This is a genomic window from Methyloceanibacter methanicus, from assembly GCF_001723285.1.
GTDB lineage: Bacteria > Pseudomonadota > Alphaproteobacteria > Rhizobiales > Methyloligellaceae > Methyloceanibacter > Methyloceanibacter methanicus.
In genome coordinates this window covers 1-220,616 of the sequence record NZ_LPWG01000002.1, presented here as the reverse complement: position 1 = coordinate 220,616, position 220,616 = coordinate 1, and the positions used below count along the sequence as shown (strand labels likewise).

Here is a 220,616-nt window from a genome sequence, read left to right as displayed (position 1 = left end):
GCTCGGGCGCTATGAGCAAGGAAACGGACCCCGCGCCATCTCAGCCTATGTGGCCCTGGCGCGAAGGCATGGGCTGGACCCCGCGCAGATGGCGATCGCCTTCGCCAAGTCCCGGCCTTTCATGACGTCCGTCATCATCGGCGCCACCACCATGGACCAGCTCAAGACCGACATGGCCGCCGCGGACCTGGAGCTGCCCGAGGCCGTTCTTGAGGAGATCGACAAGATCCACCTTGACTACCCCAACCCTTGCCCGTGAGACTCTGAATCGCAACAACATGTTGATTCGGTTATGCCCAGGCTATTCACCGCAATAGAGATCCCGAGGAGCATCGCCGATCGTCTTTCGATGCTCCGCGCCGGGCTTCACGGCGCACGCTGGATCGATCCTGAAAACTACCACCTGACCTTGCGCTTCGTCGGAGACGTGGACGGCGCCACGGCGCGGGACTTCACCGAGGCGCTGGGCGAACTGGTCGCCATGCCCTTCACCTTGAAGCTGAACGGCCTGGACAGTTTTGGGGGCAACAAGCCCAGGACGATCTTCGCCGGCGTCGCGCCCTCGCCCGAGCTCGAAGCCCTGCAGCATGCCCATGAGGGTGCCGCCCGGGTCGCGGGCCTTCCGCCGGAGCGGCGCAAGTTCACGCCCCATGTCACGATCGCGCGCCTGCGCGGAACGCGGCCCGATGCGGTCGCGGCCTATCTGCAGAATGCCGGCCTGATTTCGGGGACCTTCACCGTGACGCGCTTCGTCCTCTACTCGTCGCGCAATTCGGTCGGCGGCGGGCCCTATGTCGTCGAGGCGGCCTACGACCTCGAAGACGACGAGGACGACTATTACGGCGCCTACGAATTCGACCAGCCGCCCCTCTTTGGGATCGACCCCTAACGCTCGCCGGCCGCCTCGCCCGGGCGCAAGAGCGCAGCGAGCAGGCCCTCGGACGCCGCCTCGATGAGATCGAGCGCGTGGTCGAACCCCGCCTCACCGCCGTAATACGGATCGGGCACGTCGTCTTCGGCCAGATGCGGGGCGTAATCCAGAAAGCGCCTGATCTTGTGCCGGGCCGCGTGGGGCGCGATGTCCTGAAGGTCGGCGATGTTCGCCCCGTCCATGGCCAGGATCAGATCGAAATCCTCGAAGTCTTCCAGCTCGATCTTCCGCGCCGATTGACCGGAAATGTCCACGCGTGCGAGCGCCGCCTTCTGGGCGCGATGGTCCGGGGCCTGGCCCTTGTGCCAATCGCCCATGCCGGCGGAGTCGATCTCGAACAGATGGAGCTGGCCTTGCTCCTCGGCCACACGGCGGAACACGCCCTCGGCCATGGGCGAACGGCAGATATTGCCGAGACAGGCGAACAGGAGCCTGTAGCGGACCGTCTCGGGCGTGTTGGTCTCTTGGCCGGTCATGGCGCTCCATCGCACGCGAACATTTTGGACGCAAGACGCGGACGCTGACGCAAAGCGCACGGTCTCGCGCGCACGACGCCTGCCCTTGAGTCAACGCCTCGCGTACCCCATGTATTGGAGGAATTATGCCCGCAAACATCCAACGGAGTGGTGGTTGACCATGACCGCATTTGAAGACGCGGCCGATCTCCGGGAGGCCGCGATGGGACGTGAGATTTCGGTGGAGATATTCTACGAACGCGAACAGAAGGTGCGCCGGAACTTCTGGATCAAGCTCAAGCGCGTTGCCGGCAATGTGCCGTTCGTCGAGGATCTCGTGGCGGCGTACTACTGCGCCATGGACCCGGCCACGCCCATGCGGGTGCGGGGCATGCTGCTCGCAACCCTCGCCTATTTCATCATGCCGATCGACGTCATCCCGGACATCGTCACCGGGCTCGGCTTCGCCGACGATATGGCGCTGCTGACGGCCGTGGTCGGTCTCGTATCGGCGAATATCACGCCGGTCCACCGCGCGGCGGCCGCGCGGGCGCTGGACAAGGACCTGCCGGACGCGAACGCGCAAGGAAACGCATAAGGATAAGACGACGAGGCGCCGGTCTGCCGGCGCCCGCTACTCTTGCGGGCGAACGATGACCTTCCCGCTGGCCTTGCGCTCCTGAATGAGGGTCAGCGCGTCTGCCGTCTCGGCAAGCGGAAACGTCCCGTGGACATGGGGCGCGAGCCGCCCCTCCTGGCACCAGTTCAGCACCTCGACCATATTGGCGCGATGCGCCTCCGGCTCCCGCTCGACAAAGGCCGTCCAGAAGACGCCGAGGACGTCGCACCCTTTCAGCATGACCACGTTGAGCGGCAGGCGCGGAATCTCGCCGGAGGCAAAGCCGATGACGAGATAGCGGCCCTTCCAGCCCAGCGCGCGCAAGGAGGGCTCCGCCGCATCGCCGCCGACACAATCGTAGAGGACGTCGAGCCCATCCGGCGCGGTGCGCGCCTTGAGCGTGGTCTTGAGATCGCAGGTCTCGTAGTCGATACCTTCGTCGGCGCCATGCCGCATGGCCAGCGCGATCTTCTCTTCGGACGAGGCCACGGCGATGACGCGCGCGCCCATGAGCTTGGCGATCTCCACAGCCGCTAGCCCCGCGCCGCCCGCGGCCCCAAGCACGGCGACGCTCTCGCCGGGGCGCAACTTCGCCCGGTCCTTGAAGCCGTGCATGGCCGTCCCGTAGGTGACGGACACGCCCGCTGCAACGTCATCGCTGACGCCGTCGGGAATGGGAATGACGCGCGAGGCCCTGACGGCGAGGCGTTCGCGGCAGCCGTTGCCGCCGGTATGCGCCATGACCCGTTGACCGATGGCGAGGCCGCCGACGCCTTCGCCCAAGGCCTCAACGACCCCGGCGATCTCGCCGCCGGGGGAGGCGGGCAAGCGCGGCGTGAACTGGTACTTGTTGCGAAGCACGAGCGTATCGAAGAAGTTCAGCCCGGCTGCGGTGACCTTGACGAGCACCTCCCCCGCCTCGGGAACCGGATCGGCGATCTCCACAAGTTTGAGCGCCTCGATCCCGTTGAACTCGCTGAACTGAACAGCACGCATGGCATGGCTCCCGGGTCTCGCGTGAAGGCTCGGCGGACAAGCGGCCGGGGCACGGCCAAGGGCGCGGCGCGGCTGCGCCCAAGCTTTTGCCCTCACGGCGCCGCGATCACAAGCCCGCTTGCGGCCGGATTGCGGAACCGGCTTTTGCGAAATGGCTCCGTGTGGCAAAGAGAACCCGTGAAACCGAACCCTAAGAGCAGCCGTGGCTATTTCGGGATTGGCGCCGAAGGCATTTCCAAGTCGGTCAATCTCGGCGGTCTGCTGCGCTCGGCCAACGCCTTCGGCGCAAGCTTCGCCTTCACCGTCGGCGCCGACGAGCGGGCTTTGGAGATGCGCTCGGACACCTCCAAGGCCGACAGCCATTTGCCGGTGTTCCACTGCGCTCCGCCAACGAGATGCAGCTTCCCAAGGGTTGCAGCCTGGTCGGGATCGAGATCCTCGATGGCGCCACAGACCTGCCCAGCTTTCCCCATCCTTTGCGCTGCGCCTATGTGCTCGGACCCGAACGGGGTGTACTGAGCACGGGCCTTCTCGACCGCTGCGACCACCTGATTCGGATTCCGACGAATTTCTCATTGAATGTGGCGACCGCAGGCGCAATCGTCATGTATGATCGGCTTCGCGCTTCGGGCCGTTTCGCCCGGCGGCCGGTCGCCGAGGGCGGCGAAACGCCGGCGCTCGCGCCGCACGTTCAAGGGCAACCGAAACGGCGGCGGCAGGGTTGACCTTTGGACCAGAACTAGGGAAGACTGCAGCCATTCATGCGTAGGGTCTGCTCACGACACGGGGACGGGGAGATGCGCCGAGCCGTTGTAGCGGCTTGTGCGATGGTGGCGTTGAGCACAACGCCGGTCGTCGCGCAGGAAGTCAAACTTCTGCAGAAATATAGCGACTGGGCCGCCTACGTTTCGGAAGGCAGTCCCAAGGTCTGTTTCGCCGTCTCGCAGCCACGCAAGTCGTTGCCGAGAAACGTCCGGCGCGGCCCGATCTATTTCTACGTTTCGGACTATCCCGGCGACAAGATTGCCGGCGAGATCAGCGTGAAGATGGGCTACCCCTTTCCACCCGGCGGCAAAGTCACGGTGACGATTGGCAAGGACAGCTTCGAACTCTTCACCAAGGACGAGGGCGCCTTCGTCGAGAAGCCGGAGGACGAGGCCAAGATCATTGAGGCCTTGAAGGCCGGAAGCGCCATGTCGGTCAAAGGCCGCTCGGCGCGCGGCACAAGCACGACGGACGAGTACTCCTTGAGCGGGACCTCGGACGCCTTGTCGCGCATCGCCACCGAATGCGCATCGGAGGAATCCGGCTAAGAAGGCGCCTCGTGGCGAGGCTTGCGACCGTGCGACACCCCTCCGGGCCTCAGCGTCGCAAGACCAAGGATACGCGACACCTTGGCATTTTCGGCTTGCCGCATGATATGAGGGGTCAAGAAAGCAAGGCCCCCACGACAATGACTCCTGTTATCGAACAGACCGCGCGCACCGCCACCGCCGAAGCCGGCGTCCGGGAGAGCCTTGCCGGGCTCGGCCGGGAGGCGCTGCGGGACCGCCTCGCTCAAGCGGGGGTGCCCGAGCGGCAGTTGCGCATGCGCGTCAACCAGCTCTGGGGCTGGCTCTATGTCCGTGGTGCGACGTCCTTCGACGTCATGACGGATGTGGCCAAGGAATTGCGGACGAACCTCGGCGCCCGGTATTCCCTCGACCGCCCCCGCATTGTGTCGGAGCAGGTCTCCGTGGACGGCACCCGCAAATGGCTGCTGCGCCTCGCAGACGGCAAGGACGTGGAGACCGTCTATATCCCGGAAGAGGATCGCGGCACGCTGTGCATCTCGAGCCAAGTCGGCTGTACACTGAATTGTACTTTCTGCCACACGGGCACGCAGCGCCTGGTCCGCAACCTCACCGCAGCCGAGATCGTCGGGCAGATCCTCCTCGCCCGCGACCGCATCGGCGACTGGCCGGGCGCGGAGCCGGACGATCCCACAGGGCTCCCGTCCGGGGAGCGCAAGATCACCAATGTGGTGCTCATGGGCATGGGCGAGCCGCTCTACAATTTCGAAACTGTGCGCGAAGCCTGCGCCATCGCCGCCGACGGCGAGGGGCTGTCGATCTCCAAGCGCCGCATCACGCTCTCCACCTCAGGCATCGTCCCTGAAATTCCGCGCTGGGGCGAGGAGGCCGGTACGATGCTGGCGATCTCGCTTCATGCCGTGCGCGACGAGCTCCGCGACGAGCTGGTGCCCATTAACCGCAAATGGCCCATCGCCGACCTGCTCGACGCCTGCCGCGCCTATCCGGGCCTATCCAACGCGAAACGCATCACCTTCGAATATGTGATGCTGAAGGACGTGAACGACTCCATCGCCGATGCGAAAGCGCTGGTGAAACTGCTCGCCAAGATCCCGGCCAAGATCAATCTCATTCCCTTCAATCCCTGGCCGGGCGCGCCGTACGAATGTTCGGACTGGGAGCAGATCGAGAGATTCGCCGAAGTCGTGAACCGCGCCGGCTATGCGAGCCCGGTGCGCAGCCCCCGCGGGCGCGACATCATGGCCGCCTGCGGCCAGCTCAAGAGCGCGAGCCTCAAGCAGCGCGCATCCGAACGGCTTGGCGAGGCACGGGCTTGAGCGCCCTCGACGCGCTTCCGGACAATCTTCCCCGTCCCGTCGAACGATGGCGCTGCGATCATCTCGCCGGGATGAAGATGCCGGACGTCGTCCTGACCTCGACCCAGGGACGCGACGTGCCCCTCGCCACGCTCGGCCCCGGACGCACGGTCATTTATTGCTATCCGCGCACGGGCGTGCCGGGCGAACCCTTGCCGGACGGCTGGGATGCCATCCCCGGGGCGCGCGGCTGCACGCCGCAAGCCTGCGCCTTCCGCGATCACGCCGCCGATTTGGCGAGGCTCGGCGCCCGCGTCTTCGGGCTCAGTACGCAGGACACCGCCTATCAGCGCGAGATGGCGGCGCGGTTGCACCTTCCGTTCGAGGTCTTGAGCGACGCGCGGTTCGCCTTCACCGACGCGCTGCGTCTTCCGACGTTCACGGTGGACGGCATGCGCCTCATCAAACGGCTGACCCTGGTTGTCCGGGACGACAGGATCGAGCACGTTTTCTATCCGGTGTTCCCGCCGTCTGCGAGCGCCGGCGACGTGGTCGCCTGGCTCGAAGCCGCGCCGAGCCGCTAAGCCTTGGCCCAGCGAAGCGCCGCCTCGAGCCGGTCGTTGCCCCAGAACGGCTCGTCGCCGACCGTGAAGAACGGCGCCCCGAAAATGCCGCGCGTCTTGGCTTCGGCGACCTGCGCGAACAACGCTTCCTTGTTGGCCGGCGCATTGGCGGCCGCGAAGGCGCGTTCCGGATCCACGCCAATCCGGGAGAGAAGGCCGCGCAGCGTGTCCTCATCCGAGATATCGCGCTGCTCGGCATAGTTCGCGTAGAACACGGCGCAGGTGAAATCCGGCGTCCAGCCGTCTGCCTCACCGGCAAGCGCCAGCCGTGCGGCCTTCACGCCGTTCTGCGGAAAACGGACAGGCGGCAGCTTGAGCGGCAGGCCTTCGCCTTCACAAACCCGCTCGAAGTCGCGCCACATATAGCGCCCCTTTGCGGGATAGATGTTGAACGGCGAGTCGTTCCAGCCGAGTTCCTTGAAGATCGGCCCCAGCAGAAATGGCCGCCAGCGGACCGCCACGCCCGCAGCCGCCGCGACACGCCCGATCCGCATCGCGGTCACATACGAATAGGTGCTGGCGAATTCGTACCAAAACTCGATCGTGCGCATGATCCTCGTCCCCGGCTGGTGCGCATCCTCTATAGTCCGGGCCGGAACGGCCGTCACGACCGGCGGAATGAGAGGACCCCATGATCGGACACGTCGTCTGGCGCGGATTCGTTGTGGTGGTGGCGTTCTTCGTCGCCGTCGCCGTCGCGCTCGTGGTGCTCTTCGTCCTCGGCGCCATGTGGACGGGCGATGAATTGAGCGCGATCGCGGCCGCGGATCCCGCGTTCCGGGACTTCGCGCTTCAGGACCCGGCGCTCCAGGACCCCGTTGTCCAACGCTCCGTGGCGATGGCGTTCGGCGCTATCGTCTTCATCGAACCGTGGTCCCCGCACTGACGGCGCTGCCGGCCTTTGCCGCCGCCGTCGCGGGCGAAGTCCTGCACATCCGGTCCTGGATATACTACGTGCTGGCCGGCGGGGCATCGCTGGCGGCCATCCCACTTCTCGCAGGCGCCGCCGCCGAAGCGCCGGCCCTGCCCGCGAGCGAATACATGACCATCTTCGCAACTGCGGGCTTTGCCGGCGGACTTACTTACTGGTTCCTGGCAGGTCGCGGAGCCTGACCGGCATGCGCGCCTTCTCATGGGCCAAGGCACGAGCCAGCTCCGGCTTGAAATCCGTCACGGTGTCCCGCCAGGACCGCGCGGCCAGCCCGCGGCACTGCCGCCGCCAGGCAAAACCGAATTCGCGAAGCAGCTCAGCGCGCGAGCGCGGCTGGGCCCTGTCTTCGGAGATCTCGTTCTTGCTCATCAGCACACTCCATCGCCCCCCGAAGACTCAAACACGCTCCAGTCTCTGCGGTTCCAGGTCCTTGCGCAACAATCATAAAAACGTCACGCGGTGAGGGTCCCAGGGGACAGAGATGCCCTTGTTGGCAATATGAGCGCGCTGGGCCATAAAGCCTTGATTCTGGTCATACGAACCGCGCCGATCGGACAAGTATCCGGGCCGGTTCCCGCTTCTGGGAGACACGCGTGGCGCGCCGTTGGCTGCTCGCAACTCTGGCACTCGGAGTGAGCCTGGGATTGATCTTCGCGATCTTCCCGGAGGTCGATCTCTGGGCCGCGAGGCTGTTCTTCGATTCCGAGACCGGCAAGTTTCCGATCTCGCGCGACGAGGACTGGGAAACGGTCCGCAATCTTGCCTATTGGGTGCCCTATCTCCTGGTCGCCCCGTCCGTCTTCGTCCTGATCCGCAAGCTCGTGTTCCCCCGCACCAAGATGGTCATCGCGCCGTCCGTGGCCCTCTTCCTCGTCGGCTCGTTCATCATGGGGCCCGGCGTCCTCACGAACCTCGTTCTGAAAGACAATTGGGGGCGCCCGCGGCCGAACCAGATCGAACAGTTCGGCGGCAAGTCCGGCTTCGAGCCTGGTGGCGGCCTGGCGGGGCCTGCGAACGCAATTGCTCCTTCGTGTCGGGCGAAGGCAGCCTCGCCTTCTGGACCGTGGCCCCCGCCATGCTGGCGCCGCCCGCGGCCCGGCCCTTCACCATGGGCGCCGCCGTGCTGTACGGCGCCTCTGTCGGGGGCTTGCGCGTGGCCTTCGGCCGCCACTTCCTCAGCGACGTGCTGTTCGCAGGAATCTTCACCGTGACCATGGTCCTGTTGTTCTATTACCTGCTTCTGGCGCCCGGCCGCCGCAACGACGCCCGTCTCGAAGCGCGGCTGGACCGGATCGCGTTTGCGCTCCATCGGGGCATCGCCTCGCTTCTTGCGGGCGTCGGAACCGGCCTTGCGCGCCTGGGCGCGGCCCTGCGCCAATCGGGTCATGTCCTGCTGCGGCGCTCCGACCCCGATTGAGGGAGCCGCGCGCCCTCTTGCGTGCGCGCCGCTCACGCCTATAGTCCCGGCCAAATCCATGAACCGCGCCGGACGCCGGCGTTTCTCCAGGACCTCAAATGACCGACATCAAGAAGGTCGTGCTCGCCTATTCCGGCGGCCTCGACACCTCCATCATCCTCAAATGGCTCCAAGAGACCTACTCTTGCGAAGTCGTGACGTTCACGGCCGATCTCGGCCAGGGCGAGGAGCTCGAACCCGCGCGGAAAAAGGCCGAGATGCTCGGCATCAAGGAGATCTTCATCGAGGATCTGCGCGAGGAGTTCGTGCGCGACTACGTGTTCCCGATGTTCCGGGCGAACGCACTCTATGAAGGCGTCTATCTGCTCGGCACTTCCATCGCCCGGCCCCTGATCGCCAAGCGGCAGATCGAGATCGCCAAGGAGACCGGCGCGGACGCCGTCTGCCACGGCGCCACCGGCAAGGGTAACGACCAGGTGCGGTTCGAACTCGGCTATTACGCGCTCAATCCCGACATCAAGGTCATCGCGCCCTGGCGCGAATGGGACTTCCATTCCAGGTCCGACCTCATCGCCTTCGCCGAGAAGCATCAGATCCCCGTCGCCAAGGACAAGCGCGGCGAGGCGCCGTTCTCGGTCGACGCCAATCTGCTGCACTCCTCCTCGGAAGGAAAAGTGCTCGAGGACCCGAACGTGGAGCCGCCGGCCTACGTGTTCCAGCGGACCGTGGCCCCGGAGGACGCACCGGACGAAGCGACGACCATCACCATCGGGTTTGATAAGGGCGATCCGGTCTCCATCGACGGCGTCACGCTGTCGCCGGCCGCGCTCCTCACCAAGCTGAACGAGCTCGGTCACGACAACGGCATCGGCCGCGTCGATCTCGTCGAGAACCGCTTCGTCGGCATGAAGTCGCGCGGCATCTACGAGACGCCCGGCGGCACGATCCTGCTCGCCGCGCACCGGGCCATGGAATCGCTGACCCTCGACCGCGAAGCCATGCACCTCAAAGACCAGTTGATGCCGCGCTATGCGGAGCTCGTCTATTACGGCTTCTGGTTCGCGCCCGAACGCGAAATGCTGCAGGCGCTCGTCGACAGGAGCCAGGAGCACGTCGAGGGCGAAGTGACCCTCAAGCTCTACAAGGGCAACGTCATCGTCATCGGCCGCCGAAGCGACAAGTCGCTCTATTCCGATGAGATCGTCACGTTCGAGGACGACGCCGGCGCCTACGACCAGAAGGACGCGGAGGGCTTCATCAAGCTCAATGCGCTCCGCCTACGGACCCTGCGCAAGCTGCGGGGATAGGCGGCGCTACTCTTCCTCCGGCATGATCACCGCGTCTCCGGGCATCTCCTCGAAGACGGATTGCTTCACGCCGAAATTCGTGGACAGCAGGAGATCGGGCGTCCCCGCCATCCAGGCGGTGATGGAGATCGATTCGTAGGTGCCGTTGTTGAGCACGACGAGGAGCTCCAGATCGTCCTCGCCCGTGTTCTCGATGTAGTGGCCGAAGCCTTGCGGCACATAGCCCACGTCGCCGGCGGCGAAATCGTCGGTTCGCGCCCGCCCGCCCGAGCCGAACACGGTCATCCGCCCGGTGCCGGTGAGGTAGTACTGCCACTCCACCGCGTTCGGGTGCCAATGCAGTTCGCGCATGCCGCCCGGCGCGATGGTCAGCAACGCACCAGTCATCGTCGTCGAGATGGGAAACTCGATCTCCGAGGCGATCCGCATCTCGCCGCCCGGAAACGGCTCCGGCGCCTGCGCCAGGAGACGGTAGCGATGAGTGAGGGGCGGCGCGTGAGCGAGCCGGGCGCGGGAACGCCTCCAGCGGGGGCGGGACCGGCCCCTTGGCGATGTAGACCTCGTGGTCGGGGAAATCGGCGAAGGCCGCCTCGGGCAGACCGAAATTCTTGGCCAGCACATCGTGCGGCGTGTGACCCAGCCAATCGGTGATCGAGAACGTGCCGAACTCGGAGAAGTAGCCGTTGTCGAACACCAGGATGAACGTGCAGCCGTCGGCAAGCCCCTGAATGGAATGGCCGTGTCCGCGCGGGAAGTACCAGACGTCGCCGGGTCCGAAATCGGCGACCTCGGCCTGGTTCTCCGGGTCGATCGTGGTGACGCGTGCGTGGCCGTCGATCATGTAGGCCCATTCGGCGGCATTGGCGTGCCAGTGCAGCTCGCGCACGGCGCCAGGCTCCAGGGTCATGTAGACCCCGGCCAGAGCTTCGGAGACCGGGAACTGGCCGACATTGGCTTCCTTCGCCGTTCCGCCGTCGAATTGCTTGGCGGGGGCCGCGCCGAGCGCGTAGCGGAACGAGGGCAGCTCTGAACCGGAGAGCGCCTTGGGCATGGCCCCAAAGGGCGGTTGCGGGGTTTCGGACATCGCGGAACCTTCATGGCGTGACGAGATGAGGGACGCCCCGGCCCCGGTCTCTTGGACGGTTTCGCGGGCGCGCGAGTGTGCGGTATCGACGGCCGCGCGTGCAACGGTTATCGACGGTCTGCGACGGACACGTGACCGCCCGCGCCGCCCGCCATTGCGATTGGCGGCAAAATCCCTATATTGCGCCGCAACAACAGCCCGCTGGCGGATGCGCCGGCGCATGGCCGAAAGACCCATCCGAACATGACGCTACGTAACATCGCCATCATCGCGCATGTCGACCATGGCAAGACAACCCTGGTCGACCGCCTCCTCCAGCAATCGGGGGCCGTGCGCAACAATCAGCGCGTGGACGAGCGCGCCATGGACTCCAACGACCTCGAACGGGAACGCGGGATCACCATCCTGCTAAGGCCAACCTCGATCGTGTGGGAAGACACCCGCATCAACGTGGTGGATACGCCGGGCCACGCCGATTTCGGCGGCGAGGTGGAACGCATTCTCAACATGGTCGACGGCGCGCTGGTGCTTGTCGATGCAGCCGAAGGTCCGCTGCCCCAGACCAAGTTCGTCGTGTCGAAAGCGCTCAAGATGGGCCTCAAGCCGATCGTGGTGATCAACAAGGTCGACCGCCCGGATGCGCGCCCCGACGACGTGCTGAATGAGATTTTCGATCTGTTCGCGGCCCTGGACGCAAATGACGAGCAGCTCGACTTCCCGGTCCTCTACGGCTCGGCCAAGGAAGGCTGGATGGCCGAGAGTCCCGAAGGGCCGAAGGATCAGGGCATGACCCCGCTCTTCGAGCTGGTGCGCCGCCATGTGCCCGCGCCCGCCACCGAGGAGGGCGCGTTCCAGATGCTGGGCACGATCCTCGAAGCCAATCCCTATCTCGGCCGCATCGTCACCGGCCGCATCACCGCGGGCAAGATCAAGCCCAATGAGATGGTGAAGGTGCTGGATCATGAAGGAAAGCTGGTCGAGCAGGGCCGCGTGTCCAAGGTGCTCGCGTTCCGCGGGCTGGAGCGCGTGGCGCTGGATGAAGCAAGCGCCGGCGACATCGTTTCGATCGCGGGCCTGCCGAACGCGACGGTCGCCCACACGATCTGCGCGCCGGACATCGACGCGCCGCTCCCGGCCCAGCCGATCGACCCGCCGACGCTGTCCATGACCTTCCGGGTCAACGATTCGCCGCTTGCGGGCACCGAAGGCTCCAAAGTCACGGGCCGCATGATCCGCGACCGGCTGCTGCAGGAGGCCGAGGGCAATGTGGCGCTGAAGGTCACCGAATCCGACGAGCGCGACTCCATGGTCGTCGCGGGCCGGGGCGAACTGCAGCTCGGTATCCTGATCGAGACCATGCGCCGCGAGGGCTTCGAGCTCTCCGTGTCGCGCCCGCGTGTCCTCTTCACCCGTGACGAGACCGGGCAGCTCTTGGAGCCCATCGAGGAAGTCGTGATCGATCTCGACGAGGAGCACCAAGGTGCGGTCGTGCAGAAGCTGTCGGAACGCAAAGCCGACCTGATTGAGATGAAGCCGTCCGGCGGCGGCCGCGTGCGGCTCGTGTTCCATGCGCCCACGCGGGGCCTGATCGGGTATCAGAGCGAGCTGCTGACCGACACCCGCGGCACCGGGATCATCAACCGTCTATTCCACGGCTACGCGCCCCACAAAGGCCCCATTCAGGGGCGCCGCAACGGCGTCTTGATTTCAACCGACCAGGGAGATGCGGTGGCCTATGCGCTGTGGAACCTCGAGGACCGCGGCCCGATGATGATCGAGCCCGGCGCGCGGGTGTATCAGGGCATGATCGTCGGCGAACACACGCGCGGCAACGACCTGGAAGTGAACGTGTTGAAGGGCAAGAAGCTCACCAACATCCGCACGACCTCGAAGGATGAGGCCGTCCGCCTCACCCCGCCCATACGCATGGTTCTGGAAAGAGCGTTGTCTTACATTCAGGACGACGAGCTGGTCGAAGTGACGCCGGACTCGATCCGCCTGCGCAAGCGCCATCTCGATCCGAACGATCGCAAGAAGGCCGAGCGCCAACGCGAAGCCGAGAACGCGGCTTAGCGAACCGGCCCGGCGGTCGCCTCAGAACCGTGTGCGACGCTAGGTCTCGGCAAGAGGCTTTGCCAAACTTTCCTGAACATTCCGTGGCGATCTACCCACCAATATTGGCGCACCTTACCCTCGGGCCTCTGGCACTGTTGAAACATTGCCAGACTACAAGAACCGCATGCGCCAGCGTTCGCGCATAGACCCTGAGATCGCAAGGAGTTCCCGATATGATCAAGACCGTTTCCCTCGCCGCCGCCTTGGCGCTCGCCGCGACCACCTTCGCCTATGCTGACGACGATGATGATGACAAGGACCTTCCGGCCGGTGTGGTCGAGAAGATCGAAGAGGTCATGAGCACGCTCGGCTGCAAGGGCTACGAAGAAGTCGAAGTCGAGGATAACGGTTACATCGAGATCGAAGACGCCAAGTGCGAATTCGGCGTGATGGACATCAAGCTCGACAAGGACGGCAAGATCGTCCTGATGTCGGCGTACTAGTCAGCACAGCTTTTACACCAAACGAACTCTAGGGGCGGGCCGGTTTCTGGCCCGCCTTTTTTCTTTGGAGCCTTGTTCCTTTGGAGGGGCGGCATCGCAGCGTGGGATAACCCAAACGCGCCCTTTGCCCGACCGAGGCAAACTAGGCTAGGCTCTGCGCATGTCCGTCGATGTCGCTCATGTGAGGCCGGCACGGCCAAAAGACGCACACGCGCTCGCAACCGCCTATGAAGAAGCATGGCGCGGGGCCTATCAGGGCATCATTCCCCATCTTGATCTGGAACGAATGATCGCGCGCCGGGGCCCTGGCTGGTGGGCGCGGGCCCTGCAACGGCGGGCATCCGTGCTGGTTCTGGATTTTCAGGGCGACGTGGCGGGCTATGTGACCTTCGGGCGCTGCCGTGTCGGCCGTGGGCCCTATCGGGGCGAAATTTTCGAACTCTATCTTTGCCCCACCTATCAGGGCCTCGGTCTTGGGACGAAGCTGTTCGAGGGCGCGCGCCAGAAGCTTCGCGAAGGGCGCCTGCATGGCCTCCTGGTCTGGGCACTCGCAGACAACGAAGCAGCCTGTGACTTCTATCTCCGGTTGGGCGGCAAGCCGATCGCCGAGGGCGCCGAAGGCTTCGGCGGGACCAGCTTGCGCAAGATCGCATTCGCTTGGCGTTGATTCGCACCACGCCCGTTTAGCCTTCGTTAACTGTAACCATTCGGTCTGCCTTAACGACCCTACGCCTATGGTCATCCATTGGTGAGGGACGGTAGGAAATACGCACATATGTCTGAATTCGATACGCGCGACCGATGGATCATGCTGGGCCTCGTGGCTTTGGGCCTGTTTACGGTGATGGCGGCCGTTCTATCCGGTCGATCGGCCATCGATTATGCGCTCGAGGTCGAGGCCGCCGACGCCGCCAAGGCCTGGGGCACCGAAACCGACAAACGCCTGCGCCGCATCCTTGAGGAGCCCGAGGCCGTTCCCACCGACGACAGCCTTCAGATCCTGCAGCCAGAGGCGCTGCGGCAACGACTCGCACGGGGGACGGACGAGGCGCCCAGCGTCCCGAAGGCCTCTGTGGGCGAGAGCCACCAGATGTTCGCAGAGCGCATCCGTTGGCTCACGGGCGGACTCTTCGCGGCCGACACGGGCGGCTCCAGCGACGACTATGTGAGCAAGATGGACGGTTTCGCCGTGCTCACGCCGCGCGGCGAGACCCTCGCCGTGGGCGGCCGGGTGGCGCCGGGCGCGCTGTCCGGCAAGCTTGAGACAGAGACAGCCAAAACGGCCTTGGCCGAAGCGGTCGCGCAGCAGAAGGTCGCCGTCTCGGCGGTCCCGGATCAAGACAGGGACAGCCTCGTCTTCGTCCCTGTCACGCAAGGGGGAAACGTCTCCCATGTCTATGCCTTCGACATAGACCAGAGCGCGGCGGCGGCGCTGACGAATCTCGCACTCGTCGTCGTGACGGTGACCACCAGCCTCCTGATCGTCATGGGCTTTTCGGTCCCCGCGGCCATTGCATCGCGGCGCATTCGCGAGCGCTGGCAGGCAGAGGACAAGATCCGCTATCTGGCCATGCACGATTCGCTGACGGGGCTGCCCAACCGGCTGCAGTTGCGGCACCATCTGGAACAGGCGGTCGCCCGGGCCAAGCGCCATGACACCAAGATTGCCGTCTTCGGGTTGGATCTGGACCGTTTCAAGAACGTGAACGACACGCTCGGCCATGCGACGGGCGACGCGCTTCTGGAAGAGGTCGCCGCGCGGCTGGTCGAGACCCTTCGCGAGAGCGACGTGGTCGGACGCATGGGCGGCGACGAGTTCGCCATCGTGGCCGAGCAAATCACCGCGCCCGAGGATGCCATGAACCTGGCCCGGCGCGTTTGCGGCGCGCTCGGCGCCCCGTACAATGTCAACGGTCACGAGATCATCACATCGGCAAGCGTCGGAATCGCCCTTGGGCCCCTCCCCGACCAGCCGGTCGAAATCCTGATGAAGAATGCGGACCTCGCGCTGTACCGGGCCAAGCAGGACGGCCGCAACACGTTCCGCTTCTTCGAACCGGCCATGGACGCGGCGCTGCAAAGGCGCCGCCGCCTGGAACACGACCTGCGCAACGCCATTCGCAAGCACCAGCTCTATCTCGATTACCAGCCCCAGTTTGGCCTGAGCCACGGCGACCTCACTGGCTACGAGGCCCTGGTGCGCTGGTGGCACCCGGTGGAGGGCGAGATTCCGCCGTCGACCTTCTTGCCGATTGCCGAAGAGACGGGGCTCATCGTGCCGCTCGGCGAATGGATCCTGAAGACGGCCTGTACCTACGCGCTGGGCTGGCCGCCCGAGACCAAGCTCGCCGTGAACCTGTCTCCGGCGCAATTCAAGACCCAGGACGTCTACGCGCTCGTGCGCCGCGTGCTCATGGAGACCGGGTTGGAGCCGGAGCGCCTCGAGCTCGAAATCACCGAAGGGACCATCCTGCAGAATACGGACGCCGTCATCGAGACCCTGACCAAGCTGGACCAGCTCGGCGTCTCCATCGCCATGGACGACTTCGGCACCGGCTATTCGAGCCTGTCCTATCTGACCCGCTTCCCGGTCAAGAAGATCAAGATCGACCGCTCCTTCATCGACACGCTCGGCTCCAATCCGCAAACAAGCGCCATCGTCTCCAGCATCGTCGGCCTGGGTCAGTCCCTGGACGTCACGATCACCGCCGAGGGGGTCGAGACAGAAGGCCAGGCCGCCATGCTGAAGCATTGGGGCTGCGATCAGGTCCAGGGCTATTATTACGGCCGCCCAGAAGCCGAAGTCCCGAGCGATCCGCTCGAGGACATACCGCTCGACGCGGCCGAGGTCGCCTAGCCTGCCGGCGCTGCGTCGAACGCGTCTCTCGCCTTGTCGATTGGCTTCCCGTCCGCACCGTAGGTTCGCGGCCGGTCGCGCTTGCACGAAAACCGGCGCGCGTCTTCGTCCGCCACCTCGCGCGCCAGTCTGTTCGCATCGGCGTTGTTCTCGGCCCGCACATAGGCCACGTGGCATGAATCGGTCTCGCCGAGCTTCGTGACGACGAGGGTCGAGCCCCGGCTGGTGCCGTCGTTGTCCCATCGGAACCGCAGGATGGTCGCGAAGGGCTTCCCGTCCTCGAGGCGCCACTCGAGTGTCTCGCCGATGGAGTTGAAGACCGGAAGGGTCTGCCGGGCCGCGGTCTGATCGCCCGCGCCCTTGCCGTAGGACACGAACATCCGCAGATCGCCCTCGGCGACACGGACCTCGGTTCCACCATAGCCCTCGCAGCGGAATACCGCTCCATGCTCGGCCATCTCCGGCGGGGTGACGTTGTCGCACGACTCCAGGACGAGGGGCGTATACGCACTTTCGATGACCCCTGCGACCGCTACTGCAGGGAGAACCAGCCCGGCGGCACCGAGCAGGATGGCAAACCTACGCATCGCGGATTGGGTCATGTTTGTCGGCTCCCTACTATGGTCCAGTGGATTGCAGCCATCGCCGCACTTGTGACCGGCCGCCCGCCGTCCTACAACGGCACCGCACAAATTTGCAGTCAGCCGTCCTATCATGGCGGCGTGACGAACGCATCGGGGGGCGCCACGCACGATGAGTGACATGAGGATCGCGGTTCTCGGTGCTGCCGGACGCATGGGCCAGGCCTTGACCCGAGCCCTGCACGCGACGCCAGGCTGCGAGATCGCCGGGGGTCTCGAGGCGAAGGGGTCGCCGGCCGTGGGCCGGGACCTCGGCGAGATCGCCGGGCTCGAGACCATCGGTGTGCCCGTCACAGACGATCCCCATGCCCTGTTCGCCCATGTGGAAGGCGTCCTCGATTTCACCCTGCCCAAGGCGACGACGGAGTTCGTGGCGCTCTCGGCGCAGGCCCGGATCGTCCACGTCATCGGAACCACGGGCTTTACCGACGACCAGCTCGCCAAGCTCGACGCGGCCGCGCGTCACGCCACGATCGTGAAGGCGGGGAATATGAGCATGGGCGTCAATCTCATGGCCGCGCTCACGAAGCGAGTCGCGGAGATCTTGGGACCTGAATTCGACATCGAGATTCTGGAGATGCACCACCGCCACAAACGCGATGCGCCCTCAGGGACCTCGCTCATGCTGGGCGAGGCAGCGGCAAACGGCCGCGCCGTCGCGCTGGCCGAGAAGGCCGTGCGGACCCGCGACGGCGACACCGGGCCGCGAAGAGAGGGCGATATCGGATTCGCCGCGCTCCGGGGCGGCGACGTGGTCGGCGAGCACAGCGTGATCTTCGCAGGCCCGGGCGAACGCATCGAACTCACCCATATCGCCTCGGACCGCGGCATTTTTGCCCGTGGCGCCGTTCGGGCGGCACTTTGGGCGAGAGGGAAGCCGCCTGGGCTATACACAATGGCGGATGTGCTCGGATTGTAACAACGCGATGATAGTTCGTTTATCGGCCGTTCTGAGAGAGGACGCTAAGGTCTTGTTATCCTTGCAGCCAAAAAGTCACCCCATTGGGCGGCGATAGTGACCTTGGCTCTTAACTCTGCGGGACTATAGTCACCACCAATCAAGAGACCGCAAAGGCGTCACAGGGCCAATCGAGCAGACAATGACAGGGTGTCATTCAGGGGACATGCTTCAAAAAACCAGCGATCGACGGCAAGATTCAGATAATGTTCTTGTTTTGGTCCGGCATGGCCAAAGCGAGTGGAACCGCCTCAATATGTTCACGGGCTGGAAGGATGTCGGCCTCAGCGAGGAAGGCGTCTCCGAAGCGCATCGCGCGGGCCAGCGGCTCAAGGAGGAGGGGCTGGTCTTCGACAGCGCCTTCGCATCGACCCTGAAACGGGCCCACAACACGCTCGACATCATTCTCGACGAAGTTGGTCAGGGGAAGCTCCCCATCATCAAGGCCGCAGCCCTCAACGAGCGCGACTATGGCGACCTTGTCGGAATCAACAAGGAAGAAGCCCGCAAGCGTTTCGGGGCCGAAAAGGTCCAGATCTGGCAGCGCTCCTACGATGTGGCGCCCCCGGGCGGCGAATCCCTGAAGGACACGGCTGCACGCGTCTGCCCGTTCTTCGACCGCTGGATCGTGCCGGAGCTGCAGTCGGGCAAGAACGTGATTGTCGTCGCTCACGGAAACTCGCTCCGCTCGCTGATCATGGAGCTGGACAAGCTCAGCCCGGAAGAGGTTCAGCACTATTCGCTGGCGACGGCCACGCCGGTGATCTACCGCGTCATGGCGGACGGAACCCTCACCGAGAAGCGCAGCCTCGCCGCTTGAGCTCAAGCGAACGCGGTCTGTCCCGTGTCCGGCGCGCGGACCTCGCGCAGTGCGTCTTTGAGCGCATCGGCAAAGTCCTCCCGTTCCGGGTCTGTCAGAAAAGCCCCGAAAATCAGCCGTTTACCGTGACTAGCGAGCGACAGCTCGGATGACAATCCGACCCGCTCGTCGACCCGGACACGCACCCAATAAGGATTGAATTGCCAAGACTGTTCCCTGCCGTCCGGCGCGACGCGCGTGACGGTTAGGGCATCGCCCGTGAGCGCGACCGTCTCGTAGACCCGCAAGGCGCGGAAATTGATCCGAAACGCCACATAGATGAGAAGGACGTCGAGGCCCATGAAGCCCACCACGGGCCAGGCACCCATGAGAAAGAACAGGAGCCCCGTCCCGAACGAAATCGTGCTCACCGCGAGCATGAAGATCACGAACCCGCGCGGCCCCAGCGAACGGTGCGGGGTCAGCACCGCGCGGAAGCTCGGTTCCGGGTTATCAGGGCCTTGCGGCAAGGGATGCGTCTCTGTCATAGCGTTGAAGGTAGTACAGCCGGGAAAGGTGGCATAGCGCAAGTGGCCGCTCGAGCAAAGAAACGTGAGGCGCCGAAGACCAGGGCGAAGCGGCGGGCTTCACGCACCAGACTCACGCGCGCGCAGATCGAGGAAATGTTCGCGCGGTTCGAGGCCCTCGATCCCGACCCGCGCACGGAGCTGGAGTACCGCGACCCCTTCACGCTGCTCGTAGCCGTGGTTCTCTCCGCCCAAGCCACCGACGTGTCCGTCAACCGGGTCACGCCGGCCCTGTTCGAGGCGGCCGATACGCCCGAGAAGATGGTCGCGCTCGGCGAAGAGGCCGTCAGTGAGCGGATCAAGACCATTGGGCTCTTCCGGAATAAGGCCAAGAACGTGATCGCGCTTTCGCGCAAGCTCGTCGCCGAGCACGACGGCAAGGTGCCCGCGCGCCGCGAGGCGCTGGAAGCCTTGCCGGGTGTGGGACGCAAGACCGCAAATGTGGTGCTCAATGTCGCGTTCGGCCAGCCGACGATCGCGATCGACACCCATATCTTCCGGGTCTCGAACCGGACAGGGCTCGCACCCGGAAAGACGCCCCTCGAAGTCGAGCACACCTTGGAGCGCGTCATCCCCGAGCAATACAAGCTCCATGCGCACCATTGGCTGATCCTGCACGGACGCTATGTGTGCAAGGCGCGCAAGCCCGAGTGCTGGCGTTGCCATATTCGCGATCTATGTGCGTTCAAGCAGAAGGTCGAAGCGCCGGCCTAGACGCGCGTGGTCTGCGCGAACGGGTCGCGCGCCCCATTGCGCTCTCCGGCCCCCGGCAGGCGTGCGTTCGGTTTCGCGGCGATGTGCTTCCACACGCGCACCATGAACCCGGTCGCGAAGAGCGGCGTCACGAGATTGAGGATCGGCACGGACGCCAGGGCCGCGATCACGAGCCCGCACAGCAGGATGGGCGTCCCGTTGGCCTTGCGGATGCGTTTGGCCTCGCGCTCGCTCACATGCCGCATGGCCGCGAGCTCGAAATATTCACGGCCCAGCAGATAGCCGTTGCCCACGTAGAACGCGATCAGATTGACGCCCGGCACCAGCAAGAGCAGCAGCGCGATCAGGTTGACGATCAGCACCACGAAGAAGAAGCGGATCGCGAGCCAGATCGACCGGGCCGTCGGAAGTTCCCGGCCCGGCGGATCGCCGGGGAAGTTCTGCCGCTCGACGACGCCGGCGATATCGTCGAGATAGAGGCCCGCGATGAGCGACGTCACCGGCGGAATGAGAAAGATCGAGCCCGCGACCAGCGCGAGGCCGCCGAGCCACTGGATCGTGGTTTCGATCCAATCCGGCCAGACGACGAAATACGAGAACGACCACACGGCCAGCGCAATGAGCCCCGCGAGCAAGGCCAGCGTGAAGGCCACGCACTTCACCATGACCGCGCGAAACGGCGGCGAGAAGAGCTCCTCGAAGGCTTGACGTGCTGCGTTAAGCATGAACTTGTCCTGCTTCGGTCTGCTGGGGGAATATAGCGAGCGAAAATCGCAGCGCCAGCGGCCGCACCGGATTGACCAATTTCGAACGGGGAGACCTTGCGAGACTATGGCTGCAAAGACCTATGACGTGGTTGGCATCGGCAATGCCATCGTAGACATCATCGCCCGCTGCGACGATGCCTTTCTGTCCAAGCGCAACCTAGACAAGGGCTTCATGCGGCTGATCGATTCGAGCGAGGCCGCGGAGCTCTACGAGGAGATGGGTCCGGCCACGGAACGCTCTGGCGGATCGGTCGCCAACTCGATTGCGGGCCTTGCCTCGCTCGGCGCCAAATGCGGCTTCATCGGCCGGGTGGCCGCCGACCAGTTCGGCGGCATCTTCCGCCATGACATCCGTTCCTTGGGCATCGAATACGGGACCGAGCCGGCCGTCGATGGGGCGCCGACCGCGCGCTGCCTCGTGCTCGTGACGCCCGACGGCGAACGCACCATGAATACGTTCCTCGGTGCAAGCGTGGACCTGACCGCCGCCGATATCGATGCCGACCTCATCGGCGCGGCCAAATTCGTCTATCTGGAAGGCTATCTGTTCGACAAGGACGCGGCCAAATCCGCCTTCCGGGAAGCGGCGAAGCTCGCGAAGGAGGCGGGTGCCAAGGTGGTCCTGTCCCTCTCCGACCCGTTCTGCGTCGACCGGCACCGCGAGGACTTCCGCGCGCTCGTCAAGGACGGAGCCGACATCGTGTTCGCCAACGAGAAGGAGATCACCTCCCTCTACGAGACCAACACGTTCCTGGAGGCCGCCGACGCGGCTCTGCAGGACTGCGAGATGGCCGTCCTGACCCGCTCCGAAGCCGGATCGCTGATCGTCGGTGGCGGGGAAACGACGGAAGTTGCCGCCGAACCTGTTTCGCAGGTCGTCGACGCCACCGGTGCGGGCGATCTTTACGCGTCGGGATTCCTGTTCGGCCTCTCCCGCCGCATGCCGCTGGCGGATTGCGGACGGCTGGGCAGCATTGCCGCGGCCGAAGCGATCTCCCACATCGGCGCCCGTCCCGAGACCAATCTCCTGGACCTGGCCAAATCCCGCGGGCTTCTGTCGTAAGAGTCAGAGCTTCCGGAGTGCCACACTTTCAACGGCATGGCCCTCGCCCTTGCGCACGATGAGATCGGCGCGCTGGCGCGTCGGCAGAATGTTCTCGCGCAGATTGACGAGGTTGATCGTCCGCCAAAGCGATAGCGCGGTTGTGCGCGCCTCGTCCTCGGAGAGCGTCGCATAGCGATGGAAATAGGCCGCCGGATCGCGGAACGCGGTTTGGCGCAAGCGCAGGAAGCGCTCCACATACCATCGCTCGACGAGCGCCTCCGCGGCGTCGATATAGATCGAGAAATCGAAGAAGTCGGACACGAACGGTATGGCCTCGCCGTCCTTGGGCAGGATGGCAGGTTGAAGCACGTTGAGCCCTTCCACGATAACGATGTCCGGATTGTCGACGGCGAGTGTGTGGCCCTGCAGCACGTCGTAGACCACATGGGAATAGACGGGGGCTTCGACGCGCGCCTTGCCGGATTTCACCTCGCCCCAGAAAGTTGAGCAGCGCCGGCAGATTGTAGCTCTCGGGAAAGCCCTTGCGGCGCCCCCGGTCTTCCAGTACGGCGTCGGGAACAGAAAACCGTCGGTCGGCACGAGGGCCACGTTGGGATGGCTCGGCCAGCGCGCAAGCAGCGCCTGGAGCACGCGGGCCGACGTGCTCTTGCCGGCCGCAACACTGCCCGCAAGCCCGATGACGAACGGGACCTTGCCGTTGCCCTTGCGCAGGAACTCCTCCGTGACGCCATGCAAGCCTTGGGAGGCCTCGACATAGAGATTGAGCAGACGGCTCAGGGGCAGGTAGACGTCGACCACCTCGTCCGTGGAGACGCGCTCGGTGACGCCGGAGAGATTTTCGAGATCCGCCTCGTTGAGCGTGAGCGGCGTGTCCTCGCGCAAGCGCGCCCATTCCATGCGCGAATACATCGTGTAGGGCGAGAAGGCGACGGCGGGGCTGGTGTCCATCACGAAAGCGCCCGTGTCCGGCTAGTCCGCCGGCCCCTTGGTGCGCGGACGGCCGTCGCGGCGCGCAAGACCGGACGTGCCCATGCGGTCCTCGAGCACCGCGCACACGTCCGCAAGACCGATCTCGCGGGACTCGAGCAGCACCAGAAAATGGTAGAGCAGGTCGGCGCTTCGGAGATGAGCGCGTCCCGGTCCTGCGCGGCGGCGCGATCGCCACCTCGACACCCTCCTCGCCCACCTTCTTGGCCGACAGGATCGGATCGTCCAGAAGCTGCCGCGTGTAGGACTTGTCGGACGCGGCGGTCCGGCGTTCGCGGATCGTGGCGGCGAGCCTATCCAATGCATCCTTGGTCATGTCGTGGCTCATACACCGTGGCGCGGCTGCTGGGAATAGGCGGGAACGCTCATGGGCGGCTCAAGGGTCCAGCCGTATGGGCAGCCCCGCATCGGCCATGAAGCGCTTGGCCTCCCCGATCGAGTGCTCGCCGAAGTGGAAGATCGAGGCGGCCAGGACCGCCGAGGCGTGCCCGTCGCGGACCCCGTCCACCAAATGCTGCAGATTGCCGACGCCGCCCGAGGCGATGACCGGCACGGTCACAGCGTCCGCGATCGCGCGGGTCAGAACGTTGTCGAAGCCCATGCGCGTGCCGTCCCGGTCCATGGAGGTCAGGAGAATTTCGCCCGCGCCGAGCGACACGACCTCTTCGGCATAGGCGATGGCGTCGATGCCCGTGGGCTCGCGCCCGCCATGGGTGAAGATCTCGAAGCGCGGCGCCTTGCCGTTGGCGCCGACGCGTTTGGCATCGATCGCCACCACGATACATTGCGCGCCGAACTTCTCGGCCGCGCGGCGGACGAGTTGCCGGTCGCGCACGACGGCCGTGTTGATCGAGACCTTGTCCGCGCCCGCTTCCAGCAGCGCCCGAACATCCTCGGTCGACCGGACGCCGCCGCCGACCGTGAGCGGCATGAAGCAGCGCTCGGCGGTGCGGCTGACGATGTCGAGGATCGTGCCCCGCTTTTCGTGGCTCGCGGTGATGTCGAGAAAGCACAGCTCGTCCGCGCCGGCCTCGTCATAGGCGGCGGCGGCTTCCACGGGATCGCCCGCATCGCGCAAGTCGACGAAGTTCACGCCTTTGACGACACGGCCGTCCTTCACGTCGAGGCAGGGAATCACACGGACTTTGAGCATCGCGTCAGTACTGCCCCGTCACGCCGTGATGGCCGTATTTCGCGGCGATGATCCCGAGCGCCTCGCCCGGGTCGAGCCGGCCGTCATAGAGCGCGCGTCCCGCGATGGCGCCGTCGAGTTTGGCATAGCGCGATTCCACGAGGCGCTTGATGTCGTCGATGGAAGCAAGACCGCCCGAGGCGATCACCGGCACGGAGACCGCATCGGCAAGCTCGGCCGTCGCATCGAGGTTGAGCCCTTCGAGCAGGCCATCGCGGGCGATGTCGGTGTGGATGATGGCGGCGACCCCCACATCCTCGAACCGGCGCGCGAGATCCAGCGCCGTCATCTCCGATGTCTCCGCCCAACCCTCGATGGCGACCTTGCCGTCGCGGGCGTCGATGCCGACCGCGATGCAGCCGGGGAATCGCGCCGCCTCGCGCACGAGATCGGGATCGCGCACGGCCGCCGTGCCGAGGATCACCCGGTCGATGCCCTTGTCGAGCCAGAGGGCGATCGTGTCGATGTCCCGGATGCCGCCGCCGAGTTGGATGGGCAAATGGCTCGCCGCGAAGATCGCCTCGACCGCCGGCCCGTTGACGGGCTTGCCCTCGAACGCGCCATTGAGATCGACCACATGGAGCCACTCGAAGCCTTGGTCCTCGAAGGTTTTCGCTTGGGCTGCTGGGTCAGCATTGAAGACCGTGGCCTGGTCCATCGCGCCTTGGCGCAGACGCACGCATTGACCGTCCTTCAAATCGATGGCGGGGAATAGGATCATGAAACGCGTCTTCCTAGGGCTTCCATTTCAGGAAATTGGCGATCAACGCCAATCCCAGTTTCTGGCTCTTCTCGGGGTGGAACTGGCTGCCGGCCACATTGTCCCGCGCCACGAAGGCGGTCACCGCACCGCCGTAATCCGTGGTCGCCACGCGGGTCTCGGCCGCCTTGGGCACGAAGTGGTAGGAGTGCACGAAATAGGCGTGCAGGCCACTCTCGCCTGTGGGGATTCCCTCGAACAGCGCGTGATCGCGCTCGAGGGTGAGCGTGTTCCAGCCCATATGCGGGATCTTGAGCGCGACGTCGTCGGGCTCGATGGCGCGCACTTCGCCGCCGATCCAATCGAGCCCCGGCGTCACGCCGTGCTCCAGCCCCCGGCTCGCCATGAGCTGCAGGCCGACGCAGATGCCGAGGAACGGTGCGCCGCGTTCGGTGACCGCCTCGCCCAGCGCCTCGATCATGCCCGGCACGGCCGCGAGCCCCGCCTTGCAGTCGGCGAACGCGCCGACGCCCGGCAGAACGATGCGGTCGGCGGCGAGCACGTCGTCCGGCTCCGCCGTCACATGGATCTCGAGCGGCGAACCGAGCTCGCCGGCCGCGCGCTCGAAGGCCTTCGCGGCGGAATGAAGATTCCCGGAGCCGTAATCGATGATGGCGACATGCATGGCGCTAGCTCCGCGGAAACGAGCCGATCACTTCGTCGCCGCCAAGCGGGCGGGTCGGCACGATCGCGGGAGACTTCGCCGGCACGGGCAAGTCCGCGGGCACGGCCGGCTGTGATTGCGCCTGCTCGGGAAGCCAACGGGTGAAGAAGCGCGTCTCGGCCTCGGTCTGGTCCCGGCCCCAGGCGGTGCCGGCGAATCGAAAGCCGCGGCGCCGCAGGGCCCAGGCGCGCAGATCGTTGGCCTCGAACGCGAACAGAACCGTGAGGCCGAGCGAGGCCCAGCCCGCGAGGTCTTTCCCAACCGGATCGTTTCCGAAGATCGCCGGCAGCGATAGGAAGACGGCCAGGAACGCGAGGAGCTCGAGCCACATCCGATGGTAGATCAGCCAAAGGATGGGCACGATCAGCGCAATCCAGGCAAAGCCCTCCTTCACGAAGGCGATCTTTTCGGCGCGCGCTTCGGCGCCGGCATCGCCTTGGCCCGAAGGCGCATCGGAAGGCTCATAGACGGAATAGACGGTCACTTTACGTTACGCTCAACCTCGATCGGGCGTTCGCACCGGAACGCCGGCCCAATGGACCCTCACAATTGCCCCTTGGTGGAGGGCACCCGCCCGCTTTGCCGCGCGTCGATGGACACGGCCTGGCGCAACGCCCTTGCAAGGGCCTTATAACAGGTCTCGGCAACGTGGTGGTTGTTCTCGCCATACAGGGTCTCGACATGGAGCGTGATGCCTGCGTTCTGCGCGAACGCCTGGAACCACTCGCGAAAGAGCTCCGTGTCCATCTCCCCGATCTTGGAGCGGGTGAATTCCACCTTCCACACGAGGAACGGGCGCCCGGACACATCGACCGCGACACGCGTCAGCGTCTCGTCCATGGGCAGGTAGCAAGACGCATAGCGCGTGATCCCCGCCTTGTCGCCGAGGGCCTGCGCAAAAGCCTGCCCCAGGACGATGCCGGAATCCTCCGTCGTATGGTGCTGGTCGATGTGAAGATCGCCGTCCGCCTTCAGAGCGATGTCGAACAGCCCGTGACGGGCGAGCTGTTCCAGCATGTGGTCGAGAAAGCCCACGCCCGTGGCGACGTCGTACGCCCCCGTACCGTCGAGATTGACGGTGGCGCTGATACTCGTTTCCTTGGTGCGACGGTCGACCGTCGCGGTCCGGTTTTCTGCCGGCGCGGCGGACTCCGCGGATTTGCTTCGCTGTTGCATGTCTGCCAGCCTAGCCCAAAGGCTCTTAGCAATTCGCTTCCATTACGCGTGGCTTATACGCCCCGTCATGCAGCCATGCTATGGGCGACGGTCACAAATTGAGGGATTTACGTTCATGCGCCGCCTCTTTCTGCTGCTTCTGATCCTGCTCGCCATCTATGTCGCCTACCCCTACTGGACGCTCTACCGGCTCGAGCAGCGCTCCTGACCAACAACGCGGAATCCTTGAAGAAAATTGTCGATTTTCCCGCGATTCGGGCGAGTGCGAAGGCCCAGGTCGAGGGCAAACTCTTGCAGAAATCTCAGGAATTGGGCGAAAAACGCCCCGTTCTGGGGGATATCGGCGAAGCGCTGACCAAGATCCTCGGGCCCTCGGTGATCGGCGGCACGGTGGACGACCTCGTGACCCCGGAGGCGCTCCTGAGCAATCCCACCGTGGTCGAGCACCGGGAAAAAGACGAGGGATTTTGGGACTATATGACCTACGCCTTCTTCTCCTCGCCCACCACCTTCCGGGTCGATGCGAAGAACCCCAACGAGGCCGACGCGCCCACCATCACCGCCACGATGACCCTGGAGGGCGTCCGCTGGCGTGTCACGGATGTCGCGGTGCCGCCCCTGACGGCCATGGTGCCCAAGGTGAACTAGCGCGGCCGGGACGTCGCGCCGGCCGGATTTCGGCCGCAACCCGCCGATCCCGCGCCGGCGCTTGACGAACGGGGCCGCAAGGCCGATATCGCAATGCAGTATGAGTGCACCCTCCTCCTCCCCGGAAGTCTGGCATGGCACAACCATTCTCACCGTCCGCAAGGGCGGCAAGGTGGTGGTCGCCGGCGATGGCCAGGTCTCTTTGGGCCAAACCATCATCAAAGGCACCGCGCGGAAGGTGCGGCGCGTGGGCACCGGGCCGGTGATCGCCGGCTTCGCGGGCTCGACCGCCGACGCCTTCACCCTGTTCGACGCCCTCGAGACCAAGCTGGAACGGTTTCCGGACCAGCTGAAGCGCGCCTGCGTGGAACTGGCAAAGGATTGGCGGACCGACCGGTATCTGCGCCGCCTCGAGGCCATGATGATCGTCGCGGACCCGAACGAGAGCCTGGTCCTGACCGGCACGGGCGACGTGCTGGAGCCGGACGATGCGGTCATGGGCATCGGCTCGGGCGGCATGTATGCGCTCGCCGCCGCCAAGGCCCTGCTCGACTCCGATCTCGACGCGGAAGCGATCGCGCGCAAGGCCATGGCCATTGCCGCCCAAATTTGCGTCTACACCAACGATTCCCTGACCGTCGAAACGCTCGACGCGACCGCCCGCTAATTCCGAACAAGTCAGTCCCTGCATGACCGCCTTTTCCCCCCGCGAAATCGTTTCCGAACTCGACCGGCACATCGTCGGCCAGAACGACGCCAAGCGCGCCGTCGCCATCGCCTTGCGCAATCGCTGGCGGCGCCAGCAACTGGACGAGGACATGCGCGAGGAGGTCCTGCCCAAGAACATCCTGATGATCGGCCCCACCGGGGTCGGCAAGACGGAAATCTCCCGGCGCCTGGCCAAGCTCGCCGGCGCGCCCTTCATCAAGATCGAAGCAACCAAGTTCACTGAGGTCGGCTATGTGGGCCGGGACGTGGAGCAGATCGTCCGTGATCTGATCGAAGCAGGTATCGGTCTCGTGCGAGACGCCAAGCGCAAAGAGGTCGCGGCCAAGGCACAGATCAACGCCGAGGAGCGCGTGATCGACGCCCTCGTGGGCGCGGGCGCAAGCAGTTCGACCCGCGACGTCTTCCGGCGGAAGCTGCGCGCCAACGAGCTGAACGACAAGGAGATCGAGATCCAGGTCGCCGATACGGGCGGAGGCATGCCGTCGTTCGAGATTCCAGGCATGCCCGGCAGCCAGGTCGGCATGATCAACCTCTCCGACATGCTCGGTAAGGCCTTCGGCCAGCGCACCAAGTCACGCACCGTCACCGTACAGGACTCTTTCGAGATCCTGATGGCGGAGGAATCCGACAAGCTCATCGACGACGACATGATGGTCCAGGAGGCGATTCGGAACGTTGAGAACAACGGCATCGTCTTCCTTGACGAGATCGACAAGATTTGCGCCCGGTCGGACCGCGCCGGCGCGGATGTCAGCCGCGAAGGCGTGCAGCGCGATCTTCTGCCCCTCATCGAAGGCACGACCGTCGGCACGAAATACGGACCCGTGAAGACAGACCACATCCTCTTCATCGCCTCGGGTGCGTTTCATATCGCCAAACCGTCGGACCTGTTGCCCGAACTGCAAGGGCGCCTTCCCATCCGCGTGGAGCTGCGCGCGCTCACCCGGGAAGACTTCCGCCGTATCCTGACGGAACCGAAGGCGTGTCTCATCAATCAGTATGTGGCGCTGATGAAGACGGAAGGCGTCGCGCTCGACTTCACCGAGGATGCTATCGACGCCATCGCCGACATCGCCGTGGAGGTGAACACCTCCGTCGAGAATATCGGTGCACGCCGCCTGATGACGGTGATGGAGCGCATTCTCGACGATGTCTCGTTCAATGCCGCCGACCTTGACGGCGACACCATCACCATCGACGCCGCTTACGTGCGCGAACACATCGGCGACCTCGCCAAGAACGCGGACCTCTCTAAGTTCATTCTTTAGCCTGAGCAGGGCGCGGAAGCCTCGCTACTAAGGCTCGCAAGGCGGCGTCGTGCCCGGGTCGTAGTAGAGGGCGTCGAAATCGTCGCATTTTCGCAGCGGCTCCGGCGGCTTGACGCCCTTCTCCTCGGCGATTGCCTTCTCGGGCTTGGATCCCTTCTCAGTCGGCTTCGCGAAAGGCTGCGTCGCCGTCAGCAGCTTCTGTGCCCAGGCACGTTGGTCGCCCTCGATACGCGCCAGATGCTCAGCTGCGAGGGTGAAGTCGCGCTTGCCCAATCCGCGTCCCGAACCGAGCAGAACGGCCGCTTCGCCGTTCGCCACGTCTTCGGCCCCCGTGTTTCCCACGAGCAGGGCCTCGGCATAAATCAGCGCCCTATCGAACTTCTCCTTGTGGATGTTGATAAAGAGGCACTCGAGCACGTCGTCGACAGAGTCCGGCCACGCGAAGAGGTAGACTTCCTTCGCCCTGGACTGTACGCCCGCCCAATCGCAAGAAAAGGTGCAGCCGGCCGAGCACGAACGCCCGGCGACGAAGGCCTCGGGGCTCTTACCGGCCTTGCGGGCAAGCTGCTCGATGGCACTGGCGGCGTTTGCCTTCTGTTTTTCGGCCTCCGTGTCGTAGAGCGCGTTGAGGTCGAGCTCGGCTGCGGAAGCCTTTGGCGTTTTCTTTTCGGGCGGCGCCTCGGACTTCTTCTCGGGCTTCTTGTTCGCCCCGGCGATGAACTCCCGCGCGGTCTTCCGCCCCGCCTGCCAGGCCTTGGCCACCTCTTCGGGCTTCGCGTTCGATTCGGTTTTCGTGACGGTATCGGCCCACACATCGCGAGGCAGGCCGCTTGATGGTCCTTGCGCCTTGATCATCTTGCCGAGCTGTCCGTTGACATTGGGGACGCCAATCTGGTTCAGCGTCATGGCCAGATAGCCGGCATTGGAGACGGCGAACACCGCGCCTGCTTGGGCGCCGAATTTCTTCTCCAACGCCGCCTCGACCGCCTTGCTCTGACGGAAGACGAAGGCGACCGTCTGCTTGAGCTGAGCCGATTTCGGGCCCTTGAACGCGGGAATCTTCCCAAGTCCACGCGGCGGCTGCCCCGCTTCCCTCTGTTCGGTGCTGACGAACTTCGACGTCATGTCCCACGCCTTGTCGATCGTGGGGTCTGGTTTCCCGATCAGGTGTTGAAGCGGCGCCAAGGCACGACCTCTCCCATGGTCCAGGCTTCGCGTAGCGCCTCGGGCGATGTGGAGGGTTCGGCGAGACCCGCCCCTCCCCCCGCCGCGGCCAGCTCGCGGGCCCGTTCCGGATCGTCGAGATAGCCGGGTTTGAGCTTGTCGAGCCGCGCGCGCAGTCTTCGCACCTGACGGGTATCCCTTTGCTGCGTGCGCACGAGCAGCAAGCCGTAGAGACTATCGGTGTTCTTGGGCTGTTTAGATAGTACCGCGGCATAGTCCTTGGCGGCCGCGTCGAGCTTCCCGGTCTTGCGGTAGAGGTCGGCCCGCGCCGCCAGATATTCGGGGTACCTGTGGTAGTTCTCGTCGCTCATCGCCTTGGTGTAGTCGGCAATGGCCTCGTCGATCCGTCCGGCCTGCTTGTGAAGAGAAGCGCGGTTCGCGTAGCGCCAGGGCCCCGGGTCGGAATCGAGCTCGATAGCCGCGTCGAGATCCGCAAGCTCTCCCTCTTTGTCGCCAAGCCGGGAGCGGGTATAGGCCCGATCGTAAAGGGCTTGGGCTTTGTCCGCGTTGTTCCGTGCGTAGTCGACCTGCGCGGTGCGTTCGGCGAGCGCCTTGTCGAACTCTTTTCTCACCTCGTAGATCTTTGCGCGGGCAGCGCGGTAAACCGATGTCTTGGGCTTTTTCTCGATGGCCTTGTTCACGACCCCGAGCGACCAGTCCAGAAACACGGTTCCGGAAGGGTCCGACATCGCCTTGCTGTTGAACAAGGCGCGCATGTGGGGTCGATGTTCCCAAAGCCACACGACATCCGACTTATACAACAAGGCGATATCGCGTGCGGCGAGATCGTAATCGCCGGAACCCGCCGCGGCGATGGCCCGGCCCAGATGGCTCTTCTTCAGCTCTTCCTTGGCCAGCGAGTCCGCCTCTAGGGTCTGACCGCAGGTCTTGGCCGTCCACTCGATCGCTTTGGTGTAGCCTGCGATCGCCTGCCGATACTGTTTCTTCTTGACCGCCTCGTCGGTGGTCTCCGTCGTGACCCAGCAGGTATCCTTGGTCATCGTCGCGTACATATCCGCCCTGGCATCCCGCGCGGCAGGGAGAGCGAAGGTGAAGGCGACGAAGATCGCCAAAAAAAAGTCGATGGCACGTAGATTCGATCCCAGGCATCGCCGCCCTCCCGCAATCTGTCCGCCTCACTTCACATAGTTCGCCTCGAAGCTGGCGATGTCGTCGACGGCGACGCATCCCAGCGGCGTGCTCATCCTGGTCTCGACCCCCGGTGCCACTGAGCGAAACGTCCAGTCGCCTCCACTACGTTGGGTCACGCGGACTTTGATGGGCCGCTGGCCGCCGTTCAGGATCTTGCACTGTTCCAGCCGTCCACGTTCGGCGAAGAGAACGTCGCAGGCATTGCCGCTGCACGGGCGCATCGGCGAGTGCTTGGCCTTGCCCTTCGGCTTTTCCGGCGCGGCGGCCTCCTCGGCCCCCGCGGCAGACGTCGAAAGAAGATTGGCGATGCCGGCGACCGCAGTGCCGTCCTCTGCCGCATTGGCGGCATAGGTGTCGATCTTGTTCTTGTCCGCGATGCAGCCCTTGGGTCCCCCGATCTTCACCGAGAACGTGCCGTAGTCGGCCTGCATGAGCGGATCGTATTTCTTGCCGTGCTCGCCTGCGTAACGGTCGTGGCCTGGGGACGGCGTGAGCGCCGCGGCCTCGAGCCCATAGCTTTTGGACTTTCCGCCGATCTTGACCGCCACGACGACGGGCTCCCCCGCCCGGCTTTGCAGCCAGTAGCATCCGTCCTTCTTGGTCAGAGTGACCGTATGGCAGGAATCGCCCGTACAGTTTGGTCCCGTTTTTTCGCGGCCGCCGCCGAGGGGAGGCAGCGACAGGACAACCTGATAGTTCGCGAGAGTCTTGGCCGGGTCCAGACAGCCATCGGCCGCGTAGGCCTTGCGGGTTTGCCCCGGAGGGATCGTGTAGCTCGAAAAGCCGCCACTCTTCAGGAAGACGAGGACTTGCATCTCACGGTCGGCGTTGTTGGTGAGCTTGCAGCCGTCCTCGCTGAGGGTGAGCGCGGCGCAGGCCTCCTGCTTGCCGCGGCACGCCGGATTGGCCCCGGCATCCCCCCAGACTGCGGCCACGAATCCAGCCATCAGAACGGTTCCGAGAATCGTGTATCGGAACATCTCTCGTCTCCTCGACCGGCGACCGCTCACGACCCGTCGTTCTTGGCGAAGAACTCTCGAACCGCCTCGATCTTGGTCTGCCCACCAATCATGAGACCGGTCGGCTTGCCGTCGCGAAACGCGATCACCGCCGGAATCTGCATGTTGGGCGGTCTCTTGATCTCTTCCTCATCGAGCAACTCGAGCATCGCGTTGACCGTACGGGGGTTTTCGTCGACATCGACGCTGACGAGTTTCGCGCGGCCGCTGTATTCGTCGGCAACCGTATCGAGCACCGGAAAGAGCGGTCGGCAGGGACCGCACCAAACCGCGTAGAGATTGACGAATACCGGCTTCTGCCTGGAGGCCTCGATCACCTCCGCCGTGAAGCTGTTCTCGGTCACGCCCGGGGCCTGGCCCATGGCGGGTTGCGCGACGGCAAGTGACAGCCCGAGCAGCACAAGAGCGGCGGGTATTGCAAATCGGTGACTGAGGGTTCGACGGGACACGACGAGGACTCCCTCACCAGAACCTGGCAAAGCCTGTGTTCCCCGCTTTCGCGCACAGCCTAGGATCACAGCCGCGCCCATGCAACCAGAACGATAGGACGGTCAGCGCGCCGTCTTGGAACGCCGCAACCGCACATACAGCGCCCCTCCGCCGCCGAGCCGGCGCGGGCTTCGGAGAAGCTGACAATCAGCGGCGCCAGGTCTCCGTGGGAGAGCCAATGCGGCACCGTCTGGCGTAGCACGCCGCGCGCCTCCTCGTCGTAGAAGCTTCGGCCCTCGGCCCGGAGCGACCCCTTCCCGGTGATGACCAGGACGTGGCGGTAGTCCTTGGCCCGCGCCCAATGCAGGAATTTCCGCAAAGCGCTGTGCGCCTCCCGCTGGCGCATGCCGTGCAGGTCGATGCGTGCGTCGATCGCGAGATGGCCCTTGTCGAGCTTGCGGGCCGTCTGCCGGTCGAGGCCGGATTTCGGCGACGGGACCGTCTTGACCGTGATCTTGGCTTGCGGTGCCCGCTCCCCCGACGGCGCCAGCGCGGCGTCTGCCGGGGGCGCCAGTTTTCCGGCACGCGGTCTCTGTTTGGGCTTGGGCGGCGAGAGCGGCATCTCCAGGTCGATGAACCGGTTCTTCTTGGTCAGCGGCGCGGCCGTCTCGGCGACCCGCGCCCAAAGCGCCGCGTCGTCTTCGAGGCGCGCGCGGTCGCCGTCCGCTTTCCCGGGCTTGCCTTGACCTGATTTCCCTTTGCCCGACTTGCGGTTGTCTGACTTGCGGTTGTCCGACTTGTTCTGGGCCATGCGATCACACTAGCGCAAAGCGCCTTAACGCTTCCGCATCAAGACGTGGAACTGCGCGGCGAAGCGGGTGCGCCCCGCGATCGTGCCGGCGGCCGCGCCCGTGCCGAAGAAGATGTCGCCGCGCTGCGGACCCCGTATGGCCGACCCCACGTCCTGGGCGATCATCAGCCGACGGAAGGGGGCGGCGCCGTTCTCATCCGCGAGATCCGGCACCGTGACGAACACGGGCGACCCAAGAGGGATATAGGCGGGGTCGACGGCGAGGCTCCGGCCGGCGCTGAGGGGCACGCCGTCCGCCCCGCGCGGACCTTGCGCGGCGTCCTCAGTCGAAAGTACGGAAAAGAACACATAGGACTCGTTCTTCTGCATGAGCGCCCTGCCACGCATCGGGTCTTCCCGAAGCCAGGCTTTCACGGCGTCCATGTCGATGTCGTCTGCCGCAAGCACCCCGGAATCGACCAGAACCCGCGCAATGGACGTATACGGATGACCGTTCTTGCCCGCATAGGTCAACCGCGCAGTGCTTCCGTCGTCGAGATGCACAAGCCCCGAGCCCTGCACCTGCATGAAGAACAGTTCGACAGGATCGTCCGTGTGCAGGATTTCGAGGCCTTGCCCATCCAGCGCACCAGCCTCGATCTGGGCACGCGTGAAATAGGGCACGAGACCATCCGGCGCTGACGAAATCCGGTGACCGCCTCGTTATGAGCCGCGCGCTCCGTCTCGCCGATCGTGGTGACGAGATCCCCAGGGCGTCCGTAGACCGGTACCGCATAGTGCGGCGTCTTGGTGCGGGACCCACGTAGCTCCGGCTCGTAATAGCCCGTGACGAAGCCGGGCGTTCCGGCCGGTGCGGCGAACGGTTCGAACCGGGATTCAAAGAAGGCGCGCGCGGGCGCGCGATCCGCCGCCTCGCCGGAACCCCGGGGATCCGCGAAGCGCTGCGCGTCGCCCGCCTGAGGCTTGGAGTTCCGCAAGGCCTGCAGCGCCGCTGCGTGATCGTCGTCCCCCCACCCGTCGAGGGCGGAAAAGGAACGGCGTGTCGAATAGACGGAGCCCGACAAGGACGGCGGCTAGTTCGCCGCCTCGGTGGCCACGAGCTTCCAGTTCGGATTGCGTGAAGACATGTCGCGCGAGAAGGTCCAGATGTCGGTGACTTCGCGCACCTTCTTGGGGTCGCCGTCGACGACGTCGCCGCCCGCATCGCGCGTCACCGAGATCAACTCGCTTACGAATTTGACCGTGACGAAGGCCTGCTTGTCCTTGAGTTCGGCCTCGATGATATCCGCCTTGTCGATGCCGACCAGGGTCGTGTGCTGGGTCTCGCCGCGCTGGTCGCGCTCGCCGATCGCGCGCGCAAAGCCGTCCAGGACGTCGTCGCCGAGAAGCTGGCGCAGTGTCTTCTCGTCGCCTTCGGCAAACGCCGCCACGATCATCTCGTAGGCCATCTTTGCCCCGTCCAGAAACTGCGTCGGGTCGAAGCCCGGATCGGCCTTGATGAGCGCGGTGAGCGACTTGCCAAGCGGGCTGTCCGCCTTGGCGAAACGCTCCAGGCGCTCCTCGATGTCCTCCGCCGTGGGCCCTGCGGCGTCGCCGGCCGGCACATCGGCCGCACGGCCGCGCGGCAGAGCCACAACGGTGCCCTCCGGCGCGCCTGGCTTGGACTCCGGGGCCGAATAGGGGTCGTATGGCTGCCGCTCGTTGCCGGTCCGGCGTCCGAGGACGCTGCGCAGCCGGATGAAGATCACCACCGCGAGAACCAGAAACAGCAATGTATAGATGTCGAAAGCTTCACTCATGATCGCACGGCCATCCAATTCCGGATCGAATCCGGTTCAATGCGGACTGCTCTGAGGTCAATATTGTTTCGTGCCTAGAGGTTTTCTAGCGGTCGCAATCCGCCGCGGCACATTTTTCAGGTCCAAATGGCCACGTTTCACGGTCAACTTACGTCATTCCCGTCAGCGACGCCAACCCCAAAGGGCGCGCAGGGCCCTTTCAGGTCCATGAATGCGGAATGCTGAATTGCGCGCCGCTCGTATCCCATGCTAGCCAGCGGGCGCAGCTTGCGCCGAGGGAGGATCTTATGGCGGACAACGACGACGAGAACAGCCCAAAGGGGACCAACGGCGACGGGCCGGCCGGCGGTGCCGGCAGCCAGGCGCAGCTCAACGTGCTCGCGCAATATGTGAAGGATCTCTCCTTCGAAAGTCCCGGCGCGCCGCAGACGCTTCAGGGACCCGGGCAGAACCCGCAGCTTAAGGTCGGCGTCAACGTCAATGCCGGCCCGCGCGGCGAAGATATCTACGAGGCGGTGGTGCATCTCGAGGCCCACGCCAAGAGCGACGACGGCGTGATCTACAATGTCGAGCTGGATTACGGCGCGCTGTTCCGGATCAAGAACGTCCCGGAAAACATGCTTCAGCCGGTCCTGTTCGTGGATTGCCCACCCCTGCTGTTCCCGTTCGTCCGGCGTGTCATCGCCGATGTCGTGCGCGACGGCGGCTTCCCGCCTCTGATGCTCGATCCGATCGATTTCGGCCGTCTCTACGCGCAAAATCTGGCCAAGGGCGACGAGACCCCCAAAGGGCCCCCGAACTAAGGCGGACGCTCAGATCACTCGTAACGGCGCCAGAGCGCGTCCTTACCCAACGTCGCCACGAACGCGCGGTGCGCGTCACGCTCGTCCGATGTCAGCCGCGCGGCCAGCGGCGTCGCGCGCGGGGTGACTGCGGCGGCCATTCCCCGACGATCGATCCGCTGCGTTCCGTTCCCGGCAAGTTCCAGCCGCGCCTGTTTCCCGCCGACCAGCTCCACATAGACGGAGGCGAGCAGCCGGCAGTCCAGAAGCGCGCCGTGCAGATCGCGCTCGCTGATGTCGATGCCGTAGCGGCGGCAAAGCGCATCGAGGCTCGCCGGCGCCCCCGGATGCCGCCGCCGCGCGAGCGCCAGCGTATCCACAATCCTGTCCCAGGTCAGAAGTGGCTTGAACGCCCATTCGAGTTCGGCGTTCAGGAAGCCGAAATCGAATTTGGCATTGTGAATGACGAGCATGGCGCTTTCGACGAATTCAAGGAACTCGTCCGCCTTGTCGGCGAAACGCGGCTTGGTCGACAGGAAGTCCGTGGACAAGCCATGCACGGCAAACGCCTGCTCGGGCACGTCGCGCTCGGGGTTCAGGTAGCAGTGCCAGGTCCGGCCCGTGGGAATGGCGTTCACCAGTTCCACACAGCCGATTTCGACCACGCGATGGCCTTCCTTAGGGTCGAGGCCCGTCGTTTCCGTATCGAGAATGATCTCACGCAACGTCCAGATGATCTCCGCTTGGCTAAGAGCGCGATCCGCGCAAACGCTCCATGACGCGCCCGTCCTTCAGTTTAAGCGATTCGATCAGCGCATCGAGCTGCCCATGGAGGTTTTCCAAGGTCGACCCGCTTTCCAGCACGTGATCAGCACGCGCCCGCCGCTCCGCATCGCCGAGCTGCCGCGCCCGCAGCGCCTCGAACTTTTGGAGTGTCATGCCCTCGCGCTCCAGGACGCGCCGGTGCTGCACCTCCTCCGGCGCGCTGACCGTGACCGTAACATCGACGCGGGTCTCCGCGCCCGTTTCGAACAGAAGCGGGATCTCGAGCACCGCCATGGCCGCGCCGCGCTCTTCCTGCGCGCAAAGAAAGTCGATCTCGGCCTGCGTCACCAGGGGATGGACGATCGCCTCGAGCGCCTTCAGGCGCTCCGGCCGGCCGGCGACCTCCCGGGCCAGAAGCCCCCGGTCGACGCGGCCGGCGCGGGTCGTGCCCGGGAACGCGGCCTCGATCAGCGGCACGGCCTCGCCCTCGTAGAGCTTGTGCACATAGGCGTCCGCATCGAACACGGGCACCCCGTGCTCTTTGAAATGCGCAGCGGCGGAGCTCTTTCCCATGCCGATGCCGCCCGTGAGACCGATCACCAGCATCAGCCCCCTCCCAAGGTGGCGACCACATGGGCGCGCAAATCCGGCGTCACCTCGGGGCGGAGGCCGAACCAGCGTTCAAAGCCGGGGACGGCTTGGTGCAAAAGCATGCCGAGCCCATCAATCGCGGCGAGGCCGCGTCTGCGGGCCGCCGCCAGCAGCGCCGTCTCGAGCGGCACGTAGACGATGTCTGTCACCACCGCGCTCTGGGGAAGCGCTTCCACCATGATGTCGAGCGGTGGCTGACCCGTCATGCCAAGGCTCGTCGTATTGACCAGGAGCCCGCACGCGGACAGGGCCGACTCCTTGCTCTCCCAGGGCAACACCTCGACGGGTGCCCCGAATTCACGGGCGAGCGTCTCCGCTTTCGCGACCGTCCGGTTTGTCAACAGAATGCGCGAAACGCCGGCTTCGATCAGCCCGTAGAGAACCGCCCGGGCGGCACCGCCCGCGCCCAGCACCATGGCCACGTCGCAGGTCTCGCGCCATCGGGGGGCGCCCGCATAGAGATTGGTCATGAATCCATAGGCGTCCGTATTGCTGGCCTGGAGAGCACCATTTGCATCGAGCCAAAGCGTGTTCGCCGCGCCGATCGCCTCAGCGGCCGCGTCCGCCGATGCGGCCGCGCGCAACGCGGCCTCCTTATGAGGCAGAGTGACGTTCGCGCCCACATAGCCGTGGGCGGAGAGGTCGCTCACGAACGCGGCGAAATCCTCCGGCGGCACCGCCTCCTTCTCATAGGCCCCGTCGATGCCGTACTGCCGGAGCCAGTACCCGTGGATCGCCGGCGAGCGCGAATGCTCCACCGGCCAGCCGATCACGCACGCGCGCGGAGCCTTGCTCATGGTCGCGTCATCCCTCGATCGCGTCATTCCTCGATCGCACCTTGGCGCCGGAGCGCATCGAGAAGCGGAAGCAGCGGCAGGCCGAGGATCGAGAAGAAATCGCCGTCGATCTTCTCGAAAAGCTGGATGCCCAGCGATTCGATTTGATACGCGCCGACGGAGCCGAGCACGGCCTCACCCGCCGCGGCCAGATAGCGCCCGACGAATTCCGGCGAGAACCGACGCATGGTCAGCGTCGCCACGTCGGTGTAGGCCCAGATCGTGGCCCCGCCGGTGGCAATGGCAATCGCAGTATGGAGTTGATGGCTCTTGCCGCTGAGGTCGAGCAGCCGCGCCCGGGCTTCGTCGACAGATCGGCGCTTTCCGTAGGTCACTCTCCCGGCACACATGACCTGATCCGCGCCGATCACAAACGCCCCGCCCGACTGTCCGCTGACCGCTTCGGCCTTGGCGCGCGCGAGGACCTCGGCCACGTCGCTCGGATCGACAGTCCCGTCCAGCCCCAAGGCCGTGCGCATCGCCGCCTCGTCCAGATCGGCGGCCTTCGTGGTGAATGTCAGCCCAGTGCTTTCCAGGAGCTTGCGGCGTGCGGGACTCGCCGAAGCCAGAATCAAAGGCGGACGGCCCTCTTGGAGGAAATCGGTCATGAATCGAGGGCCGGGGCGTCACGATCGTCATAGAGCCGGATGATCGCCGCGGCCGTTTCCTCGATGGAGCGGCGCGTCACATCGATGATGGGCCAGCCCCGGCGCGCGCAGAGCTGCCGCGTCTGGGCAATCTCGGCAGCGATGGCGTCACGATCCACGTAGTCGTCCAAATGACCGTGGGCCTGCTCGATGACCCGGTTGTGGCGCACTTGCGAAATGCGCTCCGGGCTCGCCACAAGGGCCACGACGAACGCCGTCGTGTCCTGCTCGAGCTGTGGCGGGACGGGCACCCCAGGCACGAGGGGAACGTTGGCCGTCTTGAACCCGCGATTGGCGAGATAAATGGCCGTGGGCGTCTTCGACGTGCGGCTGATGCCGAGCAAGATGATGTCGGCGTCGTCCAACCTGTCCGGTAGATGGCCATCGTCGTGCATCATGGTGAAGTTCAACGCCTCGATGCGGCGATAATAGTCCGCGTCGAGCTGGTGCTGACCGCCGACCGTCGGCGTCGACGCCATGCCCAAATAGGACTCGAACACCTGAAGCACGTTCATCAGCGGTGCGACGTATGGAACATTGAGCCGCTTGCAGGCCTGCTCCAGCTCTTCGGCCATCTCACGATTGAAAAGCGTGTAGAGCACGATGCCTGGCGCCGCCTCGACCTCTTTCAGCACCCGGTCCAGCTCGCGGCCGCTGCGCACGAGCGGATGCAAATGCTCGATCGCCCGGGCGGCCGCGTATTGCACGCCGACGGCGCGCGCGATGGTGACGAGCGTCTCGCCCGTCGCGTCCGAGATCATATGCAGATGGAAGGTGCGCTGTTGGATATCCATTGTACGACCATTGGATAACTGGGGCAGGCGACAGGAGCAACACGACGGCCTGCCGGCCCTCTCCCCGCTGTCGGGAAAATCGTCCGCCGCGTTCTTCACAGATTCGTCTGTGTCGAGATCGTGACAGACTTTATGAGCAAGGGAGACAATAGCCTTTTTCATCCCCAGCTCAGAAGGCCCCAAATCCACAACGCCTTCAAGCCTTCTCAAGTTCGCTGTTGGCGTTAAAACCGACGCTGCATCAGGCCCTTATCGAAACTATCAAGGGTGCCTGATCACAGTGGCTTCAGATTATCGCCAAACCGTCAGGTCCGCATCGGGCGAGCCTGTTGAAACAGTGGTGATGGATTTGAATGTCCGCTATCCACGGCATAACAAAAACAACAGAAATCCTTTTAAAGACTCTTCTTATTAGTTTTAGAGAGGCGCATGTCTCATTCCGACGCTCCCCTGCTGACCGTTTTGAACGGCGAGCCCTGTTCGCCTCCGCCCCTATGGCTCATGCGTCAGGCGGGCCGCTATCTGCCCGAGTACCGGGAGGTGCGGAAGACTGTCCCGTCCTTCCTGGATCTTTGCCTGACACCCAAGCTTGCGGCGGAAGTGACGCTCCAACCTCTGCGCCGGTTCGATTTCGACGCTTCGATTGTGTTCTCGGACATTCTCATCGTGCCTTTTGCCTTGGGTCAGCCGGTGGCGTTCCTGGAGGGGGAAGGCCCCAAGCTCGATCCCATTGGCGATGCAGAAGGGCTGGCACGGCTCGACCCCGCGAAGGCCGGTGAGAAGCTCTCTCCGGTCTACGAGACCGTGGAGCGTGTGGTGGCCGAGCTTCCGCATCGGGTTCCGCTGATCGGCTTCTGCGGGGCGCCCTGGACCGTTGCGACCTATATGGTCGAAGGTGCGGGCAGCAAGGATCAGGCGGGCGCACGGGCGCTGGCCTATTCGGACCCCTCCCTGTTCCAGGCGCTCATCGATCTGCTTGTGGAGACGTCCACGGCCTACCTTCTGGGCCAGGTGAAGGCGGGATGCCGCGCCCTTCAGATCTTCGACAGCTGGTCGGGCAGCCTTCCCGAAGATGCCTTCGCCCAGTGGTGCATCGCGCCGACGAAAGAGATCGTCGCGCGGGTGAAGCGGGAAGCGCCCGGAATTCCCGTCATCGGGTTTCCGCGCGGTGCGGGACCGTCGGCGGTGCGCTATGCCGGCGAGACCGGCGTCGATGCCCTGGGATGCGACACGAGCCTGCCCTTGGACTGGATCCGGTCCGAGCTGCAGACGTTGGTGCCGGTGCAGGGCAATCTCGATCCGGTGCTGCTGGCTGCCGGCGGACCGGCCCTGGACGCGCGGGTGCGGCGGATCCTGGAGAAGCTCGCCCCCGGTCCGTTCGTCTTCAACCTGGGACATGGCATTCTACCCGAGACGCCGATCGAGCATGTGGAGCGGCTGGTGCGCCTGATGAAGGGCGCGAACGCTTGTTAAAGGTTTGAAAAACATATGGTTTTTCTCTACATCAAGGCGTTTCACATCATCTCGGTGATTGCCTGGATGGCGGGTGTCCTCTACCTGCCGCGGCTGTTCGTCTATCACACGGACGCCGAGACGGGCTCGACGCAGTCCGAGACGTTCAAAGTCATGGAGCGGCGTCTTCTGAAGGCGATCGTCACGCCGGCCATGATCGCGAGCTGGGTCTTCGGACTCATTCTCGCGTTTCAGGTGGTGGATTGGGCCCATGCGGGCTGGTTCCACGCCAAACTGGTTCTGGTCGTGGTCCTGTCCGGCTTCACCGGGTTTCTGTCGAAATGGACCCGGGAGTTCGCGGAAGACCGGAACGCGCACAGCCAGCGGTTCTACCGGATCGCCAATGAAGTGCCGACGTTGCTGATGATCGCGATCGTCATTCTGGCTGTGGTGAAACCCTTCTAGGCGGTTCGTGGGGACCGAATCGTGTCCCACTCAAAATTTATGCGGGTTTTCCGGCAAATCTATTCCGCGCGGGCGCAGGCTCTGCTATAAGACGACTCAAAACCAGTCCAAGACATAGGTTCCGGTCCGACATTCGATGCGGACTGGCAAGGGCGGTCCCACCGCTCTCCCGCCAAAGATCATCCCTTTCCTTATCTCTCAGATCCCGTGCGTCGATGCGCGCGGAAACCGAAACAACACTTTCCCCATTGGAGTTTAGCAGCGCATGCAGGAAATGAAGCTGCAGGATTTGAAGGCCAAATCGCCGACGGAGCTCTTGAGCTTCGCCGAGGAGGTCGAAGTCGAAAACGCGAACGCCATGCGTAAGCAGGAGTTGATGTTCGCGATCCTGAAACAACTTGCCGCCCGCGAGGTGGATATTACAGGCCAGGGCGTGGTCGAGGTCTTGCAGGATGGTTTCGGCTTCCTGCGATCGCCGGATTCGAACTATCTGGCCGGTCCCGACGACATCTACGTCTCGCCCTCCCAGATCCGGCGCTTTGGTCTTCGGACCGGCGACACGGTCGAGGGCCAGATCAGAAGCCCCAAGGAGGGCGAGCGCTATTTCGCGCTTCTCAAGGTCAACACGATCAATTTCGACGACCCGGAGAAGCAGCGCCACAAGATCCATTTCGACAATCTGACGCCCCTCTATCCGGACGAGCGGCTCGAGATGGAGACCGAGGACCCGACCAAGAAGGACTATACCGGCCGGGTCATCGACATCGTCGCACCGATCGGCAAGGGCCAGCGCGGCCTCATCGTGGCGCAGCCGCGAACCGGCAAGACGATCATCCTCCAGAACATCGCCCACTCGATCACGGCCAATCATCCGGAGTGCTATCTGATCGTGCTCCTGATCGACGAGCGCCCCGAGGAAGTGACCGACATGCAGCGCTCGGTGCGCGGCGAGGTCGTGTCCTCCACCTTCGACGAGCCGGCCTCCCGCCACGTGCAGGTCGCCGAGATGGTCATCGAGAAGGCCAAGCGCCTGGTGGAGCATGGCCGCGACGTGGTGATCCTCCTGGATTCGATCACGCGGCTGGGCCGGGCCTACAACACGGTGGTGCCCTCCTCCGGCAAGGTGCTGACCGGCGGCGTGGACGCGAACGCGCTCCAGCGACCGAAGCGCTTCTTCGGCGCGGCGCGCAATATCGAGGAAGGCGGCTCGCTCACGATCATCGCCACGGCCTTGATCGATACGGGCAGCCGCATGGACGAAGTCATCTTCGAAGAGTTCAAGGGCACCGGTAACTCCGAAGTCGTGCTCGACCGGAAGGTCGCCGACAAGCGCGTGTTCCCGGCCATCGACATCGCCCGCTCCGGCACCCGGAAAGAGGAGCTGCTGGTGGATCGCGATCAGCTCAAGAAGATGTACGTGCTCCGCCGCATCCTGAACCCCATGGGCACCATGGATGCGATCGAGTTCCTGGTCGACAAGCTGAAGCAGACCAAGAACAACGCCGAATTCTTCGACTCGATGAATACGTAGCGGCTTTGGGCTGCGGCCGGCCAATCGTCGTCCTCGCGCGGAAACGACCATCGTCCTGACGCTCGTGTCGTCGTCATGCCGAGGCACGAGCGGAGCGAGCCTCGAAGGATGACACGAGGTCCGCGTTGAGGCCATCCTTCGAGGGCCGCCCACCGGCGGCCACCTCAGGATGAAGGCCGAATGTGCGAATGGGCTGTTACGTGTACATGCTGCGGTGCGCGGATAGGTCGTTCTACGTCGGCAGCGCGTCCGGCGATGACCTTGATCGGCGCATTGCCGAACATCAAACCGGAGCTATCCCGGTTACACGAAAAGCCGGAGGCCAGTGGTTCTCGTTTGGTCGGAGCATTTCGATCGAATCACGGATGCCATATCGGCCGAGAGGCAGATCAAAGGCTGGAGCCGAGCGAAGAAGATCGCTCTAGCAGATGGCAATTGGGCCACGCTTCAGGTGCTTGCAAAGCGGCGTGGCGGCAAGCCGCGGACGCGAGCCGTCATCCTGAGGTGCGAGCGCAGCGAGCCTCGAAGGATGAGAGATGAGGCCTCACGATGCTGCCCTTGGTCGAAGGCCGCTGACCGGTGGGCACCTGAAGACGAAGCCAGGGAGACCGTCGTCGGAGAACTAGGCCACCGTCACCTGCCGCGCGGTCTTGATCGTGTCTACGAGTTTCTCCGGCTCGGTCACGGGTAAGGAGCATTGCGGGCCGATGCAGACGTAAGCGGTCGTCGCGCCGTCGATGACGGTCTTGCCGGACGCGGGCGAAGAGGACGGCAGCGTCTCGTCGGCCCAGACCTCGTCGACGACCACGTTGGGCAGAGAGACGTCGGCCAAGGCCGCGCGCATCGCCGTCGGGTCTTCGCCTTCCGGCACCATCAACACGATCAGCGCCGGCGCGAGCAGGTCGAGCGCGGCGCCTAGCAACCCCGCATGGCCGACCGGGTTCGCGGTGATGGCGGGGCCGAACGCCTCGATGATCTTTTCCGCACGGTCCGTATACGCACTATTCCCCGTCCAGGCGGATAGCGCCACGAGGTTCGAAACCATCATGGCGTTGGCGTTCGGCGTGGCATCGTCGTTGCCGCTCAAGGGGCGCACGAGGATGTCGTTTGTGTCGTCCGCGGAGAGGTGATAGCCGCCAAGGTCTTCCGCCCAATAGTGGGTGTCGAGCACATGGGTCCAGGCGCAGGCCTGTTCCACATATTCGGGGTTGTTGGTGGCGTTGGCGAGTGCGAGTGCGGCGCGGATCATGTTGGCATAGTCGCTTGCCGTTGCCGGGGCGTTGCCAGGCCCGTCGCGATAGGAGTGAATCAGCCGTGTGGCCAGACTCATCCGCATAAGGATGAAATCGAAAGCGGCTTCCGCGGCGGCGAGCCATTCGGGCTTGTCGAAGGCGGTCGCCGCGTTGGCGAGCGCCGCGATCATCAACCCGTTCCAATCGGCGAGGATTTTATCGTCGAAACCAGGACGTATACGGAGGGAGCGGCATTCGAGCATTTTCGCAAGCATCGCCGAGAGCCGCGCCTCGGTTGCATCGTCGCGAAGGGCGACCGCATACAGACGATTGGGAATGTTCTTGCCTTCGAAATTGCCGGGCGGCGTGATGTCGTAGATGTCGGCAAAGAAGTTGATGTCATCCTTTCCAAGGAGGGCTTTTACCTCGTCGAAATCCCAGACATAGAACTTGCCCTCTTCGCCTTCTGAGTCCGCATCGAGGGAGGCCGCGAAGGCGCCGCCTTGGGCGACCATCTCCCGCAACAGCCATCCGACGGTCTCCTCGATCCGGCGTGCGTAGAGGGGCGATTTGGTCTCGCGCCAGACTTCGGTCATGAGATCGACGAGGAGTGCGTTGTCGTAGAGCATCTTCTCGAAATGCGGGACGAGCCATTGTTCGTCGACGCTGTAACGGGCGAAGCCGCCGCCGACATGGTCGTAGATGCCGCCCTGGCAGATATGGGTGAGGGTCAGGTCCACGGCCTCGCGCAGGCTCTCGGTGCCGTAGCGGAGGCCCGCGCGCCAGAGCAGCGCGAAGAACTGGGTTTGCGGAAATTTGGGTGCCCCGCGCATGCCGCCCGTTGAGGGATCCACGGCCTGAAGGAAGCGCCGGGTCCAGTCTTGGAGCGTGGCCTCGGTGAGCGGGACCGTCTCGCCTTTGGGATGGGCGGGTTTCAGGCGCGCGCTGAGGGCGTCCGCGTTGCTGCGGACCTTTTGCGGCGCTTCGTGGAAGGTGTGGGACACGGTGCGCAGGACGTCGACGAAGGCCGGGCGCCCGTAGCGCGGCTCTTTCGGGAAATAGGTCCCGCCCCAGAAAGGTTCCGCGTCGGGGGTGAGGAACATGGTCAGCGGCCAGCCGCCCTGCTCGCCGATCAGGTGGAGCGCGTTCATATAGATGGAATCCACGTCCGGCCGCTCTTCGCGGTCGACCTTGATGTTGACGAACAGGTCGTTCATCACCGCGGCGGTGGCGGGATCCTCGAAGCTCTCATGGGCCATCACATGGCACCAATGGCAGGCGGCATAGCCCACGGACAGAAGGACGGGCTTGCCGGTTCGCTTGGCCTCGGCGAAGGCCTCCGGACCCCACGGGCGCCAATGCACGGGATTGTCCTTGTGTTGGCGGAGATAGGGGCTGGTTTCCTGGCCGAGTTGGTTGCCGCTGTGTTCGCTCATCCTGCCTTCCGATTTTTCCGCCGCTCCAGGTACGATAGACTATGAACCATAGCCCCTTGCATCACGAGTCGCGCACGGAGCCGGCGTCGCGCGCCGGCGACACGATCATTGCGCTGGCGTCCGGCGCCGGCGTTGCTGCCGTCGCGGTCGTGCGGATTTCAGGTCCGTCGACGCGTGCGGTACTGGAGAACCTCATTGGAACACTGCCTGTTCCACGTGAAGGAGCCGTGCGCAAGATCGGCGACATCGACCGTGGGCTGGTGCTGTGGTTTCCGGGTCCGGCGAGCTTCACCGGCGAGGATATGGCCGAGCTGCAGGTCCATGGCGGCAGGGCGGTCGTGCAGGCGGTGGTCGAGGCGGTGCTGGCGGTCCGGGGGACGCGGCTCGCCGAGCCCGGCGAATTCGCGCGCCGGGCCTCGAGAACGGGAAGCTTGATCCTCACGGAGGTCGAAGGGCTTGCGGATCTAGTCAGTGCTGAGACGGAGGCCCAGCGGGTCCAAGCCCTGGCCCAGGCCGAAGGCGGTCTTCGTCGGTTGTACGAAGGCTGGCGCGGCGAACTCCTGAAGGCCCAGAGCCTGATGGAAGCCGGGCTCGACTTTTCCGATGAGGCCGATGTCGCCGCCGATGCGGCGCGTCAGGCCGCCGATGTCGTCGCGCCGTTGCTGGGCAGCGTCGAAACGCACCTCGCCGACCGTAGCGGCGAACGGCTGCGCGACGGTTTCCGGGTTGCGATTGCCGGTCCGCCCAATGCGGGCAAGTCGTCCATCCTGAACGCGCTCGCCAAGCGCGACGTGGCCATCGTGTCCGAGGAAGCCGGCACGACCCGGGACGTGATCGAAGTGCACCTCGATGTTGGCGGCGTGCCCGTCATCGTCGCGGACACCGCCGGTTTGCGTGAGGGCGGCGGGCGGGTCGAGGCGGAGGGCATGCGGCGCGCCGTCTTGCGGGCGCAATCGGCGGACCTTGTGCTTTGGATTTCCGATGCCGCCGATCCCATGCCGGCGCCGTTGGGGCGGTTTGGGGACGTGCCGATCGTTTCGGTGACCAACAAGGCGGATCTGCTGCCGCAGCGTGGCGCGGTGCCGGAACCGCCGTCCGGCATCGTTGTTTCGGCCAAGACGGGAGAGGGGTTCGAGCGGCTCGTCGCCGAGCTTGGCCGGCGTGCCGGGGCGGGTATCGAGGAGCGGGCAGCGTCCCCCATCACGCGGACACGGCACAGGGTCGAACTTGTGTCAGTTCGGGACGCTCTGAAACGGTTTGTTAACCCTGATCTCGACGCAGAGCTTCGGGCCGAGGAATTGCGCAGCGCCGCGCACCATCTGGGTCGCCTCACGGGCCGGATCGATGTGGAGGATATTCTCGGGGCGATTTTCTCCGAGTTCTGCATCGGCAAATAGCGGGTTCGGGGCCGCATGGGCCTAAATTGATTCACGTGAAACGTCGCCGGAGATCGCGGGCCGATTGATTCACGTGAAACATGGGTTTGGTGCGGCTTTGACGGCAGGCGGCGGAGCGACTAATTAGCGCCCATGAGCGAAACGCGAACCGAGAAGCCCTACGACGTCGTCGTCATTGGCGGCGGCCATGCCGGCTGCGAAGCGGCGGCCGCAGCCGCGCGCCTCGGCGCACGCACGGCGCTGGTGACGCACAATGCGGCCTCCATCGGCGAAATGTCCTGCAACCCGGCCATTGGCGGTCTCGGCAAGGGCCATCTCGTGCGCGAGATCGATGCGCTGGACGGTTTGATGGGGCGCGTGGCCGATGCGGCCGGGATCCAGTTCCGGGTCCTCAACAAGAGCAAAGGGCCAGCCGTTCAGGGTCCCAGGGCGCAAGCGGACCGGAAGCTCTACCGCCGGGCCATGCAAGCGGCGATCACGGGCACGGACAATCTGGATGTGGTCGAGGCCGCGGCCGAGGATCTGATCGTTGAGGCAAACCGGGTTGCGGGTATCGTGACCGGCGACGGGCGCCGTCTCTTGGCCGGAGCGGTGGTCCTCACCACGGGCACGTTCCTGCGCGGCCTGATCCATATTGGCGAGACGCGCATCCCCGCCGGGCGCATGGGCGAGGCCCCTGCCCTTGGACTGTCGGAGCGCCTCTACGGGCTCGGCCTTCGCATGGGCCGGTTGAAGACCGGGACGCCGCCGCGCCTCGACGGCAAGACCATCGATTGGGCCCGGCTGCAGGAACAGCCGGGGGATACGCCGCCGGTCCCGTTCTCCTTTCTGACCGACACGATCGCGACGCCGCAGGTGCCCTGCCACATCACCTATACGTCTGAAGAGACTCATAGAATCATCGAGGCGAACCTGTCGCGCGCGCCGATGTACTCCGGTGCAATCGAGAGTGTCGGCCCGCGCTACTGTCCCTCGATCGAGGACAAGGTCGTGCGCTTCAAGGACCGGGCGAGCCACCAGATCTTTCTGGAGCCGGAGGGCCTCGACGACGACACGGTCTATCCCAACGGGATTTCGACGTCGCTGCCCGAGGACGTGCAGCACGCGTTCCTCAAGACCATCGCCGGCCTGGAGAATGTTCACGTGAAACGTCCGGGCTACGCGATCGAATACGACTACGTGGACCCGCGCGAACTTCATCCGAGCCTCGAGACGAAGGCCGTGGCGGGGTTGTTCCTCGCCGGTCAGATCAACGGCACGACCGGCTACGAGGAAGCGGGCGCCAAGGGCTCATCGCGGGGCACGCGGCGAAGTGCGCCTCGGGCACCGGGGAGCGCTTCGCGGACGCGGGCCGACGGCTATCTCGGGGTGATGATCGACGATCTGGTGACGCGCGGCGTCACCGAGCCCTATCGCATGTTCACGTCCCGTGCGGAGTACCGGCTCATGTTGCGGGCGGACAATGCGGACCAGAGGCTGACGCCGCTGGGGATCGCGGCTGGCTGCGTGGGCACAGAACGGCGCCGGCGCTTCGAGGCGAAAGCCGCGCGGCTGGCGGCGGGCGCCGCGCTCCTCCGCGACCTGACGCTGACGCCCAACGAGGCCGCGAAAGCGGGGCTCGCGATCAACCGGGACGGCCGCAAGCGCAGCGCCTTCGATCTGCTGAGCTACCCGGACGTGGATATGGCGCGCCTGTCGCAAATTTGGCCCGAGATCGGCGCATTGGACCGGGACATCGCATCCCAGCTCGCCATCGATGCGCGCTATGCAGTCTACATCGCGCGGCAGGAGCTGGATGTGGCGGCCTTCCGCAAGGACGAGGCAATCCCGATCCCGCCGGACTTCGCCTACGACGCGCTGCCGGGCCTCTCGAACGAGCTTCGGCAGAAGCTGACCCGCCACCGGCCCGGGAGCCTTGGGCAGGCGGCGCGGCTCGACGGCATGACGCCGGCCGCCCTGATGCTGCTGCTCGCGCACGTCAAGAAGGGCGCGCGCGCGAAAAGCGCATGAGTGCGGACGGTAAGCGGGCGCGCCTCGTCCACGATCCGGAGTCGTTCGCCGAAGCCTTTAAAGTTTCACATGAAACAATCCACAGGCTGGAGGCCTTCAGGAGCCTTCTGGAGCACTGGCAGAAAACAACCAATCTCGTGGCGCCTTCGACGCTTCCGCACGTCTGGAGCCGCCATTTCGCCGACTCGGCCCAACTGTCAGCTCTTGCGCCAAAGGCGCGACTCTGGCTCGATCTAGGCTCGGGCGGCGGCTTCCCAGGGCTGGTCGTCGCCATTCTCAGAAGCGGCGATCCGGACTTCCGCATGCATCTCGTCGAATCGAACCAGAAGAAATGCGCGTTTCTCGGCCACGTGGCCCGGACCATCGAGGCCCCTGTGGACATCCACGCAATGCGTATTGAACAGTTTGCCGAAAACGCCCAAAGCCTTAGACCGGACGTGGTCAGCGCCCGCGCCCTTGCGCCGCTGCCCCGTCTCTTGGAACTCGCAGAGCCGTTTCTGCGGGGCGAAACCCGGGGGCTCTTCCTGAAAGGCCGCGAGACAGATTCCGAGATCGAGGCCGCCAAAGCCGGGTGGACCTTCGACGTGACCTGCCATCCCAGCCTCACGGCGGACAACGCGCAGATCGTCGAAATCACGAACTTGCGCCGGAGGCCCGCATGAGCCGGACCACCATGCGCGTCTTGGCGCTGGCCAATCAGAAAGGCGGCGTCGGCAAGACCACCACGGCCATCAATCTCGGGACGGCTCTCGCCGCGGTCGGCGAACGCGTGCTGATCGTGGATCTCGATCCGCAAGGCAATGCGTCGACCGGCCTCGGCATCGAACAGCGCGTGGTTTCCACCTTCGATGTCCTCACCGGCGCGGCCTCGATCGTCGACGCGAAGGTCGCGACCCATGTGCCGCGGCTGTCGATCGTCCCGGCGACCATCGACCTGATGTCGTTCGAGCGCGAGGTCGGCGACGCCAGCGGGAAGCACTACCGTTTGCGGGATTGCTTCGCCGAACTGGCGGCTCGGGAGAGCGACGACGAACGCACGACCTACGTGCTGATCGACTGCCCGCCCTCGCTCAACCTGCTGACCTTGAACGCCCTGGCGGCGGCCGACGCGGTCCTGGTGCCGTTGCAGTGCGAGTTTTTCGCATTGGAGGGTCTGGCGCAGCTCTTGAGCACGGTCGAGGAGATTCGCGGGCGCCTCAATCCCAAGCTGCGCATTCATGGCGTGGTGCTGACCATGTACGACCAGCGGACCAGCCTGTCGGACCAGGTCGTGGAAGACGTGCGGGCGGTCCTCGGCGAGAAGGTCTACACGACTGTGATCCCGCGCAATGTCCGCGTGGCCGAATCGCCCTCCCACGGCAAACCGGTCCTTCTCTACGACTACAAATGCACGGGAAGCCAAGCCTATATCCAGCTCGCCTCGGAGGTCATCGAGCGCGAGCGGCGGATCAAGGCGGCATGATGCGGCGGCGGTCTTATGCCGCCCGGAATTGGAGACCAGAACCATGGCAGTGAGCGCACAGAAGAAGCGATTGGGCCGGAGCCTCGCCTCCCTGATCGGGGACGAGGCGGACGAGGGCGTCACGTCCGACGAGCAGCGGGCGGTGCCCCTGTCGGCGTGAAGGCGAGTTCCTACAACCCGCGACGCGATTTTTCCGACGCGCAACTCGACGAGCTCGCCGCCTCCATTCGCGAGCGCGGCCTAGTGCAGCCCCTGGTCGTCCGTCCCAAGGGCCGTGACAGCTACGAGATCGTCGCCGGCGAGCGGCGCTGGCGCGCGGCGCAGCGGGCCAACCTCCATGAAGTTCCGGTTATCATCCGTACACTGACGGATCAGGAAGCGATCGAGATCGCCATCATCGAGAACGTTCAGCGCGAAGACCTCAACGCCATCGAAGAGGGTGAGGGCTATCAGGCGCTGATGCAGGGCCACGGCTACACCCAGGAAGACCTCGCCAAGGTGATCGGCAAGAGCCGCAGCCACCTCGCCAATACGCTCCGTCTACTGAAGTTACCGAAGAGCGTCCGCGACCTCGTTCGCAACGGCGATCTGAGCGCGGGCCACGCGCGCGCCTTGATCGGTCGGGACGATGCCGCCCAGCTCGCGCTGCGCATCGTCAAGGAGGGGTTGACGGTGCGTCAGGTGGAGGCTCTGGCCCAGGAGCAGAAGTCGAACGGCAAGGCGAAGACGAAGCCCGCTAAGGACGCCAACACGCGCGCGGCCGAATCCGAGTTGCACGAGGCGTTGGGGCTGCGGGTCGAGATCAAGAGCGGGCGCGGCGAACGCGGCGAGCTTCGCATTCGCTATACGAACTTCGACCAGCTCGAAGACTTGCGCGAACGGCTGATGCGGATGCCCCGCCGCTAGTTCGAATAGTGGCCAACGGACGCAATACGCCGCATACAGACTATTGTTCGGACTAAGCTCCGAGAAACTCTTCGGCCTTGAACAGGGACTTGAACGGCACGCCCGCTTGCGCGTAGAGCGCGGCGGCGCCCTCGCCCCGGTCGAGGATCGAGATGACGAGCGACACCTTGGCGCCCGCGTCCTCGACGGCTTTGACCGCGTCCATGGCCGAACCGCCCGTGGTCGTGACGTCCTCGAGGATCACCACGGTCTTGCCCGCGATGTCGTTTCCGTCGACCCGCTTCTTGGTGCCGTGGTCCTTGACGGCCTTGCGGACGAAGAAGCCCGGAAGGTGGCGCCCAAAGGCCCGGGACTCATCGCGACCGGGGCGATCAACGGAACCGCACCCATCTCGAGACCGCCCACGGCGTCCGCCTCGACGCCCTCGAGCTCACGGAGAATGAGATCGGCCATCAGGTCCGCGCCGTCGGGATCCAGCATGGCCGGCTTCATGTCGAAATAGAAATCGCTCTCCTTGCCCGAGGCGAGCACCACCCGCCCGCGGCGGAACGCGCGCGCTTGCAGCAGCATGAAGAGCTTGTTGCGGCGTCGAACGTTTCGGGGTCTTGTGCTGCGGCCTGGTGGTCCATTGCGCGTTCCTCTGCTCGTGCGGCGCTCTGGCCGTGGTTCGTTCCTGGCCGCAAGGGACCTATGCATAAGAACGCCGGCGCGTGGCGTCAAACCTTTGAGGCAAGCGCCAACAAGAGCCGCTCGCCGAACGCCGCACCGAGATCCGGCGACCGGCGGGTCCGCCGCACGGCCTCCTGAATCAGGGGCAGGGCGGTCGCCAATCTGCGTGCGCCCCATTTGCGGCAATGGCTGAGAAACATGTCGCGGCGCTGTAGTGCAGGGGCGGCCGAAGCTTCTTGGCGCCGTCCTCCAACGCGCCCCGGTGCGAGGCGACGACATAGAGCTTGGTGAAGTGGCGGGAAAGCGCCGAAAGGGCCGCGGTCCGGTCCGTGCCGGACGCGGCGAGCCGGCCCAACTCGCGCAGCGCGCCGGGCGCATCGCCCGCACTGACCGCGTAGACGAAATTGTCGAGCGCGATCTCCGATGCATCGCCGACGATCGCCGCGACGTCGTCATGGGTTACGTGCCCCGTGCCTTGCGCATAGAGGGCGAGCTTGGCCACTTCGCCTCGCGAGAGCGCCTGATCGGCGCCGAGCCGCGCCATCAGATAGGCCTTGGTGTCCCGGTCGATGCTGAGGTCGCACCTGGCGAGCTCGTCCTCGATCAGGCCCGCGAGGGTTCGCTCGTCCGCATAGCACGGCAGCGCCGCGGCATGCGGCGCCTTCTCGAACAGCTTCCGCAACGCGGAATCGGGACGCAGATTCCCGGCCTCGACGATGAGCGGATTGTCGCTCGGTTCGGCCAGCACGGCCTTGAGCGTGGCGGCGTCGAGGCGTGCCCCGGCGCGCGCGCGGACAACCTTGCCGGAGGCGAACATGGATTGGGTTCGAAGCTCGACCTCGAGCCGGCCTGCGTCGTCTGCGAAATCGCGATCGTCCAGCCGCACCACTTCGCTTCCCTCACCCAGGCGCTCGGCGAACACCCGGGTCAGGGCCGTGGCGCGCTCGGACACCAGACCCGCATCGGGGCCGTAGACGAGCACGGCCCGGCACGCGGGGTCGGGCGCTGAGAGGAATCGCGGGACGGCGGCGGCTTTGTAGGCGACCATGGGTAACGGCGAACCGGGTCTCGGTAAGCAAGTGGCTTGGCGGATACGGGGGTGTCGTCACCCGCACGCCTTCAGGATGCCGCAACAGCTGTGCGGCGGACTACGTCGTCGCAAGATACGCTGCGATCTGACTCTTGATACTCTCGGAAATCGTCTCGGCCGCGCGATCCTCCGCGTTATACCGGGCCCGGACATTCGCGAACACTTCCTGGAATCGCGAGTAGGGCGCCCGCGAGATGGCCTTCCCTTTGTGGCGGACCTTGCCGGTCGCCGTGTCGACGAGCGTATAGGTCGCCTGGAGCTGATAGACTTGGCCTTGCGCGTTACCCGTGACCTGAACAAGCTGCTGAATATCCTGCTCGCGCAAGACGACATTGAGCTTGTACCGCGGCGCGGCCGCATGGCCTCCGCCGGTATTTGAGAAGATCAGTTCGTTGCGGACCTTCTGCCCCACGCGCCCGGGGATCGGCTGCACGTCGACCGACGACATCGCCTCCGAGAGCCGCGTCCCGCTGGCGGTTGTCGTGTTGGTGCCGTAGAGCGGCCGAAAGCCACACCCCGCCAGGGCCAGCCCGGCGCTGCGGCGACCGCAACAACAGCGAGTGCGCGACTACGCGACCACATTGACGATCCTCTGTGGTACGACCACGATCTTCCGAATATCCCGTCCCTCAATGGCGCGCGCGACTGCATCCAGCGCAAGCGCCGCAGCCTCAATATCTTCCTTCGCGGCGTCTCGTGCAATCGTCAATTCGCCCCGCCTCTTGCCGTTGACCTGGACGGCGATGGTCACCGTGTCCTCGGCCAGAAGCGCCGGGTCCGCCTCGGGCCATGCCTGTTCTGCAACAAGTCCTTGATTTCCGAGAATTTCCCAACATTCCTCGGCCAAATGCGGGACCATCGGCGCCGCCAGCCGTACCAGGGTCTGCGCCGCCTCGCGGATGGCGAATTCCAGACCCGGATCGGGTGCCTCCGCCGCCGAACTGGTCTGCAGCCCCGACGATAGGGCGCTCGCCAGCTCGTAAATCTGGGCCACGGCCGAATTGAAGCGCAGCCGCTCGACGGCGCCGGTGACGGCCGCGATGGTCTTGTGGGTGGCGCGGCGCAGCGCCAAAGCGTCGGCGTTCAGATCGGCCGGGCAGGCCGTGCCGGCCGGCGCGCCCCTCTCGGCCGCTTCGCCCGCCAGCCGCCACACGCGCTGCACGAACCGGTGGGCGCCATCGACGCCGCCTGCGGTCCATTCGATATCGCGCTCGGGCGGCGTATCGGACAACATGAACCACCGCGCCGTATCGGCCCCGTAGGCGCTGATGATGTTGTCCGGGTCGACTACGTTCTTCTTGGATTTCGACATCGACTCGACGGCACCGACGGTCACAGGCGCGCCCGTTGAGACGTGTACGGACTTTCCGCCGCGGCTCGTGACCTCCTCCGGAAAGAGCCACTTGCCGGCCTCGTCTTTGTAGGTCTCGTGTGTGACCATGCCTTGGGTGAAGAGGCCCCGGAAGGGCTCGTCGAGCGCGGCGTAACCCGTCTTGTGCATGGCCCGCGTGAAGAAGCGCGCATAGAGGAGATGCAAGATCGCATGCTCCACCCCGCCGATATATTGGTCCACCGGCAGCCAATAGCCGACCGCGTTCGCGTCGGTCGGCACGGGCGCCCGCGGCGAACAGAACCGCGCGAAATACCAGGACGAATCGACGAACGTGTCCATGGTGTCGGTCTCGCGCTGAGCCGGGCCGCCGCATTTGGGGCAGGTCACGTGCTTCCAGGTCGGATGCCGGTCGAGCGGATTGCCGGGGACGTCGAACGTCACGTCCTCGGGCAATTGCACCGGCAAGTCCGCGTCCGGCACCGGCACGAGGCCGCAAGCCTCGCAATGGATCATCGGGATCGGACAGCCCCAATAGCGCTGCCGGGAAATGCCCCAGTCGCGCAGGCGGAATTGCGTCTTGCGCACGCCTTGCGGTGCGCCGCCGACCTGCCGCGCTTCGAGCCGGTCCGCCATGGCGTGCTTGGCGTCCACGACCGCAAGCCCGTCGAGGAAGCCCGAATTGAAAAGCGTTCCGTCGCCCGTATAGGCCTCCTCTCCGATTTCGAAGGAGGCGGGGTCGGCGCCGGGCGGAAGCACGACAGGCAAGACCGGGCGTCCATAGGCCCGGGCAAATTCCAGGTCGCGTTGATCGTGCGCGGGACAGCCGAAAATCGCGCCCGTGCCGTAGTCCATGAGGATGAAGTTGGCGATATAGACCGGGAGCTCGGCGCCCTCGATCACCGGGTGGGCGACACGGACGCCCGTATCGAAACCCTTCTTCTCCTGGGTCTCGATCTCGGCGGCGCTGGTTCCGTGCCGATGGCATTCGTCGATGAACGCTTGCGCGTCGGCATTGTCGGCGGCGATCGCCCGAGCCAGCGCGTGATCGGGCGCGATGGCGACGAAAGAGGCGCCGAAGAGCGTGTCGGGGCGCGTGGTGAACACCTCGATCGTCTCGAACCCTTGTGGGGCCGAGCCCGGTGCCGTCTCGAATTTCAGGAGCAACCCTTCGGAGCGCCCGATCCAGTTGGCCTGCATCAGGCGGACCTTGTCCGGCCACCGGTCGAGTGTCTCGAGGGCATCCAGCAAGTCTTGCGCATAGTCCGTGATCTTGAAAACCCATTCGGGCTGCTCGCGCTGCTCGACCAGCGCGCCCGAGCGCCAGCCGCGCCCGTCAATGACCTGCTCGTTGGCGAGCACGGTGTTGTCGACAGGGTCCCAATTCACCTTGCGCGTCTTGCGGTCCACGAGCCCGGCCGCAAGCATGTCCAGGAACAGCTTCTGCTGCTGGTGGTAGTACGCGAGGTCGCAGGTGGCGATCTCGCGCGACCAGTCCAGCGACAGGCCCATGCTCTTCAGCTGCGCGCGCATGGCCGCGATATTGTCGTAGGTCCAACGTGCCGGGATGGATGCCCCGCTCGATGGCGGCGTTCTCGGCCGGGAGCCGAAGGCGTCCCAGCCCATGGGGTGCAAGACGTTGTAGCCGCGCGCGCGCATGAAGCGCGCCACCACGTCGCCCATGGTGTAGTTCCGCACATGGCCCATATGGATGCGGCCCGACGGGTACGGAAACATCTCGAGCACGTAGTATTTCGGGCGCGCCGCGTCCTCGTGCGCCTCGAACAGGCCCTTCTCGTCCCAGGCCTTCTGCCAATGTTTTTCGCGTGCCGGCGCGTCGTAGCGGTCCGCGGCCATTCTCACCCCATCCGTCAGTCGATTGCGCGGCAATCGAAACCAATTCGCCAACAGGGTCAAGCACGCTGAAAGCGCGCGTTGCCACAGGTCACGCCATAGCTGGACATGGTCGCCGCCGCCGCTAATGATGGGCCCTAGGTATCCCGCATGACCGCAGAAAGCCACTCCGCCGCCGAAATTCCGTCGCGCCTCGACCAGGTCAGGGAGGACATCCGTCTCGCCTGCCGGGCCGCCGCGCGTCCGGCCGATGCCGTGAAGCTCGTGGCGGTGAGCAAGACCATGCCCGCCGCCGCGGTGGAGCAGGCGATCGAGGCGGGCCAGCGCGTCTTCGGCGAGAACCGCGTGCAGGAGGCATATGGCAAATGGCCGGCGCTGAAAGACCTCCATCCGGGCCTGGAGCTGCATCTCATCGGCCCGCTCCAGACCAACAAGGTCAAGGAGGCGGTTGCCCTGTTCGACGTCATCGAGACGGTGGACCGGCCGAAGCTGGCCCGGGCCCTTGCCGAGGAGATGGAGCGCGTGGGCAGGCGTCCCCGCTGCTTCGTCCAGGTCAATACGGGCGAGGAACCGCAAAAGGCCGGGATCGCACCGGACGAGGCGGCCGAATTCGTCGCCCTCTGCCGCGAGACGTTCGGCCTGCCTGTGGTCGGCTTGATGTGCATTCCGCCGCTGGATGAGGAACCGGCCATGCATTTCGCGCTGCTGGCCAAGCTCGCAAAGGAATCGGGTCTCGACGAGCTCAGCATGGGCATGAGCGGCGACTTCGAAACGGCGATTGCATTTGGGGCGACCTATGTCCGGGTCGGCACGGCGATCTTCGGCGCCCGCGTCCTGCTCGAGTAGCCCGCGCCGCGATGCCTAGGGCTGGACGAGGAAGCCACCGCCGGCCCGCAATTGGGCGAGCACGGCCCGCAGATCCTTGTACGAAAAGGCGATGCAGCCTTCGGTCGGCGTATAGCCCGGGCGCGCCAGGTGCACGAAAATCGCGCTGCCGCGGCCGCGCACACGGGGCCGGTCGTTGTAGCCGAGCACCAGCACCACATCGTAGAGGGCGTCGGCGCGCATCATGGTCTCGGTGCTCTGTCCATAGGGACACCGCACAGGCCGGTTGTAGTTCCGGTCGCCGGGGTCGTCGCACCAGCCGTCGTCCGCGCGGATCGGCCGGACGGGAAACGGGACCCTCGGCCGGGGAACGCGGTCCGCCCGGTAGAGCACCCGGCGAACGGGCAGACAGCCGATCGGCGTCCCGCCGTCGCCTTCGCGTTTCAGGGGTTTGATCCCGCCATAGCCGAGGGCCGCGCGCCGGATGCCATGGGCCAGTTGAACACGGGCCTCGGTCGGGCGCCCCGGCGCCCGCCGGACGATGATGGGCTTTGGCCGCTTCACGCCCGCTTCCGCCTCCATTCGCCAATTCGCCAAAGAATCGATATGCTTGTGGCGTCGCCGCGCCCCCCTTAAAAGCATGTATCGAGAAAGTATCCTGCCGTCGACCGACGAAAGACTTTTGGAAGGACCTGCCAATGAGCAATGCGCGCAAGATTCTCATCATCGACGATGACGATGAGCTGCGCGAGTCCTTGAGTGAGCAGTTGTCGCTTCATGAGGAGTTCGAGACCGAACTCGCCTGCACCGCTCAGGACGGGCTCAAATTGGCCCGCAACGGCCATGTGGATCTGGTCCTGCTCGATGTGGGCCTACCCGATCTTGACGGGCGCGAAGCCTGCAAGCTGTTGCGGCGTGGCGGGTTCAAGGGGCCCGTCATCATGCTCACGGGCCAGAGCTCCGACGCCGACACCATTTTGGGCCTGGAGTCCGGCGCCAACGACTACGTCACCAAGCCCTTCCGGCTCGGCGTCCTCCTGGCCCGGATCCGCGCCCAGCTGCGGCAGCACGAGCAGAGCGAGGATGCCGTGTTCACCATCGGGCCCTACACGTTCAAGCCCGCCTCGAAGCTTCTGCTGGACTCGAACGGCGGCAAGAAGATCCGGCTGACCGAGAAAGAGACGTCGATCCTGAAATATCTCTACCGCGCCGGCGAGCGGGTGGTGACGCGCGACGTCCTGCTGCACGAGGTCTGGGGTTACAACGCAGGCGTCACGACCCATACGCTCGAGACCCACATCTATCGGCTGCGCCAGAAGATCGAGAAGGATCCGTCCCAGGCCGAACTTCTGATCACCGAGACGGGCGGCTACAAGCTGGTCCCTTGACGGCTCATTGGGCCCCGGCGCTTGGCGGCGCCTCAATCGAGTTCGAAGTCCGAAATCACCGGAACATGGTCGGAGGTGCGTTCCCAGTCGCGCGTCTCCTCGAGCACCCGCATGGACACGGCCGCGCCGTCCAGAGCGGGGGTCGTCCAGATGTGGTCGAGGCGGCGTCCCCGGTTGGAAACGCGCCAATCGCGATTGCGATAGCTCCACCAGGTGAACAGCGTGTCCTCGGGCGGCACATGACGGCGCATCACGTCGATCCAGTCGTGCGACGCCAGCACCTGCGCCATCCGCTCCGTTTCGGGCGGCGTGTGACTGACCACTTTGAGAAGCTGCTTGTGGGACCAAACGTCGGTGGGCAGCGGTGCCACGTTGAGATCGCCCACGAGGATCAGCCGGTTCTTCGCTTTCGTCTTGTGCGCGCCCGACCAGGCCGTCAGGGCGTCGAGGAAGTCGAGCTTGTGCTTGAACTTGGCGTTCGCGACCGGGTCCGGGACATCCCCGCCCGCCGGCACATAAAAATTGTGCAATGTCAGAGGTTTGCGGTCCGCGCCGCCCTCATCGAGCACTACGGACACATGGCGCGCGTGCCCGTCGCCGCAAAGGTCCAGCCGGGCCATCTTCGTCAGCGGGATCTTCGAGACCGTGGCGACGCCGTGATAGCCCTTCTGGCCGCTGACGGCGATATGGGGAAAGCCCATCGCCTCGAAGGCCGCGCGCGGAAACTGGTCGTCCTGGCACTTGATCTCCTGAAGGCACAGCACGTCCGGCTGCTCGGCGCGGACGAACCGTTGCACCAGGTCGAGGCGCAACCGAACCGAGTTGATGTTCCACGTGGCCAGTCTGAAACGCATGATGGGGCTTGCTAGACGTTCCGAAGCGCCCGGGCAATGGCGCAAGCGTGTCGGGGCCCCCTTTTCTGGGGATCGAGCACGCGGAGCCCGTGGGGCGGCAAAGGTAATGGGGCGGGCAAGGAAAAAGGCGTCCAACCGCTGCGCGGGGTTGGACGCCTAAAGCGCGTTCTTCGCGCGAGCCGGGAGGGAAGCCGGCTCGAGCAGACCACATCTTCGGCTAGACGGGGGGCACTGCCGATAAAAGCGATGCGGTCCGCTTCTGATCCAGAGATATGCAGTTCCAGCGGCGACTTCAAGACTTCACGCGCGGAAAACTTAATAACTTGTAAAGACGTTGAGGATGCGCCGATAACCCTTTGAGTTACCCGCCCATTCTAAAGGGCGTGCTCGGCGCTTCCTTGAATTTGAACCAATATGGAGGTCTTTTTCTGCCCGCCACGAGGCTGTCGACCGTCACCCGCGTGGTCAGCCCTTGCGCGTCGGTGATCGTCCATTCCCGCAATTGCAGCTCTGAGCCGGAGTTGAACGAGAGCTTGATATGGCCGGCCGTGCCCTTCTGGTCCTCAAGCGTGATGGCGAGGACGCCATCGTCGCGCTCCACGCCAATAATCCTTGCATCCCGCCCCAGATCGACGTTCTGGGTGAGCAGCAGCCGGAAGGGCGTCGATCTGATGGGATATTTCTCCAGAGTCTTTAGGCTCTTGTCCTGGATGCCGAGAGAGTGCCCGTCGGCAATGATCTGAAGCGGGCTCGGCGGCTCGTAGTCGAACCGGATCTGTCCGGGCCGCAAAACGTAGAAGCGCCCGCGCGTGCGCTTGTTGCTGGCATCGGTTTGCTCGAAATTGCCTTCGAGCCGAGTCAGGCCATTAAAGTAGGCGTTGATCTTGTTGACGGCCGCCTCTTGCTGCTTGCCGATCAGCGGGGTGGGCCCTTTCGCCGAATCGACGGCCACTTGCCAGCTCTCGCCCTCGTCGATCGTCGGAGGCACGATTTCTTCGACCGGCGCGGCATTCTCGACCGGGACCACCTCTTGGCCGATGCTGGGCCGGAGGGCTCCTTGGGGTGCGGCTTGGGGCGCCGGGGCCTGCGGGGCGGCACTCTTTGTGACGGTGGTCGAGGACCCTGAGCATGGGCCATACCAATCGCCAGACTCAGGGCAATCGGCAGACCTGCAACGAGAAGTGCAGCGCAGTCTTTGGTCATAAACCCCCCGTCGTCGGAGCCCGCTTCGCGAGGACGTGTGTCGAACCATCTCCAAATAGATTATTCCGCCAAATGTGGTCAACTTATTGGCGCCGAGCCGTTTTGTCGCGGGGGTTTAGTACGGCGCGTCGGCCTCGTCGTTGCCGACCAGGATCTCACGCTTGCCGGCGTGGTTGGCCGCACCGATCAGGCCTTCCTTCTCCATCCGCTCGATCAAGGTCGCGGCACGATTGTACCCGATCCCGAGACGCCGCTGGATATAGCTGGTCGAGACTTTCTTGTCCCGCAGCACCACGGCCACGGCCTGGTCGTAGAGATCGTTGCTGCCGTCGCCGTATTCGGGCGCGCCGTCGCCGTCCCCATCCTCGGAGTCGTCGTCTTCGGTGATGGCATCGAGATAGGCAGGCACGCCCTGCTTCTTCAGATGGCGGACCACCTTCTCCACTTCGTCGTCCGATACGAACGGGCCGTGCACGCGGATGATCCGTCCCCCGCCCGCCATATAGAGCATGTCGCCCTGGCCCAGCAGCTGCTCGGCCCCTTGTTCGCCCAGGATCGTGCGGCTGTCGATCTTGGACGTGACCATGAAACTGATCCGTGTAGGGAAGTTCGCTTTGATGGTACCGGTGATCACATCCACGCTCGGCCGCTGCGTCGCGGTGATCAGGTGGATGCCGGCGGCGCGGGCCATCTGCGCCAGACGTTGAACCGCGGCCTCGATGTCCTTACCCGCGACCATCATGAGGTCCGCCATCTCGTCGACGATGACGACGATGTACGGCATGGCCTCGTAGTTCATCTCTTCCTGTTCGTAGATCGCCTGGCCCGTCTCCCGGTCGAATCCGGTCTGCACCGTGCGCGTCAGGGTCTCGCCCTTGGCCTCGGCTTGGGCGATGCGCGCGTTGTAGCCCTTGATGTCGCGGACGCCGAGCTTGGACATGCGCTTGTAGCGCTCCTCCATCTCGCGCACGGTCCATTTTAGGGCGACTACGGCCTTTTTCGGATCGGTCACCACGGGCGCCAGCAGATGCGGAATGCCGTCATAGACCGACAGTTCCAGCATCTTCGGGTCGATCATGATGAATTTGCACTGCTCCGGCGACAACCGGTAGAGCAGCGATAGGATCATGGTGTTGATGCCGACCGACTTGCCCGAGCCCGTCGTGCCGGCGATGAGAAGATGGGGCATCCGGGACAGGTCGGCCACCATGGGCTCGCCGCCGATCGTCTTGCCGAGCGACAGGGCCAGGCGCGCGTCCGTCTGCTGGAAGTCGGGCGATTCGAAAAGTTCCCGCAGCATGACCATTTCGCGCTGCTCGTTCGGCAGTTCGATACCGATCGCGTTCCGCCCGGGCACGACCGCGACGCGCGCGGCGATGGCGCTCATGGAGCGCGCGATGTCGTCGGCGAGGCCGATCACGCGCGACGATTTGGTCCCGGGGGCGGGCTCCAGTTCGTACAGCGTCACGACGGGGCCGGGCCGCACATTGGTGATCTCGCCCTTCACCCCGAAGTCCTGGAGCACGCCTTCGAGCTCGCGCGCATTCTCTTGCAGGACTTCGTCGCTGATGCCATTGGCGCGGGTCACCCGTGGCTTGGGCTGCAGCAGCTTGACCGAGGGCGGGTCGAATGGCGTCCCGCTCGGCCGCGCGGGACCACGTGTCTGCTTGCGGGCACGCTTGCGCTGCGGCTCCTCGGTGCGTGTGATGCGATAGGCGGGCGCGCCGTCCTCGTCGTCGTAAGGGTCGTCGCCATAGCGATTGTCGACCAGGGGCGCGGGACCGAATGACGGTTCGATCCGCCCATCGTCGTAGGTCAGAAGCTTGGGTTCCTCGCGCGCCCCGTCCCAAGGCTCGTCGTAGCCCTCGGCGTCGGGCTCCAGGTCCTCGTCCGCCTCGAGGTCCTCATCGGCCGCCGTTGCAGCACTGGGCTTGCGGCGGAAGAGGCGGCGCAGGCGGGCAAAGCTATCGATGGCCACGTGCATGCCGGCGCCCACCCAGGCATTGGCCCATTCCTCGGCGGCGCTGGCGCGGGGTGCCCACAAGCCGACCAGTTTCGAAGCGCTGGTGCCGCTTGCGAAGAACAGAAGTCCGAAGCCCGCGATCATGAACACGAGCCCGGCCACGAACGACACGGCCGATTCGGGCAGAAACGGACCGATGACGTGGGCCCCAGCCATGATGAAGTCGCCGAGAATGCCTCCGAGCCCGTTGGGGAGCGGCCAGCTCTTGGGCTGTGGCAGACCGGCGAAGGCCGCTGCCAGCAGCAGGCCGGCAAAGGGCCAGGCCAGAAGGCGGTATTTGATCTTGCCGGGCACCGTGTCGGCGACGAGGTGCCAACCCCAGCCGCAAGCGGCAGGAACATGAAGATCGAGGCGAGGCCCAAGGACTGGATGCCGAGATCGGCGATCACCGCGCCCCAGCCGCCAAGCAGATTGCGTGGTACGACGGGCGTGGCGTTGTTGAGGCTGGGGTCGTGGACGGACCAGGAGGCCAGGGCTACCCAGACGGCGCTCGCGCCCGCGATGAGGGCAAGACCATAGGTGCCGAAGACGAGACGGCGCAGGCCGTGCACGACGGCGCTGGGAAGAAGCCGCCGTCTTGGTGTGGATCTGCCTGTCGCTGCCATTCCTCTAGTCCAATGTGGCGACGATGCGCGCCAGTCCCTCGCGCGTTGTCTCCGCGTCATGCACGAGCGCAAGCCGGACGAAGTCCAGACCGTGATCGGCCCGGCCGCCTTGCGACTTCGTGAGATAGGTCCCTGGGAGAACTTTGACGCCACATCCTTTCCAAAGGGTTTTCGCGGCCCTTTCGCCACCTCCGAAATCGGCCATATTCAGCCAAAGGAAGAAGCCGCCGTCTGGTCGGGCATAGCCGTAGCGGCCCTGAAGAACCGCGTCGGCCACGTCGAAATTGGCCCGGTAGAAGGCCCGGGCCCGCTCCACATGCGCTTCGTCGGCCCAGGCCGCGGCGGAGACATATTGGATCGGCAGGGGGACTTGCGGGCAGGCCACGTTCCGGAAACGCCCGAAAGCCTCGATAAAGACTGGATCACCCGCGATGAAGCCCGACCGCAGGCCCGGAAGACCGGACCGTTTCGACAGGGATTGGAAGGAAAGCACGTTGGCGAGGCTCCCCGTGGCGCCTTGCGCGGTCGCAAGCGCCCCTGGCGGCGGCGCATCCGTGTAGATCTCCGAATAGCACTCGTCGGCGAAAAGCAGAAAATCGTGGGCGCGCGCGAGCCGGATGGCCTTTTCCAGGTAGCCGGGGCTCGCCACGGCGCCTTCAGGGTTGGACGGCGAGCACAGATAGAGGGCGACGCTCCGGTCCAGAAGCCGCCCGTCGATCGCATCGAGATCGGGGAGAAAGCCCGTCTCGGGCCCGGAACGGAGAAACACGGGCTCCGCACCTGCCGCCGCCGCTGCCGCCGCATAGACCTGGTAGAACGGGTTTGGAATGAGAACCACCGGATCGGCGAGATCGGGTCTCCGTGCGCGCGCCGGAAAGATGGCGGAGAACAGCCCTTCCCGCGACCCGTTGAGCGGCAGGACGTGCGAGTTCGGGTCCACAATGCCTTCGAACTCGGGATAGCGCCGCGCGAGCCAATCGCAGATCGCGTCCCGCAAGGCCGGTATGCCGCGAATCGGCGGGTATTTTCCGAACGCCGCCAAGTGCTCCTGCAGCACGGGCCCCACGAAGGGCGGCAAGGGCGTATTGGGCTCGCCGAGCGAAAACAGGATCGGATCGGCGCCGGGCTGCGTGCCCGCCAGCAGCGTGTTGAGGCGCGCGAAGGGCGAGCGGATCAGGGCGTCGAGTGCGGTGCCGGTATCGGCTTCGGTGTGGGACATGGCGGTTCTGCGTGTAGGCCAGCTCGGCGTCTAGGCCAAGTCGGCGTCTAGGCCAAGTCGGCGTCTAGGCTAAGTCGGCGTGTGGGCCGAGCGGGGCGCCGCGGCAATGGCGCCGCTCACGCCTGAGGCCCGCATCGGCCATAGCCAGACACCGCATAAAGAGACCCCGGCGCCGAGGTGACGCCGGGGTCCGAGGTGGAGCTAGAAGTCAAGGGAGGAGGAGACCTAGCTCGAATTCTCCAATGTTCTTGTCCCTCTCAGGTTTGCGCGAAGGCTTACTGGACCGTCTCCCCGTGAAGGTTGATGTCCAGGCCCTCGATTTCGACCGGCTCGCTGACCCGGACGCCCACCAGGATGTTGGTGACGATCAGGATCACGAAGGTCGCGATGGCGCACCACACGATGGTGGCGATGATGCCCCAGAACTGGGTCAGCACCTGGCCGGGATTGCCTTCGAGGAGACCGGCGGTCCCGCCAATCGCTTCGACGGCGAACACGCCCGTCAGGAGGGCACCGACGATACCGCCGACGCCGTGGATGCCCCAGACATCGAGGGAGTCGTCATAGCCGAGCGCCTTCTTCACGGTGGTCGACATGAAGAAGCAGATCAGACCGGAAGCAATACCGATCCAAAGCGCGCCCCAACCGTCGACGAAGCCGCAAGCCGGGGTGATGGCCACGAGACCGGCGATCGCGCCCGAGATGATGCCAAGAACGGAGGGCTTCTTGTGGATGATCCATTCCATGAACATCCAGGCGAGAGCCGCCGCCGCCGTGGCGATCTGGGTTGTCACCATGACCATGCCGGCACCGCCGCTGGCGGCGAGAGCCGAACCGACGTTGAAGCCGAACCAGCCCACCCACAGCAGGGAGGCGCCGATCAGGCTCAGCACCAGGTTATGCGGCGCCATGTTTTCGGTGCCGTAACCGATGCGTTTGCCGAGGAAGATGCAGGTCACGAGACCGGCAACACCGGCGTTGATATGCACCACCGTACCGCCGGCAAAGTCGAGAACGCCGTCTTCCGAAAGGAAGCCGCCGCCCCAGACCCAGTGACAGACCGGCGCGTAGACGATCAGCGACCACAGCACCATGAAGATGCAGACTGCGGAAAACTTCATGCGGTCTGCAAAGGCGCCGACGATCAGAGCCGGGGTGATGGCAAAGAACGTCATCTGGAAGGTGAAGAACACCGTTTCCGGAATGGTTCCGCTCAACGTATCCACGCCGACGCCGGCCAGGAACATCTTCGAGAACCCGCCCACATAGGCATTGAGCGATCCGCCGTCGGTGAAGGCGAGCGAATAGCCGACGATGAACCACACGACCGTCAGCAAACAGACGATCGCGAAGCATTGCATCACGACGGCTAGCACGCCCTTCTTGCGGACCATGCCGCCGTAGAAGAGCGCCAGACCCGGGATCGCCATCATCAGGACAAGAACCGTGGAGGTGAGCATCCAGGCCGTGTCGCCCGAATCGAGGGTCGCTTCAGGCTCCTCACCAGCCCCTTCTTCGGCGAGAGGCTCTTCGGCCGCAGGTGCAGCCTCAGGCTCCGCTTGGGCCAGCCTAAACTCGCCCGTGGTAGCAACCGGCACGTTGGCCGCTTCCGCGGCGTCTCGAGCGATTGCCGGGTCGACGTGGGTGAGCGCAAGCAAGGCGAGCGCCGCGACCACGCCGAACATGTATTTGGCAAAGGTCGTCATCTTCAACTTTCCCCCAATCACAGTGCAGATTCGTTGGTTTCGCCGGTGCGAATGCGCACCGTTTGCTCGACGGGAACGACGAAGATCTTGCCGTCGCCGATCTGACCGGTCTTCGCCGCGGCGACGATCGCGTCCACAGCGTTGTCGACCATCTTGGCAGGCACCACGACCTCGATCTTGATCTTCGGCAGGAAGTTCACGGCGTACTCGGCGCCGCGATAGATTTCCGTATGGCCTTTCTGCCTCCCGTAGCCTTTGACCTCTGTAACGGTCATGCCTTGCAGTCCAAGCTCTGTGAGGGCTTGGCGCACCTCGTCGAGCTTGAATGGCTTGATGATTGCCATCACCAGCTTCATCTGTTTGAGCCCTCCTTATTTGACGGCCGTCTGGGCGGATGTCGCCGCAGCTTCAGCCGTTGGAACCCGTTAACAGAGTCAAGCTGCGTGCCAAGTCTGCGGGAAAGCAGGCAAGCCTTTGGTTTTACGGAAATTTCACCAAGCTGCCCCCCAGGTGCGTATGGGTTGAGCAACAGCGTTGCGCCCAGATTGAGGGCAAATCCATTGAAATGCCTAAAAAGTAGGCGGCTATGACGTTGTGATTTCGCGCACCAGCCCCTCTTGGGCTGTGGAGGCAACCAGCCGCCCGTCCCGCGTGTAGAAGATGCCCCGGCAAAAAGCGCGTGCCCCCCCTGAAAAGGGGCTGTCTTGCGCGTACAGGAGCCATTCGTCCGCCCTGAACGGCTGATGAAACCACAGGGCATGGTCGAGACTCGCCAGCATGAGCTCCGGGTCGAAGACGAATCGCCCATGGGCGACGAGCGCCGTATCCAGGAGCGTGAAGTCCGATGCGTAGGCGAGGACGCATTGATGCAGGGCCGGATCGTCGGCCAGAGCCCCGTTGGCCCTGATCCAGATCAGCTGGCTCGCTTCCCGCTTCTGGGGCGTCAAATAGCGCGTTACATCAACGGGCCGCATCTCGATCGGCCTCTCCGCCTGCCAATAGGCTTTGGCCTGAGGCGGCAGGCGATCCATGAACGCTGCGACCACGGCCGCTTCGCTCGGCACGTCCTCGGGCGGCGGCACGTCGGGCATCGCCATCTGGTGCGTCAGGCCCGGCTCGTCCCGGTGAAAGGAGGCCGCCATGGAAAGGATGGCCTGGCCGTGCTGGATCGCCACGACCCGGCGAGTCGAGAAGCTCCTGCCGTCGCGGATTCGATCGACCTCGTAGATGATGGGGACGGCGGGATCGCCGGCGCGCAAAAAATAGGCATGTAGCGAATGGGCGCCGCGGTCCTCGACAGTTTGCTGCGCGGCGACGAGCGCTTGGCCGATAACCTGGCCGCCGAAAACCCGCTGCCACCCGATTTGCGGGCTGAGACCCCGGTAGAGGTTGTGTTCCAAGGGTTCCAAATCGAGGATCGACAGGAGTTGATCGACGGCAGCGCTCATGGACAGGCCTCTTTCGATGTCGTTGGTCTGGGCGGTCGGCCCGGACCATGCCCATAGCAGTTTGCGCGCGGTGGCGAAAAGGCGATCCGTGCCGCGCGGGCATGCGAACGGACGCGGGACGCGAGGAGTGGCGCGGCCGTGCTGGCTCGCCTATAGAGAACCCGTGTCGCACAACGCAGATCAAGACGGCGGTTTCCGCATTGTCATCGCCGGGGGCGGGTTCGCCGGTGGAACGCTGGCCCTGGCACTTGCAAGGTTCGCTCCGAAAACCTGCCGGGTCACGCTGGTCGACGCGGCGTCGCCCGAGGCGCCGCGGGATCCGGACGGCCGGGGGCTCGCGCTTTCGCCGGCTTCGAAGAACCTCTTGACCGCCATTGGGTTGTGGCCCCGCCTGGAGCCGGGCGCGCAATCCATGGACGCCATCGAGATCACCGACAGTCCGCTCAATGCCGCGCTGCGGCCCCATCTTCTCGGCTTTACGGAGGAATTGCGCAACGACGGGGCCAAGGCCTGGCTCGTCGAGGCCGGCGCGCTCCTTGACGCGATCACCGAGGCCGTCGACGCCGATCCGTCGATCGAGGTGATCGCGCCGGACACGGTCGAAGGCTTCGAGACGGACGCGTTCAGTGCCGACATTCATCTCGCCAGCGGCCGGACGGTGCGGGCCGCCCTGATCGCCGCCGCCGACGGCAAGAACTCGCGGGCGCGGACGCTTGCCGGCATCAAGTGCATCGGCTGGACCTATCCCCAGATGGGCATCGTCGCGACGCTCGCTCACGAGCGCCCCCATCAGGGCCGCGCGGTGCAGCATTTCCTCCCGTCCGGCCCCTTCGCGATTCTGCCGCTCAAGGGAAACCGCTCCTCGATCGTCTGGACCGAGGACGCGGACAAGGCGAAGGCGCTCGTGTCGGGCGACCCGGATATGTTCGCGGCCGAACTCGGCCGCCGCTTCGGGCATCGCCTCGGCACGATCTCCCTCGAGGGTCCGGCCCGCGCCTTTCCGCTCGCCTTTCAAATGGCCCGCGCCTTTGTCGGCGACCGGCTGGCGCTGGTCGGCGATGCCGCCCATGTGGTGCATCCGCTGGCGGGGCAAGGACTGAATATCGGGCTTCGCGATGTCGCCGCCCTGGTGGAGGCCGTCACCGACAATGCCCGCCTCGGACTCGATATCGGTTCGGCGACGGCGCTCGGCCGCTATCAGCGCTGGCGCCGATTCGACAGCGCGTTTTCCGGCGCGGTCATGGACGGCATGAACAGGCTGTTCTCGAACGACAGCGCCCCCTTGCGCGCGATCCGCGATCTCGGCATGGGCCTCGTCGATCGGGCGCCCGGGCTGAAACGCTTTCTGGTGCGCGAGGCCGCCGGCGCCACCGGCGACGTTCCGCGCCTGTTGAAGGGCGAGGCCCTCTAAACGCGTGGCGGACCAACCCACGTCCGCTGCAGACAGCTCTGCTCGCGCCATGGCACCGGCTGGTTTCGTCACGCGGTTCGCACCGTCTCCAACGGGACTGCTCCATCTGGGCCATGCCTACTCGGCTCTGACGGCCTGGGATGCGGCCCGGGACGCCGGCGGCGTGTGCCTTCTGCGCATCGAGGATACCGACACGGCCCGTGTGCGCCCGGACCACGAGGCGGCCATCTACGAGGACTTGGCCTGGCTGGGTCTTCGTTGGCCGGAGCCCGTCATGCGCCAATCCGACCGGCGTGTCGCCTACGCGGAGGCGTTGGCGCACCTCGCCGGCCTCGGCGTGACCTATCCGTGCCGCTGTAGCCGCGCCGACATTCGTGCGGCTCTCGCCGCGCCCCAGGAAGGTGCCGGCGCATCGGGCGCCGCGTCCGGCCTCTATCCGGGAACGTGCCGAGGCCGTGCGATGTCGGAAGCCGGACCGTCGGACGCGATCCGGCTCGACCTCGAAAAGGCGCTGGCGCTCACGAAGAACCAAACCCTGCATTGGACCGAGACGGGCCCGTCCCACGCGGGCCGCCACACGCTCGATCCCGATGCTATGCGGGCACACATCGGCGATGTGGTGCTCGCCCGCAAGGATATCGGCACCGCCGCCTATCACCTCGCGGTCGTGGTGGACGATGCGGCCCAGAACGTGACGCACATCGTGCGCGGCGAGGATCTGCTGGAGGCGACGCCGATCCATCGCCTCCTGCAGGCCCTGCTCGAACTGCCGGAGCCGGTTTGGCATCACCATGCCCTTGTCCGCGACGAGGACGGCAAACGACTCGCCAAACGCAACGATGCGCGCGCGATTCGCACCTATCGGGAGGCGGGCCTGACACCGGCCGATGTCCGGCGTCTGTGCGACGAGTCCGCGCGATAATGCACCGAGACCTGCCGGCTCGCGCGCCTAAACGTCGTCCAGCTTGCGCGCTTCCTCGGGCAGCATGATGGGAATGCCGTCGCGGATCGGATAGGCCAGTCCCGCCGCGCGACTGATGAGTTCCTGACGTTCCGCGTCGTAGGCCAAAGACGTTTTCGTCAGTGGACAGACCAAAATCTCCAAGAGCTTGGCGTCGACGGTCCCGCTCTCCTGATTGGGCATATCGTTAGAACCCGTCATTGCAGCGATGTCTCGGAATTGTCGTCGCGCGCGGCCAGCTCCATCTCGGCCAATGCGACCAGGGCGTCGGCCCGGTCTTTCAGGCTCGCGGTCTCGAGAAGCGCCTGCTTCTCTTCGCTGCCGTACGGAGACAGGATCGACAGCGTGTTGACGAGCTGCTCGTTGGCTGCTTCGTTGATCCGGTCCCAGTCCGCATGCAGACCGTTCGTCTCGAGATAGCGCCGCAACGTTGCCAGCAGGCGGACGCGGTCCACGTCGTCCTCTCCAAGGTCCTGGATGAAGTCATCCGCATACGGCATAAAATTCGCGGTAAAGATCCGGAAGGGCATATCCGAGGCGATTTCGTCACCAAGTGCGAAGCGCGATATGCCGGTGAGAGAAATGATCTCGGGTCCGTCGTCTGTCTCGTTGAACGCGGTGATGCGTCCGACGCAGCCGATGTTCCGGACCGGGAAGGATTTTCCTTCCGGCGATTCGGCGCTTCCCGTGTCGCCGGATGGCTGCACCACGCCGATGAGCCGTTCGTTGGCGAGGGCATGATCGACCAGTGCAAGGTAGCGGGGCTCGAACACGTTGAGCGTGAGCGAGGCGCGGGGAAGGAGGATCGCGCCACGCAAGGGAAAGATCGGCACGGTCGTGGGAAGATCGCCAGGGCTGCTATAGGGGCTGGTCATGGAGCGCGCCTCGCGGGCCTCGTCATGCGAACAGCAGCGACGAAAGTCGTTGCCGGCCCGAGGTGGTCGCCGGATCGGCAGGGCCCCACACCTCGAAGAACTGCACGAGCTGTTTCCGGGCTGCGTCGTCGTTCCAGCTGCGGTTCTTGGCGACAATCGCAAGCAGCGCGTCGAGCGCGCCCTCCCGGTCCCCACTCGCATTCAGAGCCAGGGCCAGATCGAATTGCGCTTGAAGGTCGCCGGGCGCTTGCGCCGCCTTCGCGCGGAGCGCGTCCACGTCGCCGGCCTTGTCGGACTTCCGCGCAAGATCGAGCGCCGAGCGGGCGGCGGTAATCGGTGCGCTCTCGGTCTTGTCGGGCGGTGCCAGCGCGAGCGTTTGCTCCGCGCGTTCCAGATCGCCGGTCGTGACGTAGCACTTCGCAAGGCCCGCCAGGGCGTCCATGTTCTCCGGCTCCTCCTGGGATATCCGTCCGAAGATCTGCGCGGCGGCGTTGACGTCGCCGGCTTCGAGAGCCGCCTCGGCGGCCTCCAGTTCCGCGGCACTGCCGACGGTCTCGCCGACGAGCCGGGCGATGAACGCGTTGATCTGCGATTCCGGCAGAGCCCCCATGAAGCCGTCCACGGGACGCCCCTCCTTGAAGGCAAACACGGCGGGGATGGACTGCACGCCCATTTGGCCGGGAATTTCCGGATAGTCGTCGATATTCATCTTCACCAAGGCGACGGCCCCCTTGGTGGCACGAACGGCCTTCTCGAGAACGGGCGTGAGCTGCTTGCAGGGCCCGCACCACGGCGCCCAGAAGTCGACCAGCACGGGCCGGCCCTTCGAGGCCTCGACCACATCGCGCACGAAGTCCTGGGTCGTGGTGTTCTTGATAGTTTCGGCGCCGGGCGCGTCCTCGCCCTCCGCGCCGAGGATCGGGGTATCCATGCTCATACTTGAATCCGTGGGCCGCGGCTGCGACGCGGCATTTTTCGATTGTCTTCCTTGCCTCGAAAGATGGGCCGTCGGCTCGCATTTGGCAACCTTGGCGCCGTGCCCCGCGCCGGAAATCATCGCAGCGGCAGGATTTCCGGCTCGTGCCCGCAGGCGCGCATGAAGCGCAGCAGGTCCGCCGTGGCGAGCCGCGTGGTGGCGCGGTTGTCCAGCGGATGGCAATTCACCTCCGCGAAGGTCAGCAGCGCCTCGTCCACGACCACGGCGGCAAGGGCGGCCGAGCCCGCGTGCAGGAGCGCCAGCGCCGTAACCGAGCCGGGCTCGACCCCCAGCACGGCTCGCATCTGCTCGGGTTTTCCGAAGCTGAAGCGGCCGAGCCCCAACCGCTTGGCGAGGCCCTTGAGATCGACCTTGGTGTCTTCCTTGGCGACGACCAGGACGAGCCGGCCGTCCTTGTCCCGCAAGAACAGGTTCTTCGTGTGGGCGCCAGGGATTGTGCCACGCAAGGCTTGCGACTGTTCGACCGTGAACATGGCCTCGTGCTCGACCGTGACGGAGTCGATGCCCAGCGCCTCCAGATACGCAAAAAGCTTGGCGCGTGCTAAATCCATTGCGTTTGCTGCGCGGTTCCTTTAATGGGAGCCCCTCACCGGGACGGAATTTCAGCCCGGTTGTGGCACGGCGGGCGCAAGTAGACAGTTCGGACGTGATCCACTACAAGGCCACGACGTGGCACGTGACCACCCAGAGACTTGAAATTCAAGACCGAGCGGTGGTTTGGAGTGCGGGTGTAGCTCAGGGGTAGAGCACAACCTTGCCAAGGTTGGGGTCGTGGGTTCGAATCCCATCGCCCGCTCCAATTTTCTCTCATGCAAAGCTGAAGGACGCGCCATCCCGGCGCACGGCGGTCGATGCCGTGCAAGTCCCTACACGGTCAAAGGGCAGACCCGCTCGGCGTGCCCCCTGCGCCCTAGAACTGGAAGAAGCCGCGGCTGCGCCGTGTATAGCGCGGGCTGGTGGACCGCTCCCGCGTGTAGGCCGGGCGCCGCTGGGTGCTGCGCTTGCGCACCGCGCGTCTCGGCGAGGTGCTTGCGCGCTGGACCTTGGCCGCCCTGGTCGTATCCCAGACGAGGAAGTCGGCGCCCTTGGGTAGGGCCGCGGAGTTGATGGCCGTATCGGCAACGATCAGGGACGATCCGGGCGTCAGGCGCTCGGAAATCCTCTGGCGCACATCCGCCGGAATCTCGATCCGGTCGAGGACGGACTCGGCGGTCTCCTTGTCGTTCAGGCTGATCGCGGTCCAGTTCGCCTGGGTGGCGCCCGGCTCGAACTGCATGATCGTGAACAGATGCGTGCCGAGCGGCTTGTCCGGATCGGAGAAGCTCACCGGCGTCGAGAACACACTGGCGAACTTCTGGCGCACGAAGAGCTGCCCCTCCGCCGGCTCTTCCTTGCCGGCCACTTCGTAGACCTTCTTGAACACATCGTCCGTGAACGCGCCGGTCACGGGCATTTCGTTGTCTTTTTGGAACGCCTTGAGGGCCCGGACGGTCGCCGCGCCACGCGTGCCGTCGAAATTCTGCGGGGCCAGATAGCCCATGTCGGACAGCATGTGCTGAATGTCGACCGTGCGGTCCCGCTCGGTGCGCCGCGTGATCAGGATGCGCAGAGGCTCCTGAGAGATCGGCTCGGCTGCCTCGAAGGCCGCGGCCTTCGCGCCGGCGCCGAGACGCGACAGCATCACCGAGGGCCGCGTCGGCGGCAGCGGCGGATGGTCGTTCACGCCAAGAACCGAAAGCGACAGCGCGAGTGGCTGCTGGGCCTTGGCCGCCACGGCGTCGGCCGACACGGTGAGGATCGGCTGCGCGGCCGGCTCGATCTCCGATGCCGTTTCGCCCACGATCGCGGCGATCGGATCGGCGTCCTGGCTCTCCGCGGCGGGGCCCGGCGTGGCCGGCTCCTGCGAAAGCATCTCGGGTGCAACGGCGGCCGATTTGATTTCCGTCGCCTCGGCGTTAGCCGTTTCGGCCTCGGCGCTCTCGGACGCAACGGTCTCGTCGGCGAGAGGCAGCCGGTCTTCCGCTTTGGGCGGGTCGCGGTCCACCAGGCGATCCTGGTGCTTCATGAGTCGTCCGACGTTTCGACCGCCGCGTCGTCATCGCTGATCTGCGCCGGAGATTTGGCCGCAACAGCGTGGGAGCCGCTGCCGATGAACGGCTCGGCCTCCGGATCGATCGCGTGCTGGGTCGTATCCTTGAGCGCGGTCGACCCCCGAAGGGTCTGCGCCGGCGCGATGGAGCCCGTGGTTTCCGGGACCAGCGCCAGTTTCGCGGCGGCCTTGCCCACGATCGGCTTCGGCTGCACGGCTTCCGCCTTGGCGAAGATCAGCGGCAGGCCGAAGGGCTTGGCGCGACCGGTCTCGGCGGGATCGGTCTCGTTGCTGGACTTGCGTATCGGCGCCTGGGACGCATCGTCCCGCGTCATCAACTCGGGCGGCATCGGCGGCGGCAGCGGCTGGAACAGGGCCGGATGCGAGATGGGCTTCGGCGTCACCGCGCTGTGCGCGACGACGACCTGAAGGCCGACTTCGGTCATGGCGAACAGCTTGGGCGCGAAGGAATAGGGCAGGCGGATGCAGCCGTGGGAGGCCGGATAGCCCGGCACCACGCCCGCGTGCAGGGCCGTGCCGGTCCAGGTCAGGCGCTGCATCCAGGGCATGGGCGCGCCGTTGTAAAGGTTCGAATAGTGCCGACGGCGCTTCTCCAGAATGCTGTAGATGCCGGCTTTGGTCGAATGGCCCCGCTTCCCGGTCGAGACGGGCGTCGTCGTGACAAGCGACGTGCCGCGATAGATGTGGGCTTTCTGGTTCGGCAGCGACACCACGATCGTCATGGGGTCGGCGGAGCTGACGAATGCGCCGTCTTCGGCGGAGGCGGGCGCAGCCCAAAGGGCCGCAGCAAGAACCGCCGCGCTCGAAACACTCGAAATTCTCATAAGGGTCCGCATCTCGGCGCCTGCCCGTATTTTCCAGGTCTTACGCCTACGCAACACCGCAACTGCACTCATGAAGAGCCCCCAAAACGACTCACGAATCAGCCTAGAAGAGGCCTTGGAGTTTGACTAGCAAAGCCTTCGGATTGGCTAACGCCCGCGAACACGGACCTCGACGGACGCTTGTTCGCGCGCTTGTGGAAAAAACGCTGATCAACCGCGTAGTTAGTTTGTGCGTGCGGTGCAAAAAGGAAAGGGCCAACGGCCTTTCCGCAGCCGTGCGGCCCGCAGAAAGTTGGCGGCTGTCTCATTCGCGCAACACCCGGCCGGCGCATTGGGGCCGGCGCCCCCCAACAGATTGGGGCCGGCGCCGCCCAACCGTAAGGCGAATCTGCTTGTCACCGGCTGGGGCTACCACTACACGAAGTCAGTGAGAGGGATCGCTCGGAAGGAGACCATCATGCAGGCCTTGGCGCGGATTTGGAACGGGCCCGTCGGCCGGACCGGTATCCTCATGCTCACGGCGGTGTTGCTGGCCGGCTGCGGCATCAACACCATCCCGACACTGGACGAGCGCGCGAAAGCGGCCTGGAGCGAAGTGCTCAACCAATATCAGCGCCGTGCCGACCTGATCCCGAACCTGGTCGAAACCGTCAAAGGCTTCGCCGAGCAGGAAAGCAAGGTGCTCACGGACGTGATCGAGGCGCGGGCCAAGGCATCCCAAGTCAAGATTCCGGACGACATCCTCACGAACAAGGAAGCCTTCGACAAGTTTCAGGAGGCGCAGAACAATCTCTCCGGCGCGCTGGGACGGCTCCTCGTCACGGTCGAGCGTTACCCCGATCTCAAGTCGAACCAGAACTTCCTCGCGCTCCAGTCGCAGCTCGAGGGCACGGAGAACCGGATCGCGATCGCGCGGCGCGATTACATCTCGGCCGTCCGCGACTACAACACCGAACTGCGGACCTTCCCCGGGCGGCTGTGGCACATGGTGCTGTATTCCGACCTGAAGCCCATGCAGAATTTCGCCGTTTCCGCCGACACGATGGAGACTCCCAAGGTGGAGTTCTAAGGCCTCGTCCGCTCCGATCGTCAACGCGAGGGCTTCATGAGCGACGGCTCTATGGCCACAACTTCGCAGAACCGCGCACGCCGGAGCTGGCGCCTCGGCGCGCTGACGGCGTTGTTTTGTCTCGTGTTTTTCGCGCATCCGGCGGGGGCTGAGCCGGATTATCCGGCCCTCACCGGGCGCGTGGTCGACAACGCCGATCTCCTGAGCCCCGCCGAAGAACAGACGCTGACCGAGACGCTCAAGCAGCTCGAGGACAAGAGCTCCGACCAGCTGGTCGTGGTCACGGTGCCTTCGCTGCAGGGCTACACCATCGAGGATTTCGGCTATCAGCTTGGCCGCCATTGGGGCATCGGCACGCAGGAGCTGGACAATGGCGTCCTGCTGATCGTCGCCCCGAACGAACGCAAGGTCCGGATCGAAGTCGGCTATGGGCTCGAGCCCATCCTGACGGACGCGCTGTCCCGCGTGATCATCGACAACGCGATTCTGCCCCGCTTCCGCGGCGGCGACTTTCCCGGCGGCATCCGCGATGGCGTGCGGGACATCGGGCTTGCGCTCACGGGCGACGCGGCGGAGCTCGAACGGCGCGCCAAGGTGCGCCACGATGCCGACGAGGTGCCGATCGACTGGTTCACGATCCTGTTCTTCATCGCGATCTTCGTGCTCGTCCTGTACCTGTCCAGCAATGGCGTGGTCGTTGCGCCGGGCAGCGGACGCAGCGGCCGGTCCGGATGGAGCGGCGGTGGAGGCTGGAGCAGCGGCGGCGGCGGCTTCTCCGGCGGCGGCGGGGGATTTGGCGGCGGCGGTTCGTCGGGCAGTTGGTAGGGACCGGAAGCGATGAAGCCCTTCACCCCCGATGAACACGCCCTGATTTCCGAGGCGATCACCCGTGCCGAGAAGACCACCAGCGGCGAGATCGTCGTGGTCGTGGCGCGGTGCTCGTCGGGCTATCACTTCTTCGCGCTGATGTGCGTGGCCTTGGCGGCTTTGGCCGTCCCGCTGCCGCTCATCCATCTGACCAAATGGCCCATCGAATATGTGTACCTGCTCCAACTTGCCGTTTTCGCGGCGGGTGTGATCCTGACCCAATGGCGCAAGTTGCGGGTGGCGATCGCACCCGGGTGGCTGAAACGGTCCCGCGCGCATCTGCGCGCCATCGAACAGTTCCTCGTCCAGAACCTACACACCACCAAAGGCCGGACCGGCGTTCTTCTCTATGTCTCGGACGCGGAGCGCTACGCCGAGGTGATCGCCGACAACGGGATCTACGAAAAGGTGTCCCAGCACGTGTGGGACGATCTGATCGCGGACCTCACGGCGCGGATCGGCCACGGCGACCGCGTGCAAGGCTTTGTCGAGGCCGTGGAGCGGTGCGGCGAAATCCTGGCCGAGCACTTCCCGCCCGAGCCGCTCGGCGAGGATGAACTGCCCAATCATTTGATCGTGCTCGATGCCGAACAATACGCCTAGCTTGGGGCGGCCGTCCGGGAAGGCCGGCCTCGTCGGCTGGGCGTTGTTCGATTGGGCCACCCAGCCCTACTACACGCTAGTCGTCACGTTTCTGTTCGCACCCTATTTCGTGAACGGGTTCATGAGCGATCCCCCCCACGCCCAGTCGCTATGGGCCTTCGCGACGAGCGCCGCACAGCTCACCGCCGCGGTGCTGGCGCCGGTTCTCGGTGCCATCGCCGACGCAGGGCTCCCCAGGAAGCCATGGATCGCGGTGTTCTCGGCGATGCTGATCCTGGGCTCGGCGGTCCTTTGGCTCGCGGTCCCGGGTTCGGAGGGGGCCGTCCCGCTGGTGCTCCTGTCGTTCGGCATCGCAACCCTCGGTGTCGAGCTCGCGACCCAGTTCAACAACGCCATGATGCCCGGCCTCATCTCGGAGCGGCGGCTGGGCCGGCTCTCGGGCTTCGCCTGGGCGATCGGCTATGCCGGAGGGCTCGTGAGCCTTGCCCTGGTCGCGGGGCTTCTCGTGACCAGCCCGGACGGGGGCAAGACCTTGTTCGGGTTGACCCCACTCGTGACGCTCGATAGCGCCACGCGCGAGGGGGACCGCCTGGTCGGGCCCTTCTGCGCGGTCTGGTACCTGGTGTTCGTCCTGCCGATGTTTCTGTTCACGCAGGACAGGCACGGGACCCGGCCGGCCAACAATCCCGTGCCCGAAGGGCTCCGCCGGCTCGTGAGCTCGATCCGGAACTTGCTGCGCGCGCACCGCAACGTCGCGCTCTTCCTGCTGGCGCGCATGCTCTACGCGGATGGGTGCGCTGCCGTGTTCTCTTTCGGCGCGATCTACGCGGCCAGCGTGTTTGGCTGGGGCGCCACCGAGCTCGGCCTGTTCGGCATCATCCTGACCGTCGCGGCCCTTGTCGGCGCGTGCATCGGCGGTCTCGTCGATGACGCCGTGGGCTCCAAGACGGTGATTGTCGTGGGGCTCCTCGTTTTCATCGTGGGCTCGATCGGCGTGTTGTCCGTCGACCCGGACGAGATCTTCTTTGTGGTGCCGGTGGCGGAGAAACCGGCGGGCGGCGGGCTCTTCGCTGCGGCCGGCGAGCAGGTGCTGCTGGCCTTCGCGCTGCTCATCGGCATCGCCCTCGGTCCGGTCCAGGCCTCGAGCCGGACCTTGCTCGCCCGCATCTGCCCGTCCGACCAGACGACAGAGTTCTACGGCTTCTTCGCCTTTTCCGGGAAGGTCACCGCCTTCGCGGCCCCCCTTGCCATCGGCATCGTCACGGCCGTCACCGGCAGCCAACGCCTTGGAATTTCTGTCAGTCTCGTGTTCCTGATCGCCGGGCTCCTGCTCTTGGCACCGGTCCGCGCCACCCGGTGAGGCCTCGAGGGGCGGCCAACCCAACCGCCCCGGGCACGCGTGCGAACGGCGCAACCGCGTCGTGGAAATGCGCGCGTATTCGCGCTACGCTCCGCATAAGGCCTACGTTGGATGATAGTGCGCAAAATCGATGGACCGGGGGGCGACTATGAGACATTTGGGTTTGGGAGCAGCCATACTGGCGGCATGCTTGCTAGCGGCTTGCGAGAAGCCGAAGGACGAAGATACCGAGAAGGACGTGGCACCGCCCGCGGTCGAGGATGCGGCCAAGGACGCAACGAAGGACGCAACCGAGGACGATGCGGCGCCGGCCGCCGAAGCCGAGCCGGCTGCTGAGGAGGAGGTGACCACCGAGGAAGTGACCACGGAGGAGACCATCGTGGTTCCGCCGACCGTCTCGGAAGATGCGCCGACGCTCCCTAGCAAGGGAGAACCGCCCTCGCCGAACCAGCCTCAGCCCGTTGTGCCCGAGGAACCTGCCGAAGAGGCCGAAGGACCTGCCGAGGCCGAAGAGCCGGCGGCTGCGGTCGAGGAAGAGGCCGTCACGGAGGGTGTGATCGTCGTCTCGCCCGAGGTGTCGGAAGACGCACCGAAGCTGCCCCACACGGGCGACCGCCTCGCCCAACCAGCCGCAGCCGGTCTATCCGGATGGGCCGCCCGAGGGCGCGATGGACAGCTCCGACGCGGGCGAGCCTGCGGCGGTGATTGTCGAGGAAGCCGACACCGTGATGACGACGCCCGAAGGCAAGACGGTCATCATCGAGGAGGACTACGTCACGGTAGTCGTGCCGCCGACGCTCTCCGAGGATGCCCCGACGGCGCCGCACAAGGGCGAGCCGCCGTCGCCGAACCAGCCCCAGCCGGTCTATCCCGACGGGCTTTAGAAACGGCTCGGCAAAGACCGACGAACAGGCCTCCCTTCGGGGGGGCCTTTTTTGTTTTGCGTGACCGCTATTCGTGTCGCGTGCCGGCTAGTGCCGGAAATGGCGCATCCCGGTGAAGACCATGGCGAGGCCAGCCGCGTCCGCGGCGGCAATGACCTCGTCGTCGCGCATGGAACCACCCGGCTGGATCACGGCGGTCGCGCCGGCGTCCGCCACCACCTGCAGCCCGTCGGCGAAGGGGAAGAAGGCATCCGACGCGGCAACAGACCCGATCGTGAGCGGGCTGGGACAGGCCGAGCGCTCGGCCGCGTCCTCGGCTTTCCGCGCGGCAATGCGCGCCGAATCCACCCGGCTCATCTGGCCCGCGCCGATGCCCACGGTCGCGCCGTCCTTCGCATAGACGATGGTGTTCGACTTCACATGTTTCGCCACGGTGAAGGCGAAGATCATGTCCGCGAGCTCCTGTTCGGACGGCTTGCGCTTCGTCACCACTTTGAGCGCGTCCTGATCGACCAGGCGATTGTCGCGGGATTGCACGAGGAACCCGCCGGCGAGCGCGCGGTAGGTGAGGCCTTCGGCACGCGGATCGGGCAGGGCGCCCGTGAGCAGGAGACGCAAGTTCTTCTTGGACGCAATGATCGCCTTCGCCTCATCGGACGCGTTCGGCGCGATGATTACTTCGGTGAAGATCTTGACGATCTCTTCGGCCGCCTCGGCATCGAGCGTCGCGTTGAGCGCGACGATGCCGCCGAAGGCGCTGACGCCGTCACAGGCCAGCGCCTTCGTATAGGCCTCGGCCAGCGTGGACCCGACCGCGACGCCGCACGGGTTCGCGTGTTTGATGATGGCAACGGCGGCGGAACTGTTCGGATCGAACTCGGCCACCAGCTCGAAGGCGGCGTCCGTGTCGTTGAGATTGTTGTAGGAGAGTTCCTTCCCCTGCACCTGGGTGGCCGTGGCCACGCCGGGGCGCTGTTCGGCGGTCGTGTAGAACGCCGCCCATTGATGGGGGTTCTCCCCATAGCGCAGCTTGGCCGCGCGCGTGCCGCCGATCACGCGCTTATGCGGCGCGGTCACGCCGAGCTCTTCTGCGAACCAGGTGGCGATCGCACCGTCATAGGCGCCCGTATGGGCAAAGGCCTTGGCGGCCAGGTGCCGGCGGCGTGCCGCCCGTCGTGCAGCCTCGTGCGTGGCGATCTCTTCGAGGACCTGATCGTAGTCCTCCGGGTCGACGACGACCGCGACACCCGCATGGTTCTTCGCCGCCGCACGAATCATGGCCGGCCCGCCAATGTCGATATTCTCGATGGCCGTTGCGAAGTCCGCGCCACCCGCGACCGTCGCTTCGAACGGGTAGAGATTGACGACCAGCAGATCGATCGGCGGGATGCCGTGCGTGTCCATGGCCGCCACATGCTCGGCGTTGTCGCGCATGGCCAGCAGGCCGCCGTGGATTTTCGGGTGCAGGGTCTTCACCCGGCCATCCATCATCTCCGGACTGCCGGTCACCTCGGCGACGTCGACTACGGTGAGCCCCGCCTCGCGCAAGGCCTTGGCGGTGCCGCCCGTGGAGACGAGCGTGACGTCGTGGCCGGCGAGCGCTTGCGCGAACGGCACGAGCCCGGTCTTGTCGCTGACCGAAAGCAGCGCTCTCGTGATCTTTCGTGTTGGCATGGTCTAGCTGTCGTTTGACCGGATATCCGGCGTGTCGTTGGGATCCACCAAGGGGTGCGGGGCGGCCTCCTCGCCGGTCTTTTCGAGGTTCCATACAATGCGCACCTCGCGCGCTTCGCCCATCATGCCGCTGAGCACGATCTGCGAGGTGACCTGCGGCCCGCGCGGATCGGCGAGCAGAACGCTCTCCTCGATCGTCATCTCCTCGGCATTGGCGCTGAGCCGCCAGGTCTCGCCGTTGCGCAGGACCAGGACCGCCGACATGCCGTCTCCCATGGTCTGGGCCTTGACCGACGGGTGGAGGTGAAACCGCACGGCGTAGGAACCGGCGATGAGGCCTTCGGGGCTCTTCAGCCCGCGGGTCGAGAGCTTGTCCTCGCTCGAGATCAGGTTGCCGTCCGGTGCGATGAGGATTTGCCGGGCATGGCTGACTCCGTACCGTTCCACGTAGCCGTCATGGGAGCCCTTGATGCGCAGGTTCCCGCCTTCGCCCTGATCCGAGAACGCGCCTTGCGGGTTGAGCGGGCCGATCAGCGTGGCGTCCGGCTCGGGTTCGGCATCCTCGTTCGCCACCTCGAACTCGGCCAGCGAGTCGTCCTCCAGGCTGAGCGTGGAATGCGCCGGGGTCGTCCGCGAAAAGAGCCGCCACTCCTCGAACTCGGGTGTCGGCGCGCCGCAGTTGATGATGATGGGGGCATCCCCGGAACTCATCTCGAACGACAAGAAGCCCGCATGTGCGTCCCGCGTCAGGGATGCCACGGGGGGCGGTCCCAGGTCGCACAGGATGAGCGTCGAACCGGCCTCGACCCGCACATAGCCTGAATTGGCCGCCGAGCGCACCGGCGCGCCCTCGATATCGTCATAGGCACGCACCGTGGCCAGGGCATCGGTCGGCGTCGGGCCGGCGCCGTTGAACCGCGCCATCGAGCCGTCGCCCAGCCGGAAGAACCGCAGCATCGGCATGATGCGGTCCACGGCGTCGGTGAGCTCCTTGGGCGGCGTACGGTCCCGCGCCACGAAACATTGGCGCAACGGAAGCAGATCCAGCAGCAGCTCGATGAGCGCCTCGGGATTGCGGGAGATATGGCCGCCATCGGGCAGGATCTGCCGGTCGAGCTCGCGGCAGAACGGCTTCGTGTAGCGATCCACCACCGGTTTCTGGTCGGCAATGCACAACCCGCCATAGAGCAGGGCCATGAGCGACAGCAGCCGGGGAACGCCGTCTGGTGCGTCCCGGTAGCCGGCGGAGAGATAGCGCAGCTGGGCGGTGAGTTCCTTCAGGAACGATTCGTAGGCCTCCGGCTCGTCGGCGGCCAGCACCAGCACCGAGTTCGACAGCCACGAGATCACGCGCCGGGCGACGATCTCCGGTTGCCAGGCGAGCGGCGGAATTTGCCGCCGCAACCGGATGAAGTCGTGCACGAGGGTCTTCGCCTGCTCGCGCGACAGCTCGGAGTCGGCGGCGCGCAGATGCCGGAGCCAGCCGAATCCGTAGAGCTCGCGCGCCCAGTTGACCGAGGCGGCTCGATCTCGAATGGAGATCGCGCGCGATATCCGCCAGCTTGCCCGCCAGTCCGAAATGGCCGTTGTAGATCTCGGTCGCGAAGCTCGGATCGGCGGTGCGCAGCTCTTGCGGCGCGAGGAGGAGTTGCTCGGCCTGCGAGCCCGGATAGCTGACCGCGGCGAGACCGGACAGCATCAGCCGTCTCAACGGGCTCGGCCCGCCAAGCTTCACCTCTTGAGCGCCGGACTCGCGCTCGAAGGCCTGATCGCCCGCCATAAGGATCGTTCTCCACGCGAGCTGCGACACGCTAGATGGGTACCGCGCTCTCCCCCGCCGCTTGTTATTCAAGCGGTGCGCATTGTCGTGCAGCAGGACCCCAAGGGCAAGTGGCTCAAGGCGTTCTTCCCTAGCTCGCGCGCACGAGCCGGGCGGCGAAGAATCCGTCCATACCGCTCCACTCGGGGGAGTCCAGCGCAAGTTGGTAGGGAAACGTCCGCAACACGCCCGAGGCTTGAGCCCATTCCGTGTCCCCAAAGGGCTCGTCGGCGTGCAAAGGCTCGATGCGGAGTGATTCGTTCCGTGCCAGGAGCGCCGCGATCTGCGCCTCGCCCTCCTCGGGTTCGAGCGAGCAGGTCGAATAGACCAGCGTGCCGCCCGGCTTCAGCAGGCGCACCGCATTGTTGAGGAGCCGGGCCTGGAGTGCTGCCAGTTCGGCGATGTCCTTGTCCGATTTGAGATACGGCACGTCGGGATGACGGCGGATCGTCCCGGTCGACGAGCAGGGCGCATCAAGCAGCACCGCGTCGAACGGCTCGTCGGCCTGCCACGTGCTGGCATCGGCGGTAATGGTTTGCACGAAGAGGCCAAGCCGGGCGAGGTTCTCCTCGAGCCGGGCCACGCGCGCCTTGGACAGATCGACGGCGGTGACGTTCGCGCCGGCGGCCGCGAGCTGGGCGGTCTTGCCCCCCGGGGCTGCGCAGAGGTCGGCGACGCGTTTGCCCGCGATGTCGTGCAGGAGCTTTGCCGGAATGGAGGCCGCCGCGTCCTGCACCCACCAGGCGCCGTCGGCGAAGCCCGGCAGGTCTTCGATCCGGCCCTTCGGCAACAGGCGTACGCTGCCCGTGGGCAACACCTTGCCGCCAAGTTCGGCCGCCCATTTTTTGGGATCGCCCGTCACGGTGAGATCGAGCGGCGGTTCGGTGAGCTGCGCATCGGCGATCGCCTGGGCCCGCTCCTCGCCCCAGGTGCGGACCCAGCGGTCCCAAAGCCAGTCCGGCGTATTGGCCCGGCCGGCGTCGAGCGCACCGGCGATACCCGCGCCCTTTTCGGACACGCGCCGCAGCACGGCGTTCACCAGCTTGTCGTAACGCTTGGCGCGCGGGTCCCACTGCGCGAGGCGCACGGCCAGATCGATGGCCGCATGGGGCGGCACATTCATGAACAGGATCTGCGCCGCGCCCGACAGCAGGATGGGGTAGAGCGTACCGGCCCGGGCCGGCAGTCCGCGATCGAGAAAGGTTTCGAGCACGCGGTCGATCTGGCCCTTACGTCTGAGCGAGGTTCCGACGATCGCGCGGGCGAGCGCCCGGTCGCGCGTGGGCAGGTCGAACATGGCGCCGTCCCGGACGCGCCCCAGCACATCGTCCAGGGGCTGCTTCTTCTGAAGGACGGCGTCGAGCACGGTTGCCGCGGCGCGGCGGGCGGGCAGCCCGACCTGATGGTCGCGCGTACGCGACAGCGTCTTGTTCGGGGGGGTCTTGGTCATGTCTTCTCCTCCAAAGTGCTTCGGTTTCCAAATCTCGACCGGGGGAGAGCGGGTCCTGTCGAGAAGCAATCGATGATAGGCGGTGGCGTCCCAGGGCCACCATCAGCCTCCACTTGGCTTTGTGTCTAACCCCAGGGCCCGCGGGCCCGGCGGCGCGGGGCTTCGGGGACGCTCCCGGACCAGGGTCCGGCCGGCGCGAAACCGGCGGCGTTCGCGTCCTTCGACATGGCCACCAGCCGCGCCACGCGCTCCTCCATCGGCGGATGGGTCGCGAACATCCGGTCGAGACGCATGCCATGGAGCGGGTTGACAATGAACAGATGCGCGGACGCGGGGTTCTCCTCCGCCTCTTCGTTGGGAATGCGCGCCGCGCCGCCCGCGATCTTCTGCAAGGCGGAGGCAAGCCACAACGGATGGCCGCAAATCTCGGCGCCGCCCTTGTCGGCCTCGTATTCGCGCGTGCGGCTGATCGCCATCTGCACGAGACCGGCCGCCATGGGCCCGAGGATCATGAGGGCAAGCGTGCCGATGAAGCCCATATGGTTGTTGTCGCGGTTTCCGCCGAAGAACATGGCGAAGTTCGCGAGCATGCCGATCGCGCCCGCGATGGTGGCGGTGACCGTCATCAGCAGCGTGTCGTGATGGCGGATATGGGCGAGCTCGTGCGCGATCACGCCGGCCAGCTCGTCCCGGTTGACCGTGTGCATCAGGCCCGTGGTCACGGCGACGGCCGCGTTCTCGGGGTTGCGGCCGGTGGCGAAGGCATTCGGCTGCGGGTTGTCCATGACATAGACCTTGGGCATCGGCAGGTTCGCGTTGCGGGCGAGTTCGCCGACCAACTCGTAGAGGTCGCGGGCGTCGCGGCCGCTATTCGGATCCACCAGATGCGCGCCGTACATGCGCAGCACGGCCTTGTCCGAGTTCCAATAGGCGAACAGGTTCATGCCGCCGGCCATCACGAGCGCGATGATCATGCCCGTCTGACCGCCGATCAGAAAACCGATGCCCATGAACAGGGCGGTGAGCGCTGCGAGCAGTATCGCCGTGCGCAAATAGCTCATGGACCGGGTGACCTCCTCAACATGTCCAAAAAACGCGGAAATCCGCCGCTTCTTATATGTTGGGAGCGGACTCGCCCGGTGCAAGGGCTTGAACGGGTGGCGAAAATCGGACGTTGGGGGAGATGCGCGACGGCATACTTAAGATCGCGCTTACCTTAACGCTTCCTCAATCCGCCTTGCGCATTCTGGCGACAAGTCAGTTCAAGGAGTAACCCGACATGCCTGCCGCACTGCACGTTTCCGACGCTGCGCCGAAGAAGACCGTAAGCCGCGCCAAGCGCGCGCCGTCCAAAGACCTGCACCTGACAACAGAGCAGAAACGGTTGATTCTCAACAGTTTTGTGCGCATCGAGCCCGCGCTGGACCTGGTCGCGCAACTCTTCTTCCTGAAGCTGTTCCGCCTCGATCCCGGCCTTCGCAAGAAGTTCGATGGTCCGGTGGAAATGCAGGCCCGGAAGTTCTCGGCCGGCGCCAAACTCGCCATGATCTCGCTCGGCCATGAAGACGGCCTTGCCCCCACGCTCAAGCTGCTGGGCACCCGCCACCGCCAGATGGGCATTCGCGCCCGCCACTACCGCACCATGTCGCGGGCGCTTGTGTGGACGCTCGAGCGGTCTCTCGACAAGTCTTTCGACCGCGACACGCGTGACGCCTGGACCACCATGCTGGCCCAGTTCACCAAGGTGATGTCCGGCTAAGGGCGCGCCCTCGAGCAGCCGCCAAGACCTGGAAATTGGGGCCTCCTTGCGGGGCCCTTTTTTCGTCCGGCGCCCCTCAATTCGCCGGCGCGACGCTGACGCGTACCGACCCGTTCTTGGCCACGAAGACCGTGACGTTCTCCTCCGGTTCGAGCACCTGGGCGTTGCCGTCCATCGAGAGTTGATCTTCGGTGACCATGATCTCGTGCCCCTCCACGATGATCTTGACCCCATCCGCGACGGATTCCTGGCTGAGGGTCTTGTAATGGCCCGCGACCGTGACCGTGCGGGAGCCGACCGTCAGCGACGTCGATTCGGTGCCATCGTCGCGTGAACCGGTATTGCCGATCAGCAGCACGAACACGATCACGAGCCCGAGGGCCAGCGCCACACCGACCAGGCCCCGCATGATCCACACCATTCGCCCGTCCTCGTGCAATCGCCTCGCATCGCGCGATGCGAGGCTCCTCCGAGGTTCATAGCGCGGTTCGGCCGCGCAGGGGAGCCCGTCCGGACCGTCGTGAACGATCGGGGCGCCAGCTATGGGGCGCCGGGGTGCTTAGGCCTGGCGGTTTTGGCGGTTCTCGATCAGATGGTCGACGACGCTCGGGTCGGCCAGGGTGGAGGTATCGCCCAGATTGCCGAATTCGTCCTCGGCGATCTTGCGCAGGATGCGCCGCATGATCTTGCCCGAACGAGTCTTGGGCAGACCCGGCGCGAACTGGATATGATCCGGCGCGGCGATGGGTCCGATCTCGTTGCGCACCCAATCGCGCAGTTCCTTCTTGAGCGCGTCCATCTCGTGCTCGCCCGACATCAGGGTCACATAGCAATAGATGCCCTGGCCCTTGATGTCGTGAGGGAAGCCGACCGCGGCCGCCTCGGACACTTTCGGATGGGCTACGAGCGCCGACTCGACCTCCGCCGTTCCCATGCGGTGTCCCGACACGTTGATGACGTCGTCCACGCGTCCGGTGATCCAGTAGAAGTCGTCGGCATCCCGGCGGCAGCCGTCGCCCGTGAAGTACTTTCCTTTGTAGGCGGAGAAGTAGGTATCCACGAAGCGCTTATGGTCCCCGTAAACCGTGCGCATCATGCTCGGCCACGCATCGAGGATCACGAGATTGCCGGCCCCTTCGCCTTCGATCGTCTTGCCGTCCGCGTCCACCAGGGCCGGTTGCACGCCGAAGAAGGGCCGGGTCGCCGAACCAGGTTTCAGCGTCGTGGCGCCCGGCAGCGGCGTAATAAGAATGCCCCCGGTCTCCGTCTGCCACCACGTGTCCACGATGGGACAGCGCATCTCGCCGATCACGTGATAGTACCACTCCCACGCTTCCGGGTTGATGGGCTCGCCCACCGAGCCCAGCAGCCTGAGGGACTTGCGGCTGGTCGTCTTCACATACTCTTCGCCGGCACCCATCAGGGCCCGGATCGCCGTCGGCGCCGTGTAGAAGATATTGACGTTGTGCTTGTCCACCACCTGCCAGAAGCGGGACGCGTCGGGGTAGTTGGGAACGCCCTCGAACATCAGCGAGATGGCGCCGTTGGCGAGCGGGCCGTAGACGATGTAGCTGTGCCCGGTGACCCAGCCCACGTCCGCCGTGCACCAATAGACGTCGCCCTCGTGATAGTCGAAGACGTGTTGGTGCGTCATCGAGGCGTAAACCAAATAGCCGCCCGTGCAGTGAACCACGCCTTTCGGCGCCCCCGTCGAGCCTGACGTGTAAAGGATGAACAGGGGATCTTCCGCGTTCATCTCCTCCGGGCGGCAGTCGGCGTCCACGGCAGCCATCGCTTCGTCGAGCCAGACGTCCCGGCTCGGGTCGAACGGCACATCGCCGCCGGTATGGCGGACGACCAGAATCTTCTCCACATGCCCGCTCTTGTTGGCGGCGGCATCCGCATTGGCCTTGAGCGGGACGCTGCGCCCGCCGCGCCGTCCCTCGTCCGCGGTGATGATGACGGCGGACTTGCAGTCGTCGACGCGGCCAGCCAGCGAGTCGGGCGAGAAACCGCCGAACACGATCGAATGGATCGCACCGATGCGCGCGCAGGCAAGCATCGCGTACGCGGCCGCGGGGATCATCGGCAAATAGATCGTCACGCGATCGCCGCGCTTGACCCCGTTGGCCTTCAGCACGTTGGCGAGGCGGCAGACATTCTCGTGGAGTTCCCGGTACGTGATGTACTGGGCCGGCGTCTCGGGATCGTCCGGCTCCCAGATGATCGCGGTCTGGTCGCCGCGCGTGGCAAGGTGCCGGTCGACGCAGTTGGCGGAGACATTGAGCGTGCCGTCCTCGAACCATTTGATGGAGACGTCCGGATACGCGAACGTGGTGTTCTTCACGCGCGTGAACGGCTTGATCCAATCGATGCGTTGCGCTTCCCGGCCCCAGAACGTGTCGGGATCCTCGATGCTCTCCGCATAGAGTTTCAGATACGTCTCGTTATCGATGAAGGCGCGGTCCTTCCACGCCTCGGATACCTCGACAGGGCTGAGTTTGTAGACTTTGTGCTCGGACATGTGTCCGTTTCCTCCCTAGAACGCGAGAAGCCTTACCGGCATCGTATTATGTGGGACATTATGACGCCATGTGAGGCGGCGGAGAAGCATTCGGAGGTCATCCTTTCGTCTAGACCGACTTTCGTCTAAACCCCGAGGCCTCCGATGATGGCGCCCATGACGAGGAGCACCGCGAGCCAATGGCCGCCATCGATCGCGGTCAGTTTGGGGCTGGCGCCGCTGAAGGCATGGTTGACGCCCATGGTCGTGATGACGAAGCCGACCCAAACGAACAGAGCGCTGATCAGCCCGCCGCGGATCGAGATATTGCCGAGATGGCCCATGAGCCCGGCTAGCATGATCGCCATCACCAGATTGGCGACCAGCGCGATCACGAACGGCAGGGCTTGGGCCGCACCGCCGTCCTTGATCTCGTCCTCGGTCTTGCCGAGGGCGTCGAGCCAGGCCTTTCCGAGCACCATGTACCAGACCGCGCCGACGCCGAAGCCGGCCAGCGCGGCGACGACCACGGCAAGATAGTTCATGCCTGCGAATGCCATGCGTGTCTCCCTCCCGCCCCTGACGGCGATCCTCGCCGCGAAACCTTAGCCCAGATTGGCCCGGGGGAGCACTACGCCGTCGGCGGTTTCTTCAGGCCGCTCATGGCGCAGACGGCCTTCCATTCCGCGGCTGTGACGGGCTGTACGGACAGGCGCGAGTTGTTGACCAGAACCATGTCCTCAAGTCCGGGTGTCGCCTTGATCTCGTCGAGCGTCACCGGCGTCGGCAGGTCTGCCACCGCAGCCACGTCGACGCATTCCCACTTGCCGGTCGTATCGGTGGAATCGGGATGTGCCTCGACGACGACCTTGACGATCCCCACGCAGGCCTTCTCGCCGACCGAGTGGTAGAAGAAGGCGAGGTCGCCTTTCTTCATCGCGCGCATATTGTTGCGCGCCTGGTAATTGCGCACCCCGTCCCACTCGGCGCCTTTCGGCCCTTCCTTCTTTTGATCCTCCCACGACCAAGCGCCGGGCTCGGATTTCATCAGCCAATACGCCATCGGTTCCCCTGCGCCTTACTCTTCGGGCTTCCCAAGCGACCACAGCCAGGGCCGGATCTCGACGGAGGCGAAGAGGCCGGCCTTGGCGAAGGGGTCTGCCGCCGCAATGTCTTGCGCTGCCGCCAGAGACGGCGCTTCGACCACGATCAGGCTGCCATTCATGGTCTCGCCGTCCTCGGCGGTGAACGGGCCTGCGAACTTCAGGGCCTCTCCCAGGCTCTTGAGGTAGGCGAGATGTTCGGGGCGGTGCGCCTTCCGGATCGGGAGCCCGTCCGGCTTGTCGGTGCAGATGAACGCAAAATACATTCGGGCCTCCCTCGCTGGTCTGTCGGGCGCCGCGGCGCCCGCGCGCGATCCCGTTCTGGTGTCTGTTATCCGGCTTCGGAACGCAAGGGCCGCGACAGCAGGGCGCCGATGGCGGCATCGACGCTCGTCGCCCCGGTCACGATGGCATGGACGGCTTCGGCGATGGGAAGCTCGATACCCCGCCCGCGCGCGATCTCAACCATGGCGTTCGCGGTCGCGACGCCCTCGGTGACGGATAGACGCTCGGACAGAACTTCGTTCGTGGTCGCCCCGCGGCCGAGCGCGACGCCTAAAGACATGTTGCGCGACTGCTCGCTGCCGCAGGTCAGCACGAGGTCTCCGAGGCCCGACAACCCGATCAGCGTCTCGAGCGCGGCACCGAGCGCCACGCCGAACCGCGCCATCTCGGCGAAACTGCGCGTGATGAGCCCGGCTTGGGCGCTTCTGCCGAGGTCCTTGCCGACGACGATCCCGGCGGCGATGGCATAGACGTTCTTGACGGCCCCGCCGATTTCCGCGCCGACCACGTCGCTGCTCCAATAGCAGCGGAAGGCCGCGGAACTGAGCGCATGGGACAGCTGGCGCCCCAACTCCTCCTGGCCCGTCGCAAGGGTTACGGCGGCAGGCAGTTCGCGGGCGACCTCCGCCGCGAAGCTGGGGCCGGACAAGGCCGCGATCGTCGCGCCCGGCACCGCGTCCGCGGCGACCTGAGACATCAGCTTGCCCGTCGCTTGTTCGATGCCTTTGGAACAGATTACGAGCGGCCGGCCGTTCTGCACATAGGGCTGCAATGCGCCCAAGACATCGCGCAGGTGCTGTGCGGGGCTCACGATCAGCAGGGTATCGCAGGTCGCGACCTCGCCGAGCTCCGAGGTCGCCTCGATAGCGGGGTCGAGCGCGACGCCCGGCAGGTAGACTGGATTGCCGTGCGTCTCGTTGATGGCCGCGACGGTCTCCGGCTCCTGGGCCCAAATGAGGACATCCCGGCCCGCGCGCCGCGCCACGGTCGCAAGGGCCGTCCCCCACGCGCCGCCGCCGGCAATTCCAATGCTTTGAAGTTGCATGCCACTCACCGCGAATGCTTTTAGCGCAGATTCGCAAGTCAGGTGGACGAAAATGCGCGGCCAAACCGCACTAGGCTTTCACCCCCGCCCCGAGGGCCGGTGGCGCTTCCGGGTCCAGCGGCCAGCGTGCGCGTGCCGCCGCGCCCATGTCGTCGGTGAGGCCGCGCGCCAGCCGCTGAGCCCCGGCCCAGGCGATCATGGCGGCGTTGTCCGTGCAAAGGGCTGGCGGCGGGACGACCAGGCGGTACCCGCGCGCTACCGCGACCTCGCCGAGCACCGTCCGAAGCGGTCCGTTTGCCGCGACCCCGCCGGCGGCGACCAGCGTCAGCGCCGTGCCCTCCGGCACCCGGTCCTCGAACAGGGCCATGGCCCGCAGGACGCGGTCGCGGACCACGTCCGATGCCGCTTGGAAGCTGGCGCAAAGGTCGGCGACGTCCTGGTCGCTGAGCGGCGCCCGTGCCATGGCCTCCTGGCGGAGGGCAGTCTTGAGGCCCGCGAGCGAGAAATGCGGTTCGGGCCGCCCGGTCATGGGGCGCGGGAGCGGGATGACCGGCTTTCCGCGCGCGGCGTGGCGCTCGACTTCCGGACCGCCCGGATAGCCGAGCCCGAGCAGTTTCGCCGCCTTGTCGAAGGCTTCTCCCAACGCATCGTCGAGCGTGGTTCCAAGACGGGTGTAGCGTCCCACATCGTGGACGACCACGAGCTGCGTGTGCCCGCCCGAAACCAGCAACAGCAGGTAGGGAGGCGCCACATCGTCCGTGAGACCCGCGCTCAACGCGTGGGCTTCAAGATGATTCACCGCCACGAACGGCTTCCCGCAGCCCAGCGCGATGGCCTTCGCGGTGGTCAGGCCGACGATGACGCCTCCGATCAGGCCGGGCCCCGCAGCCGCGGCGACACCATCGAGATCGCCGAAATCGACAGAGGCCTCGCTCATGGCCTGCCTGATCGCGGGGTCCAGCAAGTCCACATGGGCGCGCGCGGCGATTTCCGGCACGACGCCGCCATAGGCCGCGTGAAGGTCGAGCTGCGCGCGGATGACGTTGGCGAGGATTTCGCCGTGCCCGTCCGGATACAAACGCACGACCGCGGCCGCGGTTTCGTCGCAGCTCGTCTCGATGCCAAGAAGCGTGAGCGGGTCCCGGTTCATTTCTCGGGGAATAGCACAGCGATGGGCTTGAGCAGCACGGTCACGATCGGAATCAGGATCGAACCGAGCACGAAACCAAAAACTGCGTGCAACAGGGCGGTCACGATCCAGGTCACTCCGCCGTTCGCCGCCGCGCCCACCAACGACGTGACCAGCCAGCCGGTCGTCTGGTGCGGCCATGAGACATGAAGTTCGTGCAGGCTGTGCTCCACGATACTGCCGCCGACCCAAAGCATGGCGATCGTCCCGACCACCGAGATGACATTGAGCACCGTGGGCATCGCCACCACGAGGCCGCGCCCGAAGGACCGGAGCGCCTTCAACGGGGCCTCCTGGCTCATATGCAGCCCGATGTCGTCGACCTTCACGAGCAGTGCGACGGCGCCATACACGATGACGGTGAACAGCACCGCGACGACCGCCAGCACCGCAGCGCGTGTCCAGACATCGTCGACCTCTATGGTGGACAAGGCGATGGTCATGATTTCGGCCGACAGAATGAAGTCGGTCTTGATCGCACCCTTGACCCGCTGCTCTTCGAGATGGGCCGCGGTGAGGGATTGAGCGGTCTCGGGTTCCGCCTCGTGATGACCGAGGATCCAATGCCAGATCTTTTCGGCCCCTTCGAAACACAGATAGGCGCCGCCGAGGAGGAGCAACGGCGCGATGACCCACGGCGCAATGGCCTGAAGCAACAACAGAACGGGCAACAGGATCACGAGCTTACTGACGATGGACCCTGCGGCGATCCTGCCGACCATCGGCAGCTCCCGCGCGGCCGCGATGCCGGTGACGTATTTCGGCGTCACCGCCGCATCGTCCACGACGACGCCAGCCGATTTTCCGGTGGCTTTGGCCGCATGCGCGGCGATGTCGTCGACCTGTGCCGCAGCCATCTTGGCGATGGCGGCGACGTCGTCGAGCAATGCGAGAAGACCGCTCATGTGTTCAACGTGACCTGTGTGTGATGTGCCCAGAGCCGGGCTCGCATTCTAATACGCAACATGTCCGCGGCGCGACAGTGCGGATCGGGCCGGCCGTACCGACAATCCTTGGGACCCACCGAGCCGGGAATGTTCGGCGCTGGACATTGATGGGGCGCACGAAACGGTCCAATAATGCGGGGCTCCACTCCTGAGTCGCCGGCGCAGCACTCTGTTAAAGCAAGGATTTTTCGCGCTTTGCCCGCATCCCTTCCGATTGGCACAAGAGGCAGTCCGCTCGCGCTCTGGCAGGCCGAGCACGTGCGCGACCGCTTGTCCGCCCATCACGGTCCAGAGCGCGGCGCGGCGTCTCTGAAGGTCATCACCACCAGCGGCGACCGCATTCAGGACAAGCCGCTGGCCGATTTCGGCGGGAAGGGCCTTTTCACCAAGGAGATCGACGAGGCGCTGCTTCGGGGCGACATCGCGCTCGCCGTGCATTCCACGAAGGACCTGCCGACGCAGCTTCCGGAGGGGCTGTGCCTGGCCGCCGTGCTGCCTCGCGCCGATGTCCGCGACGCGTTTCTCAGTCCGGTTGCGCCGTCCTTGGCCGCGCTGCCCGCCGGTGCCGTGGTCGGCACGTCGTCCTTGCGCCGCGCGGCGCAGGTCAAGCGCGCCCGTCCGGACCTGCGCGTCATCGACTTCCGCGGCAACGTCCAGACCCGGTTGAGAAAGCTCGCCGAGGGCGTTGCGGATGCCACGCTCCTGGCCAAGGCAGGCCTCGACCGGCTCGGCCTTGCCGAGGCGGCCACGTCGGTCCTGTCGGTCGAGGACATGCTGCCGGCCGTTGCGCAAGGCGCGATCGGGGTCGTGGCGCGCACGAACGATGTGCAAACGCGCGCGCTCCTCGAACCGCTGAACGATGCGACGACGCAATTTGCCGTCCGGTGCGAACGTGCGTTTCTTGCGGAGCTCGACGGGTCGTGCCGGACGCCGATCGCGGGTCTTGCCGCGATCGAGGACGGCGCCATCCGGTTTCGCGGGTTGATTCTCTCCCCGGACGGCGCAGAGTGGCACGAAGTCGAAATGACCGGTCCCGTTGCCGAGGCGGACGCCATCGGCCGGCAGGCCGGCGAGGACGTGCGCGGCCGGGCCGGCCCCACTTTCCTCGAAAAGCTGATGTGATGTGACTGGATGCGCTTACTTGTAACGAGACCTGAGCCGGACGCGACACGCGAAGCCGACACGTTGTTGGCCCTGGGCCATGAACCCGTGCGCGCCCCGCTGCTCGAGATCGAGTTCTTGGAGGACGTTCCTCTGAACCTCGATGGCGCGCAGGCGATCGTCATCACCAGCCGGAACGCCTTGCGCGCGCTCGGGACCCATCCGGAACGGGAGCGCGTCGTGGCGCTCCCTCTCTTCGCCGTGGGCGAGGCGACGGCCTGGGCCGCACGGCAACTTGGCTTCACCGAGGTGACGATCGGGCCGGGGACGGGAGCCGGGCTCCCTCCACTCATCTGCCGGGAGGTCCATCCCGACAACGGTCCGCTTGTCCATATCGGCGCGGAGAAGGTTGCCTTCGACCTCAAAAGCGCGTTGGAGGACAGCGGCTTCGAATTGCGCCGGGTGATTCTCTACCGCTCTCATGCGGTCGAGAGTCTGAACGAGGCGGTTGTCGACGATCTCAAACACGGGGACATCGCGGGCGTCATGCTCTTGTCGCCGCGGACCGCGCGTGCCTTTGCGCGCCTGGTGCAACGCTACGGCCTCGTCACACAAGCTAAGGGACTTGTTTGCTATTGCTTGTCGAAGGCGATAGCAGAGGCCGTCGTGCCTTTGGGGTTTGCCGCCCGCGTTCCCCAATATGCGCGCGAGGAGGATCTCATCGCGCTTCTGGAGTCCGGCGCGTGATGGGTCTTTCGGTGGGGTCGTGGGCACATTGGCGATAGCGCAGAGGTCATGATGCGATGAGTGGGACCTTCGACGAGAGGGGCACAGGATCCGAGCTCCCGGGCAAACGCCCTGCGCCGACCATCGAGGGCACGGCGACGGAGGTCGAGGTGCAACCTGTCGACGATGCGGACAAGGACGCCGGCGAGACCGACGAGACCGCGGCGCCGGCGCTCGAAGCCGCGTCCTCCGGGATGGACGACGGAGACGCTGCGAAAACGCCCAGCGAAGAGCCGGGCGAGGAGGATGAGGCCTCCGACGGCGACGAGTCCGATAGCGACGACACCGATCACGAGGCGGATGACGCCCCGGCTGCGTCTATGGCGCAGCCCCAACCTAAGCCCAAAGGGCGTTCGTTCGGCGCGAGGCTGTTCGCCTGGATCGCCGCGCTCTTCACCCATGCCCTCGCGGGCCTTGCCGGCGGACTTGCTGTCCTCGCGGCGCTATCCTGGGGCTATTTGCCCGTCAGCCTCCCGCAAGATACGGCCGGGGCCGATGTCATCGCGAGCCGGATCGCCGCCCTGGAGTCGGCGCCGCAGACTCCGGACAATACGGCCGCGCTCGAGGCGCTGAAGTCCCGGCTGGCGACGCTGGAGTCCAAGACCGCCGAGCCCGCGCAGCCCGCGGTCGACCCGGCCGAGATCAAGGTGCTGTCGGAGCAGGTGGCGCAAATGGAGGCCAGCCTCAAATCCATGGCCGAGGCCGCGAAGGACGGCGGTTCGGTCAGCGATGCCGCGGCCATCAGCCGGCAGGTCGCCGAGGCCGAACAACGTCTCGACAGCCAGATCCAGAGCAAGGTCGAGTCGGAGGTCAGGTCGGCACTGGCAAGCGGTGCGGCCCCTTCGGCCGACGCGAAATCCGTCGAGGCCCTCAAGACCGAGGTCGCCGACCTGGACGCCAAGCTCAAGGCTCTGACCGAGGCCGCACTCAGCGCCGATGACGGGTCAAACTTGAAGCCCGAGCTCTCCGCCTTGGAGCGGCGGCTGAGCGCGATCGAGACGACGCTTCCGTCCTTGGCCGAAGAAATCGACGCGGAAAACGCACAGACCAAGCGGGCCAACCTTGCCATTGCCTTTTCCGGCCTGCGCGACGCGGTCGTCGCAGGACGCCCCTACGCGACCGAGCTTACGACGATGACAGCCCTCTCGCCCGACTCGGAGGAACTTGCAGACCTGATCGAATACGAGGACACCGGCATTCCGACCGTGTCCATGCTCACCGAGCAGTTCGGCCCCTTGCGGGACAAGGCGCTCGTCGCATTGTCCGAGTCGGAGTCGGGCTTGCTCGGCCGGTTGCTGGGGGGCGCGCAATCTCTCGTCAAGGTCCGGCGCATCGGCGAAGAGGCCGAAGGCGATGGGCCCGATGCGATCCTGGCGCGGGCCGCCGCACGGCTCGAGGACGGAAAGCTCCAGGATGCGGTCATGGAGCTCGAAAATCTCGACGGTCCGCCAGCGGCAATCTTCGCTCCATGGATCGACGGTGCGCTTGCGCGCCTCGATGCCGAATCCGCCTTGCAGCGGTTGCAGGACGCCCTGCTTGTCTCCCTCGTCGGGGGCGGCGGCGATCCGAAGCCGAATCCCAGAACGCCAGACGCAGAGACGGAATAGCCGCAGAGACAGAATAGCCGATGACACGCATCCTCTTTTTCATCCTCTTCGTCATCGCGGCGGCGCTGGGCTTGGCCTGGCTTGCCGACCGGCCCGGCTCCGTCACCGTGGAGTGGCTCGGCTATCAGATCGAGACGAGCGCCTTTGTCGGCGTTCTGACCGTCGCGATCTTCGTCTTGGCCTTGATTCTGGTCTGGGCCGTCCTGCGCTACATCTGGACACGGCCGTCCGCCGTCGCCGCGCATATGCGGCAACGCAAGCAGAAGCAGGGATTCGACGCTCTCTCGCGCGGCCTCGTGGCGATCGGCGTCGGCGACCGGGCCCAGGCGCAGCGCTATGCGGGGATCGCGCAGCGCAACCTGCCGCGCGAGCCGCTGACGGCGTTGCTGCGGGCCCAGGCCGCGCAACTGAAGGGTGACAACGCCGCGGCGCGGCGCGCTCGAAGGCATGCTCGACACCCACGAGACGGAGTTGCTCGGCGTGCGCGCCTCTTCCTGGAAGCCAAGCGCGCGGCGACGAGAGCGCCGCCCTTGTGCTCGCGCAGCAGGCGGTCGACCGCGACCCCAAGCTCGCTTGGGCGTCAATGCCTTGTTCGACCTCCAGGCCCGGTCCGGCGACTGGGACCATGCGCTGAATACGCTCGCCATCGCCCGGCAGAATGGCCATGTGGATTCGGCGGCCGCCAACCGGCGCCGCGCGGTCTTGCTGACCGCCGAGGCGCGCGAAACCGAAACGTTCGATCCCAACAAGGCGCTGATTCTCGCAAACGAAGCCTTGCGGCTGGCGCCTTCGCTCGTTCCGGCCGCGGAGCTCGCAGGCCGCCTGCTCGCCTCGAAGGGCGAAGTGCGGGCCGCGTCGCGGCAGCTCCTGCGGACCTGGTCGTTGTCGCCCCATCCTGATCTTGCCGTGGCCTATGCCTTTGCCAAGCCCGGCCTGTCGCCCAAGGACCGGCTCAAGCGCGTCGAACATCTCGCCAAGCAGACGCCGGACGACGTGGAAGGCGCCGTTGCCGTGGCCCAGGCGGCCGTCGAGGCGCAGGAGTGGCAGCGGGCTCGCGACGCGCTCGCGCCGTATCTCCAAGACGCCCCGTCAGCGCGCATCTGCACGCTCATGGCCCGGATCGAGGGGGGCAGCGGCGACAAGGGACGGGAGCGCGAATGGCTTGCCCGGGCCTTGCGCGCCCCGCGCGACCGGGCCTGGATCGCCGACGGCTACATTTCGGATCGCTGGCTTCCGGTGTCCCCGGTCACCGGCGCCGTGGACGCGTTCGAATGGAAGGCGCCGGCGGACGCGATTGGCCGCCCTGACGAGACCCTCCAAATCGAGGAATGGACCGGCCCGCCGCGCGATGCCAGCGCCATGCGGCGCGAGGCGCACCCTTCGCCTGCGCCCGTGCATGCTCCCACGGCCGGCGACGAGGCCGCGGACCGGACCGGAGAGGCCACCCCGTTGCTCGACGATCAGGTGATCGAGGGCACCGCCGAGGAAGTGGCCGTCTCCGAGGCGGAGCCCGCCAAAGCCGAGCAGACCGAGCCGGTCCCGCCTGTCGCAGAGACGGCCCCCGACGAGAAGCCGTCCGACGAGAAGCCGCTCGACGAAAAGACGCCGGGGCCGACTCGTCAGACCCAAGGGGACGCCGAGCCGTCCAAGGAGGCCCCGGACGGCGCGTCGGCCGGGGTGTCGCCGTCTGTCGCCGAACCGGCCGCGCCAGCGGATGGCAAGCCCCGTGCGGCGATTCTGGTTCCGGACCGGGCGCCGGACGATCCTGGCGTCGCCCCTGAGGACGTGGACGAGACGGAGATCTCGCTCGAACGGCTCCGGGCCGCCCATATCCGCTAGGCTCTAGAGCGACGAGTTGTGGGCGGCTAGTCTTGGGCGGCTAGTCTTGGGCGGCGTCTTGGTGCGAGGGCAGACCGGCAAGCGGCCGGTCAATCTTCACGTGCGGCCCGCTTGCGCCGCGCCGCCAATGGCATTAAGCACTGGGCCCACATTGGCCACACCCAATGGCCCACAAGAAGGGCCGCAATAGCTCAGTCGGTAGAGCGGCGCATTCGTAATGCGTAGGTCGGGGGTTCGAATCCCTCTTGCGGCACCACTTCCCGTCCGGGACCCGCGCGCCCGGGCGGACGTCTTCCCGGACGCGCCGAACAGCCCCTAGCTCCCGTAGTCGAAGAAGCCCTTGCCGGTCTTGCGGCCGAGATAGCCGGCGGCGCACATCTGTTTCAGCAGCGGGCTCGGCCGGTATTTCGGATCGTCGAAGCCGTTGTAGAGCGTTTCCATGATGTTGAGACACACATCGAGGCCGATCAGGTCGGCGAGCGCCAGCGGCCCCATGGGGTGGTTGGCGCCGAGCTTCATCATGTCGTCCACATCCTCGGGCGTGGCGACACCCTCGGCCACGCAATTGACGGCCTCGTTGATCATGGGGATCAGGACGCGGTTCACCACGAAGCCGTAGCTGTCCTTGGAGACTTTCGCCTCCTTGCCGACGGCTCCCACCATGGCCGTCACCGCGTCGCAAACCGCATCGCTCGTCTGGAGCGCGCGGATGATCTCGACCAGCTGCATCAGCGGCACGGGATTGAAGAAGTGCATGCCGATGACCCGCGAGGGGTCCTTCGACACCGCCGCGATCCGCGTCACGGAGATGGACGAGGTGTTGGTGGCCAGAATGGCGTCGGGCCGGCAGACCTCGTCGAGTTCGGCGATCAGAGCTGCCTTCAGGTCGAACACCTCGAGAATGGCCTCGACCACCAAGTCGCAATCGGCAAGCGCGGACAGTTCGGTCGTGCCCGTGATCCGCGCCAGCGTCGCGTCGCGGTCGTCCGCGCTCATTTTCTCCTTGGAGACGAGGCGGTCCAAACTCTTGGTGACGGTCGCCACGCCCCGTTCCACAAACTCCGGTTTCAGGTCGCGCATCACGACGGGAAAGCCGGCCGCGGCGAAAGTCTGCGCGATCCCGTTCCCCATCGTGCCTGCGCCGATCACGCCGATCTTGCGAATTTCGATCGCCATTGAGGCCCCCTTTGTTCAGACGCAATACGAGACGGCCGCTGGCCAAGCCCAGAGGCCCGTCGAGGCCGGCGCCTGCGCGCTGTCCGGACCGCAGGACTCGTCTCCCCGAAAGGCTTAACCATCTTGCGTTGTCACTAGGGTGACACTCCAAGGGCGCGGTTGCACAGTGACTCTGTGTCGCCGGGCTTTTTCTTGCAGGTGCGACAGAAAAGCCTAGAATGTTTGGCAACAATAACAGCGGCCTTCTTGGTCTGGGTGGACGCGCTTCAACGGGTTGTCATTCAACACGCGTAGGTTTTCCTCTCGACGGCACTACCAACGCATCGTCCGGTCTACCTCGCGTCGCAAAGACTTGCAGCTCAAAGGCCCACTGTCCCATGACCGACCCTGTTGCCGAAGCCGGCACGACATCCGATCACGTTATCGAATCCATGTTCGACTCCGTCGCGAAGGCGGTCTCGGAGTCGCCGGGAGTGATGTTCAATCGGCGGGTCGAGGCGGCCACCAAACTCTCCGATGGCCTGCAGTCGACGCAGACCTTCCTGATGCGCAGTGCGATGACCCATGCGGAGCGCATCTCGCGCGAACATCAGCAGCGCCTGAAAGACTCGCTCGCCACGCTGTCGAACATCGCCAAGGGCTTCTCGGCGAACCCCGACATGGACGGGCTCAACGAGGCTTGGCAGGCCTATCTCAAGGACAGCTCCCAGCGCGCGGTCCTCACATTGGATACCCTGCGCGAGCGCGGCGACATCTTCCTGGAGCACGAAGCGGCCGGATGCCCGCCCGTCCTGACCTATGACTACGAGGTCGTTCTCGACGGTGCGGACCTGCCCCACCCGTGCAACTACATGCTGCTCAAGATCCTGCCGCCCGAGGGCGTCACGGTCGACGATACGGCGCGGCCCTATGTCATCATCGATCCGCGCGCCGGCCACGGCGCCGGCATCGGCGGCTTCAAGTCCGACAGTCAAGTCGGCGTCGCCCTGACGCGGGGACATCCGGTCTATTTCGTCGCCTTCCGGCGCGAGCCGGTTCCGGGGCAGACGCTCGCCGCCGTCACCCGCGCCGAGTCCGAATTCGTGCGCGAGGTCGCCCGGCGCCATCCGCAGTCTCCGAAGCCTGTCATCACGGGCAATTGCCAAGGCGGCTGGGCGACGCTTCTTCTCGCGGCCACGAACCACGACCTCACCGGGCCCATCGTCCTGAACGGATCGCCCGTCTCGACCTGGGGCGGCGAGGTCGGCAAATACCCGATGCGCTACAATGGCGGCGTTCTGGGCGGCACCTGGCAGCCGATGTTCTGGTCCGACTTGGGCGACGGCGTGTTCGACGGCGCCCATCTGGTTCTGAACTTCGAGCTGCTCAACCCGAGCCGCAATTACTTCGGCAAGTATTTCGACCTGTATCGTGGCGTCGATACGGGACGCGAGCGCTTCCTGGAGTTCGAGAAATGGTGGGGCGGCTTCTTCCTGCTGAACGAGGCTGAAATCCACTGGATCGTGGAGCAGCTCTTCGTCGGCAACCGGCTGGCCAAGAACGAAGCCGCGCTCGAACCCGGGCGCCATATCGACGTCAAGAATATCCGCTCGCCGATCATCGTGTTTGCGAGCCGTGGCGACAACATCACCCCGCCGCAGCAAGCCTTGAACTGGATCGTGGACAGCTATGCGGACTCCTCGGAGATCAGGGTCCGGGGACAGCGCATCATCTACATGGTCCACGATCAGGTCGGACATCTCGGCATCTTCGTGTCCTCGAAGATCGCCAAGCGCGAGCATTCGGAAATGACAGGCACCATGGAAGCGATCGAGTCGCTCGCGCCGGGCCTCTATGAAATGAAGATCGACGACTATCACGGTCATGGCGAGGGACGCGAGTTCACAGTCAGCTTCCATGAGCGCTCGCTCGATCAACTGCGCGCGCTCGACGACAACCGGGAAGACGAGAAGCCGTTCGCGGCGGTGGCGCGCATGTCGGAGATTCAGGCGCAACTCTACGATCTCTACCTGCGGCCCTTCGTGAAGGCCATGGTCAATCCCGGCGTCGCCGAGCTCGCCCGGATGCTGCATCCCTTGCGGCTGCAGCGGGGCCTGGTGTCGGGGCGCAACCCCGTGATGGCCGGTGTCACGGGTCTTGCCGAGAAAGCGAAGGAAGAACGGGAGCCTGCCGCCCCCGACAATCCGTTCGTACAGGCCGAGAACGTGTTCGCCGCGCTGTTCGAACAGTCCATCGACTTCGTCCGCGACATGCGCGATGCCATGTACGAGAACATGTTCTTCTCGATGTGGGCGACGCCCTGGGCCGCGGCGTTCGGCCGGCCCAACCTCCCGGGGCGGACGCTCAAGAACGAGGCGGAGCTTCGTGCGCTGCCCGAGGTTCAGTCGGCGCTGCTGCATATCTCGGAGGGCGGCTTCACGGAGGCGGTCATCCGTATGCTGATCCTGCTCGCGGACTCGCGCGGCGAAGTGCGGCGCGACCGGCTCGAGCGGGCCGGTGCGGTGCTCACCGAGGACGAGCCCTTCCGGTCGCTGAACACAGACCGCCGGCGCCAGATCATCGACGAACAGACGCTCGTGGTTCAGTTCGAGCGCGAGCTGGCGATCCAGACCCTGCCGGACCTGCTGAAGTCGTCGGAGGACCGGAAGCTCGCGGCCGAAGTCGCGCAATACGTGCCCGGGTCGATCGACGAAATGTCACCGAGCACCTTGGAGATGCTGCAACGGTTCCGGCATGTCCTGAAACTGCCGCCGATCTCCGGCGACATCACCAAGGATCCGCTGGCCGGCCGCGGCTTTGGTCCCTTGCGTGGGGCCAACCAGGTACCCTCGGCTGCGGAGTAGCACGTCCGGAACTTGTGCAGCCGCGCTGGGACGGAAGGGTTAGCGGTTCCAGTCGAAGCGGTAGGCGAGCCCGACCGTTCCCGAAACCTGATCGGCCGTTTCGACGACGGGGCTGTCGGCCGCTTCGTCCAGAAGCCGGCCATAGCGCACCCCGCCCTTGAGCACCCAGCGGTCGCTGATGTCGTAGGTGCCGCCAACGGCAATGAAGACATCCTTGATGCCGCCATCGGTGGTGTAGACGGGAAGGCCCGCTTTGGACTTGCGGCTCTGGTTCTTCGTCACGCCGAAATAGGTCTGCATGAACTCGGCGCTCGCGAACGTGGTGCCGACGCGGATCCCGACACTGGCGCGGTCCGTCAACCGCCGCTGCGTCTCGATGCCAAGACGATATTGCGGCCCGGCCGAATCGCCCGTGAGCTTGTCGAGATAGGCGGCGTCGAACGTGAACGCGCCGAACGTGAAGGCGGAATAGGCGCCCAGGACCAGTCCACCCGTGACGTCACCGAGGCCCCGCAGCAAGTCGCCGTCGCTCTGCTCTCGATCCGTGATGTAGCCCGTGACCGCGCCGACCTGAAAGACGTCGCCCCCAAGCACGCGAATGCGGATGTCGTCGAGCCCCCGAAAGGCGACGCGATTGCGCACCTCGGTCAGGACCGTGTTCTGATCTTCTTCGCGCACCACGAACTGCGGCAGGATCACCGGGATGGGGATGACTTCGACTTCGTTCGAGCCCTCGTATTTCGGCTGGACGACGGCCGCAGCGCCGATGCCGAGCGTGCTCTTCGTGACCGTGGTTTCCCCGCCCGTCGGGCTCCCGACCAGGACGCCTTGCGCCTGCGCGCCGGACGCGACCAAGCCGCCCGTCAGGAAGGCGCCGATGGCGACAGACGCCATGACTCCCTTGGCGGAACCATGGCACTTGGCAGAACCTTGGCGCTTGGCGGAACCTTGGCGCCGTACTGACCCGAACCCAAACCGCATCCGTGGAATCCCCGTTGAATCGTCGATCCTTTTAGCATGGAATGTTAAAAGGAGGTAATCGAGATGCCGCCGGCGCCCGTCCGATCGTGATAGGAGCCGGCGATACAACCCGGTGCTTTCAAGCGCGGGCGTGGTGCTTGTGCCGCATCGTCCGCAATCTGAAGAACGCTACGCGGCGGCAACGGACTCGTCGGCTTTGCGGGCCTTCTTCGCGGCATGATCGGCGATCATGAGCTCTTCGTTCGTCCGGATGATGAAGACCCGCACACGGGAACGGTAGGACGAGATGACCGTCTCGCCCTCGCGGTTCTGCGTCTCGTCGAGCTCAAGACCAAGCCAGCCCAGGTCCTGGCAGACCCGTTCGCGGATGCGCCAGGCGTTCTCGCCGATGCCGCCGCAGAAGACGAGCGCATCGAGACCCGAAAGAACCGCCACCATGCCGCCCAGCTCCCGGCGGATGCGGTACACGAAATAGTCGATCGCGCGCCGCGCCTCGACCGTCCCGGCCTCTTCCAGCACACGCATGTCGTTCGACAGCCCCGACAGTCCCTTGAGACCGGACTGCTTGTAGAGGAGGTTCTCGATCTCGGCTGCCGAGAGGCCCTTTTCCGCCATCAAATAAAGGACCACGCCCGGATCGAGCTGGCCGCAGCGCGTGCCCATGGGAAGGCCGTCCAGCGCCGTGAATCCCATCGTGGAGCCGACGCTCTGCCCGCCCTGGATCGCGCACATGGAGGCGCCGTTGCCAAGGTGGGAGACGATCACGCGCCCCGCCGCATGCATCGGCGCCAGCTGCTTTAGAGCGCGCGTGACGTATTCGTAGGAGAGGCCGTGAAAGCCGTAACGCCTAACGCCTTCGTCGTAGAGTTCCAACGGTAGAGCGTAGGTATCGCTCACCCACGGATGCTGCCGGTGGAAGGCCGTATCGAAACACGCGACCTGCACGGCCTCCGGAAAGGCAGCCTGCGCGGCCCGGACGCCTGACAGATTGTGGGGCTGGTGCAGCGGGGCCAGCGGAATCAGCCTCTCCAGATCCGCGAAACGCTGCTCGTCGATGACGACGGGCGCACTATAGTCCGGCCCGCCATGGACGATGCGGTGTCCGACGGCTTTGATCCGGGCACCCGAGAACCGAGATTCGATCAGCGCGAGAATCGCCGCCAGCGCGGAGGCGTGATCGCCGACTGCGTTCCCATCGAGATCGCTCTCGGTCTTTTCCGCGTCGGCAACGCGGGCGCTCAGGCGAGGGCTGGTTCCAAGGCCTTCGACCTGCCCGCGGACGCGCTCTTCGAGGGTGTCGGCCTCGAACAGCGCGAACTTGATGGACGAGGACCCTGCGTTGAGCGTGAGAATATGCGTCATTACTCCGCGGCCTCCGCGAGACGGACCCCGATGGGCTGGCCGTGCTCCTGCCAGTACCGGTACAGCACCGCGATGGCGCAGGATGCGAGCCGGGCCTTCTCGCCGTCCGCCCGGCTGGTCAGGATGACGGGGCAGGATGCGCCGAGCGCGATACCGGCCGCCTCGGCGCCGGCCACGAAGGCCAGTTCCTTGGCCAGCATGTTACCGGCTTCGAGATTGGGAACGATCAGGACCTCGGCATGACCGGCCACGAGCCCCGTCACGCCCTTGGTCTTCGCGGCTTCCGCGTCCATGGCATTGTCCATGGCAAGCGGGCCGTCGACGACGCCGCCCTTGATCTGTCCGCGATCCGACATTTTCGATAGAGCGGCCGCGTCGAGCGTCGAGGGGATCTGCGGGTTCACCGTCTCCACCGCGGACAACACGCCAACTTTGGGGGTCTCGATGCCGAGCGCCCGCGCGACGTCGATTGCGCTCTGCGTGATGTCCACTTTGGTGGTGAGATCCGGCGAGATGTTGATGGCTGCATCTGAAATGATCAGCGGGTGGTCGAGACCCGGGACATCCATCACGAAGGCGTGGCTCATGCGGCGGCTCGTGCGCAGCCCGCCCTTACTCTTCAGGATCTCACGCAGCAGATCGCTCGTGTGCAGATGGCCTTTCATCAGGGCGCCTGCCTGCCCTTCATGGACAAGCTCGACGGCTTTGCCGGCCGCGGCAACATGATCGGGGATGTCGATGATCTCGTACGGCCCAAGGTTCTCGCCGGCCTCCTTGGCGGCCTGGCGAATGAGCGTTTCGGAGCCGATCAGGATCGGCCGGATGAGGCCGTGTTCCGCCGCGAGCAGTGCGCCGCCCAGGGACTCTTTTTCCTCGGGCGCCACGACCGCCGTCACGAGCGGATCGAGCCCCTCGCAGGCGCGGATGTACTCGTCGAAATGCTGATGCCGCTGCACGACGATCTCGGGCAGGTCCTCCATGTCGACGCTGACTTTTCGCTCCGGCGCCAACACCTCGGCGACACCCTCGGCGACTGTCTCGCCGCCCCGGCCGGTGACGACGGTCTCCATCGCAACGATGGAGTCAGGCAGTTTTTCCTTCACCGTGACGGAAACCGTCAATTCATCGCCTACATGGGCGCGGTCGAGAAACCTGAGGCTTTGAGAGCGGTAGAGTGTCCCCGGTCCCGGCAGCACATTGCCCAGAACCGATGAGATCAGCGCGCCCACCCACATGGACGGCGCCACGGCCTCCGTCTGGTCGTCGTCCGGATCCGGCATGTGAAGCGGGTTGAGGTTTCCGGATGCATGGGCAAATACGTAGAGGTCGTTGGCGGTACACACCCGTTTGACCTGCGCGGTGTCGCCAACATTGAGTTCGTCGTAGAGCTTGTTCTCGCGGATCATGTATGCCTCCTGGGGTCTACTGCATTCCGCTGCCTAATCGCTCGCTTGCTCCGGCAAGGCTCCCGCCGTCTTAGGCGCCGACCCGAACGTCAGGCGCCACACCGTTGCTCTTTCCTGCGGCCGGTTCTTTCCAGCCCCGGGCCATGGTGTACAAAGTTGATTGCAGTTGCTTGAACATGGCGATCGTCCGGCCGTCCATTTCCTCGATGGGACCGACAATATCGAACACGAGGTTGACCGCGCGGACACGATCGACATCGTCGCGCAGGAGAACCGGGAGAGACGACACTGCGCCCTCGCCCGCGAATTCGACAATCATGTTCTGCTCACTAATGAGGCGAGCGCGCTGATCCGGCGTCATCGTATCGAAGGGCGCGCGCGAATGCAGCAGGCGATTTGTCCGCTCCAGCCGGTCGCGCCGGACGGAGCCGCGCGCACGTGCCAAAAGGATGAGCATACGAACGATTGCTTCCTTATAGCCTCCCGCCTCGGCTCTTTGTACGGCATCTCGAACTTGAGGCAGTTTTCGAATGTTATGCTCCTGCGGGCGCGACTGATATGTGGCTCCAAGCCGCATCATCCAAGGGTTGCCGTAAAGACCGAGGAAGGCGAGTTCCATCCAAGCGTCACGCATGTCGCGAGCAAGGTTGAGGCTTTGTTCAACGGCGGTCGCCGCAAAGCGCTCCAACTGCAGGAATGGGTTGTCCTCGTCGGCTTTCGCTCGCGTCTCGCGCGTCGTCTCGGCGAGCGAGGCGATGTCGCTGAGCAGGGGGTTGTCGCTCGAGAAGAAGGTGTACTGCTGACGCATCGGATGAAGGCGCCGCAAGGTCTCCGCCACTTCCGGCGTGACGAGCGCCTGAAGGATCGGCTGCACCGTCAGCTCGTAGGACTTGACCGCCCATTCCGATAGGCGCGCGACAGCGGCGAACGCGGGCTCCTCTTTCCGGTCGCCGCCAAGCGCGAGGATATCGTCGATGGTGCGGGCCTCGAACGACACTGTCGGCGGCCCATCCCCCTCGTGGATCAACATCTCGTAAAGACCCGGCGCGAGGGACTCGATCGTCTTGACGACCGATGCGATCTCCTTGTGCTGCTTGTTCGCCACCTGCGCGGACACGAAGATGCCGAGATGGCCGATACTGTCATGCAGCGTGTAGACGATGACATGACCGCGCGCGCGCAACTCCTGGACCGACTCGTATAGATCGGCGATCCAGAACAAGGCTTGCTGCGGCGGCGTGATGTTGTCGCCGTGGGAGGCGAACACGACGACCGGCGACTCGATGCGGGTCAAGTCCACCGGCGTGCCGTCGTCAAGCATGGCCTCGCCGCGCACCAGCTTGTTGCCGACGAAGAGGTTTTCCACGATCCAACGGATCTCCGCCGCGTTCATGAAATAGAAGCCGGACCACCAGCGCTCGAAATCCAGATAACGCTCGGAGTCCCAATCGATCTTGGAGAAGATGTCGTAGTTCTTGCGCCAGATGGTCTTGCCGGGATTGAGCTGCTCGAAATTGTGGATGAGCGTCGCGCCGTCGAACTTGCCCGCACCGAGATCCGAGGTCAGTAGCGCCGGGACCGCACCACCCTCGATGCCGGCCAGATAGCGAAAGGGATTTCGCCCGACTTTGCCAGCCCAATAGGACAGGGGCGTGCCCGCGATCACGACCGGGCCCATCAGGTCCGGATGAGTCGCGGCGAGGATCATGGCCGCCCAGCCGCCCTGACAATTGCCCGTGACGAGAGGCTTGGAACTCTTGGGGTGCCGCTCGCGCACCGCTTTCAGGAACTCCGCCTCCGCAGCGCACACTTCAGCCAGGGTCTGCCGGGGCTCCGGGTCGCGGAAGAAGATCACGAAGTAGACGGGGTGACCGTCGCGCAGCGCCTCGCCCACTTCGGATTCGCTCTTGAAGCCGCCGATCCCGCTGCCCTGACCGGCGCGCGGGTCGATGATCACCCAAGGGCGGCGGTCGTCCCGTGGCGGGGGCGTACCCTCGGGCGGAACGATGCGGACCAGCGCATAGTTGGCCGGCCGTTCCAGCAAGCGCCCGTCGACGACGATCTCGTAGTCGAACGCGAGCACGGGCGTGAAACCCTCCGCCTCGCGGGCGGCGCACGCATCGCCGCGGCGGCGCAGCGTGTCGAGGGTCAGCACCCAACGCTGGGCGGCGTCTTTCCAATAGGCGGCAAGGGCGGCGGCGGCCTGTGGACCCGCGAGGCCGGTGCTCACCGCGACCCAGTCCGTGGTCAGCTCGCTCCAAACCGTCCGCGCCTTTTCCGAAAGCTCCGAGCCATGTTGCACGGCGAGGTCGCCGAGGAGCTTCGCCTGCTCCTGTGCCCGATTCAGGTCTTCCGCCGCGTGACGGGCATAAGCGTCGCGGCTGTTTGAATATCCGTTCGCTCCGTTCGTGGCGTCATCCGACAATGTGGTATCCGCCATCGATGTAGTGGACGCCGCCGGTGACGTTCTCCGCCTCGCGGCTGGCAAGGAAGGCCGCATACGCACCGACATCCTCGATCGAGGCGAGATGAGTGGTCGGAGCGCGCGAGGCTGCCTCGTTCATCAATTCGTCGAAGCGCGAAATTCCCGATGCGGCCCGGGTCTTCAAGGGCCCGGGAGAGAGGGCGTTGACGCTGATGCCCTTGGGCCCCAGTTCGGCAGCCATGTAGCGCGTGACGGACTCGAGCGCGGCCTTTGCCGGCCCCATGATGTTGTAGTTCTCAACAACTTTTTCAGCCCCGAAGAAGGACACCGTCATACAGCTGCCGCCATGGCGCATCAGCGGCTCGGCGCGGCGGACCATCCGGATGAAGGAGTAGACCGAGATGTCCATCGCCGTGATGAACCCGTTGCGCGAGCAGTCCACCACGCGGCCGTGGAGATCTTCGCGCGGGCAAAACGCGATGGAATGCAGGCAAATATCGATATGGCCCCAGATCTGACGAATCCGGTCGAAGAGCTGGCCATACTGGCCGTCCTCCCGAACGTCGAGAGGCAGCAGAATCTCCGTACCGAGCTTCTCCGCCAGCGGCCGCACAAATTGCTCGGCGCGTTCGTTCTGATAGGTGATTGCGAGATCCGCGCCCTGGTCGCGAAACGCCTTCGCGCAGCCAAAGGCGATGGAGTCCTCGTTTGCGACCCCAAGGACGAGGGCCTTTTTTCCTGCAAGTGAAAACATGAAATGGCTCGATATGCTTGTGACGCTGGAAACTACCGGTGCAACATGACACTTCGGATTCAGTGAGGCGCGCCCGTTGCGCGTTATGGTCGCGGGGCGGCTGGCCCGGCGCAGGGCTCCAAATCCATAGAGCGGACGGCGACGCCCGGCAGACCGGCGCGGTCCGGCGTCCCGGGCGTCCCCGACAGGGTCGCCGCCTAGTCCTCGAGGGCCTCGTCTTCGATTTCGTCCATGCGCACGTCCGAGGACAGTTTCTGCCGTGCTTTCTCGGTCGGCTGGCTGGTGAAGTCCTCCAGGGTCCCCACCTCTTCGGCATCGCGCCAGAAGGCAATCGGGCTCAGCAGATACGCCGTGATGAGTTCGGCCAGGGACCGCAGGGCGTGAACGTGAATGCGCTCCCACCCGTGGGAGGCGTCGACGCCAAAACAGATCAGGGCGGTGCGGACGTCGTGACCGGCCTCGACGGCCGAGGCCACGTCGGACCGGTAATGCCGGAAGACGTCCTTCTGGTAGTAGATGTCGTCCTCGCGGCATAGGCGCGCGAGCTTCCGCGTGAGGTGATAATCGAACGGACCGTTTTGGTCGGCCATGGCCAGCGTCACGCCGAACTCGGAGCTGTTCTGGTCGGCCGCCGACGTGCCGTTGTCGACCGCGATGAGCGAGGCGATGTCCTCGGTCAGAATATTGGCGGCGCCGATGCCGACTTCTTCCTCGATGGTGAAGAGAAAATAGACGTCGACTGGAAGCTGATCCTTCACATCGATCAGGGCCTTCAGGGCGGCGAACATCACCGCCACGCCGGCCTTGTCGTCAAGATGGCGCGAGCAAATGAACCCGTTCTCCAGGAACTCTGGCTGCGGATCGATGGAGACGATGTCGCCGACATCGATCCCGAGCCTGAGAGCCTCTTCGGCGTTCGAGCAGCGCGCATCCACGCGAATTTCCACTTGGGCCCAGCCGATCGGCTGTTCGTCCACCTTGTCGCCATAGGTGTGCCCGGAGGCCATGAGCGGCAGGATGGTTCCCCGGTAGCTGCCGCGCTCGGTGAAGATCGTGCAGCGGGCCCCTTCGGCAAAACGCGCGCTCCAATAGCCGATGGGGACGACCGCCAGCCGGCCGTTGCTCTTGAGCGCCTTCACTTGTGCGCCGAGCGTGTCGAGATGGGCGGCGATGGCGCGGGCGGGGCGTCGCTCCTTGCCTCGCAGCACGGCGCGGATGGCGCCGCGGCGCGTCACCTCGAACGGGATCCCGAGCCGGTCCAGTTCCTGGCCGCACCACTGCACGGCGTTGTCGGTATAGCTCGTGGGGCTCGGAATGCTGAGGAAGGTTTCGAGCGTGGCGGCAAGGTAGTCGAGATCGATATGAAGAATAGTCATCACGCAAGCCCCGTTGCTTGGAGCGCTTGCCGTGGCGGGGCGCCCCTTATGGATTGGTTATCGGTTTAGTACGAGGTCGCTTACATTTGAAGCGCTTTGCGCACCGTCGCCGGTACGGTCTGGGGGAAGAGAAGGTCGACGAAACGGGCCGCGGTCGGCTGCGGCTCGTGATTGGCGAGGCCCGGGCGTTCGTTGGCCTCGATGAACCAGTAATCCGGCTCCGTGGGCGTTTTCACCATGAAATCGATACCGGTCACCGGAATTTCGATAGCCCGCGCCGCCGACACAGCCGCCTCGATCAGCGTCCGGTGGAGAATCCCGGTCACGTCGTGGATCGTGCCGCCCGTGTGCAGGTTGGCGGTCTTGCGCACCGCGATCGAGGCATCGACCTCGGGAACGTCGTCGTAGGTGTAGCCGGCCGCGGCGAGGCAGCGTTCGGTCTCCGCGTCCATGGGAATGGCGGACTCTCCACCCGTTGCCGCCAGCCGCCGGCGCGTCTGACGCTCGATGAGCTCGCGCACGGTCGATTTGCCGTTGCCGATAATCGTCGCCGGCTTGCGGATCGCCGCCGCGACCACGCGGTAGTTGATGACGATGATCCGAAGGTCCACGCCCGCGACGAACTCCTCCAGGACGACCTCGTTGCACAGCGTCTTCGCATAGTCGATGGCCGCCTTCGTATCGTCCCAGTTCGTCAGGCCGACCGCGATGCCTTTTCCCTGCTCGCCACGGGCGGGTTTCACCACGACCGACCCGTAGTGCCCCAGGAAGGCCCGTGCGGTGTCGTCGTCGTCCACCGTGATCTGCTCCGGCACGCGCACGCCTGCGGCCCTGACGATGCGCCGCGTGACCCGCTTGTCGTCACAGATGCTCATGGCGATGGCGGTGGTCAGCGCGGTCAAGCTCTCGCGGCAGGCCACAGAGCGTCCCCCATGGGTCAGCCGGAAGAATCCACCTTCGGCGTCGATGATCTCGACTCCGATGCCGCGCCGATGCGCTTCGTCCACGATGATGCGAGCGTAAGGATTGAGCGCGTCGTATTCGTCGGAGCTTTCGGTAAAGAGCTGCTCGTTGATGACGTTCTTGCGCTTGACCGTAAAGGTGGCCCAGCGGATGAACCCCAGCTTCTCGTAGAGCGCGATCGCCATCTTGTTGTCGTGCAGGACCGACAGGTCCATATAGGCGCAGCCACGGTCCTTGAAGTGCTCCGCCAGAGCACGCACGAGCGCCTCGCCGATGCCGGGCAGCGTGGACTGGGTGTCCACGGCGAGGCACCAAAGCGAGGAGCCGTTCTCGATGTCGCCGAAGGCTGCGTTGTGATGCACGCCCGTGACGGTGCCGACGATCGCCTTGGTCTGATCGTCCACGGCCACGAGATAGGTGATGGCCTCGCTGTCGCGATGCTCCCAGAAGAAGTTCGGTGCAATCGTCACCATGCGACGCGCCGCATAGATGCGATTGATCTCTTCGGCGTCCTGGAGCGAGTTCAGCCGCCTGATTATGAAAGCGGTGCGGCGCGGTCGCGCGGGCTGGTACTTCTTGAGATCGAGCCGATAGGTATGAGACGGGTCCAAGAACAGTTCCTGGGGCGCCGCGGCCAGCACCACATGGGGATCGAGAATGTAAAACGCGATATCGCGCCGCCCCGGTCCCTCCGCGCGCAGGCAATTGGCCACGTCCGATGCTTTCGTGAACGTCTGGCCAAACAAGAGCCGTCCCCAGCCGCAATCGAACGCAACGTCGCTCTGGAGCGCACCTTTCGGAGACAGGTTCGCGCGCGGCGTCGTGCCGCGCGGAGCGCTGTCCTGACTAGCGCTTTCGGGGCTGTTCTTTTCCGTACTCATGCCGGTGCCTAGAGGTTGTGGGTCTGAAGCCAGAGCTCCAACAACGCACACTGCCAAAGTTCCGATCCGCGTAAGGGGGTAATGTGCGCTTTCGGGTCGGCAAACAGACGGCCGAGATATTCGGACCGGAACAGGCCCCGCTCGTTTTGCGCCCGGGAGGACAGCGCGTCGCGCGTCATGTCCAGCACGGGGCCGTCGATATATTTCAGCGCCGGCACGGGGAAATACCCCTTCGGCCGGTCGATCACCGACGAGGGAATGACATCCCGCGCCACATCTTTGAGCACGCCCTTGCCTTCGTCCTTGAGCTTCATTTCCGGCGGCACGCGCGCGGCAAGTTCCACGAGCTCATGATCCAGGAACGGCACCCGGGCCTCGAGCCCCCAGGCCATCGTCATGTTGTCGACGCGCTTCACCGGATCGTCGACGAGCATCACCGTGGTATCGATGCGCAAGGCGCGGTCCAGCGGCGTTTCGGCGCCCTCTTTCATGAGGTGGGCTTCGACCAGGCGCGCCGGCTCGTCCTCCTCGGCCATCCAGACCTCGCTGAGATGGGTGGCGAGCTTTTCGCGTCCCCGGTCGAAGAACAGCGCCCTGTAATCGGTCAGCACGTCGTTCGAGGTGGCAAGCTTCGGATACCAGTGGTAGCCGGCGAACACCTCGTCGGCGCCTTGGCCGCTCTGCACGACCTTCACATGCTTCGCCACTTCGCGGGAGAGAAGGTAAAAGCCCACATTATCGTAGGACACCATGGGCTCGGACATGGCACCGATCGTGTCCGGCAGGGCCTCGAGCATGTGCTCCGTCGGGATCATGATCTTGGTGTGGTCGGTGCCGAAATGCTCTGCGATGATGTCCGAATATTGAAACTCGTCGCCCGCTTCGCCATGCGCGGCTTCGAAGCCGATCGAGAAGGTCTTGAGGTGCTGCTGGCCGGCCTCGGCCAAAAGGCCCACGATCAGGCTGGAATCGACGCCGCCCGAAAGCAGCACGCCCACCGGAACGTCGGCGATCATCCGCCTGTCGACCGCCCGGCGCAGCGCTGCACCGACGCGATCCTTCCATTCGGCATGGCTGATCGCCAGATCCTCGGCCGAGCGCTCGAACCGGAGGTCCCAGTATTGGATGTCCTTGAAGCTGCCGTCGGGCTCGATCAGACGCAGCGTCGCGGGCGGCAGCTTGCGCACCCCGCGCAGGATCGTGTGCGGCGGCGGTACGACCGCATGAAACGTCATGTAGTGGGCGAGGCCCACCGGATCGAGGGCCGTGTCCACGTCGCCCGCGGCGACGAGCGCAGGAAGCGTCGACGCGAAACGGAGGCGCTTGTCGTTCAGCGTGTAGTAGAGCGGCTTGATGCCGAGCCGGTCGCGGCCCATGGCCACGCGGCCCGTGTCGCGCTCGTAGACCACGAAGGCGAACATGCCGTTGAAGCGCTTCGGCGCCTCGGGACCCCAGGCGTGCCAGGCTTTTAGGACGACTTCCGTGTCGCTTGTCGAAAAGAACCGGTAGCCCTGTGCTTCGAGCTCGGTCCGCAGATCCTTGTGATTGTAGATGCAGCCATTGAAGACGAGCGTGAGACCGAGTTCGGAATCGACCATGGGCTGCTGGCCGCGCTCCGACAGATCGATGATCTTGAGGCGCCGATGGCCGAAGGCGAACGTGCCGCGGGACACGATTCCGCCCCCGTCGGGCCCCCGCGGAACCATCGAGCAGGTCATGGCGTCCATGGCTTCGACCGACGCGGGCGAGCCGTCAAACGTGATCTCGCCGCACAATCCGCACATGTGTTATCGCCTCAGTTGGAATGAAGGTTTCAGTCTGACGACAGCGCCTGGTCCAAGATGTAAGCAAGAATGGGGCCGACTTTTCTAGGCTCAGCGCGCCGCGGCGGCAGCGCTCTCAAGACGTCAGAAGTGCTGTGATAGCCGGAATTATTGCATCAAGGCCTGCATCGATCAAATCAAGGCCGGCAGAAAGACCGGGTCAAATCGGCGCAGATGCCCATTTTTCAGGCAGGTTGGCCGTGAAGTCCTTAGCTCGACTATCGGAGCAGCCACAATCATGGTCGCGAAACCGTCAAAAAGATGCGACGCTGGCGTCCTTGTGATGGGTTGTGTTTCCCGAGGCCAAGGAACTGCCCTGTTTTGCCATTATGTTTAGGCTCTTGCGCGATCCTCTCCAAAATCACGATGGGAAAGTCTACACCAAGGGATGATGTGCGGCGGGTTTGAGGGGCGACGAATGAGTGGACGATTCGCCATTGTCGGGCTGACGGCGCTGGCGTTCTTGGTTTTTGGGGCTGGCGCCGGTTTGGCCCCGTCCAAGGCGACGGCCGAATTCCGCGTGCCCGGTCTTTTCGGCGGCAAGCCGGCAGTTAAGCGCAAGCGCTATCGCGCGCCCCGGCCCGTGCAACCGAGCCGCAATCCGGATCGCGTATTCGCGACCGTCTCCGCCAAGGCCGTCTCGCCGGAGGTCGCCAAGAACAGCGATGCCGTTCTCGGGGTTGGCACCACGTCGGCCGCAAGCGTTGCCTTGGCCTTGCCGGCGCCCAGGCGCACGGCGGCGAAGGACGAGGACCCGGCGCCGTCCGTGGCCGCCGAGGCGAACGCTGATGAGGCCAAGGCTGACGAGTCCAAGGCTGACGAGTCCAAGGCTGACGAGTCCAAGGCTGACGAGGCGAAGACGGACGAGTCCGACACGGCAGAGACGGCATCTCAAGACACCAAATCCGCGGAGACCGAGACGGCCGATACCGAGACGGCGGACTCCGAAACACCCGATTCCGAACTGGCCGATACCAAGACAGCCGACGCGCAGGACGATGCGTCTTCGGCCGACGAAGTTGCCTCGGCGGCGGACACCGGCACGGCACGGGCCGAAACGGAGACTGAGGTCGCAGGCGAGGCGGATCCCAAAGCCGAGTCCAAGACGGAGCTCGCGGCTGACTCCGAAGATGAGTCCCAGTCCGTGGCGGACATGGACTCCGAGCCGTCGTCTGAATCCAAGACGTCGTCCGGGTCCAAGACGGCCGATTCAGAAGCTGACACCGAGACGGATGGCGACAGCAAGACGGCTTCGTCGGATTCAAAGCCGGACGAAACCGCGAGCGCGACCGATGGGGCCGATACGGCGGCGGCTTCGGATGCCGCGCCGAACGCCGACACTAGAGCCGACGATGCCAAGTCTGGTGATGTCAAGGCGAGCGAGACCAAGACCGCTGACGCCGAAACGGGCGACGACGCAACGACCGGCGACGACGCAAAAGCGACCGAGACGAGCGATGCCAATTCTGGCGATGCCAGTTCTGGTGATGCAAAGTCTAATGAGACTGAGCCGACCGAGACCAAGGCGGCCGATGCGGGCACCGGCGAGAGCGCTGACAACAAGGACGCAGACAAAGAGGCCGCGACGGACGTAAGCGACGCCGGCGGGGCCAAAACCGCCGATGAGAAGACAGCTGACGAAAAAACCGCGGATGCTAAGTCCGCCGCAGCCGCGTCGGACGAGTCCGATGCCGCCGAAGCGACGTTGGCGGACAAGACCGACGAGATCGCCGTGACCTCCCCGTCCGACGTCGGGACGGCCGCCGCGGCCACGGCTGCAGCGGTCACGGCGGCGGCGCTTGCGGCGAAGGCCGAAGCCGATGGCTCCACGGAGGCCGCCGACACGTCTGAGGCCGAAAGCGCTGAAGCTGACGCCGACAGCGCAGAAGTGGCGGCCGACGCCGGGCCAGTACCGCCCGCTCCGCAACCGAAGCCGGAGGCGGTCCGCCTGGCCAACAAGACCGGCGTTGACGCCAAGGACGAATCTGGGGTCAAGGACGGGGCCGAAGCCGAGACGAAAGCCGAAGCCGACACAGAGACCGACACGAAGACCGCGTCCGACGTGGTGTCGGAGCCCGAAGCCGATCCTGTGGCGACGGCCTCGATCGCGCCGGCCTCGGCGCCGAGCAGCACCGCTCAATCAGCGGTGCCCGCGGATGTGACCGACGTCGCGCGCGCAGCCGATGCCCCTGCGGCAGCGGCGCCCAAGCCCGATCCACGCGCCTACAATGCGACGGTCGTTCTGGATGTGTCGCCGCCGCCGGGCAGCGAAGAACCTGACGTCGAGGAGACCCAAGTCGCCGCTCTCAGTCCGGGCTCGGCGCTCGTCCCGGACGACGGTACCGCCGCCGAAGACGAGCCCCCGGCGGACAACGCGGTCGATGTTGGGCCGCCCCCGCCTCCGCCCGTCGACCCGGTGATTGCGTCGGTCCGGTCCAAGCTCGAGGGCCCCGCGGCGCCCAAGGTCGCCGCCGCCGATTTGGAAGCCCTCAAGACGCTCTATGGCGAGCGTGACGACGAACCGTTCTGGGTCACCGAGGACGGCCTGACGTCCGGCGCCAAAGTGCTCATCGCGACGATCCAGGACGCGGACGATTGGGGGCTCGATGCCGGCGCTTACGCGGTGCCGGACCCCAACGCCGCCCTTGCAACCGACGAGGCGCGGGCGGACGCCGAGCTCGCATTGTCCGCCGCCGCTCTGAAATACGCGCGCCACGCCCAGACCGGGCGGCTCACTCCGTCGCGAGCCCACAAGCTGTTCGACTACAATCCAAAGGCGCGCGACCCGAAGACCGTGCTGACCGGGCTGGCGGCGTCCGAGACGCCGGACAAGGCGCTCCTCGCGCTTCATCCGCAATCGGAGCAATACCAACGGCTGCATGCCGCGCTCGTGCATGCCCGCGACACGGCGCAGGGCCTTGGCCGCAATCCCGACAACGACCGGAACGTCCAGCGCATCGTCATCAACATGGAGCGCTGGCGCTGGCTTCCGTCGGATCTCGGTAGCTTCCACGTTTGGAACAACATTCCCGAGTTCCAGTTCCGGGTCTTCAAGGGCGGCCGCGAAATCTACCGGGAGAAATCGATCGTCGGGCAGGTCAAATACGCCACGCCGTTCTTCTCCGCGCCCATGCGGAACATCGTGTTCAATCCCAATTGGACGGTTCCGCCGACCATCGTCAAAGAGGATATCGCTCCGAAATTGAAAGGGCCCCGGCGCTCAGGCGGGCTGTTCAGCGGTCCAGAGTCCAGAAACAGGATGTTGAGCCGCTATGGGCTCACGGTCAGCAAGGGGGGCAAGCCAGTCGATGCCGACGCGGTGGACTGGCAGACCGCGAACGTTCACACCTACACGTTCACGCAGGATCCCGGGCCCCACAACGTGCTGGGCCAGTTCAAGTTCAATTTCCCCAACAGTCACGCCATCTACATGCACGACACGACCCAGAAGGAGCTGTTCTCGCGCCAGACGCGGACACTGAGTCACGGCTGCATCCGCGTCAATCAGCCGGCACGCTTTGCCGCCTTGCTGCTCGGCGAGGACAAGGGCTGGTCCATGGGGACGGTCCAGGACGTGCTCGCGCGGGCGCAAGGCCAGACCAAGGTCATCGCGCTCAACCGCAATATTCCGGTCCACCTCACCTACAATACGGCCGTTGCCGACAGCTATGGGTCGATTCAGGAATTCGGCGACGTCTACGGCATTGACAACCAGATGGCGGCGAAACTCTTCAAGAACCCCGCGTACTTCAATGTGCCGTATTCGGCGGACGTTGCGGAGACGAGTCCCGCGCCGCGCTACTCGGAGCCCCGTCCGCGCCGCCGCCGCTCCGCCAATAGCGTCGACGACTTCATCTCAGGGATTCTCGGCAACTAGCCGGCCGGGCTAGGCGCGCCGTGCTGCGCCGCCCTCGAGCGCGCCGAGAATGTCGCGCGCAAAGCCCGTGAGCGACGGGTCGCGCGCACCCATGACCAGCACCACATCACCCTCACGCGCTTCGTCTGCGATTCTGGCGATAAGCCATTCCCGCGACGGCGCGAAGGAGGCGTTGGTGCCCTTCGTGGCAATCTCGCGCACGATATCGGCGGCGGAGAAATCCCGCGTGGCCGTGCCGCCCGCGTAGAAGACTTCAAGCATGAGCAGACGGTCCTGCGCGGAGAGCTCGCTCGAGAACGTCCGCACGAAATCCTGCCAGAGGAAGCGTGTCGGGCCGTAGCCGTGCGGCTGGTAGATCGCCAGCACACGCTGCCCCCGCAGCTTTGCCGTTCGGATCGCCGCGGCGATCTTCTCCGCATTGTGCGCGAAGTCGTCCACGACCTCGATGCCCCGGGCGCGGCCGACGGTCTGGAACCGCCGTCCGATGCCGGAGAATCCGGCGAGTGGCGCAGCCATGCTCTCCAGCGGGAAACCGGCGGCCCGGCACGCGGCGATCGCTGCCAGCGCGTTGGTCACGTTGTGGAGGCCCGGGACGGGAATCTCGAACCCGACGCCTTCGACGCGGAACCTCGCACCGTTCGGATGGTGTTGCACGTCCGTCGCGCGAACATCGGCACGTTCGCTGAGACCGAAGCGGATGGCGCCGCCCGCGAACGCATCGAGATTCGCATCATCGCCGACGACCAGCGATTCGCGCGTCCGCGCTCGCAGCGTGGCGAACATGGCGGCGACCTCGTCCATCTCCTTGTGGTCGCGCTGGAGATTGAGCACGACGCCGATAGAGGGCGCGTAGCGCACCAGGGAGCCGTCGCTTTCGTCCGCTTCCACCACGAGCAGGTCGGACTCGCCCGCATAGGCGTTGCCGATCAGCCCTTGTGCCTGCAGCGCGGGCAGGTCCCCGCCCGTGATTACGGAGGGATCGGCGCCGATACCGCGCAGGATCTCGAAAATCATGCCGGTGACGGTCGACTTCCCGCTCGTGCCCGTCACCGCGATCGACCGGTAGGTGCCGACGAAATGGGCCAGCATCTCGGAGCGATGTACAACCGGCACCCCGCGCGCTTGGGCCGTGGCGAAGTCGGGCACCGTTTCTTCCACCGCTGTGGACACGACGAGAGCGGCGCAGTCCTCGCCGACCCCGCTGCCGTCCTGCGGGAACACGGAGATTCCAAGCGCTTCGAACCGGGCCCGCACGGCCGCTCGCTCGCCCTGGTCGAAGGCCCGGTCGCTGCCGCTGACGCGTCCGCCCTTCATGGCCTGGAACTGGGCGATGGCGCTCATGCCCGAGCCGCCAAGGCCCGCATAGTGAAAGCGTCCCGACGCAAGGTCCGGGATCGCGCGCGTCTCGGAGGGCACGATCAGGACGAAGTCCCCCTCGCGGGCCCGGTCGAACAGCGCCGTCACGTCGGCGTTGGACATGCGAACGCAGCCGCACGACACGGGCCGTCCGATCAGCACCTCGTGATTCGAGCCGTGGATATAGATGTAGCGCTCTCGCGAGTCGCAGCCCGGTCCCCGATTGACGCCCTCTTCGAGGCCGTCCAGCGTCAGAATGCGCGTGAGAATGAGATCGGCCTCGCAAGGCTCGCCCTGCCAGACTTCGCCGGTGGGCTCGCGCGAGGAAAACACCGTGCCCGCGCCTGCGCCCGTCCCGATCTTCGCATCGATGCGGTGCCAGCCTGGCGGCGTCTTGAGGGAGTTGTTCGCGCCGCCAATGCCGTTGCGCGCCGTCGAGACGGGCCACGATGCCACGACCGCGCCGTTCTCGATCAGGGTCGCGATCTGCCGTTCCACATCGATGAGGAAGAGACGTTCGGGAATGGGCTGGGGCGCGCCCGGCCGCTCACGGGCAGCCTCGAAAAGCGCGATCGCGCGGGCGGTTATTGCGGGGGTCGGGGGCGTCACGCGGCGCACTCTGCCACAAGCCAGTGCCGCGGTGTCACCCTTTTATTGCAGCGAGATGAACCAGCCTAACGCCCCGCCGAGAAGAGCGGGCCGCCATAGGGGTAGTAGAATTTCCAGTAGCGATACTGGTAGGGCCGCCAATAGCGCTTGCACTGCCAGCCGCATTTGCGGGTGCTGCGCCTCACGGTGTTGCGCGATCGCTTGGCGGCGGTCGCGACCATTGAGCCGCTGTGTTCGGCGATGGAATGCGCCGCGTTTCCGGTCAGGGGAACGGGTGCGGCGCTCGCGCGGGAGGCTGCGGCCCACGACACGCCGAGACAGACGATAATGGCGATCGCAATACGCATGGGACGGAACTCCTCATGGCCCCGACCTTCTTGAGGCCGCTGCGGGCCACTGTATCCCGATCCTAGCATGCAACGCGGTTCTTCGCGCTGCCCCGCTCCTCGCGATTGCGTGACTCAGGCAGGCCGTGGCCCCACTTGATACCCTAGAGCAGCGCGGCTGCCGTGAGCAGGATCGAGATTTCGCCGGTCTGTTCGGCGGCACCCAGGACGTCCCCGGTCTGGCCGCCGATCTTATGGATACTCATGCGGGCGAGTAGGGCGAGCGCGGCGGCGGCCAGGAGTGCCGAGACCAGGGTCGGGCCGAGCCCAAGACAGACGATCGCGACGACGACGGCAATGGCGATGGCAATGGCGGCCATGCCGGGGCTTGGCTGGCCCGCGTTCGCCGATAGACCGTCGGCGCGGGCGCGGGGAACCGCCCGCATGAAAAGCGGCAGGACGCTCCGGGCCCCCGTATGCGCGGCGATGAGCGCCAGCACCGGCAAGCCCGCGCCCCCTGCGGCAAGGCTCGAAAGGGCCCCGATTCGCAAGAGAAAGCTGACGATCAGGGCGATTACGCCGTACGTGCCGATGCGGCTGTCGCGCATGATCTCGAGCACGCGCGCCCGGTCCCGTCCTCCGCCGAAGCCGTCGGCCGTGTCGGCCAGCCCGTCCTCGTGCAGACAGCCCGTCGCCAGGGCCGTGGCGGCGACGGCGAGCGTTGCCGCCGCGAAAGGCGGCAGGCCCACCGCCATGCCCACATACAGACAGACGCCGCCGATCAGCCCGATGAGGGCGCCCGCGACCGGAAGTGTCCACGCGGCATCGGCAAGCCGGGTACCGTCAGCGGCCGTGACAGGCAGCCGCGTGCAAAAGGCTAGGCCCGCCCTGAGGTCCGTGCTAATGCCGCCCATGAAATTGGAATCCTCGTCTCTCTCCAGCCGCCTTCTTGCGACACTACGCTGAAATGTCCCGCTTTTCCTCCTTCAAACAGTTGCGCGCGGCGTGTCTCGACCTGCCCGCGCCGGACCAATCCGCCGCCGACGCGGCCGCCGCGCGCGAGGCCCAACTGACCAAGCCCCCCGGTTCGCTCGGCCGGCTGGAAGAGCTCACGGCCTGGCTGGCGGCCTGGCAGGGGCGCAACCCGCCCACCCTCGACAACTGCGAAATCCTGATCTTCGCGGGCAATCACGGCGTGGCCGGCCAGGGCGTCTCCGCCTACCCGCCCGAGGTCACCGGGCAGATGGTGGCGAATTTCACCGCAGGCGGGGCCGCGATCAACCAGCTTGCCCGCGCGAATGGCGCGAGGCTGCGCGTGACGCCGCTCGATCTCGACCGGCCCACCGCCGATTTCACCGAAGCCCCGGCGATGGACGAGGCGGAATTCCTGGAGGCTGTCGGCACCGGCTACGACCAAGTGTCCGACGACGCGGACCTGATCGTTTTGGGTGAAATGGGCATCGGCAACACCACGGCGGCGGCGGCGCTCTCCGGCGCGCTGTTCGGGGGCGGGGCACGTTTTGCCAGCACCGGGACGGGCGTCGGCAGGGACGGCTTCGGCCGCAAGCGCGCCGTGATCCAACAGGCGCTGCTGTACCATTCCGACGTGCTCGGCGATCCGTTGCGGGCCGCGGCCGCCGTCGGCGGGCGCGAATTGGCCGCCATGATGGGCGCGTGCCTCGCGGCCCGTCACAAGCGGACGCCCGTGCTGATCGACGGCATGGTGTCCTCCACGGCCGTCGCGCCGTTGAAGGCGCTGCGGGACGATGCGCTGGACCATGCCCGCGTTGGCCACAAATCGGCCGATGCCGGACATGAGTCCCTCCTCCAGGAACTTGGCATGCGGCCGCTGCTGGATCTCGGCATGCGGCTCGGCGAGGGGACCGGCGCCTCCGTGGCGCTCCTCGTGCTGCGTGCGGCGCTCGTCTGCCACACGGGCATGGCCACCTTCGAGGAAGCGCACGTCTCGGGGAAATCCACGTCCTAGGGATTGCCGCTCAAGCTGCGGCGATCGCGTGGAAGAACGTGCCGGTCACAGGGCCCCGGCGCGCCCCGGCGTGCCCAAGAGTATTTCCTTCGCCGTCGGCAAGAGTGGCGAGGGGCGCATCGTTGCCCTCCTCGATCACCCGCGCATAGTGGAATTCGTGACCGCGCACGGACGCGCCCGCGCCGCCCAGCGCGCACGGTTCCAGGAGCCGCGCCTCGCGGTAGCCGAGATGAAGCTTGCGGTCGGCGAAGCTCGTCGCGTGGCCGAGGAGGCCGGTCATGGCGTGGCGCGTGCCGTCGCCATCCACGAGGCCCTGCCCTAGAACCATGTAGCCGCCGCATTCGCCGTGGACCGGCCGGGTCTGCGCGAACGCCGCCAACGTCGTCTTTGAGCGCGTCGCGGCGGCCAGCCGGCCCGCATGGAGCTCCGGATAGCCGCCCGGCAGCCAGCACGCATCGCAATCCGAGGCCGGCCCTTCGTCCGCGAGCGGCGAGAACGGGACGAGCGTGGCGCCTTGCGCCCGCCAGCCCTGGACGAGATGAGGGTAGAGGAAGGTGAAGGCCGCATCCTCGGCGACCGCGATACGCAGGCCCGGCGGCGGCAGGCGCCCAGAGACAGGCTCGCCCTGCAGAAGCGGCGGCCGTGCCAGAGCGCTGATCGCCTCCAGATCGAGATGCGTCTCGGCGAGGTCCGCAAGCGCGTCGAACCTGGCCTCGAGGTCGTCGTGCTCACCCGCCTGAACGAGACCGAGATGGCGTTTGGGCAGCGCGACGGTCTTGTCGCGGGGCAGCATTCCAAGAACGGGAATGCGCAGAGCCTCGATGGCGGGCGCGATCAGCCGGGCGTGGCGCTCGCTCGCCACGCGGTTGAGGATCACGCCGGCAATCTGCACGGCCGGGTCGTGGGTTGCAAAGCCGCGCAGAAGCGCAGCGGCGGACTGGGCCTGCGACGTGACGTCGATCACCAGAATCACGGGAAGCCCGAAGCGCGCCGCGAGATCGGCGGTGGCGCCTGAGCGGCCCGGGCGCACCGGCAATCCCGTCGAACAGCCCCATGACGCCTCGATGACGGCAATGTCCGCGTCGGCGGAGACGTCCGCCATCAACGCGTCCAGAAGGCCCGGCGGCATGGCCCAACTGTCCAGGTTGATGCTGCCCCGGCCGGCCGCCCGCTCGTGAAAGACGGGGTCGATATAGTCCGGCCCCGTCTTGGCCGGATGAACTCGACGTCCCCGGCGCTTCAAGGCCGCGAGCAGGGCGAGGGTCACGGTGGTCTTGCCGGCCCCGGACTTATGCGCGGCGACGATGATGCCTGGAGCGCTCACGGCGCGGACCTCCCGTGACGGCGTCTATCCAAGGGGCCCATGCCGTCGCCGGGGCATGCGCTCATGCGGGACCTCCCCGATAGCGGCGGCGATAGTCCGCGTCGTAGAGCGCGCTCTCCCTGAAATCGCCGCTGAGGAGCGCGGGCCCAACCAGGATCAGCGCGGTCCGTTCGATCGGGTTCGTCTCGTGCTGTGCGACCAACGTGCCGAGCGTTCCACGCAAGATGCGCTCTTGAGGGTGGCTTGCATGGGCGACGATGGCGGCCGGGCAGTCCGCGCCATAGAACGGCAGCAGGCTCTCGACGACTCTTGGAAGCGCGTGGATCGCAAGATGAATGGCGAGCGTGGTGCCGGTCGCGGCGAAGGCTTCGAGGGTTTCGCCGTCCGGCATCTTCGAGGCCCGGCCGGGCACGCGGGTCAGCACCACGCTTTGCGCGACTTCCGGAACGGTCAGTTCACGGCCCAGCGCCGCGGCGGCGGCGGCGAATGCCGGGACGCCCGGCGTCAGCGTGTAGGGGATGCCGCGTGTATCGAGCCGGCGCATCTGCTCGGCCACGGCGCTATAGACGGACAGATCGCCGGAATGAAGTCGCGCCACGTCGTGCCCTTGCGCGTGCGCGGCTACATATTCCGCCTCGATCTCGTCGAGGGCCATCGGAGCGGTGTTCACGATGCGGGCCCCCGCCGGGCAATAGGCGAGCAGATCTTCGGAGACGATCGATCCCGCGTAAAGACAGACCGCACAGCGCGCGATGAGATCGCGTCCGCGGACGGTGATCAGGTCCGCCGCGCCCGGGCCTGCGCCTATGAAGTGGACGGTCACGTCTCCCGCGCGGCGCTCGCGAGGGCGCAGGTGACGGGGCCGAGGATGGTGCGCGGCGCGAGCAGCGCGGAATCGGGACCCGCGGCGGCGAGCGCCGCCGCCTCGGCCACGGACGGAACGCCGAACATCTCGTTGACCCTCGGCGAAAACGATTGCGTGCGCGGACCGGCGCTCTCCAGCGCCGCGGGCTTGACGAGCGTGAGTTCGAGTCCGCGCGCGGCGGCGGCGTCGACCAGTCCGGGCTCGCTGCCTTTGCCGTCGGACGTCGCCAGCAAGGTCAGCGCATCGCGCGTCAGCCCCGTTTCGCGCAAGGCGGCGTCAATCGCGGCGTCGATTTCCGTGGCGGTCACGCCTTTGCGGCAGCCGATCCCAGCAACGATCATGTCTTCTCCCAGCTCCATTGGGTTACGGGCATCGCGGGACGCCAGCCGGTTTTGCCGCCGACGGCGTTCGCGCGCGAGACCTCTATGCGGACGAGCGTGCCGCCATGCGCAGCATGCCGCTTGATCAGTTCCGATTCCGTCTCGAGCGTCACCGCGTTGGCCACCAGGCGGCCGCCGGGCTTCAGCCTCCCGAGACACGTCTCGAACACGCCGTCTCCGCTGCCTCCGCCGCCGACAAAGATCGCGTCGGGCTGCGGCAAACCGGCGAGCGCCTCGGGCGCGCGGCCCTGAATCACATCGAGATGTGGCACGCCGAAGGCAGTGGCATTGCGGGCCGCACGTGCGGCGCGGTCCGTATCCGCTTCGACGGCGATGGCGCGCAAGGACGCGTGGGCCAGCAGCCATTCGATCCCGACGGAGCCGGACCCGGCGCCCACATCCCAGAGGAGCTCGCCTTGCCGGGGCCGGAGCGCGGAGAGCGTGAGGGCCCGGATTTCGCGTTTGGTGATCTGGCCGTCATGGTCGAACAGATCGTCGTCGAGCCCCGGCGCATAGGCGAGAATGCGTGCGCCCGGTTCGGCGGCAACCTCGATCGCGACCGTGTTCAGGGGCGCAATATCCGTCAAGCCGAAGCCGCGCGCCTCGGCCATGCGTATGCGCTCGCGGGCGCCTCCCAAGGCCTCCAGCACGGTCATTTGCGATGGGCCGAAACCAGTCTCTGAGAGCAGTGCCGCCAAGGCGCGCGGGCCTTCGGCATCCGACGTCAAGGCGAGGATCCGCGCGCCCGGGTGCAGGTGCGGCCGGATCCGGTCCAGCGCGCGCCCGTGCAGCGACACGCACACGGTTTCGGCAAGGGGCCATCCCAGCCGCGCCGCCGCCAGGCTGAAGGCGGACGGCGCGGGGACGACCCGCGTCTCCTCGGCCGGAACATGGCCCGCAAGCGTTGCGCCGACGCCGTAGAAATAGGGGTCGCCCGATGCAAGGACGCAAACCCGCCGGCCACGTAGGGCCGCCACCTCGCCCGGCGCGGATGAGAACGGCGACGGCCAGGGCTTGGCCTCGCCCCGGATCAGCGGCGCGGCGAGCGCGAGATGGCGCACCCCTCCGAAGACGAATTCGGCATTCTCGATGAGGTCGCGCGCCTCGCGTCCAAGGCCCTCAACGCCGTCCTCGCCAAGGCCTACGATGGACAGCCACCGCTGCAATGGGGCAGGCTCCGCCGCAATCGGATTAGGACCGTTCATGAACATCCTCATTCTCGGAGGCACCACGGAAGCAAGGCAGCTCGCAGGGGCGCTGGCCGCACGCGACGATCTCGCGGTCACGCTGTCGCTCGCCGGCCGGACCGCCAGCCCGCGCGCCCAAGGCGTGCAGACGCGCATCGGTGGCTTTGGCGGGGCCGAAGGACTTGCCCGGCACATCCGCGACGAAAATATCGGCCTGTTGATCGATGCGACGCATCCTTACGCCGACACGATTTCGGCAAATGCGTTCCGGGCGGCCGGCGAGACCGGGGTCCGGTTCCTCGCCCTGCGCCGTGCCCCCTGGACCAAGCGTCCGGGCGACGATTGGACCGAGGTCGGCACGATCGCAGAGGCGGCCAAAGCGTTGGGCGCCAAGCCGGTGCGCGTCTTTCTGGCCGTCGGCCGCAAAGACATCGCGCCATTCGAGACAGCGCCCCAGCATGCGTATCTCGTGCGCAGTGTCGACCCCATCGATCCGCCTCTGGCGGTTCCCAACGCAACCTACGTGACGGCGCGGGGTCCCTTCGGCGAGGCGGACGACCGTGCGTTGCTGGAACGGCATCGCATCGAGATCGTCGTCTCCAAGAACAGCGGCGGCGAGGCCACCTACGGCAAGATCGCCGCGGCGCGGGCGCTGGGCATTCCCGTCGTCATGGTACGGCGGCCGCTCCTGCCGGAGGCACCGTCCGCCGAGACGGTCGAAGAGGCCCTGGCCTGGTGCGATCATGCGCTCACCGTCGCGGCCATGCGCGGGGTGTAGACCAGCGGCGCCTTGCCCTCGCGCGGGATGACCCGGGTTTCGGGCGCGCCGACAATGACGAGGGTTGCCATGTCCGCCGGCGTCTCGGCGGCCTTGTCCAAGGTCGTGACCGTGACCGCCTCGTCGTCGCGCCCGACCGCGCGCCCGAAGATCACGGGCGTGGTGGGCGACAGGTGCCGTCCTAGTCGCGCAAAGGCCTGGCCGAGCTGCCACGGCCGCGCCGTCGAGATCGGATTGTAGAACGCGATCACGAAACCGCCCGTGGCGGCGGCATCGAGGCGCCGTTCGATCAGCTCCCAGGGCTTGAGATTGTCCGACAGCGAAATCGCACAGAAATCGTGACCGAGCGGCGCGCCGGCTTTGGCCGCGACGGCGAGCATGGCGGTAATCCCCGGAACGATGTGCAGGTCCAGGGCCCGCCACGCCTCCGGACCGTCTTCGATCTCTCCGCACACGGCAGCCGCCATGGCGAACACGCCGGGATCGCCGCCCGAGACCATTGCGACATGCGCGCCTTGCGCCGCATGGGCGAGCGCGGCCCGCGCTCTGTTGCCCTCGACACGGTTGCCGGACGGATTGCGCGCTTGGCCCTCGCGTACCGGCACGCGGTCGAGGATAGGGCCCGTAGCCATAGAGGGCCTCTGCGCTCGCAAGCGCTTCGCGCGCCTCGGGCGCAGGAAGCGATCGTCGCCGGGACCCAGCCCGACAACGGTCAAACGGCCGCTCATCGTCGCTCCTCCCATCCGGGCACGAGCACGATGGCGAAATAGGGCGCCGTCATATCGAGCTTGTCGGTGAGCTTCATCACCGCCGCGTTCGTCATCGTCCCGCGCTCCACATAGATCGCCCGGTCGAGGCACCCGGCCCGCTCGCAGGCGCGGCGAATCTTCGGCAGATGCCGGCCGACCTTCATGACCACGGCGGCATCGCTATCGGCCAGGCGCCGCTCCAGCTCGACTTCCGGCAAAGTCCCCGGCAACACGGTGAAGACGTCATCGCCTTGCGTGATCGGCGCGGCCGCGGCCGACCAGCAGCCGGACATGCCGGTGACGCCGGGAATGACCTCGGTCGGATAGCGGCGGCTGAGGCGCACGTGAATATGCATGTAGGACCCGTAGAACAGCGGATCGCCTTCGGACAGCACCGCCACGTCGCGCCCGTCGTCGAGATAGGAGGAGACCGCCGCCGCCGACACGTCGTAGAAATCGGCGATCGCGTCGCGATAGGCGTCCCGCGCCTTGGGGATCTCCGTGGTGACGGGATAGAGCAGCGGGAGTTCCTCGGCGCCGTTGATGGCCCTCGACGATCCTGCGCGCATTGCTGACATTGCCGGCCTCGCGAAATAGGCGATGACATCCGCCGACTTGAGCGCGTTCAGCGCCTTCACCGTGAGAAGCTCGGGGTCGCCGGGTCCAACGCCGACGCCGATCAGACGGCCGGTCATGCGGCTCATAGGCTCATCCTCATATACCCTTCTTGGCGAGCGCGTTCAGCGCCGCCGCGGTCATGGCACTGCCGCCCATGCGGCCGCGCACGACAAGCCAGGGAACGCCGCAGGAGCGTGCCGCAAGCGCGTCCTTGGATTCGGCCGCGCCCACAAAGCCGACGGGCACGCCGAGAATGGCGGCGGGCTTCGGTGCGCCCGCGCTCAACATCTCCAGGAGATGAAACAAGGCGGTGGGGGCGTTGCCGATGGCAACAACCGCGCCCTCGAGACGGTCGCGCCACAGTTCCAGCGCCGCGGCCGAGCGCGTCGTGCCGAGCTCCTCGGCGAGCTTGGGCGTGCGTTCGTCGCGCAGGGTGCAGATCACGTCATTGTTCGCCGGAAGCCGCGCGCGCGTGACCCCGTGCGCCACCATCTGCGCATCGCAGAAGATCGGAGCGCCCTGTTGCAAGGCACGCGTCGCCGCCGGCACGAAGTCCTCGGCAAAATCGATGAAATCCGCCGCGTCGACCCGGCCGCAGGCATGGATCATGCGCACGGCGATGTCCGCTTGCTCGGGCGTGAACCGAGACAGGTCCGATTCTTCGCGAATGATCGCAAACGACTGCGCGTAGATCGCCGCGCCGTCTCGAATATAGTCGTTCTCAAGCATCCTCATTCTCCGCGGCAATCCTGCGCACCGTCTCGGCAACGATATCATCGGTATACGGATCGCCGTATGGCAGTTGAGCGACGGACTCTCCTTCGATGATACGGGGTCCTTGCGCCGTGCCCAAGATCGTCACAGGCGCCGGCCGCGGATAGGCGCAACCCTTGCTGCATCCGGAAATGTGAAGCGCGAAGCCGCCTTGGGGCAGGCGCTCGGCGATTCGCGCGGCCAGTTCGCGCGAGCGGATGTATCCCGAGGCGCAGGCCGGTGCGCCGGCGCAGGCAGCAATGCGCCGTCTTGCATCGCGCGCGTCCACGATGAAGCCGAGCGTATCGGCAGCCGTTCCGAGCGCGAACGCGGTCATCTCGTCGATGGGACCGAGCAGCAGCGTGCGCTGCGGCGCGAGCGCCGCCCAGTCCGCGCCGTTGGCACCCGCAACGCGGGCAAGTGCGATGAGATCGAGCGCATGGGTCTGGCCGAACGGCAGCGCGACCCCGATCGCGCACGCCCCGCCATGCAGGCGATGCAAGCCAATCGTCTCGGTGATTCGCATGGCCGGGCGAACGAACGTTGCCTCGATCCGGCTGCCACCGGCGCGCGCGAATGGGTGCGGCCCCTCGCGCGCCGCCACGTCGCGGGCGCGTGCATGCGTGCCGCTCTCGGCCAGCACCGCCAGGAGATCCACGACCAGGCGCGCCGCATCCTCGAACCGCGCAAGTCCAAGCGGGGCCGCGGTTTCGTGGTCGCCGCCAACGCTTAGGAGAAGCTGCGGTGCTGTGTCAGCACCAACGGCACGCAGACGGATATCGGCGGCGAGGCTATCGAGAGAGATCGGGCCGCCGTCGTCGATTGCGACCGAGACCTTCGGCGCGAGATCCAGCCCGCGCGCGTCGATGGCCCGGCGCGTTTCGACGGCGAGGCCGCGCGCGTCGAACCGCGCCGTCGGATGCGCGGGCAGCGGCGAGACCAGGACCGGAACATGATTGTCGACGGGGACGTCGAGCGCCGCGACCGCGCTTGCGAATTGCGGCGCGGATGTCGCCGTCAGGCCTCTGATCTGCAAGCTGCCGCGCGCGGTGACCTCCATCAGCCCGTTGCCATGGGTGCGGGCGGCCGCGCATAGTGCGGCAAAGTCGTCGATGGCGATCAGCCAGATGAAACGATACGCGCCAGCAGGCCGTCTCCCGTTTCCATGGGGGCCGAGAGGCACGGACAAGCGCCTCGTGCATTGGCGGCGCCAGCGTGGAGGTTCCGAACGGATCGCGTCCTCATTGTGCCGCCTCCGCGAGGCCCAGAAGGTCGTCCATCCCAAGATCGTTGCGCTTCGGATGCCACAGGCCCTTGCGCCGCGCCGTCTCAAGGCGCTCGGCGATCGCGCATGCTGCTTGCGGATTCTCGCGCACCAAGAAATTCCGTACAGTTGCATCGCCAAGATAGGCGTCATGGATCGCATCGAACAGCGCGCCGGAGACCGCATCGGTCACGTCCGCGAAGTCCGCGAGCCGGTCGACGGTCTCGGCGAGCTCCGCAGCGCCGCGCGCGCGGTGGCGCATCATGCCGGCGATGAAGGCGGGGCTGATCGCGCGGGCCCGGACGATGCGGGCCAGCGCTTGGGGAAGCGGCCGCGCCTTCGGGGCGGATGGATTGGTGGTATCGAGCACGATCAGGTCGGGCTTGGCACCGAGCGTGCGGGCGGCCGCGGCGAAGCCGCCGATATGGGCCACGTCCTCGGCGCCTTCGAGAATGTCGCGGGTGGGGTCGTCGCTCAGGTGAACGAGAAGATCAGCTTCGGCCACGCGGTCGGCAAAGGCGCCGTGCCGTGCCGTGCCCTCGCCCTCCGCGCCGCCATAGACATACGAGGTGGCCGCCAGGTACGCCGCCCCTAAAATCTCGTCGGAGGCGTCCTTGAATCCGTCATCAGTGGCCCGTGCGCCCAGAAAATCCTCGATGCCTGCGCCATAGGCACCCGGCGCATTGCCGAAAATGCGCTCGGGAACGGCATTCCCGGTTCCCTTGACCGCCGCGGCCAGCGGATTGTCGTGCGGGTCCTCGTCGCGCGCCGCCACGAGCTTGACCGCCGCATCCAACAGCGCGATTTGAGCCGGAAAGAGGTCGCGGAAAAGTCCCGAGATCCGGAACGTCACATCGACGCGGGGCCGCCCCATGGAAGCGGGCGGCAACACTTCGACACCGGTGACGCGCCCGGTCGCCGGGTCCCAGACGGGCCGGCAGCCCATCAGGGCGAGCCCTTGGGCGATTTCCTCGCCACCGGTCCGCAAGGTCGCGCTGCCCCAGAGGTCGATTACGAGCGACCGGGGCATCTCCCCATGTTGTTGCATATAGCCGCGAACGACCTCGTCGGCCGCACGCATGCCCAACTCCATGGCAGTCTGGGTCGGAAGGACGCGCGGATCGGCGGTGTAGAGGTTGCGCCCGGTGGGCAGCACGTCGCGCCGCCCCCGAGACGGCGCTCCGGCCGGTCCCGGGCGCACCCGCTTGGCGTCCAGCGCCGCGAGAAGCGCGGCCCGCTCCGCCGCCGCGCAGGCGATCCAGTCGGCATCGTCCGTATGCGGGTCGCGCCCAAAGACGTGAAGACCGTCCTTGACCGCGAGGTCCTTGAGATCGCATAGCCAAGTGTCGATCTTGCGCAGCGCCTCTTGCCCGCATTCGTCGCGCGAAAGCCCCGCCTCGTCGGCGAGCCCCGTCTCCTTCGCCTTGTCGACGATCAGCGCCGCCAGCCGGTCGCGCCGCCGGGTATCGAGTCCGTCGGCGATCGCATATTCGTCGACGAGTTGCTCCAGCTCCAAAGCCGCGCCGGTCATTTCCGTGCCCGTGATCGGTGGCGGCAGATGGCCGATGGTCACCGCCGCCACGCGGCGTTTGGCCTGCGCGGCCTCGCCAGGGTTCGACACGATGAAGGGATAGAACACCGGCAACGCGCCCAGCACGGCTTCGGGGAAGCACGAGGCGGTGAGCGCGACCGCATTGCCCGGCAGCCATTCCAGCGTGCCGTGCGCGCCGAGATGCAGCATGGCATCGGCGCACACCTCGTGCTGAAGCCACAGGCCGAAGGCGAGCAGCGCATGGCGCGGCGGCAGATCGGGATCGTGGTAGTCCGCGCGCCGGTCCGTCGTCTTGCCGCGATCCGGCGGGAGCGCGACGGTCACATTTCCGAACGTTGCGGCCTGAAAGCGAAAGGCGCCGTCGCGAAAATCCGGATCGTTCTCAGGGTCGCCCCAGGCTTCGCACATGGCCGCGCCAACCGCCTCGGGAAGGGCCGCCAGATGCGCCTCATAGTCTTCGAGCCCCAGGCTTAGACCATTGTCTTGGCCGGTCAGGCGGGCGAGCAAAGAATGCGTGCCCGGCGGGATGTCGTCCACCGTGTAGCCCGCGGCATCGAGGTCCGTCATCGCGCCGAGCACGCTTGCGGGTACGTCGAGCCCCACCGCGTAGGCGGCCCGGCCGCCCGCGCCAGGGTAGTCAGGCAGAACGATCGCGATCTTGCGTTCGGTGCGCGGCAGATGCCGCAGACGGACGAGCGCGGCGACCTTGTCCGCGACGGCCTCGATGCGATCCCGTTCAGGTCGGCTGACGAAGCCGGCGAAGCCCAAAGCCTCGTCCTTGTCCTGCGTGTCCTTGAACCCCAGCGTCCCCGCCAGCACGCGCCCGTCGAGCTCGGGGAGCACCACATGCATGGACAGATCCGCAGGTCCAAGACCGCGCGGGTTGGACGCCCAAGCCTCGCGTCTCGTATTGGCGATGACCGCTTGCACGACAGGCGCATCGCATCCCTCGAAGACGCCGTCGCCAGCGGCAAAGGCGGTGGTCGTGACAATCGCGGACGGTCCGAACCGTTCGAACGCGCCACGCACGAACGCAATGGCGTCGGGAGCCTTCAGGCTGGGCACGAAGAGCGGGACGGGGCGAAGCCCGCGCCTGGAAAGCGCCGTATACAGAACATCGATCGGACCGGTGTCGGCGGCGAGAAGGGCGGCGCGATAGAACAGGATCGGCACCGTCGCCAGGTCTCGGGCGTCATCCGCGTCCGTGTGGTCTCCGGCCAAGAAAGCCTCGAGCGCGACAACGCCCTCGCCGGGGCAGTAGACGCCCATGCGCGGGAAGGCTTGCGGCGCCGGCGCGTGCAGCTCCGTCCCTCCGAGACGGGCCAAACGCCGCAGAAGCGCGCGCAGATTGGCCGGTCCGCCTTCGCGGAAATAGGCCAACAGCGTCTTGAGTTCCGGTTCGTCCAAGGTCGACTGCTCGAACAGGCGCGTATCGTCCCGGTCCTCGCCCGGCAGCACCGCCAAGGCGATGCCGCGCTCGCGGGCCACCGCCGCCAGACGCTCGACGCCGTAGCGCCACCAGTCGAGTCCGCCCAGGAGACGCACCACGATGACCTTGGCGTGTTGCGCGACCGTCACGATCCAAAGATCGGTGGACATCGGATGGCGCAGGTCGCGCAAGCGCGCGAGCCGTACCGACGGCAGACAGTCCCGCTCTTCTGCGTAGGCCGCCACGAGCCCGGCAAGGTCGCTGTCGGTGAACGACAAGATCACGATATCGCCTGGGGTTTGACCCAGGTCGATCGGCTCGGCGATGTCGTCGAGCGTCGCGCTGCTTGTCTGTAGGAGGTGCATGGTCGCTGCCTGCGGGCTATCCGGCCAGGGACTTGACCACGGCGTCGCGGTCCAGACCCTTCAGGCCGATAACGACAACCTTGCCCTGGCGGTCCTCGGCCTGCCCCCAGGGGCGGTCGAAATAATGATTCACGCGCGGTCCCACGGCCTGGATCAGAAGCCGCATGGGCTTGCCTGCCACCGCGGCGAAACCCTTGACGCGCAAGACATCGTGGGCCCCGGCCAGATCGGCGATGCGCTGGGCGATGGACGCGGGGTCGGCCACCTCGGCGATCGGGACCACGAACGTGTCGAAGTCGTCGTGGTCGTGATCCGCCTCGCTGTCGTGGTGGGTCATGCGGTTTTCGATATCGTCCTCCGCGCCGATGCCGAGACCGAGGAGTGCGGTGGCGTCGACCTTGCCTTCCGCGACCGTGACGACGCCGATCCCGCGCGGGAGCGCGCCGGTGACCGTCGTCATCGCACGCTCGAGCCCCTCCGTGTCGAGCAGATCGCGCTTGTTCAAGACGATCAGGTCCGCGCAGGCGATTTGGTCCTCGAACACCTCTTCGATGGGGTCGTCGTGATCGAGGGCATCGTCCGCCGCCCGCTGCGCCGACAAGGCTTCGAGATCCGCGGACACTTGTCCTTCGGACAGCGCGGCGCCGTCGACCACCGCCACCACACCGTCGACCGTGACACGGTTCTTGATCGCGGGCCAATGGAAGGCCTGCACGAGCGGCTTCGGCAGCGCGAGCCCGGAGGTCTCGATGACGATGTGATCGACTTGGGGGTGGCGCGCCAGAATCGCGTCGAGCGCGGGCACGAACTCGTCGGCAACCGTGCAGCACAGGCAGCCATTGGCAAGTTCGACGATATTCTCCTCGGAGCAGTTTTCGTCGCCACAGCCTTTGAGGATCTCGCCGTCGATGCCCACATCGCCGAACTCGTTGACGATCACGGCGAGGCGCCGCCCGTTGGCGTTGGCGAGAACATGGCGGATGAGCGTTGTCTTGCCGGAGCCGAGAAAGCCGGTCACGATCGTGCAGGGAACGCGGGCAACGGACGTCATTCAAGGTCCTCCGAGGTCGGTGTGAAGTGGAGCGGTGGTATGCGCGCGATCAGGCCGCGCTTCAAGACATCGGGCCGCCCGCCCCAGGGCAGGATGCCATCGGCCGCATCGACGAGAAGTTGCGCCCCCGCGATCAACGCCGGCGCATCGTTGGCGGCATCGAGACCGCCGAACACATAGGTCCAGCTATCGGGCGCGCGCATCGCGGCGCTGAGCGAGCGGCTGCAATTACCAAGCATTCCACGCCCGTGACGGTGACGCCTGTTCCGCGGGCGGCTTCGGCCGTCGCCGCCGCAAGCAGGGAGCCCGGGCGCGGGCCTTCCTCGGTCTCGCCCGCCCTGCGGCAGGTCACGCAGACATAAACGATCGGCCCGTTTTGGGCCTCCGGGGTCGGGTCGTTGCTGCCTTCGGGAAGTGTCACCCTTGAGATCCTCTGGCGGTCTCGAACGAGACCCCGCGGCAAGAAGGGTGCACGACGGCCGCGACGCGTGTCGGGCCAAGAACCCAGCGTCGCGGAGGCACCCCGCCCGGCGGACGACTCGATCGACGGCAGGTCTCCTGGCTTCGCGGGTATCAACCTTCGCCGCCTTCCCGGGTCGAACCCAGTGGCGTTGGCTTAGGCGCCCAAGACCGCTTTCCAGCTCTTGCCTGGGCACACCGCTTACAGTTGCGGGGGCAGCCGCGGATTTGGAACTTTCCTTACCGCGTTCCCTGTTCGCTCGAAATGAGCAACCGTCGATACGGCACATAAGGGCCCCTCAGCCGCGTTTGTCAATGCGTTGCAGGCGCCGGCGCCGGCGCGGCGCCCCGGGATTCCCCTTGCGGCTTGCCCTTTGCCGACTATAGTCGGAGCGCCGATGGTTCCCGCGCTCCGCGGGATAAATGAAGGGAACACGGTGAGGGATTTCCCAATTCCGTGACTGCCCCCGCAACTGTAAGCGGCGCACATCCCTCTCTTGGTCACTGGAACGAGGGCTCCAGACGACCGAGAGGATGGATGGAGCCGCAAAGTCAGGAGACCTGCCGCGGCGCCAACCTTGAACCGCGCGCTCGGGCGGAGGGCGCAAGGGGGATCACATGACCACGTCTTCACTGCATCGCATCGTGTTTTTGGCGCTCGCCGCGCTTGTGCTCACCGCTGCGCCGGCGTCGGCGCATCACATGATGGGCGGCGAAATGCCCTCGACCTTCTCTCAGGGCCTGCTTTCCGGTCTCGGCCATCCGGTGATCGGGCTCGACCATCTGGCCTTTCTCATCGCCGTCGGCGTAGCAGTCGGCGTCGGCGGTCTCAATCTCGGCCTCCCTGTTCTCTTCGTCGCGGCGTCGGCCATCGGTGTCGGTATCCACGTGGGCGGGTTCGATCTGCCTGGCGCCGAACTGATCGTGGCGTCCTCCGTGGTGATCGTCGGCGCCCTCGTCGCTAGTGGCCGCGCGCTTCCGCTTGCCGCCTGGGCCGCACTGTTCGGTGCCGCGGGCCTTGCGCATGGCTATGCCTACGGCGAGTCGATCTTCGGCGCGGAGCCGACACCCCTCGCGGCCTATCTGCTCGGTCTCGTGATCATACAGAGTGTCCTCAGCGTCGGTGTCGCCCTGCTCTTCCGCGTGCGGACCCCGTCCGTCTCGGCCATCGCCCCGCGTCTAGCCGGCGCCGTGGTGGTCGGCATCGGGATTGCCGCGCTTCTCGGGCAAATCATTCCAGACGCGTAGCCAATAATGGCAAGTGCCAGCCCCGAGGACGAAGGAATCACCTTGGTCCTCGGCGGGGCCCGATCCGGCAAGAGCCGGTTTGCCGAGAGTTTCGTCAAGTCTCTCCCCCGCCGTGGATCTATATCGCCACGGCCGAGGCGCATGACGACGAGATGGCCGCCCGCATTGCCGAACATCAGGCCCGTCGCGAAGCCGGTTGGCAGACGATCGAGCGCCCCACGACCTGGCGGATGCGATCCGCGAGGCGCCGAAAGGGGCCGTCGTGCTCGCGGACTGTTTGACCTTGTGGCTCTCGAATATCATGCATGGCCCGTTCGATATCGACCGCGCCATGGCGCAACTCGAACACGCGCTGCAGACGCGCGAAAACGCCACCGTGCTGGTCTCCAACGAGGTGGGGCTGGGGCTCGTGCCGGAGACGCCGCTTGGCCGTGCGTTTCGCGACGCGCAAGGCCGTCTCAACCAGCAGATCGCGGCTCTCGCCAGCCGGGTCGTCTTGGTGGTCGCCGGGCAGCCTCTCATTGTGAAGGGAAACACATGACGAAGTCGGTCGAAGACAAGGACCTCGAGCGTCATCGGGCCAAGATGGCCAAGCGCAAGGAATTGCAGGACGCCCAGGTCGCCGGGAAGACCGTCGAAAAAGGGCTTCTGATCGTTCACACCGGTACCGGCAAAGGCAAGTCCACGGCCGCGTTCGGCCTCGCCTTGCGCATGATCGGGCGCGGCAAGCGCGTCGGGATCGTCCAGTTCGTCAAGGGGGCTTGGCACACGGCCGAGCGCGACGCTCTGGAGAAGTTCGGCGATCAGGTGGCCTGGTATTCCATGGGCGAAGGCTTCACGTGGGAAACCCAGGATCTCTCCCGCGATATCGCCGCGGCGGAACGAGCTTGGGCCAAGGCGGTGGAACTCATGGACGATCCCAGCTTCAGCCTGGTCATTCTCGATGAGCTGAACATCGCCCTGCGCTACGACTATCTGCCTGTCGACGAGGTCATCGCCACGCTGAAGGCGCGGCGTCCGGACCTGCATGTGATCGTCACCGGACGGAATGCCAAGCCGGGTCTGATCGAGGCGGCCGACCTCGTCACCGACATGACACTGGTGAAGCACCACTTCGCCGCCGGCGTGAAGGCGCAAGCCGGCATCGAGTACTAGGGATGACCGCCCGCGCGCTCATGTTTCAGGGCACGGGCTCCGACGTGGGCAAATCCCTGATCGTGGCCGGGCTCGCCCGCGCGCTTGTGCGCCGTGGGCTGAAGGTCGTGCCCTTCAAGCCGCAGAACATGTCGAACAACGCAGCCGTCACCAGCGACGGCGGGGAAATCGGCCGCGCCCAGGCGCTTCAGGCGCGGGCCGCACGCGTGGCTCCGAGCGTTCACATGAACCCCGTCCTGCTCAAGCCGCAAAGCGAGGTCGGTGCGCAGATCGTCGTGCGCGGCCGCGTCCACGGCAAGGCCAAGGCCGACTATCAGGCGCTGAAACCGCAACTGATGGGCGCCGTCCAAGACAGTTTTGCCCACCTCAAGGCCGAGGCCGACATCGTGCTCGTGGAAGGCGCGGGCAGCGCCTCGGAAGTCAATCTGCGCGTGGGCGACATCGCCAATATGGGCTTTGCCCGCGCGGCCGGCGTGCCGGTCATCCTGATCGGCGATATCGACCGAGGCGGCGTCATCGCCAGTCTCGCCGGGACGAAGGCCGTGCTCGATCCCGCCGATGCGGCGATGATCGAAGGGTTCCTGGTCAACAAGTTCCGGGGCGATCCGGCCCTGTTTGCCGAAGGGATGGCGCGCATTGCCGCCGCGACCGGCTGGGAGGCGCTTGGGCTGATCCCGTTCTTCGCGCGGGCCGGCCTTCCGGCCGAGGACGCCTTGGCGCTCGACGAGGCCCAAACCGGCAAGACCGGAGCCAAACTTAAGATCGCCGTGCCGGTGCTGCCCCATATCGCCAATTTCGACGATCTCGATCCGCTGGCCGCCGAGCCTGCCGTCGACCTTGTCCGTATACGGCCCGGTCAGGCGCTGCCTGGCGATGCGCAGTTCGTCATCGTGCCTGGGTCCAAGGCGACGCTGTCGGATTTGCAGGCTTTGCGAGAGGCCGGTTTCGATATCGATATCGCCGCGCATGTGCGCCGCGGTGGCGCGGTGCTGGGGCTTTGCGGCGGCTATCAAATGCTGGGGCGGGTGCTTCGAGACCCGGACGGCATCGAAGGGGCGCCAGGCGAAGCAGAGGGGCTCGGTCTGCTCGATGTGAACACGACCTTGTCGGCGGAGAAGCGCCTCGAGCCCGCGCACGGGGTCACGTTCGATCAGGTGCGGTTCGAGGGATACGAGATGCATATGGGCCGCACGGAAGGGCCCGATTGTGCGCGTTCCTTCGCGGTGCTGGAGGACGGGGCGACGGATGGTGCGGTCTCGGCGAACGGCAAGGTGTTCGGCACCTATGTGCATGGTCTGTTCACGGACGACCGGCAGCGCGCCGCATGGCTCGAGCGGTTTGCCGCGGGACCGCTGCAAATCGGCTACGATGATCAGATCGATGCCATCCTGGACGAGTTCGCCACCCATCTGGAGGCTCATGTCGATGTGGATCGACTGCTCACCCTGTCACGGTGAAGGCCATGCTGAGAGCCGCCGCCGCGCCACGAGCGCGATCAACAGGCCGTCGGCGCGGACATAAAGGCGGAGCGCCGCACGAAGGTCGGCCGCCGTCGCCGTACGCCGGCCGTCGCCGAGCCACGGGCCGTCGGTGAGCGATCCGGCATAGGCGCGGGGACCGCCGAGCGCCACGTCGAGGGCGCCCGCCATGGCCGCTTCCGGATAACCTGCGTTGGGCGAAGCATGCTTGGCCGCATCGCGCCGCATGACCGCCCAGGCCCGCCTGGCCGAAGCGTCCTGCATGAGGCTTGCCGCGCCGATGAGCAACAGCCCCGACAGACGGGACCCAGGCAGATTGACGGCATCGTCGAGCCCGGCCGCCGCCCGCCCGAAATCCGCATAGCGCGGCGAACGATGGCCGATCATGCTGTCGGCCGTGTTGATCGCCTTGTAGATCGCCCCGCCGGTCAGGCCCGCCAGCCCGAGCCAGAACACGGGCGAGACCACACCGTCGGAGAAGTTCTCCGCGAGACTTTCGATGGCGGCGCGCGCGACGCCCGCCTCGTCGAGCGGCGCGGTGTCGCGTCCCACGATCTGCGACGCCGCGGCGCGGGCCTCCTGGAGCGTACCGGTCTCAAGCGCATCGGCGACGGCGGCCACGTGGCTGTAGAGGCTGCGCTGCGCGATCAGCGTGCTTGCGGCCAGCGCAACGAAGAGCAGCCCAAAAGGCAACAGCAGGAGGGCCGTCTCGAGGATGAAGGCGCTCGCACCGACGACGAGCAACACGAGCGTGAGGGCGATGCGGCCCGCCCGGCGCCGCGCGGCCGCGTCTTTTGCCGCATCGTTGAGACGGTGGTCCAGCCAGGAGATGACATCTCCCATCCAGGTGACCGGATGGCCGACGCGCTTCACGAGCCGTGCCGGATAGCCGACGGCAAGCTCGACGAGCATCGCAAGAAGCGCTAGCGGTGCTGCCATGACGTCACACGATCCAATCCCATCCAGACGCTCCGCCATTTCGATCGCGGGACCGTTGACCGACGCGCCATTGAGTCATGGCGGCGATCTCGGTGCCGCGCGGGCGCTCTTTCCCCATGCGCCCGAGCCATTTGTCGATCTGTCGACGGGCGTCAACCCCCATCCCTATCCTATCGCGGATCTTGTCCGGGAAGACTTCGCGCATCTGCCGGAACCCGCCGCGCTCGAACGCCTGACGCAGCTGGCAGCCGCCTACTATGGCGCGCCCTCCGCGGACAACGTGGTGGCGGCGCCGGGAAGCCAGGTCCTGATGGCGTTGATCGCCGACCGGATTCCGCGGGGACGCGCCGCGATCCTCCGTCCGACTTACGCCGAGCATGCGCGTGTGGCGGCGTTTGCCGGTCATGAGGTGGAGACGGTCTGGACGCTCGCCGAGCTCTGCGGCGCCTCTCTGGCCGTTGTCGTCAATCCCAACAATCCCGATGGACGGCTTGCAGCCAAAGACGATCTGTTGAGCCTCGCCGCGCATCAAAAGGCGCAAGGCGGCGTCTTGGTAGTGGACGAGGCCTTCATGGACGTGGGGCCTTACGGCGAAACCATGTCCGATAGCGTCGAAGAGGTCCCCGTTGCGGTGTTGCGGTCCTTCGGCAAGTTCTTCGGTCTCGCCGGTATGCGCCTCAGCTTCGCGGTGACTGGCCGCGAATTGGCGTGCCACTTGCGAGCACGCCTCGGCCCTTGGCCGGTCTCGGGTCCCGCGCTTGCGATCGGCGCGGCCGCGCTTGCCGACCGGGCCTGGATAGACAGTACACGGATCGATCTGAGGGCGGCCTCCAAGCGGCTCGAGGCCCTGCTTCGCAAGGCGAATCTGGAGCCGGTCGGCAAGACCGATCTCTTCTGTCTGGTTCGCAGCCGGCATGCTCAGGAAATGTTCAAAAGGCTCGGCGAGGCAGGCGTCTTCGTGCGGCGTTTCGACGGGAATGAGCAGCTCTTGCGGTTTGGTCTTCCGGGAACGGAAACGGAATGGCGGCGCCTGAGAGACGCGCTTGCAACCCCGTCTTAGCGGGGAACGCCCGACAGAGCCGGTTAGTGGGCCCAGCGGCGGCTATAGTGCTCGGCCAGTTCGATACTGCCCTGCGCTTCTTCGGGCAGGAGCCGTGCGATCACCCCCATGGCGAGTTCGACGGACACTTCGCTCCCGCCGCACTCTTTGAGTTGATCCCGAAGCCAGCCATAGACTTCTTCATCGCCCGATTTCAGCCCTACGGCGATTTCCTCGAGCATCTGCACCAACGATTCGGCTGCCATCGCGTCCTCCAATCGAACGAAGCCCAAGGAAGAACAAGGGCTTGCGGCTGGGTTTAAGCGTTCCTGGTGCGATTCTTCCCCGTGACGATCATACCCCAATGGTGCGGCTGCGAAGTTGCTCTAGGGCCACAGTCGGCTGTTTTCTCCCTAATCGCTCGGTCCCAGCGTGAACGCGGGCACCTGCGGTGTCGATTCGCGTGGCCCGGTGAAGGGGATGGGTTTGACCGAGGCCGTCGAGACGGGATCGTCGTCCTCCACCGCCGCGAACAGGCCGCTCTTGGGCTGGGGGCGGCAGTAGTGGCCGCCACCCTTCGACACGTTGGTGACCAGAAGGTCCACGTGGAAATGGTTGTAGTGAGCCCGGTCGCTGCCCGGTCCGAGGACCGTGTAGAACTCCCGACAGGCCCCCGCGAACGCCTCGCGCAGAAAAGCCTTTTCTCGCTGCGAGCCGCGCCACCAGCCTTTGACGACGGTGATGGTCCGTCCGTCCGCCAAGGTGAATCCGGCGATGTCCAGGGCATTGCCGAAGGAATGTTCGGACAGTTTTCCCGTGGTCCTGCCGTTCCGGCCCCGGCAGCTATAGGACGAGATCTGTTTGATCTCCACCACGGGCTGACGGAACTGGCGCATGGCCGCCCGTTGCACCGAGTTGTGGATCCAGCGGTCCAGCGCCGCCGTCATGGGGCAGCCGATCGTCGCGGGCGGGGAGATCTGAACCCGGCCTCCGAGCGCGGCCGAGACCCGCAGCGGCGCCAAAATGCCGCACGCGCTGCGGCCGCGGATCGAGGAGACCTGCGTCACATAGGACGAGGCGCGCACATGGCCCGAGGCCATGCACTTCGCCTCGGCGCGGTCGCGCCATTCCGCCCGGCTGTCGTGCGGTACGCCGCCGCCGCCGCACGAACTGAGAAAAACCGCCGCCGCCAGAGCCGCGGCCGGATACGCAATACGAGCCCCCAACATGGGCAAGACATTGTGCCAAAGGTTCTGAACAATTCTTCAATGCCGGTACGACCAGAGCTCCGCGGCGCGCGGCGGGGGGGTCTCGGTTTCGCGCCGCTAGACGAGTCCGAGCGCTTTTCTCGCGCGGGCCGTGATCGTCTGCGCCGTGTCGAAGAAGCCCTCCCAGGGGTCGTCCTTGAGGCCTGCAAGCCGCCGAGGCAGAGTTTCCACCGTGTAGGGCGCCCCGCTCTGGAGCCGGGCCAATTCCGTCCAGCGCAGCGGGGTGGCGACGGGCGCCCCGGCTTTTGCCCGAGGCGAATAGTTGCAGATGGCCGAACTGCCCCGGCCGTTGCGCAGGTAGTCGATGAAGATCTTGCCGGTCCTGGTGCGCTTGAGCGGATTGGCCGTGTATCGATCGGGCGCCCGTTCCACGAGCGTATCGGCGAGGGCCCGGGCGAAGGCCCTGATCTCGGGCCAGCCGGCCCGAGGCGTGAGCGGTGCCACCACATGCACGCCCTTGCCTCCGGTGGCCTTGAGAAAACCGGTCAAGCCCAGTTCTGCGAGGAGATCGCGGACTTCGCGCGCGGCGCTACGGAGCATGCCGAAATCCAATGCTTCGTCCGGGTCGAGATCGAGCACCAGCCGGTCCGGAGATTCGAGCTTGTCGACGGACACGCCCCAGTCGTGAATCTCCAGCGTCCCGATTTGCGTCAGCGCAAAGAGCCCGTCCGCATCCTCGATATACAGATACGGCCTGTCCGTCTCGCCGCCCGGTACCCGGACTTGCTTGATCGCATCGGCCATACCCTTCGTCGCGTGCCGTTGGAAGAACCGCGGGCCGCCGAGCCCTTCGGGACAGCGCACAAGGCTGATGGGCCGCCGCGCCACGTAAGGCAGCATGGACGCGGCGATTCGGGCGTCGTATTGGGCGAGGTCGTGCTTGGTCAGGCCGACCTCGGGATAGAGCACCTTGTCGGGGCTCGTCAGCGTAACGGTGCCGAATGTTTCAGCGTGCGCTGTCCTGCTTTCAGCCGCCATTGTCGCGTCCTCGGCCGCAACGTGTTTTCTGTCCAGGGCCGAAGATGCCACGGGAGCGGCCGGTTCCGAAGGGCGCTTGTACCAATTGGCATGACCGATGGCTTGCACCTGCGGGCGTTCGGTGCTTGCTTGCCGCTCGATCGGCGGCATGACTGTGAACACAGGACGGCACTTGGCAGGTATGGACTCGGCGAAAGGAATGCGAGGGGCGTTGAGGCCCGCGGCTGTCATCACGGGTGCCACGCGCGGGATCGGCCGCGCCCTGGCCGAAGAGTTCGCCAAGAACGGCCACACGGTGCTGCTCGCCGGACGCAACGAGGCGGGCTTGGCCGAGCTTGCGAAGGCCTTGGCCGCAGCACACGGTGTGGGCGCCTACGCCGTGCCGTGCGATCTCGCCACGCCGGAAGGCTGCGACAAGATCGAAGAGGCCCTGTGTACCCACGGGCTCTATTGCGAATCGCTTGTCAACAACGCGGCCATGATGACGGCCGGCTTCTTCCAGGATCAGGATCGGGACGCGCTGCTCAAGACCGTCGACCTCAATCTGCGCGCGGTGATGGACCTGACGCGGCGCTTTCTGCCCGACATGGTCGCCCGGGGGAGCGGCGGCGTGTTGAACGTCTCCTCCGTGGAAGGTTTCATGCCGGTGCCCTATCACGCGACCTACGCGGCGACGAAGGCGGCCATGATCTCCTGGAGCCGCGCTCTGGCCTATGAGGTGATGGGGACGGGCGTGCGCATCTGCATGGTGGCGCCGGGAGTCATCGAAACGGATATCCACGCCGCCGGCGGCGCCGAGAACTCGCGCTATGCCCTCTACCTGCCGAAGATGACGCCCGGCCGCCTGGCCGAGGCCACGTACCGGCGTTTCAAGCACGGGAATTGGGTGATCATAGAAGGCTGGCTCAACCGGGCGTTCGTGGCGCTGGCCCGCTTCGTGCCCGGCTATTTCCTGATTCCCTCGTCGGGCTGGTTCTTCCAGGTGCGCGACGAAGAGGGCAAGCCGGTCGAACCCAAGCCGCTTCCGCATCCGGATGCGTGCGCCGGTGACACCGAGCGCGACAAGACCTGAAATCGGGGAAGTGGTGGAGCCGAGGGGAGTCGAACCCCTGACCTCAGCAGTGCGATTGCTGCGCTCTCCCAACTGAGCTACGGCCCCTTCAGAGCCCCGCATTTAGGGAGCGGTCCGGGGGTCTGTCAAGCAAGGCGCGCATCGAGGGTGAGATTCTCGCGCTGGCTTGGGTCACGTGCCGGCGCGAACCCCAGACCGCGGTTCCGGGCGCGATTTTCGCCATTGCGTCTGAGGGCTTGCCCTTTGGCGTGCCCGTCCGCTACATGGGGTCCGAGGCCGCGCGAGGAGGGGCCGTTTCATGGTGCCATTGATCGGATTCATTGCTCTTGTGATCGACCTCTTCATCTGGGTCGTGATTGCGAGCGCAATTCTGAGCTGGCTGATCGCCTTCAACGTGGTCAATACGAACAATCGCTTCGTCTACTCGATCGCGGACGCCCTCTACCGGATCACCGAACCCGCGCTGGCCCCGATCCGGAGCTTCATGCCCAATCTCGGCGGGATCGATATCTCGCCGGTGATCTTGATCCTCATCCTGTTGTTCATTCGCGACGTGGTGCTGCTGGGCTGGCTGCTGCCGGCGTTCGTATAGGTGCGCCGTGGCGAGGCCTCCAATGGCCGACCCTCGCCAGGGCCGTGCCCCGCCCCAATTGAAGATCCGTCAGACGGAGACCGGCGTTGCGCTCGCCGTGAGGCTCACGCCGAAAGCCGCGCGCGATGCGGTTGAAGGGGTCGAAGAGTTCGGCGGAGATCCGGTCCTGAAAGCCCGCGTTCGCGCGGTCCCTGAGAACGGGCGGGCCAATACCGCGCTCGAAAAGCTGATCGCCGATTGGCTCGACGTGCCGCGCTCGACCGTTTCGGTCATCCAAGGTGCCAAGGCGCGCATCAAGATCGTGGCGGTCGACGGCAGCGCCATCGGCCTTTCGGCCTTGATCGCCACGCGCCTCACCGCCTTCCGCGACACCGATGCCTAGGCGCCGACAGTTGCAATCTCCGCGGCGATGGCTTCGGCGGCCGCGCGCGGGTCGTCGGCGCGGGTAATGGGGCGTCCGATCACCAGATAGTCCGCGCCGGCCCCGATCGCGTCGCCCGGTGTTACGACGCGAGTCTGATCTTGCGCGGCCGCGCCAGCCGGTCTGATGCCCGGCGTGACAATCACAAAATTGCGCAACCGCTCATGCAGCGCCGCCGCTTCCTTGCCGGAGGCCACGATGCCGTCGAAGCCCGCATCCTGCGCCAGCCGGGCCCGCTCCTGCACGAGCGCCAGAGGCGGCATGTCGATGCCTTGCTCCGAAAGATCGGACCTGTCGAGATTGGTGAGCACGGTGACGCCGAGAAGTTTGAGCGCGCTGTCCCCGCGTCCGCGCACGGCAGCATCCAGCGTCTTGCGGTCGGTCGCGTGAACGGTGAGGAACTGCGCCCCGGTTTCGGCAATCGCCGCGGTGGCCCGTTCCACTGTCGTTTCGATATCGAGAAGCTTGGCGTCCAGAAACACGCGCCGGCCCTCCTTCGCAAGGTCCTCGGCGAAGCCGAGCCCGCCGCGATAGATCAGCTCGAGCCCGATCTTGTAGACGCCGACACTGTCGTCGAGCGCGGTCACGAGCTTGCGCGCCTCATCGAGATCGGCGACGTCCAGCGCCACCACGATTCGGTCTTTTGGTGCCAAGGTGTCCGCTGTCATGTCTATCCCCCCAAAACGTTCGTGCTTTACGCGGCGAACTTTCGCGCCGCCACGGCCAAAGCCTCGACCACATCGGCGAACATCTTCTGCCGCGTGTCGTCGACCAGGCTCCCATCCTCCGCGAACGCCTTCATGGCTCCAGGCAGCGCCATCTGCTGCGGAATGACCGTTGCGCCAAGTCCTACCGCGAGAATCTCACGGAGCTGCAACAAAGAGCGCATGGCGCCGTAATAACCGGGAGAGGCACCGGACACGGCGAAGACACGGGTGCGAAACACGTCGGGCTCGGTTCGGACCCGGCTCACCCAATCGAGCGTGTTCTTCAATAAGGCAGGGATGCCCGCATTGTACTCGGGCGTCACGATCATCACGCCATCGTACTCGGCAAGCAGCGCCTTGAGGGCCTGCGCGCGTTCCGGCACGCCCTCCGCGTCCTCGAGGTCACCGTGATAGATCGGCATGGAATAGTCGCAGAGATCGGCAAAAACAGCCTCGATGCCGTTTGCCTCCGCGACCTTCTGCCCCAGACGGGCAAGCTTTTTGTTGTGTGATCCCTCTCGAGCGCTCCCTGCGAAAAACAACAACCGCATTGGCGTCTCCGTCCTTGTTGAGCATTGGCGCGTGCCCGCCGTGGCCTAACCGGCAAAGCGCGCCGGTGCCGCTCTCCTGTCGTCCGCGCGAGAACACATGTGGGGATCGTTCCGCGGCGGCGAAAGAGGCAGAAGTGGAAATCGCCCGAACGAATTGCGTCGAGGAAAAGCGCCGTCCGCTATTCGCCGATGCCGTCGAAGAATTCCTTCACCCGAGCGAAGAAGCCTTCCGACTCAGGGCTCGTCTGCGCGTTCGACTCCGCCTCGAACTCCCGCAGGAGATCGCGCTGCTTGCGCGTGAGATTTTTCGGCGTCTCGACCTCGACTTGGATATAGAGGTCGCCCTGCTGCTTGGAGCGCAGCACGGGCATGCCCTTGCCTTTGAGCCGGAACTGCCGGCCGCTTTCGCTGCCCTCGGGGATCTTCACGCGGCTGCGCCCGCCGTCGATCGTCGGCACCTCGATCTGTCCGCCGAGCGCGGCCGTGGTCATGGAGATCGGCACCCGGCAAAACAGATCGGCGCCGTCGCGCTGGAAAAACTCGTGGGGCTTGATCGCAAGGAAGATGTAGAGATCGCCGGGCGGTCCGCCGCGCAACCCCGCCTCGCCTTCCCCGGCGAGCCGGATGCGCGTGCCGTCCTCGACGCCCACGGGGATGGTCACGGAGAGAGTCCGCTCCCGCGTGACGCGGCCGGCCCCGTCGCAACTGGGGCACGGGTCCTCGATGATCTCGCCACGGCCCTCGCATGTGGGGCACGGGCGCTCGATGGTGAAAAAGCCCTGGCTCGCACGCACCTTGCCGGCGCCGCCGCAGGTGCGGCACGTGACGGGAGCCGTCCCGGCCTTGGCGCCCGAACCCGAGCAGTCCTCGCATGTCACGCTGGTCGGCACGCGAATCTGCGCGTTGCGACCCTCATAGGCCTCCGCCAGCGAAATCTGCATGTTGTAGCGCAGGTCCGCCCCGCGCGCGCGGCCCGAGCGCTGCCGGGGGCGCCGCGCGCCCATGAACTCGCCGAAGAGATCGTCGAACATGGCCGACATGGACTCGGAGAAGTCAGAGCCAAACCCGTGGGCGCTGGCGCCACCGCCGAACCCGCCAAAGCCCGAGCGGCCGTCGAAAGCCGCATGGCCGAACCGGTCATAGGCAGCGCGGCGCTGCGGATCCTTCAGCACCTCATAGGCTTCGTTGACGATCTTGAAACGGTCTTCGGCGGTGGGGTCTCCGCCGTGCCGGTCCGGGTGACATTCCTTCGCAAGGCGCCGGAACGCGGACTTGATTTCGCTGTCGCCGGCTCCGCGGTCAATGCCCAGAACCTCGTAATAACACTGCTTCGCCATCCACCCCTCCGGACCCTCCATGCCCCGTTCGCCGGCGAACGGGCCGCATGCGGGCCTCTTATTGGGCTTTCGGCGGAGTCCCCTTCGAGGATCGGGGACTCCGCTGCCTTGTTGGAACTCGCGTTACGCGGACTTCTTGTCGTCGTCGTCCTTGACTTCCTCAAAGTCGACGTCGACTACGTTCTCGTCGGCGCTCCCGCCCGCATCCGCGGAGGGGCCCTCATCGCCGCCTTCGGCCTGGCTGGACTGGTACATCGCTTCGCCCAGCTTCATCGAAGCCTGCGCCAGCGCGTCGAGCTTTTGCTTGATGGCTTCGACGTCCTCGCCCTCGGCGGCGGTCTTCACGTCCGCCGCGGCGGCCTCGACCGCCGACTTGTCCTCGGCCGAGACCTTGTCGCCGAAGTCGGACAGCATCTTCTCGGTCGAATGGACCAGCGCCTCGGCCTGGTTGCGCACTTCCACGAGCTCGCGGCGCTTCTTGTCTTCCTCGGCGTGGCTCTCGGCTTCCTTGACCATGCGGTCGATATCCGCGTCGGACAGACCGCCGGACGCCTGAATGCGGATCGACTGCTCCTTGCCGGTCGCCTTGTCGGCCGCCGAGACGTTGACGATGCCGTTGGCATCGATGTCGAACGTCACTTCGATCTGCGGCACGCCGCGCGGCGCCGGCGGAATGCCAACAAGATCGAACTGACCGAGCATCTTGTTGTCCGCGGCCATCTCGCGTTCGCCCTGGAAGACCCGGATCGTCACCGCGTTCTGATTGTCTTCGGCGGTGGAGAACACCTGGCTCTTCTTGGTGGGGATCGTGGTGTTGCGGTCGATCAGGCGGGTGAACACGCCGCCCAGCGTCTCGATACCCAGCGACAGCGGCGTCACGTCGAGCAGCAGAACATCCTTGACGTCGCCCTGCAGAACGCCGGCCTGGATCGCCGCGCCGATGGCCACGACCTCGTCGGGGTTCACGCCCTTATGGGGCTCCTTGCCGAAGAAGGTCTTCACGGTCTCGGCGACCTTCGGCATGCGGGTCATGCCGCCGACGAGAATCACCTCGTTGACGTCGCCGGCCTTCAGACCCGCATCCTTCAGCGCCGCTTCGCACGGGGCGATGGTGCGCTTGATGAGGTCCTCCACCAGGCTTTCCAGCTTGGCGCGGGTCAGCTTCATGGTCAGATGCTTGGGACCCGACTGATCGGCGGTGATGAAGGGCAGGTTGACTTCGGTCTGCTGCGTCGAAGACAGCTCGATCTTGGCCTTCTCGGCGGCCTCTTTGAGCCGCTGAAGGGCGAGCTTGTCGCTGCGCAGATCGATGCCGTTCTCTTTCTTGAACTCATCGGCGAGATAGTCGACGAGGCGCATGTCGAAGTCCTCGCCGCCGAGGAACGTGTCGCCATTGGTCGACTTCACCTCGAATACACCGTCGCCGATTTCGAGGATCGAGACGTCGAACGTGCCGCCGCCGAGGTCGTAGACGGCGATGGTCTGTCCGTCCTTCTTGTCGAGGCCGTAAGCGAGCGCTGCGGCCGTCGGCTCGTTGATGATCCGAAGGACCTCGAGACCGGCGATCTTACCCGCATCCTTGGTCGCCTGGCGCTGCGCGTCGTTGAAATAGGCCGGAACGGTGATGACCGCCTGCTCGACCTTCTGGCCAAGATGGGATTCGGCGGTTTCCTTCATTTTCTGAAGGATGTAGGCGGAAATCTGCGAGGGTGAATACTGTTTGCCGTGGGCTTCGACCCAGGCGTCGCCGTTGGCGGCCTTCACGAGCTTGTAGGGAACGAGCTTTTGGTCCTTCGCAACCGTGGGGTCGTCCCAGCGGCGGCCGATCAGCCGCTTGATTGCGAACAAAGTGTTCTCCGGATTGGTAACGGCCTGGCGTTTCGCCGGCAGTCCGACCAAAGCCTCGTCGTCGTCGGTGAACGCCACCATGGAGGGCGTCGTACGCATGCCCTCGGCGTTTTCGATCACCTTCGGGCTAGTTCCATCCATGACCGCGACACAGGAATTCGTCGTGCCAAGGTCGATACCAATAACTTTCGCCATATCCGAGCCTCTCTTTCTGGCAAACCGTCCGGGCCCTGACGCGGCGCCCGGGATTGACTGACGCGCCTGGCTTCGCTCGAAGCGGCGCGAACCGGTTCCCAATTGTTTCGCAGCGCCCCGCGGCGGAAAATCGTGCGGGGTTCCGCGGTTATATAGGTGCCAGCCCTATGGCTCGCAAGGAGAACACGGGTCGCATCCGATCGTTGGCGCAGGTTGTCACGCCAGGCGCCTCCACGCCCCGATAAGGATTGGAGTCACGCAGTAATACCGGCCGTCCGCGGTGGCCTCCGCAATCTCCCTCTTGAAGGCTTCCGCGCGGGCGTCGTCGGCGATTCCAAGTTCCACGGCGGAGGCGAAAAGTCCTTGGTAAACGCCGATTAACATTGCCGCCATGCCACTCATGGGGAGGAATTTCACTTCGGCCCGCGTTCCGTCCGGGATGCCGAGGCCCGCGGCCTCGAACTGGGCGGGCAGTTGGCGCCCGGCCCGCAGGTTGCGGCCATGTCCGCGAAAAACCCCCTCGAACAGGCGGAAAAACTCGGTCATGGCAGGGCAGATCGGCTCCACGGTCATGGCACCGAAATCGAACTCCTGCACCGCGATCACGCCGCCCGGCTTCGTCCAGCGATGCATTTTCTCGAGAATCGCGACGGGGTCGGGCATGTGCATCAGAAAGAACCGGCAATAGGTCAGGTCGAAGGGCGCCCCCGGCAGGTCCTCGGTTGTCAGGACATCCGCCTCAATCTGATGAAAGTCAGCGCCGCCGTCCGTCTTCAGGTCTGCGAGCGCCTGGCGCCCGAGACTGCCGTCGATCTCAGTCCGGTGACGGTGCCCTTCTCGCCGACCCGGTCCGCCATGAGCCGCATGACCGAGCCCGGTCCGGAGCCCACGTCGAGGCAGGACATGCCGGGCGCGAGCCCGATTTCGTCGAACAGGGCCTCCGACGCGCCCTGCCACATCTCTGCCTGGTTCCGCAACCGCGCGTATTCCTGCTCGTCGCGGCTGTGGATGTAACCGTCGGTATTGGCCGGTGTCGCTTCGCTCATCAGATCCGTCCCTGGAAACGCTCTACCGCCGGGGCGCGTAAGCGCTAGAGTGCGACCCTAGGCGAGAGGGCCCCCGGCGGCAAAGGACGCATGCTGTATTTCCCAAAGAAATTGAACGCGCAGGCCCAGGCCGCGCTACTCGGCGATGTCCGCGCGATTGTCGGCGAGGCGCCCTTGTTCGTTCCGACCATGCCCCGCTCAGGCACGCCCATGTCGGTCCGGATGACCAATGCCGGTTCGTTGGGGTGGGTCACGGACAAGACGCGCGGCTACCGCTATCAGGCCACGCATCCCGAAACCGGCGCGCCGTGGCCGGCGATACCGCAAAGGCTTCTTGCGCTCTGGGCTGCGCTCGCGGACTACCCGCACCCGCCGGAAGCCTGCCTCATCAACTATTACAGTGGCGGGGCCAAGATGGGGCTGCATCAGGATCGCGACGAGGAGGACGTCACCGCGCCCGTCCTGTCCGTGTCGCTGGGCGATACGGCGATCTTTCGCGTGGGCGGTACCACGCGGAAGGCGCCGTCGCGGACGCTTGAGCTGCAGTCCGGCGATGTGGTCGTCTTGGGCGGTGCGGACCGGCTCGCCTATCACGGCATCGATCGCGTGCTATCCAAAACGAGCGGTCTTCTCGATGAGGGTGGGCGCTTCAATCTGACGCTCCGCCGCGTCACCAAGCCGGCGAACCCCGTCTCCACCTAGCCGCGTTGCGGCCTAGCCTTTGCCCGGCGCGTCGTCGTTGGCCGCGCGGCCCGGACCGAAGCCGTCGCTTTGCGGCTCCTGTGGCGCGGGCTTGGGCGCCGGGGCCGGTTTGGGACCGCCTTTGGACACGGCGACGAGCGCCGGCCGGAGGACCCTGTCGCCGATGGTGAATCCCGCTTGCATGACCTGCACCACGGTGCCTTCGGGCACTTCGGTGGTCGGCACCTCGTACATGGCCTGCTGCTGGTTGGGGTCGAAGCGCTGGCCCAGCGGCTCGAGCTTCGTCACGCCGTGCTTCTCCAGCATCTTCATCAGTTCCCGCTCCGTCAGCTCAACGCCTTCGAGAAAGCTCTTGAGCGCCGGATCCTTCGCGGCTGCTTCGCCCGGAACATGCTCCATGACGCGATGCAGATTGTCGCCGATGGTCAGAACGTCGCGCGCGAAATTGGAAATAGCGTAGCGCGACGTGTCTTCCTTTTCGCGCTCGGTCCGGCGGCGCAGATTCTCCATGTCGGCCATGGTGCGCAACAGCTTGTCGCGCATGTCCGCATTCTCCGCCAACAGGGCCTCGAGGTCGCCCGCAACGTCGGTGCCGGCGGTGGCGTTCGGCGCCGTCTCCGGCGCGGCCTGGTTGGCCTGCGGATCGTTTTTTTGGCGTGGATCGGAAGGTTCGTCCGGCATCGAAGCTCTCGGGGGTCAGAATTGATCGGAAGAGCCCCGGATATCGACCGGGCGGGAACAAAAATCAAGGGACAACCCGACGGCTCCGGCGCAGCACTCTTGCCGGCCGGCACGGGTCGGGGGCCCGCGCGTTACGGGACGAGCCGTCCCAAGAGCCGCGCGGTATAGTCGACCATCGGAATGATACGGGCATAGTTGAGCCGCGTAGGCCCGATCACCCCGAGCACGCCGACGATCTTCTGCTCGGTGTCTTGGAACGGCGAAACGATGAGGGCCGATCCGGATAGCGAGAACAATTTGTTCTCCGAACCGATGAAGATTCGCACGCCCTCGGCGCGTTCGGCCAGGCCGAGCAGCTGGATCAGCCCCTTCTTCGCATCCAGGTCCTCGAACAGGAGCCGAACCCGCTCCAAATCCTCCATCGCCTTGATGTCCTCGAGGAGATGGGCATGGCCGCACACGATCAGGCTTTGCCGGTCGTGCGCCTCGCCCGACCACGTGGCCAGGCCATCGGTGACCACTTGAGCCGTGAGCGCGTCGAGCTGGGCGCGGCGTTCCTCGATTTCCGTTTCGACGCATCGGCGCGCCTCTTCCAGCGTCATGCCCGCGATCCGCGCGTTCATGTAATTGGTCGCTTCGCTCAGCGAGGACGGCGACAGGCCCTGTGGGAGCGTCACGATGCGGTTTTCGACGTCACCATCTTCGCCCACGAGAACCGCCAGCGCCTGGCCCTGGCCGAGATTGACGAATTCGACATGACGCAGCGTCTTGCTCTGTTTTTCAGCCAGGACCACGCCCGCGCAGCGCGACAGGCCCGAGAGCATCTCGCCGGCCTCGGCGAGATAGTCCTCGACGCCCCGGTGCCGGCCGCGGGTGACCATACGGGCTTCGATTTCGCTGCGTTCGGCCTCGGAAACGTCACCGATCTCCAGCAGGCCGTCGACGAAAAGCCGCAGGCCCGTCTGGGTCGGCAACCGGCCGGCGCTGGTGTGGGGCGCGTAGATCAGGCCCAGCCCCTCAAGGTCGGACATGACGTTGCGGACCGACGCGGGCGACAGCGTCATCGGCAGCGCGCGGCTCAAATTGCGCGAGCCGACGGGCTCGCCCGTCTCCAAGTAGGTTTCGACGATCCGCCGGAAGATCTCGCGTGAACGTTCGTTGAGCTGACGCAATCCCGCGGCGGCGTCGGCCGCGGCTTTGGTGCCTCTGACGTCTGGATGACCCATGACCGGAAATTTAGGAAGCGCGCCACACGGCGTCAAACGGAGTTGCGACAGCGCGCGGGGCGGTTCGGTTCGCCCGCCCGGTTTAAGGGCCCCGTTCAAGGGCTCAGTTCAACGGGCCAAAACCGGAGGAGATAGGTGACGAAAGCGCGTCCGGCGCGCCGAAATGGGCGAAATAGCGGGAATTGATGTGCTCGACGGGCAGGATGATCAAGACGTCCGTCGTGCCGAACTGCCGGTCGATCACGGCGCCGTCGCCGATATAGGCGCCGAGCCGCAGATAGCCCTTGATCAGCGGCGGCATCGCCTTGAGCGCCGCGCGCATGTTCACCGCTTCCTTTGGCATCATGTTCATGTCGACGCGCAGATGATCGTGGGCTGAAACGCGCCACTCATCGGGCGCTTGGGCCGTATGGTGCAGAAAGCTGAGCGGCATCGCATGCTCCGCCGGATCGACTCCGGGGAAGCTGGCGCAACCGATCATGACGTCGACGCCGTGCTGGCGCACATAGGACCAGATGCCGTGCCAGAGCAGCTCGACCGTCCGGCGGTTGCGGTAGGGCTTCAGCACGCAGGACCGGCCGAGCTCCATGAAGCTGTATCCGGGCTTGGACCGGATCAGCGGCGCGATGTCGTATTCGCCCTGGGTGTAGAAGCCGTCGTGCTCGTCGGCGATGTCCTGGCGGAGCACGCGATAGGTGCCCACCACTTTGGGGCGCCGCCAGCCCTTCTTGTTGGCATCGCCATGGTCCACCACGAGAAGATGATCGAAGATCGGGTCGAAGGCGTCTTCGTCGCGCCGCGACAGCATGGCCAGCGCGTTGGGCGTGGCCGCCATCTCTTCGTAGAACACTTTATAACGGAGGCGTTGCGCGCGGCGGATTTCGCTCTTCTTGCGTGCGAGCCGTACCTCGAGCGAGCCCATCCGGCCGTAGACTTGCGCGGGCTGAAACCGTCCCCGAAACCCTGCCGAGAAGGGCCGGCCCCGGCCCATGAAGGGCAGCGCACCGGGGGGGCCCGGCCGGAAGTTCAAACCGGGGAGTTTGGCCCCAACCAGAAACTTTTCTGCAAAGCGTCCCGGAATCATTTTTGTCGGCATGGTTCAGCCCACCTGACGATCTTGGGGAACGTGCCGCGAGGCCTCAAGTAGCGCTCGACGGATCGCAGGGCCCTCCGGCCACCCCGATTCGGCCACATCAGAAGCGGGTTAGCAAACCAATTCGAACTCTATGTGACAGGCGGTGGAAATCGGGTCCACGGACGATAGGCCGTCTACCGCCTATGCCGCCCCCGCCCCGGTCGAGAGGCCGTTGCCCAGCCAGCGCGCGAGGAGACCCTCCAAGTCCCTCTTTTCAAACGGTTTCGCGAGGTAGTCGTCAAGCCTGCGGCGAGGTAGGCCGCCCGGTCCTCGGCGAGGGCGTTGGCCGTCAAGGCCACGATCGGCGGGCGCCCGTCGCCCGGTTCGGCCCCTGCGACATAGAGCGCGCGAATACGGGCAGCGGACTCCATGCCGTCCATATCCGGCATGTGGATATCCATCAGGACCAGATCGAACCCGCGCCCGGTTTCGAGCGCGTTCTTGGCTTTGGTGATGGCGTCGGCGCCGTCCCGCGCGTGGCTCACGGTGGCACCCGCCTTCTCGAGGACGGTGCGTGCGAGCAGAGCGTTGATGTCGTTGTCTTCGGCGAGCAGGATTGCGAGACCGGCCGCAGGACGCGCCCGCCCGCCGGCGGGGTGGGCGCCCTTGAGCCGTGTCACGGGTTGCTCAGGCATTGGCTGCGCGCGAAGAGTTGCGTGAGCGCCGAGACCGGCCGGACCGGGCGTACGAGATAGGCGTTGAAACCTTGCGCGGCTAGTGCGGCATAGGCGCTGCGTTCCCCGGGGTCGATGGTGACGACAGCGCGCGGGGCCGGCTGCCCCGGGGCACAGGCCAGGAACGGGAGGATCGCGCGGCCGCTCTTGCCGGCGTTGGCCGTATCGGTGAGCAGCGCGGTGTAGGGTGCGCCTTTGTCGGCCGCGGCTTGCGCCACGCGCACGGCCTCGTCCGCCGAGACGCGGGTCGCCGAGGCGCCCATGGAGGTGATGAGGTCGCTGACCACGGCGGCCTCGGTGCCGCCGTCGAGGAGGATCAAGACCTTGTCGTCGTCGCGCGGCGTTGGCCACGCGGCCCGCAGCGCCGGCGTGTCTTTCGGCGTTCCCAGCGGCAACTCGACGGTGAAGGTCGCGCCCGCCCCCGGCTCGCTGGCAACCCGGATCTGGCCGCCCATGGCTCGCACTAGCCCCTTGGAGATCGCAAGGCCAAGCCCCGTCCCGCCGTGGCGGCGCGCCGGGGCCTGATCGGCTTGCTCGAATTCGGCGAAGATGCGTTCGAGGGCCTGTGGTGGGACGCCGGGCCCCGTATCGGTCACGTCGAAGCGCACGACCGTCCGCTCCGGATCGGAGGAGTCTTCGGCGCGTTTTGCGGTCAGAGCGACGCCGCCCTGCTCGGTGAATTTAATCGCGTTGCCCACGAGATTCATCAGAACCTGCCGGATTCGCGCCTGGTCGCCCACAACTGTCTGCGGCAGATCGGGCGCGACGAACCAGCCGATCTCGAGCCCCTTGTCGCGGGCGCGGGGGCCGAGAAGCTCGACGACGCCCTGGGCCGTCTCGGTGAGATCGAACGGCGCCGGGCGCAAGTCCGTCTTGCCCGCTTCGATCTTCGAGAAATCGAGGACTTCGTCGATGAGGCTCAGCAGCGTGGTCGCGGACGTCGAGATGGCGCGCGCATACGTCATCTGTTCCGGCGAGAGCTTGGTGTCGAGCAACAGGTCCGTCATGCCGAGAATGCCGTTCATCGGTGTACGGATTTCATGGCTCATCGAGGCGAGGAATCGCGACTTGGCCTGACTTGCGGTCATCGCCTGGTCGCGGGCCTGCGCCAGGGCAAGTTCCGCCGCGCGTTGTTCGGTGACGTCGCGTCCGATGCTTTGGATTTCGCTAGGGCCGCCGTGCTCGCTTGGCAGGGGGGAATCCTCCCAGACGAACCAGCGCGGCCCCGACGTGGTCGAAAGCTCGACCACACGGGTGTCGCGCACGCCATTGCGTTGTCCCGTGTCTTGAGTCGCTTCGCTGTCGAGGATCGGAAGCGACAGGGGATGGCCCAGCACGTCGCGCCGTTCGACGCCGAACGTCTTGCAGAAGGCGTCGTTGACGAAAGACAACATCCCGTCGGCGTCGCGGCGGGCGATCACGTCATCCTGGTGGTCGAGCAGGTCGCGGTAGCGCGCCTCGCGCTCACGGATTTCCCATTGCAGGTCTTTGATCGATTCGAGGCCTGAATCGAGGCGGGCAGCGAGGGATTCCAGCTGTGCGTGGCGGGGTCCTGAGTTCCAGCGCGCGGCCATGACAAGGAGGGCGATGCCGAGGAGCAAGGGCGCGAGCGTGAGCACCACCGGTCCGGCCGGGCCGATCAGGGACAACCCGATCAGCACCAGCGCGAGACACGCGATGGGTATGGGTGCACGCGCACTCCCGGCGCTGTCAGCGCCGAAGCTCTGCCAGATTGTGTACTGCACTGTCTTGACGCCTGTTTATATGCCGGACATTTGCCCTGGCTTTTCATTGGCGCCGAGCTTGGCAGAGAAAGTTTGAGAAACTCTTGAGAGGCCGAAATCGGCCAAAAAGCGCGCTAGGCGGCCACTTTGGCCCGGCGCAGGGCCTCGCCGCGATAGCTCAGCGCCTCGGCGATATGGATCCGGGAGACGGTTTCGGCCCCGTCGAGGTCGGCCAGGGTCCGTGCCACGCGCAAGGTCCGATGGTAGCCGCGGGCGCTCAAGGACAGGGTGCCGGCCGCGTCGCGCAGAAGGGCGAGACCTTGCGCATCGGGCGCAGCGACCTCTTCCAGCACGGCGCCGTCGGCCTGCGCGTTCGTGCGCACGAGAGGCAGACCAAGCCGTTGGTAGCGCGCCGTCTGGCGGGTTCGCGCCGCGGCGACGCGGTCCCGCACCTCGGCGCTCCCCTCGGCGGAACGTGGCAGAACGAGGTCGGCGGCGGACACGGCGGGCACTTCGATTTGCAGGTCGATCCGGTCGAGCAGCGGCCCGGAGATGCGGGCCTGGTAGCGATCCGCGCAAGCGGGGCCCTGACGGCAGACATGGCCCGGCTCGCCCGCGTGGCCGCAGCGGCACGGGTTCATCGCCGCGACCAGTTGCACCCGGGACGGATAGGCGATGCGGTGATTGGCCCGGGCGATCACGGTTTCGCCGCTCTCGAGCGGCTGGCGCAAGGCGTCCAGGACCTGCGGATTGAACTCGGGCAATTCGTCGAGGAACAGGACCCCGAGATGGGCCAGCGCCACCTCGCCGGGGCGCGGCCGCGTTCCCGCGCCGACCAGCGCGGCCATGCTGGCAGAGTGATGGGGCGCGCGGAAGGGCCGGTTGCGGCCGATGCGGCCGCCGGCCAAATCGCCCGCAAGGCTCCGGATCATGCTGACTTCCAGCATCTCGGCGGGTGCGAGCGGCGGCAGGATCGAGGGCATCCGCTTGGCCAGCATCGACTTGCCCGAACCCGGCGGGCCCACCATCAGGAAGTGGTGCCCGCCCGCGGCCGCGACCTCGAGCGCGCGCTTGGCCGTCTCCTGCCCCTTAATGTCGCCGAGATCCGGCATGGCCTCGTCTTCAGCCTCCAGATCGGGCTCCGGCCGCCGCAAGGTCTGGAGGCCCTTGAAGTGATTGAGCAGCTGCAACAAATCGCCAGGCGCCAGGATCGGCATGTCGGACGCCGCCCAGGCGGCCTCGGGCCCGCACGCTTCAGGACAGATCAGCCCCTTGTCCATGGCATTGGCCCCGATGGCCGCGGGCAGCGCGCCGGCGATCGTGGCGATCGACCCGTCGAGCGCCAGTTCGCCGAGGACGCAATAGCCCTCGATGGCATCCGGCGCGATCGCGCCCGCGGACGCCATGACCCCAAGGGCGATGGGGAGATCGTAATGGCTGCCTTCCTTGGGAAGATCGGCGGGGGCGAGGTTCACAGTGATGCGCTTGGGGGGCAGCGCCAGCCCGATGGCGTTCAGTGCCCCGCGCACCCGTTCCCGGCTCTCGGCCACCGCCTTGTCGGGCAGGCCCACGATGGTGAAGGCCGGCATGCCGGAACTGATCTGCACCTGGACATCCACCGCGCGGGCCTCGATGCCCTCGAATGCGACCGTCGTAACCCGCGCGAACATGTCCGAACCCCCGTTTGGTTGCCGGGGGCAATGCTATCGCAGCGTGTACGTGCACGCAAGAACATTAGGAGAACAAACGGGAGGTCTGCCAAATTCGCCATGATCGTGTTTGTCTTCGCCCATGAAGACCGATTCGATCCCGCTCGGATTCTTGATCCACGCAGGTGTCTACCTCGCCGTCGTTGGGTTGTGTGCCGGGCTGGCGCTGTCTCATGATCCGCCGCGCCACTGGTTCGTTTGGGTTGCGGCCGGGTGGGGCATTGGCCTCGGGGCCCATGCGCTGGCCGTGTGGCGCGCGCGCGTGCAAGACGGCGCGAGCGGTCCTAGCGCGCCGCCACCTTCTTCTCCACCACGTCCCAGATCATGGCGGCGATGTCGTTGCCGCCGAACTCCTTCACCTGGCGGATGCCCGTGGGCGAGGTGACGTTGATCTCGGTGAGGTAGTCGCCGATCACGTCGATCCCGGTGAAGATGAGCCCGCGCTCCTTGAGCGCCGGACCGAGCCGCGCGCAGATCTCGTCCTCGCGCGGAGTCAGCGTGGTGGCCTTGGCCGTGCCGCCCACATGCAGGTTCGAACGCGTTTCGTCCGCGGCCGGCACCCGGTTGATGGCGCCCGCCACCTCGCCGTCGACCAGGATGATGCGCTTGTCGCCCGCGCGCACGTCCGGGAGGTAGCGCTGGACCATGATGGGCTCGCGAAAGGTCTGGCCGAGCAATTCGATGAGCGAGTTGAGATTGGTGTCGCCCTCGGCGATGCGGAAGATCGCGGCCCCGCCATTGCCGTAGAGCGGCTTCACCACGATGTCTTTGTGCTCGTCCCGAAAGGCGCGGATCTCGTCCGGCGAGCGGGTCACCAGCGTCGGCGGCATGAGGTCGAGAAAGTCGAGCACGAAGACTTTCTCCGGCGCGTTGCGGACCGAGGCGGGGTCGTTGACCACGAGCGTGCCGGGCTGCAACCGCTCCAGAAGATGCGTCGTGGTGATATAGGCCATGTCGAAGGGCGGGTCCTGGCGGAGCTGCACCACGTCGAAGTCGGAAAGGTCCACGTTGCGCGGGTGTGCGAGCCGGTAGTGATCGCCCGGCTTGTCCTCGACCGTGAGGCTGTGGCCGTGGGCGATCAGCCGCCCGTCCTTCAGGGAGAGATTGGGCGGGGTGTAGTAGAACACGTCATGGCCGCGCCGCTGCGCCTCCAAGAGAAGCGCGAAGGTCGAATCCCCGTTGATATCGATGCGCTCGATCGGGTCCATCTGGAAGGCGACTTTGAGAGCCATGATGTCCTGTTAGGTCTGAAGGCCGACGCCGGTCTCGGGCAAAGGCCGTTTCGTTGGGGCGGAACTTGCGCGTTGAGGGCATCCATTTCAAGCGCCGCAGTGGCCAGCCTCGCGCCCGGTTCTAGGTTGGAAACGCGTTTTCCACGTGGCGCGGGAGCGCCCACGGCGCACACAGCACCACATCGAAGGCGATGGCATACCCGACAAAGGCCGGATGACTGGCGATCCAGTATTGGGCGGCGCGCACGATGCGCCGCTTCTGTTTCGCCGTCACGGCAAAGGCGGCTTCGTCTCGCGTTTTCCGCCGCTTGACCTCCACGAAGGCCAGCCGCTGGCCCTTCGTGGCAACGAGATCGATCTCGCCCACGGGCGAGCGGTAGCGCCGCGCCACAATGCGATAGCCCTTGAGCCGGTAGAGCCATGCCGCGAGGGTCTCCGCCATGATCCCGGCGCGATAGGCGCGCACGCGGGCCCGGCTCATGGCGTGCCGCGCTTCGCCAACGAGAGGCCGAGCTCGTAGACGCGGGCGCGCTTGACCCCCGCGCGTCCGTCACCGCGCGCACCGCGTCTCGCAGGCTCATGGTCCGAGCGCGGCTCAGGTCCGCAAGGAGGCGCGCATCGTCCACCTCCGCCTCTTCCGTGCTTGGCGGCGCGACCACAACGGCCACTTCGCCTTTGACCGGCTGCGCCTCGATCTGCCCGGCAAGACTATCGACGGTGCCGCGATGGAGCGTCTCGTGCAGCTTGGTGAGTTCGCGGGCGATCACCGCCTCGCGCGGACCGAGCACGGCCGCCATGTCCTCAAGGCTCTTGGCAAGACGCGGGGCCGTTTCGAAGAAGATCAACGTCGCTTGGGTGTCGCGCAGCGCCTCCAGGCGGGTGTGACGCGGCCCGGACTTGGGCGGCAGGAAGCCGCCGAAGAGGAACGTATCGGTCGGCAGCCCCGCGGACGTCAGCGCGGCGAGCGCCGCCGACGGGCCCGGAATGCTGGTGACCGTGAGCCCGGCATCGAGCGCCTCGCGCACGAGCTTGTAGCCCGGGTCCGAGACGAGCGGCGTGCCGGCATCGGAGATCAGCGCAACGGCATAGCCGGCCTCGATCCGTGCGAGCAGCTTCGGCCGCTCGCGCGCGGCGTTGTGCTCGTGATAGGGCGTCAGCTCAGCGTGGATATTGTAGTGCGACAGCAATTTCCGCGAGTGCCGCGTGTCCTCGGCGGCCACGAGCGGCGCGCGGGCCAGAACCGCAAGCGCCCTCAAGGAAATGTCGGCGAGATTGCCGATGGGTGTGGCCACGAGGTAGAGCCCGGCCGCCAGCGGCCGGTCCAGGAGCTCGGCCAGGGCTTCGCCGGCCCGCGCCACCGTCCTCGCATTGGCCTCTTCTTTGCCGTCGTCTCGCACGGGTCGATCTCGTTGTTCTCACGCGTTCCGTGCGTGAGACGTTATGCGGATTCGCGGTTCTTCGCACCCGGCCCTCAGGCGGCGAGCTCGAGGATCAGCCGTTCCAGCACCAGCCGTCCCGTTGGCGTGGCTGTCAGCCGGTCGCCGGTCCGGCTGAGCAGGCCTTCGGCGGCGAGGGCATCGATGCGGGTCTCGTCGAGGGGTGTGCCGGCAAGCGCGGCGAACCGGGACAGGCCCATGCCTTCGGCCAGCCGCAAGGCCATCAACAGATACTCCTCCGCCGATTCGCGTGGGCTGAGCGGCTCGTCGCTGGCAAGGCCGTGCCCGCGCGCCTCGACCTCAGCCAGCCAGGCTTCGGGGAGCCGCAAAGTGGAAAGCGCCCTTTTCGTGCCGCCCGTGGTGATGCGGGCATGGGCGCCCGCGCCGATGCCGGCATAGTCGTGGCCGCGCCAGTAGACGAGGTTGTGGCGGGATTCCGCGCCGGGCACGGCGTGGTTGGAGACCTCATAGGCCGGAAGCCCCGCCGCCTCGCACAGTTCCTGGGTCGCCAGATACATCGCGCGCGCCGCCTCGCTCGCGGGCACATGCAGACGCCCGGCCTCGTGCAGCGCGGCAAAGGGCGTCCCGTCCTCGATGGTCAGTTGGTACAGCGACAGGTGATCAGCCGCGAACCCGAGCGCGCGGGTGAGTTCGTCCGTCCAGCCGTCGAGCGACTGCCCCTCCCGCGCATAGATCAGGTCGAAGGAGATCCGTTCGAAACAGTCCCGCGCCAGCGCGAAGGCCGCCAGCGCTTCGTCGGCGCTATGGCAGCGCCCGAGGGCTTTGAGGCTGGCATCATCCAGGGCCTGAACCCCGAGCGAGAGGCGGTTGACTCCCGCAGCTGCATAGCCTCGGAAGTTCTCCGCCTCCACGCTGGTGGGATTGGCCTCGAGCGTGATCTCCGCGTTCGCATCGAGCGTCCAATGCGTGGCGATCGCGTCGAGGATCGCATCCGTGACGCGCGGGGCCATGAGCGAAGGCGTCCCGCCACCAAAAAAGACGCTCGTCACGGTTCGCGGCGTGAGTGCCGCGAAATGGGCCAGCTCCTTGAGATAGGCGGCGAGGAAACGGTCCTCGTCGATGCCGCCATGGCGCACATGGGAGTTGAAGTCGCAATAGGGGCACTTGGCCGCGCAGAACGGCCAATGGACGTAGACACCGAACGGCTCTGCGTCGGACAAGGCTCTAGTCTGTGTTGCCGTCTTCGGCATAGGTCGCCTCGATCAGCTGTTCGAAGGCGCGCATGCGGTGCGACAGGTCGTTCTTCAGCGCCGGATCCATCTCGCCGAACGTCTCCTTATAGCCTTCGGGCACGAAGATGGGGTCGTAGCCGAAGCCATGCTCGCCGCGCGGCGGCCATTGGATATGCCCGAAGACGCGGCCGGAAAACACGGCCTCGTCGCCGTTGGGGGCGGCCAGGGCCAGGGCACAAGTGAAGTTGGCGTGGCTGAAGGCGCCCCCCGTGGCCGCCAGGGCCTCGTGCACGCGCTGCATCGCTTCGGCAAAGTCCTTCTTCGGTCCGGCCCAACGCGCCGAATGGATGCCGGGTTCGCCACCGAGCGCGTCGACTTCGAGGCCGGAATCGTCGGCCAACGCCATCATGCCCGACCCGGATGCGGCCGTATGGGCTTTCAAGAGCGCGTTGGCCTCGAAGGTGTCGCCGGTCTCCTCCGGTTCGGGCAGGTCGAGGCTCCCGGCAGAGACGCAAGCGATCCCGAGTGGCGCGAACAGCTCTCCGAGTTCGCGCACCTTGCCTTCGTTGTGGCTGGCGATCACAAGTTTCGAATCGCGATGAAGCGCGCCACATCCAAGCACCGCCATCCCCCTAGCCAATGGTCATCTTTTGAAGTTCGACGAGTTCGGCGATGCCGCCGCGTGCCAGCCCCATCAGCGCATCGAATTGCTCCTGGCTGAAGGGGTCGGTCTCCGCCGTCCCCTGGACTTCCACGATCCCGCCCTGGCCGGTCATCACGAAATTCGCATCCGCGTCCGCTTCGGAATCCTCGGCGTAGTCGAGATCGAGCACAGGCTCGCCGCCATAGAGCCCGCATGAGACCGCCGCCACGTGATCGGTCAAGACATTGCCTTTGATCATGTTGCGCGCCTCCATCCAGGCGAGCGCGTCGTGCAAGGCGACCCAGGCGCCGGTGATCGATGCAGTGCGCGTGCCGCCGTCGGCTTGCAGCACATCGCAGTCGATGAGGACCTGCTTCTCGGCGAGGCCGGCGAGATTGGTCACCGCCCGTAAGGAGCGGCCGATCAGGCGTTGAATCTCCTGGGTCCGGCCAGACTGCTTGCCGGCCGCCGCCTCGCGGCGGGTCCGGTCGTGAGTGGCGCGCGGGAGCATGCCGTATTCCGCGGTGACCCAGCCACGTCCCGAGCCCTTGAGCCAGGGCGGCACGTTTTCGGCGACCGAGGCCGTGCACAAGACATGGGTCTCGCCGAAGCGGACAAGGCAAGAGCCTTCGGCATGGCGCGAGGCCGCGCGTTCCAGGCTGACGGGGCGCAGCGCGTCCGGTGCGCGTTTCGAAGGGCGAGTGATGACGGCTCTCCTGACAAATGGCGTTGAGGCCGCGCACCCTAGAGGACACCGAAAGGCGCGGGAAGCCATTTCCCAACCGTCCTCCCCAACTGTCGCGGCGCGCGCCCTTGTGCGCCCGACGGTGAGAAGCTAGGACGCTTTGATGGCCTGGTGCGACGAAGTTTTGGGGTTTTGCGATGCCTCGGGCGCCGCGCTCGATCCCGTGCCCGGCTACGGCGAGGTCGCCGCGCGGATCGAGGCCATGCCCATGACCGACTGGGTGCGCGCTTGGCGCGAGGTCTGCACGACCCGATTCCGGGATCGCACGCACGGGGTGTATGCCTTCGTCATGCATTTCGACCGCTTGTCCCATGACGATCCGAAGCGCGGGATCGTCTTCATCGAGGCGGCGCTGCAGCACGAGCAAGACGAAGAGGTCCTCAACCTGATCGCCAAAGGCAAGCCGCTCGGTCAGCTTCTTGTCTTCCGCGCCTCGGTGGCGACGCCTCTCCTGCAAGAGCTTGCACTGCGGCAGCCGCGTCTGCGGTGGCTGATGGGCCGCCAGGCGGCGTCCATAGGGAACGGCAAGGTAGACGATCCGGATCTGGCGCGGCGCCTCCTGACGATCTGCGACGAGCCCGCCTACCGGGCCTGGGAAGAGGCGGCGTATCCCAAGTCCGAGCCGGTCGCGTTCGAGGCGCTGCCGCTCCCGGAACTTGCCACGAAATGGGTCGAGGTCATGTCGCGCTCTGATATCGAGATCGAGCGCGACGACCAGTGGTACGACCTCTACGATTACCAGCACACCCTGACTGGAAGCGAGCCCTTGAAGGCCTTGGCCTTGGTGAAGGCCATACTCGAGATCGAGGACAATCCCAACCTGCTCGGGATCCTATCCGCCGGGATGCTGGAGGACTTGATACCCTATGACGACGGTCCGGTCGTCGATGCGGTGGTGGCGGAGGCCGCCCGCGACCCGAATTTCCAGGATTTGCTGTGTGGCGTGTGGTTCGATGATTTGAGCCCGGAGGTGGTCGCCCGGCTCACATGGGCCTGCAATCAGAGACGGTCATGACGGTGGACGACACGACGAAATCGCAGCTCCGTGCGCCCGAGGGCGTCACGCCGATGATGGCGCAGTACTTGGAGATAAAGGCCGCCAACGCCGACAGCCTTCTGTTCTACCGCATGGGCGACTTCTACGAGATGTTCTTCGAGGACGCCTCGGTCGCCTCGCGCGCGCTCGGGATCGCGCTGACCAAGCGCGGCAAGCATCTCGGCGAGGACATTCCCATGTGCGGCGTGCCGGTCCATGCCGCCGACGATTATCTGCAGAAACTGATCGCGCTCGGACACCGCGTAGCCGTGTGCGAACAGACCGAGGACCCAGCCGAGGCCAAGAAGCGCGGGGCGAAGGCCGTCGTCCGGCGCGATGTCGTCCGGCTTGTCACGCCCGGGACGCTGACCGAGGAGTCGCTGCTCGACGCCGCGCCCACAACTTCCTCACGGCTCTGTTCCGGGAGCCGCACGGAGACGGGCGCGGAACCGCGCTTCGCCTTGGCCTCGATCGACATTTCCACCGGCGAACTCATCGCGGCGACCTGCCGGCTGACCGACATGCCTGGCGAGCTCGCGCGCATCCGGCCCGGCGAGGTGCTCGCCGGCGAGGACCTCGCGAGCGACGAAGCGATCCGCAATCTCGTCAAGGAGGCCGGTGCCGCGTTGACGCCCTGCCCGCGCGCGCATTTCGACTCGGTCCGTGGCGAACGGGCCTTGAAGGAGCGTCTCGGCGTGGCCGCGCTGGACGCGTTCGGCGAATTCTCACGGGCCGAGCTCGCGGCGCTTGCGGGCCTGCTCACCTATGTGGAGCTCACCCAGGTGGGCCGCGCGCCGCTTCTGCGTCCACCGCGCAAGGAAAGCGCCGACAAGCTTCTGCTGATCGATGCGGCGACGCGGGTCAATCTCGAGCTGGTGCGCTCGAACCAGGGAACGCGGGCGGGCAGTCTCCTCGCCGCGATCGACCGGACCGTCACGGCGGCCGCGGCGCGCGAACTGGCCAGCCGTCTTTCGAGCCCGCTGACCGATGGACCCGCGGTCAATGCCCGGCTCGATGCGGTGGGCTATCTCGCGGACGAACCGCGCCTGCGTCAGGATCTGCGCGACGGCTTGAAGGCGGCACCGGACCTCGCCCGCGCTTTGGCGCGTCTCGCCTTCGGCCGCGGCACCCCGCGCGACCTCGGTGCGGTCCAGACGGCGATCGGCGCGGCGCACGCGCTTGCGGCCCGGCTCTTGAACGCAGGCGAAGCGCTCGGTCTGCCGCGCGAACTGATGGCCATCGCCGAGCGCCTGGCGCAAGCGCCGCAGGCGGTCGCCGCGTCCTTGTCCGCCGCTCTTGCGGACGAATTGCCCGTCAACGCTCGCGACGGCGGCTTCGTGCGGCCCGGTTTCGACACCGATCTCGACGAGTTGCGGGCCTTGCGCGACGGCAGCCGCAAGGTCATTGCCGGCCTCCAGGCGACCTATGCGGAGGCAACGGGCATCAAGTCGCTCAAGGTCCGGCACAACAGCGTGCTCGGCTATTTCGTGGAGGTAACGGCGCTGCACGCGCCCACGCTGACGGCCGCGCCCCATGCAGAGACCTTCATCCACCGCCAGACCATGGCCAATGCGGTGCGTTTCTCGACCACCGAGCTCGCCGAGCTCGAATCGCGCATCACGTCCGCGGCCGAACGGGCGCTCGCGCTTGAGCTGGATATCTTCGCCAGGCTCACGGCCGAGGTGATGGATGCGGAACGGTCTCTGTCTTCGGCCAGCGCCGCGCTCGCCGAACTCGATGCCTATGCCGGGCTTGCCGAGCTAGCGGTGGAGCAGCGCTATGTGCGGCCTCGCGTGGACGACAGCACCGTCTTCGCGATCGAGGAAGGCCGCCATCCGATGGTGGAACAGACATTGCGCCGAGAGCAAAGCGCGGACTTCATCGGCAACGATTGCCGGCTTCGCGGTGGTGGGGACGACCAGAACGACGCGCCGAGCGCACTCGTGGTGACCGGTCCCAACATGGGCGGAAAGTCCACGTTCCTGCGCCAAAACGCCCTGATCGTGGTCTTGGCGCAGGCCGGGGCCTTCGTGCCCGCGAAGTCTGCCCATATCGGTCTTGTGGACAGGCTGTTCAGTCGCGTCGGGGCCGCGGACGACCTCGCGCGTGGGCGCTCCACCTTCATGGTCGAGATGGTCGAAACCGCCGCGATCCTCAATCAGGCGACGCCGCGATCCTTCGTGGTCCTGGACGAGATCGGACGGGGCACGGCGACCTTCGATGGTCTGTCCATCGCCTGGGCCGCGCTCGAATATCTGCACGAGGTGAACAGGTCGCGGGTCCTGTTCGCCACGCACTATCACGAACTCACGGCACTCGCCGACCGGCTGCCCCGTGTGGCCAACGCGACTGTCGAGGTCAAGGAGTGGCGCGAGGCGATCGTGTTTTTGTATCGTGTGAAGATGGGCGCCGCGGACCGGTCCTATGGCATCCATGTGGCGAAGCTCGCCGGACTTCCGGCGCCCGTCCTCGACCGCGCCGGCGCCGTCTTGGCGGAGCTCGAGAAGGCCGATGGGCGTCCGAAACCGGCGGACCTTGCAGGCGACCTGCCGCTGTTTCAGGCCGCCGTCTCGACGCGGCCGGACGGTTCGCCGTCGAAACTGGCCGAGGCGCTGCGCGACTACAATCCCGACGGGATGACGCCGAAAGAGGCTCTGGAAGCGCTCTATCGCTTGAAGGGGCTATTAGACGATGCCTAGCGGACGGATGTGCTAAGGTCGGCTCCAATGGATCAAGCGGTCATCAAACAGCCTCCCTATTTCGACTTCGACTCATTGCGCGAACAAACCGCCGAGGTTGCGCGGGCCCATGCGGGCCAAGACACGCAAATGCGCGCGGCGCTGGTCGAGTTCCTGAAGCCTTACGTCGATCAGGCGCGAGCCTTTGCCAAGGCGCAGCTGGAAGACGACGGGGACGGGCGCGCTTGCGCCGCCGGCCTGTCGGCGTTCCAGGACGAATTGATTCGCCTCGCCTACGACTTCACCACGGAGCACGTCTATAGGGCCGAGAATCCCTCCACGTCGGAACGCATGGCCGTTGTGGCGCAAGGCGGTTACGGACGGGGGTTGCTGGCACCGGGCTCGGACATCGACCTGCTGTTCCTGCTGCCCTACAAGCAGACCGCCTGGGGCGAGAGCGTCGCGGAGTACATCCTCTATCTCCTGTGGGACCTTGGCTTCACGGTGGGGCACGCGGCGCGCACGATCAGCCAGTGCTTGCGGCTGAGCCGGGCCGACATGACCATCCGCACCGCGCTGCTCGACGCGCGGCTGATCCTCGGCGACGAAAAGCTCTTTGCCGAGTTTCTCCATCGGTTCCGGCGCGAGGTGCTCGATGTGGACGCGCGCGCCTTCATCGAAGCGAAGCTTGCCGAGCAGCATGCGCGTCATTCGCGTGCGGGCGCCTCGCGTTATCTCGTGGAGCCGAACATCAAGGAAGGCACTGGTGGCCTGCGCGACCTGCACACGCTGCATTGGCTCGCCAAGCACGTCTATCCCGACCAGGCCGAGGACGAGTTCGTCGATGCCGGCGTGTTCACGCCCGGTGAATATGCCAGCTTCCGCCGCTGCGAGTTCTTCCTGTGGACGGTCCGGTGTCACCTGCATTTTCTCACCGGCCGGGAGGAAGACCGGCTGAGTTTCGATCTGCAACGGGCCATGGCGGAACGGCTCGGCTACCGCGCCCATGCGGGGCTCAGCGGTGTCGAGCGGTTCATGAAGCACTACTTCATGGTCGCGCTGGAGGTCGGTCAGTTGACGCGGATCGTTTGTACCGCGCTGGAGTTGAAGCAACTGAAATCCGTGCCCTCGCTCGATGCGCTCCTGGCGCCGTTCGACTGGCGCCGGCGCGCCAAGCTGCGCCGTACCTCCGATTTCCGGATCGAGAACGGCCGAATCTCCACCGTCTCCAAGGACGCGTTCAAGACCGATCCGGTCAACTTCATTCGCCTGTTCGTCGTGGCCGACGAAAGTCAGGCCGCGCTGTCGCCCGAAGTGCTGCGCCTGATCCGCGCGAATTTCAGTCTCATCGACGAAGATCTGCGCCAGGATCCGACCGCCAACAAATTGTTCCTGAAACTGCTGACGTCGGCACGCGATCCGGAGGCCGCGCTGCGCAAAATGACCGAGGCCGGCGTGCTCGGGCGGTTCATCCCCGAGTGGGGCCGCGTGGTGTCGATGATGCAGTTCAACATGTATCACCACTTCACGGTGAACGAGCATCTGGTCCGCACGGTAGGCCATCTCGATGCCATCGAGCGCGGGAAGCACGCGGCCGAACACCCGCTCGCGAACGAGATCCTTAACACGATCGACAATCGCCGCGCGCTCTACGTCGCGGCGCTGCTGCACGACGTGGCCAAGGGGCGTGACGAGGATCACTCCATCGCGGGCGCGCGAATTGCCCGGGAGCTTTGTCCGCGCCTGGGGCTCACGCCATCCGAAACCGAGACGGTGTCCTGGCTGATCGAGCAACACCTCACCATGAGCCTGTTCGCGCAAAGCCGCGACCTCAACGATCCGAAGACCATTCGGGACTTTGCGGAGATCGTGCAAAGCCGGGAGCGGCTCAAGCTGCTCCTGCTCCTGACGGTCTGCGACATTTGCGCGGTCGGGCCGGGCACTTGGACCGGGTGGAAGGGGCAGCTCTTGCGAACTCTCTACTACGAGACCGAGCCGTTGCTGGGCGGCGGCCACACCGAACTCACGCGGTCGCAGCGCCTGCGGCGCGCGCAGAACGAACTGCGCGAGCGCCTGGCCGATTGGCCGGAGAAGGATCTCAACCGGTTTATCGACCGGCACTACCCGGCCTATTGGCTGCGTACCGATCTCGATGTCATTGCCGAGCATGCGCGGTTGTTGCGCGAGGCCGAAGAGCAGAACAGCATCGTCGTCACGAATATTTCGACCGATGCGTTCCGCGGCGTCACGCAACTCACGCTGTTCGCGCCGAACCATCCCTGGCTGCTTGCGATGGTGGCGGGCGCGTGTACGGGGGCCGGCGCGAATATCGCCGACGCACAGATTTCGACCACCCGCGACGGCATGGCGCTCGACACGATCCACCTCGAGCGCGAGTTCGACCACGCCGAAGACGAAAAGCGGCGCGCGCGCAAGATCGCGACATCGATCGAGCGCATGCTCAAGGGCGAAACCGATGTGGTTGACGTGATCAAGGCCAAGGTCATCGGCGCCTCGCGCCTCTCCGCCTTCTCCGTCGAGCCCCAGGTCATTATCGACAACACGATCTCCGATGCACTGACGGTCATCGAGATCAACGCGCTCGACCGGCCCGGCCTGCTCTACGAAGTCACCCGCGAAATATCGAACCTCAATCTCGACATCGCCTCCGCGCATATCGCGACCTTCGGCGAGAAGGCCGTGGACGTGTTCTACGTGACCGATCTCACCGGCAAGAAAGTCAGGAGCTCCAGCCGCGAGTCTTTGATCCGGGAGCGTTTGACCCGCGTGCTCATGGAAACGCAAGAGCCGGAATTGGAGCTCTCGTGATCCTGGGCGCCACCCGCTCGTAAGCCGCCTATCCCGATGGCGCAGCACCCATGAAGCTCTATCGCGGGTTTGCCACTGTCGGCGGTATGACCGTCATCAGCCGTCTGCTCGGCTTCGTCCGGGACATCTTGATCGCGGCCGTGCTCGGCGCGTCCGCCATCTCGGACGCCTTCTTCGTCGCGCTCCGCGTGCCCAACATGTTTCGCCGCATCTTCGCGGAAGGGGCGTTCAACGCCGCCTTCATTCCCCTCTACACCAAGAAGCTGCATGAAGCCGGGGAAGAGGCCGCGAAGACCTATGCGGCCCGGGCACTGGCGGGCCTCACGGCCATCCTGGTCGCCTTCGTCGTGCTGGCGGAGATCGCGGCACCCTGGCTTGTCATGCTTCTGGCGCCCGGGTTCTCGGACGATGCGGACAAGTTTCGCCTCACGGTCCTGCTGGTGCGGATCGCGATGCCGTACCTCCTCTTCATGTCGTGGGTCGCGCTCTATACGGGCCTTCTCAACACGCTCGGCAAATTCGCGGCTGCCGCCTTCGCCCCGAGCATTTTGAATTTCGTGCTCATCGCCGTGCTGCTCGGCCTCATCGCCACAGGGCACGGCGAACACCATGTCGCCGGCGTGGCCATGGCCTGGGGCGTTGCCGTCTCCGGACTGCTGCAGGTCGCCATTGTCGTGTTTGCCGCGGTCCGGACCGGTCTTCGGCTCAAGCTGGAACGGCCCCGGTGGAACGCCGACATGAAGCGGCTGGTTCACTTAGCGATCCCGGGGGTCATCGCGGGCGGCGTCGCGCAAATCGCCATCGTCATCGCCACCATCGTCGCCAGTCTCGAAGATCGCGTGGTGTCGTGGCTCTACTATGCCGACCGCATCTTCCAGCTTCCGCTCGGCCTGATTGGCGTGGCTGTCGGCGTGGTGCTGCTCCCCGATCTCAGCCACAAGCTGCGGAGCGGCGATGCCGAAGCGGTCGTCGAAAGCGAGAATCGCGCGCTGGAATTCTCGCTGCTGATGACCGTGCCTGCCGCGGTGGCGCTGTTCTTCTGCGCGGAGCCGATCATGCGCGTCCTGTTCGAACGGGGCGCCTTTACGACCACGGATGCCCGGGCCTCGGCCGCCATGCTCGCCGCGCTTTCGTTCGGCCTGCCCGCCTATGTGGTGGTCAAGGTCTTGCAGCCGAGCTTCTTCGCGCGCGAAGACACCAAGACGCCGATGTTCTATTCGCGCTCGGCGCTCGTGGGCAACGCGGTGTTGAGCCCGCTGCTCTTCGTCCTCGTTGGGCCGCCGGGCATCGCCATGGCCACGAGCCTCGTGGGCTGGATCAACGTGGCGCTCCTGGCCTTCGCCTTACGCAAACGTGGCGAATTCATCCTGGACGACAAGTTCCGGCGGGCCTTCCGCGGCATCGTCCTCGCCAGCGTGGCCATGGGGCTTGGCCTTTGGTGGATCGCCGGCGCATTGCGGTCCTATTTCGATCCGGCCTATGGGCTCCTCGCGCAGGTTGCCGCCCTCGCCGCATTGATTGCCGTCGGCCTTGTGCTCTACTTCGCCGTGGGGACCGTCACGGGCGCCGTGAAGCCCCGCACCCTCGTCAAGGATCTTCTAGGCCGCTGAATTCGACCAAGGAACGGCGTTCCCCCTGTTGCGCCACCACTATGTTGCAGTGCAATATCGGACTGCAACCACATGGGGGGTATCGAATGGCAGGTCGTCCGCGCCGCAGCGTGCTTTATATGCCGGGGTCCAACACAAGGGCCCTGGAAAAAGCCAAGACCATCCCTGCCGACGCGCTGATCTTCGATCTCGAAGACGCCGTCGCGCCCGACGACAAGGTTACGGCCCGGGAGCAGGTCTGCGCGGCGGTGGCCGACGGGGGCTATGGCGGCCGCGAGGTCGTGGTCCGGGTCAACGCGCTGGAGACGCCTTGGGGCGCGGCGGACATCATCGCCGCCTGCGAGGCCGCGCCGGACGCGATCCTCATCCCGAAGGTCATTCACTCCGGCGATATCATCTCGGCCGCCAAGCTGCTGCAGAGCGTGCACGCGCCCAAGAAGGTCCGGCTCTGGGCCATGATGGAAACGCCCATGGCGATCCTCAATGCCCGCACCATTTCCGCACGGGCCGTCTATGACGACAACCGGCTCGATTGCCTCGTCATGGGCACCAACGACCTCATCAAGGAAAGCCGCGCCCGCGCGCTGCACGACCGCTTCGCCGTGGTGCCCTGGCTCGCCATGACGCTTGCCGCCGCGCGCGCCTACCGGCTCGACATCATCGATGGCGTCTACAACGACTTCCGCGACGTCGAGGGGTTCCGCGACGAGTGCGAGAAGGGCCGCATTCTAGGTATGGACGGCAAGACGCTGATCCACCCGGCGCAAGTAGGCCCCTGTAACGAGATATTCTCGCCCAGCGCCGAGGAGGTCGAGTGGTCGCGCAAGGTCATCGACGCGTTCGGCCTGCCGGAAAACCAGAAGAAGGGCGTCATTGTCGTCGAGGGCCACATGGTGGAGCGGCTGCATTTCGCCATGGCCCAGCGCGTGGTCGAGATCGCCGATCAGATCCGGGACTTGGAAGCCTCCGCCGGTTAGAACCGGCACACGCCGGTCTTGCGTGTGCGCCTGCCGCGAGCCATAACCCCGCGTGGTTTAGGGCGAGGACATGCAAGAAACACCGCAAGACACACCAAGACACAAGACCCGCGTTTTCTCCGGAGTCCAGCCGACGGGCAATCTCCATCTCGGGAATTATCTCGGCGCCATCAAGCGCTTCGTGGAGATGCAGGCGGACCACGAATGCCTGTTCTGCGTGGTGGATCTGCACGCCATCACGGTGTTTCAGGATCCGGATGAGCTGACCCACAACACGCGGGAAGTGACGGCCGCCTATATCGCCGCGGGATCGATCCCACGCGCAAGCGCGATCTTCAACCAGAGCCAGGTGTCGGGCCACGCCGAACTTGCCTGGATTCTGAACTGCGTCGCCCGGATCGGCTGGCTCAATCGCATGACCCAGTTCAAGGAGAAAGCGGGCAAGGATCGCGAGAAGGCCTCCGCCGGGCTCTACGTCTATCCCAATCTCATGGCCGCGGACGCGCTGCTGTATCACGCCACGCACGTCCCCGTGGGCGAGGACCAGAAGCAGCATATCGAGCTCGCCCGCGACATCGCGCAGAAGTTCAACAACGATTTCGCCAAGACCATCGAACGCGCAGGCTATCCGGACGGCTTCTTCCCCTTGCCCGAGCCGCTGATCGCAGGCCCCGCCACCCGCGTGATGAGCTTCCGCGACGGCACCAAGAAAATGTCGAAGTCCGACCCGTCCGATCTCAGCCGGATCAACATGACGGACGATGAGGACACGATCGCCAAGAAGATCAGGAAGGCGAAGACCGATCCGGAGCCGTTGCCATCCGAAGTGGAAGGGCTGGAGACGCGCCCCGAGGCCGATAATCTCGTCGGCATCTACGCGGCGCTGGCCGGCATCGGCAAAGACGCGGTGCTGGCCGATTACGGCGGCGGAGAGTTCTCGGCCTTCAAGGGCGCGCTGGTGGAGCTCGCCACCGAGAAGCTCACGCCCATCGGCGATGAGATGCGCCGGCTGCTGTCGGACCCCGTCGAGATCGACCGTATTCTGGCCGACGGTGCGCGCCGCGCCCACGACGTGGCCGATCCGATCCTCGCCAAGACCAAGGACATTGTCGGCTTCATCCGGAGCTAGCGCGGCGGGCCGGGGCGCCGGTCGTCGTCCTTCGAGGCCCGGAGCGTCATGCTGAGGTGTGCGCGAAGCGCGCCTCGAAGCACGCGCCGGGCACCTCGGGATGACGGCTCCCGACTTTGCGCATCGCGCGCTTGGAACGCTGTCGGGCTAAGCTTCGACGCCGGTCCCGATGGGGCAGGCGACACCCGTGCCGCCGAGCCCGCAATAGCCGGCCGGGTTCTTGGCGAGATATTGCTGGTGATAGGCCTCCGCGAAATAGAACGGCGGGGCCGGGGCGATCTCGGTCGTGATCCGCCCCATCCCTTGCGCCCGCAGTGCGGACTCGTAGGCGTCCTTCGAGCGCTCCGCCGCCTCGGCCTGTTTGTCCGAGAAGGTATAGACCGCCGAGCGGTACTGGGTGCCCACGTCGTTGCCCTGGCGCATGCCCTGGGTCGGGTCGTGGCTCTCCCAGAACACCTTCAAGAGGTCTTCGTAGGTGACCTGGCCGGGGTCGAACACCACGAGCACCGGCTCGGTGTGCCCGGTCTTTCCGGTGCACACCTCGTCATAGGTCGGATTGGGCGTCGGCCCGCCCGCATAGCCCACGGCCGTCACGAGCACGCCGGGAAGCTGCCAGAACTTCCGCTCCGCGCCCCAGAAGCAGCCGAGCCCGAACAGGGCCTTCTCCGAACCTTGCGGGTAGGGGCCTTTCAACGGGGCATGGGTCACGAAATGCGTGGCGGCCGTCGGGATCGCATGATCGCGGCCGGCCATGGCCTCTTGGGCCGTGGGGATCGAGAGAGATTTGCGCATGAACCCAAACATGGGGGCTCCTCGGGGCGATTTCAGCGCGGGTGCCCATCACATCCGCGCTAGGGCTAGTTGATGAAGACCTCGACCTCTTTGCGCTTCTGCCCCAGCCAATAGAGGAACACGCCCAGGATGCCGAACACGACCCAGGTCGGGGCCGCAAGGACCGACAGCAGGATCGGGTCCCAAAGCCATTCGCCCACGGTGCCGATCACCCATTGCCGGAACCCGTCGAGCATTTCCGGAAAGAGCTGGCGCCATTGTTCGCCGAGCGGCGTGACAGCCCAGGCCCCGCCGCCCGCGAGGCTCTTCGTGGCGTCGACGACGGCGGCCACCATGGCCAGCAGAAGCAGCCAGATCCCGAGTGTTCGCAAGACAAAGCGCATGGGCGTCACCGCTCCAGAAGCGTAAGGACGTTTCCGCTTAGATACGCGATCCGTCTATCGGGTTCAAATGGCCCGAACAAGCGCTTGCGATTTGGGGACCGAAAGCCCTATTCGCTCGCTTGAACGGAAAACGCGCTTCGCTATAGTGCGGCGCTTCGCTTTCAGCGCCCTGATGGAGAGATGGCCGAGTGGTCGAAGGCGCACGCCTGGAACGCGTGTAGGCGGGTAACCGTCTCGAGGGTTCGAATCCCTCTCTCTCCGCCATGCGCATTTTTTTGTTCTCCTATTACAAAGACTTACGCCCAGTTTTGGCTAACCCGTTCCCCCGGTTAGCCAGTTTTTGTTCGCGTTCTGGTCCGGCGATGGCACGCATCGCGGCTTCGGCGAGCAATTCCTGATCCGCTGCCTTTGTGTATCGAGAAACCTCTTTGAGCGTAGCGTGTCCGCTGATCGACGCGATCACGTTGGCCGAACAACCCGCCTCTGCGAGCCTCCGGCAAGCCGCCTTGCGGAGCCCGTGCGCCGCGCATCCCTTCGGGAGCCCTGCGGCGTCACACGCTTCTCGGAACCAGTTCCCGAACCCGGCCGCCGTGAAGGGTTCGCCCTTGGCGGTCGTGAGGAACGTCATGTGGTCAGACTTGTGGGCGTCGAGCACTGCCTTTAGGTCGGGGTGAATCGGGATCGACAGCGTGGCTCCGGTCTTGTGCTGAACGACTCTGATCTTGCCGTCGCGGACGTGCTGGCGCCCCATGTGAATCACGTCGCCCCGGCGCTGGGCGGTGTGCAGCAATAGGCTAAACGCGAGCCGTTCGCGTGTCCCGACGGGCCAGCGCTTTTCGAACCGGGCGATCTCGTCTTCGGTCCAGGTGTGGAACCCGCCGGAACGAGTCCTGATCGACTTGATGCCGAGCGTCGGATCGTCGCGTCTCCATTCCTCTTCGATGGCGAAGCGCATCAAGACGCGAATCATGCGGAGCATGTTGTTAGCGGCGGCGGGCGTCTTCGCCTTCTTCGCGACAATATCCCGAACGTGACGGCGTTCCAGGCGAGCTACCGGCTTATGGCCGTGCTCGACGCGGAACCGTTCAATGATGCCCTTGTAGGTGGCCTTGGTCGCATCCGACAGGTTTGCCCATTCCGCACTGCGATAGAACTTCACGACCAGTGCTGAAACGCTCCCCGGCTTGGTCCGGGACGCACCGATTTCGAGGCGGTGTTCCCTGCCCTCGTGCCACGCCAAATATTCAAGAGTGAATTCTTCGGTTCCGGGACGTGACTTGAAATAGTACGTCACGCCTTTCCGGCGCCCCCTGATCCTGATCTTGCCGTGCCGGTCACGGAACGAGGTCACACCTTTTGGGAGTCCGTTTCGCTTCATACTAATGCACAACCTCATCGTCCCACGGATTGGGGCCAGCGCCGGACTCGTCGCCATCGTGCTCAGCCGCAACAACGATCACGATTCGCCCGTCCGGACAGACCTCGACCCGGTTGACCTCGATCCCAACCGCAATGGCTGCACGAAGGGCACGGGCCACGTCGCCTTGCTTAAACTTTAATGGGCCTCGTGCCACTTGCTAGTCCTCGTCATCGCGGGTGAGCCGGGCCAGATCGGCCGACCTGACCTCAAGAGCATCATTCGGGAACAGGCCGGGGCGGACCGGAAGGATGCCGCGCGCCACCCATCTGGACACGGTGCGCTCGGACCTTCCAAGGCGGTGCGCAATCGCCGCGCGACCCCGAACGGAACGTTGATCATTTGGTTTCGTCATCGCATTACTTCTCCGAAACTTGGCGATGCAGCTCCCTCACAGCGCTGCGGAACTTGGGCAACAACTTTTTGGCCATGTCTTGCGCATCCACGAGAATCCCGACCGGCTCGGCGAGCGATTTGACCTCGCGCATCCGCGTCCCGACCCACACGTCGCCGTCCTTCGTGACGAAGACGAATCGACGCAGCTTCGGATAGGAGAACAGTTTGAGTTCGTGGAGCGACCACCACACAACATCCTGGACCACGGTCTCGGCCACGGCGCGCGACGTGTGCACGTCGGCCACGGCATAGACCTTCATCAAGATCGCAACGATCAGCGCATCGTAAACTGTGAAAAACCAGCGCCGATTCGGAGCCTGATCGCCAATCTTTTCCAAGTAGCCGCGAATCCGCCAGTCTCGGACTTGGTGGGTCCCGATGCCTGTCATTTCGACAAGCTCGGAAACCGTGATTATCGGTTCGGACCGGAAAAGTTGATCAGCCATAACGGGCCTCTTGTTGCCATCTGCTACTTTTATAATGTTGCCACCAGATACGATCAATGAAAATCGTGACAACCCAGGGATGAAAATGGGCGGGGCGCCCATGCTCAGAAACGCCCCGCCCGTCCGGCGGTACAGGAGCCGGCGCCGGGCCGGGTCGCGACGCGCATGCGAAACGCGCCACGAAGTGGCGGTGCCGCGCCTCACAAGCGACACAATGTGAGGCCGACGCCATGGCCAAATTTTTCGCGGGGATCGGGCCACCCCTGTCGCAGCCACAGAGAAAAACTGCGACGCTCGCGGGGCCGCCATAGGAAACGGCACCCGCGAATCCACAAAATCATCCGTCAACAGACCAGTCCACGAGACGCGCCGCAGCGGCTGGATCGATTCCGGCCTCCTTGGCCATGACGAGCGACTGGATGACGCTGTTCATCGCCCTGGCCCGCCCACCGGCGTCGAACGCCTGCAATGGCCGCATCACGTCAAGATCAACCTCGGCGCTGAGCTTATTGGAGGCTTCCTCAGCGATGAGGGCGGCGACGGGTTGCAAGGTCCAGGATGCGAGATGCCGTTGCGCCTCTCGAACCGTTGGACCCGCTGCGGTTGGTTCGACCAGGCCGGGCAATACGCCGTATGCTGTCAGTACAGAGTTCCGTGCCGCAACGAGGTGTTCGTGGGTCGCGGCCCGTTCCAGGTCGGGCGCAAGCTGGTCGGGCGCCAATCCTGAAACCGCGCCGGACCGGCCGCCGCCGTGACGTAAACCGACTCGCGGAGCAGGACCCGGCCCCGCTGGCCCCGGAACGACCGTTGAAGCGCCTCATTGTCAGTGGCCGGATTTTCAGGCATCGGAACAATTTGCGATCCGAGCGGAGCGAACTCGAAAACTTCGGCCAGGGCGGCCTCAATGGCTTGCAATGTCCGTGTGCTGATCGCGGCGCGCCGGAGCGGCGCCGTTCCGATCCACGGGGCGACTGGATCGGTGCCGATCCTGAAATGCAGAACCTCCGCAGCAAGGGCGGTCCGCGTCGTGCCGCCCCCCGCCTCACTGATCGAGACCCGGTACGCGCGGGGCCGTCCGTTGCGAGTCGAAAGGTCCCAATCCGCACACGGCACGAGTCCGTCCTCCTGAATCAGGAACACCGCTTCGCCTCGTAGCGCAAGGCTCCGGGCCGCCACAGCCATGACGCGGCGGGTGAGAACGTCCGTACCCGTCACATCCGCGAGGCCAAGCCCGCCCTCCCACAGCGACACGCACGACTGAACCGTCGCCGTCAATTCGCCAACACCGCTCCGTCCACTGATAAAGGACTCGCGAGCCGCCATGATCTCGGCGGTGAAGCCGGACCCGGACGCTCTGGTCTCGCGTCGAAAGAAATTTTTGATTCGATCTAGCATCCCGGCGATCTCCGATATCCGCGCAACATGTCCGCCGCGCCGCTCAATTGCATGGCCCTTCCGAGCCAATTGTCTCGACGAGGCGGAATCAGAGAAACACCCCCGCCGCCGATCCGTCCATACGAACAGTCCTCCCAACCAGGGCAACCGCCCGTCGCCAAATATTCGGCAAGGCGTCGATAGGCTTCGTCGAACGCAATAGGGTCAGCCGCGATTCCTGGCGTTCCGTCCCAGTCCCCGACCTCGCCGGTGATGCGGTACAGCGTTCCGGCCGGTAGGCTCAATCCGTGTGGTGACGGTCCGTATGCTGTGGTTTCGGTCCAGGCGTCGTCTAGCCACGACTCGACCTTCGCGATTGTCGCCGGGTAAAGTGGCACCGGCCAATCGCCCGGGCCCTCGACGGTCCAGATGCACTCACGGGGCCAGAACCGATACGCAGTATACGCTTCAATTCGGAGCCAAACCTCTTCCGAATCAAGCTTTGCGGCCTCTTCACTCAGGCCGCTCGGCTTCACCCCACGGCCCGCGAGCGGGCTTTCGTATTGTTCAAGTGTAACGGCACGCATCGCTATGCCCTCCATCTATTCAGTACACGTTGCACCCCGGCGTCCGGGGCGTCGCGCAGGTGCGTTTCGGTCGCGGTCCAATCGCGCATTTCAACTTGACTTTCCTTATAGGCCGGGCGCGTCACGATTGAGATTTCGTAGAGCAGCGCCTCCCAAATCAATCGGATAATCGCGCCGTACCGGGGGTCGCCGTTCTCGTCGAGCGTGCCGTCGTTCGGCTCGTCCTCAATCGTTACGGGCTCGCCACTGATCGGTCTACGGACCGTCTCGATCTCAGTCGTCACAGGAACAGCCACGGCCCGCTTCGGCGGGATGCGGAACCCCGGCGAAATCCCGAACGCGAGGCCCGACATGATCATGGCGATGATGTCGCGGCCGTAGCTTGTCGCCGCAATCGCTGGGGCGATTAACGCGTCGAATTCGAGCGCCTCCGCCGTGTCCAGGAAAATCAGGGTGTCGGTCAGCTTAGACGCCAATGGTTTTCCGAAATTATGGCCGACAAGCAAATGGATTTCCTTGCCCGGGGCCGCGACCCGGTAATTGAACGCCTTCGGACCGAAACGCTCCTTCTTGGGCCGCCCGGTTCGTCCGCCGTCGGACAGAATCGCGGTCTTGTTGTACGGGAAGCGGCCGTGAAGGCGGAGCCCAGCGCCACCGTCTTCACGGCATTCCAACGTGCCGATAGCTCCGCCCTCGTAATTCATGGCTAGGCCGCCGCCAGTTCGAGGCCCGTGACCAGCTCAAGCTGGGCGGGGCGCGCAACCGTCACGTCGGCGGTCGTCAGTGCGGTCAACCGGAGGCCACCGGATGCGGCGTCGCTGTACGGGTCGCGGATCAGGTCCACGCCGCCCCAAACCCCGACGAATACCGGCGCCACGCCGCCCGCGTGGTCGTGAGAAGCGCCTGCGTCTCAGCGGGCGTGCCGCTCGGCGCGGCGATTGCGTTCGTAGTCATGGCGATGTTGCCAGCAGGCACGTTCTTGACCAAGCGGTCCCACTCGGTAATGCCGGTCCCGGTGTCAATATATGCACCGTCGAGGAAGTCCCAAAGCTCCGGTCGGATCAGGGCGCGGACCGCACCGGGACCGCCCGCCGCGTTGGCGGTCATGAAGCGCACCACGGCGGCCCGCAGCGCGGCCCACGATGCAAGATCATCCGCGTCCGTCGCGGTGATGCCGTACGTGGCTTGACCAGTGATCACGCCAAGGGGCTGGCCGTTGGCGCCAGTGCCAAGAAAGATCGCCGCGTCGAGCGCGGAGGAGACCGCACTATTCATGTCTCGGCGCACCGCTTGTTCCAGCGCGGCACCGGACTGCTTGAGCGTCTTTCTGGTGATCCGCATGGTGATGCCGAGGTTCTGTTCGGGCTTCAGCGCCTTGTCCGTCGTGGCGAAGACGGTCGGTCCCGCAACACTTGCGGTTTCACCGTCAGCCCAACCGGCGGCCACGCTGGAGGTCACGACGGGCCACTCGACCGCGCCCGAGTCGATACTGATCATTTGAGCACCCATCCGGGCCGCCACGCTGTCCGGGAACAGGCGGTCGATGATGGGCCGCGTGGTGATCGGATCAGGAGTCCCGGCGGCCACGGTTTCACCGGCGCGTCGCTCAAGGGCGAGCCACGGCACGGGGATGCCGCGATACCCGCCCTCGCCACGCATCTCTTCCACGAGTTCAGCCGTGGCACCCTCCAGCGGGCGCCTCGTCGAGGGCAAGAGCGACCTGGCGCATCTCAAACGCGTCGATCAGGTCGGCACGCTCTTGGTCGGTTCGGGTCTCAAGATCGGCTCCGGCTTCGCGACGCTCTTCGTCTTCCGAGACCAATGCGGCACGATATCTGGTCTCGTTTGTTCTATACTCCGCATCGAGGGTTTCCATCGAGCGGGTCTCGTCCTCGGTCGGCTCGGTCTTGCCGACAAGATCGGCAAGGGCCTGCCGGATTTCCGACTGGCGTCGGCTGATTTTCACAGATTCCAACATCAATTAACTCCATTACTAAGAAGGGCGCGCCACTTCCGGCGCTCCGGATTTTCGGGGGGTAGTCCGATGTCCTCGCGCGTTTTTTCGCGCGTGACACGATTTGCAAAGCGTTTGCAAATTGCTCAGTTCAAAGCTCAGTTCTGGATTGTTCCGGACCGGCTTGACGTGATCGACTTCAAGAGGTCCCGCCGCACCGCACGACACGCATTTCCAGCGGTCTCTCCGTTTCGCCGCGAGACGAAGGGCGGGCCAGCGCTTGTCGCGCGTCACGAGGCGGGACGGACGGAACCAGTCCTTTCTATTGGTCATGCCCACACCGGCGCCCTCGACTCTTTCTGGGGCCGGGCCGTGACCCGAGCCCCCTCCGCAACGGCCAGCACGGCCGCCGCCGCCGCGTCGATCCTGCCGGTCGAACGTGCTTTCGCGAGTTTGAGATTGTTCGCCGGGTCCCTCAGCGTCACGGCGTCCGCAAATGCCGAGCGCAGTAAGAGGGATGGAACAGATTTCACCTTGCCGTCGAAACAGGCCCGGCGAAATCTTTCGCAATCCTCGCCGCCATCCCTGAATCCCATGCCGCGCCACACGACCGGGACCCGCACCCCGGCCCGATCCATCGCCTCCGCCAGTTCGGCCTGCTTGAATCGGTCCCCGGTCAGTGCTGTTACGGTTTCACCCTCGACGTGCCTCATGACTTCCGCGAGCCACGCCGCGACGGGGACGGTCTGGTCGCCCAGGGTGACAAGCTCGCCACGGTCCTGCATTTCGGTGTATCTCGACCCCACGCCATCTGATTGGCCACGGTCGAGCAGGCCGGGACGGGACGGGAACCATCCAAGAACCTCAAGGCGTCCCGTGTCGGGCCAATAAAATGCTGCAGCCGTCATGGACGCCGAGCCGCCCAGATCGATCCCAATCACCACGGCGCCCTCGCGGGGCGGCAGTTCGGACGTTTCGCATCCGAGCCACTCATCCACCGTGAGCAAGAGGTCCCGGGTCTCGCCCGAGACGCGCTCATTTCTATTGTAGAGCCGGAACGTGGTAAGGGCTGATCCGCCGCGCGCGATGGCCCGCCGGGCCTGCGCTACGAGCCAATCGAGGTCCGATCCAATGCCATACCGGGCGCCGGGGTTCGCGACGAGAAGGCTCTTCACGTCGTCTGCGGGAAGGCCCGGTGCGGGCCTGTGCTCCTGGCGGTACACGCCTGCTTGTTCCTCGTCGAGCCATTTGGAAAACGGGTGCGCATCGTCGGGTGCCGACGTGGAGATGATCAGGCACGGCCGCCACGCTTGCCCAGGCCGGACAGGAGCGCGTGTTCCAACTCGTCGCCTTTGTCGCGCTCCCAATGGCCACGCTCATCCATGAGCACGAGATTGGGAGCCGACCCGAGGCTGGACTTGCCGTCCGCCGGGAGGACCCGCAGCATGTGCGATCCGCCGTCACCTTCGTAGCTGATCTCAAGCCTGGGGCTGCGTCGAAAAATAAGATCGCGCTGAACGTCCTCGGGCAGGGATCGTGACAGCGCCGCCGCGAAGCTCCACGCGATCCTGCCCTGGTCAGCGGTGCGCGCCGCGATCAGGACCTCGCGGCGAGGTTGGTCATCCCACTCCCCCAGCAAGGCGCCGAGCGCCACGCCGGAGGATAGTGCCGTTTTCGCGTTGCCGCGCCCAACGGACAGAACGCCCACGTTGATGTCATCGGCAAGCGATCCGTTCACGAACTTCTTTTGGAACGGCGCCAGGGCGAGCTTTTGCCCAGCCTGGGACCCTCAGGAACCTCCAAGGATTCCAGGAATCGCACCGCTTTTGTGCCGGACCTGGAACTCATGACGCGACTGTCCCATTTTGGCACAGCGCGACAGGAGTACTTAGGCCCGCGTTAACTCCGCGTTGAACCAAACATGCCATTGGGACCAGATCGGCGAGTGGGGATCGAAACATCATCCCCAGACGTTAGGCCCCGTCGCACCGCCGGTGAATCGTCATGCCGGGACAAGCCAGGACAAGCCGGGACATCGCGACGATCCGGACCTGACCGGATCAGGCCCGGATCAGCGCAACTGATTCACGACTCGATGATCACGAACCCAACGCCGGGATGGGCCCGATCTGCCATAGCGGTGTAGCCCGCCGGGAACTCCGTGCCTGTTTCGTACCAGTCGCACTCCCGGTCATCGCGGCTCAAGAACATCTGCCACGAACACCCCGGCGCGCCCCAGCCAGATCAGGCTCAAGGTCTGCGTCGCCATCAATGTCATCGAGCAAATCAATCGCCGCCCCGATTGCATCGAGACGATCCGCATCACCGTGACGCAGCGCCACGTGCAGTACAGCCTCTATCGCTGCCTCAAGGGTGTTCCGCCTCACCCTAATCAAACCTGATGTGGTGCCGGACCCGTTCCGCCTCCGCATCGATCCGCTCAATCAGGTACCCAACGCCTTCCATTACGGAACGGCTCGGGGCTGTGCCGGTCAGACCAGGACCGCCGAACCACAACTCACGCAGCGCATGTACCGCGCTGACGAGATGTCCGCACGCGTCATCGGCCAACACCATGTTGGCACCCAACACGTCTCGCCTCGCCTTCACCACATCGTCAGTCATGCCAACCACCTTCCGTTCCGTGCTGCGTTACCAAGTACCGGCACCGGCGCTACGTGGCGCTCGGTCGCCACGACAATTGTGCACATTTTACGTGCCTGCGGGATTGCCCAAATTTAGGCCACATACGTTGAGAAGCTTGGCGGCTTCGGGTTGGCTGATCGATGATCCGCAATTTTGCGGATTATCACGACGCGGGCTGGCTGATTTCGTTATTCCGCAAATTTGCGGATTTACTGCTGTGCTGGTTTCTACATTCCGCAATTTTGCGGAAGGTTTCAGATCGGTGCGTGATCCTTGGCGCATGTTCGCCAGTTCCGCCGCGATCATGGCGCGCCTGCTTCGTGACGAGGTGACGCCGGTGCACCGTTGCGGCCCAATCCTGGACCCGCTATCCTGATCGCCCCGGCCCCTTCTTACCGCGCCAGGACAACGGCTGATCACACAGCCCACCAAGGCCCGTGCCCAACGCTCGGGCCTTTTCCTTGGCCACGATCCGCCGACTCCGTGCCCCATCCACAGTTCCGCTTGCCAGCGGGCGCCTGCGGCGCGTGTCCCTTTTTTTTCTGGTCGACTTTTCTCTTGCGAGTCGATCCGTTTCAGCCCTTCGCGCCGGGCCTTGGGCTTGAGTTCAGATCGGAGTGAGGACAGGCTTGGCCTGACGCGGCCAAGCCTGCCTTGGGCTTCGAGACGAGTCGTCGCTTCGGACAGGATGGATCAGGACAGCCTCTTTCGAGGTGAGCCGGGGTCGTGCGGTCGGCTCTTACGTCCCGCTTAACGGCGCGGGCCAAGTCGTCACGGCCGATCCATCAACCGCAACAACGCCTGAGGGTCGGCGCTAGCCGGAGCCCTCTCCTGGACCTCAGAACACGGCCTGAGGCCCTTTTACAGATCACTGAGCAACGGGCAGGTAGGGCGCGACCCCTTTGCCACACCGCGGATCAGTGCATCACTCCACCGGTTCTCCCCGCTGTACAGCCTGGCTAGCTGGCGACGGCCGGTCCCGTTCGTTACGGGCTTGGATATGGCCGGTCCCGTGACGGAACCGAACAAGGTGCTTCGATTTATTCGGGCGCGTCACGCGTTACGCTTGGCGTTACGCTTGGCGTTACGCTTTCCGTTACGCTTTCTGCGTCACGCTTGCGCTCGCGGTAGCGACGCTGGCGTTCAGCGTTCCGTGACGCGCCGGTCTTGCTGGATTTCAGGTCCTCCGGAGCGGCCACGACGAGGCCGGTTCCGGCCCGCTCAAGCATGGCTCCGGCCAGGGCCGTAACGGCGTGCCGCGCGACCTCAAACGAGAACTCGTCCATGTGCGTGTTGTCGTCGCGCTGGACCGTGACTAGGAGGTCACCCGTCACCATGGATTCGACAGCAATGCCGTTCTGGTGCGTCACCACGACCCGCTCGTCGCCGCCGTAGAAATCGAGGTCATCCATGACCGCCTTCCTCCGCGAGCCTCGCGAAAAAATCGGCGATCAGGTCGGCGGCACACGCGTCACTCACCACCGCGACACGGAACGCATCGCAGCCGTGGTGATCTGTTAGGAGAAGGAATAGGACCCCCTCGACGCGACGCAGCACAAGCTGAACGTCACGGCCGGGAAGCTCGGCAAGAACGGTGTCGCCGGAGCGAATCGGTGCAACGCTACCCATGCCGGACCTCATTTTCGTTGAGGTTCGGAACGAGGCTCGCTATAAATGGGGTACGCGGATCAAGCGTTTTTTGGGCCGTCGTCTCATCGTGGCTGATGAGCGGCGGCCTTCGCTTGTCTGGGGGCCCTGATCGGTTAGCCACTCCCCAAAATTCACTAAGGGAATCAAAGGGGGGCCTTAGGGGGGTTAGCCAGATCAACCCATTGTTTTTTTTCAGAGGGTGTACACCCTCTCTCTCCGCCAGCTTTCGGATGTCCTCCCGGACCTTGCTCAGTGGGCTTGCGAAGCCGGCTGCCAGCCTATGACGGTCTCCGGAGGAGCACCTTGATAAGCCCGCGTACGAAGCCCGCCAAGCCGAGAAGCAGACCCACGAAGCCGAGAATGAAGCCCAGCGGCAGGTAGAAGCTCTCGTGCAGCACGCCGTCGGCATCCACGTAGTCGTAATAGGCCGCGTTCATGCCGAGCGAGATGACGCCCGCGACGGCGAATCCCAGGCCAATGAGGCAAAGCGCGTTCAAGAACAGAGTGCTAAACGTCTTCAACGTGGTCCCTCCAGTACTGACCATGGCGACACCGGCCGCCACGGCACTTTTCGGTGGCTAGCCTACGCTCTGAAACCTGAACCTCGGACAACGGCGCATCCATGATCATCCGTCCCGAAACCGCCGCTGACGAAGACGCGATCCACCGCATCACCGAAACGGCGTTCGCGGAGGCCTCGCATGCGTCCCATACCGAAGCGGACATCATCCGGCAGCTGCGCAAGGACGGCGATCTCACCCTGTCCCTTGTCGCCGAGGAGGACGGGGAGATCGTCGGGCACATCGCCTTTTCGCCCGTCGCGATCGGCGGACGCCACGATGACTGGTACGGGCTTGGTCCCGTCGCCGTGCGCCCCGACCGGCAACGCCGGGGTATCGGCAGCGCCCTCGTCACGCAAGGTCTGGCGGCGCTCCGCGCGCGGGCGGCAAGAGGCTGCGCCCTTCTCGGCGACCCGGCCTTCTATGGGCGCTTCGGGTTCGAGAGCGACGGCACGATCACCTATCGCGGCTTGCCGGTCCGCTATGTGCAGCGCCTCGTGTTCGCGAGCGAGGCCCCCTACGGCGAACTCACCTATGCGCCGGCCTTCGATCTCGCCGCCCTATGATCCTCTCGGCGGCGTCGCCGATGCGCGGCGCCGCGTTCACATCCCCTTGGCGGCAATCTGACAATCCGCGCGTTTCGGGCCCGACAAACGGCCCGGTGTGATGTGCGCCTGCGGGCGTCTCTGACCATCAACACTCTGATTCCGAAGAGATTTCAGCGCGCTGACAAAGTCGGTGCGAAACTTGCTTCGTCTTGTCCAAGACGCGGGTTGCCGCGCGTGTGGCCCTGCCCGGTGCAGGGATTTCGGACGGAAGGAGAGCAAGCCCCATGACGGACATGACGGAATTGGCGAAGCGTAAGCTGCCGCTCAACCTGGCGATCGTGCATGTCGATCCTGACGGGTTCCTGGCCACCTACCGGCGCTGGCTGGAGATCACGACCTTCATCTCGGCCTTACGCATCGGCGAGGCGGAGATGCCCGACGACGGGATCACCCCACAGCTCACCGAAGCCGATCTCGCCAATGGCGCCGTGCACAGAATCGGCAACGACACCGTCATGGCCTTTTGCGCGACCGCCGCGATGAAGGGCGACGGCGCGTCCGTCGACAAGATCGAAGCCGGCCTGAAGAATGATATGGGGGACGAGTTCCCCGGCAGCTTCGCGCTTCGTCACTTCCGCAATCCGGTCGCGGCCCCGATCACGCTGGAGGACTTCGTGGGCGCCTCGGCCAAGAAACTGCTCGAGGGCGATATTCCGCCCCCGCCAAAACGCGCCTCCGAGTGCTGGGAAACGGGCTTGCGCTTTCTCGAACTGGCCCGCGGCTCGAACTTCAAGAACGAGATCATGTATCCGCTCGCCCTGTGGACACGCGATGTCTGGACCTGGGCATCGACCGACGGTCTGGCCTTTCTCGCCCATATCGAGGACAGCCAGCCCATCCTGACCGAGGCGCTGAAAGAAGAGCGCAACGACGAGCCCTTCATCGCCAACATGCTCCAGCTCGGCGCGCCCGCCGTCGAAATCGAACTCGACGAAGATGTCGAAGGCATGCTGCGTTCGCTGGCGCGGCGCTAAAGGAGGCGGATGTGAGCACCTATCAGCGTATCGGCATCGCCGAAGCCCGTTTGCTCGCCGCACGGGACGATGTCTCCCTCCTCGATGTGCGCGACCCCAACGCCTTCCGGCAAGGCCATGTCTATGGTGCGCGCAACGTGAACGAGAAGGACGTGCCCCGGCTTGTCGAGGAACTCTCCAAGTCGGCGCCGCTCGTCATCTATTGCTATCACGGCAATTCCAGCCGGCTCTATGCGCGGGTGTTCGCCGCGCAAGGCTTCGCCGAAGTCTACAGCGTCGATGGGGGCTACGACGCCTGGCGCTCGTCGAGCGCTGCGGCGGGCGTGGGCGCGCCCGGGTAGGGGCGCACCTGACGACCTGCGGCGCGTCTTAAGCGGCGCGGCGACGGGGCGGCCTGCGGCGCTTGCCCCGCGCCGGTTTGCCGCTCGCAGATTTGGCCGCACCGAAACCTTGGCCTTGGCCCCCGCGCCGGTGCGGGTTCGGCCGCCGGACCGGCTTGTCTTCGCGCCCCCCGGTCGGGAGCGTCCCGCTCGCGACGGGGATGTCGAACTTCATGAGCCTTTGAACTTGGCGCAAGAGTCCGACCTCTTCGGGCGCGCAGAAGGCGATCGCCTCGCCCTCGCGGCCCGCACGCGCGGTCGGCCGATGCGGTGCACGTAGCTGTCGGGCACTTCGGGCAGGTCGTAGTTGATGACGTAGGCCACGCCCTTGATGTCGATGCCGCGCGAGGCGACATCGGTCGCCACGAGAACCGTCACGCGGCCCTCGCGGAACGCCTTGATGGCGCGGTCGCGCTGGCCTTGGGTCTTGTTGCCGTGGATGGAGGCCGCGTTGTAGCCGTCGGCGATCAAGCCCTTCGACAGCTTCTCGGCCCCATGCTTGGTGCGCGCGAAGACGAGCGTCGTGGCGTCGAGGTCGCTGGAGAGGATGTCGCGCAGCTTGGCGGGCTTCTCCGACTTTTCGAGAAAGTGCACCGATTGGGTAATCTTGTCGGCGACCTTGCCGGGCGGCGCCACCTGCACGCGCTTGGGATCGGTGAGGTACGAGCGGCTCAGCTCTTCCATTTGTTTGGGCATCGTGGCCGAGAACAGCATGGTCTGCCGGGGCGTCCCCAGCCGGGGCGCGATCTTCCGGAGCGCATGGATGAAACCGAGGTCGAGCATCTGATCGGCCTCGTCCAGCACGAGCTGCCGCACGGTGCTGAGGTCGACCGCCCTACGGTCCATCAAGTCGATGAGACGGCCGGGCGTCGCCACGAGGATGTCGGTGCCGCGGCCCAGCATCTTGATCTGGTTGTGGATCGAGGCGCCGCCGACCACGGTCGTCACATGCAGTTTCGTCTTGGCCGTGAGACCGCGCAGATTGTCGGCGATCTGATTCACGAGCTCGCGTGTCGGCGCCAGAATAAGGGCCTTGGCGGTTTTCGGCGCGGGCCGGCCGGGCGCGGCCAGCAGGTGCTCGATCAGCGGCAGGCCGAAGGCGAGCGTCTTGCCCGTGCCCGTCTGGGCGAGGCCGAGAATGTCATGGCCTTCCAGCGCCAGCGGGATCGCCTGGTCCTGGATGGGTGTGGGTTTGGTAAATCCGGCGCGGGACAGCGCCTCGTTCAAAGCCGGCGCGAGGCCGAGCGTTTCAAAGTCTAGCAATTCGAATCCTTTATTGCCGCGACCGGCCGTGAATGGCCGCGCGGAAGTGTTGCGTGGCCGCGCGCGAGCGCGACGAACGAGGGTGCTGCAAAACCTCGGCGCAACCGGGCGTCGTGCCCTTGCGCGGTCTTGCATGGAGAACCCTGCGTGATGGGGAACTGGTCAGAGGAATGTGTGCTGCTGAGCCCGAACTGTCGGGCGCGGCTGATTCACGCGGCAGCGCAGCGGTGCCCTCGACGTGGGGCACGGCGCCCGAATTGTCAAGCACTTAGAGTGTCACCCCCCCCCCCCGCGCGCGATGGCGCAACGGGCTCCGAAAGCACGGGCCGGTCCGTCGTGGACGGTCAGGTCTGGCTCATGCGGTTCCACGCATCGAGTCCGGCCACCTTGTAGGCTTCGGCGAGGGTCGGATAGTTGAACGTGTTCTCCACGAAGAAGTCGACGGTCCCTTTCAGATTGATCACGGCCTGGCCGATATGGATCAGCTCGGTCGCCCCTTCGCCGATAATGTGCGCGCCGAGCAGCCTGCGCGTATCCAGGGCGAAGATGAGCTTCAGGAACCCCTTGTCGACGCCCATGATGTGGCCGCGCGAGGTCTCCCGGAACCGCGCGACGCCGCATTCGTAAGGCGTACCGCTGGTCCGCACCTCTTCCTCCGACTGGCCGACGGTGGAAATTTCCGGCACGGCGTAGATCCCGTAGGGAAACGCTTCGGGCGGCGGCGGCGCGGGCATGCCGAAGGCGTGGCACGCGGCCAGGCGCCCTTGTTCCATCGAGGTCGAGGCGAGGCTCGGAAAGCCGATCACGTCGCCCGCGGCGTAGATGTTGGGGACGGCGCTCTGAAACGTCTCCGGATTGACCTTCAGCCTCCCGCGCTTGTCGGCCTCGAGCCCGACAGCGGCGAGGTTCAGGCTTTCTATGTTGCCGGAACGCCCCGCGGCGAACAGGACGAACTCCGACGTGACCTTGCGCCCGTCATTGAGCGAGATGGCGACCCGATGATCGCTGAGCGCAATATCCTTCACCGCCGCACCCAGCCGGACGATCATCCCGCGGTCGCGCATCTGGTGGATGAAGTCCTCGACCACTTCCTTGTCGAGAAAGTCGAGGATGGTGTCGCGCCCCTCGATCAGAGTGACGGGCACGTCCAGCGCCGAGAAGATGGTCGCGTATTCGACGCCGATCACGCCGCCGCCGATCACGGTCAGCGAACGCGGCAGGTGCTCGATCTCCAAAATGTCGTCGCTGTCGTAGACCCGCTTGCCGTCGAAGGGCACGTGGCTCGGACGAAAGGGCCGGGTGCCGACCGCGATCACGGCCTTGTCGAAACCCACCGTCCAGGTTTCCTCGGCCTCGGTCGTCAGCTCGACCTCGTTGGGGCCGACGAAGCGCGCGCCTGCGAGGGCGAAGTCGACCATGTTGCGCATGAACTGGTGCTCGAGAACTTCGACTTCGTGGTCGAGCGTCTTGTAGAGGCGCTCCGTGAGATCGACCGCGCTGATGTCTTGCTTCACCCGATAAGAGCGTCCGTAAAAGCCGCGTTCGCGCCAGCCGCTGAGATTCAACACGGTCTCGCGCAAGGTCTTCGACGGGATCGTGCCGGTGTGTACCGAGACGCCGCCCAGCCGCCGCCCCCGATCGACCACCAGGACGGACTTTCCGAACTTCGCGGACTGAACGGCCGCGCGCCGCCCGGCAGGCCCGCTGCCGATCACCAACATATCCACCTTGTCCATGTTCCCCCCGGATTTTTCGTTGCGTCGGACGCAAAGCCCAGTGCTGGCACATGCAAGTTTCGTACAAATGACGGGCGCAAGAGAAACGGCGGAAGCCCATGCGTTGCCTGCGAAACGCGGCGCCCGGCGCGCGCTCAGGGGGCCGGTTTTGCTTGCAAAAAAGGCACCCGTCCCCTATTTGCCCAGGGTCGGATCGGCCGGGGGGCTCTCCTGAATATTGGCTCGCAAGAGGCGCTTCCCGTGGGCCGGTCGCGCGTTGCGGAGTTGTGGGTGGAAAGCCGCCGTCGCCGGCTTGTCGTTGCATCGAAGCGCACCGTGCATGGGGTGCGGCGCGCCTAAACATGAGGGTGTGTTCCCGTTCATCCGGCGCGCGAACAGCAAAGACCGTGAACATCAATATCGCCCCGACCGTCAACATCAATTCCATCTTGCGAGATTGGGTCGAGCGCCAGCCGGCGCGCCGATTGTTCGCCTTTGTCGATTCCCGGGGCGAGACCCTCGAGGACTACAGCTATTCAGGTTTCGCCGCCCGCGTGGACACGCTGGCGTCCGTTCTGGCCCGGACGGACGGTCTGTCGCCGGGCGAGCGGGTCGTTCTGTCCTACCAGCCCGGTCTCGAATTGGTGGCGGCGCTCTTCGCCTGTTCGAAAGTGGGGCTCATTCCCATTCCGACGCCACCCCTCAGCGCTTTCGACTTCGTGGCGTGGGTCGGGCGGATCGACCACATCGTCAACGATAGCGGCGCGGTGGCATGGCTCGCGTGCGGGCGCACACGAGACCTGTTTGCCGAGGGTGCACAGCGCCACGCCGACCCGATGCCGCGCGAGGCCGTCGAGCGGCTCGAGGAGCTTCCGGTCATCGAGACCACGGGCATCGAGACCGATCCCGATGCAACCGCGCCGGAACGACCTCATCCGATCGCTTTTCTCCAATATACGTCCGGCTCGACCAGCAATCCCAAAGGGGTCTGCGTTTCACACCAGAACCTGATCGCGAACTGCCGCGCCGTGGTCGACTACGATAATCAGGTCGCGGTGACCTGGCTGCCGCAGCATCACGACATGGGGCTGATCGGCTACTACATCTACGCGGTGCTCTCCGGGGGAACCACGTGGGGCCTGTCGCCGCGGTCCTTCATGCAGAACCCGTCGGTCTGGCTGGAACTGCTGACCCGGCACAAGGCGACCGCCACGTCGGTCCCGAACTTCGCGTTGGAACTCTGCCTCAAGGAGCGGCACGTGCCACCGGCGGAGATCGAGCGCTACGACCTCTCGTCGCTGCGGATGCTGATGGTCGCGGCCGAGCCCGTCTCGCCGGAGACCTTCGAGGCGTTCCGGAGAAAGTTCGCACGCTGCGGTCTTGCGGACGAGGCCTTGTTTGCCGCCTACGGCCTCGCGGAATTCACGCTCGCCGTCTCGAGCCGCGGCCGCCGGTCGCTCTCCGTCGATCGCCGCAGTCTCGCGCAAGGCCAGGCGTCCCTCGTGACCGAGACGAGCGGGGTGAGTCACGCGCTGCCGCTCATGAGTTGCGGGCGTGCGCTCGGCGATACGGATATTCGCATCGTGGATCCCGACACCGGTATCGAGGTGCCGGCCGGACGAACGGGCGAAATCTGGTGCGCGGGCGCCGGCCGCGCCATGGGCTATTGGCGAAAACCCGAGGAGACCCGCGAGGTCTTCGACGCGCGCCTCGGCGATGCGCCCGGCGTGCAAGAGCCGTTCTTGCGGACCGGCGATATCGGCTTCATGCATGAAGGCGAGCTGTTCGTATGCGGACGCCTCAAGGATATGATCATCGTCCGTGGACAGAATATCTATCCGGAGGACATCGAGGCGCTGGCGCTGCAGGTCTATCCGGAGCTGCGCCGGAACGGCGTCGTGGCCTTCTCCTCCGGCGGCGGGGCCGAGATGGACATCACCCTCGTGGCCGAGATCGCGCGCGGCAAAGAGATGCCCGACGAAATCGAGATCGTGAGGGTCATTCGCGAAGGTTTGCAGGTTCCCGTGGCGCGTGTCGTGTTCGTGCCGCCGCGTTCGGTCGCCCGCACGAGTTCCGGCAAGGTGCGCCGCGCCCGCACCCGCGAGCTGTTGGAGACGGGACAACTCCCCATCCTGGTCGATACGCGTCACGCCATGACGGCGGTCAGTGCCGACGGAAAGTCCGACGTCTACGAGTTGGAACTCCTGAAGGACCGCTACGGCATCACGGGCGAGGAGGACTACACGCTGTTCGACGCGGGCATCGACTCGCTCGACCTTGTCGTATTCCTGAACTGGATCAAGGATTCGCTCACCGATCGCAACGCGCCGGAACTGGCCGAGCGGGTCAATCCGCGCCTCTTATCGTCGATATCCATCCGCGACCTGTTCGCGCTCGTGCGCCAATTCGTGAGCGCTCCGGCGGCGGCCACCCGCGCCATGGCGGAGTTCTTCGCCCATGCGTATGAGGCTCGGGTCGCCGCCGAAAAGGAGAAGATGCTGGCCGACCGGAGCTACAAGGCCGTCGACCGCCGCGTGGCCACGCCGCCCTGTCAGAAGCTCGGGACACTGCTCACAGGCGGGACGGGCTTTCTCGGCCCGTTCCTGATCGCGGCCCTGCTGAAGCAAACGGACGAGGACCTGCATGTGCTGGCGCGCGGCCGCGACGGTCGGCACGCACGGGCGCGTCTGGACAAGGCGTTTTTCGAGAACATCGTCGATCCCGAAAGCCGCAAGGCCTACGAGGCGCGGGTTCACGTGGTCCTCGGGGACCTGGAGGCGCCGCGCCTCGGCCTCGATGAGGAGGCCTGGCGCCGGCTCGCCGATGGCGTGGAGACCGTCTACCACAACGGCGCGCTGGTGAATTACCTGCTGACCTACGATCACATGCGCGCCGCCAACGTGTTGGGCACATCCGAAGTGCTCGATCTCTGCTTCACCGGGCGCGACAAGGTGCTGAACTACATCTCGACCACCTTCATCTTCGGCTGGGCGGTCAAGGACTTCCTCTACGAGAGCGACAACAATGACGGCATGGACCGTCTCGATTTCGGCTACAGCCAAACCAAATGGGCGGCCGAACAGAAAGTGTTCCAGGCCATGCAACAGGGCTTGCGCGCGCGAGTGTTCCGGCCCTCGCTGGTGACGCCCGCGCTGAACGGCAATGGGGGCAATCTCGATATCGCGCTCCGTTTGCTCAGTTTCATCGTCAAGCACGGGCTCGGGGTGACTGCAGGCAACCAGGTAAGCTTCATGCCGGCCGACATCTCCGCCGACAACATGATCGCGATCGCATGCCAGGAGGAGACCTTGGGTCAGACTTTCCATGTGGTGCGGGACGCGCATGAGACCATGCCGATGATCACCGACATCATCGCGCAGCGCCTCGGTACCTGCTTCGAGATGTACGATCTGACGAGTTTCGTGCCGCAGGTCATCCGGCGCTGCACGCGGGCCGATCCGCTCTACCCGCTTCTCGACTTCCTCGTCGGCTCCGTCGACAACATCTCGCGGATGGAGTTCAAGCGTTACGAGAGCAGCAACTACCAACTTGCCCGCGACCGCGTGTTGGCCACCCGTGCCGATCCGCCGCTGGACGTGGTCGTCGACGGCATCCTGCGCTTCTTGAAAGTCCGGAACCTGCTCTAAGCGGGGCGTGGCCCCGCAACCATGCGGGACCACCGAATGGCGCGGCCGTTACATGCGTGTCTTCAGGCCCGGCTATGCTGCGCGCGGTTTCAGTTAAGCTAGCTGATCGGCGGTTCCCATGGAAACAGGACTCATCAACCCACTCAATTTCGCAGCGGCAACGGCAGTGCTTCTGTCCGTCATGTTCGTGGTCGTGTTCCCATTCGTACTGGATCTCGCCTTCCGTGCGCCCCTCGCCTAGTCGGGTCGAGATTCACGATGGAACGGGGACCCCGGATCGTCTCCGTGTTACCCTTCTGGTCGATATCGGCGGTCGACGCATCGCCACGGCGCTGCCACCGTCAGGCTAGGCCTACGCGGCCATTGCTTGCCGCAGAGCACAGGGAGAAGCCCCATGATCACGCTGTACAGCTTCGGTCCCGCCTTCGGGTTGCCGGACATGAGTCCGTTCGTGACCAAAGCCGAGATGCTGCTTAAGCTCGCCGGGCTCGACTACCGTATGGATACCAGCGGTTTCAGCAAGGCGCCGAAGGGCAAGCTCCCCTATATCGACGACGATGGGGAGATCGTCGCGGACTCGACCTTCATCCGCCGCCATATCGAGCGGAAATACGGGATCGACTTCGACAAGGGTCTGGATTCCGAGCAGCGTGCGATCGCTTGGGCCTTTGAACGGATGTTCGAGGACCACGTCTATTGGGCCTTTCTCCATGCGCGCTGGGTGGACGATGCGAACTTCAACCGCGGTCCACGCGTCTATTTCGACCGCCTGCCGATCCCCATGCGCTTCATCGTGCCACGGGTCGCGCGCCGCCAGCTCAAGGCGCAGATCATGGGCCACGGCATCGGCCGCCATACCGATGCGGAGATCGTTGAGCTCGGAACGCGATCGCTCGATGCGGCGGCGGATTTTCTCGGCCGCAAGACCTACATGATGGGCACGGAGCCGAGCGGACTGGACGCGACGGCGTTTGCGTTTCTGGCCGGGGCGCTGTGCCCCTCTTCGAAACGCCGCTCCTCGCGGCGGCCGAGCGCCACGACAACGTCAAGGCCTATGTGGGCCGCATGGCCGAACGCTTCTATCCGGACTACGCCGAAATGCGCCAATGGGCGGCTTAGGCCGCAAGCACACACCCCTCCGTATTCGGATGAATGGATTCGCATTCGTCTGACTCGCTGGCCGATGAGCCTCGGCCGCTGTCACACGCCTTGAACGTTGCTGATCTAGGCTCCAATGCCGATCGCTCGCAGAGGGGCAGTGATGGACCAGGCAGTCATCGCGGAAAAGATCCAGGCCGGCCAAGCGCGTACGGTCCAGGACTATATCGACGAAACGCCATTCTGGGCCGATGGTACGGACGTGCCCGACGGTCCCATAAGCGGCATGCAGTGGCGGATCTGGTGGCTTTCGATCGCCGGCAAGTTCTTCGAGGGCTTGGTCGTGTTCATGACCGGCGTCGCACTCCCGCTGCTGGCCAAGGAGTTCAGCCTCACCGCTGCCCAGCACGGCATGGTCGGCGCGGCGACGCTGTTCGGTATTCTGATCGGGGCGAGCGCCCTCGGTGCCATGGCCGATTATTTCGGCCGTAAGCCGATGTTCATCTTCGAGATCGGGCTGTTCACCCTGTTCCTCGTGCTCATTGTCCTTTCGCCCGGATTCACGTGGTTCATCGTCTGCCTCTTCGGGCTTGGGCTCGCGCTCGGCTGCGACTATCCGACGGCCCATGTGATGATTTCCGAAAGCACGCCCTCGCGCGTTCGCGGACGGCTCGTGCTCGGGGCATTCGGGTTCCAGGCGGCGGGGGCGCTCGCCGGGACCGCGGTCGGCTATTTCGCGTTGAGCCTCGATCCGGATCTCGGCGCCTGGCGCTGGATGTACGGCGCTGCCATCCTCCCGGCGCTGCTGGTTCTGATCGGCCGCTTCTCCGTGACGGAGAGTCCCCATTGGCTCGCCGAGACAGGCCAGCGCCAAAGGGCCGAGCACGAGCTCAAACGGCTTCTCGAGCGGCACCCGCCCTATCCGCCGGCGTTCACATTGCCGCCGGCGAAGACGGAGTCGGAGGCGAAGAAAGGGTCCGGCTACGGTGTCTTGTTCAAGAAGAGAACCCGCCGCGCCCTCGTGCTGGCTTCGGTCCCGTGGTTCCTTCAGGATCTTGGCACCTACGGCATCGGCATCTTCACGCCGACGATCCTCGCCGCGTCTTTGGGGCACAAACGCGAACATGCCCAGAGCGTCGCCGATCTCGTCAACAACGATCTGCTCGCCGCAAAGGGCGCGGCCATGATCGACGTCCTGCTTCTTCTGGGCATCGCGGCCGCCATCTTGCTGTCGGACAAGGTCGGCCGGATCCGGCTTCAGGTCGTCGGCTTTATCGGCTGTGCGGTCGGCCTCTTCATTGCGGCCCAATCGGCCGGGTTCGATGGCCCAATGAAGCTCGTTCTGATCTTCGCAGGCTTCATGCTGTTCAACTTCATGACCAATCTCGGGCCGAACGCGCAGACGTATCTGATCGCGGGCGAAGTGTTCCCGACCAAGGTCCGGGCCAAGGGCGCCGGGTTCGCCGCGTCCTTCGCCAAGATCGGCGCGTGCACGACGGCGTTTCTCTTCCCGATCCTGCTTGCCGATATCGGGACCCAGGCGCTTCTCTACGGGCTCGTCGCCACCTCGCTTCTGGGCGCGGCGATGACCTGGATGTTCCGGATCGAGACCAAGGGGGTGAAGCTCGACACCGTCGGTGTCGAGCTGGAGTAGCGCCTAGAAATAGTCGGGCACGAAAGTCTGGTCTTCGAGCGGCGGCCGCACATAGTCGCCGGCCTTCGGGCGCGGCGGCAGCGACGGCGGCGTCGGGGTCAGATCGCCGTATTCGATCTGGCTCAGCAGGTGCGTGATGCAGTTCAGCCGCGCGAGCTTCTTGTTGTCCGCTTTGACCACGTACCAGGGCGCCTGTTTGATATCGGTGTGCGCGAACATGTTGTCCTTGGCGCGGGAATACTCGACCCAGCGCGAGCGCGACTCCACGTCCATCGGGCTGAGTTTCCAGCTTCTGGTGCGGTCGGTCATGCGCTTCTGGAAGCGCCGCTCCTGTTCCGCGTCGCTGACGGAGAACCAGTATTTGATCAGAATGATGCCAGAGCGGACCAGCATTCGCTCAAATTCCGGGCAACTGCGCAGGAACTCCTGATACTCGGTGTCCGAGCAGAACCCCATGACGCGTTCGACGCCGGCGCGGTTGTACCAGCTGCGGTCAAACAGGACCATCTCGCCGGCTGCGGGCAGATGCGGCACGTAGCGCTGGAAGTACCAGGACGTCTTCTCACGCTCCGTCGGGGTGCCGAGCGCGACGACGCGGCAGAGGCGTGGATTGAGGCTTTCGGTTATCCGCTTGATAACGCCACCTTTTCCGGCTGCGTCGCGGCCTTCGAAGATCACCACCACGCGGAGCTTCTCGGCTTTGATCCACTCCTGCATCTTCACCAGCTCGATCTGGAGCTTGGCGAGTTCCTTCTCGTAGAGGTCGTTCTTGATCTTCCGGGTTTTCGCCTTCACATCGCCGACGGTAAGATCGGCGTCGGCAAGTTCCTCATCGGATAAATGCTTGGCGGCATGGCCATTTTTCTTGTTCTTCTTGTCTTTCTTGGGCTTTTTCTCCTCATTCGGCATCGCGTCCATGGCTATTCCCTCTCGTTCCGGCTCCGAGGCCCTGCGAAACCCGAACTCTCGGAGGCGACCATCTTGCCGGGCCCGCGAGAGGCGGCTTCAGCCGCCGTCACCGCAACCCATGAACAGATTTACGCTGCAACAAAAGTGCCATAGAGCGTCTCGGGCCGGTTTGCCCGCCGGTCTGGCCGTGCCGACGCGCCCTCAGGCGGGGCGCCTCATTGCCCGTCCGCCGTCATGTCGGGTGGGCAGTCGGGGCCGAGATATTTTCCGTCGATGTTCACGCCCATTCTGCTGATCGCGCCGATGGGCGGATCGAAGGTCGTCTTCAGCGTCCCGTGGTAGCGGGTCTCGAAATCGCCCGTGAACGTGGAACTGATGATCTGCTTCCCGTTCGTCCCTGAGCATTCGATGGTAACGATCACCCCTTCGTTCAAGGGCGTGAGTTTGGGTTCCGTGCAGTCGGCCCCCTCGGGACGGATGATATCGTCGTTCTCGCCAACGCAGACCTTCCGCGTCGTCATGCCGGACACGGGCGCAACGGTCGTGATCTCCCAAAGGCCGGCCTTGCGCTGAGGGGCGGTGTCGCCTGCCGCCGCCGCCGCGGAAAGGACGGCCGCACTTAAGGTTGCGGTGATGGTCAAAGATCGTGTCGGGAACTTCATGGGCGTCCTCCATGCCGGATGATTGGTTTTTCTCTTGTCGGTGTCGTTGCAGAGATCGGCGCTTCCGCCAACGGAGGGACAGCGGAGCACCAGACAAAAATGCACTGGCGATAATCCCGAATAAGCCCGGGAAGATTGTCCCGGCGGTGCGTTTGGCACGTGCGGCGAATCTTCGCTTGCCTCAAGGGTCGGGTTTGGCCCAATCCTGCAGCCGGACGTGATACGGGAATGTCGGATGACAATGGAGACGCATCAGGCGCCCCAGGTGCCGGGGACAGCGAACGGGACAGCGAACGGCGAGGCGCAGAAAACGGCTGTGACCGTGCTGGCGGCGATCAGCGTCTGCCACATGCTGAACGACGTCATTCAGTCGTTGATCCTTGCGATCTATCCGATGCTGAAGACGTCGCTTGCGCTCGATTTCGCGCAGATCGGCTTCATCACCTTCACCTTCCAGGCGACGGCGTCCGTGCTGCAGCCCTTCGTCGGCTATGTCACCGACCGCTATCCGACGCCCTATTCGCTCGTCGCCGGCATGGGCTCGTCCCTGGCCGGGCTGCTCCTGATTGCGTATGCGACGACGTATTCAACGGTTCTTGTCGCCGCCGCGCTGATCGGCATGGGCTCGTCCGTCTTTCATCCCGAGTCCTCGCGCGTGGCCCGGCTGGCGTCAGGCGGCCGGCACGGCACCGCCCAAGCGGTGTTTCAGGTCGGCGGGAATTTCGGCACCGCGCTCGGGCCGCTGCTGGCGGCGTTCATCGTCCTGCCCTACGGGCAGGGCTCCATCGCCTGGTTTTCGCTGGTGGCTCTTGTCGGCATGGTGATGCTGGCCGGCGTCGGCGCCTGGTACGGCAAGGCCCTGAAGTTTCGGCCGATTTCCAGTGCCGAAGAGCGCGCGGCGATTGCCGCGCTCGGAAAGCGCAAGGTGGCAAAGGCCATCCTCATCCTGGTGACACTCACCTTTTCCAAGCACTTCTATCTGGCGTCGATCGCAAGCTTCTACATCTTCTATCTGGTCCACACGTTCGACCTGTCGGTGCAGACGGCGCAACTCTATCTGTTTCTCTTTCTGGGAGCGGTCGCGGCGGGCACGGTCATCGGCGGCCCGATCGGCGACCGCATCGGACGGCGCCGCGTCATCTGGTGGTCGATCTTCGGCGTGTTGCCCTTCACCCTGGCGCTTCCCCATGTGGGGCTTGCCGCCACCGCTGTCCTGAGCGTAATCATCGGCTTGATCCTCGCATCCGCCCATCCGGCGATCATCGTGTATGCGCAAAGCCTGTTGCCAGGCCGAGTGGGGATGGTCGCCGGGTTGTTTTTCGGACTGGCCTTCGGGATCGCCGGCATTGGCGCCGCGCTCCTCGGCCGGCTCGCCGACGCGACGAGCATCACGTTCGTCTACAACGTGTGTGCGTTTCTTCCCGCGATCGGTCTACTTGCGGCCTTCCTGCCGGAAATGTCGACACCAAGCCCGGCACCTGCGGAGGAGAAGGACCCGCTTCCAGCGAACTCCCGCCAAACTTGACAAGTCAATGACACTTTTTTCTTGACCGTTCCGGTCGCCTGTTCCGTACGCGTCTTTGTTTTGTCTTATTCAGCAGTTCTATGGGTTCGCTATTAACGTTAATGAAGCGTTGCGTTGCTTCGCGATACGTCCCAGGTCTGGAAGTGCGCGACTCTGCAGGCGGTTAGCGGTAAGATGTTGGCTGTTGGCGCCGATGCTGAGGCTGAGTTCGGTGTCCTTTCGTTGAGTTCTGCGTAGCGCGCCGGGCGGCGGACGGCAGGTTCAATATTCGACCTGCGGGAACCCCAAACCCGGGCTTTCGTTAGTATCGAGGTTCAGTGATTTCTGGGGGTAATTGATGCGTGATATTCGCGGGGACCTACAAGACCGCGCCGGCTTCCTAGAGGAGCAGATTAACGCGGCGCAATCGCAATTCGAGAAGCGGATGGAGCTGTTTACGCGCGAGCACGAGTCGAAGATCGCCGATCTTCAGGCCGAGCTCGAAGCCGTGAGCATGTTGATGGAACGCGAGTACCGGCGGATCATGAGCGCGCCGGATGTCGAGGAGGAGCGCCGTCAAGCGGCGCCACAGGCGGCACCGGAGCAGCACCGTCCCGCGGTCGCGGCCGAAATCTACGAGGAGGCGGACTATCCGGAGGAGGAGCCTGAGGCCCTTCCCGAGGAAGAGCCTTACGCCGATGCGGCCGTTGCCGAGGCGGCGCCGACCCATCGCGCGCCGGAGCCGCAATACGCGCCGCGGCCCGCGCCTCGGGCAGACGAGGAATACCGGCGCCCGGTCGCGGCGGAAGTCCGGCCGCGCCGGCCGATTGCCGTGGAGCCGGCGGCGGCCGAGAGGCGTCCGGCTGCGGCGCCGGTCTACGACCGTCCCGCCGCACGGGCACCCGAGCCGCGCCAAGACGAGCCGCGCCAGGAAGCACCTCGACAAGATGCGCCTCGCCAAGATGCGCCGCGCCAGGAGCAACCGCGCCGCGCCGAGGCGTCTGGGCGTTACGAGCCCGTCCAACGCGACCTGGGTCCTAGCCCGGCACAGCGTCAGCCATTGGCCGATTTCCTGATTCGCAAGCTTGGCGAGGTCGGCAATATGAGCCTGGACGACCTGTGCGGCGTCGCCATTCAGGAGGGATACTTCGCGGAAGGCGACAATCCGGACCGCACCGTGCACATGACGCTCATGAATGTCGTCAAAGCAGGGTTCATCCGGCAGATGCCGAACGGAACCTTCGCGCCGGCGTCCGTCATGGACACGATCAGACTGCGGCGCGCGATCTAGCGCCGCCTCATTCGGCGGGCCGCCCGCGTAGGAGCTCGACGACGTCGTTTCGGATCTTGTCTTCCGTATAGCGCGCAAGCGCTTTGCGATCCGGGAAGTCGTCGAGGGGCACGGGCGGTCCGATTCGGATATTGGCTTCCAAGGGCCCGAGGCCCAGAAGCCGCCAGGCGTGGCTCGCCAAGTCCATATCGCCGTACCAGGCGACTTGCGGGCGCCCGCGCCGTCCGAGCGGCAGTCCATAAACCTTGGTGTAGGTGAGCGCCAAGGTCTGGACCGCAATATCGAATTTGCCCCGTTGCCGTTTGCGGACGCCCCGCCCGGCGGCCTGCCGCGAACAATGCGGTGCGGAAGGGCAGCACCCCGTTGCCGTCGCTGGACGTGCCTTCGGCAAAGAAGACCACGTGGTCGCCCGCCCTCGACGCCGGTCGAGAATTTCATTCGCCTTCGTACTCGTTTGCGTACGCCGCTCGCGATCCACGAAGACCGAGCGCTGGAGTTTGGCCAGCCATTTCACGAAGGGCCAGGTCGAGACCTCCTGCTTGGCGACGAACGACACCGGCGCCACGGCAGACAGAACGGTGATATCGAGCCAGGACACATGGTTCGAGACCACCAGGACTCCGTTCTGGCGCTCCAGCGCACCGTCGACGCTGAGGCGCACACCGACGATCCGGCAGACTTGGCGGTGGTACCAATGGGGGAAGGTGCGGGCGAAACGCGAACCCGTCCGCACGAAGAGATGCTGCAAGGGCATCAACGGCAGCGTGAAAGCGAAGAACGTTGCCAGCACCAGAAATGCGCGTGCGTTTTTCATCGATCAGGAGCGAATCGAGCGGGTCCGAGGGCGCGTTTGAAAGCTCAAGCGTCAATAGCAGACTCGGTTCCCGTAGCGCGTGATGCAGATCCCGCGCAAGGCCGGATTTTCGGCCCGGACCGGAAGCGGCTCGGTCCGGCATTCCGTCCGGACATCGCCGCCGCCAAACGAGTATGTGTCGCAGACCTCCCGCGTGCCGGTCTCGACGAGATACACGTCGAGCTCGGACGGGAAGGCCACTTTGACGTTCGTTGCGGCGGGCGCGGGTGCCCGCTCAGCGGCAATTCCGTTCGATGGCGCCGCTTGCGGCGCGGCGACGGCCTCGGCATCCAGCGGAACGGCGTGCTCCGCAAAGGCGATCGTGGTCAGCAGCATCAATGCAGCGGCAAGACAAACGCGCGTACCCATCACGCACCCCTTCGTCGGACGTTAACCCTTCGTTAACGTTGTCCCGGCGCGCGCCGGAAGTCAAACGCCGGGCGAGGACCCGCCGGCCTTGCGCCTATTTCTTGGGGTGCTTTTTTTGGGCTTGGAGCGGCATGCCGAAGAGTTCGAGCCGATGGCCGATCAGCCGGAAACCAAGTTCGGCCGCCACGCGCTCTTGCAGGCGTTCGATGTCCTCGTTGGTGAACTCGATGACCTCGCCGGTGGTCACGTCGATGAGGTGGTCGTGGTGGTCATGGCCGCCAGGTTCGTAGCGCGCGCGGCCGTCACCGAAATCGTGGCGCTCCACGATGCCTTCGTCCTCCAGGAGGCGGACCGTGCGATAGACGGTCGATAGCGAGATGCGCGGATCGCGCTCGGCCACGCGCCGATAGACTTCCTCCGCATCGGGGTGATCGTTCGCTTCGGAAAGCACCCGCGCGATGATGCGCCGCTGTCCTGTCATCCGGAGGCCGCGCTCAGTGCAGAGGCGCTCCAACCTGCTTTCCCGCCTGGTTTGTTGGGACATCGCTTTTGGCGTGCGCGACTTGGAAGGCGCTTGATCCATGATCGGCGCTGGCTCGGTTCGGGTTGTTCGCGGTCGCCTCCATCATCGGGGCGCGGGTCCCAAAGGGCAAGATTGAAGATCGGCCGCCGGCTCCGGGACCGGAGGATCAGGACGTCAGATCGAGGCGCAGAACCGCTGCGTTTCCGCCGTTTTCGTAGTAGCCGGGGCGCCGGCCCACCGCAACGGCCCCCAAGCCCCGATAGAGCGCAAGCGCTGGGGCATTGGTCTCGTCCACCTCCAGGAAGAGCTGGCGGATACCAGCCTCTCGTAAGGATTTCGCCGCGTGTTGCAGCAGAGCCCGGCCGAAACCGCGTCCTCGGTACGCGGCAAGCACGCCGATGGTCAGGAGCTCGGCCTCGTCAGCGGCGGTCCGCGCAATCAAGAACCCGGCCGGCGCGGGCTCCGGCGCCGCGACCGTCGCCAAGAGGCAGAGGGTCGGAGGGCCGGCGATGAACCGCGACATGGCCGCGTCGTCCCAGGGTGTCGGCCGGGGTCCAAGGGCGCCGTCGAAACAGGCCCCGTGAAGGGCCGTCAGGAGCGCCGCCTCGACCGGCACTGCCGGGCGGATCCGCACCTCCGCGCCGTGTCCGCCATCCGTCATGGACGGCGTTCCAGGGCGGTGTTTTGGGGCTTTGCGTCGGGCGGGCGCAAATAGAGCGGGCGCAGGAGCGCCGTACGATCGGCACTTTCGGCCGCAAGCTCGGCAAGCGCCATCGCGCCCGGCTGCAAGCTTGGAAGCGTGCTGTCGAGTGGACGGCCGCTCGCCACGGCGGCCTCCGCCAACAGGCCAGCGCCACTGCCCGCGGCAAGGACAAGGTCTTTCGGCAGGCGGTCCACGGCATCGGGGGGCGTGCACAGCATGGGCCCGTCCAGCCGCGATCCATCCGTGCCATAGAGCCCGAGATAGATCATGCCGCGCCGTGCGTCCACGGCAACGGCGAACGGCCGGTCAGGGGCCAGGCCCTCGCGAAGGGCCCGGCGTGCCATGACCGTGAGACTATCGGTGCCGTAGAGCGCCGCGCCACAGGTCAGGGCTAGGCCGCGCGCGGCGGCGATGGCGATCCGCACGCCCGTGAAGCTGCCGGGCCCTTGCGTTGCGGCGATCCTATCGAGGTCGCGCGGTTGAAGGCTCGCCTCGGCCAGCACGGCTTCCACCATGGGCATCAACGCCTCGGCGTGGCCGCGCATCATCTCGGCCTCGCGGAGGACCCGCGTCTTCCCCGAACCGGTTGTCCGCAGTACGGCGGCCGAGCAGACCCCCATCTCGTATCGAGCGCGAGAACGTTCATGGGAAGGTCTTAGAGGATGCGCGCGACTTGGTCGAAGTCGAATCGCGGCGATCGGGGGCGCAGGGCGGACGCATCGCCATAGCCGAGATTGCACAGGAAGTTCGCCTTCACGTTGGTCCCGGCGAAGAATTCGGCATCGACACCCGCCGGGTCGAATCCCGACATGGGACCGCAATCGAGCCCGAGCGCCCGGGCGGCCATGATGAGATAGCCGCCCTGGAGGGTCCCGTTGCGGAAGGCCGTTTCGGCGATTTTCTGCGGCTTGCCCGCGAACCAGCTCTTGGCATCGGTGTGCGGGAAGAGCTTCGGCAGGTGCTCGTGGAAGTCCTGGTCGTTGCCGAGGATGACGCAGACCGGCGCCTGCATGGTCTTGTCGCGATTGCCCTCGGACAGGAACGGCTTCAGCCGCGCCTTCGCCTCACGCGATTTCACGAACACGAATCGCGCCGGGCTGCAATTCGCGCTGGTCGGTCCGAGCAGAACGAGCGACACGAGTTCGCGCAACAGCGCATCGGGCACGTCCCGATCCTGCCAGGCATTATGGGTGCGTGCGTCGTGGAAAAGCTGCGCGAGGGCGGGGTCAGTCAGACGTCCCGTCAAATCGGGCGGACTTTCTGCACTTCCGGAATGAAATGCCGCAGCAGGTTTTCGATTCCATGCCGGAGCGTGGCCGTCGAGCTGGGGCAGCCGGAGCACGCGCCGCGCATGTGCAAATACACGATCCCGTCGCGATAGCCCTGGAAGGTGATATCGCCGCCGTCTTGGGCCACGGCCGGGCGCACCCGCGTGTCGAGCAGCTCCTTGATGGTCTTGACGGTCTCTTCGTCCTCGGGCTCGAAGAACTCCTCGTCGCCGGGCTGCACGTCGCCCTGGCTGCCCATGGTGGCTTCGCCGGACAGGTAGTGCTCCATGATGGCGCCCAGAATGGCCGGCTTCAGATGTGGCCACTCGCCGTCGCTCTTGGTGACGCTGATGAAGTCTGAGCCGAGGAACACACTCGATACGCCCTCGATCTCGAACAAGCGCGAGGCGAGGGGTGACGTCTCGTCCTGGTCGTCCGCGCGGTACTCGACCGCATCGTGATCGCCAACAACGCTTCGGCCTGGCAGGAACTTCAAGGTCGCCGGATTCGGCGTCGCCTCGGTCTGGATAAACATGATGGGACCTTTTTGAGTCGGAACTCACACCTGACTTAGAATGGTTCTATATTTGTGGCCACACCGCTGCAAAGTCAAGGCGGCCGCGCGCATAGTCGGCGTCTCGTCAGGGTCCTTCAGGCCCTTAGGCAAGCGCAAGAATCTCCTCCGTCGACAAGTGTCCCGGTACGACCGTGATCGGTGTCGGAAAGACGCCGGCGAGGCGGCCGCCCGCGAGGCTGGACACCAGAGGTCCTGGTCCCGACGGGTCTTTCGAAGCGCCGAGGACCAGGACGCCGATATCCGGATCCTCTTCGATAAGATTGGTGATCTCCTCGGACTTTGAACCCTCGCGCACGATCTCCTCGGGAACGAGGTCCTCGAACCCCATCGTCTTGAGCTTGCGGCCAAACAAGCGGAAGACTGCCTTCGCCTTGTTGAGCCCCTCCTCCCGGGCGATCTCCTCGACCCCGAGCCAATGCATGGCGCCGTCTTCGGGTTCGATGACGTAAAGCAGCGCGAGCTGGCCCTTGGTCCGCTCCGCCCGGCTCGCGGCGAAGGCGAGCGCGCTCTCGCATTCCGGCGTCTCGTCGACGACCACCAGAAATTTGCGTTTGTGACCCTTGTGATAGATCTGACGCTTCTGGCGGCGCTGCGAGGGCGCGGCTTTCTTGTCTGCTGCTTTTTCGCTCATCGTGTGGCGGTGTGCCTGTTTGTGGCCCGGGCGCGCATGCTGCCACCTCCAGATGGGCGCAACAAGCCAGTTCTATCCTTGCTTCCCGCCTCTCAGGCGAGGTCGATCGCGTATCGTTTGAGGTCTTCCAGGGCCACAATCTCGAGCGTGGCCTCGTGGGTCGCACCGAGAACCACGCGCGGGGCCTTGCCGGCCTCGAAGGCTTCCAGCCAGCGGGCCGCGCACAAACACCAGCGGTCTCCCGGCTTCAAGCCCGGAAAGCCGAAATCCGGGTGGGGCGTGGACAGATCGTTGCCGCGGGCCTTGGAAAACGCGAGAAATGTCTCCGTCACCTCGACGCAGACCGTGTGCAGCCCGGCGTCCTCCGGCCCCGTGTGGCAGCATCCCGTCCGGAAAAAGCCGGTCAGCGGCCGGTCCGAGCACGGCTTGAGGGGCTCACCAAATACGTTTTTCTGCCCTTCGAACGGGCTTGAACGCCGCTGCAACATGGCCGGGAGTGTGCCCGACTCGCGCGGCCGCGCAAAGACGACTCTTCGCCGCTGAGGGACAGGTCAGCGAATCGGATTGCGCTCGGGCATCTGCATCGAGACTTCTTGTTCTTGGTGCCAAGAAGCGCGGCGAGCTGTTCCTTGGTGAGGACCGGCACGCGGCCCGGCGTCCTTGCTGGTCGCGCCTTGACGGCGATGGGCGGCAATTCATCGCCCACCTTCAGCGGCTCGGCGCGCCCGCGGTCAGCACCGACTCGCAATCCTTGGGCAGATCCCTCAGCTTGCCGCGGCGCTTGCGATCGGAGAGGCTGGGCCGGCGCCGGAGCGGATCCATGGGGCTGTAACCATGGTCGGTCGCCCACTTCGCCGAGGTCTTCAGATTCTTGTCCCAGTACTTGAAGTCGTCGTCGTCGCAGCCGATTTCGCCCGACACGGGCGATTGCCCGTTGCACCCCTCCATGCCATGCGGGCATTTCAGCCGGACATGGAAGTGATAGTGGTGGTTCCACCAGGGCCGGACCTTTGCGAGCCACGCCTTGTTCTTGCCAGCCACATCCGCGCGGGCGCACAGCGCCTTCTTGATGGCGGGGTGGACGAAGATGCGGGCGACTTGCCGGTATGACGCCGCCCGGCGGATCAGCTTCACCTGCAGGTCCGTGAACACCTCCGGATCGACGCTGAAGGGATCCTTCAGCATCGAGACGGCCGTCATCTCTTCACGTTCGGTCTCGGACAGCACATGGTCCGGCATGGGCGTCAGCCAAATGTCCGCATCCAGACCAATCTGATGGCTGGTATGGCCGGTCAGCATCGGGCCGCCGCGGGGCTGCGAAAGATCGCCGACGAGCAGGCCAGGCCACCCATCGAGCGCATGCGCGTCGCTGGCGAGGCGCTCCATGTAATCGATGAGCTGCGGCGCTCCCCAATTCCGGTTTCGCGACAGCCTCATCACCTGCCAGTCCGGCCCGTTGATCGGCAGGGAAACGCCGCCGGAGAGACAGCCCTTGGCGTAGCCGCCGATGGCCCGCGCGGCGAGCGGCGCAGGCGTCGGCACCGAGCCGAACAGATCGTTCGCGGGCGCGAGCTTCGCCGGCGGAATGTTCTTCGGTGGCTCGGGCCGGCGCAAGGGACGCTCCATGGGAATGTCGGCGAGCGATGCCACGTCTCCCTCATCCTCGGCAGTGTCGAGTGGTTCCGCCTTGTGAAGTGCGTTTTCTTGTGGCGAGGAGTCCGAATCGGGCGGGGCGACATGCTGAGGCCGCACGGAGTCCTGAGGCGTGGCCACCTGGCCCGCCGAGACACCGGTCATCAGAATCAAAAACGGTAGGCTGATGATCAGCCTACGCATTGTCCCCCAGCCATATGACATATGCCCCACGAACTGACGACGATGAAATCGCAAGCTTAACACAAACAACACCAATAGTAGGAGCCTCTTAAGGGTATGAATCGTAGTGAGTTTCGGACCTGGCGCACCCGGGGGCGCCATTCAGGAGATGTTCAGTCCCGTGGCCTTAGACTGGTCCGGACACTAGCCTTGAGAGGCCGCGCTTTGCAGCGTCGCTGATCCTGAGTGCGAGTTGAATGGTGGAGGAGACACAACAAATGCGTCGTTTCTTGGTCCTGATCGCGATTTTGGGCGCTGTGCTGACGCTGCCCAGCGCGGCCTTTGCCGGCGTTCTGGCTCAGATCAATCTGTCGAGTCAGCGGATGCATGTCTATGTGAACGGTAAGCCCAAATATACGTGGAAGGTTTCCACAGCGCGGTCGGGTTACCGGACGCCGACAGGCACGTACAAGCCGTACAATCTCGTGCGCTTCCACCGGTCGACGATCTATCACGGTTCGCCGATGCCCCATTCCATCTTCTTCAAAGGCGGCTATGCCATCCACGGCTCCTACGAGACGAAATATCTCGGGCGGCCCGCTTCGCACGGTTGCGTGCGGCTGCATCCCTCCAATGCGGCGCGCCTCTACGCCCTGGTGCAGCAATACGGCAAGGGCAACACCACGATCCGCATCACCCACTAGACCTCGCCCCGGGCGTGAACGACGCGCGACCCGCTTGACCCCAAGGGGCCCGCGCGGGACGCTTTCCTTCAATGAGAATCGCTTGAGCGGGGGGAGGACATATGTGCGACTGCCGTATACGTCCAATTTTGTCGCGACGCGCCTTCGTCGCCGGCGCGGGCGCTTCCCTTGCCGCCAGGGCGTTCCCGTCAACACGCGCGCGGGCCGAGGACAAAGCCGCGGTGCCAAACGCGATCCCGCCGTCGGAGGCCCTCGAACGCTTGAAGGCGGGCAATGTCCGTTTTGCCGCCGGAGACACCAAAGACACCGATTTCTCCGCCGGGCGCGCGGCGCTGACCAAGGCCCAGCATCCGATTGCCGGTATCCTGTCCTGCGCAGACAGCCGTGTGCCCCCCGAAATCATTTTCGGCCAGGGTCCGGGCGATCTCTTCGTATCCCGCGATGCCGGCAACGTCGTGAGCAACTATGGGCTGGCAAGCTTCGAGTACGCCGTCACCAGTCTCGGCATCCCGCTCATCTTCGTGTTGGGTCACACGGGCTGCGGCGCCGTCTTGACCGCCCTCAGCGCGTCCATGCAGCGCAAGGAACTCCCCGGCCACCTTCCCGAACTGCTGAAAGCCATCGAGCCCGCGGTGATCACGGCGCATGGCCGTCATCCCGGCGACTTCTTGGCGGCCTCGATCGAAGAGAATGTGCGGCTCGGCATGAAGCGGCTGAAGACGCGATCGAAGATCATCGGCGATGCCGTCATGGCCGGAAAGCTTAAGATTGGGGGCGGGATCTACGACCTGGGGACGGGCGTCGTCACCTACCTCTGAGCCGTGCCAGGCTTAAACTTTTGCGAGTTGTATATTGACATATACAACCAGTAGGAGACTCTACTTCCACCATAGCGGATCTCGGGTGGGAGGACCTCATCATGCGGGTCGGTTGGATCCTCCTTGGCAGCGGCTTGGCGCTCTCAACGATCGCCCTCGCCGCCGAGCCCGAGGCGGCCGGGACCTTGACCGAGAGGTTCCAGAACTTATCAGCCAAATTTCAGTCTCTCGCCGGACGGTCGCGGTTCGCCGCGCCGGATTCGGCGTCGCTTGTCGGCATACAGCGGGACCTGGAGCTTCTGCTGAACGAAGTCAAAGCCATCTACGGGCCCGACGACCGCAGGAACTACTATCGCGCCTCTCCCCATGAGCGCCGCGCTGCCGATGCCACCGCCGTCCTCGTCAACAGTCTCAAGGTCACGCCGAACGACGACGGCACCGTTTCGGTGTCGGACGAGGGCGCCCATCTTTGCGGGCCGGCATCGGGGTTTCCCGCCGAACGATTCTGGGACGAACCCGCTCCGGGGTTCTGTTCGGGTTTCAAGGTGGGCCCGCGTCTGATTGCAACGGCGGGCCATTGCGTGCATGTCGCGACCTGCCCCTCCACGACGGTTCTGTTCGGGTTTCGCAAAGAGACCGAGAGCCAACCCGTCAGCACGACGTTCGCCCGCAAAGACCTCTACCAATGCCGGGAAGTCGTGGCCGGCGCCCTCGGAGGAGAGGATGGCAGCGACTGGCGCGTGATCCGCGTGGACCGCGACATCGAAGACGTCCCGACCGTGGCCCTGAGCTCAGATCCGGTTCAGTTCGGCCAGCCATTGACGGTGGTCGGCTATCCGATGGGACTTCCGGTCAAGATCGCCGCCAACGCGACCGTCCGGGACGTCAGACAAGCGTTCTTTGTCGCCAATCTCGATACCTATGGCGGAAACTCGGGCTCGGTCGTTTATGACACCGACAAGCTCCGCGCAGGGGAACTGGTCGCAAGAGGCGTGCTTGTGCGCGGCGAAGAAGACTTCCTGATGTCCTCGCCTTGCCGCATCTCCAACAAGTGCCCCGACCAGGGGTGTCGCGGGGAAGACGTCACCAAGGCTGAAATGCTGCGTGCTGCCATTCCCTGATCGTCCGCAGCAGCGGTTCGGGCGCCTGGCCCATGAGAAATTCGCCTGCCCCTTGACAGAAGGGGCAGGCGATGCGCGTTACAGCAAGGGGCCGCAAGCAGCCACGCAAATGGGGTTGCAACCGAAGATGCCGCAGCACGCGGCGACGCAAGCTGCATACTCTCCGGCGCCTTTCGTGTCGCTGAAGTCCGGGCGGGACGCAACGAGCTCGCCCGCCATCCATTTGTCCAAGACTTTTGCTGCTTCCGCGCGGTTCGTCGCCGGAAACGCCTCGACGATCTTCGAGTAGGCGAGCACTTGCTCGCCTGTCGGTTTGGGCAAGGGCTCCTCGGCCCTCGCAGTCCCAATACTGAACGTCGCCCAGATCAGAGCGACGAGAAGCAAGCCACGTGTCATTGATCCTCTCCCACCACTGAAAGTTGCGCAAGGAGCTTATGGACACGTAATGCGTTAGTAAAGCGCTTCCTCACCCGTCAAAGTTTGGTTGCGTTCCCTCGTGTACGCTCCAGGCTCACGATTCGCGGGCGCGAGGATGCCCATTCGGCAGGAAGGTTCGACCATGGAGAATACGCTTGCACGCTGGCAGTCCGAGAAGACCGCGGCCTACCTCTCCAGCGCTGTCGCTGCCAATGAGCCCGATCCCAGGCGCGCCAAGCTGTTCGGCAAGATGGCGAAGGCGGCTGAGGAACAGGCGGCGATCCTTGCGAAGGATCTGAAACCCGTCCCCGACTTCAAGCCGTCGCTGCGGTCCCGGATTGCGGTCTTGCTCTTGGGCATTCTACCGCCGCGGGCCATGCGCAACGTCTTGTCGGCGCACAAGGTGCGCGGCGTTTCCGTTTATCGCAGCAAGATGCCCGAGCCGGGCGCGGCGGACGGGAGGGGCCACCCCTGGCCGACCTCGGTGGAGGACATCGGCCGTCAGCACAAGAACTATACGAGCGGGACGCTGCGCGCCGGTGTGTTCGGCGTGAATGACGGTCTCGTGTCCAATACCTGCCTGGTCATGGGCGTGGCGGGCGCCGGCGTGGGGCCGAGCGAAATTCTGTTGACCGGAATCGCCGGATTGCTGGCGGGCGCCTTTTCCATGGGCGCGGGCGAGTTCATCTCGATGCTGTCGCAGCGGGAAATGTTCGAGCATCAGATATCGCAAGAACGAGACGAACTCGAACGCTATCCCGATGAGGAGGCCGAGGAGCTGGCGCTCATCTACGAAGCACGCGGCATCCCCATCGGCGAAGCACGCGACATGGCCAAGCACCTGATCGCGAATCCCGAAAAGGCGCTCGATGCGTTGACCCGCGAGGAACTTGGCCTCAATCCGGAGGAGCTCGGATCGCCCATGGGCGCCGCGGTCTCCTCGTTCCTCACCTTCAGTGTCGGCGCCTGCGTGCCGTTGATCCCTTACCTCCTGGGGTACGAGAAGGAGGGGATCGTAATCGCCGCTGTGCTAGCAGGGATCGCACTGTTCGGCGTGGGATCGGCGCTCAGCCTGTTCTCCGGCAAGAACGCATTGGTCGGCGGCGCGCGCATGCTCGCCGTCGGGTCGATTGCGGCGGCGGCAACCTATTTCATCGGCTCCCTACTCGGGGCGAATGTCGCGTAGCGCCTGACCCAACGCGGACTTTGGGACGACGCACAGCTTTCCGGGCGCGGGAATTTTGGGTAGGACTCGCAGGACCTGGATATCGTTTTTGGATCGGTACAGGAGCTGGGCATGAAAACACATTCGACTCTCGGGATTCTTGTGATTCTTGCAGCGGCCGCCATCGCGGCGTTCTCGACGGCGGAGGCCTTCGCCGCCGACGTCAACCACGGAAAGCAGCTTTATATGACCTGCGCCGCATGCCACGGAGCGACTGGCGCGGGGAACGAGGCGCTCGGCGCACCTCCAATCGGCGGCCTGCCGGCCTGGTACACCGCGCGCCAGCTGAACAACTTCAGACCGGCGTCCGCGGTGGCGACCCGAAGGATACGTTCGGCAAGCAGATGGCGCCTATGGCCATGACACTGGCGACGGACCAGGACGTCGCGGACGTGGCGGCCTATGTCGAGACGCTCAAATAGAGCCGGAAGGGCGCTTAGAGCCGAATGGGGTGACGAGAGCCGGAGTCCGGCGCCGCCTTGGTCGGTAGCAGGCTTGAAGACGGGGCCGCACACGGCGGGCCCGTCTTTTTCGTCTGCGGACTTCATTTGCGGACCTGTTGTTCGCCCGGCCGCGCGCATGCCGCGCAGCTTTTACGAAAATGCGACCGAGTTCCGGTGGTCCAAACTAAGCCTGTGTGGAAATTCCGCACGTACTTAACGCGGCCTTCACGGCGGGCGCGCACTCTCCTCCCGAATTTCACCGAAGGAGAGATCGTCATGATCCGACGCGTTGCCACCTACGTCTTCGCCGCTTCGTTTGCTTTTGCGACGACGCCGGCTTTCGCTTGCACGGGAATCAGCCTCAAAGCAGAAGACGGCGCGGCCGTTCGCGGCCGCACGCTTGAGTTCGGATTCCCCCTCAAGTCCAATGTGATTGTCGTCCCCGCCGGCCAGGCGTTCAGCGGGACCCTGCCTGACGGCAGCAAGGGGCTGACCTACAAGACGCGCTACGGCATTGTCGGTGCCAACGCGTTCAACGAAGTCGCCATTATCGACGGCTTGAACGACCAAGGCCTGTCCATCGGCCTGTTCTATTTTCCAGACTACGCCCAATACGCCGATGTGACGTCGGAGAATGCGTCCCGCGCGCTCGCGCCCCAGGATTTCGGCATGTGGGTGCTCGGCAACTTCGCCACGGTCGATGAGGTGAAGAAGGCGGTTGAGGACATCGCGATGGTGGCGACGCCGATGCCGGGCCTCGGCAGCGCCAAGGGCATGCCCGCCGACGTGCACTTCTTCGTGCAGGACAAGACCGGCAAGTCGATCGCCATCGAACCGCGCGGCGGCAAGCTCAAAGTGACCGACGCGCCGCTCGGCGTGATGACCAACGCGCCGACCTACGATTGGCACATGACCAATCTCGACACCTACATCAACCTGTCCCCGAAGGATGTCGATACGGCGAAGCTCGGCCCCGTGACCCTCGATCCGACCGGTTCGGGCACGGGCATGCTCGGGCTGCCCGGCGACTTCACCCCGCCCTCGCGCTTCGTTCGCGCCGCCATGTTCAGCCAGGCGGCGGTCCCCAATGACGACGCCGATGAGGCAGTGTTTGCCGCCTTCCACATCCTGAACCAGTTCGACATTCCGAAGGGATCGGTGGTGAACGCGTCCGTGGGCGGTGCGCTTCCCGAGATCACCGAATGGACCAGCGTCAACGACCTTCAGAATCTGCGCTGGTACTTTCGCACCTATCAGGATCAGGGCGTCCGTATGGTTGACCTCAAAGAGGCGCTGAAGGCTGCGAACGGCAAGATCAGCTTCATCGAGATGGAGACGGCGCCCCAAGCCGTGTCCAACGTGTCGGGCGAGGCCAAACCCATGGCCACCGGAGATGCGACGGAGAAGTAGCGCGCGCCATCGAGACGGAACCGCACGGCCCCGGGTCCTTCGCCCGGGGCCGTTTTTACGTGGACCGGCCGAAATTGTTTCGATTTGAGACAAATTGGCGAGAAGTTTGCGCAAAGCCGTTCGGAAGGCGAGACAAGCCGCGTTTCGGCGAATAGGATCGGCGCCCTTGGGGAAATTGTTCTGCGCATCATCATGACGTCTACATACTTGAAAGCGTTTGCCGGGCCTTGCTGCGCCCTAGCCTGCGCTTTGATCTTGTCTCTCTGCGTGATTGTCTTCGCACCGTATCGTGCCGCCGCACAGGAAGCGCCGGACGCCGGCGAAGCCGCGAGCGAGCAGACCGAGGCGGGCGGCGAGTCTCTGGAGGGCGAGTCTCTGGAGGCCGAGTCCTCGGACAGCGAGGCGCCGGCGGACGAGGCCAAGCCAGAAGCGGGTCCTTGGGACGTTTCGGATCCGTGCGCGAATGTCCAGCATCCCTATCAGGCGGAGGTTTGCCAGCAATCGCGGGCGGCGGCGGCATCGGAAGCCACGGCGCGGCTGACGCGCCTCGTGATGCTGATCGGCCTGCTCGCGTTGCTGATCTTGCTGCTGATGCTCTGGCCCGTGATCACGGCGGCCCTCGCGGCACGTCGGGCGGCCGAAGGCAGTGCGGCGCCCGTGCGCCTCTCGTCGTCGCCGAGATCCGCGGACCGCGAAGCCGAACTGCGGGCCTATGTGGATGTGGACTCGCTCGAATTCATCGAGACCCCGGACGCCGACGGCACCGTCAAGGTGAAGATCACCTACCGCAACTCGGGACAAACACCGGCCTTCAAACTCGAGAGCCTCGCCGAGATGGAGGTTGTCGACATTGCGGACGAGGACGATCTGCCGATCCGGCCCGTTCCCGACGACGGGCCTCTCGCTCCGTCGCGCCCGCGGCTGGGCCGGGACGGCACCGCGACCGCGATCGTCCAATGCGATGCGGGGCCGAATCTCGCCGACCGTGTCACGAACGGGAAGGCGACCATTCTCGTCTGGGGCGCGGCGGGCTATTACGATGTGTTCGACCGCAGGCGCCGGACGATCTTCCAGTATTTCTGCAACGCCGAGACGTTGGACACGGGCGAGATGTTCCGGCCCGTGGTGCGCGGCGACGAGACGGGCTAGGCGCGGGACGCCTGCGCGAGGCCAAGGAGACAGACCCGGGGGCCTCAAATCGGCGCCGCCGAAGGCCAAGTCCGGCCGGAAACGCAGTCCCCGGCCGGCGCTCGCCTAGGCCGGTTCTTGTTGTGGCGTGGCGTGAGGCTCCCGGAAGCCCAGCGCCATGAAACCGCCGAGAGCCAGTGCGCCGGCCAGGAACAGGAGCGCCGCGGAGAAGCTGCCTGTCGTCTCCTTCAAGACGCCGAAAATATAGGGGCCCGCGAAACCGGCCACGTTTCCCATCGAATTGACGAGCGCGATTCCCGCCGCCGCGCCCGCCCCCGTCAGGAGGGCTGTCGGCAGCGACCAGAACGGCCCGAACGCCGCGTAGAGGCCGAGCGTGGCGAGGGTCAGGGCCACCATGGTGGGTATGAGCGGCCCGGAATAGGCGGACCAGGCGAAGGACGCCGCAGCCAGGAGCAGCGGCAATGCGATATGCCAGCGCCGCTCTCCCGTCCGGTCCGACCGGTGTCCCCAAAGAACCATGGCGATGGCGGCGAAGAGATACGGGATCGCGGCAAGGAACCCCACGGCGAGCGGGGCGAACCCGAAGCCGCTGATCACCTGGGGCATCCAGAAGCCGATGCCGTAGAGCCCGGTGACCATGAGGAAATAGAGGCCGCCGAGCGCCAAGACGCGCGGGCGGGTCAGCGCGGAACCGAGGTCCGCATAGCCGACCGCCTCGGTCTGTTCGGCTTCGTGGGCGAGGGCACTCGTCAGGGCAAATTTCTCGTCGTCCGTCAGCCAATGGGCGTGTTCCGGCGTGTCGGTCAGAACCTTCAAGGCGAGCACGCCGAGGACGATGGCCGGAACGCCCTCCACCACGAACAGCCATTGCCAGCCGGCGAAACCGAGAAGACCGTGCATCTCGAGCAGCGCGCCGGAGAGCGGTCCGCCGAACACCGTGGCCAGCGGTACCGAGGCCATGAACAGGGCAATGATGCGAGCGCGCTCGGTCGCGGGGAACCAATAGGTCAGATACAGGATGATGCCAGGAAAGAAACCGGCCTCGGCGATGCCGAGCAGGGCGCGCGTCACATAGAAGCTCGTTTCGGAGTGGACCAGCGCCATGGCGCAGGCGACAAGACCCCAGGAGATCATGATGCGCGCGATCCAGATGCGCGCGCCGAAGCGCCGGAGCGCGAGATTGCTCGGAATCTCGAAGGCGATATAGCCGAGAAAGAAGATGCCGGCGCCGAATCCGTAGACGGACGGGGGAAAACCCCAAATCCTCGTTGTGCAGCGCGGCGAAGCCACATTGACCCGGTCGAGGAAATTGACCGTATACGCAAGGCATAGAAAGGGAATCAGCCGGACCGTTGCTTTTCGGATCGCGCTGGCAAGGGCTTGGGTATCGTCGCTCTGACGCTTCATCGGCCGCCTGCTTGTCGTATGCTGTCCTCAAGACTCGAATCAACGTCGGATCGATTCGGCCGACACCCTAGAGGAGGGCTCAACCTATGGCTATTCCAGTGGATGCCGCCGCGGCGGCGCTGCGCGAGGCGATGCGCGAGACGGTGAAGCGTTATTCCCTATGGTACCTGATTCAGGGCGTGCTGCTCGTCGTGGCCGGCGTGCTGGCGATCATTTCGCCGGTCATTGCGTCCGTGGCGGTCGTGTTCCTGCTCGGCTGGATCTTGATCATCAGCGGCGTCCTGCAGGGCATCGGCCTGATCGGCGCCAGCAATGTCCCTCATTTCTGGCTGCAGCTCATCTCCGCCGTGCTCGCGATTTTGATCGGGGTCTTGCTGTTGCGCTCCCCCGACAGCGGCCTGCTCGTCATGACGATGCTGCTCATCGTTTATTTCATGGTCGAGGGGATCGCGAAGGTAATCTTCGCCCTGACGATCCGTCCCTTCCCGAACTGGGGCTGGGTGCTCGCGAGCGGGCTGGTCGGGATCGTCCTGTCCTTCGTCCTCTGGGCGAACATGCCGCTCACCGCCGATTGGGTGCTTGGGCTGATGCTGGGGCTGCTCCTCGTCACCGAGGGTGCGGCGCTCACCTATCTCGCCTGGAACGTCCACAAGGCACCGGCGGTGTCCGGCTCTTAAGGCGCGCTGCTCTCCTTCAGGAAGCGGTTGTAGATATAGCCTTCCTGCGCCGTCTCGGGATCGGCGACGCGGATCCAATTGCCCTCGCGTCCGACGACGCGAAGCTTGGCGCCCGTCAGGGCGACCTTGTCGGACCCGGCGTTCGATGAAGGGCCTTTGCGGATATTCACGGGGGTCTTGACTTCCATCCATTCCTCCTCCGCGGAGCGGCCAGCCGCGGCCCGCATGAGCATGGACAACGGCCCGGGTTTGGACTCGCCCTCGGAGGCAAGCAATTGCGGCCGAACCGATTGCGTCGCGGCAGGGCCGCCGGCGGCAAGACGTTGCCGCTGCGGCTCTTCTTGGTCTTGTGGCTGGTCTTCGGCAAACGCCTCCTCTGGGGCGCTTGGAACGGCTTGGGAGCTTGGAACGGCTTGGGAGCTTGGAATGGCTTGGGCGCTCCGCATTTGCGCCGGCGCCGCCTCGGATTCCTGAGCGGCAGGGGAACGCCCGAGATTGGGCCGGCCGATGCCATGAGTCCGGACGGCCCGGAAAGGCCCGGTTCCTGGCCCCAATCGTTCGTCAGACGACGGAGCGTTGCTTCGCGATCCGCGACGCCGAGGCCTGCGGCTCTGGCGTACCACTTCGCGGCCTCGGCCCGGTCGGGCTTGATGCCCTGAACGGCCAGCCGCGCGATGATCTTCGGATCGTAAGTGGCCCCGACCGCCAGCGCGGCCTCGCCACTGCCCGCTTCGGCAGCGCGGCGGTAGTAAGCCCGGGCGCCGGCGAGATAGCCACGTCGATCATCTTCGCCCATGGGCCATCAGCCCTTCGATCCGGTCCGTCTCCCCGGCCCGTACGGCAAACCCAAGTGAAGATGGGGCCGCCGTGCGGACCTTGCCGTCTCCGTCCGCTCCGGTGGACAGGGCGGCGCGCGGCGGACTGACCGGGATCGATAGCGCCGGCGAGGCATGGGAGCTCGCATTCGCGAAGCCGGTATCGAGGCTCAGGCCCTTAAGGCCGCCGAGCCATAACATCGCG

Annotated in this window: 219 protein-coding genes, 4 tRNA genes, 9 pseudogenes and 2 riboswitches (1 of these 234 running past the window's edge); of the genes and pseudogenes, 87 read left to right on the top strand and 145 right to left on the bottom strand. The window is 65.5% G+C overall.

What is annotated here, in order from left to right; genetic code table 11:
• Window positions 1-259, top strand: the 3' end of a protein-coding gene (locus AUC68_RS01675; protein WP_069436049.1) for an NADP(H)-dependent aldo-keto reductase. 785 nt of this gene lie to the left of the window's left edge; the window shows 259 of its 1,044 coding nt (coding positions 786-1,044); the start codon falls outside the window, past its left edge; its stop codon occupies window positions 257-259.
• Window positions 260-292: 33 nt separating this feature from the next.
• Complete coding sequence (thpR, locus tag AUC68_RS01670) at window positions 293-889, top strand: RNA 2',3'-cyclic phosphodiesterase (protein ID WP_069436048.1); 597 nt, start codon at window positions 293-295, stop codon at window positions 887-889.
• Here the strand turns inward: thpR and AUC68_RS01665 are convergent.
• Complete coding sequence (locus tag AUC68_RS01665) at window positions 886-1,407, bottom strand: low molecular weight protein-tyrosine-phosphatase (protein WP_069436047.1); 522 nt, start codon at window positions 1,405-1,407, stop codon at window positions 886-888. The two genes, thpR and AUC68_RS01665, sit on opposite strands and share 4 nt — an antisense overlap.
• A gap of 202 nt (window positions 1,408-1,609) precedes the next feature.
• Between AUC68_RS01665 and AUC68_RS01660 the strand changes: the two genes are divergently transcribed.
• The gene (locus AUC68_RS01660; RefSeq protein WP_069436111.1) at window positions 1,610-1,984 is read left to right on the top strand and encodes a YkvA family protein; all 375 of its coding nucleotides are present in this window, start codon (window positions 1,610-1,612) and stop codon (window positions 1,982-1,984) included.
• A 36-nt stretch (window positions 1,985-2,020) separates the two neighbouring features.
• Here AUC68_RS01660 and AUC68_RS01655 read toward each other — a convergent pair whose 3' ends face one another.
• The gene (locus AUC68_RS01655; protein ID WP_069436046.1) at window positions 2,021-3,001 is read right to left on the bottom strand and encodes an NADPH:quinone oxidoreductase family protein; all 981 of its coding nucleotides are present in this window, start codon (window positions 2,999-3,001) and stop codon (window positions 2,021-2,023) included.
• A 206-nt stretch (window positions 3,002-3,207) separates the two neighbouring features.
• The gene (locus AUC68_RS17335) at window positions 3,208-3,474 is read right to left on the bottom strand and encodes a hypothetical protein (protein WP_244500345.1); all 267 of its coding nucleotides are present in this window, start codon (window positions 3,472-3,474) and stop codon (window positions 3,208-3,210) included.
• Between AUC68_RS17335 and AUC68_RS17330 the strand changes: the two genes are divergently transcribed.
• The 4 genes from AUC68_RS17330 to AUC68_RS01635 all read left to right on the top strand — a co-directional run bounded on the left by AUC68_RS17330 (window position 3,397) and on the right by AUC68_RS01635 (window position 6,193).
• Complete coding sequence (locus tag AUC68_RS17330) at window positions 3,397-3,726, top strand: TrmH family RNA methyltransferase (protein WP_244500335.1); 330 nt, start codon at window positions 3,397-3,399, stop codon at window positions 3,724-3,726. The genes AUC68_RS17335 and AUC68_RS17330 overlap by 78 nt on opposite strands.
• Window positions 3,727-3,798: 72 nt before the next feature.
• The gene (locus tag AUC68_RS01645) at window positions 3,799-4,314 is read left to right on the top strand and encodes an invasion associated locus B family protein (protein ID WP_141701032.1); all 516 of its coding nucleotides are present in this window, start codon (window positions 3,799-3,801) and stop codon (window positions 4,312-4,314) included.
• Between the two features lie 140 nt (window positions 4,315-4,454).
• Window positions 4,455-5,630, top strand: coding sequence for a dual-specificity RNA methyltransferase RlmN (rlmN, locus tag AUC68_RS01640; protein ID WP_069436044.1), 1,176 nt, complete (start codon window positions 4,455-4,457; stop codon window positions 5,628-5,630).
• Window positions 5,627-6,193: a peroxiredoxin gene (locus tag AUC68_RS01635; RefSeq protein ID WP_069436043.1), complete on the top strand. Its 567-nt coding sequence runs from the start codon at window positions 5,627-5,629 to the stop codon at window positions 6,191-6,193. The genes rlmN and AUC68_RS01635 overlap by 4 nt, the downstream gene beginning before the upstream one ends.
• Here AUC68_RS01635 and AUC68_RS01630 read toward each other — a convergent pair.
• Entirely contained in the window at window positions 6,190-6,783 is a 594-nt protein-coding gene (locus tag AUC68_RS01630) for a 2-hydroxychromene-2-carboxylate isomerase (protein ID WP_069436042.1), read from the bottom strand. The genes AUC68_RS01635 and AUC68_RS01630 overlap by 4 nt on opposite strands.
• An 80-nt stretch (window positions 6,784-6,863) precedes the next feature.
• Between AUC68_RS01630 and AUC68_RS01625 the strand changes: the two genes are divergently transcribed.
• Window positions 6,864-7,118, top strand: coding sequence for a hypothetical protein (locus AUC68_RS01625; protein WP_069436041.1), 255 nt, complete (start codon window positions 6,864-6,866; stop codon window positions 7,116-7,118).
• Window positions 7,103-7,345, top strand: a complete 243-nt coding sequence (locus AUC68_RS01620) for a hypothetical protein (protein WP_069436040.1) — start codon at window positions 7,103-7,105, stop codon at window positions 7,343-7,345. The genes AUC68_RS01625 and AUC68_RS01620 overlap by 16 nt, the downstream gene beginning before the upstream one ends.
• Here AUC68_RS01620 and AUC68_RS01615 read toward each other — a convergent pair.
• Complete coding sequence (locus AUC68_RS01615; RefSeq protein WP_069436039.1) at window positions 7,311-7,532, bottom strand: hypothetical protein; 222 nt, start codon at window positions 7,530-7,532, stop codon at window positions 7,311-7,313. The genes AUC68_RS01620 and AUC68_RS01615 overlap by 35 nt on opposite strands.
• A gap of 235 nt (window positions 7,533-7,767) precedes the next feature.
• Here AUC68_RS01615 and AUC68_RS18270 point away from each other — a divergent pair, with 235 nt between their 5' ends.
• Both AUC68_RS18270 and AUC68_RS01605 read left to right on the top strand, forming a co-directional pair.
• On the top strand, window positions 7,768-8,580 hold the full coding sequence (locus AUC68_RS18270; RefSeq protein ID WP_342027270.1) for a phosphatase PAP2 family protein: 813 nt from the start codon (window positions 7,768-7,770) through the stop codon (window positions 8,578-8,580).
• Between the two features lie 98 nt (window positions 8,581-8,678).
• Entirely contained in the window at window positions 8,679-9,887 is a 1,209-nt protein-coding gene (locus AUC68_RS01605; RefSeq protein WP_069436037.1) for an argininosuccinate synthase, read from the top strand.
• Window positions 9,888-9,893: 6 nt separating this feature from the next.
• Here AUC68_RS01605 and AUC68_RS17050 read toward each other — a convergent pair whose 3' ends face one another.
• Both AUC68_RS17050 and AUC68_RS18515 read right to left on the bottom strand, forming a co-directional pair.
• Window positions 9,894-10,316, bottom strand: coding sequence for a cupin domain-containing protein (locus AUC68_RS17050; protein WP_069436036.1), 423 nt, complete (start codon window positions 10,314-10,316; stop codon window positions 9,894-9,896).
• A gap of 226 nt (window positions 10,317-10,542) precedes the next feature.
• Window positions 10,543-10,938 (bottom strand): annotated as a pseudogene (locus tag AUC68_RS18515) (cupin domain-containing protein); the annotation flags it as partial.
• A gap of 276 nt (window positions 10,939-11,214) precedes the next feature.
• On the opposite strand from AUC68_RS18515, the gene typA reads away from it, so the two are divergent.
• From typA to AUC68_RS01575, 4 genes are all read left to right on the top strand, one after another.
• The gene (typA, locus tag AUC68_RS01590; RefSeq protein WP_069436110.1) at window positions 11,215-13,044 is read left to right on the top strand and encodes a translational GTPase TypA; all 1,830 of its coding nucleotides are present in this window, start codon (window positions 11,215-11,217) and stop codon (window positions 13,042-13,044) included.
• A 215-nt stretch (window positions 13,045-13,259) separates the two neighbouring features.
• Window positions 13,260-13,529: a hypothetical protein gene (locus AUC68_RS01585; RefSeq protein ID WP_083240292.1), complete on the top strand. Its 270-nt coding sequence runs from the start codon at window positions 13,260-13,262 to the stop codon at window positions 13,527-13,529.
• A 160-nt stretch (window positions 13,530-13,689) separates the two neighbouring features.
• Window positions 13,690-14,196, top strand: coding sequence for a GNAT family N-acetyltransferase (locus tag AUC68_RS01580; RefSeq protein WP_069436034.1), 507 nt, complete (start codon window positions 13,690-13,692; stop codon window positions 14,194-14,196).
• A gap of 108 nt (window positions 14,197-14,304) precedes the next feature.
• Complete coding sequence (locus AUC68_RS01575; RefSeq protein ID WP_069436033.1) at window positions 14,305-16,386, top strand: putative bifunctional diguanylate cyclase/phosphodiesterase; 2,082 nt, start codon at window positions 14,305-14,307, stop codon at window positions 16,384-16,386.
• Here AUC68_RS01575 and AUC68_RS01570 read toward each other — a convergent pair.
• The gene (locus AUC68_RS01570) at window positions 16,383-16,988 is read right to left on the bottom strand and encodes a hypothetical protein (protein WP_069436032.1); all 606 of its coding nucleotides are present in this window, start codon (window positions 16,986-16,988) and stop codon (window positions 16,383-16,385) included. The two genes, AUC68_RS01575 and AUC68_RS01570, sit on opposite strands and share 4 nt — an antisense overlap.
• A 151-nt stretch (window positions 16,989-17,139) precedes the next feature.
• On the opposite strand from AUC68_RS01570, the gene dapB reads away from it, so the two are divergent.
• Both dapB and AUC68_RS01560 read left to right on the top strand, forming a co-directional pair.
• Window positions 17,140-17,946, top strand: coding sequence for a 4-hydroxy-tetrahydrodipicolinate reductase (dapB, locus tag AUC68_RS01565; protein ID WP_193407068.1), 807 nt, complete (start codon window positions 17,140-17,142; stop codon window positions 17,944-17,946).
• A 205-nt stretch (window positions 17,947-18,151) separates the two neighbouring features.
• Window positions 18,152-18,805: a 2,3-bisphosphoglycerate-dependent phosphoglycerate mutase gene (locus AUC68_RS01560; RefSeq protein WP_069436030.1), complete on the top strand. Its 654-nt coding sequence runs from the start codon at window positions 18,152-18,154 to the stop codon at window positions 18,803-18,805.
• A gap of 2 nt (window positions 18,806-18,807) precedes the next feature.
• On the opposite strand, the gene AUC68_RS01555 is transcribed toward AUC68_RS01560, so the two are convergent.
• Complete coding sequence (locus AUC68_RS01555; protein ID WP_069436108.1) at window positions 18,808-19,332, bottom strand: DUF2244 domain-containing protein; 525 nt, start codon at window positions 19,330-19,332, stop codon at window positions 18,808-18,810.
• Here AUC68_RS01555 and nth point away from each other — a divergent pair.
• Window positions 19,318-20,085, top strand: a complete 768-nt coding sequence (gene nth / locus AUC68_RS01550; protein ID WP_083240291.1) for an endonuclease III — start codon at window positions 19,318-19,320, stop codon at window positions 20,083-20,085. The genes AUC68_RS01555 and nth overlap by 15 nt on opposite strands.
• Here the strand turns inward: nth and AUC68_RS01545 are convergent.
• Window positions 20,082-20,810, bottom strand: a complete 729-nt coding sequence (locus AUC68_RS01545) for a sulfate transporter family protein (protein ID WP_069436029.1) — start codon at window positions 20,808-20,810, stop codon at window positions 20,082-20,084. The two genes, nth and AUC68_RS01545, sit on opposite strands and share 4 nt — an antisense overlap.
• Window positions 20,811-20,916: 106 nt before the next feature.
• Here AUC68_RS01545 and AUC68_RS01540 point away from each other — a divergent pair, with 106 nt between their 5' ends.
• Window positions 20,917-21,915 (top strand): adenosine kinase, encoded by a 999-nt coding sequence (locus AUC68_RS01540; RefSeq protein WP_069436028.1) that lies wholly within the window; start codon window positions 20,917-20,919, stop codon window positions 21,913-21,915.
• Between the two features lie 3 nt (window positions 21,916-21,918).
• Here the strand turns inward: AUC68_RS01540 and coaA are convergent, their stop codons facing one another.
• The 8 genes and pseudogenes from coaA to hisB all read right to left on the bottom strand — a co-directional run bounded on the left by coaA (window position 21,919) and on the right by hisB (window position 26,697).
• Entirely contained in the window at window positions 21,919-22,866 is a 948-nt protein-coding gene (gene coaA / locus AUC68_RS01535; RefSeq protein ID WP_083240290.1) for a type I pantothenate kinase, read from the bottom strand.
• Between the two features lie 21 nt (window positions 22,867-22,887).
• Window positions 22,888-23,091 (bottom strand): phosphoribosyl-ATP pyrophosphatase, encoded by a 204-nt coding sequence (locus AUC68_RS17320; protein WP_244500333.1) that lies wholly within the window; start codon window positions 23,089-23,091, stop codon window positions 22,888-22,890.
• Between the two features lie 37 nt (window positions 23,092-23,128).
• Window positions 23,129-23,221, bottom strand: a pseudogene (locus AUC68_RS18510) (hypothetical protein); the annotation flags it as partial.
• Window positions 23,222-23,281: 60 nt separating this feature from the next.
• On the bottom strand, window positions 23,282-24,058 hold the full coding sequence (gene hisF / locus AUC68_RS01530; protein WP_069436027.1) for an imidazole glycerol phosphate synthase subunit HisF: 777 nt from the start codon (window positions 24,056-24,058) through the stop codon (window positions 23,282-23,284).
• Window positions 24,059-24,062: 4 nt separating this feature from the next.
• Window positions 24,063-24,818: a 1-(5-phosphoribosyl)-5-[(5-phosphoribosylamino)methylideneamino]imidazole-4-carboxamide isomerase gene (gene hisA / locus AUC68_RS01525; RefSeq protein ID WP_069436026.1), complete on the bottom strand. Its 756-nt coding sequence runs from the start codon at window positions 24,816-24,818 to the stop codon at window positions 24,063-24,065.
• A 13-nt stretch (window positions 24,819-24,831) separates the two neighbouring features.
• On the bottom strand, window positions 24,832-25,482 hold the full coding sequence (gene hisH, locus AUC68_RS01520) for an imidazole glycerol phosphate synthase subunit HisH (RefSeq protein ID WP_069436025.1): 651 nt from the start codon (window positions 25,480-25,482) through the stop codon (window positions 24,832-24,834).
• 4 nt (window positions 25,483-25,486) lie between these two features.
• On the bottom strand, window positions 25,487-26,005 hold the full coding sequence (locus AUC68_RS01515) for a DUF2628 domain-containing protein (RefSeq protein ID WP_069436024.1): 519 nt from the start codon (window positions 26,003-26,005) through the stop codon (window positions 25,487-25,489).
• A gap of 59 nt (window positions 26,006-26,064) precedes the next feature.
• A complete protein-coding gene (gene hisB, locus AUC68_RS01510) occupies window positions 26,065-26,697 on the bottom strand; it encodes an imidazoleglycerol-phosphate dehydratase HisB (RefSeq protein WP_069436023.1) in 633 nt (210 codons plus the stop codon).
• Between the two features lie 225 nt (window positions 26,698-26,922).
• On the opposite strand from hisB, the gene AUC68_RS01505 reads away from it, so the two are divergent.
• The 3 genes from AUC68_RS01505 (at window position 26,923) to hslU (ending at window position 29,342) form a co-directional block, all read left to right on the top strand.
• Window positions 26,923-27,345 carry a DUF2939 domain-containing protein gene (locus AUC68_RS01505; RefSeq protein WP_069436022.1) on the top strand — a complete coding sequence of 141 codons (423 nt, stop codon included), beginning with the start codon at window positions 26,923-26,925 and terminating at the stop codon, window positions 27,343-27,345.
• A gap of 100 nt (window positions 27,346-27,445) precedes the next feature.
• Window positions 27,446-28,012 (top strand): ATP-dependent protease subunit HslV, encoded by a 567-nt coding sequence (gene hslV / locus AUC68_RS01500; RefSeq protein ID WP_069436021.1) that lies wholly within the window; start codon window positions 27,446-27,448, stop codon window positions 28,010-28,012.
• A gap of 22 nt (window positions 28,013-28,034) precedes the next feature.
• Window positions 28,035-29,342 (top strand): ATP-dependent protease ATPase subunit HslU, encoded by a 1,308-nt coding sequence (gene hslU, locus AUC68_RS01495; protein ID WP_069436020.1) that lies wholly within the window; start codon window positions 28,035-28,037, stop codon window positions 29,340-29,342.
• A 27-nt stretch (window positions 29,343-29,369) separates the two neighbouring features.
• Here the strand turns inward: hslU and AUC68_RS01490 are convergent, their stop codons facing one another.
• From AUC68_RS01490 to AUC68_RS01460, 8 genes and pseudogenes are all read right to left on the bottom strand, one after another.
• Window positions 29,370-30,527 carry a hypothetical protein gene (locus AUC68_RS01490; RefSeq protein WP_069436019.1) on the bottom strand — a complete coding sequence of 386 codons (1,158 nt, stop codon included), beginning with the start codon at window positions 30,525-30,527 and terminating at the stop codon, window positions 29,370-29,372.
• Window positions 30,506-31,639, bottom strand: a complete 1,134-nt coding sequence (locus AUC68_RS01485) for a tetratricopeptide repeat protein (protein ID WP_069436018.1) — start codon at window positions 31,637-31,639, stop codon at window positions 30,506-30,508. The genes AUC68_RS01490 and AUC68_RS01485 overlap by 22 nt, the downstream gene beginning before the upstream one ends.
• Window positions 31,640-31,702: 63 nt before the next feature.
• A complete protein-coding gene (locus AUC68_RS01480; RefSeq protein ID WP_069436017.1) occupies window positions 31,703-32,698 on the bottom strand; it encodes a hypothetical protein in 996 nt (331 codons plus the stop codon).
• Window positions 32,699-32,724: 26 nt separating this feature from the next.
• The gene (locus AUC68_RS01475; protein WP_158008196.1) at window positions 32,725-33,186 is read right to left on the bottom strand and encodes a thioredoxin family protein; all 462 of its coding nucleotides are present in this window, start codon (window positions 33,184-33,186) and stop codon (window positions 32,725-32,727) included.
• 65 nt (window positions 33,187-33,251) lie between these two features.
• A complete protein-coding gene (locus AUC68_RS01470) occupies window positions 33,252-33,977 on the bottom strand; it encodes a Smr/MutS family protein (RefSeq protein ID WP_083240287.1) in 726 nt (241 codons plus the stop codon).
• Window positions 33,978-34,001: 24 nt separating this feature from the next.
• Window positions 34,002-34,640, bottom strand: a complete 639-nt coding sequence (locus AUC68_RS18040) for an MltA domain-containing protein (protein WP_083240286.1) — start codon at window positions 34,638-34,640, stop codon at window positions 34,002-34,004.
• A gap of 86 nt (window positions 34,641-34,726) precedes the next feature.
• Window positions 34,727-34,954 (bottom strand): annotated as a pseudogene (locus AUC68_RS18505) (MltA domain-containing protein); the annotation flags it as partial.
• Window positions 34,955-35,050: 96 nt separating this feature from the next.
• On the bottom strand, window positions 35,051-35,776 hold the full coding sequence (locus tag AUC68_RS01460; RefSeq protein ID WP_069436105.1) for a Tim44/TimA family putative adaptor protein: 726 nt from the start codon (window positions 35,774-35,776) through the stop codon (window positions 35,051-35,053).
• Window positions 35,777-36,063: 287 nt separating this feature from the next.
• On the opposite strand from AUC68_RS01460, the gene secB reads away from it, so the two are divergent.
• Window positions 36,064-36,579: a protein-export chaperone SecB gene (gene secB, locus AUC68_RS01455; protein WP_069436016.1), complete on the top strand. Its 516-nt coding sequence runs from the start codon at window positions 36,064-36,066 to the stop codon at window positions 36,577-36,579.
• 14 nt (window positions 36,580-36,593) lie between these two features.
• Here secB and dnaQ read toward each other — a convergent pair whose 3' ends face one another.
• The 5 genes from dnaQ to AUC68_RS01430 are packed head-to-tail and all read right to left on the bottom strand — an operon-like array spanning window position 36,594 to window position 40,251.
• Window positions 36,594-37,283: a DNA polymerase III subunit epsilon gene (gene dnaQ / locus AUC68_RS01450; protein ID WP_069436015.1), complete on the bottom strand. Its 690-nt coding sequence runs from the start codon at window positions 37,281-37,283 to the stop codon at window positions 36,594-36,596.
• 22 nt (window positions 37,284-37,305) lie between these two features.
• Window positions 37,306-37,929 (bottom strand): dephospho-CoA kinase, encoded by a 624-nt coding sequence (gene coaE / locus AUC68_RS01445; RefSeq protein ID WP_069436014.1) that lies wholly within the window; start codon window positions 37,927-37,929, stop codon window positions 37,306-37,308.
• Window positions 37,929-38,771, bottom strand: a complete 843-nt coding sequence (locus AUC68_RS01440; RefSeq protein ID WP_069436013.1) for a shikimate dehydrogenase — start codon at window positions 38,769-38,771, stop codon at window positions 37,929-37,931. The genes coaE and AUC68_RS01440 overlap by 1 nt, the downstream gene beginning before the upstream one ends.
• 23 nt (window positions 38,772-38,794) lie before the next feature.
• The gene (locus tag AUC68_RS01435; RefSeq protein WP_069436012.1) at window positions 38,795-39,418 is read right to left on the bottom strand and encodes a Maf family nucleotide pyrophosphatase; all 624 of its coding nucleotides are present in this window, start codon (window positions 39,416-39,418) and stop codon (window positions 38,795-38,797) included.
• Window positions 39,415-40,251, bottom strand: a complete 837-nt coding sequence (locus AUC68_RS01430; RefSeq protein ID WP_069436011.1) for a pyruvate, water dikinase regulatory protein — start codon at window positions 40,249-40,251, stop codon at window positions 39,415-39,417. Before AUC68_RS01430 ends, AUC68_RS01435 begins: the two co-directional genes overlap by 4 nt.
• Window positions 40,252-40,680: 429 nt before the next feature.
• Between AUC68_RS01430 and hemE the strand changes: the two genes are divergently transcribed.
• The 4 genes and pseudogenes from hemE to AUC68_RS17305 all read left to right on the top strand — a co-directional run.
• Entirely contained in the window at window positions 40,681-41,724 is a 1,044-nt protein-coding gene (hemE, locus tag AUC68_RS01425) for a uroporphyrinogen decarboxylase (RefSeq protein ID WP_069436010.1), read from the top strand.
• A gap of 15 nt (window positions 41,725-41,739) precedes the next feature.
• On the top strand, window positions 41,740-42,168 hold the full coding sequence (hemJ, locus tag AUC68_RS01420; protein WP_069436009.1) for a protoporphyrinogen oxidase HemJ: 429 nt from the start codon (window positions 41,740-41,742) through the stop codon (window positions 42,166-42,168).
• Between the two features lie 265 nt (window positions 42,169-42,433).
• On the top strand, window positions 42,434-43,699 hold the full coding sequence (gene rho / locus AUC68_RS01415) for a transcription termination factor Rho (RefSeq protein WP_069436008.1): 1,266 nt from the start codon (window positions 42,434-42,436) through the stop codon (window positions 43,697-43,699).
• 188 nt (window positions 43,700-43,887) lie between these two features.
• Window positions 43,888-44,177, top strand: a pseudogene (locus AUC68_RS17305) (GIY-YIG nuclease family protein); the annotation flags it as partial.
• A 144-nt stretch (window positions 44,178-44,321) separates the two neighbouring features.
• Here AUC68_RS17305 and AUC68_RS01410 read toward each other — a convergent pair.
• On the bottom strand, window positions 44,322-46,367 hold the full coding sequence (locus tag AUC68_RS01410; protein WP_069436007.1) for a thioredoxin domain-containing protein: 2,046 nt from the start codon (window positions 46,365-46,367) through the stop codon (window positions 44,322-44,324).
• Window positions 46,368-46,408: 41 nt separating this feature from the next.
• Here AUC68_RS01410 and mnmE point away from each other — a divergent pair, with 41 nt between their 5' ends.
• From mnmE to AUC68_RS01385, 5 genes are all read left to right on the top strand, one after another.
• Window positions 46,409-47,764: a tRNA uridine-5-carboxymethylaminomethyl(34) synthesis GTPase MnmE gene (gene mnmE, locus AUC68_RS01405; protein WP_069436006.1), complete on the top strand. Its 1,356-nt coding sequence runs from the start codon at window positions 46,409-46,411 to the stop codon at window positions 47,762-47,764.
• Between the two features lie 132 nt (window positions 47,765-47,896).
• On the top strand, window positions 47,897-49,774 hold the full coding sequence (gene mnmG / locus AUC68_RS01400; RefSeq protein ID WP_069436005.1) for a tRNA uridine-5-carboxymethylaminomethyl(34) synthesis enzyme MnmG: 1,878 nt from the start codon (window positions 47,897-47,899) through the stop codon (window positions 49,772-49,774).
• Window positions 49,771-50,436, top strand: a complete 666-nt coding sequence (gene rsmG, locus AUC68_RS01395) for a 16S rRNA (guanine(527)-N(7))-methyltransferase RsmG (protein ID WP_069436004.1) — start codon at window positions 49,771-49,773, stop codon at window positions 50,434-50,436. Before mnmG ends, rsmG begins: the two co-directional genes overlap by 4 nt.
• On the top strand, window positions 50,433-51,236 hold the full coding sequence (locus AUC68_RS01390; RefSeq protein WP_069436003.1) for a ParA family protein: 804 nt from the start codon (window positions 50,433-50,435) through the stop codon (window positions 51,234-51,236). The genes rsmG and AUC68_RS01390 overlap by 4 nt, the downstream gene beginning before the upstream one ends.
• A 156-nt stretch (window positions 51,237-51,392) precedes the next feature.
• Window positions 51,393-52,142 carry a ParB/RepB/Spo0J family partition protein gene (locus AUC68_RS01385; protein ID WP_342027242.1) on the top strand — a complete coding sequence of 250 codons (750 nt, stop codon included), beginning with the start codon at window positions 51,393-51,395 and terminating at the stop codon, window positions 52,140-52,142.
• Between the two features lie 52 nt (window positions 52,143-52,194).
• Here AUC68_RS01385 and pyrE read toward each other — a convergent pair.
• The 4 genes and pseudogenes from pyrE to leuS all read right to left on the bottom strand — a co-directional run bounded on the left by pyrE (window position 52,195) and on the right by leuS (window position 57,088).
• A pseudogene (gene pyrE / locus AUC68_RS01380) lies at window positions 52,195-52,712 on the bottom strand (orotate phosphoribosyltransferase).
• A 238-nt stretch (window positions 52,713-52,950) separates the two neighbouring features.
• Window positions 52,951-53,859, bottom strand: coding sequence for a DNA polymerase III subunit delta (gene holA / locus AUC68_RS01375; RefSeq protein WP_083240284.1), 909 nt, complete (start codon window positions 53,857-53,859; stop codon window positions 52,951-52,953).
• Window positions 53,860-53,959: 100 nt separating this feature from the next.
• A complete protein-coding gene (locus AUC68_RS01370) occupies window positions 53,960-54,349 on the bottom strand; it encodes an LPS assembly lipoprotein LptE (protein ID WP_158008195.1) in 390 nt (129 codons plus the stop codon).
• A 120-nt stretch (window positions 54,350-54,469) separates the two neighbouring features.
• Window positions 54,470-57,088 (bottom strand): leucine--tRNA ligase, encoded by a 2,619-nt coding sequence (gene leuS, locus AUC68_RS01365; RefSeq protein WP_069436001.1) that lies wholly within the window; start codon window positions 57,086-57,088, stop codon window positions 54,470-54,472.
• 147 nt (window positions 57,089-57,235) lie between these two features.
• Here leuS and AUC68_RS01360 point away from each other — a divergent pair, with 147 nt between their 5' ends.
• A complete protein-coding gene (locus AUC68_RS01360; protein ID WP_069436000.1) occupies window positions 57,236-57,931 on the top strand; it encodes a YggS family pyridoxal phosphate-dependent enzyme in 696 nt (231 codons plus the stop codon).
• 15 nt (window positions 57,932-57,946) lie between these two features.
• Here AUC68_RS01360 and AUC68_RS01355 read toward each other — a convergent pair whose 3' ends face one another.
• Window positions 57,947-58,492: a L,D-transpeptidase family protein gene (locus AUC68_RS01355; RefSeq protein ID WP_141701031.1), complete on the bottom strand. Its 546-nt coding sequence runs from the start codon at window positions 58,490-58,492 to the stop codon at window positions 57,947-57,949.
• 116 nt (window positions 58,493-58,608) lie between these two features.
• Here AUC68_RS01355 and AUC68_RS01350 point away from each other — a divergent pair, with 116 nt between their 5' ends.
• Window positions 58,609-59,298 (top strand): response regulator transcription factor, encoded by a 690-nt coding sequence (locus AUC68_RS01350; RefSeq protein ID WP_069435999.1) that lies wholly within the window; start codon window positions 58,609-58,611, stop codon window positions 59,296-59,298.
• A 32-nt stretch (window positions 59,299-59,330) separates the two neighbouring features.
• Here the strand turns inward: AUC68_RS01350 and AUC68_RS01345 are convergent, their stop codons facing one another.
• The 7 genes and pseudogenes from AUC68_RS01345 to tesB all read right to left on the bottom strand — a co-directional run bounded on the left by AUC68_RS01345 (window position 59,331) and on the right by tesB (window position 68,356).
• Entirely contained in the window at window positions 59,331-60,152 is an 822-nt protein-coding gene (locus AUC68_RS01345; RefSeq protein WP_069435998.1) for an exodeoxyribonuclease III, read from the bottom strand.
• Between the two features lie 361 nt (window positions 60,153-60,513).
• Entirely contained in the window at window positions 60,514-61,179 is a 666-nt protein-coding gene (locus AUC68_RS01340) for a LolA family protein (protein WP_069435997.1), read from the bottom strand.
• A 291-nt stretch (window positions 61,180-61,470) separates the two neighbouring features.
• A pseudogene (locus AUC68_RS01335) lies at window positions 61,471-63,983 on the bottom strand (FtsK/SpoIIIE family DNA translocase).
• Window positions 63,984-63,987: 4 nt separating this feature from the next.
• Window positions 63,988-65,202, bottom strand: a complete 1,215-nt coding sequence (locus AUC68_RS01330) for an aminotransferase class I/II-fold pyridoxal phosphate-dependent enzyme (RefSeq protein ID WP_069435996.1) — start codon at window positions 65,200-65,202, stop codon at window positions 63,988-63,990.
• A gap of 275 nt (window positions 65,203-65,477) precedes the next feature.
• Entirely contained in the window at window positions 65,478-66,908 is a 1,431-nt protein-coding gene (locus AUC68_RS01325; RefSeq protein WP_204376947.1) for an ammonium transporter, read from the bottom strand.
• 17 nt (window positions 66,909-66,925) lie between these two features.
• Window positions 66,926-67,264, bottom strand: coding sequence for a P-II family nitrogen regulator (locus tag AUC68_RS01320; protein WP_045363861.1), 339 nt, complete (start codon window positions 67,262-67,264; stop codon window positions 66,926-66,928).
• A 228-nt stretch (window positions 67,265-67,492) separates the two neighbouring features.
• Window positions 67,493-68,356, bottom strand: coding sequence for an acyl-CoA thioesterase II (tesB, locus tag AUC68_RS01315; protein ID WP_069435995.1), 864 nt, complete (start codon window positions 68,354-68,356; stop codon window positions 67,493-67,495).
• Window positions 68,357-68,519: 163 nt separating this feature from the next.
• Between tesB and AUC68_RS01310 the strand changes: the two genes are divergently transcribed.
• Window positions 68,520-69,767, top strand: a complete 1,248-nt coding sequence (locus AUC68_RS01310; RefSeq protein WP_069436102.1) for an FAD-dependent monooxygenase — start codon at window positions 68,520-68,522, stop codon at window positions 69,765-69,767.
• Window positions 69,768-69,816: 49 nt separating this feature from the next.
• Entirely contained in the window at window positions 69,817-70,689 is an 873-nt protein-coding gene (gene gluQRS, locus AUC68_RS01305) for a tRNA glutamyl-Q(34) synthetase GluQRS (protein WP_069435994.1), read from the top strand.
• Window positions 70,690-70,716: 27 nt separating this feature from the next.
• Here gluQRS and AUC68_RS01300 read toward each other — a convergent pair whose 3' ends face one another.
• From AUC68_RS01300 to AUC68_RS01285, 4 genes are all read right to left on the bottom strand, one after another.
• Window positions 70,717-70,929 carry a Trm112 family protein gene (locus tag AUC68_RS01300; RefSeq protein WP_069435993.1) on the bottom strand — a complete coding sequence of 71 codons (213 nt, stop codon included), beginning with the start codon at window positions 70,927-70,929 and terminating at the stop codon, window positions 70,717-70,719.
• On the bottom strand, window positions 70,926-71,603 hold the full coding sequence (locus tag AUC68_RS01295; RefSeq protein ID WP_069435992.1) for an LON peptidase substrate-binding domain-containing protein: 678 nt from the start codon (window positions 71,601-71,603) through the stop codon (window positions 70,926-70,928). The genes AUC68_RS01300 and AUC68_RS01295 overlap by 4 nt, the downstream gene beginning before the upstream one ends.
• A 22-nt stretch (window positions 71,604-71,625) precedes the next feature.
• A complete protein-coding gene (gene trxA, locus AUC68_RS01290; RefSeq protein ID WP_069436101.1) occupies window positions 71,626-72,540 on the bottom strand; it encodes a thioredoxin in 915 nt (304 codons plus the stop codon).
• Window positions 72,541-72,656: 116 nt separating this feature from the next.
• Window positions 72,657-73,151: a prolyl-tRNA synthetase associated domain-containing protein gene (locus AUC68_RS01285; RefSeq protein WP_069435991.1), complete on the bottom strand. Its 495-nt coding sequence runs from the start codon at window positions 73,149-73,151 to the stop codon at window positions 72,657-72,659.
• A gap of 173 nt (window positions 73,152-73,324) precedes the next feature.
• Here AUC68_RS01285 and AUC68_RS01280 point away from each other — a divergent pair.
• Window positions 73,325-73,399, top strand: a tRNA-Gly gene (locus AUC68_RS01280).
• 111 nt (window positions 73,400-73,510) lie between these two features.
• On the opposite strand, the gene AUC68_RS01275 is transcribed toward AUC68_RS01280, so the two are convergent.
• The gene (locus AUC68_RS01275) at window positions 73,511-74,665 is read right to left on the bottom strand and encodes a peptidoglycan-binding protein (RefSeq protein ID WP_069435990.1); all 1,155 of its coding nucleotides are present in this window, start codon (window positions 74,663-74,665) and stop codon (window positions 73,511-73,513) included.
• On the bottom strand, window positions 74,662-75,606 hold the full coding sequence (locus AUC68_RS01270) for a L,D-transpeptidase family protein (protein ID WP_204376946.1): 945 nt from the start codon (window positions 75,604-75,606) through the stop codon (window positions 74,662-74,664). Before AUC68_RS01270 ends, AUC68_RS01275 begins: the two co-directional genes overlap by 4 nt.
• Before the next feature lie 385 nt (window positions 75,607-75,991).
• On the opposite strand from AUC68_RS01270, the gene AUC68_RS01260 reads away from it, so the two are divergent.
• From AUC68_RS01260 to AUC68_RS01235, 5 genes are all read left to right on the top strand, one after another.
• Window positions 75,992-76,603, top strand: coding sequence for a LemA family protein (locus AUC68_RS01260; RefSeq protein WP_069436100.1), 612 nt, complete (start codon window positions 75,992-75,994; stop codon window positions 76,601-76,603).
• Window positions 76,604-76,639: 36 nt separating this feature from the next.
• Entirely contained in the window at window positions 76,640-77,428 is a 789-nt protein-coding gene (locus AUC68_RS01255) for a TPM domain-containing protein (RefSeq protein ID WP_069435987.1), read from the top strand.
• Window positions 77,429-77,440: 12 nt separating this feature from the next.
• Window positions 77,441-78,073: a TPM domain-containing protein gene (locus tag AUC68_RS01250; protein WP_069435986.1), complete on the top strand. Its 633-nt coding sequence runs from the start codon at window positions 77,441-77,443 to the stop codon at window positions 78,071-78,073.
• 1 nt (window position 78,074) lies between these two features.
• A complete protein-coding gene (locus AUC68_RS01245; protein ID WP_244500331.1) occupies window positions 78,075-79,433 on the top strand; it encodes an MFS transporter in 1,359 nt (452 codons plus the stop codon).
• Between the two features lie 668 nt (window positions 79,434-80,101).
• Window positions 80,102-80,317, top strand: a complete 216-nt coding sequence (locus AUC68_RS01235; RefSeq protein WP_069435983.1) for a hypothetical protein — start codon at window positions 80,102-80,104, stop codon at window positions 80,315-80,317.
• Window positions 80,318-80,404: 87 nt separating this feature from the next.
• Here AUC68_RS01235 and purH read toward each other — a convergent pair whose 3' ends face one another.
• The 4 genes from purH to htpX form a co-directional block, all read right to left on the bottom strand.
• Window positions 80,405-81,991 (bottom strand): bifunctional phosphoribosylaminoimidazolecarboxamide formyltransferase/IMP cyclohydrolase, encoded by a 1,587-nt coding sequence (gene purH, locus AUC68_RS01230; RefSeq protein ID WP_069435982.1) that lies wholly within the window; start codon window positions 81,989-81,991, stop codon window positions 80,405-80,407.
• A gap of 3 nt (window positions 81,992-81,994) precedes the next feature.
• Complete coding sequence (locus AUC68_RS01225; protein ID WP_083240281.1) at window positions 81,995-83,413, bottom strand: heparinase II/III family protein; 1,419 nt, start codon at window positions 83,411-83,413, stop codon at window positions 81,995-81,997.
• 488 nt (window positions 83,414-83,901) lie between these two features.
• Window positions 83,902-85,260, bottom strand: a complete 1,359-nt coding sequence (gene rsmB, locus AUC68_RS01220; protein ID WP_069435981.1) for a 16S rRNA (cytosine(967)-C(5))-methyltransferase RsmB — start codon at window positions 85,258-85,260, stop codon at window positions 83,902-83,904.
• A 125-nt stretch (window positions 85,261-85,385) separates the two neighbouring features.
• Window positions 85,386-86,321: a zinc metalloprotease HtpX gene (htpX, locus tag AUC68_RS01215; protein ID WP_069435980.1), complete on the bottom strand. Its 936-nt coding sequence runs from the start codon at window positions 86,319-86,321 to the stop codon at window positions 85,386-85,388.
• A gap of 218 nt (window positions 86,322-86,539) precedes the next feature.
• Here htpX and AUC68_RS01210 point away from each other — a divergent pair, with 218 nt between their 5' ends.
• Complete coding sequence (locus AUC68_RS01210) at window positions 86,540-87,019, top strand: globin domain-containing protein (protein ID WP_069435979.1); 480 nt, start codon at window positions 86,540-86,542, stop codon at window positions 87,017-87,019.
• 76 nt (window positions 87,020-87,095) lie between these two features.
• Here the strand turns inward: AUC68_RS01210 and AUC68_RS01205 are convergent, their stop codons facing one another.
• The 8 genes from AUC68_RS01205 to AUC68_RS01170 form a co-directional block, all read right to left on the bottom strand.
• Complete coding sequence (locus tag AUC68_RS01205) at window positions 87,096-87,440, bottom strand: hypothetical protein (protein ID WP_069435978.1); 345 nt, start codon at window positions 87,438-87,440, stop codon at window positions 87,096-87,098.
• A 138-nt stretch (window positions 87,441-87,578) separates the two neighbouring features.
• Window positions 87,579-89,543, bottom strand: coding sequence for an acetate--CoA ligase (gene acs / locus AUC68_RS01200; RefSeq protein WP_069435977.1), 1,965 nt, complete (start codon window positions 89,541-89,543; stop codon window positions 87,579-87,581).
• 125 nt (window positions 89,544-89,668) lie between these two features.
• The gene (locus AUC68_RS01195; RefSeq protein WP_069435976.1) at window positions 89,669-90,082 is read right to left on the bottom strand and encodes a DUF1761 domain-containing protein; all 414 of its coding nucleotides are present in this window, start codon (window positions 90,080-90,082) and stop codon (window positions 89,669-89,671) included.
• A gap of 71 nt (window positions 90,083-90,153) precedes the next feature.
• A complete protein-coding gene (locus AUC68_RS01190) occupies window positions 90,154-90,585 on the bottom strand; it encodes an EVE domain-containing protein (protein WP_069435975.1) in 432 nt (143 codons plus the stop codon).
• A 15-nt stretch (window positions 90,586-90,600) separates the two neighbouring features.
• Window positions 90,601-90,891 (bottom strand): YciI family protein, encoded by a 291-nt coding sequence (locus AUC68_RS01185; RefSeq protein ID WP_069435974.1) that lies wholly within the window; start codon window positions 90,889-90,891, stop codon window positions 90,601-90,603.
• A 65-nt stretch (window positions 90,892-90,956) separates the two neighbouring features.
• Window positions 90,957-91,955, bottom strand: a complete 999-nt coding sequence (locus AUC68_RS01180) for an NAD(P)H-dependent glycerol-3-phosphate dehydrogenase (RefSeq protein WP_069435973.1) — start codon at window positions 91,953-91,955, stop codon at window positions 90,957-90,959.
• A 70-nt stretch (window positions 91,956-92,025) separates the two neighbouring features.
• The gene (gene tsaD, locus AUC68_RS01175; protein WP_069435972.1) at window positions 92,026-93,105 is read right to left on the bottom strand and encodes a tRNA (adenosine(37)-N6)-threonylcarbamoyltransferase complex transferase subunit TsaD; all 1,080 of its coding nucleotides are present in this window, start codon (window positions 93,103-93,105) and stop codon (window positions 92,026-92,028) included.
• A complete protein-coding gene (locus AUC68_RS01170; protein ID WP_069435971.1) occupies window positions 93,102-94,049 on the bottom strand; it encodes a DUF808 domain-containing protein in 948 nt (315 codons plus the stop codon). The genes tsaD and AUC68_RS01170 overlap by 4 nt, the downstream gene beginning before the upstream one ends.
• 237 nt (window positions 94,050-94,286) lie before the next feature.
• Here AUC68_RS01170 and hemC point away from each other — a divergent pair, with 237 nt between their 5' ends.
• From hemC to AUC68_RS01145, 6 genes and pseudogenes are all read left to right on the top strand, one after another.
• The gene (gene hemC / locus AUC68_RS01165; RefSeq protein ID WP_069435970.1) at window positions 94,287-95,213 is read left to right on the top strand and encodes a hydroxymethylbilane synthase; all 927 of its coding nucleotides are present in this window, start codon (window positions 94,287-94,289) and stop codon (window positions 95,211-95,213) included.
• A 9-nt stretch (window positions 95,214-95,222) separates the two neighbouring features.
• Window positions 95,223-95,939, top strand: a complete 717-nt coding sequence (locus tag AUC68_RS01160) for a uroporphyrinogen-III synthase (protein WP_083240279.1) — start codon at window positions 95,223-95,225, stop codon at window positions 95,937-95,939.
• A 56-nt stretch (window positions 95,940-95,995) separates the two neighbouring features.
• Window positions 95,996-97,585, top strand: coding sequence for a COG4223 family protein (locus AUC68_RS01155; RefSeq protein ID WP_069435968.1), 1,590 nt, complete (start codon window positions 95,996-95,998; stop codon window positions 97,583-97,585).
• 20 nt (window positions 97,586-97,605) lie between these two features.
• Window positions 97,606-97,989 (top strand): annotated as a pseudogene (locus tag AUC68_RS18500) (heme biosynthesis HemY N-terminal domain-containing protein); the annotation flags it as partial.
• A gap of 184 nt (window positions 97,990-98,173) precedes the next feature.
• A complete protein-coding gene (locus tag AUC68_RS17295; protein ID WP_244500330.1) occupies window positions 98,174-99,424 on the top strand; it encodes a hypothetical protein in 1,251 nt (416 codons plus the stop codon).
• A gap of 180 nt (window positions 99,425-99,604) precedes the next feature.
• Window positions 99,605-99,680, top strand: a tRNA-Thr gene (locus AUC68_RS01145).
• A 59-nt stretch (window positions 99,681-99,739) separates the two neighbouring features.
• On the opposite strand, the gene AUC68_RS01140 is transcribed toward AUC68_RS01145, so the two are convergent.
• Complete coding sequence (locus AUC68_RS01140; protein ID WP_069435966.1) at window positions 99,740-100,600, bottom strand: 3-hydroxybutyryl-CoA dehydrogenase; 861 nt, start codon at window positions 100,598-100,600, stop codon at window positions 99,740-99,742.
• Between the two features lie 377 nt (window positions 100,601-100,977).
• Between AUC68_RS01140 and AUC68_RS01135 the strand changes: the two genes are divergently transcribed.
• Window positions 100,978-103,443, top strand: coding sequence for a DUF3141 domain-containing protein (locus tag AUC68_RS01135; RefSeq protein ID WP_244500329.1), 2,466 nt, complete (start codon window positions 100,978-100,980; stop codon window positions 103,441-103,443).
• A 39-nt stretch (window positions 103,444-103,482) separates the two neighbouring features.
• Here the strand turns inward: AUC68_RS01135 and AUC68_RS01130 are convergent, their stop codons facing one another.
• The 8 genes from AUC68_RS01130 to AUC68_RS01095 form a co-directional block, all read right to left on the bottom strand.
• Entirely contained in the window at window positions 103,483-104,337 is an 855-nt protein-coding gene (locus AUC68_RS01130) for a MipA/OmpV family protein (RefSeq protein WP_069435965.1), read from the bottom strand.
• Window positions 104,338-104,592: 255 nt separating this feature from the next.
• A complete protein-coding gene (locus AUC68_RS01125) occupies window positions 104,593-105,786 on the bottom strand; it encodes an acetate/propionate family kinase (protein WP_069435964.1) in 1,194 nt (397 codons plus the stop codon).
• Window positions 105,786-107,192 (bottom strand): bifunctional enoyl-CoA hydratase/phosphate acetyltransferase, encoded by a 1,407-nt coding sequence (locus AUC68_RS01120; RefSeq protein WP_069435963.1) that lies wholly within the window; start codon window positions 107,190-107,192, stop codon window positions 105,786-105,788. Before AUC68_RS01120 ends, AUC68_RS01125 begins: the two co-directional genes overlap by 1 nt.
• A 70-nt stretch (window positions 107,193-107,262) precedes the next feature.
• Window positions 107,263-109,632 carry a DUF3141 domain-containing protein gene (locus AUC68_RS01115; protein ID WP_158008194.1) on the bottom strand — a complete coding sequence of 790 codons (2,370 nt, stop codon included), beginning with the start codon at window positions 109,630-109,632 and terminating at the stop codon, window positions 107,263-107,265.
• A complete protein-coding gene (fabI, locus tag AUC68_RS01110) occupies window positions 109,607-110,371 on the bottom strand; it encodes an enoyl-ACP reductase FabI (protein WP_069435961.1) in 765 nt (254 codons plus the stop codon). Before fabI ends, AUC68_RS01115 begins: the two co-directional genes overlap by 26 nt.
• Window positions 110,372-110,568: 197 nt before the next feature.
• A complete protein-coding gene (locus AUC68_RS01105) occupies window positions 110,569-111,747 on the bottom strand; it encodes an osmoprotectant NAGGN system M42 family peptidase (RefSeq protein ID WP_069435960.1) in 1,179 nt (392 codons plus the stop codon).
• A gap of 80 nt (window positions 111,748-111,827) precedes the next feature.
• Window positions 111,828-113,591, bottom strand: a complete 1,764-nt coding sequence (ngg, locus tag AUC68_RS01100; protein WP_069435959.1) for an N-acetylglutaminylglutamine synthetase — start codon at window positions 113,589-113,591, stop codon at window positions 111,828-111,830.
• 8 nt (window positions 113,592-113,599) lie between these two features.
• Window positions 113,600-115,375 carry an N-acetylglutaminylglutamine amidotransferase gene (locus AUC68_RS01095; protein ID WP_069435958.1) on the bottom strand — a complete coding sequence of 592 codons (1,776 nt, stop codon included), beginning with the start codon at window positions 115,373-115,375 and terminating at the stop codon, window positions 113,600-113,602.
• 457 nt (window positions 115,376-115,832) lie between these two features.
• On the opposite strand from AUC68_RS01095, the gene AUC68_RS01090 reads away from it, so the two are divergent.
• Entirely contained in the window at window positions 115,833-119,291 is a 3,459-nt protein-coding gene (locus tag AUC68_RS01090) for a L,D-transpeptidase scaffold domain-containing protein (protein WP_069435957.1), read from the top strand.
• A gap of 9 nt (window positions 119,292-119,300) precedes the next feature.
• On the opposite strand, the gene AUC68_RS01085 is transcribed toward AUC68_RS01090, so the two are convergent.
• The 3 genes from AUC68_RS01085 to cobS form a co-directional block, all read right to left on the bottom strand.
• Window positions 119,301-121,256, bottom strand: coding sequence for a L,D-transpeptidase family protein (locus AUC68_RS01085; RefSeq protein WP_141701029.1), 1,956 nt, complete (start codon window positions 121,254-121,256; stop codon window positions 119,301-119,303).
• A gap of 65 nt (window positions 121,257-121,321) precedes the next feature.
• Window positions 121,322-121,603 carry a hypothetical protein gene (locus tag AUC68_RS01080; RefSeq protein ID WP_069435956.1) on the bottom strand — a complete coding sequence of 94 codons (282 nt, stop codon included), beginning with the start codon at window positions 121,601-121,603 and terminating at the stop codon, window positions 121,322-121,324.
• 143 nt (window positions 121,604-121,746) lie between these two features.
• Window positions 121,747-122,496: an adenosylcobinamide-GDP ribazoletransferase gene (gene cobS / locus AUC68_RS01075; protein WP_069435955.1), complete on the bottom strand. Its 750-nt coding sequence runs from the start codon at window positions 122,494-122,496 to the stop codon at window positions 121,747-121,749.
• Between the two features lie 53 nt (window positions 122,497-122,549).
• Here cobS and cobT point away from each other — a divergent pair, with 53 nt between their 5' ends.
• Window positions 122,550-123,569 (top strand): nicotinate-nucleotide--dimethylbenzimidazole phosphoribosyltransferase, encoded by a 1,020-nt coding sequence (gene cobT, locus AUC68_RS01070; protein ID WP_069435954.1) that lies wholly within the window; start codon window positions 122,550-122,552, stop codon window positions 123,567-123,569.
• A 10-nt stretch (window positions 123,570-123,579) separates the two neighbouring features.
• On the opposite strand, the gene AUC68_RS01065 is transcribed toward cobT, so the two are convergent.
• The 4 genes from AUC68_RS01065 to AUC68_RS01050 form a co-directional block, all read right to left on the bottom strand.
• Window positions 123,580-124,893, bottom strand: coding sequence for a cobyrinic acid a,c-diamide synthase CobB (locus AUC68_RS01065; RefSeq protein ID WP_069435953.1), 1,314 nt, complete (start codon window positions 124,891-124,893; stop codon window positions 123,580-123,582).
• A gap of 61 nt (window positions 124,894-124,954) precedes the next feature.
• The gene (cobM, locus tag AUC68_RS01060; protein WP_069435952.1) at window positions 124,955-125,716 is read right to left on the bottom strand and encodes a precorrin-4 C(11)-methyltransferase; all 762 of its coding nucleotides are present in this window, start codon (window positions 125,714-125,716) and stop codon (window positions 124,955-124,957) included.
• On the bottom strand, window positions 125,713-126,099 hold the full coding sequence (locus AUC68_RS01055; RefSeq protein WP_069435951.1) for a cobalamin biosynthesis protein: 387 nt from the start codon (window positions 126,097-126,099) through the stop codon (window positions 125,713-125,715). Before AUC68_RS01055 ends, cobM begins: the two co-directional genes overlap by 4 nt.
• On the bottom strand, window positions 126,096-127,343 hold the full coding sequence (locus AUC68_RS01050; protein WP_069435950.1) for a bifunctional cobalt-precorrin-7 (C(5))-methyltransferase/cobalt-precorrin-6B (C(15))-methyltransferase: 1,248 nt from the start codon (window positions 127,341-127,343) through the stop codon (window positions 126,096-126,098). Before AUC68_RS01050 ends, AUC68_RS01055 begins: the two co-directional genes overlap by 4 nt.
• Here AUC68_RS01050 and AUC68_RS01045 point away from each other — a divergent pair.
• The gene (locus AUC68_RS01045) at window positions 127,342-128,103 is read left to right on the top strand and encodes a cobalt-precorrin-6A reductase (RefSeq protein WP_069435949.1); all 762 of its coding nucleotides are present in this window, start codon (window positions 127,342-127,344) and stop codon (window positions 128,101-128,103) included. The two genes, AUC68_RS01050 and AUC68_RS01045, sit on opposite strands and share 2 nt — an antisense overlap.
• On the opposite strand, the gene AUC68_RS01040 is transcribed toward AUC68_RS01045, so the two are convergent.
• Genes AUC68_RS01040 through AUC68_RS18265 form a run of 7 tightly spaced genes read right to left on the bottom strand, consistent with a single transcriptional unit; the run spans window position 128,067 to window position 136,123 of the window.
• Window positions 128,067-128,831, bottom strand: coding sequence for an SAM-dependent methyltransferase (locus tag AUC68_RS01040; RefSeq protein WP_069435948.1), 765 nt, complete (start codon window positions 128,829-128,831; stop codon window positions 128,067-128,069). The two genes, AUC68_RS01045 and AUC68_RS01040, sit on opposite strands and share 37 nt — an antisense overlap.
• Entirely contained in the window at window positions 128,828-129,556 is a 729-nt protein-coding gene (locus AUC68_RS01035; RefSeq protein WP_069435947.1) for a precorrin-2 C(20)-methyltransferase, read from the bottom strand. The genes AUC68_RS01040 and AUC68_RS01035 overlap by 4 nt, the downstream gene beginning before the upstream one ends.
• 10 nt (window positions 129,557-129,566) lie before the next feature.
• Window positions 129,567-130,199: a precorrin-8X methylmutase gene (locus tag AUC68_RS01030; RefSeq protein ID WP_069435946.1), complete on the bottom strand. Its 633-nt coding sequence runs from the start codon at window positions 130,197-130,199 to the stop codon at window positions 129,567-129,569.
• Entirely contained in the window at window positions 130,192-131,406 is a 1,215-nt protein-coding gene (cobG, locus tag AUC68_RS01025; RefSeq protein ID WP_158008192.1) for a precorrin-3B synthase, read from the bottom strand. Before cobG ends, AUC68_RS01030 begins: the two co-directional genes overlap by 8 nt.
• A gap of 58 nt (window positions 131,407-131,464) precedes the next feature.
• A complete protein-coding gene (gene cobN, locus AUC68_RS01020) occupies window positions 131,465-134,833 on the bottom strand; it encodes a cobaltochelatase subunit CobN (protein WP_069435944.1) in 3,369 nt (1,122 codons plus the stop codon).
• A 16-nt stretch (window positions 134,834-134,849) separates the two neighbouring features.
• Window positions 134,850-135,884, bottom strand: a complete 1,035-nt coding sequence (gene cobW / locus AUC68_RS01015) for a cobalamin biosynthesis protein CobW (protein WP_069435943.1) — start codon at window positions 135,882-135,884, stop codon at window positions 134,850-134,852.
• A complete protein-coding gene (locus AUC68_RS18265; protein WP_342027204.1) occupies window positions 135,881-136,123 on the bottom strand; it encodes a DUF1636 family protein in 243 nt (80 codons plus the stop codon). The genes cobW and AUC68_RS18265 overlap by 4 nt, the downstream gene beginning before the upstream one ends.
• Before the next feature lie 292 nt (window positions 136,124-136,415).
• Window positions 136,416-136,636: riboswitch (cobalamin riboswitch) on the bottom strand.
• 89 nt (window positions 136,637-136,725) lie between these two features.
• A riboswitch (cobalamin riboswitch) is annotated at window positions 136,726-136,925 on the top strand.
• 36 nt (window positions 136,926-136,961) lie between these two features.
• Between AUC68_RS18265 and AUC68_RS01005 the strand changes: the two genes are divergently transcribed.
• From AUC68_RS01005 to AUC68_RS00990, 4 genes and pseudogenes are all read left to right on the top strand, one after another.
• Window positions 136,962-137,591, top strand: a complete 630-nt coding sequence (locus AUC68_RS01005; protein ID WP_069435942.1) for a HupE/UreJ family protein — start codon at window positions 136,962-136,964, stop codon at window positions 137,589-137,591.
• 6 nt (window positions 137,592-137,597) lie between these two features.
• A pseudogene (cobU, locus tag AUC68_RS01000) lies at window positions 137,598-138,132 on the top strand (bifunctional adenosylcobinamide kinase/adenosylcobinamide-phosphate guanylyltransferase).
• Window positions 138,129-138,746: a cob(I)yrinic acid a,c-diamide adenosyltransferase gene (gene cobO, locus AUC68_RS00995; protein WP_069435941.1), complete on the top strand. Its 618-nt coding sequence runs from the start codon at window positions 138,129-138,131 to the stop codon at window positions 138,744-138,746. The pseudogene cobU and the gene cobO overlap by 4 nt, the downstream one beginning before the upstream one ends.
• Window positions 138,747-138,748: 2 nt before the next feature.
• Entirely contained in the window at window positions 138,749-140,203 is a 1,455-nt protein-coding gene (locus AUC68_RS00990; RefSeq protein ID WP_069435940.1) for a cobyric acid synthase, read from the top strand.
• Here the strand turns inward: AUC68_RS00990 and cbiB are convergent.
• Window positions 140,195-141,163: an adenosylcobinamide-phosphate synthase CbiB gene (gene cbiB / locus AUC68_RS00985; RefSeq protein WP_069435939.1), complete on the bottom strand. Its 969-nt coding sequence runs from the start codon at window positions 141,161-141,163 to the stop codon at window positions 140,195-140,197. The two genes, AUC68_RS00990 and cbiB, sit on opposite strands and share 9 nt — an antisense overlap.
• Window positions 141,164-141,218: 55 nt before the next feature.
• Between cbiB and cobD the strand changes: the two genes are divergently transcribed.
• Window positions 141,219-142,223 carry a threonine-phosphate decarboxylase CobD gene (gene cobD, locus AUC68_RS00980; RefSeq protein ID WP_244500328.1) on the top strand — a complete coding sequence of 335 codons (1,005 nt, stop codon included), beginning with the start codon at window positions 141,219-141,221 and terminating at the stop codon, window positions 142,221-142,223.
• 23 nt (window positions 142,224-142,246) lie between these two features.
• On the opposite strand, the gene AUC68_RS00975 is transcribed toward cobD, so the two are convergent.
• The 3 genes from AUC68_RS00975 to ligD all read right to left on the bottom strand — a co-directional run bounded on the left by AUC68_RS00975 (window position 142,247) and on the right by ligD (window position 144,448).
• A complete protein-coding gene (locus tag AUC68_RS00975; protein WP_141701026.1) occupies window positions 142,247-142,468 on the bottom strand; it encodes a hypothetical protein in 222 nt (73 codons plus the stop codon).
• Between the two features lie 147 nt (window positions 142,469-142,615).
• Window positions 142,616-143,431 (bottom strand): extensin-like domain-containing protein, encoded by an 816-nt coding sequence (locus tag AUC68_RS00970; protein WP_069435937.1) that lies wholly within the window; start codon window positions 143,429-143,431, stop codon window positions 142,616-142,618.
• Window positions 143,432-143,527: 96 nt separating this feature from the next.
• Window positions 143,528-144,448 (bottom strand): non-homologous end-joining DNA ligase, encoded by a 921-nt coding sequence (gene ligD, locus AUC68_RS00965; RefSeq protein WP_158008191.1) that lies wholly within the window; start codon window positions 144,446-144,448, stop codon window positions 143,528-143,530.
• Between the two features lie 211 nt (window positions 144,449-144,659).
• On the opposite strand from ligD, the gene AUC68_RS00960 reads away from it, so the two are divergent.
• On the top strand, window positions 144,660-145,520 hold the full coding sequence (locus AUC68_RS00960; protein WP_069435935.1) for an SDR family NAD(P)-dependent oxidoreductase: 861 nt from the start codon (window positions 144,660-144,662) through the stop codon (window positions 145,518-145,520).
• An 11-nt stretch (window positions 145,521-145,531) separates the two neighbouring features.
• On the opposite strand, the gene AUC68_RS00955 is transcribed toward AUC68_RS00960, so the two are convergent.
• Window positions 145,532-145,607 (bottom strand) — tRNA-Ala (locus AUC68_RS00955).
• Between the two features lie 211 nt (window positions 145,608-145,818).
• On the opposite strand from AUC68_RS00955, the gene AUC68_RS00950 reads away from it, so the two are divergent.
• Both AUC68_RS00950 and AUC68_RS00945 read left to right on the top strand, forming a co-directional pair.
• The gene (locus AUC68_RS00950; protein ID WP_069435934.1) at window positions 145,819-146,112 is read left to right on the top strand and encodes a YggT family protein; all 294 of its coding nucleotides are present in this window, start codon (window positions 145,819-145,821) and stop codon (window positions 146,110-146,112) included.
• Window positions 146,113-146,134: 22 nt separating this feature from the next.
• Window positions 146,135-146,494: a DUF167 family protein gene (locus tag AUC68_RS00945; protein WP_069435933.1), complete on the top strand. Its 360-nt coding sequence runs from the start codon at window positions 146,135-146,137 to the stop codon at window positions 146,492-146,494.
• Here AUC68_RS00945 and pyrF read toward each other — a convergent pair.
• From pyrF to AUC68_RS17290, 6 genes are all read right to left on the bottom strand, one after another.
• Window positions 146,491-147,201 carry an orotidine-5'-phosphate decarboxylase gene (gene pyrF, locus AUC68_RS00940; RefSeq protein WP_069435932.1) on the bottom strand — a complete coding sequence of 237 codons (711 nt, stop codon included), beginning with the start codon at window positions 147,199-147,201 and terminating at the stop codon, window positions 146,491-146,493. The genes AUC68_RS00945 and pyrF overlap by 4 nt on opposite strands.
• 26 nt (window positions 147,202-147,227) lie before the next feature.
• On the bottom strand, window positions 147,228-147,791 hold the full coding sequence (locus AUC68_RS00935; protein ID WP_069435931.1) for an NADPH-dependent FMN reductase: 564 nt from the start codon (window positions 147,789-147,791) through the stop codon (window positions 147,228-147,230).
• Between the two features lie 179 nt (window positions 147,792-147,970).
• Complete coding sequence (dnaJ, locus tag AUC68_RS00930) at window positions 147,971-149,128, bottom strand: molecular chaperone DnaJ (protein WP_069436096.1); 1,158 nt, start codon at window positions 149,126-149,128, stop codon at window positions 147,971-147,973.
• Between the two features lie 123 nt (window positions 149,129-149,251).
• Window positions 149,252-151,171: a molecular chaperone DnaK gene (dnaK, locus tag AUC68_RS00925; RefSeq protein WP_069435930.1), complete on the bottom strand. Its 1,920-nt coding sequence runs from the start codon at window positions 151,169-151,171 to the stop codon at window positions 149,252-149,254.
• A 216-nt stretch (window positions 151,172-151,387) separates the two neighbouring features.
• Window positions 151,388-151,948, bottom strand: a complete 561-nt coding sequence (locus AUC68_RS15420; RefSeq protein ID WP_342027309.1) for a methyltransferase domain-containing protein — start codon at window positions 151,946-151,948, stop codon at window positions 151,388-151,390.
• The gene (locus AUC68_RS17290; RefSeq protein ID WP_069435928.1) at window positions 151,945-152,217 is read right to left on the bottom strand and encodes a hypothetical protein; all 273 of its coding nucleotides are present in this window, start codon (window positions 152,215-152,217) and stop codon (window positions 151,945-151,947) included. Before AUC68_RS17290 ends, AUC68_RS15420 begins: the two co-directional genes overlap by 4 nt.
• A 90-nt stretch (window positions 152,218-152,307) precedes the next feature.
• On the opposite strand from AUC68_RS17290, the gene AUC68_RS00910 reads away from it, so the two are divergent.
• The gene (locus tag AUC68_RS00910; RefSeq protein ID WP_069435927.1) at window positions 152,308-152,919 is read left to right on the top strand and encodes an alpha-ketoglutarate-dependent dioxygenase AlkB; all 612 of its coding nucleotides are present in this window, start codon (window positions 152,308-152,310) and stop codon (window positions 152,917-152,919) included.
• A gap of 12 nt (window positions 152,920-152,931) precedes the next feature.
• Here the strand turns inward: AUC68_RS00910 and grpE are convergent, their stop codons facing one another.
• From grpE to AUC68_RS00880, 6 genes are all read right to left on the bottom strand, one after another.
• Window positions 152,932-153,600: a nucleotide exchange factor GrpE gene (gene grpE, locus AUC68_RS00905; RefSeq protein WP_069435926.1), complete on the bottom strand. Its 669-nt coding sequence runs from the start codon at window positions 153,598-153,600 to the stop codon at window positions 152,932-152,934.
• A gap of 131 nt (window positions 153,601-153,731) precedes the next feature.
• Window positions 153,732-154,826 carry a heat-inducible transcriptional repressor HrcA gene (hrcA, locus tag AUC68_RS00900; protein ID WP_069435925.1) on the bottom strand — a complete coding sequence of 365 codons (1,095 nt, stop codon included), beginning with the start codon at window positions 154,824-154,826 and terminating at the stop codon, window positions 153,732-153,734.
• Window positions 154,827-154,929: 103 nt separating this feature from the next.
• Window positions 154,930-155,817: a l-ornithine N(alpha)-acyltransferase gene (gene olsB / locus AUC68_RS00895; protein WP_425283203.1), complete on the bottom strand. Its 888-nt coding sequence runs from the start codon at window positions 155,815-155,817 to the stop codon at window positions 154,930-154,932.
• A 278-nt stretch (window positions 155,818-156,095) separates the two neighbouring features.
• Complete coding sequence (locus tag AUC68_RS00890; RefSeq protein WP_069435923.1) at window positions 156,096-156,581, bottom strand: response regulator; 486 nt, start codon at window positions 156,579-156,581, stop codon at window positions 156,096-156,098.
• Window positions 156,578-158,380: a PAS domain-containing sensor histidine kinase gene (locus tag AUC68_RS00885; RefSeq protein WP_141701025.1), complete on the bottom strand. Its 1,803-nt coding sequence runs from the start codon at window positions 158,378-158,380 to the stop codon at window positions 156,578-156,580. The genes AUC68_RS00890 and AUC68_RS00885 overlap by 4 nt, the downstream gene beginning before the upstream one ends.
• 113 nt (window positions 158,381-158,493) lie before the next feature.
• Window positions 158,494-160,029, bottom strand: coding sequence for a YifB family Mg chelatase-like AAA ATPase (locus AUC68_RS00880; protein ID WP_069435921.1), 1,536 nt, complete (start codon window positions 160,027-160,029; stop codon window positions 158,494-158,496).
• A gap of 121 nt (window positions 160,030-160,150) precedes the next feature.
• On the opposite strand from AUC68_RS00880, the gene AUC68_RS18495 reads away from it, so the two are divergent.
• Complete coding sequence (locus tag AUC68_RS18495) at window positions 160,151-160,453, top strand: 2TM domain-containing protein (protein ID WP_083240267.1); 303 nt, start codon at window positions 160,151-160,153, stop codon at window positions 160,451-160,453.
• Here the strand turns inward: AUC68_RS18495 and gshB are convergent.
• From gshB to rph, 6 genes and pseudogenes are all read right to left on the bottom strand, one after another.
• Window positions 160,353-161,300, bottom strand: a complete 948-nt coding sequence (gene gshB / locus AUC68_RS00875; protein ID WP_069435920.1) for a glutathione synthase — start codon at window positions 161,298-161,300, stop codon at window positions 160,353-160,355. The two genes, AUC68_RS18495 and gshB, sit on opposite strands and share 101 nt — an antisense overlap.
• A 121-nt stretch (window positions 161,301-161,421) precedes the next feature.
• Window positions 161,422-161,781 carry a YraN family protein gene (locus tag AUC68_RS00870; RefSeq protein WP_069435919.1) on the bottom strand — a complete coding sequence of 120 codons (360 nt, stop codon included), beginning with the start codon at window positions 161,779-161,781 and terminating at the stop codon, window positions 161,422-161,424.
• Window positions 161,782-161,965: 184 nt separating this feature from the next.
• Window positions 161,966-162,592: pseudogene (gene rsmI / locus AUC68_RS15410) on the bottom strand (16S rRNA (cytidine(1402)-2'-O)-methyltransferase); the annotation flags it as partial.
• A gap of 179 nt (window positions 162,593-162,771) precedes the next feature.
• On the bottom strand, window positions 162,772-163,947 hold the full coding sequence (gene hemW, locus AUC68_RS00865) for a radical SAM family heme chaperone HemW (protein ID WP_069435918.1): 1,176 nt from the start codon (window positions 163,945-163,947) through the stop codon (window positions 162,772-162,774).
• The gene (gene rdgB / locus AUC68_RS00860; protein WP_244500327.1) at window positions 163,922-164,569 is read right to left on the bottom strand and encodes an RdgB/HAM1 family non-canonical purine NTP pyrophosphatase; all 648 of its coding nucleotides are present in this window, start codon (window positions 164,567-164,569) and stop codon (window positions 163,922-163,924) included. Before rdgB ends, hemW begins: the two co-directional genes overlap by 26 nt.
• Window positions 164,562-165,278 (bottom strand): ribonuclease PH, encoded by a 717-nt coding sequence (gene rph / locus AUC68_RS00855; RefSeq protein WP_069436095.1) that lies wholly within the window; start codon window positions 165,276-165,278, stop codon window positions 164,562-164,564. The genes rdgB and rph overlap by 8 nt, the downstream gene beginning before the upstream one ends.
• A gap of 142 nt (window positions 165,279-165,420) precedes the next feature.
• On the opposite strand from rph, the gene AUC68_RS00850 reads away from it, so the two are divergent.
• The 6 genes from AUC68_RS00850 (at window position 165,421) to trpS (ending at window position 175,576) form a co-directional block, all read left to right on the top strand.
• Window positions 165,421-166,332, top strand: a complete 912-nt coding sequence (locus tag AUC68_RS00850; protein WP_069435916.1) for a DUF6869 domain-containing protein — start codon at window positions 165,421-165,423, stop codon at window positions 166,330-166,332.
• Window positions 166,305-169,052: a DNA mismatch repair protein MutS gene (gene mutS, locus AUC68_RS00845; protein WP_069435915.1), complete on the top strand. Its 2,748-nt coding sequence runs from the start codon at window positions 166,305-166,307 to the stop codon at window positions 169,050-169,052. Before AUC68_RS00850 ends, mutS begins: the two co-directional genes overlap by 28 nt.
• A gap of 27 nt (window positions 169,053-169,079) precedes the next feature.
• Window positions 169,080-171,860 carry a [protein-PII] uridylyltransferase gene (locus AUC68_RS00840; protein ID WP_069435914.1) on the top strand — a complete coding sequence of 927 codons (2,781 nt, stop codon included), beginning with the start codon at window positions 169,080-169,082 and terminating at the stop codon, window positions 171,858-171,860.
• Window positions 171,861-171,910: 50 nt separating this feature from the next.
• Window positions 171,911-173,470, top strand: a complete 1,560-nt coding sequence (gene murJ, locus AUC68_RS00835; protein ID WP_069435913.1) for a murein biosynthesis integral membrane protein MurJ — start codon at window positions 171,911-171,913, stop codon at window positions 173,468-173,470.
• A gap of 86 nt (window positions 173,471-173,556) precedes the next feature.
• Entirely contained in the window at window positions 173,557-174,447 is an 891-nt protein-coding gene (locus AUC68_RS00830) for an HpcH/HpaI aldolase/citrate lyase family protein (RefSeq protein ID WP_069435912.1), read from the top strand.
• Window positions 174,448-174,517: 70 nt separating this feature from the next.
• Window positions 174,518-175,576 (top strand): tryptophan--tRNA ligase, encoded by a 1,059-nt coding sequence (gene trpS / locus AUC68_RS00825; RefSeq protein WP_069435911.1) that lies wholly within the window; start codon window positions 174,518-174,520, stop codon window positions 175,574-175,576.
• A gap of 147 nt (window positions 175,577-175,723) precedes the next feature.
• Here the strand turns inward: trpS and msrA are convergent, their stop codons facing one another.
• Window positions 175,724-176,380, bottom strand: a complete 657-nt coding sequence (gene msrA, locus AUC68_RS00820; RefSeq protein ID WP_069435910.1) for a peptide-methionine (S)-S-oxide reductase MsrA — start codon at window positions 176,378-176,380, stop codon at window positions 175,724-175,726.
• Between the two features lie 53 nt (window positions 176,381-176,433).
• Window positions 176,434-176,751, bottom strand: coding sequence for a hypothetical protein (locus AUC68_RS00815; RefSeq protein WP_069435909.1), 318 nt, complete (start codon window positions 176,749-176,751; stop codon window positions 176,434-176,436).
• Window positions 176,752-176,925: 174 nt separating this feature from the next.
• Here AUC68_RS00815 and AUC68_RS00810 point away from each other — a divergent pair.
• A tRNA-Ser gene (locus tag AUC68_RS00810) sits at window positions 176,926-177,015 on the top strand.
• A 22-nt stretch (window positions 177,016-177,037) separates the two neighbouring features.
• On the opposite strand, the gene AUC68_RS00805 is transcribed toward AUC68_RS00810, so the two are convergent.
• From AUC68_RS00805 to AUC68_RS00760, 17 genes are all read right to left on the bottom strand, one after another.
• Entirely contained in the window at window positions 177,038-178,045 is a 1,008-nt protein-coding gene (locus AUC68_RS00805; RefSeq protein WP_244500326.1) for a tyrosine-type recombinase/integrase, read from the bottom strand.
• Between the two features lie 85 nt (window positions 178,046-178,130).
• A complete protein-coding gene (locus AUC68_RS16900) occupies window positions 178,131-178,289 on the bottom strand; it encodes a hypothetical protein (protein WP_162273571.1) in 159 nt (52 codons plus the stop codon).
• A gap of 238 nt (window positions 178,290-178,527) precedes the next feature.
• Window positions 178,528-179,010: a MerR family transcriptional regulator gene (locus tag AUC68_RS00800; protein ID WP_069435907.1), complete on the bottom strand. Its 483-nt coding sequence runs from the start codon at window positions 179,008-179,010 to the stop codon at window positions 178,528-178,530.
• Between the two features lie 337 nt (window positions 179,011-179,347).
• Window positions 179,348-179,560, bottom strand: a complete 213-nt coding sequence (locus tag AUC68_RS17040; RefSeq protein WP_204376945.1) for a hypothetical protein — start codon at window positions 179,558-179,560, stop codon at window positions 179,348-179,350.
• 89 nt (window positions 179,561-179,649) lie between these two features.
• Entirely contained in the window at window positions 179,650-180,405 is a 756-nt protein-coding gene (locus AUC68_RS00795) for a hypothetical protein (protein ID WP_204376944.1), read from the bottom strand.
• A 568-nt stretch (window positions 180,406-180,973) separates the two neighbouring features.
• Complete coding sequence (locus AUC68_RS00790; protein ID WP_069435906.1) at window positions 180,974-181,675, bottom strand: HK97 family phage prohead protease; 702 nt, start codon at window positions 181,673-181,675, stop codon at window positions 180,974-180,976.
• Between the two features lie 2 nt (window positions 181,676-181,677).
• Entirely contained in the window at window positions 181,678-181,815 is a 138-nt protein-coding gene (locus AUC68_RS17285) for a hypothetical protein (protein ID WP_244500325.1), read from the bottom strand.
• Window positions 181,806-182,630, bottom strand: a complete 825-nt coding sequence (locus AUC68_RS17280; protein WP_244500341.1) for a phage major capsid protein — start codon at window positions 182,628-182,630, stop codon at window positions 181,806-181,808. The genes AUC68_RS17285 and AUC68_RS17280 overlap by 10 nt, the downstream gene beginning before the upstream one ends.
• Window positions 182,631-182,643: 13 nt before the next feature.
• On the bottom strand, window positions 182,644-182,949 hold the full coding sequence (locus AUC68_RS17275; RefSeq protein ID WP_244500324.1) for a hypothetical protein: 306 nt from the start codon (window positions 182,947-182,949) through the stop codon (window positions 182,644-182,646).
• Between the two features lie 15 nt (window positions 182,950-182,964).
• Window positions 182,965-183,258, bottom strand: coding sequence for an HNH endonuclease (locus tag AUC68_RS18490; protein ID WP_425283202.1), 294 nt, complete (start codon window positions 183,256-183,258; stop codon window positions 182,965-182,967).
• Window positions 183,255-184,148: a terminase TerL endonuclease subunit gene (locus AUC68_RS17035; protein WP_204376942.1), complete on the bottom strand. Its 894-nt coding sequence runs from the start codon at window positions 184,146-184,148 to the stop codon at window positions 183,255-183,257. Before AUC68_RS17035 ends, AUC68_RS18490 begins: the two co-directional genes overlap by 4 nt.
• Before the next feature lie 68 nt (window positions 184,149-184,216).
• On the bottom strand, window positions 184,217-184,663 hold the full coding sequence (locus AUC68_RS17030) for a hypothetical protein (RefSeq protein WP_204376940.1): 447 nt from the start codon (window positions 184,661-184,663) through the stop codon (window positions 184,217-184,219).
• A 650-nt stretch (window positions 184,664-185,313) separates the two neighbouring features.
• Complete coding sequence (locus tag AUC68_RS00775) at window positions 185,314-185,550, bottom strand: hypothetical protein (protein ID WP_069435905.1); 237 nt, start codon at window positions 185,548-185,550, stop codon at window positions 185,314-185,316.
• 87 nt (window positions 185,551-185,637) lie between these two features.
• Window positions 185,638-185,877 (bottom strand): hypothetical protein, encoded by a 240-nt coding sequence (locus tag AUC68_RS16235; RefSeq protein WP_141701024.1) that lies wholly within the window; start codon window positions 185,875-185,877, stop codon window positions 185,638-185,640.
• Between the two features lie 734 nt (window positions 185,878-186,611).
• On the bottom strand, window positions 186,612-186,983 hold the full coding sequence (locus AUC68_RS00770; protein ID WP_069435904.1) for a hypothetical protein: 372 nt from the start codon (window positions 186,981-186,983) through the stop codon (window positions 186,612-186,614).
• A complete protein-coding gene (locus AUC68_RS00765) occupies window positions 186,976-187,200 on the bottom strand; it encodes a hypothetical protein (RefSeq protein WP_141701023.1) in 225 nt (74 codons plus the stop codon). Before AUC68_RS00765 ends, AUC68_RS00770 begins: the two co-directional genes overlap by 8 nt.
• A gap of 299 nt (window positions 187,201-187,499) precedes the next feature.
• Window positions 187,500-187,742: a DUF3955 domain-containing protein gene (locus AUC68_RS00760; protein WP_158008189.1), complete on the bottom strand. Its 243-nt coding sequence runs from the start codon at window positions 187,740-187,742 to the stop codon at window positions 187,500-187,502.
• Window positions 187,743-187,843: 101 nt separating this feature from the next.
• Between AUC68_RS00760 and AUC68_RS00755 the strand changes: the two genes are divergently transcribed.
• The 3 genes from AUC68_RS00755 to AUC68_RS00745 all read left to right on the top strand — a co-directional run bounded on the left by AUC68_RS00755 (window position 187,844) and on the right by AUC68_RS00745 (window position 189,704).
• Window positions 187,844-188,347 carry a GNAT family N-acetyltransferase gene (locus tag AUC68_RS00755; RefSeq protein WP_069435901.1) on the top strand — a complete coding sequence of 168 codons (504 nt, stop codon included), beginning with the start codon at window positions 187,844-187,846 and terminating at the stop codon, window positions 188,345-188,347.
• 266 nt (window positions 188,348-188,613) lie between these two features.
• On the top strand, window positions 188,614-189,363 hold the full coding sequence (locus AUC68_RS00750) for a hypothetical protein (protein WP_069435900.1): 750 nt from the start codon (window positions 188,614-188,616) through the stop codon (window positions 189,361-189,363).
• An 11-nt stretch (window positions 189,364-189,374) separates the two neighbouring features.
• Window positions 189,375-189,704: a thiosulfate sulfurtransferase GlpE gene (locus AUC68_RS00745; RefSeq protein ID WP_069435899.1), complete on the top strand. Its 330-nt coding sequence runs from the start codon at window positions 189,375-189,377 to the stop codon at window positions 189,702-189,704.
• A 210-nt stretch (window positions 189,705-189,914) separates the two neighbouring features.
• Here AUC68_RS00745 and AUC68_RS00740 read toward each other — a convergent pair whose 3' ends face one another.
• Window positions 189,915-191,006: a DEAD/DEAH box helicase gene (locus AUC68_RS00740; protein ID WP_342027175.1), complete on the bottom strand. Its 1,092-nt coding sequence runs from the start codon at window positions 191,004-191,006 to the stop codon at window positions 189,915-189,917.
• Between the two features lie 344 nt (window positions 191,007-191,350).
• The gene (gene sthA / locus AUC68_RS00735) at window positions 191,351-192,742 is read right to left on the bottom strand and encodes a Si-specific NAD(P)(+) transhydrogenase (RefSeq protein ID WP_069435898.1); all 1,392 of its coding nucleotides are present in this window, start codon (window positions 192,740-192,742) and stop codon (window positions 191,351-191,353) included.
• 386 nt (window positions 192,743-193,128) lie between these two features.
• On the opposite strand from sthA, the gene AUC68_RS00730 reads away from it, so the two are divergent.
• The 4 genes from AUC68_RS00730 (at window position 193,129) to AUC68_RS00720 (ending at window position 199,120) form a co-directional block, all read left to right on the top strand.
• Complete coding sequence (locus tag AUC68_RS00730) at window positions 193,129-196,368, top strand: AMP-binding protein (protein WP_158008188.1); 3,240 nt, start codon at window positions 193,129-193,131, stop codon at window positions 196,366-196,368.
• Between the two features lie 118 nt (window positions 196,369-196,486).
• A complete protein-coding gene (locus AUC68_RS18035; protein WP_280138493.1) occupies window positions 196,487-196,609 on the top strand; it encodes a hypothetical protein in 123 nt (40 codons plus the stop codon).
• 153 nt (window positions 196,610-196,762) lie between these two features.
• Entirely contained in the window at window positions 196,763-197,581 is an 819-nt protein-coding gene (locus AUC68_RS00725; protein ID WP_342027170.1) for a glutathione S-transferase family protein, read from the top strand.
• Between the two features lie 48 nt (window positions 197,582-197,629).
• Window positions 197,630-199,120, top strand: a complete 1,491-nt coding sequence (locus AUC68_RS00720) for an MFS transporter (RefSeq protein ID WP_069435897.1) — start codon at window positions 197,630-197,632, stop codon at window positions 199,118-199,120.
• A gap of 3 nt (window positions 199,121-199,123) precedes the next feature.
• On the opposite strand, the gene ppk2 is transcribed toward AUC68_RS00720, so the two are convergent.
• Both ppk2 and AUC68_RS00710 read right to left on the bottom strand, forming a co-directional pair.
• Window positions 199,124-200,029 carry a polyphosphate kinase 2 gene (gene ppk2 / locus AUC68_RS00715; RefSeq protein WP_083240309.1) on the bottom strand — a complete coding sequence of 302 codons (906 nt, stop codon included), beginning with the start codon at window positions 200,027-200,029 and terminating at the stop codon, window positions 199,124-199,126.
• A gap of 215 nt (window positions 200,030-200,244) precedes the next feature.
• Window positions 200,245-200,691 (bottom strand): DUF3617 domain-containing protein, encoded by a 447-nt coding sequence (locus AUC68_RS00710; RefSeq protein ID WP_069436093.1) that lies wholly within the window; start codon window positions 200,689-200,691, stop codon window positions 200,245-200,247.
• 241 nt (window positions 200,692-200,932) lie between these two features.
• Here AUC68_RS00710 and AUC68_RS00705 point away from each other — a divergent pair, with 241 nt between their 5' ends.
• On the top strand, window positions 200,933-202,216 hold the full coding sequence (locus tag AUC68_RS00705; protein ID WP_069435895.1) for an MFS transporter: 1,284 nt from the start codon (window positions 200,933-200,935) through the stop codon (window positions 202,214-202,216).
• A 337-nt stretch (window positions 202,217-202,553) separates the two neighbouring features.
• Window positions 202,554-203,486: a hypothetical protein gene (locus AUC68_RS00700; RefSeq protein ID WP_069435894.1), complete on the top strand. Its 933-nt coding sequence runs from the start codon at window positions 202,554-202,556 to the stop codon at window positions 203,484-203,486.
• Window positions 203,487-203,493: 7 nt separating this feature from the next.
• On the opposite strand, the gene AUC68_RS00695 is transcribed toward AUC68_RS00700, so the two are convergent.
• The 10 genes from AUC68_RS00695 to mepA all read right to left on the bottom strand — a co-directional run bounded on the left by AUC68_RS00695 (window position 203,494) and on the right by mepA (window position 210,246).
• Complete coding sequence (locus AUC68_RS00695) at window positions 203,494-204,300, bottom strand: lysophospholipid acyltransferase family protein (RefSeq protein WP_069435893.1); 807 nt, start codon at window positions 204,298-204,300, stop codon at window positions 203,494-203,496.
• Window positions 204,301-204,351: 51 nt separating this feature from the next.
• Entirely contained in the window at window positions 204,352-204,708 is a 357-nt protein-coding gene (locus AUC68_RS00690; RefSeq protein WP_141701021.1) for a hypothetical protein, read from the bottom strand.
• A gap of 94 nt (window positions 204,709-204,802) precedes the next feature.
• Window positions 204,803-205,252, bottom strand: a complete 450-nt coding sequence (locus AUC68_RS00685) for a Fur family transcriptional regulator (protein WP_069435891.1) — start codon at window positions 205,250-205,252, stop codon at window positions 204,803-204,805.
• A 145-nt stretch (window positions 205,253-205,397) separates the two neighbouring features.
• A complete protein-coding gene (locus AUC68_RS00680; RefSeq protein ID WP_069435890.1) occupies window positions 205,398-205,892 on the bottom strand; it encodes a GNAT family N-acetyltransferase in 495 nt (164 codons plus the stop codon).
• Window positions 205,889-206,554, bottom strand: coding sequence for a tRNA (adenosine(37)-N6)-threonylcarbamoyltransferase complex dimerization subunit type 1 TsaB (gene tsaB / locus AUC68_RS00675; protein WP_083240261.1), 666 nt, complete (start codon window positions 206,552-206,554; stop codon window positions 205,889-205,891). Before tsaB ends, AUC68_RS00680 begins: the two co-directional genes overlap by 4 nt.
• A gap of 35 nt (window positions 206,555-206,589) precedes the next feature.
• Window positions 206,590-207,180, bottom strand: coding sequence for a malonic semialdehyde reductase (locus AUC68_RS00670; RefSeq protein WP_141701020.1), 591 nt, complete (start codon window positions 207,178-207,180; stop codon window positions 206,590-206,592).
• Window positions 207,177-207,737, bottom strand: coding sequence for a NifU family protein (locus AUC68_RS00665; protein WP_069435889.1), 561 nt, complete (start codon window positions 207,735-207,737; stop codon window positions 207,177-207,179). Before AUC68_RS00665 ends, AUC68_RS00670 begins: the two co-directional genes overlap by 4 nt.
• A 124-nt stretch (window positions 207,738-207,861) precedes the next feature.
• A complete protein-coding gene (locus AUC68_RS00660; RefSeq protein WP_069435888.1) occupies window positions 207,862-208,410 on the bottom strand; it encodes a universal stress protein in 549 nt (182 codons plus the stop codon).
• 92 nt (window positions 208,411-208,502) lie between these two features.
• Window positions 208,503-208,898: a DUF2237 family protein gene (locus AUC68_RS00655; RefSeq protein WP_069435887.1), complete on the bottom strand. Its 396-nt coding sequence runs from the start codon at window positions 208,896-208,898 to the stop codon at window positions 208,503-208,505.
• A 220-nt stretch (window positions 208,899-209,118) separates the two neighbouring features.
• The gene (gene mepA / locus AUC68_RS00650) at window positions 209,119-210,246 is read right to left on the bottom strand and encodes a penicillin-insensitive murein endopeptidase (protein WP_204376939.1); all 1,128 of its coding nucleotides are present in this window, start codon (window positions 210,244-210,246) and stop codon (window positions 209,119-209,121) included.
• A 257-nt stretch (window positions 210,247-210,503) separates the two neighbouring features.
• On the opposite strand from mepA, the gene AUC68_RS00645 reads away from it, so the two are divergent.
• The 3 genes from AUC68_RS00645 (at window position 210,504) to AUC68_RS00635 (ending at window position 212,868) form a co-directional block, all read left to right on the top strand.
• Window positions 210,504-210,929, top strand: coding sequence for a L,D-transpeptidase (locus AUC68_RS00645; RefSeq protein ID WP_069436091.1), 426 nt, complete (start codon window positions 210,504-210,506; stop codon window positions 210,927-210,929).
• A 221-nt stretch (window positions 210,930-211,150) separates the two neighbouring features.
• Window positions 211,151-211,747, top strand: a complete 597-nt coding sequence (locus tag AUC68_RS00640; RefSeq protein WP_244500322.1) for a carbonic anhydrase — start codon at window positions 211,151-211,153, stop codon at window positions 211,745-211,747.
• Window positions 211,748-211,848: 101 nt separating this feature from the next.
• A complete protein-coding gene (locus tag AUC68_RS00635; RefSeq protein ID WP_069435884.1) occupies window positions 211,849-212,868 on the top strand; it encodes a trypsin-like serine peptidase in 1,020 nt (339 codons plus the stop codon).
• Window positions 212,869-212,946: 78 nt separating this feature from the next.
• Here AUC68_RS00635 and AUC68_RS00630 read toward each other — a convergent pair whose 3' ends face one another.
• On the bottom strand, window positions 212,947-213,264 hold the full coding sequence (locus AUC68_RS00630; protein ID WP_069435883.1) for a hypothetical protein: 318 nt from the start codon (window positions 213,262-213,264) through the stop codon (window positions 212,947-212,949).
• Between the two features lie 163 nt (window positions 213,265-213,427).
• On the opposite strand from AUC68_RS00630, the gene AUC68_RS00625 reads away from it, so the two are divergent.
• The 4 genes from AUC68_RS00625 (at window position 213,428) to AUC68_RS00610 (ending at window position 217,512) form a co-directional block, all read left to right on the top strand.
• Window positions 213,428-214,471 (top strand): VIT1/CCC1 transporter family protein, encoded by a 1,044-nt coding sequence (locus AUC68_RS00625; RefSeq protein WP_069436090.1) that lies wholly within the window; start codon window positions 213,428-213,430, stop codon window positions 214,469-214,471.
• A gap of 111 nt (window positions 214,472-214,582) precedes the next feature.
• Entirely contained in the window at window positions 214,583-214,873 is a 291-nt protein-coding gene (locus AUC68_RS18485; RefSeq protein WP_083240260.1) for a c-type cytochrome, read from the top strand.
• A 356-nt stretch (window positions 214,874-215,229) separates the two neighbouring features.
• Complete coding sequence (locus AUC68_RS00615) at window positions 215,230-216,363, top strand: linear amide C-N hydrolase (RefSeq protein ID WP_069435881.1); 1,134 nt, start codon at window positions 215,230-215,232, stop codon at window positions 216,361-216,363.
• Between the two features lie 255 nt (window positions 216,364-216,618).
• Window positions 216,619-217,512, top strand: coding sequence for a hypothetical protein (locus tag AUC68_RS00610; protein WP_141701019.1), 894 nt, complete (start codon window positions 216,619-216,621; stop codon window positions 217,510-217,512).
• 105 nt (window positions 217,513-217,617) lie between these two features.
• Here the strand turns inward: AUC68_RS00610 and AUC68_RS00605 are convergent, their stop codons facing one another.
• The gene (locus tag AUC68_RS00605) at window positions 217,618-218,919 is read right to left on the bottom strand and encodes an MFS transporter (RefSeq protein WP_069435879.1); all 1,302 of its coding nucleotides are present in this window, start codon (window positions 218,917-218,919) and stop codon (window positions 217,618-217,620) included.
• An 86-nt stretch (window positions 218,920-219,005) separates the two neighbouring features.
• Between AUC68_RS00605 and AUC68_RS00600 the strand changes: the two genes are divergently transcribed.
• Complete coding sequence (locus AUC68_RS00600) at window positions 219,006-219,596, top strand: HdeD family acid-resistance protein (protein ID WP_069435878.1); 591 nt, start codon at window positions 219,006-219,008, stop codon at window positions 219,594-219,596.
• On the opposite strand, the gene AUC68_RS16630 is transcribed toward AUC68_RS00600, so the two are convergent.
• Window positions 219,593-219,784, bottom strand: coding sequence for an SH3 domain-containing protein (locus tag AUC68_RS16630; RefSeq protein WP_158008187.1), 192 nt, complete (start codon window positions 219,782-219,784; stop codon window positions 219,593-219,595). The genes AUC68_RS00600 and AUC68_RS16630 overlap by 4 nt on opposite strands.
• A 594-nt stretch (window positions 219,785-220,378) precedes the next feature.
• On the bottom strand, window positions 220,379-220,616 hold a 238-nt coding region (locus AUC68_RS16625), incomplete at its 5' end, for a hypothetical protein (RefSeq protein WP_158008186.1).

What these genes read in the sequence shown, in the direction of transcription:
- thpR (WP_069436048.1), top strand. Translation starts at nt 293, where the DNA reads ATGCCCAGGCTATTCACCGCAATAGAGATCCCGAGGAGCATCGCCGAT.
- AUC68_RS01665 (WP_069436047.1), bottom strand. Translation starts at nt 1,407, where the DNA reads ATGACCGGCCAAGAGACCAACACGCCCGAGACGGTCCGCTACAGGCTC.
- AUC68_RS01660 (WP_069436111.1), top strand. Translation starts at nt 1,610, where the DNA reads ATGGGACGTGAGATTTCGGTGGAGATATTCTACGAACGCGAACAGAAG.
- AUC68_RS01655 (WP_069436046.1), bottom strand. Translation starts at nt 3,001, where the DNA reads ATGCGTGCTGTTCAGTTCAGCGAGTTCAACGGGATCGAGGCGCTCAAA.
- AUC68_RS17330 (WP_244500335.1), top strand. Translation starts at nt 3,397, where the DNA reads ATGCAGCTTCCCAAGGGTTGCAGCCTGGTCGGGATCGAGATCCTCGAT.
- AUC68_RS17335 (WP_244500345.1), bottom strand. Translation starts at nt 3,474, where the DNA reads ATGGGGAAAGCTGGGCAGGTCTGTGGCGCCATCGAGGATCTCGATCCC.
- AUC68_RS01645 (WP_141701032.1), top strand. Translation starts at nt 3,799, where the DNA reads ATGCGCCGAGCCGTTGTAGCGGCTTGTGCGATGGTGGCGTTGAGCACA.
- rlmN (WP_069436044.1), top strand. Translation starts at nt 4,455, where the DNA reads ATGACTCCTGTTATCGAACAGACCGCGCGCACCGCCACCGCCGAAGCC.
- AUC68_RS01630 (WP_069436042.1), bottom strand. Translation starts at nt 6,783, where the DNA reads ATGCGCACGATCGAGTTTTGGTACGAATTCGCCAGCACCTATTCGTAT.
- AUC68_RS01625 (WP_069436041.1), top strand. Translation starts at nt 6,864, where the DNA reads ATGATCGGACACGTCGTCTGGCGCGGATTCGTTGTGGTGGTGGCGTTC.
- AUC68_RS01615 (WP_069436039.1), bottom strand. Translation starts at nt 7,532, where the DNA reads ATGAGCAAGAACGAGATCTCCGAAGACAGGGCCCAGCCGCGCTCGCGC.
- AUC68_RS01605 (WP_069436037.1), top strand. Translation starts at nt 8,679, where the DNA reads ATGACCGACATCAAGAAGGTCGTGCTCGCCTATTCCGGCGGCCTCGAC.
- AUC68_RS17050 (WP_069436036.1), bottom strand. Translation starts at nt 10,316, where the DNA reads ATGCGGATCGCCTCGGAGATCGAGTTTCCCATCTCGACGACGATGACT.
- typA (WP_069436110.1), top strand. Translation starts at nt 11,215, where the DNA reads ATGACGCTACGTAACATCGCCATCATCGCGCATGTCGACCATGGCAAG.
- AUC68_RS01585 (WP_083240292.1), top strand. Translation starts at nt 13,260, where the DNA reads ATGATCAAGACCGTTTCCCTCGCCGCCGCCTTGGCGCTCGCCGCGACC.
- AUC68_RS01580 (WP_069436034.1), top strand. Translation starts at nt 13,690, where the DNA reads ATGTCCGTCGATGTCGCTCATGTGAGGCCGGCACGGCCAAAAGACGCA.
- AUC68_RS01575 (WP_069436033.1), top strand. Translation starts at nt 14,305, where the DNA reads ATGTCTGAATTCGATACGCGCGACCGATGGATCATGCTGGGCCTCGTG.
- AUC68_RS01570 (WP_069436032.1), bottom strand. Translation starts at nt 16,988, where the DNA reads ATGACCCAATCCGCGATGCGTAGGTTTGCCATCCTGCTCGGTGCCGCC.
- dapB (WP_193407068.1), top strand. Translation starts at nt 17,140, where the DNA reads ATGAGTGACATGAGGATCGCGGTTCTCGGTGCTGCCGGACGCATGGGC.
- AUC68_RS01560 (WP_069436030.1), top strand. Translation starts at nt 18,152, where the DNA reads ATGCTTCAAAAAACCAGCGATCGACGGCAAGATTCAGATAATGTTCTT.
- nth (WP_083240291.1), top strand. Translation starts at nt 19,318, where the DNA reads ATGCGTCTCTGTCATAGCGTTGAAGGTAGTACAGCCGGGAAAGGTGGC.
- AUC68_RS01555 (WP_069436108.1), bottom strand. Translation starts at nt 19,332, where the DNA reads ATGACAGAGACGCATCCCTTGCCGCAAGGCCCTGATAACCCGGAACCG.
- AUC68_RS01545 (WP_069436029.1), bottom strand. Translation starts at nt 20,810, where the DNA reads ATGCTTAACGCAGCACGTCAAGCCTTCGAGGAGCTCTTCTCGCCGCCG.
- AUC68_RS01540 (WP_069436028.1), top strand. Translation starts at nt 20,917, where the DNA reads ATGGCTGCAAAGACCTATGACGTGGTTGGCATCGGCAATGCCATCGTA.
- coaA (WP_083240290.1), bottom strand. Translation starts at nt 22,866, where the DNA reads ATGGACACCAGCCCCGCCGTCGCCTTCTCGCCCTACACGATGTATTCG.
- hisF (WP_069436027.1), bottom strand. Translation starts at nt 24,058, where the DNA reads ATGCTCAAAGTCCGTGTGATTCCCTGCCTCGACGTGAAGGACGGCCGT.
- hisA (WP_069436026.1), bottom strand. Translation starts at nt 24,818, where the DNA reads ATGATCCTATTCCCCGCCATCGATTTGAAGGACGGTCAATGCGTGCGT.
- hisH (WP_069436025.1), bottom strand. Translation starts at nt 25,482, where the DNA reads ATGCATGTCGCCATCATCGATTACGGCTCCGGGAATCTTCATTCCGCC.
- hisB (WP_069436023.1), bottom strand. Translation starts at nt 26,697, where the DNA reads ATGCAACAGCGAAGCAAATCCGCGGAGTCCGCCGCGCCGGCAGAAAAC.
- hslV (WP_069436021.1), top strand. Translation starts at nt 27,446, where the DNA reads ATGAGTGCACCCTCCTCCTCCCCGGAAGTCTGGCATGGCACAACCATT.
- hslU (WP_069436020.1), top strand. Translation starts at nt 28,035, where the DNA reads ATGACCGCCTTTTCCCCCCGCGAAATCGTTTCCGAACTCGACCGGCAC.
- AUC68_RS01480 (WP_069436017.1), bottom strand. Translation starts at nt 32,698, where the DNA reads ATGTTCCGATACACGATTCTCGGAACCGTTCTGATGGCTGGATTCGTG.
- AUC68_RS01470 (WP_083240287.1), bottom strand. Translation starts at nt 33,977, where the DNA reads ATGGCCCAGAACAAGTCGGACAACCGCAAGTCAGACAACCGCAAGTCG.
- AUC68_RS01460 (WP_069436105.1), bottom strand. Translation starts at nt 35,776, where the DNA reads ATGAGTGAAGCTTTCGACATCTATACATTGCTGTTTCTGGTTCTCGCG.
- secB (WP_069436016.1), top strand. Translation starts at nt 36,064, where the DNA reads ATGGCGGACAACGACGACGAGAACAGCCCAAAGGGGACCAACGGCGAC.
- coaE (WP_069436014.1), bottom strand. Translation starts at nt 37,929, where the DNA reads ATGCTGGTGATCGGTCTCACGGGCGGCATCGGCATGGGAAAGAGCTCC.
- AUC68_RS01440 (WP_069436013.1), bottom strand. Translation starts at nt 38,771, where the DNA reads ATGAGCAAGGCTCCGCGCGCGTGCGTGATCGGCTGGCCGGTGGAGCAT.
- AUC68_RS01435 (WP_069436012.1), bottom strand. Translation starts at nt 39,418, where the DNA reads ATGACCGATTTCCTCCAAGAGGGCCGTCCGCCTTTGATTCTGGCTTCG.
- AUC68_RS01430 (WP_069436011.1), bottom strand. Translation starts at nt 40,251, where the DNA reads ATGGATATCCAACAGCGCACCTTCCATCTGCATATGATCTCGGACGCG.
- hemE (WP_069436010.1), top strand. Translation starts at nt 40,681, where the DNA reads ATGTCTCATTCCGACGCTCCCCTGCTGACCGTTTTGAACGGCGAGCCC.
- hemJ (WP_069436009.1), top strand. Translation starts at nt 41,740, where the DNA reads ATGGTTTTTCTCTACATCAAGGCGTTTCACATCATCTCGGTGATTGCC.
- rho (WP_069436008.1), top strand. Translation starts at nt 42,434, where the DNA reads ATGCAGGAAATGAAGCTGCAGGATTTGAAGGCCAAATCGCCGACGGAG.
- AUC68_RS01410 (WP_069436007.1), bottom strand. Translation starts at nt 46,367, where the DNA reads ATGAGCGAACACAGCGGCAACCAACTCGGCCAGGAAACCAGCCCCTAT.
- mnmE (WP_069436006.1), top strand. Translation starts at nt 46,409, where the DNA reads ATGAACCATAGCCCCTTGCATCACGAGTCGCGCACGGAGCCGGCGTCG.
- mnmG (WP_069436005.1), top strand. Translation starts at nt 47,897, where the DNA reads ATGAGCGAAACGCGAACCGAGAAGCCCTACGACGTCGTCGTCATTGGC.
- rsmG (WP_069436004.1), top strand. Translation starts at nt 49,771, where the DNA reads ATGAGTGCGGACGGTAAGCGGGCGCGCCTCGTCCACGATCCGGAGTCG.
- AUC68_RS01390 (WP_069436003.1), top strand. Translation starts at nt 50,433, where the DNA reads ATGAGCCGGACCACCATGCGCGTCTTGGCGCTGGCCAATCAGAAAGGC.
- holA (WP_083240284.1), bottom strand. Translation starts at nt 53,859, where the DNA reads ATGGTCGCCTACAAAGCCGCCGCCGTCCCGCGATTCCTCTCAGCGCCC.
- AUC68_RS01370 (WP_158008195.1), bottom strand. Translation starts at nt 54,349, where the DNA reads ATGTCGTCGGTCGACGTGCAGCCGATCCCCGGGCGCGTGGGGCAGAAG.
- leuS (WP_069436001.1), bottom strand. Translation starts at nt 57,088, where the DNA reads ATGGCCGCGGACCGCTACGACGCGCCGGCACGCGAAAAACATTGGCAG.
- AUC68_RS01360 (WP_069436000.1), top strand. Translation starts at nt 57,236, where the DNA reads ATGACCGCAGAAAGCCACTCCGCCGCCGAAATTCCGTCGCGCCTCGAC.
- AUC68_RS01355 (WP_141701031.1), bottom strand. Translation starts at nt 58,492, where the DNA reads ATGGAGGCGGAAGCGGGCGTGAAGCGGCCAAAGCCCATCATCGTCCGG.
- AUC68_RS01350 (WP_069435999.1), top strand. Translation starts at nt 58,609, where the DNA reads ATGAGCAATGCGCGCAAGATTCTCATCATCGACGATGACGATGAGCTG.
- AUC68_RS01345 (WP_069435998.1), bottom strand. Translation starts at nt 60,152, where the DNA reads ATGCGTTTCAGACTGGCCACGTGGAACATCAACTCGGTTCGGTTGCGC.
- AUC68_RS01330 (WP_069435996.1), bottom strand. Translation starts at nt 65,202, where the DNA reads ATGTCCCACACCGAAGCCGATACCGGCACCGCACTCGACGCCCTGATC.
- AUC68_RS01325 (WP_204376947.1), bottom strand. Translation starts at nt 66,908, where the DNA reads ATGACGACCTTTGCCAAATACATGTTCGGCGTGGTCGCGGCGCTCGCC.
- AUC68_RS01320 (WP_045363861.1), bottom strand. Translation starts at nt 67,264, where the DNA reads ATGAAGCTGGTGATGGCAATCATCAAGCCATTCAAGCTCGACGAGGTG.
- tesB (WP_069435995.1), bottom strand. Translation starts at nt 68,356, where the DNA reads ATGAGCGCTGCCGTCGATCAACTCCTGTCGATCCTCGATTTGGAACCC.
- gluQRS (WP_069435994.1), top strand. Translation starts at nt 69,817, where the DNA reads ATGGCACCGGCTGGTTTCGTCACGCGGTTCGCACCGTCTCCAACGGGA.
- AUC68_RS01300 (WP_069435993.1), bottom strand. Translation starts at nt 70,929, where the DNA reads ATGACGGGTTCTAACGATATGCCCAATCAGGAGAGCGGGACCGTCGAC.
- AUC68_RS01295 (WP_069435992.1), bottom strand. Translation starts at nt 71,603, where the DNA reads ATGACCAGCCCCTATAGCAGCCCTGGCGATCTTCCCACGACCGTGCCG.
- trxA (WP_069436101.1), bottom strand. Translation starts at nt 72,540, where the DNA reads ATGAGCATGGATACCCCGATCCTCGGCGCGGAGGGCGAGGACGCGCCC.
- AUC68_RS01285 (WP_069435991.1), bottom strand. Translation starts at nt 73,151, where the DNA reads ATGGATTTAGCACGCGCCAAGCTTTTTGCGTATCTGGAGGCGCTGGGC.
- AUC68_RS01275 (WP_069435990.1), bottom strand. Translation starts at nt 74,665, where the DNA reads ATGAAGCACCAGGATCGCCTGGTGGACCGCGACCCGCCCAAAGCGGAA.
- AUC68_RS01270 (WP_204376946.1), bottom strand. Translation starts at nt 75,606, where the DNA reads ATGAGTGCAGTTGCGGTGTTGCGTAGGCGTAAGACCTGGAAAATACGG.
- AUC68_RS01260 (WP_069436100.1), top strand. Translation starts at nt 75,992, where the DNA reads ATGCAGGCCTTGGCGCGGATTTGGAACGGGCCCGTCGGCCGGACCGGT.
- AUC68_RS01255 (WP_069435987.1), top strand. Translation starts at nt 76,640, where the DNA reads ATGAGCGACGGCTCTATGGCCACAACTTCGCAGAACCGCGCACGCCGG.
- AUC68_RS01250 (WP_069435986.1), top strand. Translation starts at nt 77,441, where the DNA reads ATGAAGCCCTTCACCCCCGATGAACACGCCCTGATTTCCGAGGCGATC.
- AUC68_RS01235 (WP_069435983.1), top strand. Translation starts at nt 80,102, where the DNA reads ATGGACAGCTCCGACGCGGGCGAGCCTGCGGCGGTGATTGTCGAGGAA.
- purH (WP_069435982.1), bottom strand. Translation starts at nt 81,991, where the DNA reads ATGCCAACACGAAAGATCACGAGAGCGCTGCTTTCGGTCAGCGACAAG.
- rsmB (WP_069435981.1), bottom strand. Translation starts at nt 85,260, where the DNA reads ATGACCAAGACCCCCCCGAACAAGACGCTGTCGCGTACGCGCGACCAT.
- htpX (WP_069435980.1), bottom strand. Translation starts at nt 86,321, where the DNA reads ATGAGCTATTTGCGCACGGCGATACTGCTCGCAGCGCTCACCGCCCTG.
- AUC68_RS01210 (WP_069435979.1), top strand. Translation starts at nt 86,540, where the DNA reads ATGCCTGCCGCACTGCACGTTTCCGACGCTGCGCCGAAGAAGACCGTA.
- AUC68_RS01205 (WP_069435978.1), bottom strand. Translation starts at nt 87,440, where the DNA reads ATGGTGTGGATCATGCGGGGCCTGGTCGGTGTGGCGCTGGCCCTCGGG.
- acs (WP_069435977.1), bottom strand. Translation starts at nt 89,543, where the DNA reads ATGTCCGAGCACAAAGTCTACAAACTCAGCCCTGTCGAGGTATCCGAG.
- AUC68_RS01195 (WP_069435976.1), bottom strand. Translation starts at nt 90,082, where the DNA reads ATGGCATTCGCAGGCATGAACTATCTTGCCGTGGTCGTCGCCGCGCTG.
- AUC68_RS01190 (WP_069435975.1), bottom strand. Translation starts at nt 90,585, where the DNA reads ATGGCGTATTGGCTGATGAAATCCGAGCCCGGCGCTTGGTCGTGGGAG.
- AUC68_RS01185 (WP_069435974.1), bottom strand. Translation starts at nt 90,891, where the DNA reads ATGTATTTTGCGTTCATCTGCACCGACAAGCCGGACGGGCTCCCGATC.
- AUC68_RS01180 (WP_069435973.1), bottom strand. Translation starts at nt 91,955, where the DNA reads ATGCAACTTCAAAGCATTGGAATTGCCGGCGGCGGCGCGTGGGGGACG.
- tsaD (WP_069435972.1), bottom strand. Translation starts at nt 93,105, where the DNA reads ATGAACCGGGACCCGCTCACGCTTCTTGGCATCGAGACGAGCTGCGAC.
- AUC68_RS01170 (WP_069435971.1), bottom strand. Translation starts at nt 94,049, where the DNA reads ATGAGCGGTCTTCTCGCATTGCTCGACGACGTCGCCGCCATCGCCAAG.
- AUC68_RS01160 (WP_083240279.1), top strand. Translation starts at nt 95,223, where the DNA reads ATGCGCTTACTTGTAACGAGACCTGAGCCGGACGCGACACGCGAAGCC.
- AUC68_RS01155 (WP_069435968.1), top strand. Translation starts at nt 95,996, where the DNA reads ATGAGTGGGACCTTCGACGAGAGGGGCACAGGATCCGAGCTCCCGGGC.
- AUC68_RS01140 (WP_069435966.1), bottom strand. Translation starts at nt 100,600, where the DNA reads ATGGCGATCGAAATTCGCAAGATCGGCGTGATCGGCGCAGGCACGATG.
- AUC68_RS01135 (WP_244500329.1), top strand. Translation starts at nt 100,978, where the DNA reads ATGACCGACCCTGTTGCCGAAGCCGGCACGACATCCGATCACGTTATC.
- AUC68_RS01130 (WP_069435965.1), bottom strand. Translation starts at nt 104,337, where the DNA reads ATGGCGTCTGTCGCCATCGGCGCCTTCCTGACGGGCGGCTTGGTCGCG.
- AUC68_RS01125 (WP_069435964.1), bottom strand. Translation starts at nt 105,786, where the DNA reads ATGACGCATATTCTCACGCTCAACGCAGGGTCCTCGTCCATCAAGTTC.
- AUC68_RS01120 (WP_069435963.1), bottom strand. Translation starts at nt 107,192, where the DNA reads ATGATCCGCGAGAACAAGCTCTACGACGAACTCAATGTTGGCGACACC.
- AUC68_RS01115 (WP_158008194.1), bottom strand. Translation starts at nt 109,632, where the DNA reads ATGGCGGATACCACATTGTCGGATGACGCCACGAACGGAGCGAACGGA.
- fabI (WP_069435961.1), bottom strand. Translation starts at nt 110,371, where the DNA reads ATGTTTTCACTTGCAGGAAAAAAGGCCCTCGTCCTTGGGGTCGCAAAC.
- AUC68_RS01105 (WP_069435960.1), bottom strand. Translation starts at nt 111,747, where the DNA reads ATGACTATTCTTCATATCGATCTCGACTACCTTGCCGCCACGCTCGAA.
- ngg (WP_069435959.1), bottom strand. Translation starts at nt 113,591, where the DNA reads ATGAGTACGGAAAAGAACAGCCCCGAAAGCGCTAGTCAGGACAGCGCT.
- AUC68_RS01095 (WP_069435958.1), bottom strand. Translation starts at nt 115,375, where the DNA reads ATGTGCGGATTGTGCGGCGAGATCACGTTTGACGGCTCGCCCGCGTCG.
- AUC68_RS01090 (WP_069435957.1), top strand. Translation starts at nt 115,833, where the DNA reads ATGAGTGGACGATTCGCCATTGTCGGGCTGACGGCGCTGGCGTTCTTG.
- AUC68_RS01080 (WP_069435956.1), bottom strand. Translation starts at nt 121,603, where the DNA reads ATGCGTATTGCGATCGCCATTATCGTCTGTCTCGGCGTGTCGTGGGCC.
- cobS (WP_069435955.1), bottom strand. Translation starts at nt 122,496, where the DNA reads ATGGGCGGCATTAGCACGGACCTCAGGGCGGGCCTAGCCTTTTGCACG.
- cobT (WP_069435954.1), top strand. Translation starts at nt 122,550, where the DNA reads ATGTCCCGCTTTTCCTCCTTCAAACAGTTGCGCGCGGCGTGTCTCGAC.
- AUC68_RS01055 (WP_069435951.1), bottom strand. Translation starts at nt 126,099, where the DNA reads ATGATCGTTGCTGGGATCGGCTGCCGCAAAGGCGTGACCGCCACGGAA.
- AUC68_RS01045 (WP_069435949.1), top strand. Translation starts at nt 127,342, where the DNA reads ATGAACATCCTCATTCTCGGAGGCACCACGGAAGCAAGGCAGCTCGCA.
- AUC68_RS01050 (WP_069435950.1), bottom strand. Translation starts at nt 127,343, where the DNA reads ATGAACGGTCCTAATCCGATTGCGGCGGAGCCTGCCCCATTGCAGCGG.
- AUC68_RS01040 (WP_069435948.1), bottom strand. Translation starts at nt 128,831, where the DNA reads ATGAGCGGCCGTTTGACCGTTGTCGGGCTGGGTCCCGGCGACGATCGC.
- AUC68_RS01035 (WP_069435947.1), bottom strand. Translation starts at nt 129,556, where the DNA reads ATGAGCCGCATGACCGGCCGTCTGATCGGCGTCGGCGTTGGACCCGGC.
- AUC68_RS01030 (WP_069435946.1), bottom strand. Translation starts at nt 130,199, where the DNA reads ATGCTTGAGAACGACTATATTCGAGACGGCGCGGCGATCTACGCGCAG.
- cobN (WP_069435944.1), bottom strand. Translation starts at nt 134,833, where the DNA reads ATGCACCTCCTACAGACAAGCAGCGCGACGCTCGACGACATCGCCGAG.
- cobW (WP_069435943.1), bottom strand. Translation starts at nt 135,884, where the DNA reads ATGACGTCCGTTGCCCGCGTTCCCTGCACGATCGTGACCGGCTTTCTC.
- AUC68_RS18265 (WP_342027204.1), bottom strand. Translation starts at nt 136,123, where the DNA reads ATGCTTGGTAATTGCAGCCGCTCGCTCAGCGCCGCGATGCGCGCGCCC.
- AUC68_RS01005 (WP_069435942.1), top strand. Translation starts at nt 136,962, where the DNA reads ATGACCACGTCTTCACTGCATCGCATCGTGTTTTTGGCGCTCGCCGCG.
- cobO (WP_069435941.1), top strand. Translation starts at nt 138,129, where the DNA reads ATGACGAAGTCGGTCGAAGACAAGGACCTCGAGCGTCATCGGGCCAAG.
- AUC68_RS00990 (WP_069435940.1), top strand. Translation starts at nt 138,749, where the DNA reads ATGACCGCCCGCGCGCTCATGTTTCAGGGCACGGGCTCCGACGTGGGC.
- cbiB (WP_069435939.1), bottom strand. Translation starts at nt 141,163, where the DNA reads ATGGCAGCACCGCTAGCGCTTCTTGCGATGCTCGTCGAGCTTGCCGTC.
- AUC68_RS00975 (WP_141701026.1), bottom strand. Translation starts at nt 142,468, where the DNA reads ATGGCAGCCGAATCGTTGGTGCAGATGCTCGAGGAAATCGCCGTAGGG.
- AUC68_RS00970 (WP_069435937.1), bottom strand. Translation starts at nt 143,431, where the DNA reads ATGTTGGGGGCTCGTATTGCGTATCCGGCCGCGGCTCTGGCGGCGGCG.
- ligD (WP_158008191.1), bottom strand. Translation starts at nt 144,448, where the DNA reads ATGGCGGCTGAAAGCAGGACAGCGCACGCTGAAACATTCGGCACCGTT.
- AUC68_RS00950 (WP_069435934.1), top strand. Translation starts at nt 145,819, where the DNA reads ATGGTGCCATTGATCGGATTCATTGCTCTTGTGATCGACCTCTTCATC.
- AUC68_RS00945 (WP_069435933.1), top strand. Translation starts at nt 146,135, where the DNA reads ATGGCCGACCCTCGCCAGGGCCGTGCCCCGCCCCAATTGAAGATCCGT.
- pyrF (WP_069435932.1), bottom strand. Translation starts at nt 147,201, where the DNA reads ATGACAGCGGACACCTTGGCACCAAAAGACCGAATCGTGGTGGCGCTG.
- AUC68_RS00935 (WP_069435931.1), bottom strand. Translation starts at nt 147,791, where the DNA reads ATGCGGTTGTTGTTTTTCGCAGGGAGCGCTCGAGAGGGATCACACAAC.
- dnaJ (WP_069436096.1), bottom strand. Translation starts at nt 149,128, where the DNA reads ATGGCGAAGCAGTGTTATTACGAGGTTCTGGGCATTGACCGCGGAGCC.
- dnaK (WP_069435930.1), bottom strand. Translation starts at nt 151,171, where the DNA reads ATGGCGAAAGTTATTGGTATCGACCTTGGCACGACGAATTCCTGTGTC.
- AUC68_RS17290 (WP_069435928.1), bottom strand. Translation starts at nt 152,217, where the DNA reads ATGAGCGAAGCGACACCGGCCAATACCGACGGTTACATCCACAGCCGC.
- AUC68_RS00910 (WP_069435927.1), top strand. Translation starts at nt 152,308, where the DNA reads ATGCTGTATTTCCCAAAGAAATTGAACGCGCAGGCCCAGGCCGCGCTA.
- grpE (WP_069435926.1), bottom strand. Translation starts at nt 153,600, where the DNA reads ATGCCGGACGAACCTTCCGATCCACGCCAAAAAAACGATCCGCAGGCC.
- hrcA (WP_069435925.1), bottom strand. Translation starts at nt 154,826, where the DNA reads ATGGGTCATCCAGACGTCAGAGGCACCAAAGCCGCGGCCGACGCCGCC.
- olsB (WP_425283203.1), bottom strand. Translation starts at nt 155,817, where the DNA reads ATGGGCCGGGGCCGGCCCTTCTCGGCAGGGTTTCGGGGACGGTTTCAG.
- AUC68_RS00880 (WP_069435921.1), bottom strand. Translation starts at nt 160,029, where the DNA reads ATGTTCGCGCGGGTTACGACGGTCGCATTCGAGGGCATCGAGGCCCGC.
- AUC68_RS18495 (WP_083240267.1), top strand. Translation starts at nt 160,151, where the DNA reads ATGAAGACCGATTCGATCCCGCTCGGATTCTTGATCCACGCAGGTGTC.
- gshB (WP_069435920.1), bottom strand. Translation starts at nt 161,300, where the DNA reads ATGGCTCTCAAAGTCGCCTTCCAGATGGACCCGATCGAGCGCATCGAT.
- AUC68_RS00870 (WP_069435919.1), bottom strand. Translation starts at nt 161,781, where the DNA reads ATGAGCCGGGCCCGCGTGCGCGCCTATCGCGCCGGGATCATGGCGGAG.
- hemW (WP_069435918.1), bottom strand. Translation starts at nt 163,947, where the DNA reads ATGCCGAAGACGGCAACACAGACTAGAGCCTTGTCCGACGCAGAGCCG.
- AUC68_RS00850 (WP_069435916.1), top strand. Translation starts at nt 165,421, where the DNA reads ATGGCCTGGTGCGACGAAGTTTTGGGGTTTTGCGATGCCTCGGGCGCC.
- mutS (WP_069435915.1), top strand. Translation starts at nt 166,305, where the DNA reads ATGGGCCTGCAATCAGAGACGGTCATGACGGTGGACGACACGACGAAA.
- AUC68_RS00840 (WP_069435914.1), top strand. Translation starts at nt 169,080, where the DNA reads ATGGATCAAGCGGTCATCAAACAGCCTCCCTATTTCGACTTCGACTCA.
- murJ (WP_069435913.1), top strand. Translation starts at nt 171,911, where the DNA reads ATGAAGCTCTATCGCGGGTTTGCCACTGTCGGCGGTATGACCGTCATC.
- AUC68_RS00830 (WP_069435912.1), top strand. Translation starts at nt 173,557, where the DNA reads ATGGCAGGTCGTCCGCGCCGCAGCGTGCTTTATATGCCGGGGTCCAAC.
- trpS (WP_069435911.1), top strand. Translation starts at nt 174,518, where the DNA reads ATGCAAGAAACACCGCAAGACACACCAAGACACAAGACCCGCGTTTTC.
- msrA (WP_069435910.1), bottom strand. Translation starts at nt 176,380, where the DNA reads ATGTTTGGGTTCATGCGCAAATCTCTCTCGATCCCCACGGCCCAAGAG.
- AUC68_RS00815 (WP_069435909.1), bottom strand. Translation starts at nt 176,751, where the DNA reads ATGCGCTTTGTCTTGCGAACACTCGGGATCTGGCTGCTTCTGCTGGCC.
- AUC68_RS00800 (WP_069435907.1), bottom strand. Translation starts at nt 179,010, where the DNA reads ATGGCTGATCAACTTTTCCGGTCCGAACCGATAATCACGGTTTCCGAG.
- AUC68_RS00795 (WP_204376944.1), bottom strand. Translation starts at nt 180,405, where the DNA reads ATGCTAGATCGAATCAAAAATTTCTTTCGACGCGAGACCAGAGCGTCC.
- AUC68_RS00790 (WP_069435906.1), bottom strand. Translation starts at nt 181,675, where the DNA reads ATGAATTACGAGGGCGGAGCTATCGGCACGTTGGAATGCCGTGAAGAC.
- AUC68_RS17280 (WP_244500341.1), bottom strand. Translation starts at nt 182,630, where the DNA reads ATGCGTGGCGAGGGCGGGTATCGCGGCATCCCCGTGCCGTGGCTCGCC.
- AUC68_RS17275 (WP_244500324.1), bottom strand. Translation starts at nt 182,949, where the DNA reads ATGTTGGAATCTGTGAAAATCAGCCGACGCCAGTCGGAAATCCGGCAG.
- AUC68_RS18490 (WP_425283202.1), bottom strand. Translation starts at nt 183,258, where the DNA reads ATGACCAATAGAAAGGACTGGTTCCGTCCGTCCCGCCTCGTGACGCGC.
- AUC68_RS00775 (WP_069435905.1), bottom strand. Translation starts at nt 185,550, where the DNA reads ATGACTGACGATGTGGTGAAGGCGAGGCGAGACGTGTTGGGTGCCAAC.
- AUC68_RS16235 (WP_141701024.1), bottom strand. Translation starts at nt 185,877, where the DNA reads ATGATCGCGGCGGAACTGGCGAACATGCGCCAAGGATCACGCACCGAT.
- AUC68_RS00770 (WP_069435904.1), bottom strand. Translation starts at nt 186,983, where the DNA reads ATGGATGACCTCGATTTCTACGGCGGCGACGAGCGGGTCGTGGTGACG.
- AUC68_RS00765 (WP_141701023.1), bottom strand. Translation starts at nt 187,200, where the DNA reads ATGGGTAGCGTTGCACCGATTCGCTCCGGCGACACCGTTCTTGCCGAG.
- AUC68_RS00755 (WP_069435901.1), top strand. Translation starts at nt 187,844, where the DNA reads ATGATCATCCGTCCCGAAACCGCCGCTGACGAAGACGCGATCCACCGC.
- AUC68_RS00750 (WP_069435900.1), top strand. Translation starts at nt 188,614, where the DNA reads ATGACGGACATGACGGAATTGGCGAAGCGTAAGCTGCCGCTCAACCTG.
- sthA (WP_069435898.1), bottom strand. Translation starts at nt 192,742, where the DNA reads ATGGACAAGGTGGATATGTTGGTGATCGGCAGCGGGCCTGCCGGGCGG.
- AUC68_RS18035 (WP_280138493.1), top strand. Translation starts at nt 196,487, where the DNA reads ATGGAAACAGGACTCATCAACCCACTCAATTTCGCAGCGGCAACGGCA.
- AUC68_RS00725 (WP_342027170.1), top strand. Translation starts at nt 196,763, where the DNA reads ATGATCACGCTGTACAGCTTCGGTCCCGCCTTCGGGTTGCCGGACATG.
- AUC68_RS00720 (WP_069435897.1), top strand. Translation starts at nt 197,630, where the DNA reads ATGGACCAGGCAGTCATCGCGGAAAAGATCCAGGCCGGCCAAGCGCGT.
- ppk2 (WP_083240309.1), bottom strand. Translation starts at nt 200,029, where the DNA reads ATGCCGAATGAGGAGAAAAAGCCCAAGAAAGACAAGAAGAACAAGAAA.
- AUC68_RS00710 (WP_069436093.1), bottom strand. Translation starts at nt 200,691, where the DNA reads ATGAAGTTCCCGACACGATCTTTGACCATCACCGCAACCTTAAGTGCG.
- AUC68_RS00705 (WP_069435895.1), top strand. Translation starts at nt 200,933, where the DNA reads ATGGAGACGCATCAGGCGCCCCAGGTGCCGGGGACAGCGAACGGGACA.
- AUC68_RS00700 (WP_069435894.1), top strand. Translation starts at nt 202,554, where the DNA reads ATGCGTGATATTCGCGGGGACCTACAAGACCGCGCCGGCTTCCTAGAG.
- AUC68_RS00695 (WP_069435893.1), bottom strand. Translation starts at nt 204,300, where the DNA reads ATGAAAAACGCACGCGCATTTCTGGTGCTGGCAACGTTCTTCGCTTTC.
- AUC68_RS00690 (WP_141701021.1), bottom strand. Translation starts at nt 204,708, where the DNA reads ATGGGTACGCGCGTTTGTCTTGCCGCTGCATTGATGCTGCTGACCACG.
- AUC68_RS00685 (WP_069435891.1), bottom strand. Translation starts at nt 205,252, where the DNA reads ATGTCCCAACAAACCAGGCGGGAAAGCAGGTTGGAGCGCCTCTGCACT.
- AUC68_RS00680 (WP_069435890.1), bottom strand. Translation starts at nt 205,892, where the DNA reads ATGACGGATGGCGGACACGGCGCGGAGGTGCGGATCCGCCCGGCAGTG.
- tsaB (WP_083240261.1), bottom strand. Translation starts at nt 206,554, where the DNA reads ATGGGGGTCTGCTCGGCCGCCGTACTGCGGACAACCGGTTCGGGGAAG.
- AUC68_RS00665 (WP_069435889.1), bottom strand. Translation starts at nt 207,737, where the DNA reads ATGTTTATCCAGACCGAGGCGACGCCGAATCCGGCGACCTTGAAGTTC.
- AUC68_RS00660 (WP_069435888.1), bottom strand. Translation starts at nt 208,410, where the DNA reads ATGAGCGAAAAAGCAGCAGACAAGAAAGCCGCGCCCTCGCAGCGCCGC.
- AUC68_RS00655 (WP_069435887.1), bottom strand. Translation starts at nt 208,898, where the DNA reads ATGTTGCAGCGGCGTTCAAGCCCGTTCGAAGGGCAGAAAAACGTATTT.
- mepA (WP_204376939.1), bottom strand. Translation starts at nt 210,246, where the DNA reads ATGCGTAGGCTGATCATCAGCCTACCGTTTTTGATTCTGATGACCGGT.
- AUC68_RS00645 (WP_069436091.1), top strand. Translation starts at nt 210,504, where the DNA reads ATGCGTCGTTTCTTGGTCCTGATCGCGATTTTGGGCGCTGTGCTGACG.
- AUC68_RS00635 (WP_069435884.1), top strand. Translation starts at nt 211,849, where the DNA reads ATGCGGGTCGGTTGGATCCTCCTTGGCAGCGGCTTGGCGCTCTCAACG.
- AUC68_RS00630 (WP_069435883.1), bottom strand. Translation starts at nt 213,264, where the DNA reads ATGACACGTGGCTTGCTTCTCGTCGCTCTGATCTGGGCGACGTTCAGT.
- AUC68_RS00625 (WP_069436090.1), top strand. Translation starts at nt 213,428, where the DNA reads ATGGAGAATACGCTTGCACGCTGGCAGTCCGAGAAGACCGCGGCCTAC.
- AUC68_RS18485 (WP_083240260.1), top strand. Translation starts at nt 214,583, where the DNA reads ATGAAAACACATTCGACTCTCGGGATTCTTGTGATTCTTGCAGCGGCC.
- AUC68_RS00615 (WP_069435881.1), top strand. Translation starts at nt 215,230, where the DNA reads ATGATCCGACGCGTTGCCACCTACGTCTTCGCCGCTTCGTTTGCTTTT.
- AUC68_RS00605 (WP_069435879.1), bottom strand. Translation starts at nt 218,919, where the DNA reads ATGAAGCGTCAGAGCGACGATACCCAAGCCCTTGCCAGCGCGATCCGA.
- AUC68_RS00600 (WP_069435878.1), top strand. Translation starts at nt 219,006, where the DNA reads ATGGCTATTCCAGTGGATGCCGCCGCGGCGGCGCTGCGCGAGGCGATG.
- AUC68_RS16630 (WP_158008187.1), bottom strand. Translation starts at nt 219,784, where the DNA reads ATGGAAGTCAAGACCCCCGTGAATATCCGCAAAGGCCCTTCATCGAAC.